The sequence below is a fragment of the Ancylobacter tetraedralis genome (genome assembly GCF_014195655.1).
Lineage (GTDB): Bacteria > Pseudomonadota > Alphaproteobacteria > Rhizobiales > Xanthobacteraceae > Ancylobacter > Ancylobacter tetraedralis.
Genome location: NZ_JACICD010000002.1, coordinates 450,427 through 645,014 on the forward strand (window position 1 = coordinate 450,427; position 194,588 = coordinate 645,014).

The following is a 194,588-nucleotide window of genomic DNA, read 5'->3' on the forward strand; positions in this document are numbered from 1 at the left end:
GTCCTCGGGTCACATTTGGCGGCGCAGGATGAACGCGCAAGGCCCGCGCGTCCAGCGGTGCCTGCCCGATGGGCGGCCCTGCCGGCTGTTGACGCCGCGACGGGCGCGCGGGTGTCGTCCTGCCGGCCGCGCGCGGCCTGTGCTAGGAAGATGCCCGACGAGAATCATTCGCCGGACGGGGGCCCGGCAGCCGAGGGAAGACCAGATTGGTTCGCTTCGAGAATGTCGGGCTGCGCTACGGCATGGGGCCGGAAGTGCTGCGGGATGTCACCTTCGGTATTCCGCCGCACTCCTTCCAGTTCCTCACCGGCCCTTCCGGCGCGGGAAAGACCACGCTGCTGCGCCTGCTGTTCCTGTCGCTGCGGCCCACGCGCGGGCTGATCAACATTTTCGGCCGCGATGCCGCCAAACTCGGGACCGATGAGACGGCGGCGCTGCGCCAGCGCATCGGCATCGTGTTCCAGGACTTCCGCTTGCTCGATCACCTGACGACCTACGAGAATGTCGCGCTGCCCTTGCGGGTGCAGGAGCGCGAGGAGGCGAGCTACCGCGCCGAGGTGCAGGAACTGCTGCACTGGGTGGGCCTCGGCGAGCGCATGCACGTGCTGCCCCCGGTGCTCTCGGGCGGCGAGAAGCAGCGCACCGCCATTGCTCGCGCGCTCATCTCGCGCCCGGAAATCCTGCTGGCCGACGAGCCGACCGGCAATGTGGATCCCGGCCTGGCGCGCCGGCTGATGCGGCTGTTCCTCGAATTGCACAAGACCGGCACCTCCGTGCTCATCGCCACGCACGATATCGGGCTTATGGACCAGTTCGACGCACGTCGTCTCGTGCTCAACCAGGGGCGGTTGACCGTCTATGACTGAAGAGCCCAGCAAGGCGCGCCGCGGGTTCGCCGGCCTGTTCATCCGCTCGCGCGGCGAAGCGCATGCCACCGAGGCGCACGTCGGCGGCACCCGTTCCATCGTGCCGAGCGCGACGGTGACCGGCAGCGCGCTTATCGCCGTGGTCGCCATCATGACCTTCCTGGCCGGCATCACCATTGGCAGCGTCGCGGCGGTGCGCTCCATGGCGGCGGACTGGAGCTCGGATATCGCCCGCGAGACCACCATCCAGATCAAGCCGGGCGACGGGCTCGACATGTCGGCCGCGCTGGCGCAGGCCGTGCAGGTGGCGCAGGCCACGAGCGGCGTCGCCAGCGCCCGCGCGCTCGACGAGAAGGAGACGGCGGCGCTGCTGGAGCCGTGGCTGGGCTCCAGCCTCGACATCGCCAACCTGCCGGTGCCGCGGCTGGTGGTGATCCGGCTCGCGCCGGGCGCGGGTGCCGACACGCTGGCGGCGCTGCGCACGGCGCTGGCCGCGCAGGTGCCCTCCGCCAGCCTCGACGACCACCGACGATGGTCCGAGCGCCTCGCTGCCACCGCGCGGACCGTGGTGGCGATCGGGCTCGCCGTGCTGGCGCTGGTGGGCGCGGCGACCGTGCTCTCGGTGGTGTTCGCCACCCGCGCGGCGGTCGATGCAGCGCGGTCCATCGTCGAGGTGCTGCATTTCGTCGGCGCGCGGGACGGCTTCATCGCAGCCGAGTTCCAGCGCCATTTCCTCAATGTCGGGCTGGTCGGCGGGCTGATCGGGGGCGGGTCGGCCATGGCGCTGTTCTTCATTGGCAGCACCCTGCCGGGCTGGCTGGGGATCGGCGGGTCGGGCGATACGCTGATCGGTGCCGTCTCGCTGGATGCGCGCGGCTATGGCGGCATTGTCGGCATTTCGGTGCTGGTTGCGCTGGTGACGGCCATCACGTCGCGGACGACGGTCTATCGCACCCTGCGCGGCATAAGCTAGGCTCGTGCCCGTGTCGGACCAGCCCTCGCCAGAACCCGTCCCCCTGCCACGGCGGCGACGCCGGGTGGTTTTCATCGCCTGCGCGGTGGGGGCCGTCGTCGCGGCGCTGCTCGTGGCGTTGCTGGCCGGCTTCGGCGTGTTCGTCGCGTCGCTGGCGCGGGAATCCGGCCCGCTGCCGCCCCCGGCCGACGGCATCGTCGTGTTGACCGGCGGGGCCGACCGGATCACCGATGCGACCATCCTGCTCACCGAGCAGCGCAGCCGGCGCCTGCTGATCACCGGCGTGCATCGCGACACGACGCTGGCGGAAATCAGCCGCACCGTCCCGGCGACCGAGAAGGCGCTCAGCTGCTGCACGGAACTCGGACGCTTCGCGCTCAATACGCGCGGCAATGCCATCGAGGCGGCGGTGTGGGCGCGCGCCAACGGCTTCCATTCGCTCATCGTGGTGACGTCCGCCTGGCACATGCCGCGCGCGCTGGTCGAGCTGCGCCGTGCCATGCCGGAGATCGCGCTGGTGCCTTACCCCGTCATCGCGCGCAGCCAGCGCGAGCCGAACTGGCAGAGCCGGCTCGCCACCGGGCGGCTGCTCTTCGCCGAATACGTCAAGTTCCTCGCCGCTTATGTCGGCATCGGCCCTTGGCCTGCGCTGGCCTCCGAGACCGAGCTCCTGCGCAGGTCGGGCGCGTCCTGACCGCTGAAGCGTCTCGAATGGGCACGCGCCCGGTCACCCGCGAGTGGCGGGAACCTCGGGGCGCTTGCGTGCATTTGTCTGAAGCGCGTTCATCCATCCGAAAGGCTGTCGCGCTTTGGTGTTCTCGGAGCTATTGACGCGGCTCGCGGATGTTCTAGATTTGTTCTCATGATGACACGCGATCTTGTGCCCAGTGATTCGCTGACCGATGAAGGGCCTCTCAGCGCGGCTGATTCGCCGCTGGCGCGGCGTTTCCGCCTCTGGCGCGGCCCGGATGGTCGCCGGCAGGTATTTTCGGTCTATGCCGCCGAGGATGCGCCGGATTATCCGGACGCCGTGGCGATCGCCGTGCGCCATGTCGGCGGGCGCCGCGTGCCGCTCTGGACCGGCCCGGCCGGCATCAAGGCGCGGGTGGCCGCGCGGGCCGTGGGCGCGCAGGAGATCCACCTGCGCATCCTTCCCGAGACCGTGAGCGGCCCGCTCGCGCCCTTGTGATCGAGCGCGGGGGCGGGTGCCGGGCTTTCACAGCCGCTCCATCAGCCAGCGCATTTCGGGATCGCGAATGCCGAGTTCGTCGAGATGGCGCAGCGTGGCGGCGACATAATCACCATTCGGCCCGCCCACCCCGTGCCCCTGCCGGATGAGGTGCAGGCGCTCCTCCCGGGTGAGCGCGCCGGCATATTGGGCGTGGCCGCGATCGACCAGGAACACCACGGCGGGCACCACGCGGGCGCTGCCGTCCTTCAGCCACACCCGCCGCACCGCCTCGCGATAGACCGTCGTCACCTGTTCGCGTTCGCGCAGATAGGCCAGCGTCGCCGCGGCCCGGGCGGGCGCCACGCGGAAGGCGAGGCCGACGCAGGCTCCGCCCTGGTCGAGGCCCAGCACCAGCCCCGGCTTTTCCGGCGTGCCGCGCCAGTGGATCGAGGTCACGCACAGCGAACGGTGCGCGCCGATGAGCTTGCCCGCCGCCTTCTCCTCATAGTCGAAGCCGGGATTCCACATCAGCGAGCCGTAGCCGAAAATCCACAGGTCGTTCGGGGCGGCGGGGTCGGCGGTCATTTGGGGGGCAGCGCTCGCAGGTGAGGGGAGGTGGAGACGGGGAGGCGCCGGGAGAAAGCCGTCGCCCGCGGCGACACTATGGCGTAAGAGGGCGCAAGACGAGAGAAGCACGCGAGGCGGCGTCTTGCCGCGCGGTGTCTTGTGAGAGGCAGCGTGCGAGCGCCGCCGGGGACGCGCTGTCCCGCCATAAGCGCGCCGCACCGGCATCGGAGCCTCGCCATCCCTGAATCCGAGGAGTTCGCGCATGAGCCCCCCCGCCGCGCCGACCGAGCCGACGCCGCCGTCCCCCGCCGCCGGGGAGCCGCGCCGCGCGCGCCGCTGGCTGATCGCGCTGCCCGTGGGGCTGATCATCCTGGCGGCGCTCGGCTGGACCGGCGCGTGGTTCTATGCCGCCAGTCGCGCCACCGGCGAGATCGACGCCTGGATGGCGCAGGAGGCCAGCAAGGGCCGCACCTGGAGCTGCACCGACCGCCAGTTCGGCGGCTTTCCCTTCCGCTTCGAGCTGATCTGCACGGCGCCGACCGTCACCTTCGCGGGCGAGGGCGTCGGCAAATGGGAGGCCAGCGCCACGCGCGCCCATGCGGTCGCGCAGGTTTGGAATCCCGGGCACATCATCGCGGAGTTCGAGGCCCCCGGCCGCCTCTCCGATATCGGTACGGGACAGGACCTCACCGCCAACTGGTCGCTCCTGCAGGTCAGCGCCGTGGGCACGCGGGCGCGGGCCGAGCGGATGTCGCTCTCGGCCAACGATTATGTGCTCTCCGCCGGCGGCACCAGCCTGTTCGCCGCCAAGCATGCCGAGCTTCATGTGCGCCACACGCCCAATGCCGATGACGGCACGCTCGACATCGCTGCCGGGGTGAAGGGGGCGAGCGGGGCCACATCGGGCGCGGGCGCCCCTCCGCTCGACGGCGATATCGAGGCGACGGTGACGCAGGTGCCCGAATTCCGCGCCATGTCGCCGGCCGAGCGGCTGCGGCTGTGGCAGGCGGCGGGCGGGCGGGTGAACCTCCTGGAGGCGCGGGTAAGCGCCGGCGGCGGCGCGCTCGCCGCGACCGGGCAGATCGGTCTCGACGCGCTGAACCGGCCGGACGGCAAGATCGACCTGCAGCTCGCCAATGCGCCGGCCCTGATGAACGCGCTGGCGGCCAACGGGCTGATGCCGGGCTTCATCGCCAGCCTCGCCCCCGTCATGATGGCGGTCGGCATGCCGGGCACGCTCGATGGCGCGCCCGCCGCCAGCTTCCCCTTCGTGTTCCGCAATGGCCGCGTGGCGCTGGGCATGCTTCCGCTCGGCAAGGTCGGCCCGCTCTACTGAGAACGGCCGCCGTCCATCGGGACGGCGGCCCTCTCTCGCCCGCGCGGTCAGACCGCGAAGATGGTCGCTCCGGTGTCGGCGGTGCCGACAGCCGCGCGGAACGCGGCGAACAGCTCGCGCCCGACCCCCACATGCGACGGCGCGAGATTGGCCGGCGCCGGCGCGCGCTCGGCCCACACTTCCGCTTCCACCAGCACGGTGAGCGTGCCGGCCACCGCGTCCACCCGCACCAGATCGCCGTCGCGCACCAGCGCGATCGCCCCGCCATCGGCGGCTTCCGGCGTCACATGGATGGCGGCGGGCACCTTGCCGGAGGCGCCCGAGAGCCGGCCATCGGTGACGAGAGCGACCTTGGCGCCGCGGTCCTGCAGCACACCGAGCGGCGGCATCAGCTTGTGCAGCTCCGGCATGCCATTGGCCTTCGGCCCCTGGAAGCGCACCACGGCGACGAAATCGCCGGTGAGCTTGCCGGCCTTGAAGGCGGCCTGTAATTCCTCCTGGCTGTGGAACACCCGGGCCGGCGCCTCGATGACATGGCGTTCCGGCGCGATGGCGGAGGTCTTGATCACCGCCTTGCCGAGGTCGCCCGAGAGCAGCCGGAGCCCGCCGGTCGCCTGGAACGGCGCCCGCGCGCCGCGCAGCACCGCCTCGTCGCCGCTCTCCGGCGTGCCGTCGCGCCAGTCCAGCGCGCCATCCTCACGGAGCACGGGTTCCTGCACATAGGCATCGAGCCCGCCGCCCCAAACCGTTTCGACGTCGGCATGCAGCAGGCCGTCGCCGATCAGCTCGCGGATGACGAAGGCCATGCCGCCGGCGGCGTGGAAGTGGTTCACATCGGCCTTGCCGTTGGGATAGACGCGACAGAGCAGGGGGGTGACGTCGGCAAGGTCCGAAAAATCGTCCCAGGTCAGCTTGATGCCGGCCGCCGCCGCCATGGCGACGACATGCATCGTGTGGTTGGTCGAGCCGCCCGTGGCGTGCAGGCCGACCACGCCGTTGACGAAGACCCGCTCGTCCAGCATGCGCCCGACCGGACGATAGTCATTGCCCAGCGCGGTGATCGCCATGGCGCGCTCGGCCGCCGCGGTGGTGAGCGCGTCGCGCAGCGGCGTGTTGGGGTTGACGAAGGAGGCGCCGGGCAGATGCAGGCCCATGATCTCCATCATCATCTGGTTGGTGTTGGCGGTGCCGTAGAAGGTGCAGGTGCCCGGCCCGTGATAGGACTGGCTTTCGGCTTCCAGCAGCGCGTCGCGGCCTATCTTTCCTTCGGCGAACAGCTGGCGGATCTTCGCCTTCTCGTCATTCGGCAGGCCCGAGGTCATCGGTCCCGCCGGCACGAACACCGCGGGCAGATGGCCGAAGGACAGCGCGCCGATGACGAGGCCGGGCACGATCTTGTCGCAGATGCCCAGGAAAACGGCAGCGTCGAAGGTCTGGTGCGAGAGCGACACGGCGGTGGAAAGCGCGATGACGTCGCGCGAGAACAGCGAGAGCTCCATGCCGGCCTCGCCCTGGGTGATGCCGTCGCACATGGCCGGCACGCCGCCCGCCACCTGCGCCACGCCGCCCGCCCGCCGCGCTGCCGCGCGGATCATCTCGGGGTAGGTCTCGTAGGGCTGGTGGGCGGACAGCATGTCGTTATAGGCGGTGACGATGGCGAGGTTGACCCCGGCGCCCTCGCGCAGCATCTCCTTGTCCGAGGGGCCGCACGCGGCGAAGCCGTGCGCCTGGTTGGCGCAGCCGAGCTTGGCGCGGCTGGGGCCACGCTCGGCGGCAAGGGCGATCCGTTCCAGATAGCGCATGCGTGTGTCGTAGGAGCGCCGGACGATGCGTTCGGTGACTTCACTGACGCGGGCGTTCACGCGGGACGAAAGGGCGTCGGCCATGCGGCTCTCCTCAGAAAAGGCGTCGACCGGCCGGGGCCGGCCGGTCGTTGGGGGAAGCGGCGCCCCGGCGGCGCCGCCGTCGCGGATGGGCTCTACGGGCACCAGTAGATGGCGAGCGGGCGCGCGGCCCGCAGCACGGCACGGATCGGCATGTCGGTGGCGGGGCCCTCGCCCAGCGCCTTTTCCAGCACGGGGCGCTTGGCCGCGCCTTCAATATGGAGCGCCAGCGCATCGGCGCCCAGCAGCACCGGCAAGGTGAGGGTGATGCGCGGCTCGCCGGCATCGGGCGCGTGCATCGGCAGCAGGCCGAGCGCGCCGTCCGGGTCCAGCGCTTCCGCGAGATGGTCGCCGCCGGGGAAGAAGGAGGCGGTATGTCCGTCATCGCCCATGCCGAGCACGGCGCAAGCGAGCGGCCAGGCGAGGTCCTCCAGCGCCTCGTTCACCGAGAACAGCCCGGCCTCCGGCGTGGGGGCGTCATTGGCCAGCGGTACGAACCGTGCCGCCGCGGCCTTGCCCTTCAGGAGATGCTGGCGCACCAGCCGGGCGTTGGAGCGCTCCGAGGTTTCGCGCACCCAGCGCTCGTCGACCAGCGTGATGCCGACCTTCTCCCAGGACAGGTCGCGGGTGGAGAGTTCCTCGAAGAAGCGCGTGGGCGTGCGTCCGCCCGACACGGCAAGGCTCGCCAGCCCGTCGCGCGCGATCCGCGCCTGAAGCGCGTCGGCGACGAAATCCGCCAGCGCATGGGCGAGCGCAGCGCCATCGGGCAGTTCGTGCAGCGTGTGGCTCACGGTTCTCTCCAAACCTCGGCGCGCCGGCAGGGCGCCGTTCCGGAATTTTCTGGCGCCTGCCGCGCCACGTCGGATTCCAGCCCCGTTGCTCTCCCCATGGAGGAGGGGCCGCGCAGCGGGACGGCGAGGAGGCTATGGCTCCCTCTCCACGGCCTCTCCCCGCCGGGGCGAGGGAGCCGTCCTCCGCGCGACGACAGCATCCCTGAAAACGACGCCCGGCTGAAGGCCGGCCTCCAGCGCACGAGTGCGCCGTCTTCCAGCCATAGGCGCTGGTCAGGCGCCGTCTTCCAGCCATAGGCGCTGGTCAGGCGCCGTCTTCCAGCCATAGGCGCCGATCAGGCGCCGTCTTCCAGCCACGTGCGGCCGTCGCGCTCGATGAGGGCGATGGAGGCGGAGGGTCCCCATGTGCCGGCCGTGTAGGGGCGCGGGGCCTCCTTGGCGTTGCGCCAGGCCTGGAGGATCGGATCGACCCATGTCCACGCCGCCTCCACCTCGTCGCGGCGCATGAACAGGGTCTGGTTGCCGCGCACCACGTCGAGGATCAGGCGCTCATACGCATCGGGATTGCGCACCTTGAACGCCTTGGCGAAGCTCATGTCGAGCGGCACATGGGTGAGGCGGATGCCGCCCGGGCCCGGATCCTTGATCATCAGCCACAGCTTGACGCCCTCGTCGGGCTGAAGGCGGATGACCAGCCGGTTGGCCTCCAGCGGCCCGACCGCCTCGCCGAACACCGAGTGCGGCACCGGGCGGAACGCCACCACGATCTCCGAGACCCGCGAGGCGAGGCGCTTGCCGGTGCGCAGGTAGAACGGCACGCCGGCCCAGCGCCAGTTTTCCACCTCCGCCTTGACCGCGACGAAGGTCTCGGTCTGGCTGCGCGAGGAGCCGAGCTCCTCGAGATAGCCGGGCACCGCGCCGCCCGCCGAGGCGCCGGCGCGATACTGGCCGCGCACGGTGACGGACGCCATGTTGTGCTCGTCGATGGGCTTGAGCGCGCGCAGCACCTTCAGCTTCTCGTCGCGCACCGCGTCGGCGTCGAGCGAGTGGGGCGGCTCCATGGCGACCAGGCACAAGAGCTGGAGCATGTGGTTCTGCACCATGTCGCGCAGGGCGCCGGCAGTGTCGTAATAGCCGGCACGCTCCTCGACCCCCAGCGCCTCGGCGACCGTGATCTGCACATGGTCGATATGGCCGTTGTTCCACAGCGGCTCGAACAGCGCATTGGCGAAGCGCAGCGCCATCAGGTTCTGTACCGTCTCCTTACCGAGATAGTGATCGATGCGGTACACGCGCTCTTCGGGGAAGATGCGCCCCACCTGCTCGTTCAGCGCCACGGCCGAGGCGAGGTCCTTGCCGATCGGCTTCTCGATGACCACCCGGCCCTTCTCGGCGAGGCCGTGTTTGCCGAGCTTCTCGCAGATCGGGCCGAACAGGGCGGGAGCGGTGGCGAGATAATAGACCGGGATCATGTCGCCCTGCGCGGCGACCAGGCTCGCCAGATCCGACCAGCCGGGCTCGGCGTCGGCATCGGCCGCGACATAGAGCAGGCGGGCGAGGAACTTCTCCACCGGCGAGCCGTCGAGCTGGCCGGAGGGGATGTGGTCGACCAGAGCCTGATGGGCGAAGGCGCGGAACTCCTCATGGGTGAGGGCGCGGCGCGATACGCCGATAATGACCGCATTGTCGGGAATCTGCCCGTCGAGATCACGATGGAACAGGGCGGGGATCAGCTTGCGCCGGGACAGGTCGCCCGTGGCGCCGAACACCGTCAGCACGAAGGGCGCGACCGGAATCAAGCGACTGGTCATGAAAGACGTCTCCTCATGTCGCCATGGCGCGGGAACAAGCAGTCACGACGAAGCCGGGCCCGGCCATGCCGCCCGTTTCGTCGCCGGCCCGCCTCCGGCCGCGCATACCTAGCAAAAACGATTCCGCAGTGCGACGCCTTCCGGAGACGATCGCGCAGTCTGCCCCTCGGCTGCGGCGGATCGGTGACACGATCCGCGGGTCCGGGCGTGCTGCAGTGCCGCAATATGGCGATGAGGTGGCGGATGAGGTGGCGGAAATCGGGCAGCGCCGGCACGGCCAACTATTGGCCACCGTAGAGGCAAAGAGATGAGGGCCTGTCATTCGCGGCCGCGTCTCTATCTCATCCGTGTGCCGGCATCCGTTCGCGTCGCTTGGCCGTTGGATAAAAAGCGTTATCTGGCAACGGCTTAATTAATAAGGTATGTATTCACACATAATAAATTATTACGTATACCAAAGATGGAATGCCAGATTCATTATTATTGGGATACGTAATACAAACTGTCATTGCACTGCACAATTCGACTTTAGAATTAATGCTTGGCTTCGGCGAAGTCTTGGTACAACTTATTCCACAGAGTAACCGGCAGAGAGACGAAGAAAAACTCGCTGGCTATCGTGGCTTCGCCCGGCCCGGGAGGCGGGAGCCGGAGTCCAATCAGAAGAGCCGACCGAAAAAAGATCGGCAGTTCGCCAGAACCCTTTGGGAAGGAAACGCCAAATGAAACATTTCAACGCTTTCGGCCTCGGTGCCGTTGCGGCGCTCGGTATGACCGCCCTGTCGATGCTGCCGGCATCGGCGGCCTGGGAGCCGACCAAGCCGGTCGAGTTCATCGTCCCGGCGGGCACGGGCGGCGGCGCCGACCAGATGGCCCGCACGCTTCAGGGCATCATCGCCAAGCACAGCCTGATGTCGACGCAGCTCGTCGTCATCAACAAGTCCGGTGGCGCCGGCGGCGAAGGCTTCCTTGATGTGAAGAATGCCAAGGGCAACCCGCACAAGATCGTCATCACCCTGTCCAACCTGTTCACCACCCCGCTCGCGACGGGCATTCCCTTCAACTGGAAGGACATGACCCCGGTCGCCATGCTGGCGCTGGACGAGTTCGTGCTGTGGGTGAACGCGTCCGAGCCCTACAAGACCGCGGGTGACTATGTCGCCGCGATCAAGGCTGCGCCGGACGGCACATTCAAGATGGGCGGCACCGGCTCCAAGTCGGAAGACCAGATCATCACCGTCGCCTTCGAGAAGGCCGTCGGCAAGAAGATGACCTACATCCCCTACAAGGGTGGCGGCGAAGTGGCCGTGCAGCTTGTCGGCGGTCACATCAACTCGTCGGTCAACAACCCGATCGAGGCCGTCTCCCAGTGGCGCGGCGACAAGGTCCGCCCGCTCTGCGTGTTCGACTCCAAGACCCTTCCCTACACGGACAAGATCCTCGGCGACCTCTCCTGGTCCTCGGTTCCCACCTGCGTTTCCTCGGGTGTGGACGTCGAATATCTGATGCTGCGCGGTATTTTCATGCCGCCGGGCGTGACCGACGAGCAGGTCGCCTATTTCGTCGATCTGTTCAAGAAGGTCCGCGAGACCCCGGAATGGAAGCAGCTGATGAAGGATGGTGCGTTCAACCAGACCTTCATGGCCGGTGCCGAGTTCAAGACCTGGCTTGAGGGCGCCGAGGCGACCCACAAGGGCCTGATGCAGGAAGCCGGCTTCATCGCCGGCAACTGACGGGACGGCCGCGGTCGACAAGCAGACCGTTCGCGCCCTCGCATCGTGACGACCTTCGCCGCGGCTGGCTTCAGCCCCGCCGCGGCGAAGGCGCACGGCGCCTCACTCAGCGTCTGAAGCGCCAAACCTTGAAAATGCGTCGATCCACGGCTGACGGGGGAGATCCCCGCCGGACGGCCGACGCGTGAAAAAGTTCCGGAGTGAAACAATGCAACAAGCACCCCACGGCGCGGGATCGGGGCCGACCCAGCGCAATGCCGAGATCGGTGTCGCCGTTCTGACCCTGCTCTTCGGCCTGATCGTCATCTATGGCAGCACTCTGGTCGGCATCGGCTGGGGGTCGGATGGGCCGCAGGCGGGCTTCTTCCCGTTCTATGTCGGCCTGATCATCTGTGGCTGCAGCATCATCAACCTCTTTCAGGGCCTGCGCGAGAACCCCACGGAGCTGTTCAGCGAGTGGAGCCAGCTCGGCCAGGTTCTCCGGGTTCTTATCCCGACCGCAATCTATGTCGCGCTGGTGCCGTTCTTCGGCATCTACGTGCCGTCGGTGATCCTGATCGCCGTGTTCATGAAGTGGCTCGGCAAATACGGCACGCCGCTCACCCTGGCGGTGGCCCTGGGCGTTCCGGCCTTCTTCTACATCACGCTGGAGCGCTGGTTCCTCATCCCCTTGCCGAAGGGGCCTCTCGAGGCGTGGCTCGGACTCTGACCAGACAATGAGGAAAAGGGGCCGGCTGACGCCGCCCAAGGGGAAGCGCCCATGTTCGAGAATTTCATCAATCTCTACCACGGCTTTCATATAGCCGCCGACCCATTCAACATCCTTCTGATGGCGGTCGGCATCCTGCTCGGTGTCATCATCGGCGTGCTGCCGGGCCTCGGCGGGGCCAACGGCGTCGCCATCCTGCTGCCGCTCACCTTCTCGATGTCGCCCACCTCGGCGATCATCCTGTTGACCTGCATCTATTGGGGCGCTTTGTTCGGCGGCGCCATCACCTCGGTTCTGTTCAACATTCCCGGCGAACCCTGGTCCGTGGCGACGACCTTCGACGGTCATCCCATGGCCCGCAACGGCAAGGCCGGCGAAGCGCTCACGGCGGCGTTCACCTCGTCCTTCGTCGGCGCTTTCGTCGCCGTCATCATGATCACGCTGATCGCTCCGCTGGTCGCGCAGTTCGCGTTGCAGTTCGGGCCCGCGGAGAAGTTCGCGGTCTACTTCCTCGCCTTTGCCTCGTTCGTCGGCATGAGCAAGGAACCGCCCGCGAAGACCATCGTGTCGATGATGATCGGCTTCGCGCTCGCCGCGGTCGGCCTCGACATGGTGACCGGTCAGCTTCGCCTGACCTTCGGCTCCACCGAACTGCTCAACGGCTTCGACTTCCTCATCGCGGTCATCGGCCTGTTCGGCATCGGTGAAATCCTGCTCACCATGGAAGAGGGTCTGGAGTTCCGCGGCAAGGCGGCCAAGATCGATCCGCGGATCGTGTGGAAGACCTGGAAGACGCTGCCGAAATACTGGGCGACCTCGTTGCGCTCCTGCATCATCGGCTGCTGGATGGGCATCACCCCCGCCGGCGCCACCCCGGCCTCCTTCATGGCCTATGGCGTTGCCAAGCGGATCTCCAAGAATGGCAAGAACTTCGGCAATGGCGAGATCGAGGGCGTCATCGCGCCGGAGACCGCCGCCCATGCCGCCGGTACCTCGGCCATGCTGCCCATGCTCGCGCTGGGCGTCCCCGGTTCGCCGACAGCTGCCGTTCTGCTCGGCGGCCTGCTGATCTGGGGTCTCCAGCCCGGCCCGATGCTGTTCGTCGAACAGTCCGAGTTCGTGTGGGGCCTCATCGCCTCCATGTACCTGGGCAACGTCGTCGGCCTCATCCTCGTCCTGACGACGGTTCCGCTGTTCGCCTCGATCCTGCGCATCCCCTTCTCCATCATCGCTCCGGTGATCCTGGTGATCTGCGCGATCGGCGCCTACACGGTGAACAACAACGTGTTCGACGTCATCATGATGCTGGTGTTCGGCGTACTCGGCTACGTGCTGAAGAAGACCAACTACCCGCTGGCGCCGCTGGTTCTGGCCATCGTGCTCGGCGACAGCGCCGAAGAGGCTTTCCGCCAGTCGCTGCTCTCCTCGGGTGGCTCGCTCGGGATCTTCTTCTCCAACGGGCTGGTCAGCACGATCATGGGTATCGGCCTGATCGCCGGGCTGTGGCCGGTGCTGCAGATCGTGCTGAACCGGTTCCGCCGGGTCGCGCAGCCGGCGTGATCGATGGGACGGGCGGCGTTCCTTGCCGCCCGTCCTGTTGACTGAAGGCTGTTGTCGGAAGTCTGTCGTTGCAAGACGCCCGTCCGGTCGACGACAGTTCCAGAGTGGACGCCAGATCCGGGCTTGATCCGGGCCCGGACTGCCGTCCCGCCGCGATCCCGGTCGCGGCGATCCTTTCAAGAGCCGGCGCCATGCCCCCGGGATTTTCCGGCGGGCATGGCGCCATGCCCATGCGAAGAGCGGCACGGCTGCTCCCCGCCGGCTCCCTCGCCCCCCGGAGAGCGGAGATCGGGCAAAACGGGCGCCTGGGCGCCGCGCGGCCGCCCGGCGAAGAAGGCGGCACGCGAGCGTCGGGCGATACCGTACGGGAACGGGGTATGGGAGGGATTGCCAATGTTCTGCACCTACAAGCTGCAAGCCCGGCGCCGGGGGATTCCGCGGTCCGGCCCGGGTCCCGCGACGCCGCAGCGGGGGGTGCGAGCGTGATGATGAGTGCCGACACCACCATCCGCCGCATCAATGGCGGGGCCGCCAAGCTTTCGGTGGCGCCGCTCGAGGACACCTCGACCTTCAAGAACCGCGCCTATAGCGCTCTCAAGGAGGTCATCGTTTCGCTCAACATCTACGACCAGCCGCACGAGGTGCGTCTGGACGAGCGCCAGCTTGCGCAGAGCCTTGGGGTCAGCCGCACGCCGGTGCGCGAGGCCATGGCCCAGCTGGAGCGCGAGGGCTTCGTCCACTCGGTGCCGCGTCGCGGCATCTATGTGGTGCGCAAGACCAAGCGCGAGGTGATCGAGATGATCCAGGTCTGGGCGGCACTGGAGAGTCTTGCCGCCCGGCTCATCACCCAGCAGGCGAGCGACGACGAGATCGCGCGGCTGCGACACATGTTCGCCTCCTTCGAGGAAGACCAGCACACTCCGCATGCCCGGCTGGACGAGTATTCCGAGGTGAACATCCAGTTCCACCAGACGATCATCGCCATGGGGGGGAACGGGATACTGGTCAATCTGGCCGAGAACCTGTTCACCCACATGCGCATGATCCGCCGCAAGACGATCGGCGAGGAGGATCGGGCCGACCGTTCGATCCAGGATCATCTCGCCATCATCCAGGCGCTGGAGGCGCGTGACGCCGAACTGGCGGAGACGCTGGTGCGCAACCACGCGCTCGGGCTGGCCGAGCACGTCGCCCGCTTCGCCGACTATCTGGAGTGAGGTGGGCCGCCTCGCGCGGCGCCGGATGAACCTGACAGCCGGCGGGCACCACGGGCCCGCCGGCTTTGTCGTGCCCGGCCGGTGTTGCGCGGTTGCACGCCGGCGCGCAGGCGTGAGCTCACCCGTGCGCGGCTCGTTGCACCCCGGACATGATTCCGCTACGCAGAAATACGAGGGGCCAAGCTTAGCCCCGATCCCAAACCCGATCATCCTTCGCGCCCGCAGGAGAGCCGAGCGGCATGCTGCGCACCTTGACCGATTTCATCTCCGAGATTGCCGGCGGTGGCCGCGAGAGCACCTTCGCCGAGAACGACTACCGGCTGGCCGCAGCGGCGTTGCTGGTGCATGTCGTGACGATTGACGGCGTGGTGGGCGACGACGAGATGGCCAGGCTGCGTGGCATCCTGGGCCGCCGCTTCGAGCTTGGCGAGGACGATGCCGGGCGGCTTCTGGAGGCGGCCATCGCCCGCGACGCGGAAGCTGTCGACCTCTATGCTTTCACCAGCGTGCTCAACCGGGCGCTGGATGAAGAGGGGCGCAAGCGCATTGTCGAGATGATGTTCGAGGTGGCCTATGCCGATGGTGGGCTCACCGAATTCGAGGACAATCTCGTGTGGCGCGCCGCGGAGCTGCTGAATGTGAGTTCGCGCGACCGGGTGCAGCTGCGCAAGAACGTGCGCGACGCGGCCGGCGAGGAATAAGCCCGGTTGCGGTCTTGAGGCGGCCGGAATCTGGCGTCATCCTTGCCTGTCGGGTGAGACGAATCGCTCGTTGAAGGTCAGCTCACGAAAGATGCCGCTTCCCGTCCTGATCGTGCTTCACCAGGAACATTCCTCCCCCGGACGGATCGGGCGGCTGCTGACCGAGCGTGGCTATCGGCTCGACCTGCGTCGTCCTTGCCTGGGCGATCCGCTGCCGGCGACGCTGGCGGGGCATACCGGCGCCATCATCTTCGGCGGGCCGCAGAGCGCCAATGACTGCCATGATTACGTGCGGGCGGAGATCGACTGGATCGGCGTGCCGCTGAGCGAGGGCAAGCCTTATCTCGGCATCTGCCTCGGCGCCCAGATGCTGGCGCGCCATCTCGGCGCCGGCGTCGCGCCGCACCCGCAGGGGCTGGTGGAGATCGGCTATTATCCCATCCGCGCCACACATGCGGGCCGCGCGCTGCTCGGCGGCGCGGCGGAAGAGCCGCCGCCCTGGCCGGATCACGTCTATCACTGGCATCGCGAGGGCTTCGAACTGGCCGCCGGTGCCGAATTGCTGGCGGAGGGCGAGGCCTTTCCCAACCAGGCCTATCGCTATGGCGAGAACGCCTTCGGCATCCAGTTCCACCCCGAAGTCACCCACCACATGATGTGCCGCTGGACCGTGCATGGCGAGGCCCGCATGGACCTGCCGGGCGCCCGCCCGCGCCGCGCGCATTTTCTCGACCGCCTGCAGCATGACGGCCGCATCCGCCTGTGGCTCGATGCTTTTCTCGACCGATGGCTGGCCAGCGGGCCCGCCGCGCCCGCCTGGTGACGGGTTTCACCGCTCTCGTGACGTTGCCAGCCAGATGGGGGGGATCGATCAGATCCCGCCGCTTGATCGCCACGTCGATCCTGCGGCGTCGATCCTGCGGCGGGATGCGACGGCGGGATGCGACTATCCTGCGGGCGCGCGGATCGACGGGCAAAACGAAACGCCGCGACCCGACTTGTTCGGGGCACGGCGTTTTCAGCATCAAACGTCTCGCCGGCGCAGGTATCGCATGCGCAGGTCCGGCAGCGTCAAGGCGCGGGGCGCCTCGCGTCGCCTCACGCGACCTTCGCTTCAGGCGACCTTCTTGCGGCCGCGCGGCTTGGGAGCGGGCACTGCAGGCTTCTTGCGCTGCTGGCCGAGGCCCATCTTCTTGGCGAGATTGGAACGCGCTTCAGCATAGCTGGGGGCGACCATCGGATAATCGTTCGGCAGGCCCCACTTCGCCCGGTATTCTTCGGGCGTCATGTTGTACTTGGTCCGCAGATGGCGCTTGAGCGACTTGAACTTGAGGCCGTCCTCAAGGCAGATGATAAATTCCGGCGTGACCGACTTCTTCACCGGTACGGCGGGCTTAAGTACCTCTTCCACCACCGCCGGGGCCGGGGCGGAAAGGCGAAGCAGAGCGCCATGAACCTTGGCAATCAGATCGGGAAGCTCCGTGGCGGGCACCGAATTATTGCCGACAAAGGCGGCCACGACATCGGCGGTAAGGCCGAGATAGTCCACAGGTGAGCTATCCTGTTCCGACATTTATTTTCTCCATGGCGAACTTCCACTGATTTAACACCGTCCTTGCGAAGGTCAATAAGCAAGAAAAGAAAAACGGCGTCCGCGACAAGTTAAAACCTCGCGAGCCTGTTGCGGATCAGCACGATCGGACAGGCAGACATGATTTAAGGTTGTGTCAGGTCGAAGTCTTCAGGCGTCGACCGGATCGGCCGGTGAGTTGGTATACCAACCCGCGGCCTGCCGTCACGGCATAGTCATCTTGCGATGATCTATTCAAGTGTAAAGGATTGGCCAATGCGGCGGAACTGCAAGACTCGCTGAACAAATGGCCGGCTGTCGTGTGCCGGCCACTGTCGCGGAACAATCACAAGTATATATGATCGAAGAAGGCACGCTCCAACGCGACGGCGCGGCCGAACAGGGACGCGGCGGCGGCGCGGCCCGTCTCATCCGCGTCCGCTCCCGCCCGATCGAGTTCACCGCGCAGCCAGATCACAAATGCGCGAAACCCGTCATTATTGTGCAGCGTGATCCATTCCGCGTGGATGAAATCGGTCGGAAGCACGGCGCCGGGGCGGTCGGCCCAGTCCAGATACAGCCATTCGGCGACGGTGAGCACGGCAAGACAGCACGCATAGTCGCGCGTCTGGGCGGCCTCGCGCATCAGCGCCTGGAAGCGCGCGGTCGGCGCGGCGATGGCGGGCTGGCGGCGCTCGGCCTCAGCGACGCCCAGCGCGTCGAAGCCGCGCTGGAAATAGGTGTTCTCGTCGCTGGTGATCATTGCCGCGAACTGGGCGAAGCGGATGCGCGATTCATAACGGTCGGCGGTGGCGATCGCCATGCCGAGCAGCGCGACGAAACCATCGATGAACTGATAGTCCTGCGTCAGGTAACGGCGCATGATATCTGCAGGCACGCTGCCGGCAAAGATCTCCTCGACGAAGCGATGCTGGCGCGCCGCGTTCCAGTTCTCGGCATTGGCCTGTTTCAAAGCGTCGCTGAAGGTTTGCCCTGAGTGATTCGCCATCGATCGTCTCCCGCTGGTTCGCGGGCTGTATGACCGCATGCGCTTGGGCCGTCGAGCCACGCACGTGCCTGCGGCGCGTCAACTTCCGAGGGTCACGTGCGGCGCGTTACATGCGAGGCGTTACATGCGGATCGTCTGTCCACCGTCAACCACGAGTACATGCCCGTTGACGAAGGACGCCTCGTTCGAGGCGAGGAAGACGGCGGCCGCGCCGATCTCCGGCGGATGCCCCCAGCGACCGATGGGCACGCGGATGTCGACGAAGGCGGAGAACTCGGCGTTGGCCACCAGCGACTGGTTGGTCTCGGTGGCGAACATGCCGGGGGCGATGGCGTTGCTGGTGATGCCGGCGCGGGCATAATCCACCGCCAGCGCCCGCATCAGCCCGGTGAGGCCCGCCTTGGCGGCGGTGTAGATAGGATCGTTGCGGTTGGCGATCTGCGCGGCGATCGAGGTGACGGTGATGAGCCGTCCATGGCGGTGACGGGCCATGATCTCGGCCGCCTCGCGCGCCAGCAGTGTCGGCCCGATCAGGTCGGTGGCGAAGAGGGCTGTGGCCTCCTCGGGGGTGAAGTCCCGCAGCGGCCGGCGGTCGCGCGCGCCCACATTGTTGACCAGGATGTCGAGCCGGCCGAACCTTCCGGCGATCTCCGCGATGGCCGCGCGCCCGGCTTTGAAATCGGCCACATCGAACGCCGCCCACGTGACCTGCCGCCCGGTGGCGGTGCCGATCGTCTCGGCGGCGGCGGCGAGGCGCGCCTCGTTGCGCCCGTTGAGGACCACGTCCGCCCCCGCCTGCGCCAGCGTCTTGGCCATTTCAAACCCCAGCCCGCGGCCGGCACCGGTGACGAGGGCGGAGCGGCCGGCGAGCGAGAAAAGCGCGGGTGTCGGGGTCATGCGATTGTCCGGGATGGCGGTCGCCGAGGGGGTGTCGTCCGCGGGAGGGGGCGGATACGGCGTGCGAAACGACAGGCTGCATCGTGTTTCGCCCAATTCGATGGCAGGAGCCACCCGCTTTCGCCGGCTTGACAGAAAGAGCCGCATATCTGTACCAAATGGTACATACAAAACCGATCGGTACACATATGCGCCATTATTTTCATCGCCACCAGCCACCCCATCATCCGCACATCGCCGTGCTCGCCGGCATCGGCGCGATGGTGGCGATCGGCGTCACCGGCGCGCTGAGCTTCTATGCCGGGGCGCCCCTGCTGATCGCCCCGTTTGGCGCGAGTTCGGTGCTGCTGTTCTCGGTGCCGGCGAGCCCGCTCTCGCAGCCGGCCAACGTGGTCGGCGGCCATGTGGTGGCGACCGCGGCGGCGCTGGCGCTGCACATGGTGCTGCCGGGCACGTGGTGGGCGGCGGCGATCGCGGTCGGCGTCGCCATCGCGCTGATGGCGCTGCTGCGCATCACCCATCCGCCGGCGGGCGCGGACCCGCTGCTGGTCTTCGCCAGCGATCCGGGCTGGGCCTTCCTCATCATGCCGGTCGGCCTCGGCGCGGTGGCGCTGGTGGGGATCGCGGTCATCTTCCACCGCCTCACCCGCACCACCTATCCCTTGAGGATCCCCTGATGGCCCGTCTCGTCGCCGAGCGCGCGGACATCGTGCCGGCGCTGGGCGAACTGTTTCGCACCCACGGATACCAGGGCACCAGCCTCGCGCTCATCAGTGAGCGGACGGGATTGGGCAAGGGCAGCCTCTATCACTTCTTTCCCGGCGGAAAGGAGGAGATGGCGCAGGCCGTGCTCGCCGATATCGACGGCTGGTTCGAGCGCGAGATCTTCGCTCCCCTGCGCGCCAGCGAGGGGGAGTGCGAGACGACGGCGGGCGCGCGGATCGCCGCCATGTTCGCGGCGGTCGACGCCTATTTCCGCTCCGGCCGGCGCGCCTGCCTTGTCGGCACCTTCGCGCTCGGGCAGGTCCGCGAGCGCTTCACCGTGGTGATCGACGGTTATTTCTGGCGCTGGCAGGTGGCGCTGGCGGGGGCGCTGGCTCGCGCCGGCGTGCCCGCCCATGAGGCGAGCGGCATTGCCGAGGAGGTGCTCGTCGGCATTCAGGGCGGCATCGTGCTGGCGCATGCGCGCGACGATTCCGAGGTGTTTCGTCGCACGCTGGAGCGGCTGCGGGCCCGTTGTCGGCTCGCCCCCTGAGCCTTTGCCGGCTTCTCTCCTGTCCTGTGATGATGCCTAATGGCGCGGGTCGCGCGCGTGCGGCAGCCGGCTACCGGTTTCTGGCATCGGTTTCGCATGGTTCGAGACCGGGCCGGGTGAGAGCCGGGGCCGCTCAGGCAGGGGAGGGGACGGAATGGCGCTTATCCGCAACAGCTACGGCAAGGGCCGGGTGCGCATCATGCGTGTGAAGCGCGACAGCGCGCGACACGAGGTGCGCGAACTCACGGTCGAGGTGCTGCTGACCGGCGCGTTCGATGGGTCCTACACGGAAGGCGACAACCGGTCGGTCATCGCGACCGATTCGATCAAGAACATCGTCAACTTCCTGGCCCGCGACCATGTCGGCGCGGAGAACGAGGTGTTCGCCGGCATCCTCGCGCGCCATTTCCTCGACCGTTACGCGCATGTCAGCGGTGTGAGCGTCACCGCCAGCGAGACCAAATGGTCGCGCATCGTGATCGAGGGGGCGCCGCACGATCATGCCTTCGTGCTGGACGGCAATGGCCGGCCCACGGTGAAGCTCACCGCTACCCGCGAGGGCACCACGCTTTCCTCCGGCGTCAGCGGCTTCACCTTCCTCAAGACCACGCAGTCGGCCTGGGAGGATTACTGGTTCGACGAGGCGACCACGCTGAAGCCGACGCCCGACCGCCTCTTTGCCACCGCCATGGATGCCTCCTGGCTGTGGTCGGGCGTGCCGGGCTCCTATGAGAGCGCGAACCAGGCCGTGCTCGATGCCGCGCTGAAGGTCTTCGCCACCACGTTCAGCCCCGGCGTGCAGAACACGCTCTATCTCATGGGCGAGGCGGTGCTCGCGGCAGTGCCGGACATCCGCGAGATCAGCATCGCCTGCCCCAACAAGCATTACCTGCCGATCGACCTCTCACCCTTCGGCCGCGCCTTCGACGGTCAGGTCTTCACCCCGACCGACGAGCCGCACGGCCAGATCACGTGCACGATCGGGCGTGGCTGAGGCACGGACAGGCTCACGGGGGCAGGCTTTTGGATCTCAACTCGGTCACGGCCATCGTGCGGCCGCGCGCGCGCAGCGAATTCGCCCCGCCAGGGGCGGGAGACGCCATACTCGGCGGCGGCACCTGGCTGTTCTCCGAGCCGCAGCCGGGGGTGCGGCGGCTGATCGACCTCACCGGCCTCGACTGGCCGCCGCTTGAGGCGAGTGCTTCGGGACTGTCCATCGCCGCCACTTGCACCGTGGAGCGGCTCTATGGCTTCGAGCTGCCGCCGGACTGGCGCGCCGCCGGGCTCATCGCCGCGTGCTGCCGCTCCTTTCTCGCCTCGTTCAAGATCTGGTCCATGGCTACGGTGGGCGGCAATCTCTGCCTCGCGCTGCCGGCCGGGCCGATGATCTCGCTCTGCGCGGCGCTGGAGGGAACCTGCGTGATCTGGCGCGCGGAGGGCGGCGAGCGGCGCGTGCCGGCGATCGATTTCGCGCGCGGTCCGCTCGACAACGCGCTGGAGCCGGGCGAGGTGCTGCGTGCCATCGAACTGCCGGTCGAAGCGCTGCGCCGGCAGGCCGCCTTCCGTCGTGCCTCGCTCACCCCGCTCGGGCGCTCCGGCGTGCTGCTGATCGGAACGCTGGCGCCCGACGGCCGCTTCGCCCTCACCGTGACGGCGGCGACCCGCCGGCCCGTGCAACTGCGCTTCGAGGCGATGCCCGGCGCGGGCAAACTCGCCTCGCAGCTCGCGGCGGCGATTCCCGACGCGCTCTATTATGACGACATGCATGGCCGCCCGGACTGGCGCCGCCACATGACGCGCGAACTGGCGGAAGAGATCCGCGACGAACTGGCGGAGGGTGCCGGGTGACGTTTCGCGTCAATGGCGTGTCATACGAGGTGGCGCCCCGGCCGGGGCAGTGCCTGCGCACCTTGCTGCGCGAACTGGGCTGGTTCGGCGTCAAGAAGGGCTGCGATGCCGGCGATTGCGGGGCGTGCACCGTGCATGTGGACGGGCGCCCGGTGCATTCCTGCCTGTTCCCGGCCTTTCGGGCGGAGGGCCATGCCGTCACCACCATCGAGGGGCTGGCCGATACGGTCGAGGGGCCGGGCCTGCACCCGATGCAGCAGGCCTTCCTCGAGGCGCAGGGCTTCCAGTGCGGCTTCTGCACCGCCGGCATGGTGATGACCGCCGCCGCGCTCGACCAGGCGCAGATGCGCGACCTGCCCGCCGCGCTCAAGGGCAACCTGTGCCGCTGCACCGGCTATCGCGCCATCGCCGACGCCGTCGAGGGCCAGTGCGCCGTCGAGCCGGACGCGGCCGGCGCGTCGGTCGGGCGCAGCCTGCCAGCGCCGGCCGGGCCGGCCATCGTCACCGGCGCGGCGCGCTACACCATGGATGTGGCGCCCGAGGGAGAACTCGCCGGCCTCACCCACATGAAGATCCTGCGCTCGCCGCATCCCCATGCGCGCATCCTGCGAATCGACACGGCGGCCGCGCTGGCGGTGCCGGGCGTCGTCGCGGTGCTGACGCATGAGGACGCGCCGGCGCGGCTGTTTTCCACCGCGCGCCACCACCACGCCACCGACGATGTCGACGACACCCGCGTGCTCGACACCGTGATGCGCCACGTCGGCCAGCGCGTCGCCGCCGTCATCGCCGAGACCGAGGCGGCGGCGGAAGCCGGCTGCGCGGCGGTCAACGTGGACTATGAACGGCTGCCGGCCGTGTTCGATGCGCAGGCGGCGATGGAGCCGGGGGCGCCGCGCGTGCATGGCGACAAGGGGCCGCAATCGCGCATCGCCGATCCCGCGCGCAATCTCGTCGCCGAACTGCAGGGCGGGGTCGGCGATGTCGAGGCGGGCTTCGCCGCGGCCGATATCGTGCACGAGGCGACGTACATGAGCCAGCGCGTGCAGCACGCGCATCTGGAAACGCACGGCGCCATCGGGTGGCGCGATAGCGAGGGCCGGCTCGTCATCCGCACCTCCTCGCAGACGCCCTTCCTCACCCGCGATGCGCTGGCCACGCTCTACGACCTGCCGCGCGAGGCGGTGCGGGTGTTCACCGAGCGGGTGGGCGGCGGCTTCGGCGGCAAGCAGGAAATGCTCACCGAGGACATCGTGGCCCTTGCCGTGATGAAGACCGGCCGGCCGGTGAAGCTGGAATATACAAGGCCCGAGCAGTTCGCCTTCTCCACCAGCCGGCACCCGATGAGGGTGGGGGTGAAGCTCGGCGCCACGCGCGAGGGGCGGCTCACCGCCATCGCGCTCACCATGCTGCTCGATACCGGCGCCTACGGCAATCACGGGCCGGGGGTGATGTATCACGGCGCGGGCGAGTGCATCGCGCTCTATCGCTGCCCCAACAAGAAGGTCGAGGCGCGGGCGGTCTATACCCATTCCCTGCCGAGCGGGGCGTTTCGCGGCTATGGGCTGAGCCAGACCATCTTCGCGGTGGAATCGGCGATGGACGAGCTGGCGCGCAAACTGGGCCTCGATCCCTTCGCCTTTCGCCGGCTCAACGTCATCGGCCCGCAGGACGAGATGACTTCGACCGGCGGCGGCGCGCATGATGTCGAGATGGGCAGCTATGGGCTCGACCAGTGCCTCGACTGGGTCGAACAGGCGCTCGACGCGCCGGGTCGCGAGGCGCTGCCGGGGGATTGGCTCGTCGGGCGCGGCATGGCGGCGGCGATGATCGACACCATTCCCCCGCGCGGCCATGTGGCGCAGACCCGCCTCGTGCTCGGCGCGGGGGGCGGCTTCGACCTCTTCACAGGCACCGCCGAATTCGGCAACGGCACCACCACGGTGCACCGGCAGATCGCCGCCACCGTGCTGGGCGTGCCGGTGGCGCACATCCAGGTGCGCCAGTCCGACACGGACATCGTCGCCCATGATACCGGCGCCTATGGTTCCACCGGCACGGTGGTGGCGGGCGAGGCGACGCGCCGCGCGGCGGTGCAACTGGCGGCGGCGATCCGGGCGGCGGGGGCGGCGCGCCTCGGCGTTTCGCCCGACAAGTGCCGCATCGAGGCCGATGTCCTGCGCGCCGGCGTCCAAACTCTGCCGCTGGCCGCGCTGGCCGCGCTGGCGCCGCTGGAGGCGCGCGGGGAGGCCGAGGGCTCGCCGCGCTCGGTCGCCTTCAACGTGCAGGGCTTCGAGGTCGCGGTGCATCGGCGCTATGGCGAAATCCGCATCCTGCGCTCGGTCCATGCCGCCGATGCCGGCACCGTCATCAACCCGATGCAGTGCCGGGGGCAGGTGGAGGGAGGCGTGGCGCAGGCGATCGGCGCCGCGCTCTACGAGGATCTGATGCTGGACGGGCAGGGCGCCGTGACCAACCCCAGCTTCCGCGGCTATCACATCCCCGCCTTCGCGGACGTGCCACGCACGCAGGTGTTTTTCGCGAAGACGCATGACAGCGTCGGCCCGCTCGGCGCCAAGTCGATGAGCGAGAGCCCCTATAATCCGGTGGCGCCGGCGCTCGCCAATGCCATCTTCGATGCCACGGGCGTGCGCCTGCGGGCGCCGCCCTTCAAGGCGGACACGCTCTACGCGCTTCTGCCGACCGAACCGAGCGAGGACTGAACATGGTGGACCGCATCAGCCTCGACACTCTCAACGGGCTCGACCCGGCTGGCTTCGTCGCGGCGCTGGACGGCATTTTCGAGCACGCCCCGTGGGTGGCCGAGGACGCGGCAATCGAGCGGCCCTTCGCCGGCATCGCCGATCTCCACGCCGCGCTGATGGCGGCGGTGTGGGCGCGGCCGGAGGGCGAGCAGGTGGCCTTCGTCGCCGCCCATCCGGACCTCGCCGGCAAGGCCGCGCGGGCGGGCGACATCGCGCCCGCCTCGGTGTCCGAACAGGCGGGGCTCGGCTTCGACCGATTGTCGGACGGGGAGTATGAGCGCTTCGAGCGGCTGAACGGCGCCTATCGGGCGCGCTTCGGCTTTCCCTTCGTCATCTGCGTGCGCCGGCAGACGCGCGACGCCATCCTCGCCGCCTTCGAGCGGCGCCTCGCCCATGACCGGCCGACCGAGCTTGCCACGGCGCTGGCCGAAATCGGCTACATCACCCGCCTGCGCCTCGTCGAGCGAGTGGAGGGCCCTGGCGCGCCGCCGGTCGCGGGCCGGCTGTCGACCCATGTGCTCGATACCCACAAGGGTGGGCCGGCGCAAGGGGTGCGCGTCGAGCTCTATGAGGTCGGCGCCTCCGGGCGGGCGCGGCTGAAGGAGGCGCACACCAATGCCGACGGGCGCACCGACGCGCCGCTCCTCGGCGGGGTGCCGCTGCGCGCGGGCACCTATGAGCTGGTGTTCCATATCGGCGCCTATTTCGCCGCGCGGGGGCTCGACCTGCCCGGCCAGCCCTTTCTCGGCGAGGTGCCGGTGCGCTTCGGCATCGATGCGCCCGAGGGGCACTATCATGTGCCTCTGGTGGTGACGCCGTGGAGCTATTCCACCTATCGCGGCAGCTGAGGCGCCGGCGTTTCCGCGCGGCGGAAGGACCCGCGCCGGGCCAGCGCCGCGCCGTCGATCAGGGGCTCGCGCGTCGCGGCGTCACCACCACGGTGGCGGACATGCCGGCGGTCAGCTCCAGCCCGGGCGGCAGCGTGCCGATGCGGATGCGGACGGGGATGCGCTGGGCAAGGCGTATCCAGTCGAATTGCGGACTCACATCCGCTAGCAGGCCGCTGCGGTCCGTCGTGTTGGCGATGGCCCGGCTGAGCCCCTCCACCACGCCCTGGGCGATCACCCCGCCGGCCATCAGCTCGATCTGCGCGGGGTCGCCGACGCGGATGAAGGGCAGCTTGGTTTCCATGAAATAGGCATAGACATAGAAGGAGTGCGCATCGACCAGCGCGATCACGCCCTGTCCCTGCGTGGCGTAGTTGCCGACAAAGACGTTGAGGTTGGTGACATAGCCGTCCACCGGCGCGCGCACCTCGCTGCGGGTGAGGTTGATCTGCGCGGTGGCCAGCGCGGCCTGCGCGGCCTCGACCTCCGCCTGTGCCTCGCCGGCCGAGGTGGTGGCGCTTTCCGCCGACTGGATGGAGATCGCCTCGCTATCCTCGCGCACCAGGCTGGTATCGCGGTTGGCGCTGTCGCGCGCATATTGCAGCGCCGCCTGCTTCATCGCGACCTGCGCGCTCGCCTGCGCGACCGCCACCTTGAAGCGCTGCTGGTCGATGACGAAGAGCACGTCGCCCTTCTTCACCAGCTGGTTGTCGACCACGTTGACCGCGCTGACGAGGCCGGAGACATCGGGCGCGATCTCCACCACATCGGCCAGCACCCGCGCATCGCGCGTCCACGGCGAGAGCGTGTAATAGACCCATATCTGCCAGCCCACCCCCAGTGCCAAGGCGGCGGCGGCGAGGGTGATGACGACCCGCAGGGCTACGGCGCCGATATTCATGCCTGTCCTTCTCCAACAAGCGGCAAGCCGGGCCTGCCCGGATCCAGCGTGGCAAGACCTGACGTGGCAATGCCTGACGTGGCAATACCCGACGTGGCTGGGCCGAGCATGGCCAGACCCAGCATGACCGCGCCGAGCACGATGATGTACAGCGCGGCGTCGAATAGCGGCCGGTGCCAGACCAGCCGGTAGAAGCCCGCCCGCCCCATGGCCCAGCGCAGGAGCAGGAAGGGCGGCAGCGCAAGCACCGCCCACATCATCAGCGGCGGTAGGTAGAAGCCGAGCGCCTCGGGCGTGAAGAAGGCGAGATGGGCCGGGAACAGCACGCTCACGCCTCGCGGAAGGAGCGGGTGAGGAAGGCACGATCGATGCTGAAGCGATCGCCGATGAAACGCAGCGAGGCTCCCGCCCGCACGGTCAGCGCCGCCGCCGCCGAGCCCGGCGCCAGCGTGAGCGCCTCCAGCATAGCGCGTGCCGTCGCCACCGTCGCCTCGGCCTCCGCGACGGCGTCGGGCAGGCGCGCGCCGGCGCGCGGCCATGTCTCCAGAACGGCGGCGAAGCGCGTCAGGAAGCGTGCCAGCGCCTCGCCCGCCGCTGGCGGCAAAGCCGGTTCGAGGCGCAGGCGGTTGAGCCGGCCCAGTTCGAGCGCACAGGAGGCCGCGCCCAGCGTGCCGCGCAGGAAGTCTTCATCGCCGCTTCGGTCGAGCGACAGGCGCGGCAGCAGTTGCGCCAGCATGTCGACGATCTCGCCGAGTACCCGGCGCTCGTGCCGCTCGCCGCGCGCCGCCATGGGGAGCAGGCGGCCGACGATCTCGGCCCAGGCCCGGCGCCGCGAGGCCTGCGACGTCACCGGGAACAGCGCGAACAGCATGAGCCCGGCCATCATGCCCGCGACGAAGGCGAGATTCGTGTTGAAGAAGGTGAGTTCATCGGGCTGGAACAAGTTGCCGGTGCCGATCTGGTCGGCGAGGAAGCCGGCGAAGATGATGCCCTGCCAGACATAGGCGGGCGTGCCGGCCATCAGCCCGCCGGGCAGCAGCACCAGGACGAGGAAGATGGCCAGCGCGCCATAGCCCTCCAGCCGTGGCAGCACGAACACCATGGCGGCATAGGCGGCGGCCATGGCGAGGACGCTCCAGATCAGCACTGGCAGGCCGAGCTTGCCTGGCCGGTCCTGGTTGACCGAGAAGAACAGCATCAGCCCCAGCCCGGTGACGGCGCCGAACCCCTGGTTCCACTCGCTGCCGGCCCAGAAGGCTGAGGCGAGTACCACGCCCAGCGCGGCGCGCAGGCCCACCAGCATGGCCTCCCGCCGCGCCGTCGCCGGCATCGCCTCGGCCGGGATGCGCAAGGTGCCGCGCCCGCGCCTGCGAAGGCTGGCGGCTTCGCACACGATCACCAAAGACAGTCCGTGCAGGAGGTCGCCGGCGCGGCGCAGGATCAGCAGCCCGTTGGCCAGCGGCGCGAACGGCACCGCGCCGGCCATGGCCTGGAGCTGCAAGGCCGCCGCGTCGAGCTGGCCGCGCGCCGCCAGAAGATCGCGCCGCACGCGGTGGGGATCGGCAAAGGCGGAAGGGTCGGCAGCCAGCCGCTCCAGCGTCGCGCGGGTGTGCTCCAGCGCCGGCCTCACCTGCTCGACCACCGGTCCCGCGCCCTCGACGCGGAAATCGTCGATCCGCACGAACAGGCCGCGCGCCACCGCCAGCACGCGCAGGAACTCGCGCAGCGTGCGGCGCAACAGCACATCGTCGGCGCGCAGCTCCGGAGCTTCGAACACGGCATAGGAGCGCAGCGCGTCGAACTTGACGACGGCGTCGACCATCTCCCGGCGCAGCGCCACGAAGGTCGCGAACGGCATGTCCGGCTGCAGCGCCACCGCGCCGTAGCGGCAGAGCTGGCGGAACAGCGCGGCCATCTGCTCGCGCAGCGCGTCGCCGGCATAGCGCGGCAGGATCAGCACGGTGGCGACCGTGCCGCAGACAATGCCGATGACGATCTCGCCGGTACGGTCGGCGGCGATCGACCAGGCGTTCATCGGGTCGGCCGAGCCCTCCAGCGCGACCAGCAGCGCCGTGTAGCCGGCGAGCATGAAGGCATAGGCGGCAAAATTGGCCAGCCGCGCCGCGAGATAGAAGGTGAGGCCGACAAACAGCGCGACGCAGCCGACCAGCGGCGGACCCGACTCGGCGAACAGGGCAAGGAAAACGAGGCCCATGGCCGCCCCGGCAAGCGTGCCGTAGATGCGATAGACGCTCTTGGCCAGCGCGGCGCCGGAGGTGGACTGGGCGAGCAGGTAGACGGTCAGGATCGCCCATTGCGGGTCCTGCATCTCCAGCCAGTAGGCAATGGCGAGCGCGGTCACGCCCGCCAGCGCGGTGCGCAGCGCGAACACCCAGTTGCGCCAGCTCAGATCGATCGGGAAGGGCCGCCACCCATCGGGGCGGGCCGTCTCAGCCACGCTCATGGCGCCTCCCCGCGCATGGGAGCGGCCGACCCCGTCCCCCGCCGGCATTATCGCCAGCCCGGCGATTCCTGCCAAGCGGCATGGAGAGGGCGGTGACGCGGCACGGCGGCGGCAACGCCTTCCGGCAGGGTCGGCGGAACACGACAAGCATTGCCGCGTGAGCGGAGGTAACCTCTTGCGACACGCGGAGGCTTGAACAGCCCACCGGATGGCCGCGACGCACGAGACGGCGGTGAGGGGCTGGCGGATCTCTCGAATCGGGTGGCGACGTGGCGGAACCGCTTGAGCTTGGTCCGCGCGTCCTCGAAGATGACCGCCCAACGCGCGTTCCGCGGACATTTCCGGCACGGTTGCAACGCCTTGTCGCTGCCAACCGGAAACCGCTCCGCTCGAATATGCTCCAGCTGCCTGCCGGGACCTGAACCATGAATACGCATCCCCTGTTCGATCTCACCGGCCGCACGGCGCTCGTCACCGGTGCCAGCCGTGGCATCGGCCGGCAGATCGCCACCGCTCTCGCCTCCGCCGGCGCGGATGTGGCGGTGACGGCGCGCGCGGCCTCCTCGTTAGCGCAAACGGTGGAGGACATTGCCGCGCTGGGCCGGCGGGCGGTGCCGCTCGCGCTCGACGTAACCGATGTCGCCCGCTGCCGCGCCGGCGTCGCGGAGGCCGCGCAGGCGCTGAGAGGGCTCGATATCCTGGTCAACAATGCCGGCATGGAGGAGGTGCGCCCCTCGCTGGAGGTGGACGAGGCACTGTGGGACCGCATCCTCGACACCAATCTCAAGGGCGCCTTCTTCTGCGCCCAGGCGGCGGCGGGGGTGATGAAGGAGGCGGGCGGCGGCGCCATCATCAACCTGTGCTCGCTCACCTCGGAGGTCGGCATTCCCACCGCCGTGCCCTATGGCTCCTCGAAAACCGGCCTGCTGGGCATGACGCGGGCGCTGGCGGCGGAATGGGCCGATCTCGGCATCCGCGTCAACGCCATCGCGCCGGGCTATTTCCGCACCGATATGACCGACGTGTTCTATGCCGATGACGCGTGGCAGGCCACGATGCGGGCCAAGATCCCCATGCGGCGCTTCGGCGAACTGGGCGATCTCTCGGGTATCGCCATCTTCCTGGCGTCCGGGGCCTCCGCCTACATTACCGGCCAGTGCTTCCCGGTCGATGGCGGCTTTCTCGCCTCGATCTGAGCGGCCCCGATCTGGCCCGCATCCGTCGAAACGCCTGCGCCTTGGGCAGAGGCCGCGCAATCTTTGGCCTCCCGAGCGCGAGCTTATGTCTGTACATACTCGCCCTTTATCGGGGCGGTGAGGATTTCGGCCATGTCGGACATCTGCAATTTCCACGAGCTCGCCACGCTGGACGCGACGGCCCGCGCGGCGCTGCTCAAGCGCTCGGAAACCGATCTCTCCGGCTTCATCGAGAAGGTGCGTCCCATCATCGAGGCGGTGCGGCTGGAAGGCGACGAGGCGCTCGCCCGCTTCGGCCGCGATTTCGACAAGGCGGACATCACCGCCGGCCGGCTGAAGGCGACGGAAGAAGAGTTCGATGCCGCCTTCAAGGCGGTCGACCCCGAGGTGATCGATTCCATCCGCTTCGGCATTGCCAATATCCGCAGCTTCCACGAGGAGCAGGCGCCCGAGCCGATGTGGCTGAAGGAAATCCGTCCCGGCGCCTTTGCCGGCGACCGCTGGACGCCGATCGAATCGGTGGCGCTCTACGTGCCGCGCGGCAAGGGGGCCTTTCCCTCCGTCACCATGATGACCGCGGTGCCCGCGAGCGTGGCGAAGGTGCCGAACATCGCGATTCTCACCCCGCCCACCGCGGATGGCGGGGTGGATGCGGCCACGCTGGTGGCGGCACGGCTGGCCGGCGTCGAGACGGTCTACAAGTGCGGCGGCGCGCAGGCGGTGGCAGCGGTCGCCCATGGCACGCAGACCGTGGGCCGGGCGATCAAGATCGTCGGCCCCGGCTCGCCCTGGCTGGTGGCGGCCAAGCGGCTTCTGTCCGACATCATCGATACCGGCCTGCCGGCGGGCCCCTCCGAGGCGCTCATCTTCGCGGACGGCACGGTGAACGGCGCGGTCGCCGCGCTCGACCTTCTGATCGAGGCCGAGCACGGGCCGGATTCCTCCGCCTATCTCGTCACCCATTCGCGGGAGGTGGCCGAGGCCGCGCGGAAGGCGCTGCCGGAGCACTGGGCGCGCATGACGCCCCAGCGCGTCGCCTTCTCCAAAGCCGTGCTCACCGGCCCGTGCGGCGGCATCGTGCTGACCTCCTCGGTGGAGGAGAGCATCGATTTCGTGAATGCCTACGCCCCGGAGCATCTGGAAATCCTCTCCACCGACCCGTTCGCGCATCTGGGCCGCATCACCGAGGCGGCGGAGGTGCTGATGGGCCCCTACACGCCGGTGACGATCGGCAATTTCGTGCTGGGGCCGAACGCGGTGCTGCCGACCAGCCGCTGGGCGCGCACCTATGGGCCGCTCTCGGTAACGGATTTCCTCAAGCGTTCCTCCATCGGCTATGTCACCGGCACCGCCTATCCCGAGCTTGCCGGCCATGCCCGCCGGCTGGCGCGCTATGAGGGGTTCTCCAGCCACGAGAATGCGGTCTCCGACATCCGCGACGCGCTGCTGAAGGGCGGCTGAGATGAAGGCGGTGCGGCTGCATGGCGCGGGCGACCTGCGCGTCGAGGCGGTGCCCGCCCCCGGCGCGCCGGTGCCGGGCTGGGTGCGGCTCACCGTCACCGCCGCCGGCATCTGCGGCTCGGACCTGCACAATTACCGCACCGGGCAGTGGATCACCCGCGCCCCGTCCATCGCCGGACATGAGCTGGCGGGTGTGGTCGCGGCGCTCGGGGACGGCGTCGAAGGCTTTGTGGTGGGCGATACCGTCGTGGCGGATTCGCGCGTCTGGTGCGGGGAATGCCCGGCCTGCCGCACGGGCCGCCGCCACCTGTGCGAGCGGCTCGGCTTCGTCGGCGAGGCCTGCGACGGCGGCTTCGCCGAGGAGATCGTGCTGCCGGCCCGGCTGCTGCTGCCCCTCGCCCCCTTCATCGACCCGGCCGTGGCGGCGATGGCCGAGCCGCTGGCGGTGGCGCTGCACGCGGTGCGCCGACTGGCGCCGCGACACGGCGAGCCGGTGCTGGTGGTCGGCTGCGGGCCGATCGGCGGGCTGGCGGCGCTGGTGCTGGCGCGCGATCATGATGGCCCCATCCTCCTCGCCGACCGCAACGCCGCCCGCGCCGTGCGGGTCGCCGAGGTCACGGGCGGCAGCGTCACTGCGCTGGACGCCGACGCCCTGCGCGCCGCGCTGGGCGGCCGGCTGCCGGGCGCGGCCGTTGAAGCCACCGGCAGCCCGGCGGCTTTGGACGCGCTGATCGGCGCGGTGGCGGGCGGCGCGCGGGTGGCGCTGGTCGGCATCTATCACGGCCGGCTGGCGCTCGATCCCAACCTCCTCGTCGAGCGCGAGATCGACCTCGTGGGCTGCCACGCCTTCACCGATGAGCTGACGGAGGCGGTGGCGCGGCTGCCGCAGCTGGCCGGCGACCTCGCCCGCCTGATCGACCGGCAGATCGGCCTCGACGCGGTGCCGGACGCCTATGCGCGGTTGCTGAAGGGCGAGGCGCAGGGCCTGAAGACCATCATCCGGCCCGGCGGCGTGCCCGCATGAGCACCCGTGACGCGCCAAGCCGCACGGCGCAGATCCGCGCGCTCGCTTTGCTCGATCCGCTCGCCGCATGCGCGCCGCTCGCCGCGCTGCTGCGCGACCTGTTCGGGCTGGAACCTGAAAATCTCCGCATCAATCTCGACCCGTACAGCCTCAATTCGCTGAACGGCTTCTTCGAGACGCCGGACGGCGCCTTCTTCTTCAAGTTCCACCAGGAGGACGGCGAGGAGGGCATGACCGGCGAGTATTACCGCGCCGATATCCTCAGCCGCGCCGGCCTGCCGGTGGATCAGCCGGTGCATGTTTCCACCCTGCCGGGCGAACAGATCCTAGTCTATCGCCGGCGCGAGGAGCCGCGCTTTTCCGATGTGCTGCGCGCGCTGGACCTTGCCGACGACGCGGCCGTGCGGGCGAGCGCGGTGGCGGCCGAGAGCGCGCTGTCGCAGCGGCTCACCGCGACCTATCTCGCCACCCTGCACCCGATCACCCCGGAGGAGGCCGGTGCCGAGCCGATCCACCGGTTGTTTCACGAGCGGCTGGTCGACCGGCCGGGCAACGATCAGCCGCCGCGCTATCCCGGCGGGCGGCTGAAGGACTTCTATATCGGCCGGTCCTTCGCCTTTCCTGGCGTGGACTTGAGCTGGGAGGATCTCGCCACCCGGCGCTTTCGCGTCAACGGGCGGACCTATGCCCGCACGCTGGCCGAGCTGTTCGATGCCGCAGCGGCGCGGCTGCTGCCGGTGCTTCTGGCGGACGCGGGCGGCGTGGTCGCCCATGGCGATGCGCACAATGCCAATGTCTGGTTCACCCCGACACGCGAGGGGCCGCGGCTCACCTTCTTCGATCCCGCCTTTGCCGGGGCGAATGTGCCGAGCCTGCTCGCCGAGGTGAAGGCCACCTTCCACAACGTGTTCGCGCACCCGTTCTGGCTTTACGACCCCGCGCTCGCCACGCAGTGGTTCAGCGCGGCGGCGCGGCTGGAGCCGGGACTGCTTGTCGTCGATACCGACTGGGCGCTGTCGCCGGTGCGGACGCAGCTTTTGGAGGTGAAGGCGCGCGAGGTCTGGCGCCCGATGCTCATTGCCCTGAAGGGGCGCGCACTGCTGCCGGAAGACTGGCGCGAGGTCGTCCGCCTCGGGCTGTTCCTCTGCCCGACGCTGGTGATGAACCTGCGCGCCGGTGCCCGCTCGCATACGCCGGTGTCGTCGCTGATCGGGCTGTCGGTGGCGGTGATGACGGGGAGCGAGCCCCGCGACGGCGAGGATATGGTCACGCGCTTCCTCGACAGCATCGATCCCGATCAATGACGGACGGCGACCGGACGGCTTATAAGCAGGCGCAGCCGAACCCGTTGCGAGTCGCCCCATCATGATCGTCAATGTCGAGGATGCCCGCCGTGCCGCCCGTCGCCGGCTGCCCCGCATCTTCTTCGATTATGTCGACGGCGGCGCCTTCGCGGAAGAGACGCTGGCCGCCAACCGCGCCGACTTCGCCCGCTGGACGCTGGTGCAGCGCGTGCTCAACGACGTCTCGACGCGCGACCTCACCACCCGCTTCCTCGGCACCGATCATCCGCTGCCCTTCATGCTCGGGCCGGTCGGCTTTCTCGGCCTCTATGCCGGCCATGGCGAAGTGGCCGCGGCGAAGGCGGCGCATGCGGCGGGCATCGGGCTGTGCCTCTCCACCTTCTCCATCGCCTCTCTGGGCCAGCTGCGACAGGAGACGAGCGGGCCGCTGGCCTTCCAGCTCTATGTGATGAGCGACCGCGCCATCGGCGACGAATTGCTCGAACAGGCACGCGCGGCCGGCGTCGAAACGCTGTTCGTCACGGTCGATACCGCCATCACCTCGGTGCGCGAACGCGATGTGCGCAACGGCTTCCGCTCGCTCACCCGCATCACCCCCGCGCTCGCGCTGAAATTCGCCATGCGGCCGCTGTGGAGCCTCGACATGCTGCGCGCCGGCCGGCCGGAAGTGGGCGCCATCGCCCATCGGCCGGAATTCGGGCGGGGCGTGCTGGAGCAGGCGAGCCATCTCTCGCGGCGCATCGACACCCGGCTGTCGTGGAAGGATATCGACGACCTGCGCGCGCGCTGGGGCGGGCGGCTGGTGCTCAAGGGCATTCTGGCGCGGGAGGACGCGTTGACCGCCCGCGCGGCCGGCGTCGACGCCATCGTGGTGTCGAACCATGGCGGGCGCCAGCTCGACGGCGCCGCCTCCACCATCGCCGCGCTGCCGGACATCGCCGAGGCCTTGGGCGACAGCCTGGAAATCCTGTTCGACGGCGGCATCCGCCGTGGCGCCGACATCGTCAAGGCGCTGGCGCTCGGCGCCTCCGGGGTGCTGCTGGGGCGCGCCTATGTCTATGGCCTCGCGGCCGCCGGGGAGGCCGGCGTCGCCCGCATCATCGCCCATCTGAGCGAGGAAGTGAGCCTCACGCTGGGGCTGATGGGCCTCTCCTCGATCGACGAACTGAAGCGCCGCGGGCGGGCGGCGCTGCGTCCGCGCTGAGCGTGGTTGTCGTCCGATCGCGCGGCAATCAGACCCGCGCGTGGTCTAATGCTCGTCGTCCTTGATCTCGTTCTTGAGCAGGTCGAGGATCCGGCGCTTCACGGCGATGAACTCCGCATCCATCACCATGTCCATCGAGCGCGGACGGGGGATGGGGACGATGATCTCCTCCTTCAGCCGGCCGGGGCGCGCGGTCATCACATAGATGCGGTCGCCGAGCAGGATGGCCTCGTCGATGTCATGGGTGACGAAGAGGACGGTCTTGCGGTTCTCCTCCCACACACGCAGCAGGAGCTTCTGCATGGAGTTGCGGGTCTGGCTGTCCAGCGCGCCGAAGGGCTCGTCCATGAGCAGGATCTTCGGGTCGTTGGCGAGCGCGCGGGCGATGGCCACACGCTGCATCATGCCGCCGGAGAGCTGCTTGGGGTAGGCGTCGTGGAAGGCGGCAAGGCCGGTCTCGTTGAGATAGCGGTTGACGATCTCCTCACGCTGCTTTGCCGGCATGCGGCGGCGCTTGAGGCCGAATTCCACGTTCTCGCGCACGGTGAGCCAGGGAAACAGCGTGTAGGACTGGAACACCATGCCCCGGTCCGGCCCGGGCCCGTCCACTTCCTCGTTGCCGAGCAGGATCTCGCCCGAGGTCGGCTCTGCGAGGCCGGCGACGAGATAGAGCAGGCTCGACTTGCCGCAGCCCGAGGGGCCGACGATGACGGCGAACTGGTTGTCCGGCACGTCGATCGAGATGTTGTCGATGGCGACGACATTCTTGCCGCGCGTGGAATATTCCAGCCGCACATCCTTGATGCGCAGGCGCGGCTCGGTGGCGCTGGCACCAGACGTCGCCGTCCCGATGCCGGCTTCCGCCGGCGAGGTCTCGCGCTGCAGTTGAACGACGCTCATCGTGCGCTCCCGGTCGGATTGAGGAGGATCAGTTCGCCCATGGCACCAGCCGCAGGCGCACCAGCCGGAATACCGTGTCCGTGAACAGGCCGAGCAGGCCGATCACCGCGATGGCGAGGAAGATGACGTCGACCTGGAAGCCGCGCATCGCCTTCATCGAGATGTAGCCGAGCCCCGAGGACGCCGCGACCAGTTCCGCCACCACCAGGTAGGTCCAGGCCCAGCCCATGGTGATGCGCAGCGTGTCGACGATGCCCGGCAGCGCGGCGGGGGTCAGCACGTGCAGCAGCGCGTCGCGGCGCGAGGCGCCGAGCGTGTAGGAGGCGTTCAGGAGGTCCTTCGAGACGCCGCGCGAGACGTCGGCGATCATCACCAGCTGCTGGAAGAAGGTACCGAAGAAGATGACCATGATGCGCTGCTCGATGCCGATGCCGATCCACAGGATGAACAGCGGCACGAAGGAGGTCACCGGCAGGTAGCGGATGAAGTTGACCAGCGGTTCGAGGCCGGCCTGAACCACGCGGAACGTGCCCATCAGCAGGCCGAGCGGCACGGCGATGAGGGAGGAGATGAGGAAGCCGATCACCACCACCTGCAGGCTGGCCCAGATGTGCTGCTGCAGCGTGCCGTCCTCGAACAGGCGGAAGAAGGCGCCGATGACGGCGGTCGGCGAGGGCAGGAAGATGTCCTTCATGAAGCCGCCATAGGTCGCCAGCGACCACAGGCCGATCACCGCCAGCCAGGTGAGCGTGGAGACGGCGTAGCGCAGGCTGGCCGGCACCTCGCTCTTGGGGGTGAGGCAGGCATCGATGAGGGAGCGCTTGCGGGCCATGAAGCCTCTCAGTTCAGTCTATGTGTCCAACTCGTCATTTCCTCTCCCCGTCGGGGCGAGGTGGCCCGCGAAGCGGGTCGGTGAGGGGCGACGCCATCGCGGAGCGGCAGAGCCCCTCGCCCTCGCCCCCCTCCGCAGAAGCCGGATGCTTCCGGCTTCTGCCTTCCCGGCACCGAACGCGGCAACAGCCGGGTTCGGTACCGGGAGAGGGGGGGAGGAGACCCGTCGGGCGTCGCTCCGATCACTGGGTGAAGCTGGGATCGATGATCTCGGCATAGCCGACCGGCTTCTTGATCTTGCCGAGGTCGGTCCAGATCTCGTTGCCGAGCGTGATCACCTCGGTCACCTTGCCCGGCTTGTCCGGGGTGCCGAGATATTCCACCGTCATCGCCTTGTCGTAGAACTTCACGCCCGAGGCGGCGTCGGCGAAGTCCTTGGGCTCCTTGAGATAGCCGCCCACGCCCTTGGCCATGATGGCATAGGCCTTGTCGGGGTTGGTCTTGATGTAGTCGACCGCCTTCTGCAGGCCGGCGACGAAGCCCTTCACGTCCGCCGGACGATCCTTGAGCACCGAGCAGGAGATTTCCAGCACGTCGACGATGACGCCCGGCGTGGCGGCGCTGTCGGTGAGCACCTTGCCGACATTCTTGGTCTTCACCAGCGTGAGGTTGGGCTCCCAGGTCACGGCGACCGGCACCTGGCCGGCGATGAAGGCGGCGGCGGCGGCGTCGGCGCTCATGTTGAGCACCTCGACATCCTTCAGCAGAATGCCTTCCTTCTTGAGCAGGTAGGAGAACCAGAACTGCGAGGTCGAGCCCTCGTTCAGCGCGACGGTCTTGCCCTTCAGCTCCTTGAGCGAGTTGATCTCCTTGACCGAGACCATGCCGTCGCCGCCATGGCTCTCGTCGAACAGCGCCACCGCCTTGAAGCAGAAATTGTCGGAGCGATACTTCAGGATCTCGTCCAGCGTGGTGGCGGTGCCGTCCAGCTTGCCGGCGGCCTGCGCGGCCATGGCGAGGGCGGAATCGTCGACAACCTGGAAATCGACGTCGACCCCGTTCTCCTTGAAGTAGCCGAGCTCCTTGGCGAGGTAGAGCGGGCCATAGCCGACCCACACCGTATGGCCGATGGAGATCTTGCCCGCGAGCGCGGGCTGGGCGGCACCGGCGGCGAGGACGGCCCCGGCAAAGGCACCGGCGAGGCACCGGCGGAAGGTCTTCGTCAGCATTGTTCTCTCCTCTGGAACCGGCATCCGGCCGGCGTCGGCACATTCCGGGGGCGGCGTGAAACCGGTGATGCAGTTGGGCGGTCGTCTGGTCGGCCGGGCTCGAAAGTGTCTATTCTTAGAACCGCGAAACAAGCCTGATGGCAGGTAGTTAGCTCCCCGGTTGCGCGGAAGCGCACTGTTCGGCGGCGGGGAAACGCTAAGCCGGATTCAACAATCAGGCACGTCCATGTTTTGAGCAGGCCGCGCTTATTCGCTCGTCACTCGCCGACCGTCGCGTGGCTCCCCCCGAACCGGCGGCGAGAACCGAAGAGCGAGGGACTGCAGCCTGTTGCCGCGTCTGCACTCGCGGCCTGCGCCGGCCCGGCCCGCGCCAGAATGCCGCGAAATCGGGCGCCATGGTCGGCGCGCCGCAGCCCTTGCGCGGCCGTTACTCCTCGCCCCCGCTTCCCACAGCGTGATAGCGGCGGCCGAAATAGATGAGCCCGCCCCGGCCGCCATCGGATGCCAGGTTGACCACTTCGCAGAACAGCACGTCATGCGTGCCCACCTCGACCGTCCGCGTGATGCGGCAGTCGAAGGCCGCCGGCGCGCCGACCAGCATGGGCGCCCCGGTCGCCGCGCGGCGCCAGTGCCCGGCCGTGAAGCGCTCGGCCGGCGGGGTGCCGCCGCCGAACAGCCGCGACAATTCCTCGTGCTCGGGCGCCAGCGTGTTGACGCAGAGCACGCCATTGGCGTGGAAGGTGGCCGCGGCGGACGAGCCCTTGTTGAGGCACACCAGCAGGGTCGGCGGGCTGTCGGTCACCGAGCACACCGCCGAGGCGGTGAACCCGTGGCGCCCGCCCGGCCCGTCGGTGGTGACGATGTTGACCGCCGCGCCGAGCCGCGCCATGGCGTCGCGATAATCCTGACGCGCCACCGGCGCCATCGCCCCGGTGGCTGCAGCCGTGCCGGTAGGCGCCAGCCCGGCCGGCGTGGTCCGGGGGGCGGGGTGCGGGTGCGGATTGCACGTCGCCATGGGCATGCTCCATGTTGAACCGGAAAGAGGAGCCGGGGTCGGACCGGCGTGAGGGGCAGAGGCGGGCCGGCGCGGCTCAGAATTCGCGCAGATTGTCCCGCAGCAGCTGGTGCTTGTATTCGCGGCGCACGAGGCCGCGCTGCTGCAGCTCCGGCACCAGCCCGTCGCAGATTTCCGCGATGTAGCGGCGCGAGACCCGCAGCACCGGCGTGGTGATGAGGAAGCCGTCGCCGCCCACCTCGTCCATCGCCGCGCCCATCTGCTCGGCGACCTGCGCCGGCGTGCCGATCAGCTCCATGGAGGAGACGAGGCCGCCGCCGCCCGCCGCCGCCAGCTGGCGCAGCGTCTTGCCCGAGCCCCATTGCTGGAACTTGTCGAGCGTGCCGGATTCGCCATTGGTGACGAGCTTTTCCGGCAGCGGCTTGTCGAGGTCGTACTGGGCGAAGTCGATCTCGGTGATGGCGGAGATGGAGATCAGCACGTCGGTGACGAAATTGTCCGACATGGTGACATTGTCGTAGCGCGCGCGCGCTTCCGCTTCGGTTTCGCCCAGGCTCGGGCAGATGCAGAAGAACACCTTGATCTCGTCCGGGTCGCGGCCGAGCTTCTCGGCGCGGGCGCGGATATCGGCGCGGAACGCCTTCATGCCCTCCACGCCATTGGCCACCGAGACGATGGCGTCGGCATGCCGGGCGGCGAAGTCGCGCCCGCGCGGGGAGGCGCCGGCCTGCAGGTAGACCGGGCGGCGCTGCGGCGAGGGCACGGTGTTGAGCGGGCCGCGCACCTGATAATAGGTGCCCTTGTGGTCGATGGTGTGAACCTTGGAGCCATCGGCATAGATGCCGTTCTTGCGGTCCAGCACCACCGCGTCGGGCTCCCACGAATCGAACAGCTTGCCGACCACTTCCATATATTCCTCGGCCATGGCGTAGCGGTCCTCGCGCGGGGGCAGCTTGTCCATGCCGAAATTCTTCGCCATCAGGTCCTCGGCCGAGGTGACGACGTTCCAGCCGAAGCGGCCCTTCGTCAGGCTGTCGATGGTGGAGGACAGCCGCGCCAGCATGAAGGGCGGGTAGGCCATGGTGGACAGGGTGGCGACCACGCCGAGATGCCGGGTCGCCATGCCCATCGCCACGGCGAGCGGGGCGGGATCGGCCTTCGGCACCATCATGGCGTGCTTGAGCGAGAGGTCGCGCGAGCCGCCATAGGTCTCCGGCACCATGAGCTTGTCCTCGATCATGATGAGATCGAAGCAGGCCCGCTCCAGCGACTGCGCCATCTCGACATAGAACTGGCCGTCCCACGGATTGCCGCCCTGGCCGAACGGCTCGCGCCATTCGTCGGGCGTGAAGTTCATGAACCAGGCGAGGTGGAAGCGCTTGTCGGCCATTGCGATCAGTCCTTCACGAGCGCCCGGGCGGGGGAGACGTCGCCGGGCAGGGAATTCGGGTCGGTGGAGGCGGGCGGGACGAGGGCGAGGCGCACCCGCTCGCGCTCGGTCTCGAAGCGCCGGCTTTCGCGCACGATCCGGCACTTGGCCTCGAAATCGGAGGCGATGGTGGCGCCGAAACGTTCGGGCGCCTGCGGGTCGCGGCGCGGCTTGTCGACGGCGATCACGCGGGTGCCGAGCAGGAAGGCCTCCGAGAGGTCGTGCGTGACCATGACGATGGTCATCGCGTTCTCCTCCCACAGGTCGCGCACCAGTTCGTGCATCGACCTGCGGGTGCCGGGGTCGAGCGCGCCGAACGGCTCGTCGAGCAGCAGCACCTTCGGCTTCAGGATCAGCGCCTGCGCCAGCGCCAGGCGCTGCTGCATGCCGCCGGAGAGCTGGGCGGGGTATTTATGCGCGGAATCGGCGAGGCCCACCCGCTCCAGCAGTGCCATGGCGCGCGCTTCCAGCTCGCGCCGGCGGGCGCCGAAGAAGCGCCCGAGGACAGGCGCGCCGGCCCATTGCGGGCCCAGCATCACATTGCCCAGCACGGTTCTGTGCGGGAACACCGAGTAACGCTGGAACACCACGCCGCGATCGGCGGTGGGCTCGGCCGCGATCGGCTCGCCGTCGATCAGAATGCGTCCGCGCGAGGGCTGCTCCTGGGAGAGCAGCATGCGCAGCAGCGTGGTCTTGCCGACGCCGGAGGGGCCGATGATGACGAGGAACTCGTGGTCGTCGAGCGCGAGATTGACGCGCTCCAGCACCACGCGGTCCTCATATTCCTTCCACACATTGTCGAGGATGATCGTGGTCATTCAGGCCGCCTTGATCCGGTCCCAGGGATAGGCGGCGGCCGCGAGCCTGCGCAGGCCGTAGTCCATGAGGAAAGCGAGCAGCGTGATCCAGGCGACATAAGGCAGGATCACGTCCATCGCGAGATAGCGCCGCACCAGGAAGATGCGGTAGCCGAGCCCGCCCTCGGCGGTGATCGCCTCCGCCGCGATGACGAACAGCCACGCCGCGCCAAGCGAGAGGCGCACGGAATCGATGAGGCGCGGCATCACCTGCGGCAGCACCACGCCGGCTATCATCTGCCATGTGTTGGCGCCGAGCGTCTGCGCCTTGATGATCTGCTCGGCGGGCAGGGAGGCGACGCGCAGCATCACGTCGCGGATGATGAAGGGCGCGATGCCGAACACGATCAGCACGATCTTGGAGACTTCGCCGAGGCCGAACAGGATGAACAGGATCGGCAGCACGGCAAGCGGGGGAATGAGCGAGAAGGCGGCGAAGAACGGTTCGAACGTGGCGCGAAGATAGGGGATGAAGCCGACCAATATGCCGAGCACCAGCCCGGCCAGCGCCGAGATGCCGAGCCCGAGGAACAGCCGCTGCAGGCTGAGCCAGGTGTCCCACCAGAACAGGTACTGATTGGTGGCCTTGTCGATCGTCGTGGCCAGGCGCGTCAGCGTCGCCCAGAAGGTGGCGAAGGCGGGCATCAGCTTGTCGTTCGGCTCGACCGCGAGCCGCGCATTCGAGGCGATCAGGTAGATCGCCAGAACCGCCACGAAGGGCAGGGCGGCGAGGATCACCCGCCCGCCGGCGCGGGGCGCATAATTGATGATGCGGCGCATGGTGTGGCCTCTACATTCCTCTCCCCGTCGGGGAGAGGTGGCCCGCGATGCGGGTCGTTGAGGGGGATGCCTGGCGGCGGCGGCGTGTCGATTCGCGTGTCCCGGTCCCGCGCAGGCGCAGCCGAAGCGCCGAGCCGGGATCCAGCGCATAACTCCGCCGCAGGCGCTTCTTCAGGATTCGGCGGCTTCGCCACGCTCCCGTGCTGGCCTCCGGACCGGCTTCGCTCGATGCGCGGCTTGTCCGGGGAACAGGGTCGGGGTTGCCGTCACAGCTTTCCGTCGGCGGCCTGCTTGGCGAAGGTCGCATTGATGCGGAACTTGATGTTGGCCTTGTCGCCCAGCACCGTGCCATCGGCCACTTCGATGCCGATCGAATCGACACTCGTGGCGCCCTGGCCGAACAGGCCCTGCTGGAAGCAGAAGGTGCGGATGCTGTTCCAGATCTTCGCGTTCTCGGCCGAGGTCAGGAAGGAATAGGCTTCGGCCGGCGTGTAGAAGAAGTGGGTGGTGTCGAGCTGGCTCTGCAGGCCGCCGGCATCGGTGCCCATGGCGCTGGTCATCACCGCGCGCATCTCCTCGGCCTTGGCGCCGCCCTCCTTGAGGATGCCGAGCGCCTCGTACCACGCGCCGGTCACCGCCCGCGCGAAGTCCGGATTGTCCTTGAGCACATCGGTCTTGCCGATGAACACGTCCATGATCTCGCCGGGGATCTGCGAGCTGTCGAACAGCTTGGTGGTGCCCTTGACCTTCAGCATGTCCTCGGTGAGCGGCTTCCACGACACGGCGTGCTTCATGTCGGGCTGCGAGACGAAGGCGGCGGAGACCTCGCTGTCGGAGATGTTCACCGTCTTGACCGAGGCCGGATCGACACCTTCCTTCTCCAGCGCGCGGTTGAGGAGATAGTGCGAGACGGAATATTGCAGCAGGTAGACGTCTTGCCCGGCAAAGTCCTTCACGCTCTTGGCGGTCTTCGACAGCACGATGTCGTTGCCGTTGGAATAATCGGTGATGAGAAAGACCGAGGTATCCACGCCGCCGGCGGCCGGCATGGTGAGGCCGTCCATGGAGGCGACGCCGACCGCGTCGATCTCGCCGGCGATGAACTGGTTCACCGAGCCGACATAGTCATTGGCCTGGATGATTTCGACATCGATGCCGTATTTGTCCGCCCACTTCTTCATGATGCCGGACTGTTTCAGATAGGCGAAGGGCATGAAGCCGATATAGACCGTGTAGGCGAGCTTGAAGTTCTTCTTGGGGGCGGCCTGGGCCGAACCCGGCAGGCCACCGGCGAGGGCCGCGGCGGTGAGGCCGGCGAACAGGGCGGCGGCCCTGAGGATGCGCTTCATGGGACGGGCTCCTGGTCGCGGAACGAAGATGTCGCGTTGCGGGCGGGACCAGGCTATTAAACGGGGACTTAATATCTGCTGCAAGCCTAACAAATGAGCACGCATAGCACATAGGCAAGGCAAAAAATCCGTAGTTCTACGGAGGGGACGAGCATGACCGCCATATCGGCTACAAGGTCGGCTGCAACGCCGGCCATCGCGATGGCCGCCACGGCCGACGCCAAGCCCGCGCGCAAGCGCCTGCAGCCGGCCGAGCGCCGCGCGATCATCCTGCAGACGGCGCTCAAGCTGTTCGCGCAGCAGCATTATTCGATCGTCACGGTGCGCGACATCGCGCAGGCGTGCGGCATCAATGTCGGGCTTCTCTACCACTATTTCGACAACAAGGACGACCTCGTGCGCCGCGCGCTCGGCCATGCGATCGAGCAGCTCGTGGTGAGCTACGAGGCGCGCCGGGCCGCCGGGCTGGAGCCGCTGGCGGAGATTCTCGCCTGGCTCGACACCCATATCGAGCTGGCCGCCACCCTTGAGCAGATGGTCAAGCTGATGGCGGACTATGCGAATTCCAACATCCGCGACGAGGAAATCGACGGGCTGATCGCCGGCTTCTATGACGGCGAGAAAAGGGTGCTGGAAGGCGCGCTGCGACGGGGGATCGAGGCCGGGCGGTTCGGTCCGCTCGACGTTCCGCGCGTTGCCCGACGCATCGGCCTCATGCTCGACGGCATCTTCTACGCCTCCGCCAGCCGGCGGGACGATCGCATCGAGGACGATATACGCGATCTCGCGGATCTGGTGGGCGGCATGCTCGGCGTGGGGGATGGCGCTGCGGCAGGGCATCGGGCGGAGCGGCGAAAAGAGCCGTAACCACACGGATATAGCTCACGGACTGGTGATTAGATGATTACCATCATGATATCCTAGCCTGCCGCCCGGAGCGCTAGGAAAAGGCCGCCCTCCTCGCACCGGGAAGCGAGAGGCGGCCGCATTTGCTGCGCCTCCTCATTCCCGAGGAGAGGGCTTCTCATGAAATTCACACTCAACGGAACCGAGCGGACGATCGACGCCGACGGCAACATGCCGCTCTTGTGGGCGATCCGCGACGTCGTCGGTCTCACCGGCACCAAGTTCGGCTGCGGCGCGGCGCTGTGCGGTGCCTGCACGGTGCATCTGGACGGAGCCCCCGTGCGCTCGTGCCAGACGTTCCTGTCCGACGTCGAGGGCAAGCACGTCACCACCATCGAAGGCGTCGCCGGCACCGGCAAGGTGGGCGAGGCCGTGGTCGCGGCGTGGCGCAAGCTCGACGTGGTGCAGTGCGGCTACTGCCAGTCCGGCCAGATCATGTCGGCCGTCGGCCTGCTCAGCGAGAACCGCAAGCCGACCGACGACGACATCGACGCGGCGATGGACGGCAATGTGTGCCGCTGCGCCACCTATCAGCGCATCCGCGCCGCCATTCACGAAGCTGCCTCCAACCTCGCGTGAGCGCCATGCACAACATCCAGCCGGCCGACTATGCACGGATGCTTGAGCGCCTCGCTCCCGCGTCCGCCACGCTCGACGCCCCTTCGCGCCGCGGATTCCTGAAGGCCGCGGCGGCGATTTCCGGCGCGCTGGTCATCGGGGTTCATCTCGGCCCCTCCGAGAGCCTCGCCGCCGCGATGGCCGACGGGCCGATGCCCAATGCCTTCGTGCGCATCGCCCCCGACAGCACCGTCACGGTACTGATCAAGCATCTCGACATGGGCCAGGGCACCACCACCGGCCTCACCACCATCGTCGCCGAGGAACTCGACGCCGACTGGAGCCAGATGCGCGCGGCCTTCGCGCCGGCCGACGCGCAGCTCTACAACAACCTGCTGTTCGGCCCCATCCAGGGCACGGGCGGCTCGACCTCCATCGCCAATAGCTGGGAACAGCTGCGCAAGGCCGGCGCCGCCGCGCGCCACATGCTGGTCGCCGCCGCCGCCGAGCAGTGGAAAGTGCCGGCGGGCAGCATCACCATCAACAAGGGTGTGATGACCAGCGGCAGCCACAGCGCACCGTTCGGCGCCTTCGCTCTGGCGGCAGCCAAGCAGCCGGTGCCCAAGGACGTGACGCTGAAGGACCCGAAGGACTTCCGGCTGATCGGCACCCGCCTGCCGCGCCTCGATTCCGCCGACAAGACCGACGGCAAGGCGGTCTATGCGCTCGACATCCGTCGTCCGGGCATGCTCACCGCGCTCATTCGCCGTCCCGACCGCTTCGGCGCCAAGGTGAAGAGTTTCGATGCGGCCGCCGCCAAAAAGGTGCCTGGCGTGGTCGATGTCGTCGCGGTGCCGAACGGCATCGCCGTGCTGGCGCAGAACACCTGGGCGGCGACCCAGGGCCGCGACGCGCTCACCGCCATCGAATGGGACGAGAGCGGCGCGGAGATGCGCGGCACGCCCGAACTGATGGCCGAATACAAGAAGCTCGCCGCCGCGCCCGGCGGCACGCCCGCCGCCCGCAGGGGCGACGCGGCCAAGGGGCTGGCCGGCGCGGCCAAGGTGATCGAGGCCGAGTTCGCCTTCCCCTATCTCGCCCACGCGCCGATGGAGCCGCTCAACTGCGTGATCGAGAAGACCGCGGACGGCGTCACCATCTGGACCGGCTCGCAGTTCCAGACCATCGAGCAGGCGGTAACGGCGGGCGTACTGGGGCTGAAGCCCGAGCAGGTGAAGATCGAGACGCTGTGGGCCGGCGGCTCGTTCGGACGGCGCGCCAACATCCCCGCCGACTATGTCGCCGAGGCCGCCACCATCCTCAAGGCCATTGACGGCAAGGCGCCGGTCCATCTCGTCTGGACCCGCGAGGACGACATCAAGGGCGGCTATTACCGCCCCATGTTCTACCACACGGTGCGGGCCGGCCTGACCGCCGACGGCAAGATCGCCGGCTGGCAGCAGCAGATCGTCGGCCAGTCCTTCATCATCGGCACGCCGTTCGAATCCTTCATCGTCAAGGAAGGCGTCGACGGCACCTCGGTGGAGGGGGCGGCGGATACCAACTACGCCATTCCCGACTTCGCGGTGGACCTCCACACCACAAAGGTGGGCGTGCCCACGCTCTGGTGGCGATCGGTCGGCCACACCCACACCGCGCAGGTGGTGGAGGTGATGATCGACGAACTGGCCCATGCCGCCGGCCGCGACCCGGTGGCGCTGCGCTTCGAACTGCTGAAGGACAAGCCGCGCCATGCCGCCGTGCTGAAGCTGCTGGCGGAAAAGGCCAATTGGGGCCCCAAGGCGGGGCCCGGCAAGGGGCGCGGCATCGCTCTGCATGAGAGCTTCAACACCGTGGTCGGCAGCGTGATCGACGTCTCGGTGGTCGATGGCAAGATCAAGGTCGACAAGGTGGTCTGCGCCGTGGATTGCGGCATCGCCATCAACCCGGACGTCATCGCCGCGCAGATCGAAGGCGGCGTCGGCTTCGGGCTCGGGGCGGCGCTGCATGACGAGATCACGATGGACAAGGGCGTGGTGGAGCAGGCGAATTTCGACAGCTACATCCCGCTGCGCATGTCCGAAATGCCGGTTGTGGAGGTGCATGTCGTGCCCTCCGCCAACGCGCCGACCGGCATCGGCGAGCCCGGCGTGCCGGGCGTCGCTCCGGCACTGTCCAACGCCATTTTTGACGCCACCGGCCAGCGGCTGCGCTCGTTGCCGTTCAAGCTGGAAGACTTCAAGGCGTAGGCCCTCGCCTCGGAGAGCCGGCATCGACAACGGAAAGGCCGGCGCAAGCCGGCCTTTTTCATGGCGCGGCGGATGGGCCGGCAACCACCGCCCGCAGCCCCTCCACCAGCGCATCGAACACCGCGCGGTAGCGCGCGCTTGCCTTGAGATCCTCGTGCATGACGATCCACACCGGCAAATCCAGCCCAAACGCCTCTGCCAGCACGGGGACGAGATCGGGGTCGCGCCGCGCGATTGCCTGCTGGCAGATGCCGATGCCGAAGCCGGCGCGGATCGCCGCGAGCTGGGCGAGGTCGCTGTCGGTGCGCAGCGCATAGGCGCCGCGCGCCAGCATCGGGAAAAGCTGCAGCGCGGCGCGGATGGCCGGCGTCTCCCGGTCGAAGCCGATCAGGTCGTGGCCGGCGAGATCCTCGAGGCTGGTCGGCAGGCCCTTGCGCGCGAGATAGCGGCGATGCGCGTGCAGGCCCACCCGCAAAGGCGGCAGGCGTTGCGCCAGCAGCGCGTCCTGCGTCGGCTCGACCATGCGCACGGCGATGTCGGCCGCGCGCTCCAGCACGTTCTCCACCGTGTTGGACAGCACCAGCTCGATCACCAGCCCGGGATGATCCGCTCGCAGCCGCGCGAGGATCGGCGGCAGGTGCTCGGCGCCCACCACGTCCGAGGCGGTGAGCCGCACCGTGCCGCGCACCTCGCCCGCCCGCGCGGAGGCCGTGCGCAGCAGCGCCGCCGAAGTGGCGGCGAGCGCGCGCGCATAGGGGCGCAGCTCCAGTGCTGCCTCGGTCGGGGCGAGGCCACGCTGCGTGCGCAGGAAAAGCTGCGCGCCGATCGCCCCTTCCAGCGCATCGAGATGGCGCGCCATTGTCGGCTGGGTCAGGCCAAGCCGACGTGCCGCGCCGGAGAGCGATCCCTCCTCCAGCACGGCGAGGAAGCTGCGATAGAGGTCCCAGCCCGGCTCGGTATTCATCCATTTAAGTATAGTAGACCCAGAATTTTATGCAATTTCGTGGAGTTCCGAACCGCGTCATCCTCCCCCATCGACATGAGGGAGGTTTCCATGAGAACGGCATTGGTGGTGGGCGCGGCGGGCGGCATTGGCGGCGAGGTGACGCTCGCCCTGGCGCGGCGCGGCTGGCGGGTTCGGGCACTGACGCGCAGCGGCGGGGCGCACGGCGACGGCATCGAGCCGGTGCGCGGCGACGCGCTGGAGGCGGACGATGTGCGCCGCGCGGCCGAGGGCGCCGCGCTCATCGTCCATGCCGTCAACCCGCCCGGCTATCGCCACTGGAACCGGCTGGTGCTGCCCATGCTGGACAATTCGCTGGCCGCCGCCCGCAGCACCGGCGCGCGCCTGCTTCTGCCCGGCACGGTCTATAATTACGGGCCGGAGGCTTTCCCGCTCGTCGACGAGGAGGCGCCGCAGTGCCCGCTCACCGTCAAGGGAGCGATCCGGGCGGAGATGGAGCGGCGGCTGGCCATGGCCGTGGCGGTGGGCGACATCACCGCGCTCATCGTGCGGGCGGGTGATTATTTCGGCCCGCGCGCGGGCAATAACTGGTTCGGGCAGGCGCTGGTGAAAGCGGGCACCCGGCCGCGCGCCATCACCTATCCCGGCCGGCCGGGCGTCGGCCATCAATGGGCCTATCTTCCCGATGTCGGCGAGACCATGGCGCGCCTCGCCGAGCGCGACGACCTGCCGGCCTTCGCCCGCTTCCACATGGATGGCCAGTGGGATGAGGACGGCACGGCGATGATCGGCGCCATCCGCGCCGCGCTCGGCGCGCCGCAAATGCCGGTGAAGAAACTGCCCTGGATGCTGATGCGGCTCGCCTCCCCCGTGGTGCCGCTGTTCCGCGAACTGAGCGAGATGGCCTATCTCTGGCGCGCGCCGGTGCGGCTCGACAATGCCCGGCTGGTCGCCACCCTCGGGGAGGAGCCGCGTACGCCACTCAACGAGGCGGTGCGGGCGACGCTCATCGGGCTCGGCTGTCTCGCCGCTGACCCTACCGTGGCGGCGGCCCGGGGCTGAGGGTCGGCAGGAATTCCGGCCCGCGACGGGCGAGAAACTCCACCAGCGCCGCCGCCGGCGGGGTGAGGCGCTTGGCCGAGCGCTTGACCACGAACCATTGGCGGATCTCCGGCAGCCCCTCCACGTCCAGCGTGGCGAGGCGCCCGTCGGCGACCTCGGCGGCAATGGTGTGGGCGGAGATGAAGGCAAGGCCCAGCCCCGCCATGACCGCCTGCTTGATCGTCTCGTTGGAGCCGATTTCCATCACGATTCGCGGCTCGATGCCCGATTCCTGAAAGAACCGCTCCATCAGCCCGCGCGTGCCCGAGCCCGGCTCGCGCGAGAGGAAGTTCGCGCTGGCGAGCGCCGCCGCCTTGATGCGCCGGCCGAGCAGGGGGTGGTCGGCCGGGGCGATGATGAGGTGGGGATGCGGGCCGATCAGGCTCTTGTCGACCTCGATATCGACCGGCGGCCGGCCCATGATGGCGAGGTCGACCCCGTCGCCGCGCAGCGCCGCGATCATCTCCTCGCGATTGCCCACCACCAGCGCGATGTCGATGCCCGGATGCAGCCGCGCGAAGGCGCCGAGCGCATTGGGCACGAAGTACTTCGCCGTCGACACCAGCCCGACCGAGACATGGCCGGACTTCAGCCCCTTCATCGCGTCGAGCGCCGCGCCGCAATCGGCCAGCGCGTGCTCGATGCGCAGGACCGCGGCGATCACCTCGCGCCCGGCCGCGCTCGGCTGGAAGCGCTCGCCCGCGCGGTCGAGCAGCGGCAGCCCCAGATGCTCTTCCAACTGCTGAATCTGCATCGTCACGGCCGGGGGCGTGACGTTGAGGCGCTTGGCCGCGGCGGTGACGGTGCCGGTATCGACGACCGCCGCGAGGGCGCGCAGCTGCTTGAGCGTGGCATTACGCATCTGGCATTACACTTCAGTTAAATTGAATGTGTCGCAAAGAATATTCGAATTTCCTTATGCCTACAACTCAGGCAGTGTCGGATCAACAAGAGGCGTCCGCCGCTTCGGGTTCCCCGCTCGAAGGCTCACGGAAACGACACGCCACAGGGCACAAGCCCTCGCCATAACTGGGGAAACGCCATGATACGCCCGACCTTGAGCGATCACCTCGCACGGTGGTCGCAGACCGATCCGTTGCGTCGCGACATTGCCGCGAGCGTCAACGCGCTCGCCGATGCCGGCCTGAAGATTTCCGAACTGCTGGCGGCCGGTCCGCTGGCCGGCGCGCTGGCCACGGTGCGCGGCTATCACGAGGACGGCGACAGCCAGAAGGAGCTGGACGTCATCGCCGACACGCTGCTCCGCGACGCCCTGCGCACGGCGCCGGTCGCGCTATACGGCTCGGAGGAGGCGGAGGCGTCCGAAATCCTCGATCCCGCCGGCACGCTCGCCGTGGCGGTCGATCCCCTGGACGGCTCGTCCAATATCGATGCCAATCTCACCGTCGGCACCATCTTCTCCATCCTGCCCCATACCGGGCCCGACGCGCTGCTGCAGCCGGGTGCCCGCCAGCTCGCGGCCGGCTTCCTGGTCTACGGGCCGCAGACCTCGCTGGTGCTCACCGTCGGCGAGGGCACGCAGATCTTCGTCCGCGATCCGGCCTCCGGCGCTTTCCTGCTGGCGGAAGCGAATGTGAGCGTGAAGCCCGAGACGACGGAATACGCCATCAACGGCTCGAACGAGCGGCACTGGGATTTCGCCGTGCGCTGCTATGTCGAGGATTGCCGTGCCGGCACTGACGGTCCGCGCGCCAAGGATTTCAACACGCGCTGGGTCGCCTCGATGGTGGCGGACGTCTACCGCATCCTGATGCGCGGCGGCGTCTATCTCTATCCCGGCGACGCGCGGCAGGGCTATTCGCACGGCCGGTTGCGGCTGGTCTACGAGGCCAACCCCGTCGCCTTCCTCATGCAGCAGGCGCAGGGCGCGGCGACCGATGGGGTGACGTCCATCCTCGACCTCCAGCCGACCCATCTGCACCAGCGCGTGCCGCTGGTGTTCGGCTCGCGCGCCGAGGTCGAGCGCATCGGCCGCTACCACCATGATTCCAGCGCCATGCCCGAGCGTTCGCCGCTGTTCGGCCGCCGCGGCCTGCTGCGCGCCTGAGGGGAGAGGAAGCGATGTCGATCCATCACCCCATCATTTCCGTCACCGGCTCCTCGGGCGCGGGCACCACCTCGGTGCGGCGCATCTTCGAGCAGATCTTCCGCCGCGAGAACGTGACCGCCGCCTATATCGAGGGCGATGCCTTCCATCGCTACGACCGCGCCGGCATGCGCGAGAGGATGGCCGAGGAGGCGGGGCGCGGAAACCACCATTACAGCCATTTCGGCCCCGATTCGAACCTGTTCGAGGAGCTGGAGGAAACCTTCCGCTCCTATTCCCGCACCGGCTCGGGCAAGACCCGCCACTATGTGCACGACGCCAAGGAGGCCGAGGAATTCGGCGGCCCGCCGGGCACCTTCACCGATTGGGAGCCGATCCCGACCCCGACCGACCTGTTGTTCTACGAGGGCCTGCACGGCGCCGTGATCAGCGGCAATGTGGATGTCGCGCGCTATGCCGACCTGAAGATCGGCGTGGTCCCGGTGATCAATCTCGAATGGATCCAGAAGATCCATCGTGACCGCTCGCATCGCGGCTATTCCACGGAGGCGGTGACCGACACCATCCTGCGGCGCATGCCCGATTACGTGAACTATATCTGCCCGCAATTCACCCACACTGACATCAACTTCCAGCGCGTGCCGACGGTCGACACCTCGAACCCGTTTATCGCGCGCTGGATCCCGACGGCCGACGAATCCATCGTCGTCATCCGCTTCAAGAGCCCGCGCGGCATCGATTTTCCCTACCTGCTCTCGATGATCCAGGGCTCGTGGATGTCCCGCGCCAACTCCATCGTCATCCCGGGCGGCAAGCTCGACATCGCGATGCAGCTGATCCTGACGCCGATGATCCTCAACCTCGTCGAAAAGAAGCGGCGCGCCGCGTGAGCCGGGAGACCACCATGCTCAACCGACCCAACGACCAGGCCTTTGGCGACCCGGCTGTCCGCGAGCCGGCCCTCGATGTCGAAGAGGCTCACGTCGACATGGCCAATGCCCTGCGCGCCCTCGCCATGGATGCGGTGGAACGCGCGAAGTCCGGCCATCCCGGCATGCCGATGGGCATGGCCGATGTCGCCACCGCGCTGTTCACCCGCTTCATGAAGGTCGATCCCTCGCGCCCCAACTGGGCCGACCGCGACCGCTTCATCCTCTCGGCCGGGCACGGCTCGATGCTGCTCTACGCGATCCACCATCTCATCGGCTATGCCGATATGGGGATCGACGAGATCAAGCGTTTCCGCCAGCTGGGTGCCGTGACCGCCGGCCACCCCGAATATGGCCACACGTTCGGGGTGGAGACCACCACCGGCCCGCTCGGCCAGGGGCTGACCACGGCGGTGGGCATGGCGCTCGCCGAGCGCATGATGAACGCGCGCTTCGGCGACGAGATCGTCGACCACCACACCTATGTCATCGCCGGCGATGGCTGCCTGATGGAGGGCATCAGCCACGAAGCCATCGACCTCGCCGGGCACCTGAAGCTGGGCAAGCTCATCGTGCTGTGGGACGATAACGGCATCTCCATCGACGGGCGCACCACGCTCTCCACCTCGACCGACCAGCTCGCCCGCTTCCGCGCGAGCGGCTGGGATGTCGCCTCGGTCGATGGCCACGCCTATCACGCGGTGGTCGACGCCATCGCTGAAGCGCGCCGCTCGGATCGGCCGAGCCTGATCGCCTGCCGCACCACGATCGGCTTCGGCGCGCCGACCAAGGCCGGCACCGAGGGCGCGCACGGCGCCCCGCTCGGCGCCACCGAAATCGAGGGTGCACGGCAACGGCTCGGCTGGAGCCATCCGCCCTTCGAGATCCCCGAGAATGTGCGCGCGGCCTGGCTGGGCGTGGCGACACGCGGACGGGCGGCGCGCGAAGACTGGGAGACACGGCTCGCCGCCTCCGGCCGCCGCGCGGAGTTCGAGGCGCGCATCGAGGGCGAACTGCCGGCCGATTTCGACGAGAAGCTCACCGCCTACAAGCGCGAGCTGTCGGAAACCCGGCCGAATGTCGCCAGCCGCAAGGCCTCGGAAATGGTGCTCGGCATCATCAACGCCGCCACCGACCTGACCTTGGGCGGCTCGGCCGACCTGACCCACTCCAACCTCACCCTGACCAAGGGGCTGGGCTCGGTGGCGCCGGGCGACTATGCCGGCCGCTACGTGCATTACGGCATCCGCGAACACGCGATGAGCGCCGTCATGAATGGGCTCGCGCTGCATGGTGGCTTCATCCCGTATGGCGGCACCTTCCTGGTGTTCTCCGATTATGCGCGGGGCGGCATCCGTCTCTCGGCGCTGATGGGCCAGCGGGTGGTCTATGTCTTCACCCACGATTCCATCGGGCTCGGCGAGGACGGGCCGACGCACCAGCCGGTCGAGCATCTCGCCATGCTGCGGGCGACGCCGAACCTGCACGTGTTCCGCCCCGCCGACGCGGTGGAGACGCTGGAAGCCTGGCAGCTGGCCCTGCATGCGGAGGGCACGCCCTCGGTGCTGGCGCTGTCGCGGCAGAACCTGCCGACCTTCCGCACCGAGCACACGGACGAGAACCTCACCGGCTACGGCGCCTATGTCGCGCGCAAGCCCAAGCGCCGGCGCGACGTGACGCTGCTCGCCACGGGGTCGGAAGTGGAGATCGCCTTCCGGGCGGCCGACATGCTGGCGCTGCGCGATGTCGATGCGGCCGTGGTCTCCATGCCGTGCTGGGAACTGTTCGAGACGCAGAGCGCGGACTATCGCCGGCAGGTGCTCGGCACCGCCCCGCGCGTCGCCGTCGAGGCCGCCGCGCGGCTCGGCTGGGACCGCTGGATCGGCGAACGCGGCCGCTTCGTCGGCATGAACGGCTTCGGCGCCTCGGCGCCGGCACCCGAGCTTTACCAGCATTTCGGCATCACGCCCGCAGGGGTGGTCGACGCCGTCTGCGACATCCTCACCTGCGCCTGAGCCTGAGGAGAACCCCAATGGCCCGCATCACCCTTCGCCAGCTGCTCGACCACGCCGCCGAGCACGGCTACGGCGTCCCCGCCTTCAACATCAACAACATGGAGCAGGGCCTCGCCATTCTGGAGGCGGCTTCCGCGGTCGACGCGCCCGTCATCATGCAGGCAAGCCGCGGCGCGCGCTCCTATGCCGGCGACGTCATGCTCTCGCGCATGATCGAGGCGCTGACCGAAATGTACCCGGCGATCCCGATCTGCATGCATCAGGACCACGGGAACAACGAGGCGACCTGCCTCTCCGCCATCCAGCACGGCTTTACCTCGGTCATGATGGACGGCTCGCTCAAGGCGGACGCCAGGACGCCGGCGGATTACGACTACAACGTCACTATTACCCGCCGCGTGGTCGACGCCGCGCACTGGGTCGGCGCCTCGGTCGAGGGCGAACTCGGCGTGCTCGGCTCGCTGGAGAGCGGGGCCGGCGAACAGGAGGACGGGCACGGCGCGGAAGGCGCGCTGAGCCACGACCAATTGCTCACCGATCCGGCCCAGGCGGTCGAGTTCGTCGCCGCGACCCGGGTCGACGCGCTCGCCATCGCCATGGGCACCTCGCACGGCGCCTACAAGTTCTCGCGCAAGCCGGATGGCGACATCCTCGCCATGCATGTGATCGAGGAAATCCATAGCCGGCTGCCGAACGTGCATCTGGTCATGCACGGCTCCTCCTCGGTGCCGCAGGCGCTGCAGGACCTGTTCAACGCCTCGGGTGGCGAGATGCCCCAGACCTGGGGCGTGCCGGTGGAGGAGATCGTGCGCGGCATCCGGCACGGGGTGCGCAAGGTCAATATCGATACCGATTGCCGGCTCGCCATGACCGCGCAGTTTCGCAAGGTCGCCACCGGATCGGTCTCCGAGTTCGACCCGCGCAAGTTCCTGAAACCCGCCATGGACGCGATGCGCGACCTGTGCCGCGAGCGCTTCGAGCAGTTTGGCACGGCGGGACAGGCCTCGAAGATCACTCCCCTGCCGCTGGCGGCGATGGCCAAGCGCTATGCCTCGGGCGCGCTCGATCCAGTGATCGGCGGCGCCCGCGCCGCGGCGGAATGAGTTTCACACGGGGCTCTCCCTCGCCTGGCCCATCGGGCCGATCTCGCCCCGCCGGGCCGAGATGAGCGGAGGCCTCCGGCACCTTCGGCCCCCGGGGCGGAGGGATGGGGTGAGGGGCCATGCGCCCCGCGCCTTCCCGACAAAGCTAAGCGGCGCGGGCCCGTACCCGGCCCTCACAATGGAGCGAGAGCGATGAACGCCATCGACAAGACCACCGCCACCGAGACGCCGCGCAGCCGCTACAGTGCCGGTGTCATGGAATACCGCAAGATGGGCTACTGGGAGCCCGATTACGAGCCCAAGGACACGGACGTCATCGCCCTGTTCCGGGTGACCCCGCAGGACGGCGTCGACCCGATCGAGGCCTCGGCGGCGGTGGCGGGCGAGAGCTCCACGGCGACCTGGACGGTGGTGTGGACCGACCGCCTCACCGCGCACGACAAGTACCGCGCCAAGTGCTACCGGGTCGATCCGGTGCCGAACGCGCCGGGCCAGTGGTTTGCCTATATCGCCTATGATCTCGACCTGTTCGAGAACGGCTCGATCGCCAACCTCTCGGCCTCGATCATCGGCAATGTGTTCGGCTTCAAGCCGCTCAAGGCGCTGCGCCTCGAGGACATGCGCCTGCCGGTCGCCTATGTGAAGACCTTCGACGGCCCGGCCACCGGCATCGTGGTGGAGCGCGAGCGGCTCGACAAGTTCGGCCGGCCGCTGCTCGGCGCCACGGTGAAGCCCAAGCTCGGCCTCTCCGGCCGCAACTATGGCCGCGTGGTCTATGAGGCGCTGAAGGGCGGGCTCGACTTCACCAAGGACGACGAGAACATCAACTCGCAGCCCTTCATGCACTGGCGCGACCGCTTCCTCTACTGCATGGAGGCCGTGAACAAGGCGCAGGCGCAGACCGGCGAGATCAAGGGCACCTATCTCAACGTGACCGCCGCCACCATGGAGGACATGTACGAGCGCGCCGAATTCGCCAAGAGCCTCGGCTCCAGCATCGTGATGATCGACCTGATCATCGGCTACACGGCGATCCAGTCCATGGCGAAGTGGGCGCGCCGCAATGACATGATCCTGCATCTGCACCGTGCCGGCCACTCCACCTATACGCGGCAGAAGAACCACGGCGTGTCGTTCCGCGTCATCACCAAGTGGATGCGCCTCGCCGGTGTCGACCACATTCACGCGGGCACCGTGGTCGGCAAGCTGGAGGGCGACCCCCACACGACCCGGGGCTATTACGACCTGTGCCGAGAGGATTTCGTGCCGCAGAACCTCGCGCACGGCATCTTCTTCGACCAGCCCTGGGCCTCCACCCGCAAGCTGATGCCGGTGGCCTCCGGCGGCATCCATGCCGGCCAGATGCACCAGCTCATCGACCTGCTCGGCGAGGACGTGGTGCTGCAGTTCGGCGGCGGCACGATCGGCCATCCCATGGGCATCCAGGCCGGCGCCACCGCCAACCGCGTCGCGCTGGAATGCATGATCCTCGCCCGCAACGAGGGCCGCGACATCGTGCACGAGGGGCCGGAAATCCTGCAGCAGGCCGCCCGCCACTGCCTGCCGCTGAAGCAGGCGCTGGAGACCTGGAAGGACGTGACCTTCAACTACACCTCCACCGACACGCCCGACTTCGTGCCGCAGGCCACCGCCGCGGAGTGAGCCGTCCCTTGCCGTCCCGGACGCGCATGCAGCGCGATCCGGGACCGTGGGATGCCCTTGGAACCCCATCCCGGCCCGGCCTCTGGTCGCGCGGGACGAAGAGCGAGACACCACCATGCGCCTTACCCAGGGAGCTTTCTCCTTCCTGCCGGACCTCACGGACCAGCAGATCACCCGCCAGGTGCAGTACTGCATCGACAATGGCTGGGCGGTGAATATCGAGTTCACCGACGATCCCCACCCGCGCAACTCCTATTGGGAGCTGTGGGGCCAGCCCATGTTCGACGTGCGCGACGCCGCCGGCGTCATGTTCGAGCTGAACGAGTGCCGCAAGGCGCACAAGGGCCAGCATTACATCCGGGTGAGCGCCTTCGATTCCACCCATACCTGGGAATCGCTGCGCCTCTCCTTCATCACCGACCGCCCCGCCGACGAGCCCGGCTTCACGCTGGAGCGGCAGGAGGTCGAGGGCCGCTCGATCCGCTACACCACCCGCGCCTATGCGGCGAACCGCCCGGAGGGCGCGCGCTACTAGGCGGATCCCTCCTGCGTTTTCGCGGCGCGGTGCCAGTCCGCCGCGAACACGCTCCCCCATCCGTCGGTCTCCCTCTACTCCCCCGACGGAACTATCGCGGTCGACCTGTTTCCTCCCCGACCGCGAGGGACCGGCTCTGGAATGCCGCGCCCGGAGCCGGTCCCCCTTTCTTTTCCCCGACGAAACGCGGGAGTTCTCGCCATGGATGCCGTCACCGACGCCCCGTCTGCCGACGCCCGGCCTTTTGAAAATGTGGTTCGTCCGCCCGACGCGATCGACCTCAGGGCCGAGTTCGTCGAGAGTGGCCTCGCCGCCGTGCTGGAGGAGCTCGACACCGACCTCGTCGGCCTCGGCCCGGTCAAGCGCCGCCTGCGGGAGATCGGCGCGCTGCTGCTGGTGGACCGCGCCCGCGCCCGCTTCGGCCTGCAGGCGGTGAGCCCGACCCTGCACATGAGCTTCACCGGCAATCCGGGGACGGGCAAGACGACCGTGGCGCTGCGCATGGCGCAGATCCTCCACCGGCTCGGCTATGTCCGCAAAGGCCATCTCGTCACCGTCACGCGCGACGACCTGGTGGGCCAGTATATCGGCCATACCGCGCCCAAGACGAAGGATGTGCTCAAGCGCGCCATGGGCGGCGTCCTGTTCATCGACGAGGCCTATTATCTCTACCGCCCCGAGAACGAGCGCGACTATGGGCAGGAGGCGATCGAGATCCTCTTGCAGGTCATGGAGAACCAGCGCGACGACCTTGTGGTCATCCTCGCCGGCTATTCCGACCGCATGGAGCGCTTCTTCACCGCCAATCCCGGCTTCCGCTCGCGCGTCGCCCACCATATCGACTTCCCCGATTATTCCGGCGAGGAACTGGAGGCGATCGGCGGGCGCATTCTGGGCGGCATGAACTACACGCTGAGCCCCGACGCGGAAGAAGCCTTCCACCGCTATGTCGACCTGCGGATGAAGCAGCCACATTTCGCCAATGGCCGCTCCGTCCGCAACGCGCTCGACCGCGCGCGGCTGCGGCAGGCCAACCGCCTGTTCAATGGGGACCGGCCGGTGACGGTACGGGACCTCACGACGATCGAGGCCGAGGATATCCTCTCCAGCCGGGTGTTCTCCGGCGGCATCGACAGCTACCCGCCGCTGAAGCCGTGATCGCGCCGTCATAGGTTTCCTCTCCCCATTGGGGAGAGGTGGCCCGCGAAGCGGGTCGGCGAGGGGTTTTGCGGTCGCGGAGCGGCGCCCCCTCACCCCGCCCTTCTCCCCGACGGGGAGAGGGAAACTGTGGCTTTGCACGCCGCCCGATCAGCCAAGGAAAGTCCCATGACGCTCATCGCCCCCTCCATGCTGGCTTCGGACTTCGCCCGTTTCGGCGAGGAGGTGCGCGACGTGGTCGCGGCCGGCGCCGACTGGATCCATCTCGATGTGATGGACGGCCATTTCGTGCCGAACATCACCTTCGGGCCCGATGTCATCAAGGCAATCCGGCCCTGCACCGACAAGGTGTTCGACGTGCATCTGATGATCGAGCCGGTCGAGCCCTATATCGAGGCCTTCGCCAAGGCGGGGGCCGACGTCATCACCGTGCAGGCGGAGGCCACAAACCATCTCGACCGCTGCCTCCAGCTCATCCGCTCGCTCGGCAAGAAGGCCGGCGTGGCGCTGAACCCGGCGACGCATGAGAGCGCGGTGGCCTATGTGCTGGACAAGGTGGATCTCATCCTGCCCATGACGGTCAATCCCGGTTTCGGCGGGCAGGCCTTCATCGCCGACGTGATCCCGAAGGTGCATCGGCTGCGGGCGATGATCGGCGGCCGGCCGATCCATATCGAGATCGACGGCGGGGTGAACCCCGAGACGGCAGGGCTCTGCGTCGAGGCCGGCGCCGATGTGCTGGTGGCCGGCTCGGCCGTGTTCAAGGGCGGACGCGACGCCTATCGCGCCAATATCGCGGCGATCCGCGCCACCTGCGACAGGTCCAGCCGGGCGGCGTGACCGCGCGCCCGCGCCCGGCCTGGCTCGGTTCGGTGCGGCACGCTCAGCGCAGCGCGTCCTCGGTCACGGTGAGGATCAGGATGTTCCGGGCGCTGTCGGGAATGGAGGGCGAACTGCGCACCTCCAGGCTGAGCGCGGGGCGTTTGGCCTGCACCAGTGCTGCAAGCTTCTTCGCCATCGCCTCGGCGCTGGGATTGAAGGAGAGCGTGTTGCTGGTCGGGTTGGCGACGCCCGCATCGGAAATCAGCACTTCGAACCCGGCCGATTTCAGCGCGCTGGTGAACTGATCGACCTTGGCCGGCGGCACCGAGGCGGTGGGGGCGAACACGCGCACGATATAGCCTGCGCCGGGGCCGGACGGCTTGGGCGGCGCGGCGGCCGCCTCCGGCTCCGCGGGCGCCGGTGCCGGCGGCGGGGCCGGGGAAGCGGCGGGCGCCGGCGGGGCGGCCGGGGGGCTGGCACTGGCGGTGGCCACCGGCGGCGCGGCGGGGATATCGGCGACCTTGTCCTCCAGCGCGGCGAAGGCCATGCGCAGGCTGGCCACCTCGGCTTGCAGGGAGGTCAACTGGTTGTTGAGCGTCACCGCCTGAAACAGGCCGAGCGCCAGCATCACGACCAGCAAGAGCACGCTGGCGACGATGCCCGCCGTCAGTCCCGGCGCATGCGCGCGGGCCGCCTCGGGACGCCGCCCGGCGGCCGCCTCGGGACGGCGGGTCTCGTTGACCAGCCGGCGGTTCTCGATCTCCAGGCGGCGCATGTCGACCTTGAGCCGCTCGATCTCGACCCAGCGATGGAAGGCCTCGGGATCCTCCGGCGGCCCCTTGCGCGCCGCGGCGGCGGCTGTCGTGCGGGACGTGGCCTGTGTCGAGGGGCTGGCCGCGGGCTCAGTACCGGGAGCGCTGGCCGGCGAGGGCCTTGCCGCCGTGCCATGGCGCCCGGCATTGGCCGACGACATGAACTCCTGCAGCGTCGGTTCGCGCTTATCCATGCTGTGCTCCCAAGACGCTGTGCTCCCAAGACGACCGCTTCCCGGCGGCTTCTCCCCGCAGCGTAGCTACGGATCAGCTGCGGCGGAAATACAAGCGCTGATTGGCCGGCTGTTGCCGGGTCCGTGTCGGGCGGTCAGTTCTCCAGCCCGACAATGGCGCGCGCGAAATCCCGGGCCGCGAAGGGCTGCAGATCGTCGACCCCTTCGCCGACCCCGATCAGGTGCACGGGCAGGCCGAATCGGGCGGCGATGGCGATGAGGATGCCGCCGCGCGCCGTGCCGTCGAGCTTGGTCATCACGAGGCCGGTGACGCCGGCCACGCGCTGGAACGCCTCCACCTGCGACAGCGCGTTCTGGCCCACCGTCGCATCGAGCGTCAAGACCACCGCGTGGGGAGCCGATGGCTCCTGCTTCTTGATGACGCGGACGATCTTTTCCAGCTCGGCCATCAGCTCGGCGCGGTTCTGCAGCCGGCCGGCCGTGTCGATGATGAGCACGTCGGCGTCCTGTGCACGTGCCTGCTGCAGGCCGTCAAAGGCGACGCCGGCGGCATCCGCGCCCGGCTCGCGCGCCACGACGCTGGCGCCCGTGCGATCGGCCCAGACCTTCAGCTGCTCGATGGCGGCCGCGCGGAACGTGTCGCCGGCGGCCAGCACCACCTTCTTGCCTTGCGCGCGCAGGGTGGAGGCGAGCTTGCCGATGGTCGTCGTCTTGCCCGAGCCGTTGACCCCGACCATGAGCAGGACGAAGGGCCGGACATCGGACGCAAAGACCAGCGGCCGGGCGACCGGTTGCAGCACCGCCTCGATCTCGGCGGCGACGAGGGAGCGCACCTCCTCGGGCTCGATGGTCTTGTCGTAGCGGCCCTTGCCCACCGCCTGCGCGATGCGCGCGGCTGTGTCCACGCCGAGATCGGCGCGGATCAGCACGTCTTCCAGGTCCTCCAGCGTCGCCGCGTCGAGCTTGCGCTTGGTGAACAGGTCGGTGATGCCGGTCGACAGGCTCGACGCGGTGCGCGTCAGGCCTTGCGTCAGACGTTTCCAGAAGCCGGGGCGGGGGGCTGGGGTATCGTTCATGAGGTTCACGCCGCGATCAGCCGCGTGCCGTCGTGGCCGGCGATGCGGATATGGGAAAAGGTGCCGGGGACGAGCTCGCGGGCGAGCCGCACCGGGGTGAAGCCGGGCGTGCGGGCCAGCCCGCCGCGCTCGGCGAGAATTTCGCGCCGTGTCCCGATCTCGCCGGCGAGATGGCGCAGCAAGGCGGTCTCGCCCGCCTCGCGCAGGCGCCGGGCGCGTTCGCGGATGAGCGGGGTCGGCACTTGCGGCATGCGCGCGGCCGGCGTGCCCGGGCGCGGCGAGTAGGGGAAGACGTGCAGATGCGTCAGCCCGCAGGCATCGACGAGGTCGAGCGAGGCGCGGAAATGGGTTTCCGTCTCGGTCGGGAAACCGGCGATGATGTCGGCGCCGAACACCATGTCGGGCCGCAGGCGCCGGGCCTCGGCGCAGAAGGCGATGGCATCGGCCCGCAGGTGCCGCCGCTTCATGCGCTTGAGGATGAGGTCGTCGCCCGCCTGCAGCGAGAGGTGCAGATGCGGCATCAGCCGCTCCTCCTCGGCGAAGGCGCGCATCAGTTCGCCGTCCGCCTCCACCGAATCGATGGAGGACAGCCGCAGCCGTCGCAACTCCGGAACGTGCCTGAGCACGGCGCGCACCAGCGTGCCGAGCCGGGGCGCGCCGGGCAGATCGGCACCATAGGAGGTGAGGTCGACCCCGGTAAGCACGACTTCGGCGAAGTCCTGCTCGACGAGCTGGCGCACCCGCGCGACCACCGCGCCCATGGGCACGGAGCGCGAATTGCCGCGGCCATAGGGAATGATGCAGAAGGTGCAGCGATGATCGCAGCCATTCTGCACCTCGACGAAGGCGCGGGTGTGCCCCTCGATCGTGTCGGCCGCGCCGTCGAGGAGATGCGGCGCGGTGGCGCGCACGCGCATGATGTCGCCGACATGCGCCTTCTCGTCGGTGTCCAGCCCGAAATCGAGCGCGCGTCGCGTCGCCGACCAGCTGGCGGGGGACATCTTCTCCTCATTGCCGAGCACGCGGTCGACTTCGGCCATGGCGGCGAAGGTCGCCGGCTCGGTCTGCGCCGCGCAGCCGGTGACAATGATGCGGCGCGCGGGATCCTCCCGCTTCAACCGGCGGATCGTCTGGCGCGCCTGCTTCACCGCTTCGCTGGTGACGGCGCAGGTATTGACCACCACGGCGCGCTCCAGCCCCGCGGCGCCGGCCAGCGCCTTCACGGTCGCCGAATCCAGCGCGTTGAGCCGGCAGCCGAAGGTGACAACGTCCAGCGCGGTCGGGTCGAGCGAGGTTTCGGGGGGCATCGCGATCCGCGTCACGCGGCGCCGGCGAGCATGGCGGCGCTGAGCTGCCCGTCGAACTCGAATTCGGCCGGCCCGGTCATCAGCATGTGGTCATCGCTCACGCGCCAGTCGATCACGAGATCGCCGCCCGGCAGGGTGACGGTGACGCGGCGCCCCGTCAGCCCGAGGCGGGCGGCCGCCACCGCGGTGGCGCAGGCCGCCGAGCCGCAGGCGCGGGTGAGGCCGACGCCGCGTTCCCACACCTTGAGCCGGATGTGATCGGCCCCCACGATCTGGGCGAGCGAGATGTTCGCCCGCGCGGGGAAGATCGGGTGGTGCTCCAGCTCCGGCCCGTAATGCGCGAGGTCCACCGCGTCGATGTCCTCGACCCAGAAGATGGCGTGCGGATTGCCGACATTGACCACGGAGGGCGCGCGCAGCACCGGCGCCTCCGCCGGGCCGGCCTGCAGCTCGATGGCGCGGGTATCCGCAACCGGGCCGGCGAGCGGGATGTCGGCCCAGCCGAAGCGCGGCACGCCCATGTCGGCGGTGATGGCCGCGCCGGCGATGCGGCAATCGAGTAGGCCGGCGACGCTCTCGAACAGCAGATGGTCGCGGCCGGTGCGGCCGGCCTCGTAGAGCGCGATGCAGCGCGTGCCGTTGCCGCAGGCGCCTGATTCCGAGCCGTCGGAATTGATGATGCGCACGAAGGCACTCGTGCCCTCGGTGGTTGGCGGGTAGAGCGCCATGATCTGGTCGAACGGCAGCACATCCGGCCGGGCCAGCGCGCGCGCCTCCTCGGGCGGCACCGCGAGCGGCGCGTCGCGCAGGTCCAGCACGACGATCTCGTTGCCGAGGCCGTTCATCTTGACGAAGGGGCGATTTTCCAGCGCGGCCATGGCGAACCCGGATCTGCTTGAAGCCCCTATATGGCGAAGCGGCCGGCAAATGACCAGCGGCAATGACGCGCCGCCGCGTGGGATGCGGCGAGCCAGCATCTTGCGCGAACATATGTTGCGCGAACCCACGGTCCGCTTTGCGCGCCGGTCGCGAGAATGCCATGGCGATGATAATAATGGACGGCGCTCGCGCTTTCCCGGTGATTTGATGACGGTGTCCCCCATGCCTGCCCGCGCCCTGCTGCAACGGCTTCTGCTGTCGCTCGCCTTTCTCTGTGCGGCGGGCCCGCTCGTTCCCGGGCCACTTGCCCTGAAGCCCGCCCGCGCGCAGGACGCGACCCCTCCGGCGGCAGCCCCCGCGACGCCTGCCCCGGCGACGCCAGCCCCCGCCACGCCAGCCCCCGCGGATCCCTCCTCTCCCGATAACCCGCTGGACGAGGACGACATGATCGCCCCGCCGGTGGTCGACCCCAAGGGCGTCGAGACGCAGGCGGTCGCGCCGGTCATCGAGGACCCGCTGAAGCGGCCGGACGGTTTCGGCGAGGAGGCGGTGCTCAAGCCCGTGCCGGTGCTGATCAAGAAGGCGCACAGCAGCTGGGACGAGGGCTTCACCACGATCGTGGCGACGCTCAAGCAGATCGACGCCGAGATGGCGCGGCTGAAGCTGACGCCCGTCGGGGCCTCGCTCGTCATCTACACGGCGACGGACGATAATGGCTTCGATTTCGAGGCGGCGGTTCCCTTCGAGGGCGTGACCACGCAGAAGCCGCAGGACGGCGTCGAGCTTTCCGCTTCGCCCGCCGGCAAGGCGCTGCGCTTCACCCATCGCGGGCCCTATGACGCGATGGACCCGACCTATGAGCAGATCGCCAACCTGCTCGACGCCAAGGACCTGGAGGCGCAGGACCTCTATGTCGAGGAATATCGCTCCGACCCGCGCACCACCTCGCAGGACGATATGGTCATCGACATCTGGGTGCCGCTGAAGTGAGGAGACGCGCGCGGCCGGACACAGCGACCCAAGGGAAGTGACTTCCGGGCCAAGGGAAGCGACTTCCGGGAATGTGAACGCGTGCGTTCGCCATGCCGGCCATACTGTGCTATGAGGCGCGCAAACTCATACCTCGATAAAGCGATGAACCTGATCGATACCACAGCGGCGTCCGCCGCCGGGGCGCAAGCCTCCGTCGAGACGCCGGCCTCCTTCGAGGCTGCCGTCTCCATCGAGAGCGCTGCCCCGCTTGAGACGCGCGGCCCGGCTGTCCCGACAGTGCCGGCACGGCGTTCGCTCGCCGGGCTGGACCGCGCCGGCCTTGCCGCCGCGCTCGCCGAGATCGGCGTGAGCGAGCGCGAGAGCCGCATGCGCGTCGCCCAGCTCTGGCACTGGATCTATCTGCGCGGCGCGACCTCCTTCGACGAGATGACCAATGTCGGCAAGGGGCTGCGCGTAAAGCTGGAGGCGGCCTTCACGCTGGCCCGGCCCGAGGTGGTGGTCGAGCAGGTGTCCAATGACGGCACCCGCAAATGGCTGCTGCGCCTGCCGCCCGACATTGCCGGCGACAAGCCGCACGATGTCGAGATGGTCTATATCCCCGAGAGCGACCGCGGCACGCTGTGCGTCTCCAGCCAGGTCGGCTGCACGCTCAACTGCTCGTTCTGCCACACCGGCACCCAGCGCCTGGTGCGCAACCTGACCGCTGCCGAGATCGTGCTGCAGGTGATGGTGGCGCGCGACCGGCTCGGCGATTATCCCGGCCGCGAGCGGGCGGTGGGCCCGGGCCTGCCGACCGAGGGCGACCGGCTGGTGACCAATATCGTCTTCATGGGCATGGGCGAGCCGCTCTACGCCTATGATTCGGTGGCCCGGTCGATCGAGGTGCTCGCGGATGGCGAGGGGCTCGGCATCGGCAAGCGCCGCATCACCGTCTCCACCTCCGGCGTGGTGCCGGAGATCGAGCGGCTCGGCCGCGAGGTCGGGCCGATGCTCGCCATCTCGCTGCACGCCGTGCGCGACGAACTGCGCGACGTGCTGGTGCCGATCAACAAGAAATATCCGCTGAAAGAGCTGCTGGAAGCCTGCCGCACCTATCCGCCGGCCTCCAATGCCAAGCGCATCACCTTCGAATATGTCATGCTCAAGGGCGTGAACGACAGCCCCGCCGACGCCAAGGCGCTGGTGAAGCTGCTGGCCGGCATCCCGGCCAAGATCAACCTCATCCCGTTCAACCCGTGGCCGGGCACCAAATACGAGTGCTCGGACTGGGAGACGATCGAGACCTTCTCCGACATCGTGTTCCGCGCCGGCTATTCCAGCCCGGTGCGCACGCCGCGCGGGCGCGACATTCTCGCCGCCTGCGGCCAGCTCAAGAGCGAGACCGAGAAGCTCACCGCCCGCGAACGCCTCGCCCTGCGCGCCATGGCGGCGGCAGCGGAATAGCGCCGCGCGCGGGGGACCGGCCATGATCGATCACATCGGCTTCCCCGTGGCGGATTTCGCCCGCGCCCGGGCGTTCTACGCCAGCGCGCTGGCGCCGCTCGGCCTCGCCGTGGTGATGGAAGTCACCGCGCGGGAGACCGGCGCCGGCGACCATGCCGGCTTCGGCGCGACGGCCGGGCCGGGCGGCGGCAAGCCGTTCTTCTGGATCGGCTCGGGTGGCGCGCTGGCCGCGCGCGGCGAGGGCCGCCTGCATGTGTGCTTCGCCGCGCCCGACCGGGCGGCGGTCGACGCCTTTTATGAGGCGGCGCTCGCCGCCGGCGGGCGCGACAACGGGCCGCCGGGCCTGCGCCCGCATTACCACCCGAACTATTACGGCGCCTTCGTGCTGGATCCGGACGGGCACAATATCGAGGCCGTCTGCCACGTGCCCCCGTCCGTGCCGGCGTGACCGCCGCCCCTTGCGAGCCGAATCTGAGGGCAGCTTCCTGATGGACAGCCTCCTGCGCCTGCTGCTGCGGTTTCTCGTGGTGCCGCTCGGCGTCATGGCCGGCATGATCACCACCATGCTGGTGGTGATCATCGGCTATTGGGACATCGGCGCGCTCGTTTCCGGCGCGGATGTCGGCCATGCCGTGCTGCTGCTCGACGCGCTGTCGGCGGCGGTGTTCGTGCTCACCGCGCTCGTCATGATGATGTGGGCGATCGCCGCCATCGGCATTCTGTTCGCCGAGACCTTCGCGGTACGCTCCTGGATCTTCCATGTCGCCAATGGCGCGGCATCCGCCTGGCTCGCCGCCTGGCTGTTCCCAACTTACGCGGACCAGACGGCGCCACCGATGGACGAGGCCACCTTCTACGTGGTGGCCGCCGGGCTCGCTGGCGGGTTGGCCTATTGGCTGGTGGCCGGCTGGAGCGCGGGTTTCTGGAAGCCGCTCGGCCGGGCGGTGGTCGCCCCGTTGCCAGCGCCCGCCCCGCCGTCCGCGCCCGCTTCGGCGGCCGGGCCGGTGCCCGCCGCCCCGGCCGCCCCGTCTTCTTCGCCCGGCTCGCCGCTGCCGACCCGCATGCCCTGAGCGCGCTGGGCGCGCTCAAACCGCACGGCGAGGGTTGCGCCCGCGCGCGCCATGCCTATAGTCCGCGCCGTTTTCCGGCTCCGGTTGCCCCGGGGTCCCTTTGGTCTTCCTCGTGCGGAACCCTTCGACATGGCTGACGTCAAGCGCGTGGTGCTCGCCTATTCCGGCGGTCTCGACACTTCGGTGATCCTGAAATGGCTGCAGACCACCTATGGCTGCGAGGTGGTGACCTTCACCGCCGATCTCGGCCAGGGCGAGGAGCTGGAGCCGGCGCGCAAGAAGGCGGAGATGCTCGGCATCAAGCCCGAGCACATCTTCATCGAGGACGTGCGCGAGGAATTCGTGCGCGACTACGTGTTCCCGATGTTCCGCGCCAATGCGCTCTATGAGGGCCAGTACCTGCTGGGCACCTCCATTGCACGTCCGCTGATCGCCAAGAAGCAGATCGAGATCGCCCGCAAGGTCGGCGGCGATGCCGTGTCGCACGGCGCCACCGGCAAGGGCAACGACCAGGTGCGCTTCGAGCTGAGCTATTACGCGCTGGAGCCGGAGATCAAGATCATCGCGCCGTGGCGCGAATGGGACCTGCGCTCGCGCGAGCAGCTGATCGCCTTCGCCGAGAGCCACCAGATCCCGATCGCCAAGGACAAGCGCGGCGAAGCGCCGTTCTCGGTCGACGCCAACCTCCTGCACTCCTCCTCCGAGGGCAAGGTGCTGGAAGATCCGGCCCATGAGGCGCCCGAGATGGTCTATATGCGCACCATCGCGCCCGAGGACGCGCCGGACAAGGCGACCTACATCACCATCGACTTCGAGCAGGGCGATGCGGTCGCCGTGGACGGCGAGGCACTCTCCCCGGCCAGCCTGCTGACCCGCCTCAACGCGCTCGGCAAGGAGAACGGCATCGGCCGGCTCGACCTCGTGGAGAACCGCTTCGTCGGCATGAAGTCGCGCGGCGTCTACGAGACGCCCGGCGGCACCATCCTGATCGCCGCGCATCGCGGCATCGAGAGCATCACGCTCGACCGCGGCGCGGCGCATCTCAAGGACGAGCTGATGCCGCGCTACTCGGAGCTGATCTATAACGGCTTCTGGTTCTCGCCCGAGCGCGAGATGCTGCAGGTGCTGATCGACAAGAGCCAGGAGCTGGTCACCGGCCGCGTGCGGCTGAAGCTCTACAAGGGCAATGTCACCGTGGTCGGCCGCGAGAGCCCCTATTCGCTCTACAATCAGGACCTCGTCACCTTTGAGGAAGGCGCGGTCGCCTATGACCACCGCGACGCGGCGGGCTTCATCAAGCTCAACGCGCTGCGCCTGCGCACGCTGGCCAACCGCGACCGCAAGGTCGGCCGCTGAGCGGGCCTTCCTGAACCCTCCTCCCGGACGGCCGCTGGCCGATCCGGGGTGGGGACGGGAAGGGCGAGCGCTCAGGCCGAGGTCTTGCGCACGAGGTCCAGTTCGATCTCGTCGCCGGCCGCGCCGATCATGCCGGCCGGGTCGAGGGCGATTTCCAGATCCGTCTCGTCGAGATCTGTCTCATCGAGGTCCGTCTCGTTGCCGGGCGCGGCCGCGGGGCGGGTTTTCGGCCGCAGCAGCGTGAAGACCAGCAGGGCGAGCACGGCCATTCCCGGCAGCACCACGCCGAGCGCGGCGGTGGGCGCGGGAAAGCGGCTGGCGACGGCGGTGCCGATGAAGCCGCCGCCGATCTGCAGGCATCCCATCAGCGCAGCCGCCGAGCCGGCAATGGCCGGAGAGCCGGACAGCGCCGAGGTCGTTCCCCCCGGCATGACAAGCGCCATGCCGCAGGCCCAGACCGCGACCGGACCCATCACCGTGAGGAAGGAATAGGGCAGCAGCCAGGGCAGGACGGCCATGGCGGCGCCCGCGCCCAGCACGATGGTCAGGCCCGCCGGGATGAGGCGGTTGGCGTCGACCCATTTCATCGCCCGCCCGGCGATCACCGTGCCCAGCATGAAGGAGCCGGTCTGGCAGACCATGGCGAGGCCGAACTGCGTCGGCGTGAGGCCGACCACGTCGATCAGCACGAAGGGCAGGATGGCGGCGAGCGTGTAGATGCCGCCCACCGTCAGCCCGATCAGCAGGCTGGCCCGCATGAAGCCGGCATCCAGTACCAGCGCGCCGTAATTGCGCAGGATGCGCGACGGGCGCGCCTGTGTGGGGTCGGGGCGGGCGTTGGTTTCCGGCACGGCGAGCAGAACGAGGCCGAGCGCCCCGACGCCATAGAGCACCATGACATAGAAGATCGGCTGCCAGCCGAACGCACCGAGGATCGCCCCGCCGAGGGTGGGCGCGATCGCCGGCCCGATGCCGAGCATGGTGCCGATGAGATTGAGGATGCGGGCGGAGGCCTGCCCGGTGAACTGGTCGCGCACGATGGCGCGGGAAATGGCTGGCCCGGCGGCGACACCGATGCCCTGCAGCCCGCGGCCGAGGATGAGCCACGTGACATCCGTCGCGCTCGCGGCGATGAGGCTGCCAGCGACATAGAGCGAGAAAAAGCCGATCGCCGCCGGGCGCCTTCCATAGGCGTCCGAGAGCGGCCCGCAGACCAGCTGCGCGAGGGCATAGCCGCCGAAATAGACGCTCAGCGTCAGCTTCATGGTCGAGGCGCTGGTGCCGAAGGCGGCAACCAGTTCCGGCAGGGCCGGCGTATAGAGCGACATGCTCAGCGGCCCGAGCACGATGAGCAGCGCGCCGATCACCGCGGTGCGCGTTTCCGTCATGACCGGGGTCACGATTCCTCGCTCCGGGTCGACGGGCAGAGATTGGCACGCATGCGGGTCAGCGCGACCCGCAAGACTTCGCGCTCGGTGTCCTCGACGCCCGCCAGCGCCTCCTCCCGGGCAATGGCCGCCGCCGCCATCACCTGCGCCAAGAGCGGGGCCGCCGTCGCGGTCAACTGCACGATCTTGGCGCGGCGGTCGGTCGGGTCCGGGGTGCGCTGGATGAGGCCATGGGCCTCCAGCCGGTCGAGGAAACCGACCAGCGTCATCGGCTCGACATTCATCCGCACCGCGAGCACGCCCTGCCGCAGGCCCGGATTGATGCTCACATGGATGAGCGCGCGGGCCTCGCCGGCCGTGAGGCCGAGCCCGGCCTCGTCGAAGGCGCGGTCGATCCGCGCGCGGTAAAGCCGCGCCGCGTCGACCAGCAGGAAACCGAGTGGAAGGGTGTTCATGATAGGCGGGGCATATTATAAGGAAAGCATACGATCAAGCCGAAAGCGCGCCTCGGTCTGACGATATTGCATTCCCCTCGCGCCTCTCCCTCACGCGGGGGGGGCGTGAGGGAGGGGGGATGGCTTGGCGCGACGCGCCTTGAGGCCGCGTCAGTCCAGCGAGACTTTCCGGTTCTCGCCGAGGTCGGTGGGGGAGCCGCTCAGGCGCGCGGCCATCATCTTGAGCGCGACGCTGATCGCGCCGGACGGGCCATCCCAGTATTCCGCGCGGTCGGGCAGGAAGCGCACCACGCAGATATTGGGATCGCTCTTGCCGTTCGGCCAGAACGCCTTGTTCATGTCGGTCCACAACTCGTCGATCTTGGCGCGGTCATCCGTGACTTCCGCCTGTCCGGACACCGAGAGGTAATCGTTGCGGCCGGGATGGGCGAAGGTCAGCGCGGCCTGCGGATCGTGCCGCATTTCTTCGTCCTTGTGACCGCGTCGGTCGGAGAGGAACCAGATGCACCCCTCTTCGCGGGAGGGATGGGCATCCATCGGCCGTCCCCGCAAGGTCTCGCCTTCGCGTGTGACCAGCATGCAGATGCGGATCTCCTCCATCATCGCCCACGCCTTGTCGATGGCTTCTGTCGTCGTCCTGTCGTCGCTCATTCGGTCGTCGCTCATGGCAAGCTCCTCTGTCGGAGAGGCAACCCGCCGGCCCGCGCCGGGTTCCGTCGCATGATGCAAGGCATGACGGCTGGAGAGCGCATCGGCGGCGTTTACGGCGTGCGCCTGACGCCAGTGCGGGTCTATGCTGTCGCGCTGCGTGAAGGAGAAGCCCATGCCCTGGTCGCTCACCATCGGCACCGTCTACGGCACGGCGGTGCGCATCCATGTCAGCTTCCTGCTGTTCCTCGTCTGGATCTGGGCCGCCTATTACCGGCAGGGCGGAAGCGGCGCCGCGTGGGAGGGGGTCACCTTCGTGGTTCTGCTGTTCCTGTGCGTGCTGCTGCACGAGTTCGGCCACATCTTCGCGGCACGCCGCTACGGGGTGAAGACGCCGGAAGTGACGCTCTGGCCGTTCGGGGGCATCGCGCGGCTGGAGCGCATCCCGGAGAAGCCGTCGGAGGAGCTGGTCGTGGCCCTCGCCGGGCCGCTGGTGAACGTGGCGATCGCCGCCGCGCTATTCGTTCTCCTCGGCGGCCATGTCGGGGTCGAGCACATCGAGAATATCGAGAACCCGCAGGTCAGCCTGCTGGCCAAGCTCGCCGCCGCCAATGTCTTCCTTGTGGTGTTCAACCTGATTCCCGCCTTTCCCATGGATGGCGGGCGGGTGCTGCGGGCGCTGCTCGCCATGCGGATGGGCCATGCGCGAGCCACGCAGGCCGCCGCCTCGATCGGCCAGGCGCTGGCCATCGGCTTCGGCCTGCTCGGCATTTTCGGCAACCCGATGCTGATCATCATCGCCGTGTTCGTCTTCCTCGCGGCCTCCGGCGAGGCCGGCCAGGCGCAGATGAAGCAGGCGGCGCAGGGCCTGCTGGTGCAGGATGCGATGATCACGAAATTCGAGGTGCTGGGTCCGCAGGCGAGCGTGGGGGATGCCGCCGACGCGCTGATCCGCACCACGCAGAAGGAATTCCCCATCGTCGACGGCGCCGGCCACCTGCGCGGCGTGCTCACGCGCGATGCGATGATCCACGCGCTGCAGGCACGCGGGCCGGCCTCCTCGGTGCTCGAGGCCATGCAGGGCGATATTCCCACCGTCGATACCCGCGCCCCGCTCGACCGTGCGCTCCGGCTCATCACCGAGAAAGGCGTGCCGGTGGTGGGCGTGGTGGATTCGACGGGCCGTCTGGTCGGCCTTCTGTCGCCGGAAAATGTCGGCGAGATGATGATGCTGCGCGCGGCACAGCCGGATGGCCGCTTCGGGCCCTGGGCGAAGCGGCCGGTGTGACGGGCGAACGGGTCGCGCGCCCCGCGCCCGCCATGCCCCGCCCACCGGCGGGAGGGCGAGGGCCGTGGGCTCAGTCGCTCTCCTTCACCCCGGTCATCGGCGTGAAGGAGGGCGGGTCGCTGGCCGGGAAACTGTCCTCCAGCATCTCGTCAATATCCGCCTCGCTGCGCTCGATCTTCTCGTCCGGCGGCGGCTCGTCGCCGGTCACGCCGCTGAAGGCGGGTGGGTCGCTGGCGGGAAAGCTCTCCTTGCCGGCCTCATCCACATCCCCGTCGACATAGGGAGCCGGGTCGGGGGGCGTTCCGCGCTCAGGTTTGCCGTTCTCCGGGTCGTCGCTCGTCTGCGTCATCGTTCCGTCCCTCCTCGCTGTCCCCTTCACAACTGGTGAAACCGTGCCATCGCTTCAAGGGAGGCCTCTGCGGCAAGGCCCTTCGGCAAGGCGTGGCCGTATCCGGGCATGGAACCACCGCGCGGCCGGTGGCGTTGATCCCGGCAGGCGCGCCCGCGGGTGGCTTCGCACGGGCGCGCGAAGCGCACCGGACGCCGGCTGGGGCTTTCTCGCGCGGCCGGCACGAAGCCTGACCTGAGGAGAAGGTGCATGACCCCCGATCATCAGCCCGCCCGGCTGCAATACTGGCCGGCCTCCCATGCCGTCGACGCTCCCGACGCCTGGCCCGACAGCTATGAATTCGCCACCGTGGACGACGCGGTCGCCTTCGCCATGACCCAGTCGCCGGCGAACCGCGAACTCGCCTGGCTGCGCACGCCCGATGGCGCGATCCTCAAGCAGGCGCAGATTCGCCGGCTCTGGGAGTTGCGCGAGACCCCGTGAAGGGCGCCGATTCGCGCCAACCCTGCGGTAGAAGCGCCCGATGAGCGATCAAATCGAGCGCCCTCATTGCCTTGGCGGGCATTCTCAGTATAGTGCGCCGCAAAATTCAGCGCGGGTCCGGAAGCCTTCGGGCCCGCTTTTTGGTGTTTTCATATGAAGCTGCGCAACATCGCCATCATCGCCCACGTCGACCACGGCAAGACCACGCTGGTGGACGAACTGCTCAAGCAGTCCGGATCCTACCGCGAGAACCAGCGCGTCGCCGAGCGTGTGATGGATTCGAACGACCTCGAAAAGGAGCGCGGCATCACCATCCTCGCCAAGGCCACCTCGGTGGTCTGGAAGGATACCCGCATCAACATCGTCGACACGCCCGGCCATGCCGATTTCGGTGGCGAGGTGGAGCGCATCCTCAACATGGTGGACGGCGCCATCGTGCTGGTCGACGCCGCCGAAGGCCCGATGCCGCAGACCAAGTTCGTGGTCGGCAAGGCGCTCAAGGTTGGCCTGCGTCCGATTGTCGCGATCAACAAGGTCGATCGCTCCGACGCCCGCTCGCAGGAAGTCATCAACGAGGTGTTCGACCTGTTCGCCGCGCTCGACGCGACCGACGAGCAGCTGGACTTCCCGATTCTCTACGGCTCGGGCCGCAATGGCTGGATGAACACCACCGCCGAGGGCTCGCAGGACGAGGGCATGGCCCCGCTGTTCGACCTCGTGCTCAAGCACGTGCCCGAGCCCACCGTCGATGATGGCCCGTTCCGCATGATCGGCACGCTGCTGGAAGCCAACCCCTTCCTCGGCCGCATGATCACCGGGCGCATCACCTCCGGCTCGATCAAGCCCAACCAGTCGGTCAAGGTCCTCGCGCAGGACGGCTCGCTGGTCGAGCAGGGCCGCGTCTCCAAGATCCTCGCCTTCCGCGGCATCGAGCGCCAGCCCATTGAGGAAGGCGTGCAGGGCGACATCATCGCCATTGCCGGCCTTTCCAAGGGCACGGTGGCCGACACGTTCTGCGACCTCAGCGTCGACGCGCCGCTCAAGGCGCAGCCGATTGATCCGCCGACCGTGACCATGTCCTTCATCGTCAACGATTCGCCGCTCGCCGGCACCGAGGGCGACAAGGTGACGAGCCGCGTCATCCGCGACCGCCTGCTGCGCGAGGCCGAGGGCAACGTGGCGCTGAAGATCGAGGAATCCAGCGACAAGGATTCGTTCTTCGTGTCCGGTCGCGGCGAGCTCCAGCTCGCCGTGCTGATCGAGACCATGCGCCGCGAAGGCTTCGAGATCGCCGTCTCGCGTCCGCGCGTGGTGTTCACCAAGGATGAGAGTGGCGAGATCCTCGAGCCGATCGAGGAAGTGCTGATCGACGTCGATGAGGAATATTCCGGCGTGGTCGTGCAGAAGATGTCCGAGCGTCGCGCCGAGATGGTCGAGATGAAGCCCTCGGGCGGCACCCGCCAGCGTCTGGTGTTCTACGCTCCCACCCGTGGCCTCATCGGCTATCAGGGCGAGCTGATGACCGACACGCGCGGCACCGCCATCATGAACCGGCTGTTCCACGCCTATCAGCCGCACCGGGGCGAGATTCCCGGTCGCCGCAACGGCGTGCTGATTTCCAACGAAGCCGGCGAGGCCGTGGCCTATGCGCTGTGGAACCTCGAGGATCGCGGTCCGATGATGATCGAGCCGGGCTGGAAGGTCTATCAGGGCATGATCATTGGCGAGCATAACCGCGAGAACGACCTTGAGGTCAATGTTCTCAAGGGCAAGAAGCTCACCAACATCCGCACCACCTCCAAGGACGAGGCGGTGCGCCTGACCCCGCCGATCCGCATGACGCTGGAGCGTTCGCTGGCCTGGATCCAGGACGACGAACTGGTCGAGGTCACGCCGAAGTCCATCCGCATCCGCAAGCGCTTCCTCGACCCGAACGAGCGCAAGCGCGAGGAGCGCCGCAAGGAATCCGAGGGCGTCTGACGCCTCGGCCAAGCGCCGGCCAAGTGGTATCCAGATAGATGACACGTGCCGTCCACGCACCGGCTATTTGCCGGCGTCGTGGCGGCCGGGCCACGCCGCGTTCAATCGAACGTGCATTTTGCAGAGAGGCTCTTGATCCGGGAGAGCGCATTTGCTCCCATCGGGCTCATGAGCACGCTTCTTGTCGAGACGCGCCGGGCTCGCCCGGCTGACGCTGCCGACATAACCGACATCCATGATGCGGCATGGCGGGTGGCCTATCGTGGCCTCATTCCCGGTGCCGAGCTTGAGAAGATGATCCAGCGGCGCGGCCCGGTCTGGTGGGAAACCGCCTTGAAGCGGGGCTCGCGCGTCGTGGTTCTCACGCTCGGCGACACGGTCGCCGGCTATGCCAATCTCGGCCGCAACCGCGCGCGCGGCCTGCCCTATGAGGGCGAGATCTACGAACTCTATCTGCGGCCGGAATATCAGGGGCTCGGCTTTGGCCGCCGCCTGTTCGGCGACGCGCGCAAGGAACTGGCCGCCAGCGGCTTCGAGGGCCTCGCGGTGTGGGCGCTGGCCGGCAACGAACCCGCTCTCGGCTTCTACCGCGCGATGGGCGGCACGGGCGTCGCCCGCTCCTCCGAGACCTTCGGCGGGCGCATGCTGGAAAAGCTGGCTTTCGGCTGGAATGGTTGAGGCCGCTCCGCTGGCCCCCGGGGGAGTGCCAGCGTGCCGTTCTAGCCGACCAGCGCGCCGAGCCGGGCGGCGACCTCGGTCGCATCGCCCGTCAGCTTGAAGCTCTTGGTGCGCGAGGTCGCTCCCGACAGCAGCTCGACGCGCGAGGGGGCGATGCCTCCGGCCTTGGCGAGCAACCGGGCCAGCGCGGCATTCGCCTTTCCGTCCTCCGCCGCCACCGAGACGCGCGCCTTCACGGCCCGCCGCCCGTCGCCGAGTTCCACCAGCCCGTCGATCGCGTCCCGCCCGCCGCGCGGCGTGGCCCGCACCGTGACGACGAGCCCGTCCGCGACCGCCACCCAGGCGGGGGCAGGAGGCGGGTGCTGGCTCACCAGCCGGTCACGAGCTCGAAGACGAGATTGCGCACGAAGTAGAGGACGATGATGAGCACCACCGGCGAGATATCGATGCCGCCGAGATTGGGGAGGATGCGGCGAAGCGGCGCCAGCACCGGCTCTGTCACCCGCCAGAGAAATTCGCCAAGCGAGCGCACGACCTGATTGTGCGCGTTGACGACATTGAACGCCACCAGCCAGGACAGGATGGCCGAGGCGATCAGAATCCAGACATAAAGCGTGATGAGCGTGTCGAAAAGCCAGAGAAGCGAATACATCGCGAGCCTCGGAACGGGGGAGCCCGGCGGGGGCTCCCTTGCGTGCAACACCATGATGCTTAAAGGCGCCGCTGCATTGCGGCAACCCCGATTCACAGAACCGGTGGGGAGCGCGCGCAACGCGCCTTGACAGCGCCCATTGCGCGAACGTACAAGGCGCGGCCTGACGCGTGGGGCCGTAGCTCAGTTGGGAGAGCGCTGCAATCGCACTGCAGAGGTCAGGGGTTCAAATCCCCTCGGCTCCACCATTCGTCAGGGCTAGTAAATTGAAATGGCAGCGGAATTTCCTGCGCCTCACGACGACACCCCAACATTTACCCCAACATTTGACCGCGCTTCCGGCAAACCCCAGCAAACTTTGGCGGGATTAATCGGGATAAGTCGGGATTTGCCGGGACCGCTCCACCGAACTCGACTGCGCCGATAAGGACCGCCTACGCTGCCTCATCTCGGGAGGTGGGCTTGGTCGATCTGCGCGTGTTCGAGGGCGGTGGCAGCGATGATGACGAATCGCGGGGTGCCGGGGCCGAAGTGTCAGCAGCTTTGGCATTCGAGCGGCTGGTGATTGAAATCCTGCGTGCGGCTGCGCGTGGCTCCGAAAGCACCCACCGCGTGGCTGATGCGCTGATGGCCCTCTATGAGGTGCTGGCCGTCGATGGTGTCCGATTGCGTGCCCCGATCCACGCCGGGCTCGGCGCCGTGAGTGCGCGCCTGACGCCCAATGACGAGCCTTATGATGCTGAGCTGCGCTGGCTGCTCCAGGGCGCGCTACGGCTGACGGCCGAGAAGCTGGCGACCGATGGCTTTGCCAGGGGACGAGCGTCACAGCGGCAGGACGATTTCGACAGGGCGTTCGAGAGCTATCTGCTCGATAGGGAAACGACCGCCCGCAAATGGGGCGGCAGCTATCTCATGAAGATGCTCAAGGAGCTTCCACCGTTGGCGCCGCAGACGCCGCCGCGTAAGCCAAGGACGAAGAGCAAAGCCAGCAAGAAGGCCACATAGCTGTGCGACATGGCTGTCTCACGCCCGTCGCTTACGTCCCCCGGATTATCCGGCGCCACCCTTCGGATTTGACGCTGTCCCGGCGCTGGCGGCCTGAGCTGCAGCTGCCCGTGTGAGAATGACCCGCAGGGTATCTCGTTCATCGCGCGTCAGCTGGGCCATCCAACTGAAGTCGGCGCGGCTCTCCGTGCGGATCGGGCCGCCATTCGCCCCGGTATGCTCTATGCGCTCCTTGAACATGCCAAGATGCCTCCCGAGGTCGACCAGCGCGGCGCGCTTGTCATGCAGCTTGAATTTCACACGGCGAACGTCACGCGCCGTCTCTCCGCGGCCATCCTTGAAATCCTCGACCGTGACCTCCGCCAGGGCTGCGGCCTGCTCACGGGTGAGGCCGGAGAAATCCAGATACGGATCGCCCTCGGCATTGGCGCGCATATAGTCCTGCATGTTGGCGAAGCCGATTTTCGCCAGTTCGTCGACGATCCGTTCCTGCGTCACGTCCATCTTCGCAGCGAGCAGGTTCTGCTTCGCCTGGACGGCGGCCTTCACGCTAGCTTTGGCTAACAGGCGCGAGCCCTGTTCATTCGCTGTTCGCAGGCTGTATCCGGCGCGGATCGCGGCCTGCGTAGCATTGAGATCGACAAGGTACTCGTCGACAAAGCGCTGCTGCTTGGGCGTCAGTTCGCTCATGGCACGGATATCCGCAACGGTTGCGGTTCTGCCTTCTCATCGCCGGCCCCGGCCGACATCGTGGCGGCAACCGGCCAGGATCGCCGATAGCGCTGAATGAGGGCCGTGCGTTGTCCCTTGGAGAGCGTGCCGGGATATTTCGCCAGCAGCGCGCGGGCACGATCCGGATTAAGCAGGGCATCGGTCACGAGGTCGTCCACCTTGGTTATACCGGCGCGGCGGAGGGCGCCGATGAGTTCGGCGCCGGCGACACCGGCCAAGGCTCCCCAGCCGCTCCCCGTGGCAATCGCTCCAGCGCCGAGCGAGGCCCCGCTTGTCAGGATGCGCGCCAGCAGTGATTCGGGCTGATTGGATGCACGCATCTGGGCCACGATATCCTGCGGCGAATTGGAGCGTCCCGGCAGCTTCACGGCATTGACGGAACGGGCGGACCTCTGGAGGTCGTCCGCGATGGCCTTCATGCTGGAAGTCTCGGCAGGGCTGAAGATTGAGCGCAGCGCTGGCTCTGCCTGTTTCATGAAGGTTTGGAACTGGTCGGACCGGAGCAGCGTGGTTCCCGAGGTTGCGGCCTCGGTGTTGGACTTCATCCGCTGCAGCATGAAATCCGCCACCGCCTTGCGCAACCCGGCGCGGGCCTCGGGATCCCTAGCGGCCTCCTTCGCAAGCTGGCGCATGATCTGCACCGGATTGGACGAGGAGAATATGCCCCCGATGGCACGAACGGCATCGTCGGCGTTGTCGACGCCGATAAGCTGGCGCACTTTGCCGGCTTGGAATTCCTCCATGGCCTGCTTCTTCGCCGCCATGAGCCGGGTGACGGCTTCCGAGGCTTCGACCGGACCTTTCAACATGCCGTCAATTTCGGGGAAGGCGCGCAGGGCGTCGCGATAACGCTGCCGCCAGGCCGTGACCTTCGCCGGGTCCAGCGTGCCGTCCGGCAGCTCGGCGGCGCGCCGAAGGGTCATGACGGCATAGTCACGGATGCTGTTGTTCACCTCGGGAGAGGCGGCGGCTTTTCGCAGCGCCTGAACATTCTCATAGCCGCGGCTTCCGGCGCGGAAGAACTTGCGGCCGACTTCGGAGAGCGGGAGGCGGAACACGTCCTGCGTGCCGGCGCGGCGCAACACCTCACCGACCGCGCCCTGTTCATAGGTCCGCGCGCGCTGCTTCGTGGCGCTCGTCGCCGCTGTCAGTCGGTCTCGGGCGGCTTGGTCGAAGTTGGGGGTGAGGCTGCTCGGAGTTCCTTGAGCGCGCGCAGCGTCATTAAATCCGCCTCCGCTCTGGCCTTGGTTTCGAGATGCGCGAGGAAAAGGGCTCGCTCCGGCTGCGGTAGATCCTCTACCAGAGCCGACAGCCTCTTGCCCAATTCCCCCGGCTCGATCTGCAAGCCAGCGTTCCTTTCCCGCGCTTATGGCGGATTCCCACTGCGCCAGCATCGTATCCTCGGGGCGCATCGCCCCCGACGCCACGGCCTGCGCTTCCTGCTGCGCCTTGCCGGCGACGGTCTCCTCGATCGACCGTTCGATGGCTCCGCGCAACTGCGAGAGCCTAGCATATACCGGAGTGCGGCCCCGCTGCGATAGCTCCTCGCTCATGGCGGTGTTCACGCGGGTGCGCAGCGCGGCGACCTCGCGGAACGGCACGGCGGTGTTGTAGTTCGCCACCGTGTCGAGGATGTCGCGCTCTTCCCCCTCGAAGGGCTTTGCGGATATCGGCATGTCGGAGACGAGGCGACTCGCCTGTGCGCGGATCGGAGAAGCGTCGAGCACCAGCTTGCGGCCGGGGTCGACCGCCTCCCACAGCGCGCTTTCGCGGGCCTTGGCCTGGGCATGCGTGTCGTCGAGGCTCTGGCGGAGCGTCGCGCCGTAGCCTTCGGGTGTTCCTTCCCCGCCAAGCGCTCCCACGCGTTCTCGCGCCTGCGAGCGTGCCGCCTCGATGGCCCGCGTGGTCTCGGCGTCGAGACCGGCAAGATTCTGGCGCAGGGCCTTCACCACGGCGTCCGGTGAACCTGAGGGCTGCACATTCTCCAGCGCGGAGACGCGGGCCTGGTTCTGTTCCGCCCGGCGCTGGTTGAACGGCTCGGCACGCCGGGTCTCGGCGACGCGCTCCAGGCCGCCGATTCCCATATCGCCGGTGAGCTGGAACGTGGTCGGCTTCGATCCCGGGACAAGTTCGCCCGGCCCCTGCTCCAGAGCATCGCGCAGCGCGGCGGGGCTGGTGGCGGCATCAGTCAGCGTGTCAGCCGCAAGGCGTTCGCGGCCACCCGCCGTGAGCGGGGCGACATAGTCGCGACCGGCGCGTGCCGCCGTGGCGGCAGTGCGAGGAATCCCCGTTGCCAACGCACCAACGCCGCCGCCAATGAGATTGCCGCCGAGTTCCGCTAGGGGGCGATAGGGCTCGGGAACGGCCTGCGCGGCCTTCTCGCCCGCGGCGCCACCCGACGCCCCGATGATGGTGTTGGCCGCGACATCGCCGGCAGAACGGGAGGAGCCGATCAGGGAATCGACAAGAGGGCTGACGGCGCGCCCAACCCCCTGAGCAAGACCGCGCACAGCCAATTCCGGCGCGACCATGTAGCCGGCCCCCGCGCCTGCCGCGCGCGCCACCTTCTCGCCCGGCGTCGTGGCCCGAACGCTTTCCGGGTCCGGAACTCCGACAGAGCCGAACGCCTTGGCGATGGAACGCGAGCCGCCGACCGGATCGGTGATCTGCGGGATGTCCGCACCGGTCAGATAGTTGATCCCGCCGATGCCCTTGTTCAGCGCCCATGTGGTTGCGTCGACCGGCGCACCGGCGGTCGAATAGATCGCGTCGTTCAAGCCGGCCGTGGTGTTGAGGAACAGGCCGTCCCTTTTGGGGAAAGTGGCGGGCGCATCGCCCTCGATGGTGGAGAAGGCCGCATAGGGATCACCGGCGGACGCCTCATCGGCAATCGTGGAGAAGGCCGCATAGGGGTCTTCCTGCCCCGCCGTCTGCTGCGCATTCGTGTCGATATCGGGCGTATCCGTCACGAGGGGGAGCGCCGATGCCTCCACCGTCCCGCCGTTCAGCGGAGCGCGCAATGGTCTCGGTTGCGCCCCACCATAGGCCTGATAAAGGCGCTGGGCCGCAGCGACGCGGTTATCATAGCCGTTGGCTCCCGTGGGGTTGCCGCGCTGCCAGCCGCCGGGGCGCTCGTAGTCAAGGAAGGTCGCCGCCGCGCGCGTCGGGTCCGCCGCCGCTTTCAGCCGCGCACCAACCGACTTTTCCGAGGTGCGCAGCTCGTGGTCGAGGAACTGCAATTGCGTGTCCATATCGGACACCGGCAGCCCGCGTTCCGCCGCGAAACTGCGCAGGTTTGTCCAGCGCCCAGCCCCGGGCTGCGGGTCGCGCCAGCCGGCGATGCCATAGCCCGTGCCCTGATCGTGCGACGCGTTTGGGTTTAGGCCGGATTCCTGCCGGAGATTGCCGACGATGCCGGCCGCCGCGACGGGCGACCAGCCGAGATCGACAAGGCGGGTGAAGGCGTCCTGTTCTTGCGGCGTCATTGCGCACTACCCCCGCCGACAATGCCGATCTTGCCGTCTTGTCGGCGAAAGCGGCTTCCCGGTGGCAGCTTCCTTGCTTCTTCGGGCGACAGAACCGGAAGACCGTCAGTCGCCGCAGGCGATGCACTGCCGGATGTCGAAGGGCCGCCGAACATCTTCCCCGTGTCGAGCGGGGGAAGCTGGTTCACGTCGCGGCGCTCCTCGACCTGGGCCTGCTTGAACGCCGCCGCCTTCTTGTTGAGGCGGTTGATTTCGTCGATGCGCTGCTTCACGACCTCGGGATCGTTGATGCTGGCGACCAGTTCGTTCCAGGCGCGCTGCGCATCGCCTTCGGTCTGCACCCCCTTATTCAGGCGCAGGCTGTCATTGCGAAGCTTTTCCAGCGTCGCCCGGAACGAGGCGTAATTGCGCGACTGCTCATCGCTCATGCCCATCGTATTCTTCGCGCCGGACCACAGATTGCTGAACAGGCCGAGATCCAGCTTCTTGTCGTCGATCAGGCCCTTGAAGCGCTCAAGCTCCCCCGTGATGGTGTTGATCGACTGGATATCCTCAAGGTCGCCGGCTTCTGCGGCCTGCACGGCGGCAGACGGCGGCTTCTTGGGCAGCGTCTTTACCCCGCCGACGGTATCCCAACTGCGCGTTTCGGCGTTCCATTGCGACTTTTGCGGCTGCCCCGTTTCAGCGTCATAGGTTTCAATGACCGCGGGCGGCTTGGCCTTGCGCGCCTCCGCCATGCTCTGCGCGGCGGTCCATCGGGCGTTGGGAATGCCGGTATCGACGATACGCCCGTCAGAGGGGTAAAGAACGCGGATCGTCGGCCCGTCGCTCAACACCTTGGGGTGCGCGTCGAGCTGCGCGGCGCGAAGCTTGGGCGCCTGATAGGCTTCCAGTCCCGCGCCGAGCCCTTCGCCGATAACGCCGCCAAGATCGGGCCGGCGCGAGGTCAGCATAGCGATGCCGGCGGAGAGCAGCGGCAGGTTGATTTCACCCGGCTTGCCCAGGATGCCGCCTAGGAACTGAGGGGCGCCCTGTGTGGACTGCGGCGCCGCCGCGATGCCGCTGGCGGCGGGCGTGGCGCCTATCCCCTGCGCGGGCACCATCGGCGCCTCTGTCGCGGCCTCCTCCAGCCACGGGGCATCGGCGGGGTCTTCGTCCGTGTCATAAACACCGCCGCCATCCGCATAGGATTTGGATGGCATGCGGTCCATCGCCGCGCGGATCGCCGCCTCGAGCCCCCTTACAGCGCCGTAGTTGCTCCCATCCGGTTCCCGGCGGGGCGAGCCGAGCGGATTCGGGCGCCCCATCCCGATGGGCTCAACCTCATATTCTTCCGCCGGGCGGATGAGGAGCGGGGTCTTGCCGTCCAGATCTTCCGGCTCCACCACCATCCCGTTGATGGTCTGCTCGCCCACGATGCCGCCACCATCGGCATAACCGACAATGCCGCCGCGCGCGCGGGGCCCGCCATATGCCAGATTGTTCACGTAACCCGTATTGCCGAAATAGCCCGGCACGTTGCCGCCGGAGGGGGCCAAGCTGCCGATGGCACCCTCCAAAGCATCTGCGAAGCTGGAGACCGACTTGGCATTGATCCCACTATCGCGTGGCTGGCCCCCGCTCGGCGCCGAAGGAACGCGCCCACCGCCGGGCTGCGGCATGTTGATGCCGAGAGCATTGAAGGTGGTCGGGTCGAAGCGGCTTGAGGCGATGCCGCTCGAAGGCGCGGAGGCGACGATGCCGCCGGAAGCCATGTAACGAGAATCGTCGTCATCCGCGTCATCCGCGTGTCCGACAATCCCGCCCTCACTCATGAACTTGGGCACCAGCCCAAGAATGCTCGTCGCCCCGCCGAGGATCTGCCCCGCGGTGCTCACGCCGCTGCCCTTCTGAATATTCTGCTGCCCGAAGTTTGGCAGTATCTGGCCATACATGCCCGACAGCCACGAAAGCTGGTTATAGGGCGCGGCCTGCTGGTTCTGCCAGTTCTGGTATTGCGCATCCAGCTGCTGCTGCTGGTTCTGCTGCTGCAGGCCGCCCGAGGACAGAAGCGCGTTGATGTCCTGATAGTTGGCGTTCTGCGCCTGCGAGCCGAGCCCGCTATACAGCTGCGACGCGGTGCCGTAGCCGGACATGGCGGCCGACCGGTCGGCCTGCAATGCCTGCTGCTGCGCCGCGTTCTGCGTGTTGAACTGCCCCACCGCCGAATTGAACGCGCTGCTCTGGAGGTCAGATAGCGTCTGGTTCGTCGTCATATCCTGATTGCGGGCCAGCTCCGCCGAGGCCAGCCCGGCACGATCCCCGCCGAACGGCGAGGAGCCGGAGGAAATCGCCCGGCCGATCAGGTCGTTCTGCTGTGTCGCGTTGTTCTTGCGGACATTCGCCAGCGTCGAGTCGACGACGTTCTGCGTGTAAGGGTTCAGGTATTTCTGCAGATTGTCCTGATTGAACGCCTCAAGCTGCCCTGCCGTGCCCTGTGCCCCGGCCTGCGCCGCCTGCTGGGCATAGGTTCCGGCCTGGTCAAGATAGGGCTGCCAGATGCCCTGCGAATTGCGGATCGCGTCGAAGGCGGCGGTCTGGTCGCCCGTGAACCCGGCGACCTGCTGGCCGGTATAGGGCTGATACGGCGTATTGCCGAGATCCTTGGTCTGCTGCAGCAGTTGCGCATAATAGGGCAGCGCGACCGGATCGGCCTTGCTGATTGCCTTGGTGGTGGAGCTACCCAAAGTCGAAACTCCTCGGCTGGGCTTGCGTCAATTGAGCCCCAGCGCGGGGCGGCTTCGATCGTCTTCAACGGCCTGCGCCAACGCCTTACGGATGACGTGGCTTAAGGGGACGTTTTCTCGCGCCGCGGCCTGCTCGACTGCGGCGTGCAGATGCGCCGTCACGCGCACGTTGATGTAGGCGTCTTTCTTCATCGCGGGGGGGCCTCAGTGATGGACCACGAGAGGAGAAGGCTCCGCGCCGGTCAGGGCTTCATCATCGCTGCCTTCCGCCTCCGGACCGGGAGCGACGAGGTCCGAAATGTCGTCCGGCGAGGCGGCTGAAGCTGCGGGCTCCGGCGCCGCGCTCTTCGGCCCGAAGACCACGTCCGGACCGCCCTTGAGGACGTCGATGCCGGTGCGGTAGCCGTAATGAGCATAGGCCTCGAAACTGAGAGCGAGCAGCAACAGCTCTTCGGCACTGCCGGCCAGATTGGCAGCAGCGGCGATGCATGTTCGCCGGACCTCTTTCTCACTCGACATAATGATAACCTCGAACGACACTCAACGATCCAAGAAGTGAATCGATGTAATGTAACACGCTCAGGCATAAACGTGCAAATTATTGACTAATTGTTTACTTACGATTGCTTGTATTTTCCGATGTTTATGTAGATTTTAGATTGTTATATCTTGAGTGTATTTCGTTAAATTCGAACGGTCGGGTGCCTATTGCTCGGCGAGGTCGATAGCGGTGCTGACATGGAGAAGGATGAATCGCCGGAGGAGGGTGGCGCTGCAATTGGCAACAATGAAGAGCCCGCTCTGTGGGCCGATCTGCAATCTCTCGCCGCAGGCTTGAGCACCGCGCATAGCCGTGTCTAGGCTCCAGCGATGTGCAACCTTTACAGCCACCGCTCCAACGTGCAGGCCATCGCCGACCTTGTCGGCTCGCTGCGCAACCTAGCGGGCAACCTGGCGCCCCAGCCCGGCATATTCCCGGACTACCCGGCACCCATTGTGCGGACAGGTGCCAGCGGGGACCGCGAGCTCGCCATGGTTCGCTGGGGCATGCCGTCCTCATCGGCGGCTCTGTTTGAGGCGGCCCGGAAGCGCGCGGCGCGGCTGGAGGCCAAGGGCCAGACGGTTGATTTCAAGGAACTGCTTCGGCTGGAGCCCGACAGTGGCACGACCAACATCCGCAATGTCGGCTCTCGCCACTGGCAGCGCTGGCTGGGGCCGGAAAACCGGTGCCTCGTGCCGTTCACCAGCTTCAGCGAGCACAGCAAAGCACATGGCGGCGACGTGTGGTTCGCGCGGTCCGAGGATCGGCCGCTGACCTTCTTCGCCGGGATATGGGCGCCGCAATGGGCCTCCGTTCGGAAGATCAAGACCGGTGTTGAGACCATCGACCTGTTCGGCTTCCTCACGACCGAGCCAAACGCGGTCGTGGCGCCGATCCACCCCAAGGCCATGCCGGTAATCCTCACCACAGCGGAGGAGCGCGAGGTGTGGCTGCGCGCGCCATGGAGCGAGGCCAAGGCCTTGCAGCGGCCGCTGGTGGACGGGGCGCTCATGATTGTGGCGCGTGGGGCGAAAGAGGATCCGCCACCGGAGTCGCCGCAGGCGGACCTGTTCTGAAGCGTGGGATTGGCTCCAGATCGTCGATGTTCTCCTATCCCGTCATGCGCTCCGGGCGCTGGCTATGGCGGTTTCGGGCGCAATCAGCTGATCTGACCGCGGCTCCTATACCGCCGTAGCGTCCCGACCGTGGTCGGACCTACGCGGTATCGGCGCGCTATCTCCTGTCCACCCACCTCAGTATTTCCTCTCAGAAATGGTCTTATTACTAAACGGCGAAATCCTTGCGTTTGTTGTGCGCGCTGTTGGTCGGTAGCTTCAGGAGATAGCGGAGGGGTAGGCAGTGCACTTTCATATCGAGCGGAGGTTACGATTTCACACGCAGCCGGACTACGGTGGCCTGTATAGCTGGGCCATCAACGAAGTCGACGCTGATGGAAAGGTGATCGGTACCGATCAAATTCCTTGGAATTGGGGGCTGCATTTTTCGGCATCGTTATGCGTGTTTCGTGATGAGATCGAAATTAAGCAAAAATGGCAGGAGGATGAAGGCTACTCTGCAACTGCCGAGGTCGCGCAGCGACGGATCCTTCGCATTCAGTTGCGACCAGGCCACCCTTATGATGAAGGAAACTTCCACCGCCATACTAGCTTTTCGATGTTTGGGACGGAGCGACCTATCAAGAAATTCCAGTTGGATATAGAGCAATTGAGCAATGAAGCCGAACCAGAGAGGTGTGTCGCTTGGGGCTCTGTTTCTTATACGACTGAAGTCGACTTTCGAGAGGATACGGTTGAAGATTGTATAGTATTTTCTCTTTTCGTAAAAAAAGAGACATTCGCGCGATATGAATTTTCGATTGCTAGTAGGGCAGTAGATGAAATGGTGTTCAGCGTTCGGTGGGTCGATGGCTTCTATTCCGATTGGAGTCCGTCAATTTCGACGCGCAGCGTGAAGGTTCTGACGCGGGGGGAGGAGCATGCGATCCAATTGCCGTTGGGGCTCGACTTTGATCTACCCCGGCTGGGAGCGGTCGGCGAGGCCAATCTATACCTTAGCCGGCGACTAGAACTTGTGAAGCGAGTTGGCGAGGCCGACGACGAGTCCGGCGACGATGGCGGGACCGCCGTGGCGGCACTCGCTCCGAGCGTCGAGTCGGCCCCAGACCCCGTAGCTTTGCAAGCAATCGCTTCCTTGCGAAAGGCTGCATGGCTTATCGTGGCGCTGCTGGCGCTGATCTTTCTGGCCCTCCTATCGAAGCGCTAGCATCGCGCTATTGACGCCGCGTTCGCATTTCTCCGCCTAGGGCGGGTCCGTGGTCCGGCACGCTGACGTCAGCATGTTCGCATTGCCGAAAATGCCAAGCATGCGCGTTAACTCTCTAGCATCCGCCGCAACTTCCCCACGGTCGTCGGGCTCACGCCACAGCGGCGCGCAATCTCCCGGTCGCTCATCTCGGGATAGCTGTCCAACATCGACAGTACGTCGCGGCGCTTGTCAGCCGTGTTGCGATGATGCGGCTGGAGCGCCTGTCCATTTTGGGCAGCGGAGACGGCGCTCAGGGCGGCGACGTCTGCCTCCAGCCGATCGAGGAACGGATCATCACGCTTGGTCGGCTCGATCCATTGCCGTTCGAACTCATAGCGCTTCCAGGCCAAGCGCGCCTGCACGTCCTGCCATGAGGCGGCCGGACGCCCTGCCTCAAGCTCATGCTCCAGCAGCGCGATACGGCATTTGGCCTCGGCGTAGTGGTTCCATTCCCTCGCATCGCAAAACAGCCCGCGGTCCCAGCGCAGCCGATCCCAAGCCTGCACCTCGCGCAGGGCGCTGTCCAAAGTGGACGGCCACGGATATGCGCGCGCGACAGCATCGCGGATTGCGGGAGTTACATCGTCGTGGCGCCATAAGCCGCAAATCGGGCGCTTGCCTTCGAGTGTGTCGGCGTGGCGGTGCTCGACGCCGTCCGTATCGGTCCAGTACGCCCATGTCGCCAGCGGGGCGATGGCGCGATCGAGCGCGGCCTCGAACTCGTTCCGGGCAAACAGAGCGGCCTCGGTGCCATAGCGCGCCAGCACCTCGGCGCGCCGAGTATCGTCGCGAGCGTCCCGCGCTGCGCGCTTGGCGGCTTCGCGCGCCTTGTAACCGGGCTCCTTCTTCTCCATGAAATCGGCGAAACCGGCGAAGATGTCGCGGACGCCTTGCGGGACACCTGTCGATGGCGTCGCGTCCGTTCCGGACACGGCCTCATCGAGCGTCATGCCGGCGCGCTTCGCCATGGTCGCTGCGCGCGCCCGAGCCGCCGCACGCTCGCCCTCAGTCACGCCGCCGGTCATGAGGGCGTGGACTTTCCGGAACTTCTCAGTGTCCAGTTTCAAGGGGCTCGTGGCGCTCATAATCCGACCGCTGCGCCGCCTCGCCGGATCCATTTGCGACCCTCGGCGACTGTCGACACGAACCGCACGGGCTCCTCGCCGCGCATCAACATATAGCCGTCACTCCTGGGATCCACCGACATGCCTGCGGGCTTGGCGAACCATTCCAGCAGCGATGCGCCGTGTTTGCGGCTGGCCGCGTTAGGCGATCCGGCTGCCTTTGCCGCCTCCCCGTTGTGATCGGCTTTGGGGGCCATCACATCGATCACATCGATCACAACGGGATCGCACTCATTGATATCATTGAGCTTTTCGGCCGTCCGCTTGTGATCGACAGGTGGCGGGTCAATCACAACGGCGGGTCGATCACAAACGGGATCACAAGCTAAGATATTGAGATTGCTATCATTTTCGTCCGTTGTGATGTTGTGATCGATGTGATCGGCGTTTGCATGCGGGTGGGGATGCAGGTAGCGCCCACGAGCGGCCTTAACGACCTCACCCGCCTTCACCATGCTCACGAGCAACTGCCGAACATTCTGGCTCGGCATCCGCGTCGCGTCGGCAATATCGCCGGGTGACATGGACTCCGCGCTGCCCGCCAGAGCGTCGAGGATTGCAGCGCGCTCGCCGGTCATCCGGACCTTGGCCGCATCGCCCTTGATGCTCCACAGTCCACCGTCGAAGGACAGCGCGGTCTCCTTCTCCTCGATGTCGCGTCCACGTACGTAGAGCGTGCGCTCGCCGCCCTTCATGTCCAGCACCAGCGTCGTGTCCGCGCAGGCGGAGAGGCCGTTGGAGCCGGACAGGCTCTCCAAGGGATCGTCGGCGCCGCCCTTCTTCGTGTGGTGAAGGCCGACGACGGCGATGCCGTGCTCGGTCGCCCATTTCTGCAGCGGGGACCAGATGGAATAATCGTTCTCGTAGGCCGTCCGGCTTGCCGAGCCGGCGGGTTTGATCCGCTGAAGCACGTCGATCACGACCAGCCGGGGGTCGGGAACGCTCTGGCGCCAGTCTTCCAGCGCGTCGATGAAGCCACGATCCAGCGCCGGGGCGTCCGTCACCCATTCAAGGCGCGAGAGATCCGGGCGCACGACGCCATGGGGGTACAGGGTGTCGATCCGGCGCTGGATACGCCGCGGCCCGTTCTCCAGGTCGATGTAAAGAACATCGCCCGGATCGCAGGCGATGCCGCCCATAGCTGCACCGCCGGTCGCGACCGCCAGTGCCCAGTCGATGGCGAGCCACGTCTTGCCGAGCTTCTGGCGGCCGGCGAGCACGGAAAAGCCCTCCGACACGTAGCCGTCCACCGTCCAGCGAATCGGCGCGAAGTTGATCTTCATGATTGTGGTGGTGCTGGTGCGAGCGAAGGAGGCCTTCGGCTTCCCGCCGTTTCCCATTCCGCGCTGGTAATCTTCGAACGGTATAGGCTCGAAACGGTTCACGCGGACACCGCCTTTCTGACCACCAGAACAGACAGCTCGGGCAATCGAGCCGGCTTCATGTGGCGCCTATAGAGGAACAGGAGGCTTTCCGAGATGGCGATGCGGGGGCAGTCCCGGAGGCGGTCGAAGGCGCGAGGCCAGTCGAGTACCACGCATCCATCGCAGCCGCTCAGCAGCCATTCCAAGGGCGTGGCGTAGACGTTCAGGTGGCCGTCGAACGCAAAAGTCTCGGGGGCGAGAATGGCCGCTTCCCCGAGAGCGAAGGCGATGCCGCTCCAGGTTGCCGTCTGCCCGGTCGCCGGGCACCAGAACACGGCGTCGTCGCCCTCGGAAAAGGCAAGGAAGCCTCGGCCTTCAGGATCGACATCGAAGCGACCATCGCCCGCGACGGTGCCATGGGCGAGGCGGATCGGCATCCGGCGGGTGATGACGGTGGTGTCCACCCCCGCGCGTCGCAGCCAGTCGAATTGGCGGAACTCGATAAAGGGGAAGCGCTCGATGTCCATCAACGCGCGCCTCCCCGAACGTAGGGAAGGGCCGCACCGGCCGGCAGCGGTGCCGAGGGCGGGGCCATTACGCCACCTTGCGCGAGGATCGTCACCGCGGTGCGCAGCACGTAGCGGGCGTGGTGGCCGGAGAACGCGCCGGAATGCGGCTCCTCGATCGTCTCGATTGCAAGGCCTTCCTGCCGAAGCCTCAAGATATAGTGCGAGGTCCTCGGCGCGGGATGCGTAATCGGGGTGATGCCCCGATCGCCGGCCTGCACCAGCTGGACGAGCGCCCATGCCATCCGGCCGACGAAGGTGCGCTCGCCGCCGCCTTCGCCGCCGACGCGGGCCTGAACGTAAAGTGCCTTGGCGCCGCGCATCAGCGTGCCTCCCCGAGGCCGGCAGCCTCGAAATGCGCCAGCACGACACCGATGGGGAGGCCCGTACGGTCGGCAATGCGAGCGGCTCGACAAGTGCGAGGCGAGGGGCTGGAGGGCGTTGCCGGCGGGTGCCAATCGAAGAGAGGCAGGCCGACGAGGTTGTGAAATTCGTTGCCCGGAATGCGGGCTTCAGCTATATAGGTCACGAGAGATCTATCCTTGGTCGGATGGGATTTCGAACGCTTCAGGAAGCCCGACGCCGGCACAGCGTCGGGTTTTCGCGTTTTACGCAGCACTGTTCTGGAAGCGCGGCAGGCTACCGAGCCACGTTTCAATGGCGGCGCGGGTGATAACGGTCCGGCGACCGACTTTCCGGGCATCAAGGCGCCCGGCGGCAATTTCGTCGTAGATCTTATTACGGCCGATCCCCATGACGCGCATGGCGTCGCTTACATCATAAGCGAGGGCCTCGGCTTCGATACGGTCCGGAAGCTTCCGCATTTCTTTTCCTCAGCAACAAAACGTTGATAAAACGTCCGGCGTTTGTCGCCGTTGCTGAGAAAATAGAGAACGATCCTGCGATCGTCTTGGTATAAGTATTGGAAAAATATTGGTAGTTGAATTGGCAGCGTCGTTCTCACGCTACCGTTTAGGGCCTTGTTGCTTAGCCCACCGTGAGTATCCCCGCCTCAATCGATCTATCCGACTATCTTCATTTCCTCCACCTTCGGACTTGGCGACCACGGCCTTTGCCGCTGGCAGGATCTTCATCCCTCCGTCGATGAGACCTGCCATTTCTAAGAAGAGCGGAATGTCTTCATATCTGCCCCCACGGGGCGCTCCTACAGAAGGTACAATTGGCGCATTCGATCGACCGGTAGCGTGGGATTGAACATCATCGCCGCTTTCGCCCGAGCCGGCGTGAGCCTGCGTAGGGTCGCCGTCACTCCCCGCCAGCGAGGCAGGCCACGTTCCGAGCGCAGCATTTCGTGCCGCTTCATCAACCTGCGCATTTTCAATTTCCGCTGCAACTCGATCCCGCTCAATTGCCGCGGCTTCCTCCCCATCGCGGATAGCGTCATGCATCGCCTGCACCATGTCGGTGCGTAAATGTCGCTGTAACTGCATGTCATCGACGAAGATACGCTCGGCGTCGCTATCGTCATCGTCGATCCGGCATTCCGAGAACACGACCTCCGGCTGCGTCACCGCCCAAAAGCCCGAGTCCAGCTCTCTGCGCGCGCCGGTTCGCGACGATATGGCGAAGGTGCGCAGGCGCCCTTCCACGGCCAGGTCGCGAAGCTCACGAAACACAGCCTGCGCCTGCCGCCTCTGGTACGTGTCCCGCTCCGAAAGTGGCGGAGGCATCCTTTCCCGCGCTTGGTCGAGCAGAGTTTCCAAGGCTGCAGGTGCTGACAGGTCCGTGTTGGCGGCCTCGTCCAGCCACGGCATGGCAGGCGGTTCGATACCGGGGGCGAGGTCGCTCCAGTCGTCGCGGTGCCGCACGCGGCCAAGCTCGCAAACGGCACGGCCGAGAAAGGTCAGGCCCTTGGGATCAAGGGGCCATGCGGCCCGGTTATTCCAGAATTGAAAGCTCATCGCATGCACCCGGCAAGCACCGTGGGGGACGCAGGGAAACCGAGCGGTGCGTCTCGGCTTGTCGGCCCGTCGGCCTATCCCCGCGAACTCGTCAAGCCCTGAGGCCGTCAATTCTTCTGTCAACGAGGCCGGGCGCCCTGACGGCCGCAAGATCAGCCGCGTAAATGCCGCGGCAGATCTTGAGCAGTTCGACCAGCCGTTCAGTGTCGTCACCCACGTGCTGAACAATGAGACGTGCGGCGTCTTTTCGCGCGGCCGCCTCCTGGTTCAGCTCGGCTTCCCGCTCCTGCCGGTGTCGCTCCAGCTGGCGCTGCCGCCGTGCTTCAACCTGTTGCCGCCGCCGACGCTGCTCGGGCGTCCGCTTGGCATCTTCTCGGGCCCGCCGTTCTGCTGCCTTCCCGTGCCTGACGATGCTCTTGATCTCGTCGTGGGAGAGACGTTCGCCCTGTTCCAGCCGCTCGACCACCGCTGCACGGACCGGTTCCGGCGTCGACGGTGAGGCGAGCTGGTAAATTGTCGTGGGCGGCAAATACGAAACGCTTGCGGATTTCGAGGCGAATACCTCGGCGGCGCGCATGTAATTCTGCGCGGTGCGCTCACCCCAACCGAATTCGGCCGCCAGCCAGTCGCCGAAGTGGCCATGCCCCAGCCCCTGCTTGGCGGCCAGCAGCAATTCCCCGATAGCGATGATCTGCTGGCCGACCTTCTTCTGGTAGCACCGGATTGCAGTCACGACCTCGCGCAGCTTGGTCGCGTCCGCTGGCGTCAGGGCCGCATAGTCGAAGGGCTGGACAGGAACAGTCTCGGCGACAGGGCGAGCTGGAGAGATAAGTTCAGCCTGCTGCATGAGCCACCTCCCGCCGCCCGCCGGTGAGATAGGCTTCGACGGCATCGAGGTCGGCCCGGTAAGGGGCGGCGCCGGAGCCGAACACGATGGCGTTCGACGCGATGTCGATCAGCATCCATCCGCCGTGATCGAGCGCGTCCGGATCGCGCCTCCGCGATTTCTCAAGCCTCAATCCCTGCCGCTGCGCTTTTCGGCGTAGACGGTTCTCACGCACCTTGTCGACCATGTGCAACGCCCTATTCTGCGAGCCATTCGCAGAATCATGACCGACGCGCGGTTGCAGAACAAGAGGGGAACGCGACTGTCCCCATTGTGACGTCTAGAAGATGAATCAACTGGATGTGAGTCAATGGCCGCGGCGGTTTTCTGAAGGCTCTCGCCGAGCAATCCCTGGCACAATATGCGAGACGCTGGAATCGGCGCGCTGCACCGGGCATTGGAAGACCACGACGTTCGCGGACGCATTCCGCCTCGCGGGTATGACCGCGCTCTTTGTCTACGACTGCGCCACGAACGGGGTCGTGTTCCGGGCTTACGTCGCGCAGGTGCAATCCGCCCGATGCTTGCTAGCAAGCTTGGTGTGTGCATGATGCTTGCATAAAGCAAGCAATGGATTCGCAATGAACGATATTCCGAGCGAGGGCGGCAAAGCTCGCGCCCTCAAGTTGTCGCCTGAAGAGCGACGCGCCATCGCATCCGAGGGTGCTAAGGCGCGTTGGGCAAAGGTCAAAGCTGAACGTAACCAGCTCCCGAAGGCTGAACATGGCGATGAAAGCCGGCCGCTTCGCATTGGAGAGATGGAGATCCCTTGCTACGTGCTGGATGATGAGCGCCGCGTCCTGACCGCTACGGGCATGCAGAGTGCGCTCAATATGGCCCGAGGTGGCAGTATGGTCGCGGGGGTGAATCGTTTTGAGCTTTTTGCCAGCGGAAACCGGATTAAGCCATTTGTTTCCAACGATTTAATGGAGAGATTCCGAAACCCAATTATCTTCCTTACGCCAACTGGAGGCCAAGCCTATGGGTATGAGGCTGAGGTTCTGGTTGAGCTATGTGAGGCGGTTCTTTCGGCTAGGGCTACTGGAGAACTTCAGAAGCAGCAACTCGGCATTGCCCAGCAGTGCGAAATGATTATCCGGGGCCTTGCACGAGTAGGTATCGTCGCTCTCGTTGATGAAGCTACAGGATTTCAGGAGGTCCGTGCCCGAGATGCGCTGCATAAGATCCTTGAAGCTTATATCTCGCCCGAACTTCTCCCTTGGACACAGCGCTTCCCCAATGAATTTTACAAGGAGATGTTTCGATTGCATCGCTGGGAGTACAATCCGGCATCGGTCAAGCGCCCGGGCGTCGTTGGGAAGTTCACCAACCAACTCGTTTATGAGCAGTTGCCGCCGGGCATCTTAGACGAGTTGCGGGCGAAGAACCCAAAGGATGATGCCGGCCGTCGTCGGGCCAGGCATCATCAGTATCTGACGCACGAGGTTGGACACCCCCACCTAGAGGGCCAGATTACCAAGGTAGTCACTTTGATGCAGGCATCAGATAACTGGCCAATGTTCAAACGGCTGTTTGAACGGGTATTCCCAAAGAAGGGAAGCCAGCCAGATTTGCTACCGGACTGATCAACAAAAACCGCCGCTCGCGGAGATGCCGAGGCTTATCCCCGCCCGCTACGGGCGCTGCGGTAGGCGGCTGATCACCGTATCGAGGCGCTGGTTGGTTGCCCTAATCTCAACTTGCAACATCCCGATCGACTTGTCGATTTGTCCCAAATCCTTGACGGTCTGAGTTTTGAAGGACGCCAAGCCGTCAGCCACGGTGGCTGCGTCGCTTCGGATGGAAGCGATATCCTCTCGAAATCCAAGGCCGATAAAGGCCAGCAGGCCACCCACTGCAACAATACACACGGATATAATGCCGGCTGCTGAGAGGGGATGTGGTTCGGACACTGGCGTCACTACCGGTTCGTCGTTGACAAAGTCGTACAGGTTAGGTGGAGGCGTAGGCTTATATATACGATTGAATCCCGGCGCCCCACGCGGCAGCGCAACCGAGGCGGGCCACGTGTTTCTGAACGGCGAGCGCGCTATTGCAATCGCTGCCGCCGCGGACGAGTTGCTCCGGTAGACGGTCAAACGCGAATGGGTGAAGGCCAATTTATTTAAATGCGTCGCGGGTGGCATCGACATCTTCTTGCTTAATACGCCCATCCGACAACATTTGTGCGATAGACGTGTTAAAAAACGCTACAAGGTTCAAAAATCCCGCCTCCGGCATTACGATCTGTACGCATGGTGATAGATTATTCTTGCCCCCATCAGAAAATGATGGATCTACGCGTGCGAGATAGAATTTGTGAACGCCGTTGGCGGCAGCGTGGTTCATCGCCAAGTCAGCAAACATTGTTGGCGTAAATGTCGCCGGAAAATCAGCAGGATTGTTGTCAGTCACTCGCACCCTCCCCGGTTGCGGGTTGACGGTAGCATAGGCGGAAAGGGAGTCGAGTCAGGGAAGCGGCTGATCAACTCGACGGCAGAGCAATCCCTTCACACGGGAGGGGTCGTATGTTGGCCCGCGCCCTTACCAACGGAGTTCACGAGAGCGCCAAGGTTCCGACTATTCCGCGCCGGCCGGCTTCGCCAGCCGCACCCCAGCGCCGCCGCCGTTCTCCGGAATGAACTGCACCCCGGCGGCTTCGAGGGCACGCTGAATAGCGCTGACTGTTCGAGCTTGGGCGGCAAGCGGCCCCGGCAAGGTCTCCAGTCGCTTGATCGATGGGAGCGACACCTCAGAAGCTTCAGCAAGGTGCTTTTGCTCCCAGCGCAACATGGCGCGTGCCGCCCGGACTTGCTCACTCGTCAGCATCGTTAAAATTAATCCTCAAGCATTAAATAACTCTCTGGGTATTGACGAAACCAAGAGAATTGATTTATTCCTAGGGTATCGAAACAAACTGACTTGAGCAACCCCAATGCCGAACACCTCCGTTCCGGCCGACGCCACCCCTTTGCCTGCCAATCCCCTGAACCGCCGCGACATGCTGGCGGTGCTGGTCATGGTCCAGAACAGCGCCGGCAATGGCGGGCGGGACATCATGACCATCGCCGGCATGTGCGACGACGGCGAGCTCGCGGACCATGTCTTTTCGGAATGGCGCCGCATCAGAAGCACGGATCGGAAGGTCGCCGTCCTGCGCTACGCCCGCTCCCTGGTCTCGTGAGGAGGTTGTGCCGATGCCCGTCAGCCTCACCGCCCGCCGCCTCGACCGTTCCGCCATCATGCGGGCCGCTGTCGCCTATGCCCGCGAGCTGATCGAGCGCGAAAGGTCCTGGTACTTCACCCGGTATTCCGCCGAGATCCGGTACGGCTCGCCGCGCCCGGCGATGAAGTTGCCGACGTGGCGCGCCGCCATGGCGCACGGCCTCAGGCTCGCCTGGGCGGAGGCCCGCAAGTCAGGGGAAGCGGCGCCCGTCGCGCCGGCTGTCAAGGCCGAACTCGCCAGCATCGAGCTGGGCATTCTGTCTGTCCATTGCGCCGAGCGCATCACGCGCACCGAGGCCGCGCACCTCGCCAGCCTGACCGCTCGTGCCGCCGAACTTCACGCCATGTCCCGCGCCGCCGTGGCGCACGCCCTCTGAGGTCTGGCCATGCATTATCCCGTCTCCGCCCACGATCCGCGCCAGAAGTCAGCGAAGTCTCACCACGAGATCGACCGCGTTGCGCTCGTTGCGGCACTTCAGGTTCGCCTCAACGCCCTTTACAATCAATGCAAGGCCTTCCACGAGACCACCCGCGGTAAGGCAGACGACGACCCAATCTTCACCGAATGGGAACGCGTCGCCGCGAGAGCAGAGCGCACGCGCAAGACACTGATCCGCTCCGTCGAGCGCATGCCCTACTGGAAATGGGCGCGCATCCGCACCGCCGAGCTTGAGGCCGAGGGATGGGAATTTGTCCCTACCAAGGCGCGGGCGTCTCCCACCCGCTAACCTTCGTCCGGTTCAGAACCAACCATTTCGTCACCAGCCCGGCGCGCCATGCGCGGCCGGCAAGGGGAAAGCCATGTCAGAACTCAGCCGCCGCGCCCTTCTCGGAACGACCACCGTCATCGCGGCCAGCCTAGTAGCTGGCGCGGCGGATGCCCTCCCGGTCGCGGCCGCCGCAGATCCGGTATTCGCCGCCATCGCCGCCTATGACGAGGCGCGCGGCCGCTACAAGGCCACCCTCGCCGAGGAAGGCACCACCGAGAGCCAGGTCGACGCGCTCGGCGCCGAGGAGGCCCGCGCGACGGTACATGTCCTCTGCACCGATCCGGCGACGCTCGCCGGCCTTGCCGCCTTCTGTGCCTTCGCGGCGCGCCTCGCCGCCGGGGAATCCGTGGTCGACGCCTCCGGCCTCGGGAACTGGTTTCCCGGAAGCGCTATCGGCCGGCCCGACCTCCCGTCCGCCGAGGGGATGTTCTTCGAAACCCTGGAGCGCGCCACGCGCCGGCTGCTGCCCACCACCTGACACACCCGATCAACCGAACCGATCAAGCCCCCGGCACCGCATGATGCGGGCCGGGAATGGGGGAAAGCCATGACCAATCATACCCGCCGTTCCTTCCTGTCCGCCGTAGCCGCCGCTGCAGCCATTCCCGCCACGGCTGCCGCCGCCGTCTGCATCATACCGAGCGGCATGGATACCGATCCGGTATTCGCGGCGATCGAGCGCCACAAGCTGGCGAACCGGCACCATGGCGATGCGTGCGACACCACCGACACCATGGTCGAGACGTTCGGCCCTGTTTCGCCCGAGGCAGAGGAAGCTCACGCGCTTCAGGATGAGGCGTGCACGGCGGATTTGGCCGCTCTGCGCGTGGTTCTGGAAACCGTCCCCGCGACGGCGTCCGGCATGGTCGCCTATCTCGATCACATCGCCAGCCCCCTGGGGTTCGAGCATAGCATGGCCGATGGCGAAGATTTCGCCGCGCTGCTCGCCACCGTCCGCCAGTTCGCCGAGCGTTTGCCCGCCTGAATATCGCGCATCCGTCACCCCAGCCGCCGGCCAGCATGGCTGGCGAAGGAGGCTCTATGTCCATGCGAGATCCCTGTCCGCTGTCCGCTCTGCTGGCCGCCTATGCCGACGAGATCGAACGTTACAATACCGACAAGACGCCGAAGCCACCTGAGGAGGATGAGGCGGACGCCAGCGGCTGGCAGCGCATCTATGAGATGCCGGCACTCCCGGCCCCCACCACCGCACGGGGCGCCATCGTGGCCCTGAACGCCGTCCGGCAAGAGGAGGGGGATGACCTCTGCGATTTCTCCGCGAACCTCATCCGCGCCGTTCTGGCCTACCTCGCTGGCCTCGATGCTCGCGACGTGCTGGCGGAGGTCGCGTGATGTCGAAGGAGAAGCCCGTTTATTTCCCCATCGGCAATTCCGGCCCGGACGACTTCCGGCACGGGATGAACCTTCTCCGCGTCGTGAGTGCCGCGATGTCGGCCATGCATGATCGACATATGGCTGTCGACCTCGGCGCGCTGCAGGCGAGCACGAACGACGCCATCGCTTACCTTGAAGGCGCGCTCGCCTGGGCCACGCGGGTTGAGGCCGAGGAGGCCGACCACCAATACGCGGCCTGTGAAGGCCGGCAGGCGGGGGCGGCCAGCGGGAAGGGGGCGACGCAATGAACCGCCGTCCCGATCCCGCCATCTTCACCGCCGTCACACCGGCCATGCGTGAGCTGATCGAGAACGTCGTTGAGGATCTGATGCTGCTGCTCGACGAGATCGACGGCGATCCGGACGCCGAGGACGACGACCCACCGGAAGAGGGTGACAACGGCATCGCAGAGAATGGGCTGCTATGACGGCCCGCATCATAGGCCACTGGATCGCCGTTGCCGGCCTCTCGCTGTCGCGCCTGGGATTGAGGCTCATGAGCGCGGGGCCGGTGCGCGTGGTCGTCGCCGGCTAGCAAACGTAGCAAGTGTAGCAGGGGTACACTCGAAAACCGCAAGCGATGCGGATAGGGTGAGGGGCAGAGAACCGTTTCTGCATAAGGCTTTCACCCCATGATTCCGCTCCAACTTGAGATGCGGCCCCTCGGAAAGTTGGCGCCGGATCGCAACTTGTGGTCGAACTTCAATCCGATCGGTATCGAACGTTTTTCTGAGAGGGAGCACTGCAGGAAAATATTTTCCTTGACTCTCTCATCGAAAAGTGAATTCGCAAACGTCAAAAGAAGATCAATACCAAATACCGAGACCATTTCTCCTAAGGCATTGATATTAAATGAATTTCAAAATTTGAACGGTATTATAATATGGCAGGCGATCAAAACCCGATCAAATTAGGCCCACGACGGGATATAGCCGGCCCTCGGACTTGCCGGGTCGGCCAGCCGGATCAGGTTGGCCGACGTGGCGTCTCGCAAAATACGCGACACCTGTGCCGCGTTCTGGTCTTCAATGCCGAAACGCGCGCGAAGCGATGCGTTTGTCAATTTTTCGTTCGTAAGAAATCGCAGAACGGCATGCTGGTACGTTGCCCGCAATCTTTCAGCGGCGGTCATATGCGCAAACTGGCGGGGAGACAACATGATGACCTTCATGTTGTTCGCTTCCACCCGAAACTCCGGAGGTGGTAACTGAAATAACTCGACCGAAGCGATTACCTTGTCGAGTCCACTCCCCTGCTCTTCGCATATATTCATGCGCCGCATTAGCGCCGCCATCGCCTCGTTTCTAGAGCGAGGGGGCAGATCGATGAGGCGAGACGGTTCATTAAGTGGCGCGCCAGGATTTGTGATTTCAATACGATCAGGAAATATTTCGATAATCGGACCAGCGCCAGTAATCGTCATGTCCTGATGAATAAGTGCATTGGCGACCAATTCCCGAACCGCTATTTCCGGATAAACTGGTTGAACCTCCCGGAAGGCACGACCTATATGTTCGTTCCTAGGCAGCATTCCATTAACAGCATCGATAAGCCACGAGAATCCACTGGCATATCCACGAGTGCTTTCTTGTCTGCGATGGGTCTTGGTTCTGTCGTTTGCTTCATATTCGATAATTCTGACAACCTTTCGAGCGAGCCGCTCAAATCGATCTAGCCTCTTGCCAAATAATAGAGCGCCTAAGTTCAATATATTCCAATTATTTCCGACATCTCGCGCTATTAACCGATCTGCTAGAAGTCGTTCGAAAATTCCATCCCGGTTATCGGGGAGTGGGTGCTGGACAAGTTCGAAATAACTTGGGTAATCAATTAATTCTAACACCTCGCTGGATGTGACATATTGCATCGCGATGCCGGATTCCCACGCGTATGGCTGAAGGCGAGACCACAATATTCTCTCAGTATCCGGATGTCTTGATAGTTGCGTAGTGGCGCTCCCTATACGGATATAGGCCTCTCGATTAAATCGCGTAGGATATTGCGTTGCCGCAGATATCTCCAATAGGACAATTCGACCGCGCTCGTGGTCAAACACCTGAAAATCTAAATGAGGCGGGGGGTCAAGCATCTGGGATAACCACAGCTGTAGTGGTTGGTTGCCTTTGACGGAGTTCCCAGGTTGAAATGTTGTGCCGACAATCTCATGATCATTGTCCCTTATACCCCAGATAATAAATCCATTGTTCCGATCAGACAACCTTGAGCTATTAGCGATAGCCGATATATTTCTTCCAATAGTCTCCACATCTGAGTTGTTTTCTTTGAATTCGACCCATGGCGTCTCACTGTCCAGCGCCCGCAGGCTATTTATTAGATCCAGTTGCCGGGCCGTCGCCATAGCGGTCCTCGTCTCTACGTTTTTTTGCTCATGCCTGCTGACGGTAGGCTAGAGAAATCGTCAGTTGAGCACGAGACCCCACTAATCGGTTATCACCGTTTCCGTGCCAACGACAGGATCTATGCGCCGCCCTCATCCTTCGCCAGCGGCTCGCCCATGGCCGTGAGCGCTACCCCGGCCTCACCATCGGCACGACATTGGCGGCTGGCGTCGTCCCGATGAACTTCGCCCAGGCGTCCATGAGTTTGCGCCGCTTCTCCAGCGCGTCGCCGCGTCGATAGGCGCGCTCCACCTCATCACCAACCACATGCGCCAGTGCGGCCTCCGCCACCTCGCGCGGGAACGTCGTGAGCTCGCCGGCCCAATCGCGGAACGAGGAGCGGAAGCCGTGCACCGTGATGCTCTCCATATCCATGCGCTTCTGGAGCAGGGCCAACATTGCCATGTTGGAATGCGGCTTCCCCTTCCTCGGGCCGGGGAACACATACCCGTCCTCTCGCCGCAGCAATTCGACCCTGTCGAGAATTTCCAACGCCCTTTCGGATAGGGGCACGCGGTGCTCCTTGCCGGCCTTCATCCTTTCCGGCGGCACGGTCCATATCTTCGCCTTGCGATCTATCTCGCCCCACGTCGCCGCAATCACCTCGCCCGAGCGCGCTGCCGTCAGAATGGTGAATTCGAGCATTAGAGCGGAGAGCGCCTCGCGCTTGCGCAACTCGGTGATAAAGGCCGGCACCTCGGCATAGGGCATCGCCGGATGGTGGCCACGCTGGAGCTTTTTCCTGCGCGGCAGGAGACTGTCCAGGTGGCCACGCCAGCGCGCGGGATTCTCGCCGGCCCTCAGTCCCTTCGCCCGGCCAGCGTCGAGCACGCGTTCGATCCGGCCGCGCAGGCGTGAAGCCGTTTCCTGCTTCGTCTGCCAAAGCGGCTGGAGAACCTTCAGCACATGCTCGGTATTCACCCCCGCAATAGCTATGGGGCGAAGCGAGGCGGCGTAGACCTCCAGCGTGTGGCGCCACTGCCAGCGGTGCTTCTCGTTCCGGAAGCCCGATTCGATGTCATCGATCATCTGGTCCGAGAAGTCGCCGAACGTCACCACGCTCGCTGCTGCCTCGGCTGCACGACGTTGTTCGATGGGATTGAGGCCCGCTGCGACAAGGCGTCGCGCATCGGCTGCAGCGTCGCGTGCGACGGAAAGTGAGACGGAGGTGAGGCCGCCCAGGCCCATTTCCTTCAGCTTCCCCTGCCAACGAAACAGAAATAGCCAGCGCTTGGCCCCGCTGGGATCGACCACCAGATAGAGGCCGCCACCATCAGAGTGTCGGCCGGGCTTGCGGAGGGCCAAGACGCCGCGAGTAGAGAGCTTGTTCACTTCGCGCGCCATCTGGCACCCCAATTTACCCCAACATTTACCCCAACAAATTACGGTGCTTCTGGCGGACGTCAACAAACGTCGGTAGCGCGAATGGGAGCCAAGCGTTTGGCATTTAAAGGGCTGTGATGACATCAAGGGACGCGAGAGGGCGTTAGTTTGGTGGACCTCGGCTCCACCATTCAGGCATCCCAATCCGCTGAAATGACATCGGAAGTTCGGGCCTCGCCCGGCGTGTCGGCGCGCCATCTGGCGGCGGCATCGGATGGCCATGGCGTGAGCGAGCCGAAATCGTTTCCGCGCATGCGATCCGGCGGGTTCACCAGGCCCTCGTTCAGGAAGCCCCGGCCAGCGCCGGCCGCAGGATTGCCGGCGGGCCGCGGGAGCCGGCGAATCATCGGCGATCGGCGTGTGGGTGCAGGCCTTCGGCACGAGCGGAATGTGCTCTTCAGCGAATCGACCCTTCAGTGAATCGACCATGCGCGACGAACCGTCTCCGCGCTCCACCGCTGATCGAGGCGGTCGGCGTCCATCTGGGCTCGAGACCTCCGCCAGTCGACACGTGGCCCGCGTGCCCCCGTCGGGCCGGGCGCCAAAGGCGCGGGGAGGGCCCGAGCGCGCGCCGGCCCGCCGGCCGGCCTGTCAGGGCCGTGTGATCAGCGGCGGCCCGCTGCACGGCTCCTTGAGGCAGCTGGGCCACGGGATGCTCTGGCGGATGGCGGGCGGCAGCGGCGGGGCCGGGCTCCAGCCCGGCGGCGGCGGGGGAGCCTGCCGGGGAATCGGGGTCGTCACCGAGGGACGTTGCAGGATCGGGTTCTCGCGATATTGCGCACGGGCGTCGTCCGCGCACGCGGTGGCCAGCAGCGCGCCGGCGATCAGCGCGGCGACAATGTTGACGGTGTGGCGCAGCATGGCGCGATCCTCCGCATGTCTCGTCCATGAACAAGTATGTCCGGGTGTCGCCTGTCAAGCCTTCCCCGCGCGCGGCTCCCGGCCACGTGCGCTACTCGACGCCGCTCCTGTGCTCGCCGCGCTCGTGAATGGAATTCGCCCGGCCCACCAGGAGCGTGTCGACCGGGCCGATGCGCGCGCTGTCCTTGTTGGTATAGGGCAGGGAATGCAGCACGTAGCGCATGGCGTTGATGCGCGCGCGCTTCTTGTCGTCGGACTTGATGACCGTCCAGGGCGAATCGGCCGTGTCGGTGTGGAAGAACATGGCCTCCTTGGCGCGGGTGTAATCATCCCATTTGTCGAGCGAGGCGAGGTCCACCGGCGAGAGCTTCCAGTGCTTCAGCGGGTGCACCTCGCGCTCCTTGAACCGGCGCCGCTGCTCGTCGCGGCTGACCGAGAACCAGAACTTGAACAGGTGGATGCCGCTGCGGGTGATGTTGCGCTCGAATTCGGGGGCCTGCCGCAGGAACTCGCGATATTCGTCGTCGGTGCAGAAGCCCATCACCTTCTCCACCCCGGCGCGGTTGTACCAGCTGCGGTCGAACAGCACGATCTCGCCCGTGGTGGGCAGGTGCTGCACATAGCGCTGGAAATACCATTGGCCGCGCTCCACCTCGCTGGGCTTCTCCAGCGCGACGACCCGCGCACCCCGCGGGTTGAGGTGCTCCATGAAGCGCTTGATGGCGCCGCCCTTGCCGGCGGCGTCGCGGCCCTCGAACAGGATGATCACCCGCTGGCGCGCTTCCTTCACCCAGGATTGTAGCTTGAGAAGCTCGCTCTGCAGCACGAATTTCTCGCGCTCATAATCCCGGCGCAGCATCTTGTACTTGAAGGGATAGCCGCCCAGCCGCCAGTCATCGGCCAGTTCGTCGCTGGTCGTGCTGGGACTGCCGGATTTCCGGGGCATGCCGAGCGACTTGCGCAGCCGCACCGCGTCGTCGGGAGCGGCGCCGGCGATCAGCGCCTCCAGCCCCTCGCCGGATGCGGGCGAGGCGGCAAGCTCGGCGACCACCGAGAGCTCGGCTTCCTGTGCCGCCTCCACCCTCTCATCGGCCAGCCCGGTCTCGACGGCGGGGGGAGCCGCGGAGGGGCCGGAGGCGGAGGAGGGAGCCGCTGCGGCGGCGGCGGGTTTGCCCGCGCGCTTGCCCGCCGGGCGGCGCCTGGGTCCGGTGTCGTCCGACATGATTTGTCTCCTTCCGCAGATGCACTCCCGGCCATCACCCGCGACCGGTGCCGCTACCGGGTCCGACAGACTGACAGTCCAGCTTGGAGGCACGCCATGAGGTGAGTCAAATGCCCCCGCTGCGCCGATGCGGGCGGCGACTCGCCCGGCTGCGGCTTTCTGTTTCCCACCCAATCGATGATATGTAGGCCGCGATCGAACGGGCGCCTCCGTGGCGGCGGTGTTACATCGGCGATGCCCGTGGGATGAGGGGGATAGTCCAAAGTTACGGACAATATTGGAGAGAAGTCTTCCGGTTAAACGGTAGTTATCTCAATATCGCCGCGGCGGCACGGGTCTCCCGAACAAGAAACACTCCGTAATTTCAGTTGAGGATTGCCAAATGAAGGGTATTGTTCTGGCCGGTGGCGCGGGCACTCGCCTGCATCCGATGACGCTCGTGACCTCAAAGCAGCTGATGCCGGTATACGACAAGCCGATGATCTATTACCCGCTGTCAACCCTGATGCTGGCCGGAATTCGCGAGATTCTGCTGATCTCGACGCCGCACGACCTGCCGCACTTCCAGCGCCTGCTGGGTGATGGTGAGCAATGGGGCCTGTCGATCCACTATGCCGAGCAGCCCCACCCCGGCGGGCTGGCGCAGGCCTATACAATCGGGGCCGATTTCGTGGCCGGCGGCCCGTCGGCGCTGGTGCTGGGCGACAACATCTTCTACGGCGCGGGCCTCGGCGCGCTGCTGGCGCGCGCATCCGAGCGCACCTCCGGCGCCACGGTCTTCGCCTATCACGTGGTCGATCCCGAGCGTTACGGCGTGGTCGCGTTCAACGACGCGATGCAGGCGCTGTCGATCGAGGAAAAGCCCGCCGTGCCGAAATCCAACTGGGCGGTGACGGGGCTTTATTTCTATGATTCCCGGGTGGTCGACATCGCGGCGAACCTCACGCCCTCCGCGCGCGGCGAACTGGAGATCACCGACGTCAACCGCGCCTATCTCGAGAGCGGCGACCTGAATGTCGAGCAGATGGGCCGCGGCTTCGCCTGGCTCGACACCGGCACGCCCGACAGCCTGCTGGAAGCCGCCGAATTCGTGCGGACGCTGGAGAAGCGCCAGGGCTTCAAGATCGCCTGCCCCGAGGAGATCGCCTACAAGCTCGGCTTCATCGACGCCGACCAGCTCGCGCGCCTCGCCTCCCAGCTGGGGAAGAGCAGCTATGGCGGCTATCTCAAGCAGCTGCTGGCGAGCGGCGAATGAGGCGCGGCGGGGTGGCCCGGTGCCCGGCGCGCGGCCGGCAGGTCCATTGCGCGCGTGCCGACCTGCTCTTGCCGGCCCGTATTTTCCCGGTCCGTTCGGTCCCGGTCCATTTCGCCGACGCCCGCGCGTCCATCGTCTGAAGAAGGGATGAGGTATTCGATGTTCCCCTTGCCTGAAGCCTCGCTGAAGCCGAACACCTACGCCTACGAGACCGTGCCGCTGGTGAAGCCGACCGGCTTTCGTGAATATGACGCGCGCTGGCTGTTCGGCAGCGAGCTGAACCTGATGGGTGTTCAGGCGCTCGGCCTCGGCCTCGGCACGCTGATCCATGAGCTGGGCATCCGCCCGGAGCTGGTGACGGGCCACGATTTCCGCGGCTATTCGGCCTCGATCAAGCAGGGGCTGGTGCTCGGTCTCATGGCCGCCGGCATCAAGGTGCACGATATCGGCCTCGCCCTGTCGCCGATGGCCTATTTCGCGCAGTTCGCGCTGGATATTCCCTGCGTGGCGATGGTGACGGCCTCGCATAACGACAATGGCTGGACCGGCGTGAAGATGGGCGTGAACCGCCCGATGACCTTCGGCCCGGACGAGATGAGCCGGCTCAAGGAAATCGTGCTCTCGGGCGCCGGCATTCAGCGCGCGGGCGGCAGCTACACCTATGTCGAGAACTTCCCCGAGGTCTATATCCAGGACCTGACCGACCGGCCCAAGCTGAAGAATCCCATCAAGGCCGTGGTCGCCTGCGGCAATGGCACGGCGGGCGCCTTTGCCCCGCGCATCCTGGAGGCGCTGGGCGTCGAGGTGGTGCCGCTCGACACGGACCTCGACCACAGCTTTCCCAAATACAACCCCAACCCGGAAGACATGGAAATGCTGCACGCCATGCGCGATGCGGTACTGGCCTCGGGGGCCGATGTCGGGCTCGGCTTCGACGGCGACGGCGATCGCTGCGGCGTGGTGGACGATCTGGGCGAGGAAATCTTCGCCGACAAGGTTGGCGTCATGCTGGCGCGCGATCTCTCCGCGCTCCATCCCGGCGCCACTTTCGTGGTCGACGTGAAGTCGACCGGGCTGTTCGTCACCGATCCGGTGCTGATCGCCAACGGCGTCAAGGCCGATTACTGGAAGACCGGCCATTCCTACATGAAGCGCCGCGTCAACGAGACCGGCGCGCTGGTCGGCTTCGAGAAATCGGGGCACTATTTCTTCAACAAGCCGATCGGGCGCGGCTATGATGACGGTCTCGTCTCGGCCATCGCCATTCTCGACATGCTCGACCGCAATCCGGGCAGGAAGCTGTCCGAATTGAAGGACGCGCTGCCCAAGACCTGGTCCTCGCCGACCATGTCGCCGCACTGCGCCGACGAGACCAAATATGTCGTGGTCGACGCGGTCGTGAAGCATTTCGAGGCGATGGCGGCGCGCGGCGATACCATTGACGGCCAGAAGATCCGCGACCTCGTGACGGTGAACGGCGTGCGCGTCACCGTGGAGGACGGCTCCTGGGGGCTGGTGCGCGCCTCCTCCAACAAGCCGGAACTGGTGGTGGTGGTCGAAAGCCCGGTATCGGAAGGTCGCATGCGCGACATGTTCGCGCTGGTGGACGGCGTGCTGCGCACCCATCCGGAAGTCGGCGCCTATAATCAGAGCCTGTGAGGGCGACCCGCGCCGCGGCACCGGCGGCGGCGCGGGATCACCGACGGGACATGCGGCGGGCGGGCTCCGGCTCAGGTGAGGATGCCGTCCCGCTTCAGCATCTCGTGGGCGGTGAGGCCCTGCGCCTGCGCCCGGCGTTCCAGCTCAAGAAGCGAGGCGTCGACATAGGTGCGGTACCAATAGGCCTGCAGGAAGTGGAAGAAGAAACCCTCCTTCCCGTCCAGAAAGCCGCGCCCGATCCCGTAGCGATAAAAGAAATACAGTGAGGAGCGCAGCGCGCTCGGCAGCCGGTTGTAGATGCGCTCCTTGAGGAAGCGCTTGCGCCGGGCCGATCCGCTGAGGTCGCCGGCTTTCTCCCGGCTCTCGCCGGCCGCGCGCGAGGCGATGATGTCGTAGGCCTCGCGCCGCGCATAGCCGATATGCTTGCCGGTCCACCAGGCGAGGTCGTTCAGATTGTGGTCGACCAGATCGCCCGGCAGCGTCGCCGTGACCGGGTTCTCGACCAGAATGTGCTCGTCCATCCAGCGCTGCTCGATGCGCCCCGCGCCGCTGCGCCAGAGCCGCAGCATGAGCGCGGGGTAGAAAAAGCCATGGGTGATCGGCCGATCGAGAAACACCACCTTGCGGCGGAAATAGACCGCGTTCACCGCGCCGGGACGGGCGAGAAAGTCGCCGATCGCCTGCTGCAGCGCGGGCTCCAGATATTCGTCGGCATCGATGCGCATGGTCCAGCCAGTGGTGATGCCGGCATTGTCGAGGCCCCACTGGAACTGGGTGGCGTAGTTGCGCCACGGGTTGAGGAACACCTCGGCGCCGTGCGCGCGGGCGATCTCCGCCGTGTCGTCGGTGGAGTGGCTGTCGATCACGCAGATGCGCGCGGCCACCGGGCGCAGGCTGTCGATGCAGCGGGCAATATGTTTCGCCTCGTTGAAGGTGAGGATGATGGCGGTGATTCCGCCGGGGCTGTCGCTCTGCGCCATGCTCAGCGCCTCCGGAAGGGTTTGCGGGGCTTCAGCGCCACGGCCGGGTTGCCCGAATAGATGGTCCAGGCCGTGAGGTCGCGCAGGGCGACCCCGCGCGCGCCGAGCACCGCGCCCTCGCCCACGGTGACGCCGGGCCCCACGAAGGCCTCGGCGCAGATCCAGGCGTCGTCATGGATGGTGATCGGGCGCACGCGCAGCTGGAAATCGGCGCTCTGCACGTCATGGGTGCCGCTGCACAGATGCGCGCGCTGCGAGACGACGACATGGTGTCCGATCCGCGTCGGCGCCATGCAGTAGCAGATGACGCCCGGCCCCAGCGCCGAATAGGGCGCCATGTCGAGATTGGGCGGATACCAGACGCGCGCGCTGCCATAGACCTGCACGCCCGTGCCGATGCGCGCACCGAACAGCCGCAGCAGCATCGCCCGCCAGCGGCGCAGCGGCGGCGGCGTCCAGGCGGCGAGCAGAGCCCAGGTGAGCTGCCACACCACCCGCAGCAGCCGGTGCTTCAGCGGAAAGCTCGGGGCCCCCTCGAAGGTGGCGGTGCTGTTGGCCGCCAGCGGCCCGCCGGGGGAGGGCGGGCGAGCGGCCGAAGAGGTGGGCGAAGGGGAGGGCGAAGGGGTGGGCGAGGCAGCAGGCAAGGCCGTGGCAATGGTATCCGCGGTCACGGGCGTGCCCGCCGAGGGCACGGGAACTCGCTCGTCCGCGGGATGGGCCTCGCCGCGATAGGTGGCGACGAGTGCGTTGACGACAGCGTCCTGCGAGAACACCTCGCGGTGCAACTGCCGGGCATTCTCCACCATGGTGGTAACGCGTGCGTCGGGCCATGTGACGAAATCGGCGATCTCCCGCTCCAGCGCGGCGGCATCCGGGCTGATGGCCAGCGCGGCGCCGCGCTCGAAGCCGATGCCGAGATTGCAGGCTGGCGTCATCAGTACGGGCAGCCCGGCGGCCCAGGCCTCCAGAACGGTCATCGGCAGGCCCTCGCTCTTGGAGGGCAGCAACAGGGCATCCGCGCCGGCCAGCGAGCGGGCCTTGCCGTCGCCATATTGCGGGCCGGCATAGGTCACGTTGCCGAAGCGCGCGGCCAGCGCTTCGATCCGCCCGACGAAATCGGGCGAGCCATCGACCCAGCCGCAGAACACCAGCTGATTGCCGGCGGCGAACGCGTCATTTCCGGCCGACAGCGATTCCCAGGCGTCGCACAGTTCGCGCCAGCCCTTCTTTTCGTGGATGCGGCCGAAGAACAGATGGACGCGCCGCCCCTCCATGGCCGGCTGCCACCAGTCCGGCCGCTGCTCGACCACGGGCGCGGGGGGCACGAAATTCGGCACGACGACGCAGGAGGCTGCCGTGCCGAGCGCCGCCTCGACATCGGAGCGCTCCTTCACGGTCAACACCTGGATCGCGTCGGCCTTGCGCAGGAACTGGTCCTGATAAAGCGCGGAAACGGCCGCCTTCAGCCGGCGCGAGCGGGCCATGATCCAGGCTTCCAGCATGCCGTGCGGCGTCACCACCACGCGCTGGCCCCGCCACCGGCTTTTCGACAGATGCGCGCACAGGTCATGAAACATCCACACGCCATGCACGTGCAGCACGTCCGCCCGGCGCCGCAGGAGGAAGGCGAGCATGCCGGGCGAGAAGCCGAAATTGCTTGGCCCATGGGAGCGGAAGGCATGGATCGGCACGTCCGGCCAGCCGGGGCGGTCGGTCGCGAAATGCTCGCTCTCCAGCGTCACCACTTCCAGCGCGATATCAGGCCGGCGCGACAGCGCATGTGCGAGAAGGCGTGCGGATTCCGAGACGCCACCGGCGCTGCGGCAGATCGCCGGCAACACCAGGAAGAGGCGCGTCGGCGGCATGTCGGGTTGCGCGCCGGCGCCCGTGGCGCGGCCCTCAGCGTTCATCGTCCTGGACATGTTGTCTCGAAGGCAAGGGCGGATTCGGAAGGAATGATGGCGGGAACTGATGGATAGCACGCCCGCCGCCCGGGGGAAGGCGTCGCGCGCCACAATCGTCGCTCGGGCAAAATGCCGGATCCAGCATGCCGGAAGGGGCATCATCGCAGGCCGCGCATGGTGACAGCCGATGTGCGGCCGATTAGAGTGCGGCGCAATAAGTGCTTCGGGGGCTGGAGCGCCGACATTGCAAGGGCCGATTCGACGTTCGCGGCATTCCTGTCGTGCGCGTGGGCCTCGTGCAGGTCGACGTTGTGGCCATGTGGGCCGGTGGGGACGACTTGACGTTTGCTGTGCGGGGCCGCGGACAGGCTGTGTCGCGCGGGGCGGGACGAGGCGAGGATGCCGGCGTGACGGCATCGCGTTCGTGCCCACCCGCCATGCTCGCGCGCGCCGTTGACCGGTCCTGCCCGGCGGCCGCCACCCGTGCCGCCACCCGTACCGGACCGTCGTCTCCTGCCTTCCGGGCCTCGCTCGTTTCCGCCACCCTGCCCAACTTTCCTCTGCACCGCCGTAAGGACTGCGTACAAAGATGACTTCGACCCGTAAGGTTGCCCTGATCACCGGCGTCACCGGGCAGGATGGCGCCTATCTTGCGCAGCTTCTGATCGACAAGGGCTATCTGGTCCACGGCGTGAAGCGGCGTTCGTCTTCCTTCAACACCGGACGCATCGAGAATATCTATCAGGATCCGCACGAGACGGATCCGCGCTTCATCCTTCACTACGGCGACATGACCGATGCGACCAATCTGATCCGCATCGTGCAGGAGACGCAGCCCGACGAGATCTACAATCTCGCCGCGCAGTCGCATGTGCAGGTGTCGTTCGAGACGCCGGAATACACCGCCAATGCCGACGGCATCGGCACCCTGCGGCTGCTGGAGGCGATCCGCATTCTCGGCCTTGAGAAGAAGACGCGCTTCTACCAGGCCTCGACCTCCGAGCTCTACGGCCTCGTGCAGGAAGTGCCGCAGTCGGAGACGACCCCGTTCTATCCGCGCTCGCCCTATGCGGCCGCCAAGCTCTATGCCTACTGGATCGTGGTGAACTACCGCGAGGCCTATGGCCTGTATGCCGCCAACGGCATCCTGTTCAACCATGAGAGCCCGCTGCGCGGCGAGACCTTCGTCACCCGCAAGATCACCCGCGCCGCCGCCGCCATCAAGCTGGGCAAGCAGGAAAAGCTCTATCTCGGCAATCTCGACGCCAAGCGCGACTGGGGCCATGCCCGCGAATATGTGCGCGGCATGTGGCTCATCCTGCAGCAGGACGTGCCCGAGGATTTCGTGCTCGCCACCGGCGAGACGACGGAAGTGCGCCAGTTCGTGAGCTGGGCGTTCGAGGATGTCGGCATCACGCTGGAATGGCGCGGCAGCGGCGTCGACGAGAAGGGCTATGACGCCGCCACTGGCCGGCTTCTGGTCGAGGTCGACCCGCGCTATTTCCGCCCGACCGAGGTGGACCTGCTGATCGGCGACCCGCGCAAGGCGCACGAGAAGCTCGGCTGGAAGCACGACACGTCCGTGCGCGAACTCTGCCGCGAGATGGTGGTCGAGGACCTCCGGGTCATGCAGACTTCGACCATCATGAAGGAGGCCTGATCGTGTACGATCTGGCCGGCAAGAAGGTCTTCGTGGCCGGGCATCGCGGCATGGTCGGCTCGGCGGTGGTGCGCCGCCTCGCCGCGGAGGGCTGCGAGGTCATCACCGCCACCCGCGCGGAAGCGGACCTGAAGAACCAGGCGGCGGTCGAGGCCTTCATGGCGCGGGCGCGGCCGGACGTGGTGGTGATCGCCGCGGCCAAGGTCGGCGGCATTCTCGCCAACGACACGTTTCCCGCCGATTTTCTCTACGACAACCTGATGATCGAGGCGAACCTCATTGCCGCCGCGCATAATGTCGGCGTCGGCAAGCTGCTCTTCCTCGGCTCCTCCTGCATCTATCCGAAATTCGCGGACCAGCCGATCGTCGAGGATTCGCTGCTCACCGGCCCGCTTGAGCCGACCAATGAGTGGTACGCCATCGCCAAGATCGCCGGCATCAAGCTGGCGCAGGCCTATCGCCGCCAGCACGGGCACGACTACATCAGCGCCATGCCGACCAATCTCTACGGGCCGGGCGACAATTTCGACCTCAATTCCAGCCATGTGATGCCGGCGCTGATCCGCAAGGCGCATGAGGCGAAGCTGCGTGGCGACCGGGAAGTCGTGGTCTGGGGCACCGGCACGCCGCGCCGCGAGTTCCTGCACTGCGACGACTGTGCCGACGCGCTGGTGTTCCTGCTCAAGAACTATTCCGGCTACGAGCACGTGAATGTCGGCTCCGGCGAGGACGTCACCATTCTCGAACTGACCCGCCTCGTCTGCGAGGTGGTCGGCTTCGAAGGCGAGATCGTGCATGACCTCACCAAGCCGGACGGCACGCCGCGCAAGCTGATGAGCGCGGACAAGCTGCGCGCGCTCGGCTGGGCGCCGCGTATCGGCCTGAAGCAGGGCCTGACGGAGACCTATGAGTGGTTCAAGGCCCATGCCGCCTGAACCGACCGTCCCCGGCGCGGGGGCGCCCGCCGCTCCGCGCGCGCTGCGAATCCTCATCCTCGGCCTCAACTACGCGCCCGACATGGTCGGCATCGCGGTCTATACCAGCGATCTCGCCGAGCATCTCGTGCGCGGCGGCCATGTGGTCGAGGTGGTGGCCGGCAAGCCCTATTACCCCGCCTGGCGCGTGCCGGAGGCCTTTCGCAGCGGCTGGCGGCGGCGGACGCGCGAGAACGGCGTGGATGTGACCCGCGTCGCCCACTACGTGCCGGCCAAGCCCACCGGGGCGCGCCGCATCCTGCATCATGCCAGCTTTGCCGCTTCGAGCCTCGTTCCCGCGCTGGCGGCGGCGCGGCGGATGCGGCCGGACGTGGTGATCCAGGTCTCGCCCTCGCTGATCGCCGCACCGGTCGCGCGCCTCGCCGCTTCCGTGGGCGGTGCGCGCTCCTGGCTGCACATCCAGGATTTCGAGGTCGAGGCGGCCATCGCCACCGGGCTGGTGAAGGGCGGCACGACGCTGAAGCTGGCGCTGGCCTTCGAGCGCCGCGTGCTCTCCTGGTTCGATCGCGTGAGCTCGATCTCGCCCGCCATGTGCCGCAAATGCCGCGAGAAGGGCGTGCCGGCGGACCACGTCGTCGAGTTCCGCAACTGGGCGGACATTGACAGCGTGACCCCGCGTAGGGAGCCCTCGACCTATTCCGGTGAATGGAATGTGACCACGCCCCATGTCGCGCTCTATTCCGGCAACATCGCCAACAAGCAGGGCATCGAGATCGTGCTGGAAGCCGCGCGCCGGCTCGGCCATCGCCGCGACCTGACCTTCGTCATCTGCGGCGAGGGCCCCAACCGGGCCAATCTCGAGGCGCAGGCGGGCGACCTCGGCAATATCCGCTTCCACGCCCTGCAGCCCAAGGAGCGGCTCGGCGACCTGCTCTCCCTCGCCAGCGTTCACCTGCTGCCGCAGGCGGCGGGAGCGGCCGATCTGGTGCTGCCCTCCAAGCTGACCAACATGCTCGCTTCGGGCCGCCCCGTGGTGGCGACGGCGGCGGCCGGAACCGGCCTTGCGGACGAGGTGGAAGGCTGCGGCATCGTGGTGCCGCCGGAGGATGGCGCCGCGTTCGCAGCCGCGATCGAGGATCTGCTCGACAATGCGCCGGCCCGCGCCAGCCTGGGCGTTGCGGCACGCCGGCGGGCGGAGACGCGCTGGGCGCGCGATGCCATTATCGGCGGTCTGGTCGGGGAGCTCGGTCGGTTGACGCGGGGCTAGAGCGTTTTCCGCGAGAGTTTGATCGGCTTTCGTGGTTCGAAAGTGCTCCCGTTTCGTGGATCGAGAGAGCTTTCGAGGGACGTGGATGTCCGGCGCGAAAACGCGCCGGGATGAATACCGGGCGCATTTTCGGTGAACCCGTGTTCGCTGAAACGGCACCGGGTCGTCGGTCCGGCTGGACCGGGACATATCGAGCGCAAGGCCTGGGTCGCCTCGGCATTGCATGATTTCTGTCGGGTGTGACACGCGCGAACGGGCCATGCGGATTCTGTATATTGGAAGTGCCGGCGGCATATCGCTCATGATGCGGAACGCGCTCGTGCGTCTGGGTCACGCGGTGGTGGGCGTCGATCCCTATGAAGTCCTGCGCGGCAACCGGCTGCTGAACAGCTGGTCCTGGCATTCCGGCGCGCTGGGCACTGCCTTTCTGGCGGAGCGGCATATCCGCCGCAGCGTCGGCGACCAGTTTTTCGATCTCGCCGTGGTCGACAATGGCGAACTCGTGCCACCCGGCGCCGTCGAATTCCTGCGCGCACGAGCCGGGCGGGTGGCGCTGTTCAACGGCGACAATCCCTTTGTCGGGCGAGATGGCCGGCGCTGGCGCACGCTGCTGGCGGCGCTGCCGCATTACGACCTGTTCGTCACCGCCCGCCAGTCCACCGCCGACGTGGCGCCTTCCCATGGCGCGCGGCGGGTTCTTCGGGTCAATTTCTTTGCCGATGAGGTGCTGCACCGGCCGGCCCGGCCGAGCGAGGAGGAGCGCGCGCTCTATGGCTCGCCGGTGTCCTTCGTCGGCACCTGGTTTCCCGAGCGGGGCCCCTTCATGGAGACGCTGCTGCGCCGCGGCGTGCCGTTGAAGATCATCGGCCCGCGCTGGAACAAGGCGGGCAACTACGACGCCATCCGTCACGCGGTGCTGCCCGGCTATCTCAACCCGAAACAATATTCCGCGGCGGTGCGCAGCAGCGCCATCGCCATCGCCATGCTGTCGAAGGGCAATGAGGACCTCCACACCTCCCGCTCGGCGGAAATCCCCGCGATGGGCATCCTCATGTGCGCCGAGCGGACCTCGGAACATCTGCAGATGTATCGCGAGGGCGAGGAGGCGGTGTTCTGGTCGTCGGCCGACGAGTGCGCCGACATCTGTCTCGGCCTGCTGGCCGACCCGGACCGTATTGCCCGCATCGCCGAAGCAGGGCACAAGCGTGTGCAGACGAACGATACCTGGACCGGCCGGACGATGGAGCGCATCGTGAGGGAAGCCGTCGAACCCGGCGATGGCGTGCATGGGGCGTGACAGGCAGTTCCTGCCGCGCGCTTGCACGCGACGCGATGCCGGGATCGGCAGGGAAATCCGATGCTGTTCTATCTGATCCTATTCGTCGAACTGATCATGCTCGCTGAGCTGATGGTGCGCATTCGCCTGTTGACGTCCGCTCATCTCATTCTGATGTATATTATCCTGTCCCAGATCGTTTTCTGGTCGGCGGACTGGCTTGGCTACGAGGAACTTGTCGATGGGCTTCCGTCGTCATTTCTCTATTTCACGACAGAAGGAGTGCTGTTTTATTTTGCGTTTTTCATATTGTTTTATCTATCGACTGTCGGAATAAAGATAAAGAATATAACAAAAATCGTTGACGATATCAGGAATTCCATAAACTCGGCCAGAAGTATACAATATTACATATTTATATTTTGTGTATCTTTCATAATAATAGACTTTATTGCGATAGATAAAGATGTTTTGTGGAAAAATTACCGATATCTATTCATTGGTGGCGGAGAGTCTCTTATCTATTCGAATCCGATCACGCGGATCGCCCATTCGACAACGCCGATCCTCGCGATCGTCTCGGTTTTCGGCTTCTTCTCCAACCTGTTCGGCCGGAATTTTCGTTGGGCAATGCTGTGGTTCGTCCCTGCGCTGTGGATGGTCGCCTATGCCACGGCGTCGGCGTCGCGCCTTTCCGCCATGCTGATGTTCGTGCCGATCGTGCTCGGCATCGTCATGCTGCGCCGAGGCCGTCTGCTGGTGGGCATCGTGTTCGGCCTCGCGGCTGTCATGGAGCTGGGGGCCGCCCTGTGGGGCCGAGGCAATCTCGAATTCGGCATCTCCGCCATCCCGACCATGCTCGGCGGGGCTCTGTCGGAAGGGCTCGATCTCAGCGATTACAGCCTCAATCTCTTCCAGGGAATTTTCGTGACCAGCGATTCCCTGATGATCGGCGGAAACTTCTCGGATCGGTACAGCCTTCTGTCGATGTCGCCTTTCCCCTCCTTCATCGACGGCTTCAACAACATCCTCGAATCGGATCAGATCCGGCTTCATCTGTTCGTGCCGATGAGCGCCCTGGCCGAGGTGATCCTGTTCGGATGGCCGTACGCCGTGGTTTTCTTCGGGATCTTTGCCTATACCGTGCGGCTGTCGATCCGGCTCTCGCGAAAAAACGGCGTGCTCTACATTCTCTTTACGCCCTATGTGTTCCTCCTGTTCGTCATCGCCAACGCCTATCCGACGCGGAACGTGTTCCGGCAGTTGGTCTATGTCCTGATCCTCTCGGTGATCGCCAGCCTGTTCGTGGGGTGGCTGGGGCGCAGAAAGCAGGCCGCGCCGGGGGGCTTGCGGCGGAGGTAACGCGGGTTGGCAGGCGTCGGTTGGATCCTCGAAGGTGAGGCCTCGCCGAGACCTGGCGGTTGAAATGGGTGGAAGCCGCGCATGAAGGGTGGGCCTGTTGAGGCGGTGCCAGGGGCGTCGGTTCGGTCGATGAGGGAAATGGAATGTGCTCAGTCAGCGTGATCGTGGCGGCCTATAACTCCACGCGGACGATCCAGCGGGCCATTGACAGTGCCCTCGGTCAGACGATGTCCGATCTGGAGATCCTCATTGTCGACGACTGCTCGACGGACGGCACGGCCGATCTGGTGCGGTCTTTCTATGGCGCCGAGCCGCGCGTGAAGCTGCTGTCCTGCGCCCGCAATGGCGGGCCGTCGCGGGCGCGCAACCTGGCGCTGGACGCCGCCTCCGGCGAATGGGTGGCGGTGCTGGATGCCGATGACCTCTGGCTGCCGGACCGGCTGGAGACCCTGCTAAGCCGTCGTGAGGTCGCGGACTTCATCGCCGATGGCATTGTCTCCTACGATGCCATCGCGGAGCGGCAGACGGGTCCGTTCTTCCTTGTCGACATTGCCGGAGCGCTCGATTTTGGCAGGTTCATCTCGCCGAAGACCAAGGCGGACCTGGGAAATCTCAAGCCAATCCTGCGCCGATCCTTTCTCAACCGGCATGGGCTTCGCTATGACGAGCATCTTCGCTACGCGGAGGATTTTGTTCTCTACGCGCGGCTCCTGTGCCTGCGGGCACGCGCCTGCATCCTGCCCTATGCCGGATACGTCTACACGAGCCCGATCGGCCGGCTCACCCGGACGACCTCTCCCGACACGCGGACCACGCCGAGCATCGAGCCGTTCCTGAACGAATTGTCCGAGCTGGGCAGCCGCTTCAGCGCGACCCTGACCGGCGAGGAAAAGCGCCAGCTGGATCGCCGGATCCGGCACTTCCGCGCGGAGGTGAAGGCAAGGCCCTTCGCCCTCGCCTATCGGCGCCGCGATTTTGTCGCCATGTTCGGCCTGCTGGTGAAGAATCCGGTTCTGGTCGTCCGCTCCACCATCGACTATTTCCAGTCCTCGGCGAAAATCAAAAAGATCCTCAGCGAGTTGGAATAGATATTCGCCACGCGCGTTGGGCCCCGGCCCTATGGGCTCAGGCATGCCTGGTGAAGCGCCGGCTTCACCAGGCCCGGGGGGACGTCGCGCCTGCGCGCCACCGGAAGCCGGCAGGCAGGGGCAAGACCGCCGCCTCCGCCGCGATGGGGCTCAGGAGCGCGTGAGCGCCTCGCGCAGGAACGCATCGGACGATTGCCGCAGCGCGGCGAGCTTTTCCCGCACAGGGCCGTAGTCGATCGGCGTTCGCGCGAGATCGCGGGCCCGATCCGGGGCGCCCTCGACGAGCAGGCGGTCCATCAGCCCCAATTGGCCGAGCAGCGAGGTGAAGCGATCGCCGCCGCGCTCGCGGTTCATCATCGACACGAAGTTCTTCTCGAACAGGATCGCGAAGACCGTGCCGTGGAAGGAATCGGTGAGGATGTAATCCGCATCCATGAAATCCCGCAGCCAGTTCGGCACATCCCGCACCTTCCGGCCGGCATCCGCGGTCAGCAGGCTGAACGTGTGATTCGGCCCGAGCGCCTCGGCGATATCCGTCCGCACGCGGATCGTGTGGGGCGTGGGGTCGAGCAGATATTCCAGAAACAGCTTGCCACGCCGCTGCACATGCGGCGCAGCAATGGCCTTGAACAGCGCGGGGTCGACGAGCAGCGTGGGGTCGAGCACGGTTCGCGCATCCGAGCGCCCGAATTCGGACTGGCAGATCGACACGCCGGACATTTCGCGAACCGAAACCGCGTCGAACTGCGCGAGGAGTGGAGCCACCCGCGGCGTCATTTCCGGGAACCGCCAATCCCCCCGACCGAACGAGGCGGCATAGGAAATCTTGCGGATGCCGGGCGACGCGGCGAAGCCGAGGAAATAGTCCTCGACCGCGCGATTGGGCAAATAGTCGGCGCGCCAGACCTGATCGCTGCCGACCACGACCGCGTCCAATTCAAGAGCCTCTGTCGCCGCGGCGAGTGCCTCCGAACTGTAGAGCGGGCCGGATGTGCGGGGCATCTGGGCACGCAGGAACGGGCGGTGCGCCAGGGCGCGCCGGTCGAGGGCGGCGGCCCGGCTGAAATACGCGACCCGTCGCATGAGGCCGCCCACGCCGGACGACGCACGCTCCGTCCAGGGTTCCAGCGTCTGGCTCAGCGACAGAATGCCCGGCAGGCTTCGGGCGACAGCGAGGGTGGTGCGGCGACCCCGCTTCATCGTCGCCGATCTTTCCAGCAGAGTGACCTCATGGCCGCTCCGGGACAGGTGGTGGTAAAGGGACACTGCCTGCAGCATGCCGCCATAATTGATGCTCAGGGGAAGCGTCAGTAGTCCGATGCGTTGAGCCACGGGGCCCGATCCTGTCGTGTTGAGCGTGGAGGTAGGGTCCGGAAGGATAGAGGATCGGGTCCGCGGATCATAGGTGGCGCGGGCGATGGACCGCCGCATTCACCGCCTGCGGTTTCATTTTCGGCACCCGGATGTCCGCGACGTGGCGTGGGATCGTGGACGTTTCGGGAGGGAACCATCCCGAACGGGCCTTGGCTGAATAGCCAATCCGGAATGGACGATGGGCGCTGCCGCGCGACCATTGCCAAGCCCGGCAGACCCCCGCATAAGGCGGCGCTGGGTCAGTGGGAGCGAGGTGTATGGAACGGACGGGTCGCAACGTGCTGGTCACCGGGGGCGCCGGCTATATCGGCTCCCATGCCTGCAAGAGGCTGGCGGCGGCCGGCTATGTGCCGGTGACATTCGACAGTCTGGTCACGGGATGGGAGGAGGCCGTGCGCTTCGGCCCGTTCGAGCCGGGTGACCTCGCGGACCGTGCGCGGCTCGACGAAGTGTTCGCCCGCTGGCAGCCGGTGGCGGTCATGCATTTCGCCGCGCTCAGCCAGGTGGGCGAATCGATGAGCCAGCCCGGGCGCTACTGGCGGGCCAACGTGCTGGGCACGCTCAACCTGATCGAGGCGGCGGTCGCGGCGGGTTGCCGCGACATCGTCTTCTCCTCGACCTGCGCCACCTATGGCGACCATGACGGGCTGCTGCTGGATGAGGATACGCCGCAGCGCCCGCTCAACGCCTATGGCGCCTCCAAGCGCGCCATCGAGGACATGCTGCGCGATTTCGGGGCGTCACATGGCGTGAACGCGGTGATCTTCCGTTATTTCAACGTGGCGGGCGCGGACCCGGACGGCGAGATCGGCGAGTGGCACCGGCCCGAGACCCATCTCATTCCCATCATCCTCGAGGTCGCCACCGGCCAGCGTCCCTCCCTCAAGATCTATGGCGACGATTATGCCACGCCGGATGGCACCTGCGTGCGCGACTACATCCATGTCGGCGACCTCGTGGAGGCGCATGTGCTCGGCCTCCGCTGGCTGGAGGCCGGCAGGGGCAGCCGCGTCTTCTGTCTCGGCAGCGGGCATGGGTTCTCCGTGCGCGAGGTGATCGAGGAGGCGCGGCGGGTGACCGGGCACGCGATCCCGGTCGAGACAGCCCCGCGGCGGGCCGGCGACGCGGCACGGCTGGTCTGCGGCAGCCGGCGGGCCGTGGAAGAGCTGGGTTGGCAGCCGCAGCGCACGGATCTCGCCTCGATGATCACCGATGCCTGGCGCAGCCCCCGCGGCGTCGAGGAATTCCGCCGCCGCCTGTCGTCGACCTGAGCGGGGGCCGCTCCGCCAAGGAAGGGGCGCCGCGCGCGCCTCAGGTCTTGCCGTTGCCTCAGGTCTTGCCGTTGCCTCAGGTCTTGCCGTTGCCTCAGGTCTTGCCGCCGTCTCAGGTCTTGCCGCGCCGCTGGATCATGCCGAACAGGAACCGTTCGGCGCCATCCGGCCGTCCGGCGAGCCACCACAGCCCCAGATGCGTCGCGACATAGACCAGCATGCCGGCGGCGATGATCAGCCCGAGCTCCACCACCTGCGCCAGGCTGCCCGTCATTGGCGGCAGGCCGAGCTTTAGCGCCAGCACGGCGCCCGCCATGATGCACGCGCTGGTGAGGCTGCGCCACGCATTGACGATCTGCTGCAGCACGGAGAGGCGCAGGAAGCGGCGCCCGAGCATCAAGGTCATCAGGATGATCGCGAAGCCGCTGACGGTGCGGGCGATGATCGCCCCCAAGAAGCCGTAATACCACGCGCCCACCAGCGTCACCGGCAGCCGCATGAGGAGATTCGCGACCTCGCGCACCACCAGCACGCGCGGCTGGGCGAGCGCCATGGCGAGCGAGAGCATCGGCAGGTAGAGCACCTGCAGCGCGGCCACCGGCGCCATCCACACGACAGCTGAAATGGCGGCATCCCAGTTCGGCCCGAGCAGCAGCGGCATCAGCCGGTCGGCGACCGCCGACATGCCGAAGCCGAAGGGCAGAACCGCCATGACCAGCAATTGCTGGCCCTTGAGATAGGCCGCGCGCATGCGTTCCGCGTCGCCATGCAGGCGCGAGAAGCCGCCGAACATGGTCTGCATGATGGGAGTGGCGAAGGCATAGGTCGTCATCGAGGAGATGTCGCTGCCGACCGTGTATTGCCCGAGCTGGGCCTTGCCCAGGATATAACCGACGAGAAAGCGGTCGGACTGCAGGTTGACGGTCGAGACGATCCGCGAGGTGGTCATCCAGCCGGCGAAATGCAGGATGCTGCGCGCGCCTTCGAGCCGCAGCCGGGGGCGATAGGGCGCGATACGGTAGCTGTAGCAGGTGGAGATCACCTGAGCCACGAACTGGTTGGCGATCAGCGCCCAGTAGGAGCCCGTGCCGTAGGCGAGAGCGATCGCGATCACCAGCCCGCCCAGGCGCCCCATGATCTGCAACTGCGCGGTCGGCCGGTATTCCAGCCGGTGCAGGAAGTGCACCATGGCCGGGCTCGCCAGGCTGTTGACGAACGGGATGAGCGACATGGCGCAGAGCAGCAGCGCGAGACGATGGTCGTTGTAGAGCGCCGCAATCGGAAAGGCGCAGGCCAGGATGATGAACATCACCAGCAGGCCGCGCAGCAGGTTGAGCGTGAAGGCGGTGTCGACGTCACCCGGCTCGATGACCTTGCGCTGGACCAGCACGTCACCGACGCTCAGTTCCGTCACCGCCCCGACGATCAGCAGCACCGAGGCGGCCAGCGCCACGAGGCCGAAATCGGCCGGCGTCAGCAGGCGCGCCATGATCACCAGCGAGATCACGTCGACGAATTTGACCACCAGTTGCAGGGCGGTCAGAAGCGCCGCGCCGAGGGCAACCTTATGTCCGATCATGCGCCTGCTCTTTTCCGTCCACGCCAGTGAGGGCGAAGGACTGTGCGTGCGCCGGCCCGATCCGGGCGCGCCGGCACTCGTGCCACAGATTGCGGGTCAGACATGACGGGGCATGAACGCGGGAATGCCCTGAGCGGCGCAGCGGGCACGCGGCAGGCCCGTGCCCGGGCGGTCCGGCCAGCGGCCTGCATGCGTCGCCCTGCCGGGCGCGAAGACAGAGGCGGAAGTCATGGGTGAATCCAGAAGTAAAACCACGGGGTCGCCGGTCGAGGCCTATCGTCCCATCAGCTTCTTGACCATGTTGACGCCGTCCGTGCCGAGCATGTCCTTGGCCAGCTGCTTGACGCCATGCTTGACGGCATCGGCCTTGGGTCGCTTCTCGATATTCTTGATGGTCTTCAACGCATCGCTTTCGAGATCGGCATCGGTGAACACCTCGAACAGCAGCGGCTTTGCCGACGCGGTCGGCGAGAGGAAGCGCTCGTGCACCGCCTCGAACCCTTCCTTGCTCTCGGCGGAGATGTAGTCGAAGCCGAGATTCTGCGCGTAGTTCTTCACGAGGCTGCGCGACTGCGTGCCGAAATGGCCGGACGCGGCCACGAAAACATTGGCGTCTTCGCCGAGAGCCGAGCCCGGATGGGCATATTGGGTGAATTCGGTACCCTTGCCATTATTGACCAGAAGGATGCGGATATTCGACCCGACATGGCGGTTGCCGAGCACGTTCATGTCGTAAAAGAAGGCGAGATCGCCGATCACCAGGAAATACAGCTTGTCCTTGTTCGCAAGCGAGGCCCCGATAAAGGCGGAGAGGCAGCCATCAATGCCGAAACCGCCGACATTGGACGCGGAGGTGACATGCGGCGGCAGGTCGAAGTAATTCCAGGTCCGCAGGCTGTTGAGGATGCCGAAATGGATCGTCGCGTTCTCCGGAAGGCGATGCGCCATCCGTGACGCCAGCCACGCATTCGAGAAGGGCAGTTCCGGGAGATGGGCCCGAACCTGTTGCAGCTTCTCCCGGCAGGTGGCGAGATAGCTGTTTTCGGTAGCGGAACCCGTCTCGGCATAATGCGCGAAGAACGAGGTTTCCGGCATCTCGAAGACATAGCGCAGCTTGCGGAAGGCATCGCGGATCTCGCCATCCGGGCTGACGCGCCAGACCTGCTTGCCCGAGGCCTTCAGCGTGTCGTAGTCGCCGCTGATTTCGCCGATATGGATCATGACGTCGGCCGCCATCTCCGCCGGATCGAACATGTCCTGGCCGGCGGCGAGGGCGAAGTGGATGCCATGCGTGCCGCGATAGCCGCTGGTGTGGTCGCACAGCACCACCGCGTTGTTGGCGGCGCAGAAACGCTCCAGCGCGTCCGTCTCCGCCGGCGACCAGGTCGCGTGCGCCCCGACGAACACCGCCACCTTGCCCGAGAGCGGGGGAAACACGTCGGTGGGGGTGATGCGGTCGATCACCCGGTAGGCCGGCAGGGTCTTCACGTCGAAGGTGCGGGCGTAGTTGGTTGGCAGGTTGATGTGCACCGGCCCGCCGCCGTGGCGCTTGAGCGCCAGGATGGCCTGGTTGACCTTCATCTCACAGTCCCAGAGGTCGTCGGCATCCTTCACGACCGGCAACTGGACGCTCAGCTTGGCGATGTCGTTCGGGATGGAACTGCGATCGATGATCTGCGCGACATGATGCCCGACCTTGGCCTGGATCTGGGTCGAGGTGATCGCGAGCACCGGCAGCTTGCGATAATAGGCCTCGGTCAGCCCGGGCCCATAGTTTCGCGACGCCGTGGCGCCGGTGCAGCTCAGGACGACCGGCTCGCCCAGTTCGGCCGCCAGCCCGCAGGCCATATAGGCCGCCGAGCGTTCGTCGACGCAGGAATAGACGGTGAAGAACGGATCGCTCTGGATGCTCACCACGAAAGCCATGTTCGTGGTGCCCGGGGAGGCGATGACGTGCCTTATGCCGCTATTCTTCAGGAGATGGATAATGACCTGAACGTTCTTCTCGGTTGTGTAATGCCGCATATGCACCTCCCACTACTAGTTCCCGGCGCTCATATATCGGCAAACCGAATATTTTACTGCATTTTTCATGCCAGACACTTCGCTCAAGCTCATGCGCTCACGCGTGAAACGGTCTTTGACCCCTTCGCGCCGCCAGTCGATAGCCAGGAAGCGGGGGCTCTTCAGGAATGCCGTCAGGCAATCGCGCAGGCCCTCGCGCGGCGTCACGAAATCACCGCTGTCGATGAGCGTGTCGATCTTGCCCGTGTCGAAAACCCGGTTGTAGAGCCGGTCATACCGCACCTGGGCCGGCGCCGGCGACCAGGCGAGCGTGTCCGGAAGATTCTGCAGCACGACCTTCGGTTTGCGGCCGAGATGGGTCTCCAGCACCTCGACATAGAGGTCCAGCACGTCGCTCCAGAGGATCGGGTTGCGCCCTGCCATGTTGAAGGCCTGCCCCTGCGCCTTCGGGTTGCCGATGGTCGCGGCCATGGCGCGGGCCACGTCCAGCCCGTAGGTCAGCGTCGACTGGCGCGCGCAGATGTCCCTGGAGAACAGGATGGTCCGCCCGTGCAGCGCCCGGTAGAGCCAGTGCTCCTTTTCGAGATGGCCGAGCTGCAGCCGCTCCTCGCCATAGGTGATGTAGGGGCGGATGATGGTCCAGTTCTGGCGGCCGGAATCCATCAGCCGGTTTTCCTGGCGCGCCTTGGTCAGGGCGTACTCGTCCGTGGCCAGGTAGTCCTTGTCCGTCGAGGCATCGAGAAGGCGCGGCGAATCCTCGGTGATGGGACGGTCCGAGCCGGCGAATACCCGCGCCGAGCTCAGGAACACGTATTGCGCGGTGGAGGACAGGAACCGGTCCGCCTGCGCGGAAAAGCTCTGCGTCGTGTAGACCATGAAGTCGACGACGCAATCCCATCGCTCTTTCAGCAACTCACCGACGAAAGCGGGATCCTGCGCATCCCCCCGGATGTAGCGCACCCGGCCCTTGCTGCCTTCGCGGCTGCGCGAGGTGACGGCGATCTCGAATCCCCGGTCGTCAAGCAGCTTGACGAGGTGATTGCCCATAGCCCCCGTGCCGCCAAGAATCAGGACGCGCATGAATCCACCCAGACAACGTCGAGAAACCGGAGGCTCGGACGAGCGATCGATTCGGATTTCTAGAGCATGGCACGCCGGCGCGCCAGCGCGGGAAACCGCGGAGCCTCATCGGGACGCGTCGTTCCTGCTCGCATGCCCCGGTGCCGTGTGAATTGGCGATCCCCGTCGAGTTTTCACGCGCGGCGAACCACCGTCGCGGACCTCACGGCGCGGCGGGCGTCAGATGTCCGCGGCCGATCCCGACATATTTGAAGCCGCGGCTGATCAGGTCGCCCGGCGGGTAGATGTTGCGCAGGTCGACCACGATGGGGCTCCGGAGCACCTGCTTCAGCCGGTCGAGATCGAGCGCGCGGAAAGCATCCCATTCGGTGACGATGACGAGCCCGTCCGCGCCCTCCGCGCATTCATAGGGGCCGCTGGCATATTCGACACTGTCGGGCAGCACCTTGCGCGCTTCCGCCATGCCGACGGGATCGAAGGCACGCACTTTCACGCCGCGGTCGAGCAGCGACTGCACGATGTTGATCGCCGGGCTGTCGCGCATGTCGTCGGTATTGGGCTTGAAGGTGAGGCCGAGCACCGCCACCGTCGCCCCGCGCGGGGGCACGTCGAGCGCCTCCAGCACGCGCCGGCCCATGGCGGCCTTGCGGCTCTCGTTCACCGTCGTCACCGTCTCGATGAGGCGGGTGGGCGCGCCGGCCTCCTGCGCCGTGCGCATCAGCGCCAGCGTATCCTTGGGAAAGCAGGAACCGCCATAGCCGGGCCCGGCATGCAGGAATTTCGACCCGATGCGCCCGTCGAGCCCGATGCCGCGCGCCACTTCCTGCACATTGCCGCCGACCTTCTCGCACAGGTCGGCCATCTCGTTGATGAAGGTGATCTTCATCGCCAGGAAGGCATTGGCGGCATATTTGATCAGTTCGGCGGTGTTGCGCTCGGTGAACAGGATCGGCGCGGCGTTGAGCGAGAGCGGGCGGTAGAGCGCGGCCATCACCTCGCGGGCGCGCGGGTCGTCGGTGCCGATCACCACGCGGTCGGGTCGCTTGAAATCCTCGATCGCCGCGCCCTCGCGCAGGAATTCGGGGTTGGACACGACGGCGATGTCGGCCTCCGGCGCCGCCTCGGCGATGATGTGTTCGAGGTCGGACCCCGTGCCCACGGGTACGGTCGACTTGGTGACGACCACCGTGAAGCCTTCCGCCGTGCGGGCGATCTCGCGCGCGGCGGCGTGCACATAGGAAAGGTCGGCATGGCCGTCGCCGCGTCGCGAGGGGGTGCCGACGGCGATGAACACCACATCCGCGCTGCGCACCGCCTGGGTCAGGTCGGTGTCGAACTGGAGCCGCCCGGCGGCGACGTTGCGGCGCACCAGATCCTCAAGCCCCGGCTCGAAGATGGGTATCTCGCCCTGCTTGAGGCGCTCGATCTTCGAAGCGTCCTTGTCGATGCAGGTCACTTCATGTCCGAAATCGGAGAAGCAGGTGCCGGAGACGAGGCCGACATAGCCGGTTCCGATCATGGCAACGCGCATTGCGGCGAACTCTCATTCTGGAACCCGGCCGCGTCTGGCGCGACCGGGGGGAGGGGCGTCCCCTTCTAGCCGGTTCGCCGGACCTCCCGCGAGGGCCCGGCAGTTGTGCACAGGGCGACATTCGACATCATCGCAGATCTGTACGTCGGTTTTACGGCGCTACCGTCGCTGGGAACCGCGCGCCGCATGGCGAGGATACGTGAGCGTGATGTGCGGTAGTTCAAAGTAAATGAAAGTATGTTTGTCAAACAAATATACATTAGACTAATTAAAAACAAGCAGTTACAAATTGTTTAGTTGACAGGTCGGTCTACTCGTCGGAAGAGCGACAGCAACCATCTCGTCGATCCGGCCTCTCCTCATGCCTTTTGGATTTTCCGCGCGCAGATCTTCGTTCGCCGCCCGCCTCGGGCGATGGCTCGGCGCGCTCGCGCTCGGCCTCGTCGTGCAGGCATCCCCCGCGATCGCGGATATCGCGCTGAAGGACGTGACCGGGCGCGAGGTGCATCTGGCCGCGCCGGCGCAGCGGCTGCTGATCGATGACGGGCGCTTTCTGATCGCCCTGGCGCTGATCCATCCCGATCCGGTGAGTGTGGTGGCCGCCTGGCCGCGCGACATCAACCGAATCGGCGCGGCGACCTTCGCGGCCTATCAGGCGAAATTCCCCGCCATTGACAGCCTCGCCAAGGTGGCGAGTTCGGCCGGCTCGCTCTCGGTCGAGCAGGTGGTGGCGGCGCGGCCGGACCTCGCGGTGTTCTCGCTGGGCTCGCAGCCCTCGGATGAGGAGCGCGCCCGCATCGAGGCGGCCGGCATCCCCGTCGTCGTGATCGACTTCTTCGTCCATCCGCTCGCCAATACCGAGCCGAGCCTGCGCCTTCTCGGCGCGGCGACGGGACGGACGGCGCAGGCCGAGGACTTCCTCGCCTTCCGCCGCGACCATCTCGATGCCGTGCGCGACGCCCTGGCCGGGCTGACGGCGGCGGAGCGTCCGCGCGTCTTCCTTGAGCCGCACGCCGCCATGACGGCCGATTGCTGCAACTCGCCCGGCAGGGGCAATGTCGGCGAGATCATCGAGGCGGCGGGTGGAACCAATATCGGCGCGGCGGTCATTCCGCGTGCCTTCGGCAAGCTCAACCTCGAATATGTCATCGCCCAGGACCCGCAGGTCTATATCGCCACCGGCGGCAGTCACATGGAGGGCACTGCCGGGCTGCTGATCGGGCCGGAATACAGCCCTGCCCGTGCCCGCGAGACGCTGCAGCGGGTCATTTCGCGCCCCGGATTCGCCGGGCTCGCCGCCGTGCGCGACGGGCGGGTGCATGGCCTCAGCCACCAGCTGCTCAATTCCCCGCTCGATCTCTTCACCGTCGAGATCCTCGCCACATGGATCCACCCCGAGCGCTTCAAGGGGCTCGATGTCGGCGAGACGGTCGCGCAGGTGAACCAGCGCTTCCTCGCGGTTCCCATCCAGGGGCCGAACTGGATCGATCTTCCCTGATGCGTGCCGGCCGCCGGGGCCGCCGCGCATCTCCTCCCCGCTTTCCTCAACGGAGAAACGTCATGTCGACCGCCTCTTACGCCCGGTCCCGCCTCGGGTTCCTGCAATCCGCCGCGCTCGCGGTGCTGGCACTCGCCGCCTGCAGCGGCGCCGCCTTCGCCGATCCGGAATTCGTGAGGTCGGCCAAGCCGGGCGAGGGGCTGTACGAGATCGTCTACAGCGCGCCGCTCGGCCGCGTCTATGTCGCCGCGGCGGGCGCGCGCGGCGCGAAGGAGACCTTCGTGCTGGCGCTCGATCCGGTGACTCTCGAGACCCGCGAGACGATCGCGCTGGGCGACGACCCGGTGTTCGGCCTCGGCATCAACAACAAGACCAGGACGCTCTATGGCACGCAGACCCGCGACGGCGCGCTCGCGGTGATCGACCTCACGACCGGCAAGGTGGTGGCCAAGATCGCCAAGGGCGAGAAGGCGCATGTGCGCGAGGTCGCCGTCGACGAGGCCAATAACCGCGCCTACGTGACCGTCACCGGCCGCCGCGACACGCCGTCCTCGGTGTGGGTGGTGGACGGAGCCCGGAACGAGGTGGTCGACACGATCGACAACCTGCCCGGCAGCGTCACCGGCATCGCGGTCGATGCCAAGGGCAACCGCCTGTTCCTTTCGGCCATGGAGAGCAACCAGGTTCATGTGGTGGACCTCGCGACCAAGCAGGTGAAGAGCTTCCCCTCGGGCGGCGAGGGTGCCATCAACCTCGCCTATGACCCCTCCAGCGACCGGATCTTCGTGGCGCATCAGGGCAGCGGCGAAGTGGTCGCGCTCGACGCCCGGGATGGCACGATCGTCAAGGAGATCCCGACCGGCGGCGGGGCGCTCGGCGTCGCCATCGATGCCGGCCGCTCCATCCTCTACGTGGCCAACCGCACCGGCGGCTATGTCACGCTGGTCGACACCAAGACGCTGGAGCCGATCGCCAATGTGGTCACCGGCTCGGCGCCGCAGACGGTGGCGGTCGATGCGGCGAGCGGCAATGCCTATGTCACCAACAAGCTCAAGGTCGTTGCCCGGCCGCGTCCGCCGGCACCGCCCGCCGGCGCCGCTGCGGGCGCCACACCCGCGCCGCAGCCGACCTCGGCGCCCGCAGGCGCTGCCCCGGCAGGCGCTGCTCCGGCCGGCGCCCCTCCGGCCGGTGGGGAGGCGCGCGCCCGCCCGGTGCCGCTGGTCGATCCGTTCGGCGACACGGTCGTGCTGATCAAGCCCTGAGCGCGAAGCGGAGACGGACCGTGTCGATGAGCGTCGTTGCCGGCGGAGGCGCACGTATGCCCGAGATTGCGGGGCAGGCGGCCGAGGAGCGCGCCGAGGAGCGCGCGGGCTTCGCGCCCGCCTTGCCCTTCGCGCTGGTGTCGAGCGGCGAGACCCTTGTCGGCAAGGGCTGCCTCGGCCTCGTGGCCGAGGGAGATGAGCCGCTCGGCGCGCGGGTGCGCGCGCATCTGGCCGCCAGTGCCGCCTTTCGGGGCCCGGCGCCGGATATCGTGGTCGGCGCGCTGCCCTATGAGCCGGGCGCGCCGGCGCATCTGTTCCAGCCGGCCGAACTGTCGCGCAGCGCGGGGCGGGCCTGCTTCGCCGCCGCCTTTCCTCCGCCGGCGCTGGTGCGGCCGCCGCCGGCCCGCCCGCCGCATATGTGCATCGCCGCCGAACCCCCACTCGCCGCCTATCGCGCGGCGGTGGCCGAGGCGCTGGTCCGCATGCAGGCAAGCGAAGGCGCGCCGATGGGCGAGGTTCTGCGCAAGATCGTTCTCTCGCGCAGCCTGCGCCTGTCCAGCGACCGGCCGATCGATGCCAGCACGCTGCTGCGGGCGCTGGCGCGGGACGCGGGCGTCACCGCCTTCTGCGTACCGCTGGCCGGCGCGCCGCAAACGCCCGGCCGCGCGCTGGTCGGCGCGACGCCGGAACTGCTGGTCGCCCGGCAGGGCACGGTCGTCACCTCGCATCCACTCGCCGGCTCCGCCCGGCGACGGCGCGAAGCGAGCGCCGACCGCGCCGCCGCGCAGGCCCTGCTCGCCTCGGACAAGGACCGGCGGGAGCATGGGGAAGTCGTCACCGCCATTCTCGACCAGCTGGCGCCGCATTGCGTTGACCTCGGCACGCCGGTCGGTATCGGCCTGACCGCGACCGCGAGCATGTGGCACCTGGGCACCCGCATCACCGGCCGCCTGCGCCGGACCGAGCTTTCCGCCATCGATCTCGCGGTGCTGCTGCATCCCACGCCCGCCGTCTGCGGCACCCCGCGAGCGTTGGCCGCTCGCGCGATCGCCGAGCTGGAGGGCTATGACCGCGGCTTCTATTCCGGCGCGGTCGGCTGGTGCGACGGGGCGGGCGACGGCACCTGGCATGTCGCCCTGCGCTGCGCCGAGGTCGCGGGGCATGAGGCGCGGCTTTATGCCGGCGCGGGCATCGTGCCGGGCTCGGATCCGGTCTCGGAGGGCGAGGAAACCTCCGCCAAGTTCGCCGCCATGCTGCAGGCGCTCGGCATCGACGAGGATGGCCGCCCGCTGACGGAGGACGGCGCGTGAGGAAGCTGGAGCAGAGCTGGCCGGCGGAGGCTGCGGCGCGCTATCGCGCGAGGGGCTATTGGCGCGGCGAGACCTTCACCCGCGTGCTGCGCGACCGGGCCCGTGAGCGGCCCGATCATGTCGCGGTGGTCGGCGGCGGCGCGCGCTGGAGCTTTGGCGAGCTGGAGGCGCGCGCCGAGCGCCTCGCCCGCGGCTTCCTCGCGCGGGGCCTTGAGCCGGGCGACCGGGTGATCGTGCAGCTGCCGAACATCCCGGAATTCCTCACCGTCGTGTTCGCCCTGTTCCGCGCGCGGCTCATCCCGGTCTTTGCGCTGCCGGCCCATCGTCTCGTCGAGATCGCCCATTTCGCCCGCACGGCGCAGGCGCGCGGCTATGTCGTCGCCGAACGGCACGAGGGCTTCGACTATCGCACCCTCGCGCAGGAGCTTCTCGGCGAGGTGCCGGATATCGCGCATGTCGTGGTGGTGGGCGATGCGGGGGACTTCACGGGTCTGGAAGGGCTTCCCCAAGGCGGGGATATCGACCTGCCCGAAGATGCCGACCCCTCCGATGTCGCCTTCCTGCAGATTTCCGGCGGCTCGACCGGCCTGTCCAAGCTCATCCCGCGCACCCATGACGACTATATCTATTCGTTCCGCGCCAGCGCCGAGATCTGCAAGCTGACGCCTTCCAGCGTCTATCTCGCCGCGCTTCCCGTGGCGCATAATTTCCCCATGAGCTCGCCCGGCGTGTTCGGCGCGCTGTATGCGGGATCGCGCGTGGTGCTGAGCCCCTCGCCGAGCCCGGAAGCGGCTTTTCCGCTGATCGAGCGCGAGCGCGTCACCATCACCGGCCTCGTGCCGCCGCTGGCGCTGCTGTGGCTGCAGGCGGCGCCGACCACCCGGCACGACCTCTCCTCGCTGGAGGTCTTGCAGGTGGGCGGCGCCAAATTCCTCCCCGAATCCGCCCGACGGGTGAAGCCGGTGCTCGGCTGCACGCTGCAGCAGGTATTCGGCATGGCGGAGGGGCTGGTGAACTATACGCGGCTCGACGACCCGGAGGAGATCATCGTCTCCACCCAGGGCCGGCCGATCAGCGGGGATGACGAGGTGCTGATCCTCGATGATGCCGGTCAACCCGTGCCTGAGGGCGAGGCGGGCCATCTCTTGACGCGCGGGCCCTACACGATCCGCGCCTATCACAATAATGACGGCGCGAATGCGCGTGCCTTCACGCCGGACGGCTTCTACCGCACCGGCGACGTGGTGAAGCGCATGCCCGGTGGCTATCTCGTCGTGCAGGGGCGGGCGGGCGACCATATCAACCGCGCCGGCGAGAAAATCTCCGCCGAGGAGATCGAGGACCATCTCCTCGCCCACCCCGCCGTGTTCGATGCCGCGGTGGTGTCGCTGCCCGACGACTATCTGGGCGAGCGCTCCTGCGCCTTCATCATCCCTCAGGGCGAAAAGCCCAAGGCGGCGGCGCTGAAGCTGTTCATGCGCAAGCGCGGCCTCGCGGATTTCAAGGTGCCCGACCAGATCGTGTTCATCGAGGCGTTCGAGACCACGGCGGTCGGCAAGGTCTCGCGCAAGGAACTGCGCGCCGGCCTGCGCCGCCGTTTCCTTGAAAAGACGGAAGCGGAGGCGGGAGAATGAGCGCGCAGGTGAAACCCGGTCTGCCGGCCATCGCCCCTTATGCTCTGCCGCGCGCGGAGGAACTGCCCGTGCCCCGCGCGCCGTGGCGGCTGGAGCGCGCGCGCGCGGCGCTGCTGATCCACGACATGCAGAACTATTTCCTGCGCGTCTTCACGCCCGATGCCTCCCCCATCGCCCCGGTCATCGCCAATATCGCGGCGCTGGCGCAGGCCGCGCGGGGCTCGGGCGTGCCGGTATTCTACACCGCGCAGGACGGCGACCAGGATCGGCGCGACCGCGGCCTGCAGGCCGACCTCTGGGGGCCAGGCATGAGCTGGGCGCCCGAGCACCAGCCCATTGTCGGCGCGCTCGCCCCGCAGGCTGGCGATATCGTGCTGGTGAAACACCGCTACAGCGCCTTCCAGCGATCCAACCTGGAGACGCTGATGCGCGCGCGCGGCCGCGACCAGCTGATCATCTGCGGGGTCTACGCGCATATCGGCTGCACGCTGACGGCGGCGGATGCGTTCATGCGCGATATCGAGCCGTTCATGGCGGCCGACGCGCTGGCGGACTTCTCCCGCGCGAAGCACGACCTCGCCCTGTCCTATGTCGCCGACACGTGCGGCGTGCCGCTGACCAGCGCGCAGATCCGGGAGCAACTGTAATGGCCATCGAGCCCGCCGACATCCGGCGTATCATTGTCCCAGCCGCGCCGATCACCCGCGAGAGGATGCGCGCGGACATCGCCAGGATGCTGCACGAGGACCCCGAGGCGATCGGCGGCGATGACAGCCTGATGGATCTCGGCCTCGATTCCATGCGGGCCATGAATCTCGTGCTGGCCTGGAGCGAGGGCGGGCTGGAGCTGGAATTCGCCGAATTCGCGGAAACGCCCACGCTTGACGGCTGGTGGGCACTCATCCACGCCAAGCAGGCGGCACGTGGTGCACCCGGTGTCTGACCCCCGCGCGCCGGCGCATCCGCTCACCGAGGCGCAGGCGGGCCTGTGGTACGCCCAGCGGCTGGACCCCGCCAACCCGCTGTTCAACACCGGCCAATCCATCGAGTTCACCGGCCCGCTCGACCGCGACGCCTTCGCGGCGGCACTGGCGCAGGCGGTGACGGAAGCCGACGCGCTGGCGCTGCGGCTGGTGGATGACCCCGCCGGCCCCTATCAGGTCGTTGACCCGGCCAGCCGGCCGATGCTGGAAGTCATCGACCTGTCGGGTGAGGTCGATCCGCCGGCGGCGGCGCAGGCGGCCATCTCCCGCGACATGGCGACGCCGGTCGACCCGACGCGCGACAGGCTCGCCGCCGAGCGACTCTTCGTGCTCGGGCCGCAGCATCACATCTGGCAGCAGCGCATCCATCATCTGGCCATTGACGGCTATGGGATGATCCTCCTCACGCAGCGCGTCGCCGAGCTTTACACGGCGCGGCTGCGCGCCCGCACGCCGGGCGCCCCAGCCCCCGGCATCGCCGCGGCATTCGTGGAGGATGCGACCTATCGCGCCTCCGACCGGCGGGCGAAGGACGGCGCCTATTGGCGCGCGCGGTTCGCCGACCGACCGGAGGCGGCAAGCCTCACCGCCGGCGTCCCGGCGAGCGCTCACGCCTTCCACCGCCACGTCGTGGAGATCGATGCCGAGGCCTTCGCCCGGCTGCGCGCGCGGGCCGAGCGCACCTCCATCCCCTGGCCGGACATCGTCACGGCGCTCAGCGCGGCCTATGTGCAGCGCCATACCCAGACCCCCGAGGTGATTGTCGGCGTGCCGTTCATGGCGCGGCTCGGCAGCGCGGCGGCGCGGGTGCCGGCCATGCTGATGAACGTGCTGGCGTTACGCGTCACCGTCCCATCCGGCGTGCCGCTCGACGACTTCCTCGATGCGGTGGCCGGGAGCCTCGTGCGCGCCCGCCGGCACGGGCGCTACCGTTCCGAGCAGCTGCGCCGCGACCTCCGGCTGGTGGGAGGCAACCGCCGGCTGCACGGGCCGCTGATCAACCTGCTGCCCTTCGACGAGACGCCTCGCTTCGAGGGGCTGACCAGCCGGCTGGACGTGCTCTCCACCGGGCCGGTGGAGGACATTACCTTCGCCTTTCGCCTACATGGGGCGGACGGGCTGCGGCTGGAGGTCGACGCCAATCCGGCGCTGTACGATATCGCCGCCGTCGAGGCGCATGCGCGGCGGTTGGCGCACTTCATCGCGGCGGCGAGCGCGGCGGCGCGGCTCGATGACGTGCCCACCGCCACGCCCGCCGAGGCCGAACGCCATCTCGTCAACCTCAACGCCACCGACCACCCCGTGCCCGACACGACGCTGGCGGCGCTGATCGGCGAGGGGCTGGTCGCCACGCCCGACGCGCCGGCGCTACGCTTCGGCGGCACGACGCTGGATTATGCCGGCCTTGAGGCGCGCAGCCGCGCGCTGGCCGAGCAGCTGGTGGCGGCTGGAATCGGCGCGGATGAGCGCGTCGTGGTGGCGCTGCCGCGCTCTTTCGAGCTGGTGGTGGCGCTCATCGCCGTGCTGCGGGCCGGGGCGGCCTATCTGCCGCTGGACCTCGCCCAGCCGGACGCGCGGCTCTCCCGCATCCTCGCCTCGGCGACGCCGCGCTTCGTGCTGGCGCGCGCGCAGGATGCGCATCGCTTCACGGGCAAGGCCGAGGTGCTGGCGCCGGAGGACTGGCGGACGGTGCCGGTGGGCGAGCCTCTGCCCGTGCCCCGGCCCGAGGATGCGGCCTATGTGATCTACACCTCGGGCTCCACCGGCGAGCCGAAGGGCGTCGTCATCGAGCACCGGGCCATCGTCAATCGCCTCCTGTGGATGCGCGCGCATTACGGATTCGGGCCGCGGGATCGCATCCTGCAGAAGACGCCAGCGACCTTCGACGTCTCGGTGTGGGAGTTCTTCCTGCCCTTCCTCGCGGGGGCCTGCCTCGTCATCGCCCCGCCGGAGGCCCATCGCGACCCGCAGGAGCTGGCGCGGATCCTCCGCGAGGAGACGATCACCACGGCGCATTTCGTGCCCTCGATGCTCGCCGCCTTCCTCGCCGAGCCGAGTGCGCAGGGCCTTGTCCTGGCCCGTGTCTTCTGCTCGGGCGAGGAATTGCCGGCGGACCTGCGCGACCGCTTCCACCGCACGCTCAAGGCCGAGCTGCACAATCTCTACGGGCCGACCGAGGCGGCGGTGGATGTGAGCTTCTGGCCGGCCGGGCCGGAGGACCGCAGCACGCCGGTGCCGATCGGCTTTCCCGTGTGGAACACGCGGCTCTATGTGCTGGATGAGGCCGGGCGCCCGCAGCCGCCGGATGTGCCGGGCCATCTCTTTCTCGGCGGGGTGCAGCTGGCGCGCGGCTATCTCGGCCGACCGGACCTCACCCGCGAGCGCTTCCGCCCCGATCCCTTCCGGCCGGGCGAGCGGGTCTATGCCACGGGCGACCTCGCCCTGTGGCGGGCGGATGGGGCGGTGGTGTTCCTCGGCCGCTCGGATCACCAGATCAAGATCCGCGGCCTGCGGGTCGAACTCGGCGAGATCGAGGCGGCGGTCATGGCCTCCGGCCGCGTGCGGCAGGCCGGGATCGTCGCGCGCGAGGATCGCGGCACGAAGCGCATCGTCGCCTATCTGGTGCCTGCGCCGGGTCTTGAACCGGGTATGGACCTTGCCGCGCTCAAGGCCGATCTCGCGTCCCGGCTGCCGGACTACATGGTGCCGGCCGCCTTCGTCGGGCTCGACGCACTGCCCGTGACCGCCAATGGCAAGCTCGACCGGGCGGCCCTGCCGGCCCCGGATTTCGCCGGCACCGGCAGCCGGGCGCCGGACACGCCGACCGAAAGGCAACTCGCCGCGCTGTTCGCCGCGCAACTGGCGATCGATGGCCCGATCGCGGCGGAAGATGATTTCTTCGCGCTGGGCGGGGATTCGCTGCACGCCGTCGCGCTGCTGCTGCAGGTGCGCGAGCGCTGGGGCCGCGATCCCGGCCTCGGCGCGCTGTTCGCCCAGTCGACCGTGGAGGGCTTCGCCCGGCTGATCGAGGCCGAGGGCGACGTGGATGCCGGGCTCGGGCCGCTGGTGACGCTGGCACAGGGCGATCCCGGCCGGCCGCCGCTCTTCGTCATCCATCCCGCCGGCGGCCTGTCCTGGTGCTATGGCCGGCTGGCCCGCGCGCTCACCCCCCGCCGCACGGTCTACGGGCTGCAGGCACCGGCGCTGGCGGCGGGCGTCGCGACGCCGGAAAGCCTGGAGGCGCTGGCACGCGATTATGTGGCGCGCATCCGCCGGCTGCAGCCGCGCGGGCCCTGTCATCTGCTCGGCTGGTCGGTCGGCGGCATCCTCGCGCAGGCGATGGCGGTGAGGCTGCGCGAGGACGCGGCGGAGGTCGGGGTGGTGGCGCTTCTGGATTCCTACCCCTGCGATGTGTGGCGCGGCGAGCCGGACCCGGGCGAGGATGGCGCGGTCAAGGCGCTTCTCGCCATTGCCGGGCACGACCCGGACCGGTTGCCGGCGCTGGCGTTGAACCGCGCCGCGGTGCGGGCCTTCCTGCGCGCCACCGATAGCCCGCTCGGCCGGCTGCCCGAGGCCGCGCTGGACGGCGTGGTGCGGGTGGTGGCTGGCAACAACGCGCTGGTGCGCGGGCATTTTCACCGCCGCTATGACGGCGTCCTCACCCATTTCCGCGCCGCGCTGGATCATCAGGGGCGCGACCTGTCGCCCGAACTCTGGGCGCCGTATGCGGCGCAGATCGATGTCATCGACGTGCCGAGCCTGCACGCCCACCTCACCGGCCCGGAGGCGACCGCGCGTGTCGCTCCGGTGTTGGCACGGGCGCTGGCGCAGGCCGATAGCAGGGAGAAGGTTGCATGCGCGACAGCGGTCTGAGCGGCAAGGTCGCCCTCGTCACCGGCGCGGCCGGCGGCATCGGTGCCGCCGTGGTGCGCCGTCTGGTGGAAGAGGGCGCGCGCGTGGTCGCCACCGATGTGGAGGCCGAGCCCCTGCAGGCGCTGGCCGACACGCTGGGTGCGGCCGCCGTTCCCGCCTGCCTCGATGTGCGCTCCACGGCCGAGGTCGACGCCCTTGTGGCGTGGGTCGAGCGGGAGATCGGCCCCATCGACCTTCTCGCCAATGTCGCGGGCGTGCTGTCCCATGAGCCGGTGACGAGTCTGTCCGATGCCGAATGGGAGCGGGTGTTCGACATCAACGCCGCCGGCGTATTCCGCCTCTCGCGGGCGCTGGCGCGGGTGATGCAGCCGCGCCGGCGCGGCGCCATCGTCACCGTGTCCTCCAACGCCGCCGGCATTCCGCGCCACGCCATGGCGGCCTATGCCGCCTCCAAGGCGGCGGCGACCATGTTCACCCGCTGCCTCGGTCTGGAACTGGCGCCGCATGGCATACGCTGCAACATCGTCGCGCCGGGCTCCACGCTCACGCCGATGCAGACCGGCATGTGGGCCGACGGCAACGGCGCCGCGCGGGTGATTGCCGGCTCGCCGGAAACCTTCAAGGCGGGTATCCCGCTCGCCAAGCTGGCGACGCCGGAAGATGTGGCCGATGCCGTGCTGTTCCTGCTCTCGGAGCGGGCCGGCCACATCACCATGGCCGACCTCTATGTCGATGGCGGCGCGACGATGCGCGGGTGAGGGGGCTAAAAACCCCTTCTCCCTGTCGGGGAGAGGGGGGAGGGTTCTTTCCGGCCTCACACCGCGCGGTCGACGATGACCTGCAGGAACCCGCGCGCGCAGCGCTCGACGCGCGCCTCCACACGATAGACGCGGGCCAGCGTTTCCGGGGTGATCGCCTCCCCCGGCGAGCCATCGGCGGCGATGCGGCCCTGCTCCAGCACGACGATGCGGCGGGCGAAGCGGGCCGCCTGGGCGATGTCGTGCAGCACGATGACGACGATGATGGAGCGCTCGCGCGCCAGTTCTTCCACCAGCTGCATCACCCGCATCTGGTGGTGGATGTCGAGCGCGCTGGTCGGCTCGTCCAGCAGCAGCACGGTCGGCTCGCGCACGATGGACTGGGCGAGGCTGGCGAGCTGGCGCTGGCCGCCGGAAAGCTCGTCCAGCCCGCGCATGGCGAGATCGCCGATGCCGAGCCGCTCCAATGTGCGCAGCGCGCGCGCCTGAGCTTCACCCGAGGACAGGCCGCCCCCGGACAGCCCCCCCTCGCGCGAGGACATCAGCGCGGACAGCGTCGCCTCGAACACGGTGAGTGCCACGCGTTGCGGCAGCGCCTGCGGCATGTAGGTGACAAAGCGCGCATGGCCGGCAATGGTGAGCCGGGTCAGCTCGACATCGTCGAGGCGGATCGAGCCCGTCGCCGGCACCAGCCCGGCCAGCGCGCGCAGCAGCGTGGTCTTGCCGGCGCCATTGGGGCCGATCAGCGCGGTGACGCTGCCGCCCGTGAGCGCCGGCACGGACAGGTTCTCGAGGATGGCGCGCCGGCCATAGAAGACCGACAGCCCCGCGATGGTGAGCGCCGGCGCCATCACAGCCGCTCCCGCCGGGTGAAGATGAGCGCCATGAAGAAGGGCACGCCGATCAGCGCCGTGACGATGCCGACCGGCAGCAGCGCGCCGGGAACCAGCGTCTTCGAGGCCACCGAGGCGAGCGACATGATGGCCGCTCCCGCCAGCATGCTCGCCGGCAGGAAGAAGCGGTGGTCCTCGCCCACCAGCATCCGCGCGATGTGCGGGGCGACCAGCCCGATGAAGCCGATCGTGCCGACAAAGGCGACCGAGGTCGCCGCCAGCAGGCTGACGCGCAGCAGCGAGAAGAAGCGCAGCCGTGCCACCGAGATGCCGAAGGAGCGGGCGCGGTCCTCGCCCAGGCGCAGCGCGGTCATGCGCCAGGAGGCGTGGAGCGCGAAAGGCGTGGTCAGCGCCGTCACCAGCGCCAGCACGCCGAGCTTCTGCCAGGTGGCCCGCGACAGGCTGCCCATGCTCCAGAACACCAGTTGCTGCAACGCCTCCTGGCTGGCGACGAACTGGATCAGCGCCACCAGCGCGTTGAAGGTGAAGACCAGCGCGATGCCGAACAGCACCAGCGTTTCCACCCCCGTGCCGCGCAGGCCGGCCAGCGCCTGCAGCAGCAGCACCGAGCCGAAGGCGAAGAGGAAGGCGAAGGCCGGCAGGTTCCAGCCCGCCGGGATGAACGGCAGGCTGGCGCCGAGCACCAGCGCCAGCGCGGCGCCGAACGAGGCGGCGGAGGAGACGCCCAGCGTGAAGGGACTGGCCAGCGGGTTGTTGAGGATGGTCTGCATTTCCGCGCCGGCCAGCGCCAGCGCGGCGCCTACCAGAACCGCCATCAGCGCATAGGGCAGGCGCACGTCCCAGATGATGACGCGCCCCGGCCCATCGAGGCCGGCAGGGTTCAGAATGCCAGTGATCACGTCGTTGAGCGGCAGGTTGGACGGGCCGGTGGCGATGTCGAACAGCAGCGCCACCAGCATGAGCGCGCCGAGCCCGAGAAGGATGGCGACGCGCCGGCGCAGCCGGTGCGCATAGGCGGGCAGCGTGGCCGTGCGGGGCGAGGGTCCGGTCATCCTGTCTCCGGCGCCTCCGCCCGGCAGACACGGGGCGGCAGGCGGTGCCGGAGGGTTCTGCATGAGCGGCCCGTATGGGTCAAGTTCTTGATAGAAAAGGACATTCCTTAGAATCATTTCATTCTGCCCCGATGCGGCTTGCGCCGTCCACGGCATGGGCTAGAGCTTGCTCGTCAGGTTCGCCGCGGGAGCGCCCATGTCCACCATGATATCGGCCACGTCGCCCGTCCTTCTGCCCGACACTGAGGCGTTCGACCTTGCGCCCGCGTCGCATGGCGCGGGCGGTGCGGCGCGGGGGTGGCGCATCTTCCGCTCCATCCCGCGCGGGCCGGCGCCGGAAGACGGCTTCCCCGTCATCTACATGCTGGATGCCAATGCCGGCTTCGCCAGCTTCCACGAGGCGATGGCCCGCGCGGCGCGGCGCCCGTCCGCCACCGGCGTGAGCGAGGCGGTGATTGTCGGTATCGGCTATCGCGAGGGCGAGGATATCCGCACCCGCCGCGCCTTCGATTTCACCGCCGGGCCGAGCCGTGAGGCCGCGCCGGCCCACCCGGAAAGGGCATCGCTGCACGGCGGGCGCGACGCGTTCCTTGGCTTCATCGAGACGACGCTGAAACCTGCCATCGCCGCGCGCGTTGCCGTCGATCCCGCCCGCCAGACGCTGTTCGGTCATTCGCTGGCCGGCTGGTTCACGCTGGACGTCATGACGCGCGTCCCCGCCGCCTTCGCCGCCTATGTCGCGGTCAGCCCGTCCATCTGGTGGGACGAGGCGCGGCTGATGGAGGGCCTTGCGGGGATGGAGGGCCTCGCGAGGACAAAGGGCCCGCCGCCGCGGCTTGCGCTGATGGTGGGCGAGTGGGAAGAGGCGCTCGCCCCCTGGCAGGCGGACCGTCCGGAGGCCGCCGAGATGGCGGCGCGGCGGGCGCAGCGCGCGATGGTCGCCCGCGCCCGCGCCTTCGCCGCACAGGCTGCCGTGACACTCGGCCCGGCCGCGCGGGTGCGGTTCGACCGGATGGCCGGCGAGGACCACGCCTCGATCCTGCCGGCCGCCATGACGCGAGCGCTGCGCTTCGCGCTGGAGCAGGGGCACGGGCGAGCCGCCTTTCCCTAGCGGGACCTGCTGCCGACGTGATCGGGTTCGGGGCGAGGTGACTTGCGTCGGGTGGCGGCGGGGGTAGTTATGGAGCGCTTTCGAGCGGCGCGGATTGCGGTTCGCCCGCCGGGAACGCGCCGCTGAAGATGGCTGGAGCGCCTCTCGCGAGGGACTCTGGCGCCACCGCTGCCAATGGATTGCACCATGACCGCTGCTTCGCCCGTCACCTCCGCCGCCGCTTCCAAGCTGCGCAGCGTGCAGACCGCCGCCGCCCTTATCGTCGCGGTGGCCGGTGCCGGCACGCTGGCGGGAGCATGGTATTTCCAGCTTGTGGTGGGTCTGGCGCCATGCCCGCTCTGCCTGGAGCAGCGCATTCCCTATTATGTCGGCGTGCCGGTCGCGCTCATCGCCGTGATCTGCGCGCTGGGTGGGCGCGCGCCGCTCGCCCGCGTCGCGCTGGCGCTGGCCGGCACGCTGATGGCGGTGGCCGCCGCGCTGGCGGTCTATCATGCCGGTGTCGAATGGGGCCTGTGGGCGGGGCCGACCGCCTGCTCGGGCTCCGGGCCGGCGCTCTCCTCGGGCAATCTGCTCGAAAGCCTGCAGCAGGCACGGGTGGTGCGCTGCGACGAGGCGCCGTGGCGGCTTCTCGGCCTCTCGCTCGCCGGCTACAACGCCCTCATCGCCAGCGCGCTGACCCTGGTCGCGTTCCGCGGCGCGGCGGCGCGGTAGGGGCCGCCGGAGAGACCGGGCAAGCCGGCGTTTCCGGGCGTCGGTCTCACGGATCCAGTTCGGTGTCCCAGTAGAGGTAGTCCACCCAGCTGTCATGGAGGTAGTTGGGCGGGAAGTGCCGTCCATTCTGGTGCAGGTCGAACACGGCGGGCTGATAAGGCTTCTGCCGCGGGATCATGCGTGCCTCGGCCGGCATCATGCTGCCCTTCTTCAGATTGCAGGGCGAGCAGGCGGCGACGACGTTCTCCCAGGTGGTCTGCCCGCCGCGCGAGCGCGGGATGACGTGGTCGAAGGTCAGATCCTCGCGCGAATCGCAATACTGGCAGGTGAAGCGGTCGCGCAGGAACACGTTGAAGCGGGTGAAGGCGGGCTGGCGGGCCGGCCGGATGAAGGCCTTGAGCGACACCACGCTCGGCAGGCGCATCTGGAAGGTCGCGCTGGAGACCTGCCGCTCATAATATTCGACGATGTTCACGCGGTCGAGGAAGACCGCCTTGATCGCGTCCTGCCACGCCCAGACCGACAGCGGGTAATAGCTCAGCGGCCGATAATCGGCGTTGAGCACGAGGGCAGGCCAGGCACCCGGAGACAATGTCGCCGTCAACGCTCTCGCTCCCTGCCGGAGCCCTTTGCGATCGGGTGCGCCACCCGATCGCGAAGGGCTCCAGTTCCACGAACCGGAGCCTGATCTCATCGCACAAGCCAAGCGGCTCCTGCGGAACAGGCTCGTCGCCGGCACGGGCAAGTCGGCACCGCGCGGCGCAGGGGGATAGTCTATATTTAGCGTGTCAATCTTGTGAAGCGCTGCCTTGCGGAGGATGCCGGGCGGATCGCGGCAGGACCATGGAGCGCGCCCGCCACAGGTGGCTCAGGGCCGGTTATCCCGCCAGGGGCGGGTTCAGCCCAGCACCTCGGCCAGGAAGCGGCCGGCCAGCGCCAGCCCGTCCGGGTCGATGCCATGGCCAAGGCCTCGGGAGAGCTGCGAGCGCACCGCGATGCCGCGCGCGCTCAAGCTCTCGACTGCGCGGGGCAGGGCGGCGGGCGGAATCACCTCGTCCACATCGCCATGTACCAGCAGCACCGGCGGGCGGGCTGTGATCCCGGCGTCGAAGGCGGGCAGCGCGCGCTCGGACGGCACCACATGAATGCCGGAAAAGCCGACCAGGCCGGCCGGCGCCTCGGCACGCCGCAGGCCCGTATGCAGCGCCATCATCGTGCCCTGGCTGAAGCCGACCAGCGCGAGGCGCGAGCCGGGCAGGCCGAGACGGGTGAGTTCGGCGTCGAGGAAGCCGTCGAGCGCCGCGTGCGCCGACTGCACCCCGACCCACCGCTCGGCATCGTTGCGCTCGACATAGCCGAACCATTGCCGGCCGACCGGCGCGACCGCGCAGGCCTCGGGGGCATGCGGGGAGACGAAGGCGGCGCCCGGCAGCAGGGGAGCCCAGTGCCGCCCGAGGTCGATCAGGTCGCGCCCATCGGCGCCGTAGCCATGAAGCAGCACCACGAGCGCCTCGGCTGGGCGGCCCGAGCGGGGCGGAAGACGGGGGCCGTCGAGCATGGGCATCCTCTCTGTCGGATCGTCCTCTGGCGGGTCTTCCTCGCCCGTGTCAGTTGGTGTCGTCGTCGAGCGCGCGCAGGCCCCCGGCGGCGACCTTGGGCATGGCGCTGTGGTTGAGCAGCGTGTCGATGCGTTCGCGCTCCTGCTCGAAGGAGGCGAGGATCCTGCCATCGAGCGCGCGCCCGCGCGGCAGGCGGATGCGCATCGGGTCGACGAAGCGGCCGTTCACCAACACCTCATAGTGCAGATGCGCGCCGGTGGAGAGGCCGGTCGAGCCGATATAGCCGATCAGCTGGCCCTGCCGCACGCGCAGCCCCTCGCGGATGCCCTTGGCGAAGCCGGACTGGTGCGAATAGGTGGTGACGTAGCCGTTCGAGTGCTGGATCTCGATGCGCCGCCCGTAGCCGGAGGTCCAGGCCGCCTTCTTGATCACGCCATTGCCGGCGGCATAGATCGGGGTGCCGACCCGGTCGGCCCAGTCGACGCCCGAATGCAGTCGGCTATAGCCGAGAATGGGGTGGCGGCGCATGCCGAAGCCCGAGCGCAGCACGCCGCCCGAGAGCGGCTTGCGCACCAGGAACTTCTTCGCGCTCTTGCCGGATTCGTCATAGAAATCGATCAGCCCGTCATCCGGGGTCTGGTAGCGGAAATAGCGCCGCTCCTCGCCGCCGACGATCAGCCCGGCATAGAGCACGCCTCCGGCGCCGCCGGCCTCGTCGGGCTCATAGACGACCTCGAAGGAATCGCCGGTGCGCACCCGGCGCTGGAAATCGACGTCGAAGGAATAGACGCGGATCAGGCTCTCGATGACCGGGCGCGGCACGTCGTGGCGCAGCGCGGTCTCCCAGATGCTCTCATAGAGCGTGACGCCGCCACGCCCGCCGCCATCGGCGTCGTCGTCGCCATCGTCCGGCGCGATATCGGCGACCTGCGTGTCGGCCGGCTCCTGCACGGGCAGGAACTTGCCCATGTCGGACAGCGCCACCGTGCCCTGATGGCCGGTATCGTTGAAGACGGCGACGCGCACCGCCACGGGCGAGCCGCTCGAACCGTCGAGCAGCACCTTGAGCCGCATGCCATCGGGCAGCGGGCCCTGCAGGTCGCGCGTCAGGAACGCGGCGGCGGCGGCGCGGGCGGAGACCTGCGGTACGCCGAGATCGACCAGGATCGAGGCGATGGTGTCGCCCTTCTTGGTGACGACGGCGCGCTCCGCCCAGTCATTGCCGCCGGTCGCCTCCTCGCCCGACTTGCCCATGGAACTGACATTCTCGGGCTGCTGCAGCGCGCTGGCGGCGGCTCCCCCGGCCGGCGGGGGGGCGAAGGCGAGCGTGCCGGCAATGCCGAGATTGGCCAGCGCGGGCGTGCGGGTATCGGTCGGGGTGCTGAACTCGGCGGCCTCGCGCACCTTCATCAGCACGTCTTCCATCGGCAGTTCGGCCGCGAATTTGGTGCTGGGGGGGACCGCGGCGATGTCGCGCACCACCAGGGTGAGGTCGCCGGTGGGCTCGGCCTGGGGCGCCTCGCCGTCATCATTGGTGCTGTCGGCGATCAGCTTGGCGGGGTTGAAGCGCGGCACGTCCACCGAGGCGGCGGTGACGGACTGCGCGAGATTGGCCGCGACCTTGGTCACGGCGCGCACCTTGATGACCTCCTTGTCGCCGTCCTTGCTGGCGGAGGCGAGGCGCAGGGTCTGCTTGGCGGCGAAGCTCTCCGACAGGATCGACATGCGGTCGCCCTTGCGGGCGACGTTGGACGGCCGCTCGCCGGCGGCCAGCGCGCCGCGCAGCGCCGAGCGCACCGTCTCCGGGCTCTGCGCGAAGCGATACTCGCCATCCAGCGCCGCATAGACCGCCCCGCCCATCAGCGCGGCACCGCAGATGCCGGTGAGCAACGTCGCCATCAGCCAGCGGATGGAGATGCGGCGGCGGTTGGTCGGCTCCTCGGCATCGCCATCGACGCCGAGCGGGGGCTCTTCGCCCAGATCGAACCCAGCGCCGCGGTTTTGCCGCATGCCGTTTGGTCCGCGACGAGTCTCCAACAGGCCATCCCCACATTCATCGGCGCTCGACGCCGACATCGCGTCACTTGTGGCCGCAGCGTGCGACCGGACGTTCTGCCTCCCCGGCATCCGCCGGGGCGGATGCGATGGTCACGCGGGCGGTAAATTGTTCCGCAGGACGCGGGAACTTGCCGCCTGGGGTGGACGCCGTCAACCCGGCGCTCACCGCGGGTGCGAATCCGAATGCGCGCCCGATGGGGTGCGATGTAGAGCGGGGGCTCACGGCAAAAGCATGGCGGCCGGCGCACATGCCGGCCGGGCTCCACAGCCGTCGCCGGAGCGGGTCCGGTTGCGGGTTACTGCGCGGAGGTACTGCGCTGGCGCAGCGGCGAGGGCGGCGGCAGCGGAACCAGCGCCACCCGGGCGCCGGCGGGTGCGGCGTCATCGTCCGTCGAGGCGATGCCCTGCCAGGCATTGGCGGGGGAACTGGGGTTGCGCAGGATCGGCGCGCCGCCATTGGCGTGAGATGCTGTCGCGGAATAGGCGCTGCTGCGCGCGCCCGGCACGCTCGTGGCCATGACGGGCGCCGCGCCGGGCGTGACGAGCGGTATCGCCACCGTCCCGGAGGCCGGCGCACCGGGCGCGGCGGCGTCGGCCATCACCGCGCCCTCGGTCGGGGCCACGTCGAAGCGCTTGAAGAAGGACCAGATTTCCTGCGGCGCGTCGAGCCCGCTGCGGCGCGGGCCGAGGATGACCGCCGCCAGCGCGTCGCCCGCGCCGGTGGACTGGGCGGGCGGCTGGTGGCCGCCGGCAATTTCATAGAAGGCCACCGCCGAGCCCGACGCGCAATTGTCCCAGCGCAGGATGCGCGCGCTCGGCGCGGTGCTCGCTTGCGGCGGCGCGCAGCCGTCGATGCGGGCGAACAGTTCCGCGCTCTCGGAGGCCGACATCAGCCGGGCGCCCGGTGTCTGCCGGCCGAACATGGGCACGATCGGATCATAGGTGCCGTTCATGATGAGGATCGGCACCGGCCGCGCGGGCTTGCAGCTCTCGTTGTAGCCCACCGGCACGGTCATCATCATCGTGGCGAACGCCTTGAAGTGTTCGGCATAGCGGCAGGCGATGAAGGCGGTGAGGAAGCCGCCATTGGAGAAGCCCATAAGAAAGGCGCGATTCGGATCGGCGATCCCCTCGGCCTCCAGTGTCGCAAGCACGTCCAGCACGAACCGGCCATCGTCGCGCGGGTAGAGGATGGGCAGGAAGCCGGCGACCGTGCTGCGCCCATCATTCCAGAGCAGATTCATGCCCTTGGGGTAGGCCACCACGAAGCCCTCGCGGTCGGCCACGGCATCGAGGTCGAGATAGCGCTGCATGATGGAGGCCGGCTGCAGCGCGCCATGCAGGGCGATGACCACGGGCTTCGGCCCCGGCGCCGCGTTCTTCGGCACGTGCAGGATGAATTCGCGCTTGAGGCCGCCCGAGGTGATGGTGCGCTCGCCATCCTGCACGGCCCGGCCGGGGCTCTCCTGCGCCGTGGCAGGCGTCGCCGCCAGCGCGGCAAGGCTCGCGACGAATGCAAAGAGCAGAAGGCAGGGTTTCGCGAAATGCATGCTCGTCGCAACCTTGGCAGGGCGGGCGCCATCGGAGAGGTACGTTACAGACGGTTTATTTCAGTCAAATAAATGGCGAAGATAGTTAACGAACCGTCAGCGCCGCGCGTCGATCGCTTGATCTGCGGGGCGTGGGCGGTGGCGACGGGGGGCTGGCGCTGCCGCCGGCTTCGTCTAGGGTGCGCGCGCTGCATCGCAGCGACAGCGACTTTGTTGTGTGATAGGCGTCGCCTTTGGAATGATTGCGAAAAGCAATCGTTTCGGCTAGGCACTGCAAAACAAGCCTTCGGGACCGGGAAAATCGATATGCCAGGAGCGGCCGAGCGGCCCCTTTCTCCGCATCTCCAAATTTATCGCCCGATGCTCACGATGATGATGTCCATCGTGCACCGCATCACGGGCGTCGCCCTTTATTTCGGCACGCTGCTGCCGGTGATCTGGCTGCTCGCCGCGGCGAGTTCGCCGGAGGCCTTCGCCACGGTGAACGGCCTTTTGGGCAGCTGGATCGGGCTCATTATCCTGTTCGGCTATAGCTGGGCACTCATCCATCACGCGCTGGGCGGCGTACGTCACTTCGTGTGGGACTTCGGCCATGGTTTCGGGCCGCAGGCGCGCGAGCTTCTGGCGAAGGCCACCATCGGCGGCTCGGTCGTACTGACCGTGCTCTTGTGGATCGTCATCGCGGTGGTGAAAGGCTGAGCCCATGAGCACCTCGTCGCGTACCCCTTCCGGCGCCTCCATGCGCACCCCGCGCCGCAAGGTCGCGGGCCTCGGCTCCGCCCGGTCCGGCACGGGCCATTTCTGGCTGCAGCGGGTGACGGCGCTGGCCAACATCATCCTCGTGATCATCGCCCTGCCGATCGTCATCTCCATGGCGGGCGGCGGCCAGGAGGCCGTCCTGTCCACCCTGCGCCATCCGCTGGCGGCGCTGGTGCTGCTGCTGCTCCTGCTCTCGATGACGTTCCACATGCGCATCGGAATGCAGGTGGTGATCGAGGACTACGTCCATAGCGAGGGAACGAAGGTGCTCGCCCTGATCGGCAACACCTTCTTCACGATCGCGGTCGGCGCTGCCGGCGCGTTCGCCATCCTCAAGATCAGTTTCGGAGGCTGAGAGACCGATGGCCGGAACCCACTCCGCCAATGGCGCTTCCAACGGTGCTGCCGGCCCCTCGGTGAACGGGGCCGCCTATCCCATCACCGATCACACCTATGACGTCGTCGTGGTTGGCGCTGGCGGCGCGGGGCTGCGCGCCGTGGTCGGCTGCTCGGAAGCCGGGCTGCGCACCGCCTGCGTGACCAAGGTGTTTCCCACCCGCTCGCACACTGTGGCGGCACAGGGCGGCATCGCCGCCTCGCTCGGCAACATGGGCACCGATGACTGGCGCTACCACATGTACGACACCGTGAAGGGGTCGGACTGGCTGGGCGACCAGGACGCCATCGAATATCTCGTGCGCCACGCGCCGGCGGCGGTGTATGAGCTCGAGCACTGGGGCGTGCCGTTCTCGCGCACCGAACAGGGCACGATCTACCAGCGCCCGTTCGGCGGCATGACCATCGACTACGGCAAGAGCCCGGCGCAGCGCACCTGCGCCGCCGCCGACCGCACCGGCCACGCCATCCTGCACACGCTCTACGGCGCGGCGCTGAAGCACAATGCCGAGTTCTTCATCGAGTATTTCGCGCTCGACCTGATCATGGACGAGGATGGCCGCTGCCGTGGCATCGTCGCGCTGAAGATGGACGACGGCACGCTGCACCGTTTCCGCGCGCAGACCGTGATCCTCGCCACCGGCGGCTATGGCCGCGCCTATTTCTCCGCAACGAGCGCCCATACCTGCACGGGCGACGGCAATGCCATGGTGCTGCGCGCCGGCCTGCCGCTGCAGGACATGGAGTTCGTGCAGTTCCACCCCACCGGCATCTACGGCTCGGGCTGCCTCATCACCGAGGGCGCGCGGGGCGAGGGCGGCTACCTCACCAATTCCGAGGGCGAGCGCTTCATGGAGCGCTATGCCCCCTCGGCCAAGGACCTGGCCTCGCGCGACGTCGTCTCCCGCTCCATGACCATGGAGATTCGCGAGGGACGCGGCGTGGGCAAGAACAAGGACCACATCTACCTGCACCTCGACCATCTCGACCCGGCGATCCTGCATGAGCGCCTGCCGGGCATTTCCGAGAGCGCGAAGATCTTCGCCGGGGTCGACGTGACCAAGGAGCCGATCCCGGTTCTGCCGACCGTGCATTACAACATGGGCGGCATCCCGACGAACTTCCACGGCGAGGTCGTCACCAAGAAGGACGGCAATCCCGATCACGTGGTGCCGGGCCTGATGGCGGTGGGCGAATGCGCCTGCGTGTCGATCCACGGCGCCAACCGGCTGGGCTCGAACTCGCTGACCGACCTCGTGGTGTTCGGCCGTGCGGCGGCTTTGCGTTGCGCCGACATCCTCACCCCCGGCGACAAGCAGCGCGAACTGCCGGCCAATTCCGCCGATCTCGCGCTGTCCCGGCTCGATCGCTTCCGCCATGCTTCCGGCGGCACGCCGACCGCCGAACTCCGCCTCTCCATGCAGAAGGTGATGCAGAACAACTGCGCCGTGTATCGCACCGGCGAGGTGTTGGAGGAAGGCCGCAAGCTGATCGCCGACGTGTTCGCCGGCACGGGCGACATCGACGTGACGGACCGTTCGCTGGTGTGGAATTCCGATCTCATCGAGACGCTGGAATATGACAACCTGATCGGGCAGGCCATCGTCACGATGGAGAGCGCCGCCGCCCGCACGGAAAGCCGCGGCGCCCACGCCCGAGAGGACTTTCCCGAGCGCGACGATGCCACATGGATGAAGCACACGCTGGCTTTCGTCGATTTCGACAAGGGCGCGGTGAGGCTCGATGATCGCCCGGTTCACACCTATACGTTGTCGAACGACATCCAGTATATTGAGCCGCGCAAGCGCGTCTATTGACGCTCACGACCTTTGGGGGGCGGAGCCGTGATGGAGACGAAGCAGGTAAAATATACAGAGAGATTCTTTCAAGATCTGGCTGACGACTCCTACAGGTCCGCATTCAAGATTCTCGGGATCGTATTCGATATTACCCGGCCCGAGTCTGTCATCGATTTTGGTTGCGGGACCGGTTCCTGGCTCAAGGCAGCGCATGAATTGGGCGCGTCGCGCGTGGCCGGAGTGGACGGGCCGTGGGTTACGAAGGGTCAATTGGTCGACGGCTCGATTGCACTGATAACATCGGACATGTCCTTGGCGTCGACCCCGGCGGTTTCCGCGGGCGCCTTTGATCTGGCCATTTCGCTGGAGTGCGGCGAGCACCTTCCGGCGAGTCGAGCGGATTGGCTCGTCGACAACATGTGCGACGCATCCAGCAAGGTGCTGTTTGGCTCGGCGATTCCCGGGCAGGGTGGAACCGACCATATCAACGAGCAGTGGCCCAGCTACTGGGCGGAGAAGTTTCGTGCCCGCGGCTACCTTCCGCTCGATCTCGTTCGTCCGAACGTCTGCTTTGATCAAAGCATACCCACTTGGTATCGAAACAACCCTCTCATGTACATCCACGAGGATGAGCATGCGCAAGTGCGGAATACGGCCCTCTCGTCGAAGACCCATTCATTGACCATTACCGATTTCGTCATTCCGCAGCTGTTCGACGATCCTGGCCTGCGTCAAAGTATGCGGATCGCGAGCCACATCCCCGGCAAACTGGCTCGCTCTCTGCTGTGGCGGTGGAAGATCCGCCGCTGGTCGATGTGACCGTGATGGCGAGACCAACCGACATGCGCAGAGCCTTCGATCGAACGATCGGCCGGATCCGGCGGCCGGCGCGTGTTGGTTGGTCGGGCCCGGTCGTTGGAAGATCCGCCGAGATCGGCTGGCCGGTATGTTTCGCCAATGTCAGCCCCTCCTGTCCCGGGCGGGTTGATAGTTTCGCTGCCCAACTCTCTCGGCGATACGCTATCCGCCTGGCCCGCATTCGAGCCTTCTGAGGAACTGCCATGGTCCAGCTTACACTTCCCAAGAATTCCCAGCTCGTCGCGGGCAAGGTCTGGCCGAAGCCCGTGGGCACCAACCGGCTGACCGAGTACCGCATCTATCGCTGGAACCCCGATGACGGGAAGAATCCCAGCGTCGACACCTATTATGTCGACCGCGACGATTGCGGGCCGATGGTGCTGGACGGCCTCATCTACATCAAGAACAAGATCGACCCGACGCTGACCTTCCGCCGCTCCTGCCGCGAGGGCATCTGCGGCTCCTGCGCGATGAACATCGACGGCACCAACACGCTGGCCTGCCTCAAGAGCATGGACGACGTGAGCGCGAAGTCGGTCAACGTCTATCCGCTGCCGCACATGCCTGTGGTGAAGGATCTCGTCCCCGACCTCACCCAGTTCTATGCCCAGCATGCCTCGGTCGAGCCGTGGCTGCACACGCAGACGCCGGCCCCGGAGCGTGAATGGCGCCAGGGGCGCGGCGACCGCGAGAAGCTGGACGGGCTCTACGAGTGCATCCTGTGCGCCTGCTGCTCGACCTCCTGCCCGAGCTACTGGTGGAATGGCGATCGCTATCTCGGCCCGGCGGCGCTGCTGCAGGCCTATCGCTGGCTGATCGACAGTCGCGACGAGGCCACCGGCGATCGGCTGGACGATCTGGAAGACCCGTTCCGGCTCTATCGCTGCCACACCATCATGAACTGCGCCAAGGCGTGCCCGAAGGGGCTCAACCCGGCGAAGGCGATTGCCGAGATCAAGAAAATGATGGTTGAGCGGCAGTTCTGACGCGCTACATCAAGGGGCGATGATCTCGCCCGCACGCCCCACCTTTCGTTTCGCCCCCAGCCCGAACGGGCTGCTGCATCTCGGCCATGCCCGCTCCGCCCTGCTCAACGCGGCCATGGCCGCACAGGCGGGCGGGGTATTGCTGCTGCGCGTCGAGGATATCGATCTCGCGCGCTGCCGCCCGGAATATGAGGCCGCGATCTGCGAGGATCTTGCCTGGCTCGGCATCGCCTGGGAGCCGCCCGCTCGCCGCCAGTCGGAGCATTTCGACGACTACCGGACCGCGCTCGTTCGGCTCGGCGAACTGGATCTGGTCTATGAGAGCTTCGAGAGCCGCGCGGATATCAACCGCGCGGTCCGGGATCGCCCGGACTGGCCGCGCGATCCCGATGGCGCGCCGCTGTTTCCCTTCCGCCGCATGGCCATGGGCGTCGACGAGCGTGCCCGCCGCCGCGCCGCCGGCGAGCCTTTTGCGCTGCGCCTCGACATGGCCCGCGCGGTCGCTTTGGCCGGCCCGCTCGACTGGCAAGAGCAGGGTGAAGGGGCGGGGCACGGGGCGGGGCACGCGGCGTCGATCGAGCCGCGCGCCGTTGCGGCGGATCCGCTCGCCTGGGGCGATGTGGTGCTCGCCCGCAAGGATGTGCCGACCAGCTACCATCTTTCCGTCGTGGTCGATGACGCGCTGCAGGGCGTGACGCATGTGGTGCGCGGGGCGGACCTGACGGCGGCCACCTCGGTGCACCGGCTGTTGCAGACGTTGCTCGATCTGCCGGCGCCGCTCTACACGCATCATTCGCTGCTGGTGGATCCACAGGGCCGCAAGCTCTCGAAGTCGCTCGGCTCGGAAAGCCTGCGCAGGCTGCGGGAGAACGGGGCAACGGCGCAGGAGGTGCGGCGGCTGGCGCTCGATGCCGTTGATTAGCCGGCATTATATCGGTGTCGCTGCGTAACATACCTGTCACCGCCGGCCTGTAGCCATGGCGGCGCCCTCTTCAGTCCCGCATGACGGAGCCTGCCATGAAGAAGCGTCTCGCCAGCCCCCTACTCGCCACGCCTCTCCTTGTTATCGCCTTCGCCGCCGGCTCCCTCGGTGCGGCCCTCGCCCAGGCGCCCGGCGGCCCCGCCGAACTGGGCCCGCGCCCGTTCTATCTGGTCGACCAGATGAAGGACGGCCCGCTCAAGGACGAACTCGCCCGCTGCAAGGGCCCGTTCACCACCAAGGGCTTCTCGATCTCGCATCGCGGCGCCCCGCTGCAGTTTCCCGAGCATACACGCGAAGGCTATCTCGCCGCCGCGCGCATGGGGGCGGGTGTCATCGAGTGCGACATCGCCTTCACCAAGGACCGCGAACTCGTCTGCCGCCACGCGCAGTGCGACCTGCACACCACGACCGACATTCTCGCCCGGCCGGAGCTGGCGTCGAAATGCACCAAGGGCTTCGAGCCCGCCGACCCCGCCACGGGCCGCAAGGCGAGCGCCAAGTGCTGCACCAGCGACCTGACGCTGGCCGAATTCCGCTCGCTCAAGCCGAAAATGGACGCCGGCAACCCCAATGCCACGACGGTGGCCGACTACATGAATTCCACGCCGCGCTGGCGCACCGATCTCTATGTCGACCGCGCCACCCTGATGTCGCACAAGGATTACATCGCGCTGGTGAAGTCGCTCGGCCTCAAGTTCACGCCCGAGCTGAAGACGCCGGAAGTGCCGATGCCGTTCGAGGGTGATTACACGCAGCAGGCCTATGCCCAGCAGATGATCGACGAGTACAAGGCCGCCGGCGTCGACCCCCGGGATGTCTACGCCCAGTCCTTCCTGCTCGATGACGTGCTGTACTGGCTCAAGAACGAGCCGGCCTTCGGCGCGCAGGCGGTGTTCCTCGACGATCGCGACGAGACCACCAAGGGCTTCGACAACATGAAGCCGGAGACCTGGCAGCCCTCCATGCAGGAACTGGCCGACAAGGGCGTGAAGATCCTCGCCCCGCCGCTGTGGATGCTGGTGACGGTGAAGGACGGCAAGGTCGTGCCGTCCGCCTATGCGCAGGAGGCCAAGAAGGCCGGGCTCGGGCTCATCGCCTGGTCACTGGAGCGCTCCGGCCCGCTGAAGGATGGCGGCGGCTATTACTACCAGTCGATCAAGTCCGTGACCGACCGCGATGGCGACACGCTGGCACTGCTCGATGTGCTGGCCCGCGACATCGGCGTGATCGGCGTGTTCTCGGACTGGCCGGCGACCACCACCTTCTACGCCAACTGCATGAAGCTGAACTGAGCGGCAGCGGGCGGCCGCATGAGTGCGACCGCCCATTTGGCTCTCGACATGCCGCGCGGGCCCGCGTGGCATGTCGACGTGGAAGCCTCGCGTGAAGGGCACTTGTCCTGTGCCGCGTCACGGGCGATAGGCGAGGGGCGCCTTTTTCCACGGATGCCCTGCGATGATTCCCTGGTCCCTCATCGACACCGCGAAAGTCCCCGATGGGTTCGGCGACCTGCGCCTGATGCGGCGTGGCGACGAATTTTCCATCATGACCGGCGCGACGGAATTGATGAACAGCCGCCTCAGCGGCTCGGAGAAGGCGCTCGCCACGCTGGTCTGCGAGCGTCTGCGCGAGCGCGCCGCGCCGCGCCTCCTGATCGGCGGGCTCGGCATGGGCTTCACCCTGCGCGCGGCGCTGGGCGAACTGGGGCCGCAGGCGCAGGTCGTGGTCGCCGAACTCGTGCCGGCCGTCATTGCCTGGGCCCGCGGGCCGATGGCGGAGATCTTCGGCACCAGCCTCGATGATTCCCGCGTCAGCCTGTTCGAGGGCGATGTCGCCGCCTCGATCCGCGCCGGCCGCGCCGCCTATGACGCGATCCTGCTGGATGTCGATAACGGCCCGGGCGGCCTGACCCGCGCCGCCAATGACGGGCTCTACAGCCCCGCCGGCCTTGCCGCCGCCCGCGCGGCGCTGCGCCCCGGCGGCATTCTCGCGGTGTGGTCCTCGGCCCCGGACAGCGACTTCACCGGCCGCCTGCGCCGTGGCGGCTTCACCGTCGAGGAGGCGCGGGTGCGGGCAAACGGCAAGGGCGGCGGCGCGCGCCATGTCATCTGGCTTGCCGCCAAGGCCGGGATATCGGCAAATCCGGCCGGGAGCTCGAAGCCGGCCGGGGGCGCGAGTCCGCCGCGCGCGCGCAGCCCCCGCACGCCTTGATCCCTATTGCGGATCATCCTCATTTCCCGCCCTGGAGTGCCGGTCCTGGAGACATCGCTTTACCTGCCGATCAAACGCTTTCTCGAAGCGCGTGGCTTCACCGTCAAAGGGGAGATCGGCGACTGCGATCTGGTCGCGCTGTCCCCGGAGGCCGAGCCGCTGGTGATCATCGGCGAGATGAAGCTGAGCTTCAATCTGGAACTCGTGCTGCAGGCGGTGGACCGCGCGAGCGCGTGCGACGAGGTGTGGCTGGCGGCGCGGGCCTCGCGGCGTGGCAAGGGCCGCGAGAGCGATTCGCGCTTTCGCAATCTCTGCCGCCGGCTGGGATTCGGCATGCTGGCGGTGTCGGAAGGCGGCGAGGTGAGCGTGCTGGTCAGTCCGGTCTCGCCCATGCCGCGCAAGGATCCGCGCCGCCGCGCGCGGCTGGTGGCGGAGCACACGCGGCGGCTCGGCGACCCGGCCGTGGGCGGCGCCTCCCGCGTGCCGATCATGACCGCGTATCGCCAGCAGGCGCTCGCCTGCGCTGCCGCGCTGGCCGCGGGCCCGCGGCGCCCGCGCGACCTGCGTGGCCGGGCTCCCGATGCGGGCAAGATCCTCATGAACAATGTCTATGGCTGGTTCATTCGCACCGAACGCGGCGTCTATGCGCTGACGCCGGCCGGGCTGGAGGCGCTGGCGCGCTGGCCGCAGGAGCAGGAGCAGGAGCAGGCCGCCGATGAGGCCGCTTCTACCCCACGCCCAGAATGAGCAGCCACACCGAGAGGGTGACGAGGCTCAGCGCGGTGGACAGCGAGACCGCGCCGGCCGAGGCGGCGACGCCCACCCTGTAGCGCTGCGCCAGCAGATAGGCGTTGATGCCGCTCGGCATGGCAGCGAAGGTCACGCACACGCCCGCCCAGACCGGGGGCATCGGCAGCACCCGGGTCAGCGCGTAGACGATGGCCGGATGGACGATCAGCTTCAGCACCGTGATGACCAGCGCCGGCCCGAGATCGCCGCGGATCGGGTAGCGGTGCAGGGCGAGGCCGAGCGAAATCAGCGCGCAAGGCGAGGCCGAGGCCGCCAGCATGTCGAAGACCTGCTTGGGGATGCCGCCCGGCACGAAGCCGACCAGCTTGGCGATGGCGCCGGCATAGATGCCGATCAGGATCGGGTTGCAGGCGAGCATGCGGCCGAGCTTCTGGAGCCCCGCCAGCGAAAGCCCGGCGGAGGCGCCCTCGGTCAGCACGGTCGCCACCATCATCATGATCGGCAGATGGACGGCGATCAGCAGGAACAGCGGCACCGCGCCCTCCGGCCCGAAGGCCGAGAGGATGAGCGGCACGCCGACGAACACGGTGTTCGCCTGGCCCGAGGTGAAGCCGTGGATCACCGCCTCGGTATGGCTGCGCCCGAACAGCCGCCGCGCCGCCAGCATGCCGAGTGCGAAGACGATGAAGGCGCCGGTGAAATAGGCGATCCAGTAGCCCCAGGGCTGCCCTTCATCGGGCAGCCTCGCCTCGGACAGCGTCTTGAAGATGAGCACCGGCACGGCGAGGCCGAACACGTATTCGGACAGCCCCTCGGCCGCTTTCTCCCGGATATATCCGGCGAGCGAGGCGAGGAAGCCGACGCCGATCAGACCGAACACCGGCGCCACGATGAGAGCGATGGCGCCGAGCTGGTTCAGCATGATCGATCAGGCCGCCACCGCGGCCGAGGCGCTTGAGACCAGATGCGAACTGCGCACCGGCACCATCACGTCGATCCGCGCCCACAGGCGCTCGGCGAGTTCCGCCGGCGCGGTGAAGCCGATCTCGGCGCGCATGGGGCGCAGGTCCGTCGGATCCAGCCGCTCGTCTTCCGGCGCGTCGAGCCGCACGCGCGTGGGCTGGACATTGTGGATGGCGAAGGGCTCGAGCAGGCGCAGCATCAGATTGGGATGGGCATCGGCCTCGACAACGAGGCGATGGCGGAGAAGACCGGCAGTCATGGCAATATCCGATGACGAAAGCAGCAGAACGGGGACGAGCGTCAGGAAACCCGGCCGATCCTGTCGGCCGGGCGACGAATTCGCCGCCCGAGGCGCATGCGCCCGCTCATTTCGTTCATCGACATCATGGCGTCAAAACTAGGCGCACCGCGCCGCGCCGTCAACGGTGCTTACCCGTTTCGCCCGCCGCAGGGGGAGGGCGGGGGAAGCGGCGCGGGCTCGAGCCGCGAGGCTCGCACCGAGGGTCGCGTCACCGTCGCGTCGTTTCGGTATTTCGATTGACGCTGAAGGCCCCCGGCGGCACGCTCGGCCCTGCCGGGCGGCTTTCAGCGCCGCCATCGCCACGGCGGCAGGCGCCGCCACCACAGGGGGCGCCGCACATGCAATATCGGAAGTGAACGGTCGATAGCGACACGCCATCCAGTTCGGGGAAGAAACGATGAGATTGGTTTATCTGGGCCTCGCCCTCGGCGCCGCGCTGCTCCTCTCCGCCTGCGGCGATCCGCAGCCCGGCCCTGCCGGCCCTCCCGGCCCGCAGGGCGCCGCGGGTCCGGCCGGTGCGCAGGGCACGGTCGGCCCGGCGGGTCCCGCGGGCCCGAAGGGCGATCCCGGTGTAGCGGGTCCGGCCGGCCCGGCAGGTCCCGCGGGTGCCGCCGGCCCGGCCGGGCCGGCTGGTCCCCAGGGCCCGGCCGGCATGGCGGGCGACAAGGGAGAGGCGGGCGAGGCCGGCAAGGCCGCCGAGGCGCCCGGCAGCGTGCGCGTCTATTCGCGCCGCGAATGCTTCTCGCCCGAGGGCTGCCACCTGACCTGCGAGGCCGATGAGGTGGTGGTGAACGCCTATCTCGCGCCGCGCGAGGGCGAGACCACCATCGTGAGCGAGCGGGAGGTGCATTTCGCGCCCAAGCCGGTGGATGCGAGCCGCGCTCCGCTCATGGTGCTCATCTGCGCCCGGCGCTAGGCGCGTGACGCGGGGGCGTCGCGCGATCCGCCGCTTGCGCGGGTCACAGGAAGCTCTGCGGGTCGATGTCGATCTCGACGCGCAGGCTGCCCGTGGCGCGCGGCGCTCCGGCCATCCAGCGCCGCACATAGGCGGAGAGGTCGAAGCCCCGCGCCGCGCGCGCCAGCAGGCGGAAGCGATGGCGCCCGCGCACCAGCGCCAGCGGCGCCTCCGCCGGGCCGAGCACGCGCACTTCGTCGGTGAAGGGTGAGCATGCCGCGACGGCGCGCGCATGCGACTGCGCGGCGTGGGCATCCGTGCCCGAGACGATGAGCGCGCAGAAGCGGCCGAAGGGCGGCAGGTGCGCCTCCTCGCGGATGGCGATCTCGCGGTCGTAGAAGGCGTCGCGGTCGCCGGCCACCAGCGCCTGCATCACCGGATGCTCGGGCATGTAGGTCTGCAGGAAGGCCCGCCCTTCCACCGTGTGGCGCCCGGCGCGGCCGGCCACCTGATGCAGCAACTGGAAGGTTCGCTCGGCGGCGCGCGGATCGCCCTGCCCGAGGCCCACATCGGCGTCGATCACCCCCACCATGGCGAGGCCGGGGAAATTGTGCCCCTTGGCGACCAGCTGGGTGCCGACGATCACGTCCACCTCGCCATCCTCGATCGCCTTGAGCTCGGCGCGCAGCCGCTCCACTCCGCCGGCAAGGTCGGAAGAGAGCACCTGCAGGCGTGCTTCCGGCATCAGCGCCTGCACCTCCTCGTGCAGCCGCTCGACGCCCGGACCACACGGGATGAGCGCGTTCGGCTCATGGCAGTTCGGGCATTCGGTCGGCACCGGCGTGGCATAGCCGCACTGGTGGCATTCCAGCCGGCGGCGGAAGCGATGTTCCACCAGCCAGGACGAGCAGGACGGGCACTTGATGCGGTGGCCGCAGGCGCGGCACAGGGTGAGCGGGGCATAGCCGCGCCGGTTGAGGAAGAGGAGCGCCTGCCCGCCGGCCGCCACCGTGCGCTCCATTTCCGCCGCGAGGCGCGGGGCGATCCAGCGCCCGCGTGGCGGGCCTTCGCGACGCAGGTCGATCGGCTCGAGGCGCGGCACCTGCGTGCCGGCGAAGCGCTCGGGCAGGGCAAGCCGGGTGTAGCGCCCGCGCCGCGCATTCACTTCCGTTTCGATCGAGGGGGTGGCGGAGACCAGCACCACCGGTCCGCCCTCCAGCCGCGCGCGCACCACCGCCATGTCGCGGGCGTGGTAATGCACCCCGTCTTCCTGCTTGTAGGCGCTGTCATGCTCCTCATCGACGATGATCAGGCCGAGATCGGCGAAGGGCAGGAACAGCGCCGAGCGCGCCCCCGCCACCACGCGCACCTCGCCGCTGGCGACGCCCCGGAACACCCGCCCGCGCCTCTTCGAGCCGACAGCCGAATGCCATTCCGCCGGCTTCACGCCGAAGCGGCGGGCGAAACGATCGAGAAACGCCTGGGTGAGGGCGATTTCCGGCATCAGGATCAGCGTCTGCCGCCCTTGTCGGATGGTTTCCGCCACGGCCTCGAAATAGGTCTCGGTCTTACCGGAGCCGGTAACGCCGTCGATCAGGAAGGGGCGGAAGGCCCGGGCCTTCACCGCGTCCACAAGGCGCGCGGCGGCCTCGCCTTGCGCGGGCAGCAGGTCGGGGCGGGCATGGTCGGGGTCGGGCGCCTCGGCGGCCGGTTCCGGCGGCAACACGAGCGTTTGCAGCACGCCGTCATCGATCAGCCCATCAATGACCGAGGGCGACACGCCGGCCTCGCGCGCCGCATCCGTCTTGGAGCGGACGAAGCCGTCCGCCAGCGCCTCGATCACGCGGGCGCGCGCCTTGGTCGCCCTGTCGGGCCGCGTGTCGGTGAGCCGCACGCCGGTGCGCTCGCGGGCGATGCCGGCGCTCTCGTCATGGCGCAGCGCGAGGCGCAGCACCATGCCCGGTGGGGAAACGGTATATTCCGCGATCCAGCGGATGAAATCGATCATCTCCGGCCGGAGCGGGGCGACGTCATAGCGGCGCTGGATCGACTTGAGCTTGGCCGGGTCGACCGGCGCGGCGCCCTCCGCCCGCGGCCACACGCAGCCGAGCATGTTGCGCGTGCCCAGCGGCACCACCACGATGTCGCCCGGCGCCACCTCCAGACCCTCGGGCACGCGGTAGGAATAGGCCGTGCCCACCGCGAGGGGCAGCAGCACATCGACCACCCGCTCGTGACGCGGGAAGAGGAGAAGGGAATCGGCGGGGCTGGGCATGGTGGGCCTTCATAGCGCATTCGCAACGACGATGCCGTCCTCGCGGAGGTCTCCTCGCCTCTCTCCCGAGGGCGTGAGCGGCAGGGGGGCGACGGCTCGCCGCCGGGCCTCTCCATGGCCATGCGGCGAGCTTTCCCGCCGGTCGTGCGCGGCGACCTCGGCGAAACTTAAGGATCGTGTGGCACTCTCGCCAGTGGATCGACGAGCAGGTTGTTCGGAAGGGCAGGGTGATGGCGGCAAGCGATGCACAGAAGGCGGCTCGGGCGGAGCGGGCGCTGCTCGCCGGCGCGGCGCCGGATGTCGGCGCGGCGCTGACGGCGTGGCTAGCCCGGCTCGGTCATGAGCGGCGGCTCTCGCCGAAGACGCGCGAGGCCTATGCGCGGGATGTGGCGACCTTTCTCGGCCTTCTGGCGCGCCATCTCGGCCGCGTGCCGGACCTCAGGGCGCTGGCCGACATGCACCCGCGCGACGTGCGGGCGGTGATCGCCGCGCGACGCGCCGAGGGCATCGAGCCGCGCACGCAGATGCGCTTCCTCGCCGCCGCGCGCTCCTTCGGCCGGCACATGGAGCGCGAGGGGCTGGGCAAGGTCGGTGCGCTCACCGCCGTGCGGGCGCCGCGCATTCCCCGCACCCTGCCGCGCCCGCTCTCGCCCGCCGATGCCCGCGCCATGGCCGACCCGGCCACGCGCGCCGGCGAGGATCGCGAGCCCTGGGTGCTGGCGCGCGACGCGGCGGTGATCGCGCTGCTCTATGGCTCGGGCCTGCGCATTTCCGAGGCGCTCGGGCTGATGCGCCGCGACATGCCGGAGCCCGGGCGCGGCGACCAGATCATCGTCCACGGCAAGGGCAACAAGACCCGCATGGTGCCGGTGCTCAAGGCGGTGCTGGAGGCTGTCGAGGCCTATGCCCGCGCCTGCCCGCATGAGCTGGAGCCGGCCAGCCCGCTGTTCCGCGGCGTCAAGGGCGGGCCGCTCTCCCCGCGTATCGTGCAGCAGGCGGTGGAGCGCATGCGCGGCAGCCTCGGCCTGCCCGACAGCGCCACGCCGCACGCGCTGCGCCATTCCTTCGCGACGCATCTGCTCAGCCGCGGCAGCGACCTGCGTTCGATCCAGGAACTTCTCGGCCACGCCTCGCTGTCCACCACGCAGATCTATGCGGCGGTGGATTCGGTGGCGCTGATGGCGGCATGGAAGGCGGCGCATCCGCGCGCGCGATAGGAGGAGACGATGCACCACGTTCGGCCGGTCATCGAACACATGTCGATCGGCGTCGCGGATTTCGAGCGCGCGCGCGCCTTCTATGACGCGGTGCTGGCCCCGCTGGGCTTCGTGCGGGTGATGACGTTCACGGAGGCGGAGGGCGAATCGGCCTGCTGGGGACCTTTGGGCGAATTGCCCTCGCCCGAGGGCACGCCCGGCGCCGCGCCGTTCTGGATCCAGCATCGGGCGGACACGGTGACGCCGCCGCCCGGCTTCCACCTCTGCTTCATGGCGCCCTCGCGCATGGCGGTGGACGCGTTCCACGCGGCGGGACTGCGGTTCGGCGGGAGTGACGAGGGCCCGCCCGGCCTGCGTCCGCATTATGGCGAGGGCTATTACGCCGCCTTCCTGTTCGATCCCGATGGCTGGAAGATCGAGGCCGTGACCTACACGGATGCGTGAGACAACGGCTTTTATCTTCCCTTAGGTTATTAGCCACCGCTGGCGTGCTTTTCATCGCGCCCGCCGGGCGTACACTGGCTGTCATCCGAAGCAGCCAGAGGAGACCACGCATGAAGAAGATTGTGACGGCCCTGTGCGCCCTGTCCTTCACCGCCGCCCTCTCGGGCGCCGCGCTGGCGGATTGCTACCAGGGCCATGCCTCGGCCAAGCCCCCGGTGGCGACCGACACCAAGGGCAGCTGATCCTTCCCCATTCCTCCGCCAAACGCGACGGCCCGGAGAGCGCTCTCCGGGCCGTCGTCGTTTTCATCGCGGGTATGGCGCCGCGTGGGCGCCGCTTGGGCGCCCACGCGCTCACATGTGGATGGCGCGCTTTTCCACCGCCATCGCCGCTTCCTTCACCGCTTCCGAGCGGGTCGGGTGGGCGTGGCAGGTCCGGGCGAGGTCTTCCGAGGAGCCGCCGAACTCCATCAGCACCGCCGCCTCGTGGATCAGTTCGCCCGCCTCGACGCCGATGATGTGCACGCCGAGCACACGGTCGGTGGTCTCGTCCGCCAGCACCTTCACGAAGCCGTCGGTCTCGTCATTGGCCTTGGCGCGGCCATTGGCGAGGAAGGGGAACTTGCCGACCTTGTAGGCGATGCCGGCCTCCTTCAGTTCCTCCTCGGACTTGCCGACGGAGGCCACTTCCGGAGAGGTGTAGACCACCGCCGGAATGACGTCGTAATTCACATGGCCGGCCTGCCCGGCCAGCAGTTCGGCGATGGCGACGCCCTCGTCCTCAGCCTTGTGGGCCAGCATCGGGCCGGCGATCGCGTCGCCAATGGCGAAGATGCCCGGCACGTTGGTGCGGTAATAATGGTCGGTGACGACGCGCCCGCGCTTGTCGGTCTCGACGCCCAGCGCCTCCAGCCCCAGCCCTTCCGTGTAGGGCACGCGACCGATGGCGACGAGCACGACGTCGGCCTCCAGCACCTCGGCCGCCCCGCCGGCCGCCGGCTCCACGGAGACCTTGAGCGTCTCGCCGCTGGTATCCACGCCCGTCACCTTGGAGCCGAGCTTGAAGGCGACGCCCTGCTTCTGCAGGATGCGCTGGAAGGACTTGGCCACGTCGAGATCCATGCCGGGCAGAATACGGTCGAGATATTCGACCACGGTGACCTCGGCACCAACCCGGCGCCACACGCTGCCAAGCTCCAGCCCGATGACGCCCGCGCCCACCACGAGCAGCTTGCCCGGCACCTTCTCCAGCGCGATGGCGCCGGTGGAGGAGACGACGCGGGTCTCGTCGATGGTGATGCCGGGAAGCTTCGCCACATCCGAGCCGGTGGCGATGACGATGGCGGTGGCCTCCAGCGCCTGCGAGCCGCCGGCAGCGAGCGCCACCTCGACCTTTCCGGGCGCCGTGATGGTGGCGGTGCCGTGGAACGTGTCGATCTTGTTCTTCTTCATCAGGAAGGCGACACCCTTGGTGTTGCCCTCAACGGCCTGGTCCTTGAAGGCGAGGAAGGCGGCATGGTCGAGCTTCGGCGTGTCGACCACGATGCCGAGCTTGGCAAAGTTGTGGCTCGCCTCCTCGAACAGGTGCGAGGCGTGCAGCAGCGCCTTGGAGGGGATGCAGCCAATGTTGAGGCAGGTGCCGCCGAACGTGGCGCGCTTCTCGACCACCGCGACCTTGAGCCCGAGCTGGGCGGCACGAATGGCGCACACATAGCCGCCGGGGCCGGTGCCGATGACGACAAGATCGTAGGACATGGACGCAGCTTCCCTGAATTCGAACGCGGTCAGCCCGCCTTCTGGACGGCGAGGCGAAGGCCGAGCAGCACGAAGGTTGCACCGGTCAACCGGTTGAACCAGCGGCCACCCGCCGCGAAGCGTGCCCGCACGGCGGGGTTGGTGAAGAACAAGGTGACGCCGGCAAACCAGGCGATGAGCGCGCTCGCCATGCCGATGCCATAGAGAAAGACCACCGGAACCGGCGTCTCATGGCTCACCATCGCCGAGAACAGCGACAGGAAGAACAGTACCGGCTTCGGGTTGAGCGCATTGGTGAGGAAGCCCATGCCGAAGCATCCGGCGAGCGAGGCGCCGCGCGCCGCGCCGGCCTCGGCCGCAAAGGACGCCTCGTTGAACGCCATCGGCTTCTCGAAGAAGGAGCGGATGCCGAGATAGACGAGATAGCCGACGCCCAGCCACTTGATCAGCGCGAACAGCGCCAGCGACTGGGAGACGATGAGCCCGATGCCGAGGATGGTGTAGGAGATGTGGAAGAGCAGCGAGGCGCCGATGCCGAAGCTGGTGATGAGCGCCGCCTTGCGGCCATGCACCACGCTCTGGCGCACGACGAGGGCGAAATCCGCCCCCGGCGCCACGATAACCACCGCGAACACGGCCATCAGCGCCGCGAATTCGCTCACATAGCTCATCACATCCTCCGCGTGCCCGATCTGCGGATCACAGATCCAGCACCAGCCGGGTCGGGTCCTCCAGCGCTTCCTTGACGCGGACGAGGAAGGTCACCGCGCCCTTGCCGTCGACGATGCGGTGATCGTAGCTCAGCGCCAGATACATCATCGGGCGGATGACGATCTGGCCCTTCACCACGACGGGCCGCTCCTCGATGCGGTGCATGCCGAGAATGCCGGACTGCGGCGCGTTGAGGATCGGGGTCGACATCAGCGAGCCGTAGATGCCGCCATTGGTGATGGTGAAGGTGCCGCCCTGCAGGTCCTCGATGCCGAGCTTGCCGTCGCGCGCCTTGCGACCATAGCCGGCAATGGCCTTCTCGATGCCTGCGATGGACAGCGTGTCGGCATCGCGCACCACCGGCACGACGAGACCCTTGTCGGTGCCGACCGCGATGCCGATATTGTAGTAGTTCTTGTAGACGAGGTCCTGCCCGTCAATCTCGGCATTGACCTCGGGCACGTCCTTCAGGGCCTGGATGACGGCCTTGGAGAAGAAGCCCATGAAGCCGAGCTTCACGCCGTGCTTCTTCTCGAACACGTCCTTGTACTGCGCGCGCAGGCTCATCACCGCCGACATGTCGACATCGTTGAAGGTGGTGAGCATGGCGGCGCTGTTCTGCGCGTCCTTCAGCCGCCGGGCGATGGTCTGGCGCAGCTTGGTCATCTTCACCCGCTCCTCGCGCACGGCATCGGCCGGCACGGAGGGAGCGCGCACCGTCACCGGGGCGCTGGCGGCGGGAGCCGGGGCGGCGACGCTGGTGGCGATGGCGGCGAGCATGTCGCCCTTGGTCACGCGGCTGTCCTTGCCGGAGCCGGCGAGCAGGGCCGGGTTGATGCCCGATTCCGCCGCGAGCTTGGCCACCGCCGGGCCGTTGGCACCCGCGGGAGCCGCCGCCTGAGCGGGAGCCGCCGGGGCCGCCGCGGGAGCTTCGGTCTTCGCAGCTTCCGCCTTGGGAGCTTCCGCCTTTACGGGAGCGGCCGGTGCGGCGGCGGGTGCCGCCTTGGCGCCCGCACCCGCACCCGCACCGATGGAGCCGAGCAGCGCGCCGACACCGACCGTCTCGCCGTCCTTGGCGATGATCTCGGAGAGCACGCCGGCCGCCGGGGCCGGAACTTCGATCGTGACCTTGTCGGTCTCCAGCTCGACGATCGGTTCATCGGCGGCGACCGCCTCGCCAGCCTTCTTGAACCACTTGCCGATAGTTGCCTCGGTGACCGATTCGCCCAGCGTCGGGACGCGGATCTCGGTGGCCATGCTCTTAATTCCTCACCGTTTGCCGACCAGATGGCCGGCGCTCCCTCAGGGTATGCGGATCGTCAGCCCAGCGCGTCCTGCAGGAACGCCTTGAGTTGCGCAAGATGCTTGGACATCAGGCCGGTCGCCGTGGCGGCAGAGGCCGGACGGCCGGTATAGCGCGGCCGCGCCGAGGCGGAGCCGGCCTGTTCCAGCACCCATTCCAGATAGGGCTGCACGAAGGCCCAGGCGCCCTGGTTCTTCGGCTCTTCCTGGCACCAGGCCACTTCCGCCTGCTTGAAGCGGGAGATTTCCTGCACCAGCGTCTTGAGCGGGAACGGGTAGAGCTGCTCCACGCGCAGGAGGTAGATATCGTCGGCGCCCCGGCGCTCGCGCTCCTCGTACAGGTCGTAATAGACCTTGCCCGAACACAGCACGACGCGGCGGATCTCGCTGTCCGGCTTCAGCTTCACCGCCTCGGGGGGCAGGGTCGCCGCGTTGGAGCGGTCGGCATCGTCCCACAGCACGCGGTGGAAGGTGGTCTGCGGGCCAAGCTGCGCCAGCGTGGAGGTGGCGCGCTTGTGGCGCAGCAGGCTCTTCGGCGTCATCAGGATCAGCGGCTTGCGGAAGTCGCGCTTCAGCTGACGGCGCAGGGCGTGGAAATAATTCGCCGGCGTCGTCAGGTTGGCGACCTGCATGTTGTCCTCGGCGCACATCTGCAGGAAGCGCTCCAGGCGGGCCGAGGAATGTTCCGGGCCCTGGCCTTCATAGCCGTGCGGCAGCAGGCAGACGAGGCCCGACATGCGCAGCCACTTGCGCTCGCCCGAGGACAGGAACTGGTCGAACACCACCTGCGCGCCGTTGGCGAAGTCGCCGAACTGGGCTTCCCACAGGGTCAGCGCGTTCGGCTCGGAGAGCGAGTAGCCATATTCGAAGCCGAGCACCGCTTCTTCCGAGAGCATCGAGTTGATGACCTCGTACTGGGCCTGCCCCGCGCGCACATGGTTGAAGGGCGTGTAGCGATCCTCGTTCTCCTGGTCGGTCAGCACGGAGTGGCGCTGCGTGAAGGTGCCGCGCTCGCTGTCCTGGCCGGACAGGCGCACCCGGTTGCCGTCGAGCAGCAGCGTGGTGAAGGCGAGTGCCTCGGCGGTCGACCAGTCGATGCCCGTGCCGTCCTCCACGATCGCCTTGCGGCGGGCGTCGAGGAAGCGCTGGATGGTGCGGTGGAGGTGGAAGCCCTCCGGCACGGTGGTGATCTTCTCGCCGATCTCCTTGAGCACGGCGAAATCGACGCCGGTATTGCCGCGGCGCGGATCGTCCTCGCCGGCGGCGGCCTTGAGGCCCGCCCAGCGCCCGTCCAGCCAGTCGGCCTTGTTGGGCTTGTAGGCCTGGCCGGCCTCGTATTCGCCATCGAGCTTGGAGCGCCACTCGGCGCGCATGCGGTCGAGCTCGCCCGGCTCGATCACGCCCTCGGCCTCCAGCTTCTTCGAATACAGCTCCAGCGTGGTCGGGTGCTGCTTGATGAGCTTGTACATCAGGGGCTGGGTGAAGGCGGGCTCGTCGCCTTCATTGTGGCCGAAGCGGCGGTAGCAGAACATGTCCACCACCACGGGCTTGTGGAAGCGCTGGCGGAACTCGGTGGCGATCTTGGCGGCGAAGGTCACGGCTTCCGGGTCGTCGCCATTGGCGTGGAAGATCGGCGCCTCGATGGTCTTGGCGACATCCGAGGGGTAGGGCGAGGAGCGCGAATTGCCGGGATAGGTGGTGAAGCCGATCTGGTTGTTGATGATGAAGTGGATCGAGCCGCCGGTGCGGTGCCCCTTCAGGCCCGACAGGCCGAAACACTCGGCCACCACGCCCTGGCCGGCAAAGGCGGCGTCGCCGTGCAGCAGCAGCGGCAGCACCTGGCTGCGCTCGGTATCGCCCAGCTGGTCCTGCTTGGCGCGCGCCTTGCCCAGCACGACGGGATCGACGATTTCCAGATGCGAGGGATTGGCGGTCAGCGACAGGTGCACCTGGTTGCCGTCGAACTCGCGGTCCGAGGAGGCGCCGAGATGGTACTTCACGTCGCCCGAGCCCTCGACGTCGTCCGGCGCCCAGGAGCCGCCCTTGAATTCGTGGAACAGCGCGCGGTGCGGCTTGCCCATTACCTGGGTCAGCACGTTCAGACGGCCGCGATGGGCCATGCCGAACACGACCTCCTTCACGCCGAGATTGCCGCCGCGCTTGATGATCTGTTCGAGCGCGGGGATCAGGCTCTCGCCGCCGTCAAGGCCGAAGCGCTTGGTGCCGGTGTAGCGCACGTCGAGGAACTTCTCGAAGCCCTCGGCCTCCACCAGCTTGTTGAGGATGGCGCGCTTGCCTTCGCGGGTGAAGGTGATTTCCTTGTCCGGCCCCTCGATGCGCTCCTGGATCCACGCCTTCTCCTCGGGCGAGGAGATGTGCATGAACTCGACGCCGAGCGTCTCGCAATAGGTGCGCTGGAGAATGGCCACCATCTGGCGCACGGTGGCGAATTCCATGCCGAGCACGTGGTCGATGAAGATCGGCCGGTCGAGATCGGCTTCGCGGAAGCCGTAGGAGGCGGGGTCGAGCTCGGGCGCGGGGTGCACCGGCTCCAGACCCAGCGGGTCGAGCTTGGCATGCAGGTGGCCGCGCATGCGGTAGGCGCGGATCATCATCAGCGCCTTGACCGAGTCGCGCGTGGCCTGCTGCACATCGGTCGAGGTCAGTTCGACGCCAGCCTTCTGCGCCTTCTCGGCGACCTTGGCCTCGACCTTCCTGCCGACCGCCTTCTCGGTCTCGATCCAGTTGCCGTCGAGCGCCGAGACGAGTTCGCCATTGGCGTGGATCGGCCAGCCGGGCTTCTTCCAGGAGGCGCCGCGCGCGCTCTTCTCGACATCGGCCGGGGCGTCCTTGAGCCCGGCGAAGAAGGCCTGCCACTCGGCGTCGACCGCGTTCGGGTCGGCCTCGTAGCGGGCGTAGAGATCCTCGATCCAGGCGGCATTGGCGCCGTAGAGGAAGGACGTATTCAGGAAGGCTTCGTTCAAGTCCGCGCGCGACATTGTCGGCTCCTGAGGGACCAATGGTCCGATGGAGGCAATTTTCTGCCGGATGTCCGGCTTCGCCGAGGGCGTTGTCGGACTCCGGTCGCCCCGGACCCTCGGGGCAATGGCTCGATAGAACCTATATAGGTCTCGTGTTCACTTCATGAATACCGCAGGATTGCGGCACGGCGGTGCTCATCGGCAACAGGTCGCTGCGGTCGGCAGCCGCTGCGGCACCCGTCGGGGCGTCGCAGGCGGCATGGCGGAGCGGCGGCGGAACCTTGGCGGCTCGCCGCGCGCCGGTCAGGTCACTTGCCCAGGCCGGAGGCGAGGTCGGGGGCGATCTTCTGGCACTCGGCGACCAGTTCCTTCACCGAGGCGACCGACTTGTCGAGCATGGCCTGCTCGGTCGCATCGAGCGAGATTTCGACGATGCGCTCGACGCCGCCGGCGCCGATGATGACCGGCACGCCGAGATAGAGGTCGTCCTGGCCGTATTGGCCGGAGAGGAAGGCCGCGGCCGGCAGCAGGCGCTTCTTGTCGCGCAGATAGGAGGTCGCCATCTCGATGGCCGAGGCGGCGGGGGCGTAGAAGGCCGAGCCTGTCTTGAGCAGGTTGACGATCTCGCCGCCACCCTTGCGGGTGCGATCGACGATGGCGTCGAGCTTGGCCTGCGTGGTCCAGCCCATCGCGACGAGGTCCGGCAGCGGAATGCCGCCGACGCCGGAATAACGCACCAGCGGCACCATGTCGTCGCCATGCCCGCCGAGCACGAAGGCGTTGACGTCCTCGACCGAGACGTTGAACTCGTCGGAGAGGAAATAGCGGAAGCGCGCCGAATCCAGCACGCCGGCCATGCCCACCACCTTGTGGGTCGGCAGGCCCGAGGCCTTCTGCAGCGCCCACACCATGGCGTCGAGCGGATTGGTGACGCAGATCACGAAGGCGTCGGGGGCGAATTTGGCGATGCCCGCGCCGACCTGCTGCATCACCTTGAGGTTGATGTCGAGCAGGTCCGAGCGGCTCATGCCGGGCTTGCGCGGAACGCCGGCGGTGACGATGACCACGTCGGCACCCGCGATGCCCTCATAGCCGTTGGTGCCGACCAGCTTGGCGTCGAAGCCGAGGACGGGGGAGGCTTCCGCAATGTCGAGGCTCTTGCCCTGCGGGATACCTTCGGCCACGTCGAACAGGATGACGTCGCCGAGTTCCTTGAGGCCTGCCAGAAGGGCGAGAGTGCCGCCGATCTGGCCGGCCCCGATCAGTGCAATCTTAGCTCGAGCCATGAGATTTCCTGACTTTCCGAGAGGGGGTGCGGCGCTCCGCCGCGCGGGCATCCGATAGCCCTTATCGCCGCCCGGTTCAAGCGAACACGCCCCGCCCGCCGTGAGGTCAGGCTACGACTTTGCGCGTATTCGTTTTGGCATACGAAATACTGAATGCCTAACGTCGGCGTGCCGCCAAGTCTTCCATAAGCTCGATCTGGATGGTCTGGATCTCGGTCAGGCGTTCCCACTGATGCGTGAGCATGTGATCGATCTTCTCGTGCAGGTGCCGGATTTCCAGCTCGGCCTTGAGATTGACCCGATAGTCGTTTTCCGAACGCAACCGGTCTTTCGACTCCTGCCGTTTCTGGCTCATCATGATGACCGGCGCCTGCAGCGCGGCGATGCAGGACAGCACGAGATTGAGCAAAATGAAGGGGTAGGGGTCGAACCCGCCGACTAGGCCGAGGATGTTCAGCGCCATCCAGATGTTGATGAACACCATGAAGGAGATGATGAAGGTCCAGCTGCCGCCGAACGAGGCAATGGCGTCCGCCGCCTGCTCGCCGAAGGTGCGGTGCTGGTCGATTTCCGCCTCGACATTGGCGGTGAGGATGTCGTTCTGCGCGAGGCTGTCGATGACGTCATGGTCGAGCTGGGTGAGGTCGCCGCGCTCGGCCTGCAGGGTCGCGGCGATGTAGGCGGCCCTCTCCCGCGCCAGCGCCGGGCGGGAGATGTATGCGTCCGGCGCAATGCCGGGATGCGCGGCGCGTATATGATCGGCCAGCGCGGGGCGCAGCATGTCGAGCTGGACGGCATCGCGCTGGGAAACGATCTTTCCCGTCAGTGCGCAGCTATGCTCCCGCAACTCGTTTCCGTGATGATGTCGACTGCTCATGAGCCCACGCGCTGGTGATGGAGAGGCGGAACCACAGAAGAAGCCGCGCCGCCGTCCCGATCAAGCCCGCAGGTCAGGTTTCGACAAGGCCCGTCGTGTCGCCGGAGGCTTCGGAATCGCCGCGGCCGTGCGGACGCGCAATATAGTCGCTGGAGCGCATCTCATGCAGGCGCGAGACGGTGCGTGCCCATTCGAACGCTTCCGCCCCTTCCGTGCCGAGATAGAGATCCTCCGGCTCGGCCGCGGCGGAGGCGACCAGCTTGACGCCCTTCTCGTAGAACTCGTCGATCAGCGTGATAAAGCGCTTGGCCTCGTTGCGCCGGTCCTGGTCGAGCTGGGGAATGTGGTCGATCACCACCGTGTGGTAGGCGCGCGCGATGCGCAGATAGTCCGAGGCGCCGAGCGCCGCGGCGCACAGGTCCTCGAAGCTGAAGCGCGCCGCCCCGCCGCCCGCGCGCGGCACGCGGATGATGCGGCCGGCGGAACTGATGCTGGCGGGCGCGCCGCCATCATTGCCGGCGATGCGATGCCAGATCTTCTCCATCTCGCGGTCGATCTGCGCCATGGAATGGTCGTCGTCGGGCACGAACCAGATCCGCACGCCGCCAAGCTTTTCCATGCGGTAGTCGGTGGGCGACTCGATACGCACCACCTCCATGTGTTTCTCGATCATGGCGATGAAGGGCAGGAACAGCGCCCGGTTGAGGCCGCCCTTGTAGAGATCTTCCGGCGCCACGTTGGAGGTGGCGACGATGACGACGCCGAGGTCGAACAGCTTCTCGAACAGCCGGCCCAGGATCATCGCATCGGCGATGTCGGTGACGTGGAACTCGTCGAAGCACAGGAGCCACGCTTCTTCATAGAGCGCGGCGGCGACCAGGGCGATCGGGTCGGCTTCCTTGATCCGGCCGGCCTTCATGTCGGCCCGCACCTTGAAGATGCGGGCGTGCACGTCGGCCATGAATTCGTGGAAATGCGCGCGGCGCTTGCGCTTGCGCACCGCCACGCTTTCGAAGAACAGGTCGGCCAGCATGGTCTTGCCGCGCCCGACCGCCCCGTGGATATAGAGCCCGCGCACACGCGGAATGGTGTCCTCTCGACGGGCGAACAGCCAGCCGAGCGCGGAGGATTTGCGGGCCAGGCGGCGGCTGGCGATGCGCTGTTCCAGCTGCGCGAGGGCGGCGACCACCTTGGCCTGGCCGGAATCGGGGGCGATGTCCCCGGCCGCCATCCGCGCGACGTAACGCGCCGCGAGCACCGAGCCGCCAGCTTCCGCGGTGAGCATGTCCGCCATCTCGGGACACTCCAGACTGTTGCAGCGCACGCATTAGCCGCCCCGTCCCCTCGGGGCAAGCGGCCAGACCCGATCTCCGACGAAGTGGCAAGGCGCCCGCCGCGCCAGCATGTCGCCACGCCGCGCGCGGCCTTGACGCCGACACGATCCTCCGCAGACTGGCCTCGTCAGACGGGCCCGCGTCCGGGGTAGAGACCGGCGCGGGAGGAGACGGGGCGGAGGAGACGGGGCGGGGCATGCACCAGGAACCGATCCGTGCGAAGACCATGAGCCCCGTTCGGCGCCGGGGAACGGGGTCGCGGCGGATGGCGAACTGCTTCGCCAGGCGCGTGCGACTTACCGGATGGCCGGCCCTCTGGCTCGGCTGCCTGTGGCTGGGCCTGATCGCCGGGGCCGGCGGGCCGGCGCTGGCGCGCGACCTTCCGTCCTCGCTCATCATCATCGACACGGACGGCCGGATGGCGCCGGAGGTGTTCGCCCATGTCGTCGGGCTGTCGTCCCGCGAGCTTGCCACGCGCTTCGGCGCGACCGGCGTGGTGCATTGCGGCGGGGCGGTGGGCACCGGTCAGCTGGTCGGCGCGGCCAATGTGCTGGTGACGGCCGCGCATGTGCTGTTCGCGCCGGATGGTACCGCGCGCGCCAGCGGCCCGGCCTGCGGCTTCGTGATCGAGGTCGGCGGCCAGCGCCGGATCGTGCCGATCGACATGGAGCGGGTGTTGACCGGCTCGCGCGAGCCTTACGACGCACCGGCCCTGCAGGACTGGGCGGTGGCTCCGCTCGCGGCCGTCGTCGCGGGCGCGCGACCCTATCCGCTGGCGCCGGCGATGGCGGTGCCGGGGGAAGTGGTGCTCGCGGCGGCGGCCAGCACCGCCGGCGTGACGCGGCGAACCCTGGAGCGTTGCCGGGCACGCACGGTCACGGCGCGCGGCGAGGGCGGGCTGCGGGAAGTGGCGATCGACTGCGATGCCGAGGGCGGCACCTCGGGCGCGGCGCTGCTGAGCGAGCAGGGCGGCTTTCTCGGCGTCTATGTCGGCTTCCGCTCGTTCCATCCCGGCGAGGCGGGGCCGTTCTCGATGAGCCACTACAATTTCGCCGTCACGGCGGAGGGCCCGCTGCGGCGCGCCATCGTGAAGGCCGCCGGCACCGGCGAGGCGCTCAGCGCCAGCCGCTGAACGGCAAGGTCCCGTGCCGCCCCGATGGAGTGTGTTCCTACGCATTGCGCCGCCTGGCAAAGCGGCGCAGTAATTCTGCGGCTCGCTGGCGTCCGTGAAGACGGTACATGGAAGACGGCGCATGCGAGCCATGCAGATGCAGGAGTTGCCTTCTTGTGCGATGCGCATATTTCTGCTGCGCCGCAACAAGGAATGTGGCCGGCGGGATAGAAGCCATGCCTGCGATCGAACAGAGCGCCCCGATTTCCGATAGCCGCGCGCCATTGCGCGCGCCGGAGCCTGCGAATACCTCCACGCCCCATCACCATGTCGACCCGGCCGAGGGTCAGATCCGCAAGGTGCTGCCGGCCGAGCGTCATTTGCTGGTCGAACATTTGCTGCGGCTCGATCCGCTCAGCCGTTTCATGCGCTTCGGCGGTGTCGTCTCCGATGGCGCCATCGCCCGTCACGGCACCCGCGTCACGAGCGGTGATGCGATGGCGATCGGCTATTTCGTCGACGGTGAATTGCGCGCCGTCGCGGAGCTGCACCCGCTTCCGCGGCGCGCCGGCAAGCCGGCCTCGGCCGAGGCGGCGTTCAGCGTCGAGCGGGAATTCCAGGGTAAAGGCATCGGCTCCGCGCTGATGCGCCATCTCGTGCTGCTGGCGCAGAATCGCGGCATCGAGGAGCTGCAGGTGGTATTCCTGCCGAGCAACGCGCCGATGAAGAACCTCGCCGTGCATCATGCCGCCAATTTCTCGATGGACGACGACGAGATGATCGGCCGCGTCCAGGCCCCGCACGCCACCGTGTTTTCGCGCCTGCGGGAGTTTCTCGGCGATGTCTTCGCCGTCTGCTCCGCCGCTTTCGACCTGCAGGAGCGCACGCTTCCGCCCTCGATGCGCGGGAACTGAGCGTGCGCCGGGTCCCCTGCCGGGGCGCCGGGCAAGGCGTGGCGGTGGTCTGAGGGCCGGGCGGTAACTTTGCGTTAACGTCTTCGCCTTGACTTGGCCCTTATCCCACCGGAGACAGGGGCACTCACGCTCCAATACGATCCGGTCATGGCTCAACGCACATTCGCAACGGCTCGCGCGATCGCCGGGCGGCGGCGCCCGCACATTTCCTTCGCCGATATCGGTGCGATGCTGCGGCCCACCGCGACGACGCTCATCGTTCTTACCGCGTGGCTTTGCCTCGCGCTTGGCACGCTCGCCCCCATGGCGGCAGGGGCGCAGGGCGCGCTGTCGCCCGAGCAGCAGGTCCTGCAGGACAAGCTGGAGGGCCAGCGCGCCGTGGTCGATGGCGTCGAGGCGGCGCTGGGGCGTGACGGGCTGCGTTCCGAGGATCTCGATGGGCTCCGCGCCCGGCTCGACCCCGTTCGCGGCAACCTGAGCGCCGGCATCGCCATTCTCGATCCGGCGGTGGCCGACCTCTACAAGCGCCTGCAGGAACTGGGGGCCAAGCCCGCCGCCGACGCGCCGCCGGAGAGCGAATCCATTGCCCGCGAGCGCGAGTCGCTGGAGACGCGGGCGAGCGCGCTGGACGGACTGCTGAAGCAGGTGCGGCTGATCAACGTGCGCGCGGACCAGCTGTCCGACCGAATCACCAGCCGACGCCGCGCCTTGTTCACCGATACGCTGCTGGCGCGGTCCTTCAGCGTGCTCGATCCCAATCTGTGGATCTCCGCCGTCTCCTCCATTCCGGTGGAAATCCGCGGCATCCGCTATCTCCTGACCGACTGGCGGGCCTATGCGGATGCCCGCATGTCGCGCACCGGACAGGTGCTGGTCGGCCTTGGCGCGCTGGGCATCATCGCCCTCGTCGTGTTCCTGCAGAACATGTTCAGCAGGCCCTTGCGGCGGGTGGATCTTGATGTCGACGGCGAGCCGCTGTCCCCGCTCAAGGTGACGGGGCTGTCGGCGCTGGTCGCCATCATCGGCATGGCGGCGGCGCCGGCCGCGACGCTGGCCGTGATGGCGCTGCTGAATGCCTTCGACCTCGTGCCGCCGCGCGTGGTGGAGATTTCCCAGGGCGTTCTGATCGCCGTGTGCATCCTCGCCGTCGGGCGCGGCCTGCTGGCCGGCGCGCTGGCGCCGATGTCGCCGCGCCGTCGCGTGGTGCCGGTGTCGGACGAGATGGCGCAGCTGATCTACCGCAACGCGGCGCTCGGCCTCTGGATTGTCGCGACCGCTGTCGTGCTCAGCACCATCCACCGGGCGCTCGTCGCGCCGGTGCCGCTCACCGTGGCGACGGCGGCGGGCATGGCGCTGGCACTGGTGCTGATGGCCGGGCGCACCATGCGCGCGCTCGGCGAACTCGCCGACGGGCCGGACGCCGACGAGGGCGAGGAGGCCAAGGGCGATGCAAGGATCGAGGCGAAGCCAGAGGCCAAGAGCGAGACCAAGAACGAGACGAAATCGGATGGTGGCGGTCCCTCGCAGACCATGCTGCAGTGGATCCGCTTTCCCTTCTGGGTGCTGAACGCCACCATCGTCGCGGCGCTGGTCGCCGGCTATGTCAGCGTGGCCTCCTACCTCGCCTCGCGCTCGCTGTTTGCCGTGGTGCTGGCGGGCGCGCTCTACCTCATCATCGCGCTGATCAACGCGGTGTTCATCGACGGCATCGCCTCGGGCCCGCGCGCGCGCCATGTCGCCAAGACGCTCGGCGTGCGTCCGGCCAGCCTCGAATTGCTGGCGCTGCTCGTCGCCGGCGTGTGCAAGGCATTGGCGACGGTCATCGTGCTGGTGATGGTGATCGGCACCTTCGGCACCTCCACCGCCGATGTCCGCGATCTGGTCAGCCGCATCACCTTCGGCTTCACCATCGGCACCTCCACCATCACGCTGGGCGACGTGCTGAGCGCGGTGATGTTCCTGGTGGTCGGCATCGTCATCGCCCGCGCCATCCAGCGCTGGTTCGCCGTAGCGATCCTGCCGAAGACCTCGTTCGACCAGGGCCTGCAGAACTCGATTTCCACCATTATCGGCTATGTCGGCTCGATCGCCGTCATCGCCATGTCCATGGGCCAGATTGGCCTCAACCTGCAGAACATCGCCCTGGTCGCCGGTGCGCTCTCGGTCGGTATCGGTTTCGGCCTGCAGTCCATCGTGTCGAATTTCGTCTCCGGCCTCATCCTGCTGGCGGAACGGCCGATCCGCGTCGGCGACACCATCTCGGTGAAGGGCGAGGAAGGCTATGTGCGCCGCATCAGCGTGCGCGCGACCGAGATCGAGACCTTCGACCGCGCGGCGGTGGTCATTCCCAATTCCGACCTCATCACCGGCATGGTGAAGAACTTCACCCACGCCAACACCACGGGGCGGGTGATCGTGGCGGTGAATGTCGCCTATGATGCCGATGCCGACGAGGTGCGCGACATCCTCATCGGCTGCGCCTGCGACCACCCGCAGGTGCTGCGCTCGCCGCCGCCGCGCGTGTTCCTGATGGCGTTCGGCGACAGCTACCTGAAATTCGAGCTGCGCTGCGTCGTCGCCAATGTCGATTACGCGCTCACCGTGAAGAGCGACCTGCATTTCGCGGTGCTGGACCGGATGAAGGCGGCGCAGATCGGTATTCCCTACACGCCCTGGAACATCTATCGCGGCGGCCCGATCGGCACGCCGCCGCCGGCCGCCGACGACTGATCCTCTCTTCGCCCGTCCCACCTCGGACCCACGAGACCTTGATGCTCCCCATGTCGCCGACGCGCCTTGCCATCGCCCTTCTCGTGCCCCTGCTTCTGGCGGGCTGCGCCAGCGAGCCGACCACGATCGCGGTCAACGATACGTTCTACGCGAACATCGCCAAGGGCGGAGCGCTCGATCCGCAAGCGGCGGCCTCGCTCCTGAGCGACTACCGGCAGGCGCGCGGCCTGCCGGCGGTGACGATCGACCCCACGCTGATGGCGGTGGCCGAGCGGCAGGCCAAGACCATGGCGGCGGCCGACCAGCTCTCGCACGACATTGGCGGGCGCTCGCTCATCGTGCGGCTGAAGGCGGCGGGCTTCTCCGGGCTGAAGGCGGCGGAGAATGTGGGCGCCGGCTATCACACGCTGGCCGAAGCCTTTTCGGGCTGGCGCGATTCGCCCTCGCACAACAAGAACATGCTGATGCCCGGCGTGACCCGGCTCGGCATCGCCGCCGTGCGCGCGCCGCGCTCCAAATACAGCGTGTACTGGGCCATGGTGCTCGGCGTGCCCGATCCGAAGGTGGAAGCCGCGCAGCAGGCCGCAACCGCGCCGGCCGCGCAACCCCCCACCGCTCCGGCATCCGGCACCACGCAGCTGCAGTTCGGCGGCGCGCCAATGCCGCAATAGGGCACGCGCCGATCCGATTGCGGCGCAACCGGATCGGGCTCCGTGTTTTCCATCAATCGCATAGAGGCGGATTGAAGCCGGTGGCCAGCGTGTTCAGCGCCGCAGGGTGGCCGGGGCGAGGGGATTGTCGCTCAGCGCCGCCCCGTCCGGCTGGTCGAGCGCCGGCAGGCCCATGAAGGCGTCGAACAGCCGGCGGATCACCGCCGGCTCGACATCGCGCACGATCATGACGAGACGTGTGCGCCGGTCGTCATCGGGCCACTGGGCCAGCTGGCTCGGGGGATGCAGCACATGCTGCACGCCGTGCAGCACCAGCGGGTGCTCGGGATCCTCGGCGAGCTTCACGATACCCTTGAGGCGCAGCAGCTTGCCGCCATGGGTACCGCGCACCAGCTCCAGGAACATGTCGATCGCGGCTGCCGCCACCGGCGCATCCGTGGCGACCGTGAAGGCGCGGATGCGGTCGTCATGGCGATTGGCGTCATGCCGGTGGGCGCGCGATTCCGCCTCTGCCGCCGCCACCGCCTCATCCGCCAGCCAGCGGCCGACATCGGCGATCTTGGTCGCGGGATCGTAGAGCCCGGCATTCAGCAGCGCCGCCGGGCTCGCCTCGCCGCGCGCGGCGTCCAGCACCGGCGCGCCGGGCGCCAGCGCCTTCAGCCGCTGGCGCAGCGCCGCCAGATCGGCGTCGCGCGCGGGCGTGTCGACCAGATCGGTCTTGGTGAGCACGATGCGATCGGCGATCGCCGCCTGACGCACCGATTCGGGATGCTCGTCGAGCGTCGAGCCGCCGTTCACCGCGTCGACCAGCGTCACCACCCCGTCGAGCCGGAAGCGCATCACCAGATAGGGGTGCATCATCAGCACGTGCAGGATGGGCGCGGGGTCGGCGAGGCCGGTGGTCTCGATCATCACGCGGCGGAACGGGGGAATGACGCCGTTATCCATGCGGCGCAGCAGCTGTTCGAGCCCCTCGGCGAGATCGCCGCGCACCGTACAGCACAGGCAACCGGAGGCCAGCAGCACGGTGGCATCGTCGAAATGCTGCACCAGCAGGTGATCGATGCCGATCTCGCCGAACTCGTTGATCAGCACGGCCGTGTCGGCGAGCCCGGGATCCTGCAGCAGGCGGTTCAACAATGTGGTCTTGCCGGCGCCGAGAAAGCCGGTGAGCAGTGTGACCGGAATGGGCTCGGGGCGCCGCGAGGCCGTCTCGCCGGTGATCTGGCTCATGAAGCAGGTTCCTGTGCGGGCCGTCTCGCCCCTCGCCGTGCTACGCCGTGCCACCCGCCGCGCCGCGCGGCCGGCGCGCGCTATTGCGGCGCGGGGACGGTGGGATAGCTGGGGGCGGCCGGCGGATTCGGCAAGGGCTGGGAGGCCGCGGTCGACTGGGTCGCCGGCTTCGCGGCGGGTTTGGCCACGGGTTTGGCCACGGGCTTGGCGGCAGGTTTGCCAGTCGCAGTGGCGGCCGGCTTGGGCGCGGGTTTCGCCGCCGGCTTCGCGGTCGGGGAGGGAGCGGCCGAGGGAGGCGCGGCCGGCGCGGTGGCGGGCGGAGCGTTGGGGTCGCTGGTGTCGATGATCGCGGTCTGCGCGGCGGGCTTCTTGCCCTTGGCCGCCTTGGTGTCCTTGGTCGCCTTGGCGTCCTTGGGCGGCGTCTTCTTCACCGGCGGGGGCGGATAGGCGGCGGCGAGCGCCTCGGCGCTCGGCACCGGTCCGACCCAGACCTCGACCGGAGGCATGGAGGCGGGCAGCTTCTGCAGCAGGCTGGCGCCGGTGACATTGTCGCCGAGCGAGCCCATGCCGGCGGCGACGAAGCTGGAGGCGGAGGATGGGGTGTCGTCATCTTCCGAGGCGACATTCTTGCGTTTTCCGCCGCACACCTCGGCGCGCATGTCGGCCGGCGGGCCGCTCTCGTTGCGCAGTGAATCGACGGTGGGGGCGACGGCGCCGAAGATCTTCCACGAATGCTGGAAGCCCTTCTCCAGCAGCAGCGCCGCCTGCTCGGTGCGCGCGCGGCCCGAACTGGTGCCGAGCACCACGGCGAGCACGTGCTTGTCGCCGCGAGTGGCGCTGGCCACCAGGTTGAAGCCGGAGGCGCAGATGAAGCCGGTCTTCATGCCGTCCGCGCCGGGATAGCTGTCGATCAGCTTGTTGTAGCTGCGGATGACATTGGTGCCGAGCTTGATCGCGGGAATGCGGAACAGATCCGCCCGCTCGGGAAATTCGGTGAAGATGGCGCGCGCGAGGATGGCGAGATCGCGCGCGGTGGTGATCTGCCCGGGGGAGGGCAGGCCGTTGGGGTTGTCATAATGGGTGCCGTCCATCCCAAGTTCGCGGGCGGAGCTGTTCATCTCGTTGATGAAGGCCGCATAGGTGCCGCCCACGCCCTCGGCCAGCACCACGGCCATGTCGTTGGCCGACTTCACCAGCATCATCTTCAGCGCGTTGTCGATGGTGAGCTGGGTGCCGGCCTTGAAGCCCATCTTGGAGGGCGCCTGCGCGGTGGCGTTGTCCGAGACCGTGATGAGGGTTTCCGGCGTCACGCGGCCGGCGCGGATGGCCTTGAAGGTGACATAGGCCGTCATCAGCTTGGTGACGGAGGCGGGATACCACGGCTTGGTGGCGTCCTCGGCCAGCAGTACCTTGCCGCTGTCGACCTCGATCACCAGCGCGGGTGTCGCCAGGGCCGGGCTCACCAGAGCCGGCGTCACCGCCGCAAGAGCGAGCACCGCGGCCAGCCCGGCGCGGGCGCGAGCACCGGCGGCGAGGCTTCCGAGGGTGCGGAAGAAGAGAGGGCTCGACACGCTTCTCAGTTTCCCATTCCAGCTTTCGACCCGCCGCGAGGGCCCGGCCTTGCCTGAATACCCCGTTTGCGGCGGGGGATCAAAACGCGACGGCCGATCCCCGCATCGCAGCATAGTCGCCATGGCCCCGCATTCAACGCCGGGTCTCATGACATCGCCGTCATCGAGGCCATCATCGCGATCGGCATCACGGATGACGGCACGCCGCCCATGACGGGGCGACGACACGGGAGCTTCACACAGCAGGTTCTAGAATTGGTGAATGAGCGATTCGATTCGTCGTCTGCATGATGCGGTCATAGCCACGCGCCGGGGCAACAACACCTCCGCGCGCACCGCGCGGCTGTTCGCCAAGGGCCGGCCCTTCATCGCCAAGAAGGTGGCGGAGGAGGCGGTGGAGGTCGCGCTCGACGGCGTGGTCGGCAATGTCCCCGCCACGGTATGCGAGAGCGCGGACCTCCTCTACAACCTCGTCGTGCTGTGGGTGGATCTGGGCATCGACCCCGACGACGTGTGGACCGAGATGGCCCGGCGCGAGAATCTGCTCGGCATGGCCGAGAAGCTGCCCAAGCGCGCCCGCAAGGGGGCGGGGGGCGATGCGGGCCCGTCATCGGCACCGCCCACGGATGCCCCCGTGTTCGATTTCCACCCGATTCCCCATCGTGCGGCCAGCCTTCCCATCGGCGAAGCCGGTTCCGGTCCCGCCCGCCGCCGCTAAGGCTCTCTCCCGACCTGCGGTTAATTGGGCGCGCGCGCGGAGCGTCTGCCCCGCCGATAAGAAAACGCTCCCGATTCATTTGATAATGGTCGAGAACAGCCGCGCACCGTGCGGTGCGGCGCGCGTCGTGCCGCTCGTGCCGTCGATCCACGACCGTCCCTTTCCGGAGCCATCATGCTGCGCCGTCTCTATCAGTGGGTGATCAACCTGGCCGAGCGGCCCTCGGCGCCCTGGGCGCTGGCGGCGGTCTCCTTCGCCGAAAGCTCGTTCTTTCCCGTGCCGCCGGACGTGATGCTGGTGCCGATGTGCCTCGCACGGCCGAAGCTCGCCTGGTTCTATGCCGGGCTGTGCACGCTGGCCTCGGTCATTGGCGGCCTGCTTGGCTATGCCATCGGCTCGCTGCTCTATGACTCACTGGGCCTGTTCCTGATCCAGCTCTACGGCTATGGCAGCAAGATGGAGGCGTTCACCGCCGCCTATCAGCATTACGGGCACTGGATCATCCTGATCAAGGGCCTGACGCCGATCCCCTACAAGGTGGTGACGATCACCTCGGGCTTCGCCCACTACAACCTGTTCTGGTTCGTGGTGCTGTCGATCATCACCCGCGGGCTGCGCTTCTTCCTGGTCGCCGGGCTGCTTTACTGGATCGGCCCACCGGCGCGTACCTTCATCGAGGAGCGGCTGGGGCTGGTGACGGCGATCTTCGCGCTCGTGCTGGTCGGCGGGTTCATCGCCGCGATCTACCTGTTCTGATCGCGATGGCCACCACGAGGATTCAGTGGCGGTTGCTGCGGGTGCCGAGGCGCGCTTCCAGCGTGGCCTTGGCCAGCAGCGTGACGATGGCGAGCAGGGCGAGCAGCGAGGCGACCGCGAAGGACGCCTGGAACTGGTATTCGTTGTAGAGAATCTCGACCTGCAGCGGGATGGTGTTGGTCTCCCCGCGCACATGGCCGGACACCACCGAGACGGCGCCGAACTCGCCCATGGCGCGGGCGTTGCACAGGAGCACGCCATAGAGCAGCGCCCATTTGATGTTGGGCAGCGTGACGCGCGAGAATACCCGCCAGCCGCCGGCTCCCAGCGTCACGGCGGCCTCCTCCTCCGTGGTGCCCTGCTCCTGCATCAGCGGGATGAGTTCGCGTGCCACGAAGGGAAAGGTGACGAAGATGGTCGCCAGCGCGATGCCGGGCCAGGCGAAGATGATGCGGATGTCGTGGTCCGACAGCCACGGCCCGAAATAGCCCTGCGCGCCGAACAGCAGCACGAAGACCAGGCCGGCCACCACGGGCGAGACCGAGAATGGCAGGTCGACCAGGGTGATGAGGAAGCTCTTGCCCGGGAACGAGAATTTGGTGATGGCCCAGGCCATGACGACGCCCATGACGGTGTTCGCCGTCACCGAGATGGCGGTGACGATGAGGGTCAGCTCGATGGCGGCCAGCGCGTCGGGCTCGATGATGGCGGCGCCGAAGGCCTCCCAGCCCTTCACGAAGGCCTGCGCGAACACGTTGACCAGCGGCAGCAGGATGAACAGGGCGATGAACAGCGCGGCGAGGCCGATCACGGTCCATTTGACGGCGGTTGGCTCCGAGCGGATGGGTGCGCTGCTCATGAGGTCCTCCCGGTGCGGCTTTCCGACCAGCGCTGCAGGCCGTTGACCACGAACAGCAGCGCGAAGGCGGCGATGAGCATGGTGGCGGCGATGGTGGTGGCGTCGGCGTAGCGGAACTCCTCCAGCCGGATCACGATCAGCAGCGGCGCGATCTCCGACACGTTCGGCAGGTTGCCGGCGATGAAGATGACCGAGCCGTACTCCCCGACCGCGCGGGCGAAGGCGAGGGCGAAGCCGGTGAGGAAGGCCGGCAGCACCGCCGGCAGCACGACGCGCCGGATGGTGGTCCAGCGCCCGGCACCGAGCGTGGCGGCGGCCTCCTCCAGCTCATGGTCGAGGTCTTCCAGCACCGGCTGCACCGTGCGCACCACGAAGGGCAGGCCGATGAAAATGAGCGCGACGAGAATTCCGAGCGGGGTGAACGACACCTTGATGCCGAGCGGGGCGAGCCAGGCGCCGATCCAGCCGTTCTCGGCATAGAGCGTGGTGAGCGCGATGCCGGCCACCGCGGTGGGCAGGGCGAAGGGAATGTCGATCAGCGCGTCGAGGATGCGCCGGCCGGGAAACTCGTAGCGCACCAGCGCCCAGACGATGACCGCGCCGAGCACGAGATTGACGCTGGCGGCGACGAGGGAGAGGCCGAAGGAGATCTTCAGCGCGTTGAGCGTGCGTGCCGCGGTGAGGATGGCGACGATGCGGGAGGGCGACAGCTCGGCGGTCTTGAAGAACAAAGCCGCGAGCGGGATCAGCACCACCAGCGAGAGCCACAGCAGCGTCAGCCCGAGCGTGAGGCCGAAGCCGGGGAGCACGGAGTGACTGCGGCGCAGGCGATGACGCGGCGCGGTGCCCGCCAGCGTGGGTCGATCGAAGGTCAGGTCGCTCACGTCGCGTCTCCCGGCGGCGTCGTTTCACGGAAAAAGCCGGGCCTTGAGGCAAGGCCCGGCAGCAGGTCGACCGGCTCGTCGTTCAGCCCGCGCCGCGTCGTGGATCGGGCTCAGTTGGAATAGATCTGGTCGAACACGCCGCCATCGTTGAAGTGGGTGGCCTGTGCCTTGCGCCAGCCGCCGAAGGCCGGGTCGTCGATGGTCACGAGGTCGATCTTGGGAAACACCTTCTCGTACTGCTTGGCGATTTCCGGATCGCGCGGGCGATAGAAGTTCTCCGCCGCCAGCTTCTGGCCGTCCTTGGTGTAGAGGAACTTCAGGTATTCCTCGGCGACCGCCCGGGTGCCCTTCTTGTCGACCACCTTGTCGACCACCGCTACCGGCGGCTCGGCCAGGATGGAAAGCGAGGGTACGACGATGTCGAACTTGTCGTCGCCGAATTCCTTCTTCGACAGGAACGCCTCATTCTCCCAGGCCAGCAGCACGTCGCCCACGCCGCGCTCGGTGAAGGTGACGGTGGAACCGCGCGCGCCGGTGTCGAGCACGGGCACGTTCTTGTAGAGTTGGCCGACGAATTCCTTCGCCTTGTCCTCGGAGCCGTATTTCTTGAGCGCATAGGCCCAGGCGGCGAGGTAGTTCCAGCGCGCGCCGCCCGAGGTCTTCGGGTTCGGCGTGATGACCTTGATGTCGGACTTCAGCAGGTCATCCCAGTCCTTGATGGCCTTCGGATTGCCCTTGCGCACGAGGAACACGATGGTCGAGGTGTAGGGCGAGGAATTGTCCGGCAGGCGCTTCTGCCAGTCCTGCGCGATGAAGCCCTTGTCGGCGATGGCGTCGATGTCATAGGCCAGCGCCAGCGTGACCACGTCGGCCTCCAGCCCGTCGATCACCGAGCGCGCCTGCTTGCCCGAGCCGCCATGCGAGGCCTTGATCTCGATGGTCTTGCCGGTCTCGGCCTTGAACCGGTCGGCGAACAGCTTGTTGTACTGCTGGTACAATTCGCGCGTGGGATCGTAGGACACGTTGAGCAGGGTGACGTCGGCGGCGCGGGCCACCGGCACCAGCGCCGCCGGTACTGCCAGCGCGGCCATCAGCGCGGCGGCGACCGTGGACCTGAAATTGAAAGACATTTTCCATCTCCCCGTCGGCGCCGAGAGCGCCGGTGAATTCCGGAGTGAGATTTTCACAGGCCAATCACGGGGTCAATATAATTCCTACATACAAAATAGATTATATATTTATACCCAGTTGGCTTCCGTGAATTGCAGGTGCGGCGCGGTCTCCCCCGGCTCTTCGCCGGGCGCCGGGCCCGTCGCGCTCAAAGCGTGTTGAGCAGGGTGTGGATGCCGCACTCGGTCTTGGCGCGGCCGCGCCAGCGGCCTTGCCGCCCATCCTCGCCAGCGGCGGCGCGGCTGGTGCAGGGCATGCAGCCGACCGAGGTGAAGCCCATGGCCTTCAGCGGATGGTCCGGCAGGTTGAACTGCGCATGCGCGGCCTCGACCTCGGCGCGGTCGAGATTGGCGAGCGGGTTGAACTTCAGCCGCGAGCCGTCGCGCTCCACCACGGGAATGCTGGCGCGCAGCCCGCCCTGGTAGCGCTTGCGCCCGTTCAGCCAGCCGTCAAACCCTTTCAGCGCCTGCGCCAGCGGCTCCACCTTGCGGATGCGGCAGCACAGGTCCGGGTCGTTGTGCCAGAGGTCGCCCTCGGCATCGCGTTCGGCAAGGCGCGCGGCCTCGGGGTGAATGCTGCGCACGTCGGTCAGGCCGAGCTGGCGGGTGAGCGTGTCGCGATAGGCCAGCGTCTCCGCGAACAGCCAGCCGGTATCGAGGAAGATCACCGGAATCGCGGGATCGACCTGCGCCATATAGGCGATCAGCACCGCCGATTCCGTGCCGAAGGACGAGACGAGGCTGAGCCGGCCCGGCCCGACGGTGCGCGCGGCGGCGGCGATGATCTCGGCGGGGCCTGCCCCTTCGAGCGCGCGGTTGAGCGCCTCCAGCGCCGGCTCGGCGGCGGGGGCTGTCGGTGCATGCGCGTCGCTGTGCGGGGCGAGGTTCATTCCGCGACTCCGGAAACGCTGCGCCCGAGGCGCTGGCGCAAGAGGCTCGGGCGTCGGTCGGTCGCGGGTTGATAGAACACGGTATAGCGATGCACCGCCTCGTCGAAGGCATCGGCATCGGCCGCCTTGACGGGCTGGATCTGATCGAAGCCCGAGCGCTGCATCAGCAGGAACTGGTCCTGCAGCACATTGCCCACCGCGCGCAGCGGCCCCGCCCAGCCGAGCCGCTCGCGCAGCAGCCGCGCCTGGCTGTAGGCCCGCCCGTCGCGGAAGCTCGGGAAATTGAGCGCGATCAGCGCGATCTGGGGCAGATAGGGCGCGATCTCGGCGATCGGCCGGTTGTTCGGCCAGATGACCCCGACCGGCGCCGGCCAGTCCTTCAGCGCCTCGGCGTCCCGCAGGAAGCGCTCGATGCCGATCAGCACGGGAGCGCCCTCGGGCAGCGCCTCGTCGTCGGGCACGCGCGCGAAGCGGTCCTCGACCAGCTTTCCATTCTCAATGAGCCGCATAGACGCGCTCCTTGAAGGGCTCGACGCCCAGCCGCGCCACGGTGTCGATGAAGAGTTCATCCGGGCCGGCGCGCAGTTCGATATAGGTATCCACCACGTCCTCGATAAGGCCGGGCACCTGCTCGTAGGACACGGCAGGCCCGAGCAGGGTGCCGAGCTGGGCGTGCTCGTCGGCGCGCCCGCCCAACGTGATCTGGTAGAATTCCTGCCCGTTCTTCTCCACGCCGAGAATGCCGATATGGCCGACATGGTGATGGCCGCAGGCATTGATGCAGCCGGAGATGTTGACGTGCAGCCGGCCGATGGTGCGCGAGCGCTCGAGATCGGCAAAGCGCTTGGCGATCTCCTGCGCCACCGGAATGGCGCGGGCATTGGCCAGCGCGCAATAGTCGAGGCCGGGGCAGGCGATGATGTCGCTGATGTGGTTGACGTTCGGCGTGGCGAGACCCGCCGCCTCCAGCCGCCGCCAGATCGCCGGCAGGTCCTCCTGCGCCACGTTCGGCAGGCACAGGTTCTGCTCGTGGCCGACGCGGATCTCGCGCCAGCCGAAATCATCCGCCAGTGCCGCCACCACTTCCATCTGATCGGCGGTCGCGTCGCCGGGCGGGGCACCGATGGCCTTCAGCGACACGGTGACGATGGCGTGGCCCGGCACCTTGTGCGGGTGCACGGAATTGCGATGCCAGGCGGCGAAGGCCGGGTCTTCCAGCGCCGTCGCCAGCGCGGCCGGCTGGTCGGCCCGCGGCTGGAAGTCCGGGTAGAGGAAGCGCGAGCGGATGTCGGCGATGATCTCGTCGGACAGGTGCAGCGCGCCGTCGCGGATCGCCTCCCATTCCGCCTCGACCGCCTTGGCGAAGGCCTCGGCGCCGATCTCGTGCACCAGGATCTTGATGCGCGCCTTGTAGATATTGTCGCGGCGCCCGTACTGGTTGTACACGCGCATGATGGCTTCGATGTAGCTCAGCAGGTGTCGGGCCGGCAGGAAGGCGCGGACAGACTTGCCGACGAAGGGCGTGCGGCCGAGCCCGCCGCCGACCAGCACCTCGAAGCCGAGCTCGCCCGCCTCGTTGCGGTGCAGGCGCAGGCCGACATCGTGCACCTTGGTGGCGGCACGGTCCTTCGGCGCGGCGGTGATGGCGATCTTGAACTTGCGCGGCAGGTAGGTGAATTCGGGGTGCAGCGTCGAATATTGGCGCAGGATCTCCGCCCAGATGCGCGGATCGTCGAATTCCTGCGGGGTGGCGCCGGCCCACTGGTCGGTGGTGACGTTGCGGATGCAGTTGCCCGAGGTCTGGATGCCGTGCACGCCGACTTCCGCCAGCGCCGCCATCGCGTCCGGCAGGTCCTCCAGCTTGATCCAGTTGAACTGGATGTTCTGCCGGGTGGTGAAATGGCCGTAGCCGCGGTCATAGGTGCGCGCGACATAGGCGAGGCGGCGCAACTGGTCCGAGGACAGCGTGCCGTAGGGAATGGCGACGCGCAGCATGTAGGCGTGCAACTGCAGATAGACGCCGTTCATCAGCCGCAGCGGCTTGAACTCGTCCTCGCTGAGCGCGCCCGACAGCCGGCGCGCGACCTGATCGCGGAATTCCGCGACGCGCTCGGCCAGGAAGGCGCGGTCGAATTCGTCATAGACATACATCGTCGGGCTTCGCCTCTTGCGTCGTCAATTCGTCAATGCGGCAGCTCGAAGGTCGGGCCGGCGACGCGGATGCGTTCGCGCAGGTTGCCCGGCGCGATCGCGCCATCCGCCTCGATCACCACCGGCGCCACATAGGCGCCGACCGCATCCGTGTCACGTTTCTGCGCGCTGGCGAGCAGCGCGATGGCCTGGTCCGCCGTCGTCACGATGAGCGCATCGGCGAGGTCGGGCGACCAGTCTTCCTGCGCCGTGCGCCACACCACAGCGCCGTCCGTCAACCGGTTCGCCGTTACCGCGACGGGGCCGTTGACCTTCAGTTTCTGCTGTTGCGGGGACGCCATGGCGCATTAATTTCCTGTTGACGGATGGGTTAGGGGTGATAACACCAATTTAGAACGTGCAAAAGAAATAAATGCACGAAAATTACGTGTAATTAGTTCCCGCACAAGCGGGCCACGATAAACCGGGTTCTCACCATGTCCACCGCCGATGATCGGCTCGACGAGCTCGAGGCTCAGAGCATCTACATATTTCGCGAGGCTTTCGCGCGAATGAAGCGCATGGCGCTCCTGTGGTCGCTCGGCAAGGATTCCAACGTGATGATCTGGCTGGCGAGGAAGGCATTCCTCGGCCATGTCCCGTTTCCCGTGCTGCATGTCGACACCGGCAAGAAGTTCCGGGAAATGTATGATTTCCGGGACCATTATTCCCGCGAATGGGGCCTCGACCTCCGGGTCGACCCGTGCCCGCCGCTGGAGCAGATGGACCCGACCCTGCCGCCCGCCACCCGCTCGGCCGCGCGCAAGACCGAAGGGCTGAAGCTGGCGCTGGAGAAATACGGCTTCGACGCCGTGGTCGCCGGCATCCGCCGCGACGAGGAGGCCACCCGCGCCAAGGAGCGCGTCTTCTCCCCGCGCGGTCTGGAAGGCGACTGGAACGTGCGCGAGCAGCCACCGGAATTCTGGGATCACTTCAACGCCACGCTGCCGGCCGGCGCGCATCTGCGCGTCCACCCGATCCTGCACTGGACCGAGCTGGATATCTGGGCCTACACGCGGCGGGAGAACATTCCCGTCATCCCGCTGTATTTCGCCAAGGACGGCAAGCGCTACCGCTCGCTGGGCGACCAGGACATCACCTTCCCGGTGGCGTCCGAGGCGGCGACGATCGACGAGATCCTCGTCGAGCTCGCCACCACCAAGGTGCCCGAGCGTTCCGGCCGCGCCATGGACCATGAATCCGAGGATTCCTTCGAGCGGCTGCGCGTCGCCGGCTATCTGTGAGAGGGGCGATCATGTCCGCCAACGTCACCGTCCTCCCCTCCGCCACCGTCGACGCGGCCGACCGGCAGCTGGTGCGCATCGTCATCGTCGGCCATGTCGACCACGGCAAGTCGACCCTGATCGGACGCCTGCTGCACGAGACCGGCGGCATCCCGGCCGCCAAGATCGAGCATCTGAAGGCGATTTCCGCGCGGCGCGGCATGCCCTTCGAATGGTCGTTCCTGCTCGACAGCCTGCAGGCCGAGCGCGACCAGGGCATCACCATCGACACCAGCCAGATCCGCTTCCGCACCCCCTCGCGCGACATCATCCTGATCGACGCGCCCGGCCATGCGGAATTCCTGCGCAACATGATCACCGGCGCCTCGCAGGCCGATGCAGCGCTGCTGCTGATCGATGCCGCCGAGGGCGTGCGCGACCAGACGCGCCGTCACGGCTATCTGCTGCACCTGCTCGGCGTGCGGCAGGTGACGGTGGTGGTGAACAAGATGGACCGCGTCGATTATGACGAGGCAGTCTTCCGCGCCATCGAGAGCGAAATCACCGCCTATCTCGCCGGCCTCGGCGTGCAGGCGAGCGCGGTCATCCCGATTTCCGCCCGCGAGGGCGACGGCGTCGCGGAGCGCGGCACGCGCACGCCCTGGTTCACCGGGCCGACCGTGCTGGAGGCGCTGGACCAGTTCGAGCCGGCCCGCGCCCCGCAGGAACTGGCGCTGCGCATGCCGGTGCAGGCAGTCTACAAGTTCGATGACCGGCGCATCGTCGCCGGGCGCATCGAGACCGGCAACCTGGCCGTGGGGCAGGAGATCGTCTTCCAGCCCTCCGGCAAGGTGGCGGTGGTGAAGACCATCGAGACCTGGCCGGTACCGCCCGCCGGGCAGGAATTGACGGCGCTGCAGGCCGGCAACGCCGCCGCGCTCACGCTCGACCGGGAAATCTTCGTCGAGCGCGGCGAGATCCTTTCAGTGCCGTCCGCCCGCCCGCGCGCCACGCGGCGCATCCGCGTCCGGCTGTTCTGGCTGGCGGAGGAGGCGCTGGAGGTCGGCACGACGCTGATCGCCCGGCTCGCCACCTCGGAATCGCGCGCCACCGTCGCGGCGGTGCACGAAGTGGTCGACCCCGGTCACCTCTCCACCTTCGAATCCAAGCGCATCGGCCGCAACCAGGTCGGCGAGGTGGAGTTGCTGCTCTCCCGCCCCATCGCCGCCGATCCGCACCGGCTGAACCCGCGCACCGGCCGCATCGCGCTGGAACTGGGCGGGCGCATTGCCGGCGGCGGCCTCGTCATCTCGGTGCTCGACGGCGAGGCGGCGCAGCCCGCGCCGGCCGCCCGCCACATCACGCCCGTGGCCTCGGCGGTGACGCCGGAGGAGCGGCTCGCCCGCTTCGGCCATGGCGGCGCGGTGGTGTGGCTCACCGGGCTTTCCGGCTCGGGCAAGTCGACGCTGGCGCGGGCTCTGGAGCGCCGGCTGTTCGACCGCGGCGCCCTCGTCACGCTGCTCGACGGCGATACGCTGCGCGCCGGGCTGAACAGCGATCTCGGCTTTTCCGATGCCGACCGGGCGGAGAACAACCGCCGGCTCGGCGAGGTGGCAAACCTGCTGAAGGGCCTCGGCCATGTGGTGCTGGTGGCGGCGGTCTCGCCCTCGGCGCAGGCGCGGGCGCAGGTGCGCGCCGCCGTCGGGCCGGGCTTCTTCGAGGTGCATGTCTCGGCGCCGCTGGAATTGTGCGAGCAGCGCGACCCCAAGGGGCTCTACGCCAAGGCGCGTGCGGGCGAAATCCGTGGCTTCACCGGCATCGACGCCCCCTATGAGGCGCCGGTTACGCCGGAACTGGTGGTGGAGACCGACAAGCTCGATCTCGCCACCGGGGTCGACCGCATCGAGGCCCTGCTGGCCGAGGCCGGCGTGTTCCAGCTGCGCCCGGCGGCGGCGGACGATACCGGCCTGTGAGCCGCCGCGTCGTCGTCCCGGATCGGCGGCCGGTCCGTCCGGGATGACGCTCTCTAGGCCCAGATGGCGATCGGCAGGCCGTGCGCGTCCTCTTCGGGCGGCGAGGGGAAGCTCACCGCCTCGCCCCGCGCGATGCGCCCCGCCGTCCACGCGGCCGCGCAGGCGTCGATGAGGTCATCCTCGCCGACGCCGATCGCGCGCGCCGCGAAAGGCGCGAGCGGGTCGGGCGGAAAGCCGGCGGCCTGCAGCAGCGCGCGGCGCAAGGCAAGACCCGGCTTGTGCGCGGCGTTCTTCACCTTCTTGGGGGTATCGAGCGGGGCTCCCCCGTTCATCGCCCAGAAGCTCACTTCCGGGTGGCATTCATGGACATGCGGCCGCAGCGCGGGATTGTCGCGCAGCCAGCGGTCGATCTCCATGATCTTGGGAAAGATGGCGAAGCCCTGCTTGGCGACCGCACGCGGCGGGGTCGAGGTCGCGCGGGCCGTCGCGCACGCATGGCGGTAGCGCTCCGGCTCCGGCACGGTCGCATCGACCCCGGCATGGACGGCGGCGCGCGAGGGGATCGAGAACACGCTCGATTGTCGCCCGCCCAGCAGCGGGCGCACCAGCCGCTCGGGCGCGCGGCCCTTCGCCTCGATCCGCTCAGGCAGGCCGATGGGCATGTCGACCGCCAGAATATCCGGGTGCAGCGGCCGGTCGAACAGGTCCGCGAGCCGGGACACGCGCTCGGCGCGGGCGGTGCCGTCCGGCTCGACGATCACCACCGCCCAGCCGCCCTTGCACCCGTCCGCGCCGGCCACCCGCATGGGTTGTCTCCCGGGCGGCATCCTCAGATGATGTTCAGCTCGGCATAGGGCCGGCCGGCGAGGATGCGCTCATAGCCGAACACGTCGAGATCGAGCGAGACCGAGCGGCCTCGGCTGATCCATTCGGCAATGGCGCGGCCGGCGGCGGGCGCCTGCTGCAGGCCGTGACCGGAGAAGCCGTTCATGAAGTAGAAATTGCCGACCTCCGGATGCGGCCCGATTACCGCATTGTGGTCGAGCAGGTTCATCTCGTAATGCCCCGCCCAGGCGCGCACCACCTTGAGTTCCTCCATCGCCGGGATGCGGTGGGCGAGGTGCGGCCAGATGCCTTCCTCGAACACCGACCAGTCGACCTCGAAATCCCCGTCCGCGTCCGGGTCCTGGTCTTCCGGCGGCGGCGCGCCGCAGATCTGGTAGGCGCCTTCGGGCCGGATGTAGAAGCCGGACGGGTCGCACAGAAGCGGCAGCCTGGGCAGCGGAGTGCGGCAGTGCACGACGAACACGCAGCGCTTGCGGCCCTCCACCGGCAGGGCGATGCCGGCCATTCCGGCCACCCGCCCGCCGCGCGGACCGGCGGCATTGACCAGCGCGCCGCAGCCGAAGCGCCGCCCGTCCTTGAGCGTGGCGCCGGTGATGCGGTTGCCCTCGCGAGTGATGTCAACCACCTCGCCGGTGATGAACACCGCGCCGCGGGCCTTGGCGGAGGCGCGCATGCCGGCGAGGAAGGCGTGGGCGTCGAACCAGCCCTCGCCGGTGAGCCCATAGGCACCGGCGACGATGCCCTCCACGTTCAGCCAGGGGAAGGTGGCTTGCAGCCGCTCGGGGTCGAGCAGGGCGATGTCGGCGCCTTCCGCCTGCTGTATGCGGTGATTGGCTTCCAGGATGGGGCGCCCCGCCTCGCTGGCGAGGATGAGATAGCCGCCTTCGTGCCAGGCGAGATCGACATCCGCCTCGAAGCGCTCGCGGGCGTTCTTGATGAAGTCGAGGCCGAACAGCGACATGCGGATGTTCTCGGGGATCGAGAACTGCTGGCGCAGCGAGGCCGCCGACAGCGTGGTGGAGGAATGCGCGAAGGTGGTATCGCGCTCGATCACCGCCACCCGGCCCTTGAAGGCCGGGTCGAGGGTGAGGAAATAGGCCGCCGCTGCACCCATGATCGCGCCGCCGACAATGAGAACCTCGAATGTATCGTCCATGATCCGTGTCCGCTGGGGAGCTTCTGCGCCATCGTCTCGCCCGGCTGACAGTGTCGGGTTGGCAGTGTCCCGGCGAGGCGGATAGGCTCAATTCAGCCGTTTGCCAATTAGCCGAGCGAATCATGAACGCTTTCGTCCGTCCCCGCCGCAGCGTGCTCTATATGCCGGGCTCGAATGCCCGGGCGCTGGAGAAGGCGCGCATGCTGCCCGCGGACGCCATCATCCTCGATCTCGAGGACGCCGTGGCCCCCGATGCCAAGCCGCAGGCGCGCGAGGAGGTGGCCGTGACGCTGGCGCGGGGAGGCTTCGGCCCGCGCGAGGTGGTGGTGCGGGTCAATGGCCCAGACACGCCGTGGTTCGAGGACGACCTGGCGGTTCTAGCCACGGCAAGCGCGGCGGGGGCGGGCCCCGATGCCGTGTTGATCCCCAAAGTGGGCGATCCCGAGACGCTGCGCCTCGTCGGCCGGCGGCTGGAGGCGCTCGGCGCGCCGAGCTCGCTCGGCGTGTGGGCGATGATTGAAACGCCGATCGCCGTGCTCCGCGCGCTCGACATCGCGCTCGCGGCGCGCGACCCGCTCACGCGGCTGCGCGTGCTGGTGCTGGGCACCAACGATCTGGCGAAGGAAACCGGCGCGCGCATCCTGCCCGGGCGGGCGCCCATGCAGGCATGGCTGTCGCACTGCGTGCTGGCGGCCCGGGCCGGCGGGGCGGAGGTGCTTGACGGCGTGTGGAACGATTTTCGCGACGTGGCCGGCTTCGCGGGCGAATGCGCGCAGGCGGCCGATCTCGGTTTTGACGGCAAGACGCTGATCCATCCCAGCCAGATCGAGCCATGCAATGCCGCCTTCACGCCCCCATCTGAGGAGATCACGGCCGCGCGCGGGCTGATCGAGCTGTTCGACCGGCCGGAGAACGCGGGCAAGGGCGTGCTGCAGATCGAGGGGCGGATGTATGAGCGCATGCATGCCGACATCGCCCGCAAGAGAGTGGCACTGGCCGACGCGATCGCCGCGCGGCCGTGAGGCATGTGGAGTGAGGCATGCGGCTACCAGACATCTGGAGTGAGGACGAGACGATGAAGCTCTATCGCTATCTGACCGGACCGGACGACGTTTCCTTCTGCAAGCGCGTCTCGGCGGCGCTCAACAAAGGCTGGCAGCTGCAGGGCAGCCCAACCCTGACATTCGATCCTGTGAAGGGTCGGGTGATCTGCGGGCAGGCGATCATCAAGGAAGTCGAGGGCGACTGGTCCGACGACGTGGTGCTCTCCGACCACTGAGCGGGTGCCCGAACACCCGTCGTGGTGCCCGTTTGCGGGGCAAACGGCATGTGAAACTGCCGCGTCCTGAGGCATATGGCGGCCAGATCCGAACGGCAGGGAGCGCGAGATTTTTCGCCTCCCGAGGTGCCGGAAAACCCGCCGAGGGGCACTCCGAAAAACGGACAGAAACGCTAACCAATTGAAAGGTCGGGATTTCTGACGTTTTCGCGGCGATTGATCCACAGCGTCGTTTGCCTGTCATTTTTCTGCAAGAAGGCCGTTGACAGGTTGGGAGGGGTGCCCCTATAAAGCGCCCATCGACGCGGCGCCACCGCAACGGCGGGATTGG

Annotated in this window: 181 protein-coding genes, 1 tRNA gene and 1 pseudogene; 99 read left to right on the forward strand and 84 right to left on the reverse strand. The window is 67.6% G+C overall.

The window, feature by feature from the left end; all coding sequences use genetic code 11:
* Positions 1-206 precede the first annotated feature (206 nt).
* The 4 genes from ftsE to FHS55_RS07435 all read left to right on the forward strand — a co-directional run bounded on the left by ftsE (position 207) and on the right by FHS55_RS07435 (position 3,028).
* Positions 207-866 (forward strand): cell division ATP-binding protein FtsE, encoded by a 660-nt coding sequence (gene ftsE / locus FHS55_RS07420; RefSeq protein WP_183189050.1) that lies wholly within the window; start codon positions 207-209, stop codon positions 864-866.
* The gene (locus tag FHS55_RS07425; protein ID WP_183189051.1) at positions 859-1,839 is read left to right on the forward strand and encodes a cell division protein FtsX; all 981 of its coding nucleotides are present in this window, start codon (positions 859-861) and stop codon (positions 1,837-1,839) included. The genes ftsE and FHS55_RS07425 overlap by 8 nt, the downstream gene beginning before the upstream one ends.
* Before the next feature lie 64 nt (positions 1,840-1,903).
* Positions 1,904-2,533 (forward strand): YdcF family protein, encoded by a 630-nt coding sequence (locus FHS55_RS07430; protein WP_343056043.1) that lies wholly within the window; start codon positions 1,904-1,906, stop codon positions 2,531-2,533.
* A gap of 168 nt (positions 2,534-2,701) precedes the next feature.
* Positions 2,702-3,028 carry a hypothetical protein gene (locus FHS55_RS07435; RefSeq protein ID WP_183189053.1) on the forward strand — a complete coding sequence of 109 codons (327 nt, stop codon included), beginning with the start codon at positions 2,702-2,704 and terminating at the stop codon, positions 3,026-3,028.
* A 27-nt stretch (positions 3,029-3,055) separates the two neighbouring features.
* Here FHS55_RS07435 and FHS55_RS07440 read toward each other — a convergent pair whose 3' ends face one another.
* The gene (locus FHS55_RS07440; RefSeq protein ID WP_183189054.1) at positions 3,056-3,595 is read right to left on the reverse strand and encodes a gamma-glutamylcyclotransferase; all 540 of its coding nucleotides are present in this window, start codon (positions 3,593-3,595) and stop codon (positions 3,056-3,058) included.
* Between the two features lie 244 nt (positions 3,596-3,839).
* On the opposite strand from FHS55_RS07440, the gene FHS55_RS07445 reads away from it, so the two are divergent.
* Positions 3,840-4,913: a DUF2125 domain-containing protein gene (locus tag FHS55_RS07445; protein WP_183189055.1), complete on the forward strand. Its 1,074-nt coding sequence runs from the start codon at positions 3,840-3,842 to the stop codon at positions 4,911-4,913.
* 47 nt (positions 4,914-4,960) lie between these two features.
* On the opposite strand, the gene edd is transcribed toward FHS55_RS07445, so the two are convergent.
* The 3 genes from edd to zwf form a co-directional block, all read right to left on the reverse strand.
* Positions 4,961-6,799: a phosphogluconate dehydratase gene (gene edd, locus FHS55_RS07450; RefSeq protein WP_183189056.1), complete on the reverse strand. Its 1,839-nt coding sequence runs from the start codon at positions 6,797-6,799 to the stop codon at positions 4,961-4,963.
* A gap of 92 nt (positions 6,800-6,891) precedes the next feature.
* Complete coding sequence (pgl, locus tag FHS55_RS07455; RefSeq protein WP_343056045.1) at positions 6,892-7,587, reverse strand: 6-phosphogluconolactonase; 696 nt, start codon at positions 7,585-7,587, stop codon at positions 6,892-6,894.
* 335 nt (positions 7,588-7,922) lie between these two features.
* The gene (gene zwf, locus FHS55_RS07460) at positions 7,923-9,398 is read right to left on the reverse strand and encodes a glucose-6-phosphate dehydrogenase (protein ID WP_183189057.1); all 1,476 of its coding nucleotides are present in this window, start codon (positions 9,396-9,398) and stop codon (positions 7,923-7,925) included.
* A gap of 722 nt (positions 9,399-10,120) precedes the next feature.
* Here zwf and FHS55_RS07465 point away from each other — a divergent pair.
* From FHS55_RS07465 to FHS55_RS07490, 6 genes are all read left to right on the forward strand, one after another.
* On the forward strand, positions 10,121-11,131 hold the full coding sequence (locus tag FHS55_RS07465; RefSeq protein WP_183189058.1) for a Bug family tripartite tricarboxylate transporter substrate binding protein: 1,011 nt from the start codon (positions 10,121-10,123) through the stop codon (positions 11,129-11,131).
* A 208-nt stretch (positions 11,132-11,339) separates the two neighbouring features.
* The gene (locus tag FHS55_RS07470; protein WP_183189059.1) at positions 11,340-11,840 is read left to right on the forward strand and encodes a tripartite tricarboxylate transporter TctB family protein; all 501 of its coding nucleotides are present in this window, start codon (positions 11,340-11,342) and stop codon (positions 11,838-11,840) included.
* Between the two features lie 51 nt (positions 11,841-11,891).
* The gene (locus tag FHS55_RS07475) at positions 11,892-13,400 is read left to right on the forward strand and encodes a tripartite tricarboxylate transporter permease (RefSeq protein WP_183189060.1); all 1,509 of its coding nucleotides are present in this window, start codon (positions 11,892-11,894) and stop codon (positions 13,398-13,400) included.
* Between the two features lie 485 nt (positions 13,401-13,885).
* A complete protein-coding gene (locus FHS55_RS07480; protein ID WP_183189061.1) occupies positions 13,886-14,617 on the forward strand; it encodes a GntR family transcriptional regulator in 732 nt (243 codons plus the stop codon).
* A gap of 239 nt (positions 14,618-14,856) precedes the next feature.
* Positions 14,857-15,318, forward strand: coding sequence for a tellurite resistance TerB family protein (locus tag FHS55_RS07485; RefSeq protein ID WP_183189062.1), 462 nt, complete (start codon positions 14,857-14,859; stop codon positions 15,316-15,318).
* 70 nt (positions 15,319-15,388) lie between these two features.
* A complete protein-coding gene (locus FHS55_RS07490; RefSeq protein ID WP_281379565.1) occupies positions 15,389-16,141 on the forward strand; it encodes a glutamine amidotransferase in 753 nt (250 codons plus the stop codon).
* 291 nt (positions 16,142-16,432) lie between these two features.
* Here the strand turns inward: FHS55_RS07490 and FHS55_RS07495 are convergent, their stop codons facing one another.
* From FHS55_RS07495 to FHS55_RS07505, 3 genes are all read right to left on the reverse strand, one after another.
* On the reverse strand, positions 16,433-16,891 hold the full coding sequence (locus FHS55_RS07495; RefSeq protein WP_183189064.1) for a Ros/MucR family transcriptional regulator: 459 nt from the start codon (positions 16,889-16,891) through the stop codon (positions 16,433-16,435).
* A gap of 343 nt (positions 16,892-17,234) precedes the next feature.
* The gene (locus FHS55_RS07500) at positions 17,235-17,957 is read right to left on the reverse strand and encodes a TenA family protein (RefSeq protein WP_343056046.1); all 723 of its coding nucleotides are present in this window, start codon (positions 17,955-17,957) and stop codon (positions 17,235-17,237) included.
* A gap of 60 nt (positions 17,958-18,017) precedes the next feature.
* Positions 18,018-18,794 carry an SDR family oxidoreductase gene (locus tag FHS55_RS07505; protein ID WP_183189065.1) on the reverse strand — a complete coding sequence of 259 codons (777 nt, stop codon included), beginning with the start codon at positions 18,792-18,794 and terminating at the stop codon, positions 18,018-18,020.
* A 188-nt stretch (positions 18,795-18,982) separates the two neighbouring features.
* On the opposite strand from FHS55_RS07505, the gene FHS55_RS07510 reads away from it, so the two are divergent.
* From FHS55_RS07510 to uraD, 6 genes are all read left to right on the forward strand, one after another.
* The gene (locus FHS55_RS07510) at positions 18,983-19,471 is read left to right on the forward strand and encodes an HPP family protein (protein WP_183189066.1); all 489 of its coding nucleotides are present in this window, start codon (positions 18,983-18,985) and stop codon (positions 19,469-19,471) included.
* A complete protein-coding gene (locus FHS55_RS07515; protein WP_183189067.1) occupies positions 19,471-20,049 on the forward strand; it encodes a TetR/AcrR family transcriptional regulator in 579 nt (192 codons plus the stop codon). The genes FHS55_RS07510 and FHS55_RS07515 overlap by 1 nt, the downstream gene beginning before the upstream one ends.
* A 154-nt stretch (positions 20,050-20,203) precedes the next feature.
* A complete protein-coding gene (gene pucL, locus FHS55_RS07520; protein ID WP_183189068.1) occupies positions 20,204-21,043 on the forward strand; it encodes a factor-independent urate hydroxylase in 840 nt (279 codons plus the stop codon).
* Between the two features lie 29 nt (positions 21,044-21,072).
* Positions 21,073-21,897, forward strand: a complete 825-nt coding sequence (locus FHS55_RS07525) for an FAD binding domain-containing protein (protein WP_183189069.1) — start codon at positions 21,073-21,075, stop codon at positions 21,895-21,897.
* Positions 21,894-24,620 carry a molybdopterin cofactor-binding domain-containing protein gene (locus FHS55_RS07530; protein WP_183189070.1) on the forward strand — a complete coding sequence of 909 codons (2,727 nt, stop codon included), beginning with the start codon at positions 21,894-21,896 and terminating at the stop codon, positions 24,618-24,620. The genes FHS55_RS07525 and FHS55_RS07530 overlap by 4 nt, the downstream gene beginning before the upstream one ends.
* Positions 24,621-24,622: 2 nt before the next feature.
* On the forward strand, positions 24,623-25,510 hold the full coding sequence (uraD, locus tag FHS55_RS07535; protein ID WP_183189071.1) for a 2-oxo-4-hydroxy-4-carboxy-5-ureidoimidazoline decarboxylase: 888 nt from the start codon (positions 24,623-24,625) through the stop codon (positions 25,508-25,510).
* A 58-nt stretch (positions 25,511-25,568) separates the two neighbouring features.
* Here the strand turns inward: uraD and FHS55_RS07540 are convergent, their stop codons facing one another.
* From FHS55_RS07540 to FHS55_RS07550, 3 genes are read right to left on the reverse strand one after another with little or no spacing between them, the layout of a single operon-like run.
* Positions 25,569-26,450 carry an efflux RND transporter periplasmic adaptor subunit gene (locus FHS55_RS07540; RefSeq protein ID WP_183189072.1) on the reverse strand — a complete coding sequence of 294 codons (882 nt, stop codon included), beginning with the start codon at positions 26,448-26,450 and terminating at the stop codon, positions 25,569-25,571.
* On the reverse strand, positions 26,447-26,782 hold the full coding sequence (locus tag FHS55_RS23900) for a DUF1656 domain-containing protein (RefSeq protein ID WP_425485792.1): 336 nt from the start codon (positions 26,780-26,782) through the stop codon (positions 26,447-26,449). The genes FHS55_RS07540 and FHS55_RS23900 overlap by 4 nt, the downstream gene beginning before the upstream one ends.
* A complete protein-coding gene (locus FHS55_RS07550; protein WP_183189073.1) occupies positions 26,779-28,914 on the reverse strand; it encodes an FUSC family protein in 2,136 nt (711 codons plus the stop codon). The genes FHS55_RS23900 and FHS55_RS07550 overlap by 4 nt, the downstream gene beginning before the upstream one ends.
* Before the next feature lie 425 nt (positions 28,915-29,339).
* Between FHS55_RS07550 and FHS55_RS07555 the strand changes: the two genes are divergently transcribed.
* The 5 genes from FHS55_RS07555 to FHS55_RS07575 all read left to right on the forward strand — a co-directional run bounded on the left by FHS55_RS07555 (position 29,340) and on the right by FHS55_RS07575 (position 35,103).
* Positions 29,340-30,110 (forward strand): SDR family NAD(P)-dependent oxidoreductase, encoded by a 771-nt coding sequence (locus tag FHS55_RS07555; protein WP_183189074.1) that lies wholly within the window; start codon positions 29,340-29,342, stop codon positions 30,108-30,110.
* Between the two features lie 132 nt (positions 30,111-30,242).
* Entirely contained in the window at positions 30,243-31,571 is a 1,329-nt protein-coding gene (hisD, locus tag FHS55_RS07560; protein WP_183189075.1) for a histidinol dehydrogenase, read from the forward strand.
* A gap of 1 nt (position 31,572) precedes the next feature.
* Positions 31,573-32,595, forward strand: coding sequence for a zinc-dependent alcohol dehydrogenase (locus FHS55_RS07565; RefSeq protein WP_183189076.1), 1,023 nt, complete (start codon positions 31,573-31,575; stop codon positions 32,593-32,595).
* Positions 32,592-33,899 carry a phosphotransferase gene (locus FHS55_RS07570; RefSeq protein WP_183189077.1) on the forward strand — a complete coding sequence of 436 codons (1,308 nt, stop codon included), beginning with the start codon at positions 32,592-32,594 and terminating at the stop codon, positions 33,897-33,899. The genes FHS55_RS07565 and FHS55_RS07570 overlap by 4 nt, the downstream gene beginning before the upstream one ends.
* 61 nt (positions 33,900-33,960) lie before the next feature.
* Entirely contained in the window at positions 33,961-35,103 is a 1,143-nt protein-coding gene (locus FHS55_RS07575) for an alpha-hydroxy acid oxidase (protein WP_210286880.1), read from the forward strand.
* A 45-nt stretch (positions 35,104-35,148) separates the two neighbouring features.
* Here the strand turns inward: FHS55_RS07575 and FHS55_RS07580 are convergent, their stop codons facing one another.
* The 8 genes from FHS55_RS07580 to FHS55_RS07615 all read right to left on the reverse strand — a co-directional run bounded on the left by FHS55_RS07580 (position 35,149) and on the right by FHS55_RS07615 (position 43,493).
* Positions 35,149-36,003 carry an ABC transporter ATP-binding protein gene (locus tag FHS55_RS07580; RefSeq protein WP_183189078.1) on the reverse strand — a complete coding sequence of 285 codons (855 nt, stop codon included), beginning with the start codon at positions 36,001-36,003 and terminating at the stop codon, positions 35,149-35,151.
* A 28-nt stretch (positions 36,004-36,031) separates the two neighbouring features.
* Complete coding sequence (locus FHS55_RS07585; RefSeq protein ID WP_183189079.1) at positions 36,032-36,835, reverse strand: ABC transporter permease; 804 nt, start codon at positions 36,833-36,835, stop codon at positions 36,032-36,034.
* A 241-nt stretch (positions 36,836-37,076) separates the two neighbouring features.
* Positions 37,077-38,063: an ABC transporter substrate-binding protein gene (locus FHS55_RS07590; protein WP_183189080.1), complete on the reverse strand. Its 987-nt coding sequence runs from the start codon at positions 38,061-38,063 to the stop codon at positions 37,077-37,079.
* A 427-nt stretch (positions 38,064-38,490) separates the two neighbouring features.
* Positions 38,491-38,988, reverse strand: coding sequence for a flavin reductase (locus FHS55_RS07595; protein WP_183189269.1), 498 nt, complete (start codon positions 38,986-38,988; stop codon positions 38,491-38,493).
* 166 nt (positions 38,989-39,154) lie between these two features.
* Positions 39,155-40,468: an NtaA/DmoA family FMN-dependent monooxygenase gene (locus FHS55_RS07600; RefSeq protein WP_183189081.1), complete on the reverse strand. Its 1,314-nt coding sequence runs from the start codon at positions 40,466-40,468 to the stop codon at positions 39,155-39,157.
* Positions 40,469-40,473: 5 nt separating this feature from the next.
* Positions 40,474-41,325 (reverse strand): ABC transporter ATP-binding protein, encoded by an 852-nt coding sequence (locus tag FHS55_RS07605; protein ID WP_183189082.1) that lies wholly within the window; start codon positions 41,323-41,325, stop codon positions 40,474-40,476.
* Positions 41,326-42,144, reverse strand: a complete 819-nt coding sequence (locus FHS55_RS07610) for an ABC transporter permease (protein WP_183189083.1) — start codon at positions 42,142-42,144, stop codon at positions 41,326-41,328. It abuts the gene before it with no gap.
* A gap of 266 nt (positions 42,145-42,410) precedes the next feature.
* Complete coding sequence (locus tag FHS55_RS07615; RefSeq protein WP_183189084.1) at positions 42,411-43,493, reverse strand: putative urea ABC transporter substrate-binding protein; 1,083 nt, start codon at positions 43,491-43,493, stop codon at positions 42,411-42,413.
* A gap of 153 nt (positions 43,494-43,646) precedes the next feature.
* Here FHS55_RS07615 and FHS55_RS07620 point away from each other — a divergent pair, with 153 nt between their 5' ends.
* The 3 genes from FHS55_RS07620 to FHS55_RS07630 all read left to right on the forward strand — a co-directional run bounded on the left by FHS55_RS07620 (position 43,647) and on the right by FHS55_RS07630 (position 47,206).
* Positions 43,647-44,360, forward strand: coding sequence for a TetR/AcrR family transcriptional regulator (locus FHS55_RS07620; RefSeq protein WP_246339918.1), 714 nt, complete (start codon positions 43,647-43,649; stop codon positions 44,358-44,360).
* 159 nt (positions 44,361-44,519) lie between these two features.
* Complete coding sequence (locus FHS55_RS07625) at positions 44,520-44,978, forward strand: (2Fe-2S)-binding protein (protein ID WP_183189085.1); 459 nt, start codon at positions 44,520-44,522, stop codon at positions 44,976-44,978.
* A gap of 5 nt (positions 44,979-44,983) precedes the next feature.
* Positions 44,984-47,206 (forward strand): xanthine dehydrogenase family protein molybdopterin-binding subunit, encoded by a 2,223-nt coding sequence (locus FHS55_RS07630; RefSeq protein WP_183189086.1) that lies wholly within the window; start codon positions 44,984-44,986, stop codon positions 47,204-47,206.
* A 58-nt stretch (positions 47,207-47,264) separates the two neighbouring features.
* Here the strand turns inward: FHS55_RS07630 and FHS55_RS07635 are convergent, their stop codons facing one another.
* Entirely contained in the window at positions 47,265-48,170 is a 906-nt protein-coding gene (locus FHS55_RS07635; RefSeq protein ID WP_183189087.1) for a LysR family transcriptional regulator, read from the reverse strand.
* 90 nt (positions 48,171-48,260) lie between these two features.
* Between FHS55_RS07635 and FHS55_RS07640 the strand changes: the two genes are divergently transcribed.
* Positions 48,261-49,232, forward strand: coding sequence for an NAD-dependent epimerase/dehydratase family protein (locus FHS55_RS07640; protein ID WP_246339919.1), 972 nt, complete (start codon positions 48,261-48,263; stop codon positions 49,230-49,232).
* Here FHS55_RS07640 and FHS55_RS07645 read toward each other — a convergent pair.
* Positions 49,207-50,133 carry a LysR family transcriptional regulator gene (locus FHS55_RS07645; protein ID WP_183189089.1) on the reverse strand — a complete coding sequence of 309 codons (927 nt, stop codon included), beginning with the start codon at positions 50,131-50,133 and terminating at the stop codon, positions 49,207-49,209. The genes FHS55_RS07640 and FHS55_RS07645 overlap by 26 nt on opposite strands.
* 180 nt (positions 50,134-50,313) lie before the next feature.
* On the opposite strand from FHS55_RS07645, the gene FHS55_RS07650 reads away from it, so the two are divergent.
* The 8 genes from FHS55_RS07650 to rpe all read left to right on the forward strand — a co-directional run bounded on the left by FHS55_RS07650 (position 50,314) and on the right by rpe (position 59,581).
* Positions 50,314-51,339 carry a class 1 fructose-bisphosphatase gene (locus tag FHS55_RS07650; RefSeq protein ID WP_183189090.1) on the forward strand — a complete coding sequence of 342 codons (1,026 nt, stop codon included), beginning with the start codon at positions 50,314-50,316 and terminating at the stop codon, positions 51,337-51,339.
* Positions 51,340-51,353: 14 nt separating this feature from the next.
* Entirely contained in the window at positions 51,354-52,229 is an 876-nt protein-coding gene (locus FHS55_RS07655) for a phosphoribulokinase (RefSeq protein ID WP_183189091.1), read from the forward strand.
* A 98-nt stretch (positions 52,230-52,327) separates the two neighbouring features.
* Complete coding sequence (gene tkt, locus FHS55_RS07660) at positions 52,328-54,283, forward strand: transketolase (protein WP_246339978.1); 1,956 nt, start codon at positions 52,328-52,330, stop codon at positions 54,281-54,283.
* A 17-nt stretch (positions 54,284-54,300) separates the two neighbouring features.
* Entirely contained in the window at positions 54,301-55,386 is a 1,086-nt protein-coding gene (gene fba / locus FHS55_RS07665; RefSeq protein WP_183189093.1) for a class II fructose-bisphosphate aldolase, read from the forward strand.
* 192 nt (positions 55,387-55,578) lie between these two features.
* Positions 55,579-57,048 carry a form I ribulose bisphosphate carboxylase large subunit gene (locus FHS55_RS07670; protein WP_183189094.1) on the forward strand — a complete coding sequence of 490 codons (1,470 nt, stop codon included), beginning with the start codon at positions 55,579-55,581 and terminating at the stop codon, positions 57,046-57,048.
* Between the two features lie 115 nt (positions 57,049-57,163).
* The gene (locus FHS55_RS07675; RefSeq protein WP_183189095.1) at positions 57,164-57,583 is read left to right on the forward strand and encodes a ribulose bisphosphate carboxylase small subunit; all 420 of its coding nucleotides are present in this window, start codon (positions 57,164-57,166) and stop codon (positions 57,581-57,583) included.
* Between the two features lie 201 nt (positions 57,584-57,784).
* Positions 57,785-58,741, forward strand: coding sequence for a CbbX protein (gene cbbX, locus FHS55_RS07680; protein WP_183189096.1), 957 nt, complete (start codon positions 57,785-57,787; stop codon positions 58,739-58,741).
* Positions 58,742-58,909: 168 nt separating this feature from the next.
* Positions 58,910-59,581: a ribulose-phosphate 3-epimerase gene (gene rpe, locus FHS55_RS07685; protein ID WP_183189097.1), complete on the forward strand. Its 672-nt coding sequence runs from the start codon at positions 58,910-58,912 to the stop codon at positions 59,579-59,581.
* Between the two features lie 43 nt (positions 59,582-59,624).
* Here rpe and FHS55_RS07690 read toward each other — a convergent pair whose 3' ends face one another.
* The 4 genes from FHS55_RS07690 to dapF form a co-directional block, all read right to left on the reverse strand.
* Positions 59,625-60,569 (reverse strand): hypothetical protein, encoded by a 945-nt coding sequence (locus tag FHS55_RS07690; protein WP_183189098.1) that lies wholly within the window; start codon positions 60,567-60,569, stop codon positions 59,625-59,627.
* Between the two features lie 134 nt (positions 60,570-60,703).
* A complete protein-coding gene (ftsY, locus tag FHS55_RS07695; RefSeq protein ID WP_425485793.1) occupies positions 60,704-61,654 on the reverse strand; it encodes a signal recognition particle-docking protein FtsY in 951 nt (316 codons plus the stop codon).
* Positions 61,651-62,952: a tRNA (N(6)-L-threonylcarbamoyladenosine(37)-C(2))-methylthiotransferase MtaB gene (gene mtaB, locus FHS55_RS07700; RefSeq protein ID WP_183189099.1), complete on the reverse strand. Its 1,302-nt coding sequence runs from the start codon at positions 62,950-62,952 to the stop codon at positions 61,651-61,653. The genes ftsY and mtaB overlap by 4 nt, the downstream gene beginning before the upstream one ends.
* Before the next feature lie 11 nt (positions 62,953-62,963).
* Positions 62,964-63,830 carry a diaminopimelate epimerase gene (dapF, locus tag FHS55_RS07705; protein ID WP_183189100.1) on the reverse strand — a complete coding sequence of 289 codons (867 nt, stop codon included), beginning with the start codon at positions 63,828-63,830 and terminating at the stop codon, positions 62,964-62,966.
* A 223-nt stretch (positions 63,831-64,053) separates the two neighbouring features.
* Between dapF and FHS55_RS07710 the strand changes: the two genes are divergently transcribed.
* From FHS55_RS07710 to FHS55_RS07730, 5 genes are all read left to right on the forward strand, one after another.
* Positions 64,054-64,821 carry a GyrI-like domain-containing protein gene (locus tag FHS55_RS07710; RefSeq protein ID WP_246339920.1) on the forward strand — a complete coding sequence of 256 codons (768 nt, stop codon included), beginning with the start codon at positions 64,054-64,056 and terminating at the stop codon, positions 64,819-64,821.
* A 144-nt stretch (positions 64,822-64,965) separates the two neighbouring features.
* Positions 64,966-66,267: a dual-specificity RNA methyltransferase RlmN gene (gene rlmN, locus FHS55_RS07715; RefSeq protein WP_183189102.1), complete on the forward strand. Its 1,302-nt coding sequence runs from the start codon at positions 64,966-64,968 to the stop codon at positions 66,265-66,267.
* Positions 66,268-66,289: 22 nt separating this feature from the next.
* Positions 66,290-66,715, forward strand: coding sequence for a VOC family protein (locus FHS55_RS07720; protein WP_183189103.1), 426 nt, complete (start codon positions 66,290-66,292; stop codon positions 66,713-66,715).
* Between the two features lie 10 nt (positions 66,716-66,725).
* The gene (locus FHS55_RS07725) at positions 66,726-67,337 is read left to right on the forward strand and encodes a hypothetical protein (protein WP_246339922.1); all 612 of its coding nucleotides are present in this window, start codon (positions 66,726-66,728) and stop codon (positions 67,335-67,337) included.
* A 129-nt stretch (positions 67,338-67,466) separates the two neighbouring features.
* Positions 67,467-68,693 carry an argininosuccinate synthase gene (locus FHS55_RS07730; RefSeq protein ID WP_183189105.1) on the forward strand — a complete coding sequence of 409 codons (1,227 nt, stop codon included), beginning with the start codon at positions 67,467-67,469 and terminating at the stop codon, positions 68,691-68,693.
* Between the two features lie 71 nt (positions 68,694-68,764).
* Here the strand turns inward: FHS55_RS07730 and FHS55_RS07735 are convergent, their stop codons facing one another.
* The 3 genes from FHS55_RS07735 to FHS55_RS07745 form a co-directional block, all read right to left on the reverse strand.
* Positions 68,765-70,093 (reverse strand): multidrug effflux MFS transporter, encoded by a 1,329-nt coding sequence (locus FHS55_RS07735; protein WP_343056056.1) that lies wholly within the window; start codon positions 70,091-70,093, stop codon positions 68,765-68,767.
* Positions 70,090-70,536 carry a MarR family winged helix-turn-helix transcriptional regulator gene (locus FHS55_RS07740; protein WP_183189106.1) on the reverse strand — a complete coding sequence of 149 codons (447 nt, stop codon included), beginning with the start codon at positions 70,534-70,536 and terminating at the stop codon, positions 70,090-70,092. The genes FHS55_RS07735 and FHS55_RS07740 overlap by 4 nt, the downstream gene beginning before the upstream one ends.
* 150 nt (positions 70,537-70,686) lie before the next feature.
* Complete coding sequence (locus FHS55_RS07745; RefSeq protein ID WP_246339924.1) at positions 70,687-71,202, reverse strand: pyridoxamine 5'-phosphate oxidase family protein; 516 nt, start codon at positions 71,200-71,202, stop codon at positions 70,687-70,689.
* A 157-nt stretch (positions 71,203-71,359) separates the two neighbouring features.
* On the opposite strand from FHS55_RS07745, the gene FHS55_RS07750 reads away from it, so the two are divergent.
* Complete coding sequence (locus FHS55_RS07750; protein ID WP_183189107.1) at positions 71,360-72,472, forward strand: site-2 protease family protein; 1,113 nt, start codon at positions 71,360-71,362, stop codon at positions 72,470-72,472.
* 70 nt (positions 72,473-72,542) lie between these two features.
* Here FHS55_RS07750 and FHS55_RS07755 read toward each other — a convergent pair whose 3' ends face one another.
* Positions 72,543-72,821: a hypothetical protein gene (locus FHS55_RS07755; RefSeq protein WP_183189108.1), complete on the reverse strand. Its 279-nt coding sequence runs from the start codon at positions 72,819-72,821 to the stop codon at positions 72,543-72,545.
* Between the two features lie 249 nt (positions 72,822-73,070).
* On the opposite strand from FHS55_RS07755, the gene FHS55_RS07760 reads away from it, so the two are divergent.
* The 3 genes from FHS55_RS07760 to FHS55_RS07770 all read left to right on the forward strand — a co-directional run bounded on the left by FHS55_RS07760 (position 73,071) and on the right by FHS55_RS07770 (position 75,962).
* Positions 73,071-73,304 carry a hypothetical protein gene (locus FHS55_RS07760; protein ID WP_183189109.1) on the forward strand — a complete coding sequence of 78 codons (234 nt, stop codon included), beginning with the start codon at positions 73,071-73,073 and terminating at the stop codon, positions 73,302-73,304.
* A gap of 153 nt (positions 73,305-73,457) precedes the next feature.
* On the forward strand, positions 73,458-75,284 hold the full coding sequence (gene typA / locus FHS55_RS07765) for a translational GTPase TypA (RefSeq protein WP_183189110.1): 1,827 nt from the start codon (positions 73,458-73,460) through the stop codon (positions 75,282-75,284).
* Between the two features lie 168 nt (positions 75,285-75,452).
* Positions 75,453-75,962 (forward strand): GNAT family N-acetyltransferase, encoded by a 510-nt coding sequence (locus tag FHS55_RS07770; RefSeq protein ID WP_183189111.1) that lies wholly within the window; start codon positions 75,453-75,455, stop codon positions 75,960-75,962.
* Positions 75,963-76,003: 41 nt separating this feature from the next.
* Here the strand turns inward: FHS55_RS07770 and FHS55_RS07775 are convergent, their stop codons facing one another.
* Together FHS55_RS07775 and FHS55_RS07780 are read right to left on the reverse strand one after the other, a co-directional pair.
* Positions 76,004-76,333 (reverse strand): DUF167 family protein, encoded by a 330-nt coding sequence (locus FHS55_RS07775; protein WP_343056058.1) that lies wholly within the window; start codon positions 76,331-76,333, stop codon positions 76,004-76,006.
* Positions 76,330-76,614, reverse strand: a complete 285-nt coding sequence (locus FHS55_RS07780; RefSeq protein ID WP_183189112.1) for a YggT family protein — start codon at positions 76,612-76,614, stop codon at positions 76,330-76,332. Before FHS55_RS07780 ends, FHS55_RS07775 begins: the two co-directional genes overlap by 4 nt.
* A gap of 172 nt (positions 76,615-76,786) precedes the next feature.
* Here FHS55_RS07780 and FHS55_RS07785 point away from each other — a divergent pair.
* Together FHS55_RS07785 and FHS55_RS07790 are read left to right on the forward strand one after the other, a co-directional pair.
* Positions 76,787-76,862: transfer RNA gene (locus FHS55_RS07785), tRNA-Ala, on the forward strand.
* Positions 76,863-77,076: 214 nt separating this feature from the next.
* Positions 77,077-77,619: a hypothetical protein gene (locus tag FHS55_RS07790; protein ID WP_183189113.1), complete on the forward strand. Its 543-nt coding sequence runs from the start codon at positions 77,077-77,079 to the stop codon at positions 77,617-77,619.
* 45 nt (positions 77,620-77,664) lie between these two features.
* Here the strand turns inward: FHS55_RS07790 and FHS55_RS07795 are convergent, their stop codons facing one another.
* Genes FHS55_RS07795 through FHS55_RS07815 form a run of 5 tightly spaced genes read right to left on the reverse strand, consistent with a single transcriptional unit; the run spans position 77,665 to position 85,102 of the window.
* On the reverse strand, positions 77,665-78,309 hold the full coding sequence (locus FHS55_RS07795; protein WP_183189114.1) for a terminase small subunit: 645 nt from the start codon (positions 78,307-78,309) through the stop codon (positions 77,665-77,667).
* Positions 78,306-81,836 carry a phage tail tip lysozyme gene (locus FHS55_RS07800; RefSeq protein WP_183189115.1) on the reverse strand — a complete coding sequence of 1,177 codons (3,531 nt, stop codon included), beginning with the start codon at positions 81,834-81,836 and terminating at the stop codon, positions 78,306-78,308. The genes FHS55_RS07795 and FHS55_RS07800 overlap by 4 nt, the downstream gene beginning before the upstream one ends.
* Positions 81,833-84,562 (reverse strand): hypothetical protein, encoded by a 2,730-nt coding sequence (locus FHS55_RS07805; RefSeq protein ID WP_183189116.1) that lies wholly within the window; start codon positions 84,560-84,562, stop codon positions 81,833-81,835. Before FHS55_RS07805 ends, FHS55_RS07800 begins: the two co-directional genes overlap by 4 nt.
* 27 nt (positions 84,563-84,589) lie before the next feature.
* Positions 84,590-84,754, reverse strand: a complete 165-nt coding sequence (locus FHS55_RS07810) for a hypothetical protein (RefSeq protein ID WP_183189117.1) — start codon at positions 84,752-84,754, stop codon at positions 84,590-84,592.
* Between the two features lie 12 nt (positions 84,755-84,766).
* Complete coding sequence (locus tag FHS55_RS07815; RefSeq protein WP_183189118.1) at positions 84,767-85,102, reverse strand: hypothetical protein; 336 nt, start codon at positions 85,100-85,102, stop codon at positions 84,767-84,769.
* Positions 85,103-85,432: 330 nt separating this feature from the next.
* Here FHS55_RS07815 and FHS55_RS07820 point away from each other — a divergent pair, with 330 nt between their 5' ends.
* Together FHS55_RS07820 and FHS55_RS07825 are read left to right on the forward strand one after the other, a co-directional pair.
* Positions 85,433-86,179, forward strand: a complete 747-nt coding sequence (locus FHS55_RS07820) for an SOS response-associated peptidase (protein WP_183189119.1) — start codon at positions 85,433-85,435, stop codon at positions 86,177-86,179.
* A 283-nt stretch (positions 86,180-86,462) separates the two neighbouring features.
* Positions 86,463-87,386, forward strand: coding sequence for a hypothetical protein (locus FHS55_RS07825; protein ID WP_183189120.1), 924 nt, complete (start codon positions 86,463-86,465; stop codon positions 87,384-87,386).
* Positions 87,387-87,493: 107 nt separating this feature from the next.
* On the opposite strand, the gene FHS55_RS07830 is transcribed toward FHS55_RS07825, so the two are convergent.
* The 4 genes from FHS55_RS07830 to FHS55_RS07845 are packed head-to-tail and all read right to left on the reverse strand — an operon-like array spanning position 87,494 to position 90,805.
* Positions 87,494-88,495: a winged helix-turn-helix domain-containing protein gene (locus tag FHS55_RS07830; protein WP_183189121.1), complete on the reverse strand. Its 1,002-nt coding sequence runs from the start codon at positions 88,493-88,495 to the stop codon at positions 87,494-87,496.
* A 14-nt stretch (positions 88,496-88,509) separates the two neighbouring features.
* Positions 88,510-89,937, reverse strand: a complete 1,428-nt coding sequence (locus tag FHS55_RS07835) for an AAA family ATPase (protein ID WP_183189122.1) — start codon at positions 89,935-89,937, stop codon at positions 88,510-88,512.
* Positions 89,934-90,443, reverse strand: coding sequence for a hypothetical protein (locus FHS55_RS07840; RefSeq protein ID WP_183189274.1), 510 nt, complete (start codon positions 90,441-90,443; stop codon positions 89,934-89,936). The genes FHS55_RS07835 and FHS55_RS07840 overlap by 4 nt, the downstream gene beginning before the upstream one ends.
* Positions 90,443-90,805, reverse strand: a complete 363-nt coding sequence (locus FHS55_RS07845) for a winged helix domain-containing protein (RefSeq protein ID WP_183189123.1) — start codon at positions 90,803-90,805, stop codon at positions 90,443-90,445. Before FHS55_RS07845 ends, FHS55_RS07840 begins: the two co-directional genes overlap by 1 nt.
* Positions 90,806-91,024: 219 nt before the next feature.
* On the opposite strand from FHS55_RS07845, the gene FHS55_RS23905 reads away from it, so the two are divergent.
* Positions 91,025-91,333 carry a hypothetical protein gene (locus tag FHS55_RS23905; protein ID WP_425485794.1) on the forward strand — a complete coding sequence of 103 codons (309 nt, stop codon included), beginning with the start codon at positions 91,025-91,027 and terminating at the stop codon, positions 91,331-91,333.
* 114 nt (positions 91,334-91,447) lie between these two features.
* On the opposite strand, the gene FHS55_RS07855 is transcribed toward FHS55_RS23905, so the two are convergent.
* From FHS55_RS07855 to FHS55_RS07865, 3 genes are all read right to left on the reverse strand, one after another.
* A complete protein-coding gene (locus FHS55_RS07855; RefSeq protein WP_183189125.1) occupies positions 91,448-92,404 on the reverse strand; it encodes a hypothetical protein in 957 nt (318 codons plus the stop codon).
* Between the two features lie 91 nt (positions 92,405-92,495).
* Positions 92,496-93,251 (reverse strand): DUF3102 domain-containing protein, encoded by a 756-nt coding sequence (locus tag FHS55_RS07860; RefSeq protein WP_183189126.1) that lies wholly within the window; start codon positions 93,249-93,251, stop codon positions 92,496-92,498.
* The gene (locus tag FHS55_RS07865) at positions 93,238-93,477 is read right to left on the reverse strand and encodes a hypothetical protein (protein ID WP_183189127.1); all 240 of its coding nucleotides are present in this window, start codon (positions 93,475-93,477) and stop codon (positions 93,238-93,240) included. The genes FHS55_RS07860 and FHS55_RS07865 overlap by 14 nt, the downstream gene beginning before the upstream one ends.
* 394 nt (positions 93,478-93,871) lie before the next feature.
* On the opposite strand from FHS55_RS07865, the gene FHS55_RS07875 reads away from it, so the two are divergent.
* The gene (locus FHS55_RS07875) at positions 93,872-94,876 is read left to right on the forward strand and encodes a P63C domain-containing protein (protein ID WP_183189128.1); all 1,005 of its coding nucleotides are present in this window, start codon (positions 93,872-93,874) and stop codon (positions 94,874-94,876) included.
* A gap of 48 nt (positions 94,877-94,924) precedes the next feature.
* Here the strand turns inward: FHS55_RS07875 and FHS55_RS07880 are convergent, their stop codons facing one another.
* From FHS55_RS07880 to FHS55_RS07890, 3 genes are all read right to left on the reverse strand, one after another.
* Positions 94,925-95,437 (reverse strand): hypothetical protein, encoded by a 513-nt coding sequence (locus FHS55_RS07880; protein WP_183189129.1) that lies wholly within the window; start codon positions 95,435-95,437, stop codon positions 94,925-94,927.
* Complete coding sequence (locus FHS55_RS07885) at positions 95,412-95,705, reverse strand: hypothetical protein (RefSeq protein ID WP_183189130.1); 294 nt, start codon at positions 95,703-95,705, stop codon at positions 95,412-95,414. The genes FHS55_RS07880 and FHS55_RS07885 overlap by 26 nt, the downstream gene beginning before the upstream one ends.
* Before the next feature lie 165 nt (positions 95,706-95,870).
* The gene (locus FHS55_RS07890; RefSeq protein WP_183189131.1) at positions 95,871-96,119 is read right to left on the reverse strand and encodes a helix-turn-helix domain-containing protein; all 249 of its coding nucleotides are present in this window, start codon (positions 96,117-96,119) and stop codon (positions 95,871-95,873) included.
* 106 nt (positions 96,120-96,225) lie between these two features.
* Here FHS55_RS07890 and FHS55_RS07895 point away from each other — a divergent pair, with 106 nt between their 5' ends.
* From FHS55_RS07895 to FHS55_RS07930, 8 genes are all read left to right on the forward strand, one after another.
* Positions 96,226-96,474, forward strand: a complete 249-nt coding sequence (locus tag FHS55_RS07895; RefSeq protein ID WP_183189132.1) for a hypothetical protein — start codon at positions 96,226-96,228, stop codon at positions 96,472-96,474.
* A 13-nt stretch (positions 96,475-96,487) separates the two neighbouring features.
* Positions 96,488-96,892, forward strand: a complete 405-nt coding sequence (locus tag FHS55_RS07900) for a hypothetical protein (protein ID WP_183189133.1) — start codon at positions 96,488-96,490, stop codon at positions 96,890-96,892.
* Between the two features lie 9 nt (positions 96,893-96,901).
* Positions 96,902-97,243: a hypothetical protein gene (locus FHS55_RS07905; RefSeq protein ID WP_183189134.1), complete on the forward strand. Its 342-nt coding sequence runs from the start codon at positions 96,902-96,904 to the stop codon at positions 97,241-97,243.
* A gap of 73 nt (positions 97,244-97,316) precedes the next feature.
* Positions 97,317-97,763: a hypothetical protein gene (locus tag FHS55_RS07910; RefSeq protein WP_183189135.1), complete on the forward strand. Its 447-nt coding sequence runs from the start codon at positions 97,317-97,319 to the stop codon at positions 97,761-97,763.
* A 69-nt stretch (positions 97,764-97,832) separates the two neighbouring features.
* A complete protein-coding gene (locus tag FHS55_RS07915; RefSeq protein WP_183189136.1) occupies positions 97,833-98,270 on the forward strand; it encodes a hypothetical protein in 438 nt (145 codons plus the stop codon).
* Between the two features lie 62 nt (positions 98,271-98,332).
* Positions 98,333-98,638, forward strand: coding sequence for a hypothetical protein (locus tag FHS55_RS07920; protein ID WP_183189137.1), 306 nt, complete (start codon positions 98,333-98,335; stop codon positions 98,636-98,638).
* Positions 98,638-98,928 carry a hypothetical protein gene (locus FHS55_RS07925; protein ID WP_183189138.1) on the forward strand — a complete coding sequence of 97 codons (291 nt, stop codon included), beginning with the start codon at positions 98,638-98,640 and terminating at the stop codon, positions 98,926-98,928. Before FHS55_RS07920 ends, FHS55_RS07925 begins: the two co-directional genes overlap by 1 nt.
* Positions 98,925-99,107: a hypothetical protein gene (locus tag FHS55_RS07930; protein WP_183189285.1), complete on the forward strand. Its 183-nt coding sequence runs from the start codon at positions 98,925-98,927 to the stop codon at positions 99,105-99,107. The genes FHS55_RS07925 and FHS55_RS07930 overlap by 4 nt, the downstream gene beginning before the upstream one ends.
* Before the next feature lie 482 nt (positions 99,108-99,589).
* Here the strand turns inward: FHS55_RS07930 and FHS55_RS07935 are convergent, their stop codons facing one another.
* The 4 genes from FHS55_RS07935 to ppk2 all read right to left on the reverse strand — a co-directional run bounded on the left by FHS55_RS07935 (position 99,590) and on the right by ppk2 (position 104,544).
* Entirely contained in the window at positions 99,590-101,038 is a 1,449-nt protein-coding gene (locus FHS55_RS07935; protein WP_183189139.1) for an ATP-binding protein, read from the reverse strand.
* 169 nt (positions 101,039-101,207) lie between these two features.
* Entirely contained in the window at positions 101,208-102,422 is a 1,215-nt protein-coding gene (locus FHS55_RS07940; protein WP_183189140.1) for a tyrosine-type recombinase/integrase, read from the reverse strand.
* A gap of 630 nt (positions 102,423-103,052) precedes the next feature.
* A complete protein-coding gene (locus FHS55_RS07945) occupies positions 103,053-103,322 on the reverse strand; it encodes a hypothetical protein (protein ID WP_183189141.1) in 270 nt (89 codons plus the stop codon).
* Positions 103,323-103,413: 91 nt separating this feature from the next.
* Positions 103,414-104,544, reverse strand: coding sequence for a polyphosphate kinase 2 (gene ppk2 / locus FHS55_RS07950; RefSeq protein ID WP_183189142.1), 1,131 nt, complete (start codon positions 104,542-104,544; stop codon positions 103,414-103,416).
* Between the two features lie 382 nt (positions 104,545-104,926).
* On the opposite strand from ppk2, the gene rfbA reads away from it, so the two are divergent.
* Positions 104,927-105,799, forward strand: coding sequence for a glucose-1-phosphate thymidylyltransferase RfbA (rfbA, locus tag FHS55_RS07955; RefSeq protein WP_183189143.1), 873 nt, complete (start codon positions 104,927-104,929; stop codon positions 105,797-105,799).
* A 159-nt stretch (positions 105,800-105,958) separates the two neighbouring features.
* Positions 105,959-107,458 carry a phosphomannomutase/phosphoglucomutase gene (locus FHS55_RS07960; RefSeq protein WP_183189145.1) on the forward strand — a complete coding sequence of 500 codons (1,500 nt, stop codon included), beginning with the start codon at positions 105,959-105,961 and terminating at the stop codon, positions 107,456-107,458.
* Positions 107,459-107,529: 71 nt separating this feature from the next.
* Here FHS55_RS07960 and FHS55_RS07965 read toward each other — a convergent pair whose 3' ends face one another.
* The 3 genes and pseudogenes from FHS55_RS07965 to FHS55_RS23405 all read right to left on the reverse strand — a co-directional run.
* On the reverse strand, positions 107,530-108,438 hold the full coding sequence (locus FHS55_RS07965) for a glycosyltransferase family 2 protein (RefSeq protein ID WP_183189146.1): 909 nt from the start codon (positions 108,436-108,438) through the stop codon (positions 107,530-107,532).
* 2 nt (positions 108,439-108,440) lie between these two features.
* A complete protein-coding gene (locus FHS55_RS23400) occupies positions 108,441-109,082 on the reverse strand; it encodes an LbetaH domain-containing protein (protein ID WP_246339981.1) in 642 nt (213 codons plus the stop codon).
* Between the two features lie 153 nt (positions 109,083-109,235).
* Positions 109,236-110,759 (reverse strand): annotated as a pseudogene (locus FHS55_RS23405) (glycosyltransferase); the annotation flags it as partial.
* Positions 110,760-110,931: 172 nt separating this feature from the next.
* Here FHS55_RS23405 and gmd point away from each other — a divergent pair.
* The 6 genes from gmd (at position 110,932) to FHS55_RS08000 (ending at position 117,930) form a co-directional block, all read left to right on the forward strand.
* The gene (gene gmd / locus FHS55_RS07975; protein WP_183189148.1) at positions 110,932-112,002 is read left to right on the forward strand and encodes a GDP-mannose 4,6-dehydratase; all 1,071 of its coding nucleotides are present in this window, start codon (positions 110,932-110,934) and stop codon (positions 112,000-112,002) included.
* A gap of 2 nt (positions 112,003-112,004) precedes the next feature.
* The gene (fcl, locus tag FHS55_RS07980) at positions 112,005-112,937 is read left to right on the forward strand and encodes a GDP-L-fucose synthase (RefSeq protein WP_343056061.1); all 933 of its coding nucleotides are present in this window, start codon (positions 112,005-112,007) and stop codon (positions 112,935-112,937) included.
* Positions 112,927-114,204 (forward strand): WcaI family glycosyltransferase, encoded by a 1,278-nt coding sequence (locus tag FHS55_RS07985; protein WP_183189149.1) that lies wholly within the window; start codon positions 112,927-112,929, stop codon positions 114,202-114,204. The genes fcl and FHS55_RS07985 overlap by 11 nt, the downstream gene beginning before the upstream one ends.
* 319 nt (positions 114,205-114,523) lie before the next feature.
* A complete protein-coding gene (locus FHS55_RS07990; RefSeq protein ID WP_183189150.1) occupies positions 114,524-115,501 on the forward strand; it encodes a glycosyltransferase family protein in 978 nt (325 codons plus the stop codon).
* Between the two features lie 60 nt (positions 115,502-115,561).
* Positions 115,562-116,842, forward strand: coding sequence for a hypothetical protein (locus FHS55_RS07995; RefSeq protein ID WP_183189152.1), 1,281 nt, complete (start codon positions 115,562-115,564; stop codon positions 116,840-116,842).
* Positions 116,843-116,985: 143 nt separating this feature from the next.
* The gene (locus FHS55_RS08000) at positions 116,986-117,930 is read left to right on the forward strand and encodes a glycosyltransferase family 2 protein (RefSeq protein ID WP_183189153.1); all 945 of its coding nucleotides are present in this window, start codon (positions 116,986-116,988) and stop codon (positions 117,928-117,930) included.
* A 150-nt stretch (positions 117,931-118,080) separates the two neighbouring features.
* Here the strand turns inward: FHS55_RS08000 and FHS55_RS08005 are convergent, their stop codons facing one another.
* Positions 118,081-119,262, reverse strand: a complete 1,182-nt coding sequence (locus FHS55_RS08005; protein WP_183189154.1) for a polysaccharide pyruvyl transferase family protein — start codon at positions 119,260-119,262, stop codon at positions 118,081-118,083.
* 299 nt (positions 119,263-119,561) lie between these two features.
* Here FHS55_RS08005 and galE point away from each other — a divergent pair, with 299 nt between their 5' ends.
* A complete protein-coding gene (galE, locus tag FHS55_RS08010) occupies positions 119,562-120,575 on the forward strand; it encodes a UDP-glucose 4-epimerase GalE (RefSeq protein ID WP_183189156.1) in 1,014 nt (337 codons plus the stop codon).
* A gap of 112 nt (positions 120,576-120,687) precedes the next feature.
* On the opposite strand, the gene FHS55_RS08015 is transcribed toward galE, so the two are convergent.
* The 4 genes from FHS55_RS08015 to FHS55_RS08030 form a co-directional block, all read right to left on the reverse strand.
* Positions 120,688-122,154: a lipopolysaccharide biosynthesis protein gene (locus FHS55_RS08015; RefSeq protein WP_183189157.1), complete on the reverse strand. Its 1,467-nt coding sequence runs from the start codon at positions 122,152-122,154 to the stop codon at positions 120,688-120,690.
* Between the two features lie 273 nt (positions 122,155-122,427).
* Positions 122,428-124,179 (reverse strand): thiamine pyrophosphate-binding protein, encoded by a 1,752-nt coding sequence (locus FHS55_RS08020; RefSeq protein WP_183189158.1) that lies wholly within the window; start codon positions 124,177-124,179, stop codon positions 122,428-122,430.
* A gap of 15 nt (positions 124,180-124,194) precedes the next feature.
* Positions 124,195-125,259, reverse strand: coding sequence for an NAD-dependent epimerase/dehydratase family protein (locus FHS55_RS08025; RefSeq protein ID WP_183189160.1), 1,065 nt, complete (start codon positions 125,257-125,259; stop codon positions 124,195-124,197).
* A 202-nt stretch (positions 125,260-125,461) separates the two neighbouring features.
* Positions 125,462-126,790, reverse strand: coding sequence for a UDP-glucose dehydrogenase family protein (locus FHS55_RS08030; protein ID WP_183189161.1), 1,329 nt, complete (start codon positions 126,788-126,790; stop codon positions 125,462-125,464).
* A gap of 361 nt (positions 126,791-127,151) precedes the next feature.
* On the opposite strand from FHS55_RS08030, the gene FHS55_RS08035 reads away from it, so the two are divergent.
* The 8 genes from FHS55_RS08035 (at position 127,152) to FHS55_RS08070 (ending at position 138,108) form a co-directional block, all read left to right on the forward strand.
* Complete coding sequence (locus FHS55_RS08035) at positions 127,152-128,288, forward strand: ABC transporter substrate-binding protein (protein WP_183189163.1); 1,137 nt, start codon at positions 127,152-127,154, stop codon at positions 128,286-128,288.
* A gap of 62 nt (positions 128,289-128,350) precedes the next feature.
* Positions 128,351-129,550, forward strand: a complete 1,200-nt coding sequence (locus FHS55_RS08040) for a YncE family protein (protein WP_183189164.1) — start codon at positions 128,351-128,353, stop codon at positions 129,548-129,550.
* A 56-nt stretch (positions 129,551-129,606) separates the two neighbouring features.
* On the forward strand, positions 129,607-130,860 hold the full coding sequence (locus tag FHS55_RS08045; protein ID WP_183189165.1) for an isochorismate synthase: 1,254 nt from the start codon (positions 129,607-129,609) through the stop codon (positions 130,858-130,860).
* Positions 130,857-132,494, forward strand: a complete 1,638-nt coding sequence (locus FHS55_RS08050) for a (2,3-dihydroxybenzoyl)adenylate synthase (protein ID WP_183189167.1) — start codon at positions 130,857-130,859, stop codon at positions 132,492-132,494. Before FHS55_RS08045 ends, FHS55_RS08050 begins: the two co-directional genes overlap by 4 nt.
* Entirely contained in the window at positions 132,491-133,141 is a 651-nt protein-coding gene (locus FHS55_RS08055; RefSeq protein ID WP_183189168.1) for an isochorismatase family protein, read from the forward strand. The genes FHS55_RS08050 and FHS55_RS08055 overlap by 4 nt, the downstream gene beginning before the upstream one ends.
* Positions 133,141-133,437, forward strand: coding sequence for a phosphopantetheine-binding protein (locus FHS55_RS08060; RefSeq protein WP_183189170.1), 297 nt, complete (start codon positions 133,141-133,143; stop codon positions 133,435-133,437). The genes FHS55_RS08055 and FHS55_RS08060 overlap by 1 nt, the downstream gene beginning before the upstream one ends.
* Positions 133,430-137,350 carry a non-ribosomal peptide synthetase gene (locus FHS55_RS08065; RefSeq protein WP_183189172.1) on the forward strand — a complete coding sequence of 1,307 codons (3,921 nt, stop codon included), beginning with the start codon at positions 133,430-133,432 and terminating at the stop codon, positions 137,348-137,350. The genes FHS55_RS08060 and FHS55_RS08065 overlap by 8 nt, the downstream gene beginning before the upstream one ends.
* Positions 137,332-138,108, forward strand: coding sequence for a 2,3-dihydro-2,3-dihydroxybenzoate dehydrogenase (locus tag FHS55_RS08070; protein ID WP_183189173.1), 777 nt, complete (start codon positions 137,332-137,334; stop codon positions 138,106-138,108). Before FHS55_RS08065 ends, FHS55_RS08070 begins: the two co-directional genes overlap by 19 nt.
* Positions 138,109-138,164: 56 nt before the next feature.
* On the opposite strand, the gene FHS55_RS08075 is transcribed toward FHS55_RS08070, so the two are convergent.
* The gene (locus FHS55_RS08075) at positions 138,165-138,959 is read right to left on the reverse strand and encodes an ABC transporter ATP-binding protein (protein WP_183189174.1); all 795 of its coding nucleotides are present in this window, start codon (positions 138,957-138,959) and stop codon (positions 138,165-138,167) included.
* Entirely contained in the window at positions 138,959-140,014 is a 1,056-nt protein-coding gene (locus FHS55_RS08080; RefSeq protein WP_183189175.1) for a FecCD family ABC transporter permease, read from the reverse strand. Before FHS55_RS08080 ends, FHS55_RS08075 begins: the two co-directional genes overlap by 1 nt.
* A 196-nt stretch (positions 140,015-140,210) precedes the next feature.
* On the opposite strand from FHS55_RS08080, the gene FHS55_RS08085 reads away from it, so the two are divergent.
* Both FHS55_RS08085 and FHS55_RS08090 read left to right on the forward strand, forming a co-directional pair.
* Positions 140,211-141,125, forward strand: a complete 915-nt coding sequence (locus FHS55_RS08085; protein ID WP_246339925.1) for an alpha/beta hydrolase — start codon at positions 140,211-140,213, stop codon at positions 141,123-141,125.
* A 186-nt stretch (positions 141,126-141,311) separates the two neighbouring features.
* The gene (locus FHS55_RS08090) at positions 141,312-141,836 is read left to right on the forward strand and encodes a disulfide bond formation protein B (protein ID WP_183189176.1); all 525 of its coding nucleotides are present in this window, start codon (positions 141,312-141,314) and stop codon (positions 141,834-141,836) included.
* 46 nt (positions 141,837-141,882) lie between these two features.
* On the opposite strand, the gene FHS55_RS08095 is transcribed toward FHS55_RS08090, so the two are convergent.
* From FHS55_RS08095 to FHS55_RS08110, 4 genes are all read right to left on the reverse strand, one after another.
* Entirely contained in the window at positions 141,883-142,440 is a 558-nt protein-coding gene (locus tag FHS55_RS08095; protein ID WP_183189178.1) for an HNH endonuclease, read from the reverse strand.
* A 294-nt stretch (positions 142,441-142,734) separates the two neighbouring features.
* On the reverse strand, positions 142,735-143,394 hold the full coding sequence (locus FHS55_RS08100; protein ID WP_183189179.1) for an alpha/beta hydrolase: 660 nt from the start codon (positions 143,392-143,394) through the stop codon (positions 142,735-142,737).
* 49 nt (positions 143,395-143,443) lie between these two features.
* Positions 143,444-145,405, reverse strand: coding sequence for a M23 family metallopeptidase (locus FHS55_RS08105; RefSeq protein ID WP_183189180.1), 1,962 nt, complete (start codon positions 145,403-145,405; stop codon positions 143,444-143,446).
* 344 nt (positions 145,406-145,749) lie between these two features.
* Positions 145,750-147,003: a CE1 family esterase gene (locus FHS55_RS08110; RefSeq protein ID WP_183189182.1), complete on the reverse strand. Its 1,254-nt coding sequence runs from the start codon at positions 147,001-147,003 to the stop codon at positions 145,750-145,752.
* Between the two features lie 306 nt (positions 147,004-147,309).
* Here FHS55_RS08110 and sdhC point away from each other — a divergent pair, with 306 nt between their 5' ends.
* From sdhC to FHS55_RS08155, 9 genes are all read left to right on the forward strand, one after another.
* Positions 147,310-147,702, forward strand: a complete 393-nt coding sequence (gene sdhC / locus FHS55_RS08115; protein WP_183189184.1) for a succinate dehydrogenase, cytochrome b556 subunit — start codon at positions 147,310-147,312, stop codon at positions 147,700-147,702.
* Positions 147,703-147,706: 4 nt separating this feature from the next.
* The gene (gene sdhD, locus FHS55_RS08120) at positions 147,707-148,117 is read left to right on the forward strand and encodes a succinate dehydrogenase, hydrophobic membrane anchor protein (protein WP_183189185.1); all 411 of its coding nucleotides are present in this window, start codon (positions 147,707-147,709) and stop codon (positions 148,115-148,117) included.
* A 7-nt stretch (positions 148,118-148,124) separates the two neighbouring features.
* Positions 148,125-149,975, forward strand: a complete 1,851-nt coding sequence (sdhA, locus tag FHS55_RS08125; RefSeq protein WP_183189186.1) for a succinate dehydrogenase flavoprotein subunit — start codon at positions 148,125-148,127, stop codon at positions 149,973-149,975.
* Between the two features lie 30 nt (positions 149,976-150,005).
* A complete protein-coding gene (locus tag FHS55_RS08130; RefSeq protein ID WP_183189188.1) occupies positions 150,006-150,776 on the forward strand; it encodes a methyltransferase domain-containing protein in 771 nt (256 codons plus the stop codon).
* Between the two features lie 242 nt (positions 150,777-151,018).
* A complete protein-coding gene (locus tag FHS55_RS08135; protein WP_183189190.1) occupies positions 151,019-151,801 on the forward strand; it encodes a succinate dehydrogenase iron-sulfur subunit in 783 nt (260 codons plus the stop codon).
* Between the two features lie 19 nt (positions 151,802-151,820).
* Positions 151,821-152,723, forward strand: coding sequence for a tRNA glutamyl-Q(34) synthetase GluQRS (gene gluQRS / locus FHS55_RS08140; RefSeq protein WP_183189192.1), 903 nt, complete (start codon positions 151,821-151,823; stop codon positions 152,721-152,723).
* 95 nt (positions 152,724-152,818) lie between these two features.
* A complete protein-coding gene (locus FHS55_RS08145; RefSeq protein WP_246339927.1) occupies positions 152,819-154,075 on the forward strand; it encodes a glycerophosphodiester phosphodiesterase family protein in 1,257 nt (418 codons plus the stop codon).
* A 163-nt stretch (positions 154,076-154,238) separates the two neighbouring features.
* On the forward strand, positions 154,239-154,994 hold the full coding sequence (locus FHS55_RS08150; RefSeq protein ID WP_183189196.1) for a polyamine aminopropyltransferase: 756 nt from the start codon (positions 154,239-154,241) through the stop codon (positions 154,992-154,994).
* A 45-nt stretch (positions 154,995-155,039) separates the two neighbouring features.
* Positions 155,040-155,741 carry a DUF2161 domain-containing phosphodiesterase gene (locus FHS55_RS08155; protein WP_183189277.1) on the forward strand — a complete coding sequence of 234 codons (702 nt, stop codon included), beginning with the start codon at positions 155,040-155,042 and terminating at the stop codon, positions 155,739-155,741.
* Here FHS55_RS08155 and FHS55_RS08160 read toward each other — a convergent pair.
* The gene (locus FHS55_RS08160) at positions 155,722-156,666 is read right to left on the reverse strand and encodes an AEC family transporter (protein WP_183189197.1); all 945 of its coding nucleotides are present in this window, start codon (positions 156,664-156,666) and stop codon (positions 155,722-155,724) included. The genes FHS55_RS08155 and FHS55_RS08160 overlap by 20 nt on opposite strands.
* A 6-nt stretch (positions 156,667-156,672) precedes the next feature.
* Positions 156,673-156,966 (reverse strand): hypothetical protein, encoded by a 294-nt coding sequence (locus tag FHS55_RS08165; RefSeq protein ID WP_183189198.1) that lies wholly within the window; start codon positions 156,964-156,966, stop codon positions 156,673-156,675.
* A 439-nt stretch (positions 156,967-157,405) separates the two neighbouring features.
* On the opposite strand from FHS55_RS08165, the gene FHS55_RS08170 reads away from it, so the two are divergent.
* Positions 157,406-157,924, forward strand: coding sequence for a fibroblast growth factor (locus FHS55_RS08170; RefSeq protein WP_210286883.1), 519 nt, complete (start codon positions 157,406-157,408; stop codon positions 157,922-157,924).
* Positions 157,925-157,967: 43 nt separating this feature from the next.
* Here the strand turns inward: FHS55_RS08170 and FHS55_RS08175 are convergent, their stop codons facing one another.
* Entirely contained in the window at positions 157,968-160,178 is a 2,211-nt protein-coding gene (locus FHS55_RS08175) for a primosomal protein N' (RefSeq protein ID WP_183189199.1), read from the reverse strand.
* A gap of 230 nt (positions 160,179-160,408) precedes the next feature.
* Between FHS55_RS08175 and FHS55_RS08180 the strand changes: the two genes are divergently transcribed.
* From FHS55_RS08180 to FHS55_RS23705, 3 genes are all read left to right on the forward strand, one after another.
* Complete coding sequence (locus tag FHS55_RS08180; RefSeq protein ID WP_183189200.1) at positions 160,409-161,395, forward strand: tyrosine recombinase XerC; 987 nt, start codon at positions 160,409-160,411, stop codon at positions 161,393-161,395.
* A 9-nt stretch (positions 161,396-161,404) separates the two neighbouring features.
* Complete coding sequence (locus tag FHS55_RS08185) at positions 161,405-161,839, forward strand: VOC family protein (protein ID WP_183189201.1); 435 nt, start codon at positions 161,405-161,407, stop codon at positions 161,837-161,839.
* A 110-nt stretch (positions 161,840-161,949) separates the two neighbouring features.
* A complete protein-coding gene (locus FHS55_RS23705) occupies positions 161,950-162,081 on the forward strand; it encodes a hypothetical protein (RefSeq protein WP_281379568.1) in 132 nt (43 codons plus the stop codon).
* Between the two features lie 111 nt (positions 162,082-162,192).
* On the opposite strand, the gene lpdA is transcribed toward FHS55_RS23705, so the two are convergent.
* The 7 genes from lpdA to zapE all read right to left on the reverse strand — a co-directional run bounded on the left by lpdA (position 162,193) and on the right by zapE (position 172,044).
* Positions 162,193-163,593 (reverse strand): dihydrolipoyl dehydrogenase, encoded by a 1,401-nt coding sequence (gene lpdA, locus FHS55_RS08190; RefSeq protein ID WP_183189202.1) that lies wholly within the window; start codon positions 163,591-163,593, stop codon positions 162,193-162,195.
* Between the two features lie 29 nt (positions 163,594-163,622).
* Positions 163,623-164,264 (reverse strand): LysE family transporter, encoded by a 642-nt coding sequence (locus FHS55_RS08195; RefSeq protein WP_183189203.1) that lies wholly within the window; start codon positions 164,262-164,264, stop codon positions 163,623-163,625.
* A gap of 28 nt (positions 164,265-164,292) precedes the next feature.
* Positions 164,293-165,561, reverse strand: a complete 1,269-nt coding sequence (gene odhB / locus FHS55_RS08200; RefSeq protein WP_183189204.1) for a 2-oxoglutarate dehydrogenase complex dihydrolipoyllysine-residue succinyltransferase — start codon at positions 165,559-165,561, stop codon at positions 164,293-164,295.
* A gap of 62 nt (positions 165,562-165,623) precedes the next feature.
* Entirely contained in the window at positions 165,624-168,605 is a 2,982-nt protein-coding gene (locus tag FHS55_RS08205) for a 2-oxoglutarate dehydrogenase E1 component (protein WP_183189205.1), read from the reverse strand.
* Positions 168,606-168,895: 290 nt separating this feature from the next.
* Positions 168,896-169,873: a malate dehydrogenase gene (gene mdh, locus FHS55_RS08210; protein WP_183189206.1), complete on the reverse strand. Its 978-nt coding sequence runs from the start codon at positions 169,871-169,873 to the stop codon at positions 168,896-168,898.
* Between the two features lie 157 nt (positions 169,874-170,030).
* A complete protein-coding gene (locus FHS55_RS08215; RefSeq protein ID WP_183189207.1) occupies positions 170,031-170,750 on the reverse strand; it encodes a DUF1003 domain-containing protein in 720 nt (239 codons plus the stop codon).
* 73 nt (positions 170,751-170,823) lie between these two features.
* Positions 170,824-172,044, reverse strand: coding sequence for a cell division protein ZapE (gene zapE / locus FHS55_RS08220; RefSeq protein WP_246339928.1), 1,221 nt, complete (start codon positions 172,042-172,044; stop codon positions 170,824-170,826).
* A gap of 236 nt (positions 172,045-172,280) precedes the next feature.
* On the opposite strand from zapE, the gene FHS55_RS08225 reads away from it, so the two are divergent.
* The 4 genes from FHS55_RS08225 (at position 172,281) to FHS55_RS08240 (ending at position 177,510) form a co-directional block, all read left to right on the forward strand.
* Positions 172,281-173,216, forward strand: coding sequence for a trypsin-like peptidase domain-containing protein (locus tag FHS55_RS08225; protein WP_246339929.1), 936 nt, complete (start codon positions 172,281-172,283; stop codon positions 173,214-173,216).
* Positions 173,217-173,431: 215 nt separating this feature from the next.
* The gene (locus FHS55_RS08230; RefSeq protein WP_183189208.1) at positions 173,432-174,109 is read left to right on the forward strand and encodes a GNAT family N-acetyltransferase; all 678 of its coding nucleotides are present in this window, start codon (positions 173,432-173,434) and stop codon (positions 174,107-174,109) included.
* A gap of 147 nt (positions 174,110-174,256) precedes the next feature.
* A complete protein-coding gene (locus FHS55_RS08235) occupies positions 174,257-176,839 on the forward strand; it encodes a DUF3772 domain-containing protein (RefSeq protein ID WP_183189209.1) in 2,583 nt (860 codons plus the stop codon).
* Between the two features lie 41 nt (positions 176,840-176,880).
* Entirely contained in the window at positions 176,881-177,510 is a 630-nt protein-coding gene (locus FHS55_RS08240) for a CAP domain-containing protein (protein ID WP_246339930.1), read from the forward strand.
* A 93-nt stretch (positions 177,511-177,603) separates the two neighbouring features.
* Here the strand turns inward: FHS55_RS08240 and FHS55_RS08245 are convergent, their stop codons facing one another.
* Positions 177,604-178,743, reverse strand: coding sequence for a CobW family GTP-binding protein (locus tag FHS55_RS08245; protein ID WP_183189210.1), 1,140 nt, complete (start codon positions 178,741-178,743; stop codon positions 177,604-177,606).
* A gap of 80 nt (positions 178,744-178,823) precedes the next feature.
* Positions 178,824-180,314 (reverse strand): D-alanyl-D-alanine carboxypeptidase family protein, encoded by a 1,491-nt coding sequence (locus FHS55_RS08250; RefSeq protein WP_343056064.1) that lies wholly within the window; start codon positions 180,312-180,314, stop codon positions 178,824-178,826.
* Between the two features lie 262 nt (positions 180,315-180,576).
* Between FHS55_RS08250 and hisE the strand changes: the two genes are divergently transcribed.
* A complete protein-coding gene (gene hisE / locus FHS55_RS08255) occupies positions 180,577-181,032 on the forward strand; it encodes a phosphoribosyl-ATP diphosphatase (protein ID WP_183189211.1) in 456 nt (151 codons plus the stop codon).
* A 174-nt stretch (positions 181,033-181,206) separates the two neighbouring features.
* The gene (locus FHS55_RS08260) at positions 181,207-181,788 is read left to right on the forward strand and encodes a YqaA family protein (protein ID WP_183189212.1); all 582 of its coding nucleotides are present in this window, start codon (positions 181,207-181,209) and stop codon (positions 181,786-181,788) included.
* 22 nt (positions 181,789-181,810) lie between these two features.
* On the opposite strand, the gene cysW is transcribed toward FHS55_RS08260, so the two are convergent.
* From cysW to FHS55_RS08295, 7 genes are all read right to left on the reverse strand, one after another.
* A complete protein-coding gene (gene cysW, locus FHS55_RS08265) occupies positions 181,811-182,647 on the reverse strand; it encodes a sulfate ABC transporter permease subunit CysW (protein WP_183189213.1) in 837 nt (278 codons plus the stop codon).
* On the reverse strand, positions 182,644-183,501 hold the full coding sequence (gene cysT / locus FHS55_RS08270) for a sulfate ABC transporter permease subunit CysT (protein WP_183189282.1): 858 nt from the start codon (positions 183,499-183,501) through the stop codon (positions 182,644-182,646). The genes cysW and cysT overlap by 4 nt, the downstream gene beginning before the upstream one ends.
* 140 nt (positions 183,502-183,641) lie before the next feature.
* Positions 183,642-184,622, reverse strand: coding sequence for a sulfate ABC transporter substrate-binding protein (locus FHS55_RS08275; protein ID WP_210286912.1), 981 nt, complete (start codon positions 184,620-184,622; stop codon positions 183,642-183,644).
* Between the two features lie 227 nt (positions 184,623-184,849).
* Positions 184,850-185,590 carry a phosphoadenylyl-sulfate reductase gene (locus FHS55_RS08280; RefSeq protein WP_183189215.1) on the reverse strand — a complete coding sequence of 247 codons (741 nt, stop codon included), beginning with the start codon at positions 185,588-185,590 and terminating at the stop codon, positions 184,850-184,852.
* Positions 185,587-186,099 (reverse strand): DUF934 domain-containing protein, encoded by a 513-nt coding sequence (locus tag FHS55_RS08285; RefSeq protein WP_183189216.1) that lies wholly within the window; start codon positions 186,097-186,099, stop codon positions 185,587-185,589. Before FHS55_RS08285 ends, FHS55_RS08280 begins: the two co-directional genes overlap by 4 nt.
* Positions 186,086-187,741 carry a nitrite/sulfite reductase gene (locus FHS55_RS08290; protein WP_183189217.1) on the reverse strand — a complete coding sequence of 552 codons (1,656 nt, stop codon included), beginning with the start codon at positions 187,739-187,741 and terminating at the stop codon, positions 186,086-186,088. Before FHS55_RS08290 ends, FHS55_RS08285 begins: the two co-directional genes overlap by 14 nt.
* Positions 187,742-187,773: 32 nt before the next feature.
* Positions 187,774-188,082, reverse strand: coding sequence for a DUF2849 domain-containing protein (locus tag FHS55_RS08295; protein ID WP_183189218.1), 309 nt, complete (start codon positions 188,080-188,082; stop codon positions 187,774-187,776).
* A 135-nt stretch (positions 188,083-188,217) separates the two neighbouring features.
* Between FHS55_RS08295 and cysD the strand changes: the two genes are divergently transcribed.
* Together cysD and cysC are read left to right on the forward strand one after the other, a co-directional pair.
* Positions 188,218-189,024, forward strand: coding sequence for a sulfate adenylyltransferase subunit CysD (gene cysD / locus FHS55_RS08300; RefSeq protein ID WP_183189219.1), 807 nt, complete (start codon positions 188,218-188,220; stop codon positions 189,022-189,024).
* An 11-nt stretch (positions 189,025-189,035) separates the two neighbouring features.
* A complete protein-coding gene (gene cysC / locus FHS55_RS08305; protein ID WP_183189220.1) occupies positions 189,036-190,976 on the forward strand; it encodes an adenylyl-sulfate kinase in 1,941 nt (646 codons plus the stop codon).
* A gap of 53 nt (positions 190,977-191,029) precedes the next feature.
* Here cysC and FHS55_RS08310 read toward each other — a convergent pair whose 3' ends face one another.
* Entirely contained in the window at positions 191,030-191,782 is a 753-nt protein-coding gene (locus FHS55_RS08310; protein WP_183189221.1) for a DUF429 domain-containing protein, read from the reverse strand.
* Between the two features lie 23 nt (positions 191,783-191,805).
* Complete coding sequence (locus FHS55_RS08315; RefSeq protein WP_183189222.1) at positions 191,806-192,978, reverse strand: NAD(P)/FAD-dependent oxidoreductase; 1,173 nt, start codon at positions 192,976-192,978, stop codon at positions 191,806-191,808.
* Positions 192,979-193,100: 122 nt separating this feature from the next.
* Here FHS55_RS08315 and FHS55_RS08320 point away from each other — a divergent pair, with 122 nt between their 5' ends.
* Positions 193,101-194,000 carry an HpcH/HpaI aldolase/citrate lyase family protein gene (locus FHS55_RS08320; RefSeq protein ID WP_183189223.1) on the forward strand — a complete coding sequence of 300 codons (900 nt, stop codon included), beginning with the start codon at positions 193,101-193,103 and terminating at the stop codon, positions 193,998-194,000.
* A gap of 53 nt (positions 194,001-194,053) precedes the next feature.
* Positions 194,054-194,257, forward strand: a complete 204-nt coding sequence (locus FHS55_RS08325) for a DUF1737 domain-containing protein (protein WP_183189283.1) — start codon at positions 194,054-194,056, stop codon at positions 194,255-194,257.
* Positions 194,258-194,588: the final 331 nt, after the last annotated feature.

Bases quoted from the DNA above. Each gene is read 5' to 3' on its own strand.
- FHS55_RS07425 (WP_183189051.1), top strand. From the start codon at position 859: ATGACTGAAGAGCCCAGCAAGGCGCGCCGCGGGTTCGCCGGCCTGTTC.
- FHS55_RS07435 (WP_183189053.1), top strand. From the start codon at position 2,702: ATGATGACACGCGATCTTGTGCCCAGTGATTCGCTGACCGATGAAGGG.
- FHS55_RS07440 (WP_183189054.1), bottom strand. From the start codon at position 3,595: ATGACCGCCGACCCCGCCGCCCCGAACGACCTGTGGATTTTCGGCTAC.
- FHS55_RS07445 (WP_183189055.1), top strand. From the start codon at position 3,840: ATGAGCCCCCCCGCCGCGCCGACCGAGCCGACGCCGCCGTCCCCCGCC.
- edd (WP_183189056.1), bottom strand. From the start codon at position 6,799: ATGGCCGACGCCCTTTCGTCCCGCGTGAACGCCCGCGTCAGTGAAGTC.
- zwf (WP_183189057.1), bottom strand. From the start codon at position 9,398: ATGACCAGTCGCTTGATTCCGGTCGCGCCCTTCGTGCTGACGGTGTTC.
- FHS55_RS07465 (WP_183189058.1), top strand. From the start codon at position 10,121: ATGAAACATTTCAACGCTTTCGGCCTCGGTGCCGTTGCGGCGCTCGGT.
- FHS55_RS07470 (WP_183189059.1), top strand. From the start codon at position 11,340: ATGCAACAAGCACCCCACGGCGCGGGATCGGGGCCGACCCAGCGCAAT.
- FHS55_RS07475 (WP_183189060.1), top strand. From the start codon at position 11,892: ATGTTCGAGAATTTCATCAATCTCTACCACGGCTTTCATATAGCCGCC.
- FHS55_RS07480 (WP_183189061.1), top strand. From the start codon at position 13,886: ATGATGAGTGCCGACACCACCATCCGCCGCATCAATGGCGGGGCCGCC.
- FHS55_RS07485 (WP_183189062.1), top strand. From the start codon at position 14,857: ATGCTGCGCACCTTGACCGATTTCATCTCCGAGATTGCCGGCGGTGGC.
- FHS55_RS07495 (WP_183189064.1), bottom strand. From the start codon at position 16,891: ATGTCGGAACAGGATAGCTCACCTGTGGACTATCTCGGCCTTACCGCC.
- FHS55_RS07505 (WP_183189065.1), bottom strand. From the start codon at position 18,794: ATGACCCCGACACCCGCGCTTTTCTCGCTCGCCGGCCGCTCCGCCCTC.
- FHS55_RS07510 (WP_183189066.1), top strand. From the start codon at position 18,983: ATGCGCCATTATTTTCATCGCCACCAGCCACCCCATCATCCGCACATC.
- FHS55_RS07515 (WP_183189067.1), top strand. From the start codon at position 19,471: ATGGCCCGTCTCGTCGCCGAGCGCGCGGACATCGTGCCGGCGCTGGGC.
- pucL (WP_183189068.1), top strand. From the start codon at position 20,204: ATGGCGCTTATCCGCAACAGCTACGGCAAGGGCCGGGTGCGCATCATG.
- uraD (WP_183189071.1), top strand. From the start codon at position 24,623: ATGGTGGACCGCATCAGCCTCGACACTCTCAACGGGCTCGACCCGGCT.
- FHS55_RS07540 (WP_183189072.1), bottom strand. From the start codon at position 26,450: ATGAATATCGGCGCCGTAGCCCTGCGGGTCGTCATCACCCTCGCCGCC.
- FHS55_RS07550 (WP_183189073.1), bottom strand. From the start codon at position 28,914: ATGAGCGTGGCTGAGACGGCCCGCCCCGATGGGTGGCGGCCCTTCCCG.
- FHS55_RS07555 (WP_183189074.1), top strand. From the start codon at position 29,340: ATGAATACGCATCCCCTGTTCGATCTCACCGGCCGCACGGCGCTCGTC.
- hisD (WP_183189075.1), top strand. From the start codon at position 30,243: ATGTCGGACATCTGCAATTTCCACGAGCTCGCCACGCTGGACGCGACG.
- FHS55_RS07565 (WP_183189076.1), top strand. From the start codon at position 31,573: ATGAAGGCGGTGCGGCTGCATGGCGCGGGCGACCTGCGCGTCGAGGCG.
- FHS55_RS07570 (WP_183189077.1), top strand. From the start codon at position 32,592: ATGAGCACCCGTGACGCGCCAAGCCGCACGGCGCAGATCCGCGCGCTC.
- FHS55_RS07575 (WP_210286880.1), top strand. From the start codon at position 33,961: ATGATCGTCAATGTCGAGGATGCCCGCCGTGCCGCCCGTCGCCGGCTG.
- FHS55_RS07580 (WP_183189078.1), bottom strand. From the start codon at position 36,003: ATGAGCGTCGTTCAACTGCAGCGCGAGACCTCGCCGGCGGAAGCCGGC.
- FHS55_RS07585 (WP_183189079.1), bottom strand. From the start codon at position 36,835: ATGGCCCGCAAGCGCTCCCTCATCGATGCCTGCCTCACCCCCAAGAGC.
- FHS55_RS07590 (WP_183189080.1), bottom strand. From the start codon at position 38,063: ATGCTGACGAAGACCTTCCGCCGGTGCCTCGCCGGTGCCTTTGCCGGG.
- FHS55_RS07595 (WP_183189269.1), bottom strand. From the start codon at position 38,988: ATGGCGCCGGTGGCGCGTCAGGATTATCGCGACGCCATGGCGCGGCTC.
- FHS55_RS07600 (WP_183189081.1), bottom strand. From the start codon at position 40,468: ATGGCCGACAAGCGCTTCCACCTCGCCTGGTTCATGAACTTCACGCCC.
- FHS55_RS07605 (WP_183189082.1), bottom strand. From the start codon at position 41,325: ATGACCACGATCATCCTCGACAATGTGTGGAAGGAATATGAGGACCGC.
- FHS55_RS07610 (WP_183189083.1), bottom strand. From the start codon at position 42,144: ATGCGCCGCATCATCAATTATGCGCCCCGCGCCGGCGGGCGGGTGATC.
- FHS55_RS07615 (WP_183189084.1), bottom strand. From the start codon at position 43,493: ATGAAGCGCATCCTCAGGGCCGCCGCCCTGTTCGCCGGCCTCACCGCC.
- FHS55_RS07620 (WP_246339918.1), top strand. From the start codon at position 43,647: ATGACCGCCATATCGGCTACAAGGTCGGCTGCAACGCCGGCCATCGCG.
- FHS55_RS07625 (WP_183189085.1), top strand. From the start codon at position 44,520: ATGAAATTCACACTCAACGGAACCGAGCGGACGATCGACGCCGACGGC.
- FHS55_RS07630 (WP_183189086.1), top strand. From the start codon at position 44,984: ATGCACAACATCCAGCCGGCCGACTATGCACGGATGCTTGAGCGCCTC.
- FHS55_RS07635 (WP_183189087.1), bottom strand. From the start codon at position 48,170: ATGAATACCGAGCCGGGCTGGGACCTCTATCGCAGCTTCCTCGCCGTG.
- FHS55_RS07640 (WP_246339919.1), top strand. From the start codon at position 48,261: ATGAGAACGGCATTGGTGGTGGGCGCGGCGGGCGGCATTGGCGGCGAG.
- FHS55_RS07645 (WP_183189089.1), bottom strand. From the start codon at position 50,133: ATGCGTAATGCCACGCTCAAGCAGCTGCGCGCCCTCGCGGCGGTCGTC.
- FHS55_RS07650 (WP_183189090.1), top strand. From the start codon at position 50,314: ATGATACGCCCGACCTTGAGCGATCACCTCGCACGGTGGTCGCAGACC.
- FHS55_RS07655 (WP_183189091.1), top strand. From the start codon at position 51,354: ATGTCGATCCATCACCCCATCATTTCCGTCACCGGCTCCTCGGGCGCG.
- tkt (WP_246339978.1), top strand. From the start codon at position 52,328: ATGGCCAATGCCCTGCGCGCCCTCGCCATGGATGCGGTGGAACGCGCG.
- fba (WP_183189093.1), top strand. From the start codon at position 54,301: ATGGCCCGCATCACCCTTCGCCAGCTGCTCGACCACGCCGCCGAGCAC.
- FHS55_RS07670 (WP_183189094.1), top strand. From the start codon at position 55,579: ATGAACGCCATCGACAAGACCACCGCCACCGAGACGCCGCGCAGCCGC.
- FHS55_RS07675 (WP_183189095.1), top strand. From the start codon at position 57,164: ATGCGCCTTACCCAGGGAGCTTTCTCCTTCCTGCCGGACCTCACGGAC.
- cbbX (WP_183189096.1), top strand. From the start codon at position 57,785: ATGGATGCCGTCACCGACGCCCCGTCTGCCGACGCCCGGCCTTTTGAA.
- rpe (WP_183189097.1), top strand. From the start codon at position 58,910: ATGACGCTCATCGCCCCCTCCATGCTGGCTTCGGACTTCGCCCGTTTC.
- FHS55_RS07690 (WP_183189098.1), bottom strand. From the start codon at position 60,569: ATGGATAAGCGCGAACCGACGCTGCAGGAGTTCATGTCGTCGGCCAAT.
- mtaB (WP_183189099.1), bottom strand. From the start codon at position 62,952: ATGCCCCCCGAAACCTCGCTCGACCCGACCGCGCTGGACGTTGTCACC.
- dapF (WP_183189100.1), bottom strand. From the start codon at position 63,830: ATGGCCGCGCTGGAAAATCGCCCCTTCGTCAAGATGAACGGCCTCGGC.
- FHS55_RS07710 (WP_246339920.1), top strand. From the start codon at position 64,054: ATGCCTGCCCGCGCCCTGCTGCAACGGCTTCTGCTGTCGCTCGCCTTT.
- rlmN (WP_183189102.1), top strand. From the start codon at position 64,966: ATGAACCTGATCGATACCACAGCGGCGTCCGCCGCCGGGGCGCAAGCC.
- FHS55_RS07720 (WP_183189103.1), top strand. From the start codon at position 66,290: ATGATCGATCACATCGGCTTCCCCGTGGCGGATTTCGCCCGCGCCCGG.
- FHS55_RS07730 (WP_183189105.1), top strand. From the start codon at position 67,467: ATGGCTGACGTCAAGCGCGTGGTGCTCGCCTATTCCGGCGGTCTCGAC.
- FHS55_RS07740 (WP_183189106.1), bottom strand. From the start codon at position 70,536: ATGAACACCCTTCCACTCGGTTTCCTGCTGGTCGACGCGGCGCGGCTT.
- FHS55_RS07745 (WP_246339924.1), bottom strand. From the start codon at position 71,202: ATGAGCGACGACCGAATGAGCGACGACAGGACGACGACAGAAGCCATC.
- FHS55_RS07750 (WP_183189107.1), top strand. From the start codon at position 71,360: ATGCCCTGGTCGCTCACCATCGGCACCGTCTACGGCACGGCGGTGCGC.
- FHS55_RS07755 (WP_183189108.1), bottom strand. From the start codon at position 72,821: ATGACGCAGACGAGCGACGACCCGGAGAACGGCAAACCTGAGCGCGGA.
- FHS55_RS07760 (WP_183189109.1), top strand. From the start codon at position 73,071: ATGACCCCCGATCATCAGCCCGCCCGGCTGCAATACTGGCCGGCCTCC.
- typA (WP_183189110.1), top strand. From the start codon at position 73,458: ATGAAGCTGCGCAACATCGCCATCATCGCCCACGTCGACCACGGCAAG.
- FHS55_RS07770 (WP_183189111.1), top strand. From the start codon at position 75,453: ATGAGCACGCTTCTTGTCGAGACGCGCCGGGCTCGCCCGGCTGACGCT.
- FHS55_RS07780 (WP_183189112.1), bottom strand. From the start codon at position 76,614: ATGTATTCGCTTCTCTGGCTTTTCGACACGCTCATCACGCTTTATGTC.
- FHS55_RS07795 (WP_183189114.1), bottom strand. From the start codon at position 78,309: ATGAGCGAACTGACGCCCAAGCAGCAGCGCTTTGTCGACGAGTACCTT.
- FHS55_RS07800 (WP_183189115.1), bottom strand. From the start codon at position 81,836: ATGACGCCGCAAGAACAGGACGCCTTCACCCGCCTTGTCGATCTCGGC.
- FHS55_RS07810 (WP_183189117.1), bottom strand. From the start codon at position 84,754: ATGAAGAAAGACGCCTACATCAACGTGCGCGTGACGGCGCATCTGCAC.
- FHS55_RS07820 (WP_183189119.1), top strand. From the start codon at position 85,433: ATGTGCAACCTTTACAGCCACCGCTCCAACGTGCAGGCCATCGCCGAC.
- FHS55_RS07840 (WP_183189274.1), bottom strand. From the start codon at position 90,443: ATGGACATCGAGCGCTTCCCCTTTATCGAGTTCCGCCAATTCGACTGG.
- FHS55_RS07845 (WP_183189123.1), bottom strand. From the start codon at position 90,805: ATGCGCGGCGCCAAGGCACTTTACGTTCAGGCCCGCGTCGGCGGCGAA.
- FHS55_RS07855 (WP_183189125.1), bottom strand. From the start codon at position 92,404: ATGAGCTTTCAATTCTGGAATAACCGGGCCGCATGGCCCCTTGATCCC.
- FHS55_RS07860 (WP_183189126.1), bottom strand. From the start codon at position 93,251: ATGCAGCAGGCTGAACTTATCTCTCCAGCTCGCCCTGTCGCCGAGACT.
- FHS55_RS07865 (WP_183189127.1), bottom strand. From the start codon at position 93,477: ATGGTCGACAAGGTGCGTGAGAACCGTCTACGCCGAAAAGCGCAGCGG.
- FHS55_RS07875 (WP_183189128.1), top strand. From the start codon at position 93,872: ATGAACGATATTCCGAGCGAGGGCGGCAAAGCTCGCGCCCTCAAGTTG.
- FHS55_RS07880 (WP_183189129.1), bottom strand. From the start codon at position 95,437: ATGCCACCCGCGACGCATTTAAATAAATTGGCCTTCACCCATTCGCGT.
- FHS55_RS07890 (WP_183189131.1), bottom strand. From the start codon at position 96,119: ATGCTGACGAGTGAGCAAGTCCGGGCGGCACGCGCCATGTTGCGCTGG.
- FHS55_RS07895 (WP_183189132.1), top strand. From the start codon at position 96,226: ATGCCGAACACCTCCGTTCCGGCCGACGCCACCCCTTTGCCTGCCAAT.
- FHS55_RS07900 (WP_183189133.1), top strand. From the start codon at position 96,488: ATGCCCGTCAGCCTCACCGCCCGCCGCCTCGACCGTTCCGCCATCATG.
- FHS55_RS07905 (WP_183189134.1), top strand. From the start codon at position 96,902: ATGCATTATCCCGTCTCCGCCCACGATCCGCGCCAGAAGTCAGCGAAG.
- FHS55_RS07910 (WP_183189135.1), top strand. From the start codon at position 97,317: ATGTCAGAACTCAGCCGCCGCGCCCTTCTCGGAACGACCACCGTCATC.
- FHS55_RS07915 (WP_183189136.1), top strand. From the start codon at position 97,833: ATGACCAATCATACCCGCCGTTCCTTCCTGTCCGCCGTAGCCGCCGCT.
- FHS55_RS07920 (WP_183189137.1), top strand. From the start codon at position 98,333: ATGCGAGATCCCTGTCCGCTGTCCGCTCTGCTGGCCGCCTATGCCGAC.
- FHS55_RS07925 (WP_183189138.1), top strand. From the start codon at position 98,638: ATGTCGAAGGAGAAGCCCGTTTATTTCCCCATCGGCAATTCCGGCCCG.
- FHS55_RS07930 (WP_183189285.1), top strand. From the start codon at position 98,925: ATGAACCGCCGTCCCGATCCCGCCATCTTCACCGCCGTCACACCGGCC.
- FHS55_RS07935 (WP_183189139.1), bottom strand. From the start codon at position 101,038: ATGGCGACGGCCCGGCAACTGGATCTAATAAATAGCCTGCGGGCGCTG.
- FHS55_RS07940 (WP_183189140.1), bottom strand. From the start codon at position 102,422: ATGGCGCGCGAAGTGAACAAGCTCTCTACTCGCGGCGTCTTGGCCCTC.
- FHS55_RS07945 (WP_183189141.1), bottom strand. From the start codon at position 103,322: ATGCTGCGCCACACCGTCAACATTGTCGCCGCGCTGATCGCCGGCGCG.
- ppk2 (WP_183189142.1), bottom strand. From the start codon at position 104,544: ATGTCGGACGACACCGGACCCAGGCGCCGCCCGGCGGGCAAGCGCGCG.
- rfbA (WP_183189143.1), top strand. From the start codon at position 104,927: ATGAAGGGTATTGTTCTGGCCGGTGGCGCGGGCACTCGCCTGCATCCG.
- FHS55_RS07960 (WP_183189145.1), top strand. From the start codon at position 105,959: ATGTTCCCCTTGCCTGAAGCCTCGCTGAAGCCGAACACCTACGCCTAC.
- FHS55_RS07965 (WP_183189146.1), bottom strand. From the start codon at position 108,438: ATGGCGCAGAGCGACAGCCCCGGCGGAATCACCGCCATCATCCTCACC.
- gmd (WP_183189148.1), top strand. From the start codon at position 110,932: ATGACTTCGACCCGTAAGGTTGCCCTGATCACCGGCGTCACCGGGCAG.
- FHS55_RS07985 (WP_183189149.1), top strand. From the start codon at position 112,927: ATGCCGCCTGAACCGACCGTCCCCGGCGCGGGGGCGCCCGCCGCTCCG.
- FHS55_RS07995 (WP_183189152.1), top strand. From the start codon at position 115,562: ATGCTGTTCTATCTGATCCTATTCGTCGAACTGATCATGCTCGCTGAG.
- FHS55_RS08000 (WP_183189153.1), top strand. From the start codon at position 116,986: ATGTGCTCAGTCAGCGTGATCGTGGCGGCCTATAACTCCACGCGGACG.
- galE (WP_183189156.1), top strand. From the start codon at position 119,562: ATGGAACGGACGGGTCGCAACGTGCTGGTCACCGGGGGCGCCGGCTAT.
- FHS55_RS08015 (WP_183189157.1), bottom strand. From the start codon at position 122,154: ATGATCGGACATAAGGTTGCCCTCGGCGCGGCGCTTCTGACCGCCCTG.
- FHS55_RS08020 (WP_183189158.1), bottom strand. From the start codon at position 124,179: ATGCGGCATTACACAACCGAGAAGAACGTTCAGGTCATTATCCATCTC.
- FHS55_RS08025 (WP_183189160.1), bottom strand. From the start codon at position 125,259: ATGCGCGTCCTGATTCTTGGCGGCACGGGGGCTATGGGCAATCACCTC.
- FHS55_RS08030 (WP_183189161.1), bottom strand. From the start codon at position 126,790: ATGCGCGTTGCCATGATCGGAACCGGCTATGTCGGCCTCGTCTCCGGC.
- FHS55_RS08035 (WP_183189163.1), top strand. From the start codon at position 127,152: ATGCCTTTTGGATTTTCCGCGCGCAGATCTTCGTTCGCCGCCCGCCTC.
- FHS55_RS08040 (WP_183189164.1), top strand. From the start codon at position 128,351: ATGTCGACCGCCTCTTACGCCCGGTCCCGCCTCGGGTTCCTGCAATCC.
- FHS55_RS08045 (WP_183189165.1), top strand. From the start codon at position 129,607: ATGCCCGAGATTGCGGGGCAGGCGGCCGAGGAGCGCGCCGAGGAGCGC.
- FHS55_RS08055 (WP_183189168.1), top strand. From the start codon at position 132,491: ATGAGCGCGCAGGTGAAACCCGGTCTGCCGGCCATCGCCCCTTATGCT.
- FHS55_RS08060 (WP_183189170.1), top strand. From the start codon at position 133,141: ATGGCCATCGAGCCCGCCGACATCCGGCGTATCATTGTCCCAGCCGCG.
- FHS55_RS08070 (WP_183189173.1), top strand. From the start codon at position 137,332: ATGCGCGACAGCGGTCTGAGCGGCAAGGTCGCCCTCGTCACCGGCGCG.
- FHS55_RS08075 (WP_183189174.1), bottom strand. From the start codon at position 138,959: ATGGCGCCGGCGCTCACCATCGCGGGGCTGTCGGTCTTCTATGGCCGG.
- FHS55_RS08080 (WP_183189175.1), bottom strand. From the start codon at position 140,014: ATGACCGGACCCTCGCCCCGCACGGCCACGCTGCCCGCCTATGCGCAC.
- FHS55_RS08085 (WP_246339925.1), top strand. From the start codon at position 140,211: ATGTCCACCATGATATCGGCCACGTCGCCCGTCCTTCTGCCCGACACT.
- FHS55_RS08090 (WP_183189176.1), top strand. From the start codon at position 141,312: ATGACCGCTGCTTCGCCCGTCACCTCCGCCGCCGCTTCCAAGCTGCGC.
- FHS55_RS08100 (WP_183189179.1), bottom strand. From the start codon at position 143,394: ATGCTCGACGGCCCCCGTCTTCCGCCCCGCTCGGGCCGCCCAGCCGAG.
- FHS55_RS08105 (WP_183189180.1), bottom strand. From the start codon at position 145,405: ATGCGGCAAAACCGCGGCGCTGGGTTCGATCTGGGCGAAGAGCCCCCG.
- FHS55_RS08110 (WP_183189182.1), bottom strand. From the start codon at position 147,003: ATGCATTTCGCGAAACCCTGCCTTCTGCTCTTTGCATTCGTCGCGAGC.
- sdhC (WP_183189184.1), top strand. From the start codon at position 147,310: ATGCCAGGAGCGGCCGAGCGGCCCCTTTCTCCGCATCTCCAAATTTAT.
- sdhD (WP_183189185.1), top strand. From the start codon at position 147,707: ATGAGCACCTCGTCGCGTACCCCTTCCGGCGCCTCCATGCGCACCCCG.
- sdhA (WP_183189186.1), top strand. From the start codon at position 148,125: ATGGCCGGAACCCACTCCGCCAATGGCGCTTCCAACGGTGCTGCCGGC.
- FHS55_RS08130 (WP_183189188.1), top strand. From the start codon at position 150,006: ATGGAGACGAAGCAGGTAAAATATACAGAGAGATTCTTTCAAGATCTG.
- FHS55_RS08135 (WP_183189190.1), top strand. From the start codon at position 151,019: ATGGTCCAGCTTACACTTCCCAAGAATTCCCAGCTCGTCGCGGGCAAG.
- gluQRS (WP_183189192.1), top strand. From the start codon at position 151,821: ATGATCTCGCCCGCACGCCCCACCTTTCGTTTCGCCCCCAGCCCGAAC.
- FHS55_RS08145 (WP_246339927.1), top strand. From the start codon at position 152,819: ATGAAGAAGCGTCTCGCCAGCCCCCTACTCGCCACGCCTCTCCTTGTT.
- FHS55_RS08150 (WP_183189196.1), top strand. From the start codon at position 154,239: ATGATTCCCTGGTCCCTCATCGACACCGCGAAAGTCCCCGATGGGTTC.
- FHS55_RS08160 (WP_183189197.1), bottom strand. From the start codon at position 156,666: ATGCTGAACCAGCTCGGCGCCATCGCTCTCATCGTGGCGCCGGTGTTC.
- FHS55_RS08165 (WP_183189198.1), bottom strand. From the start codon at position 156,966: ATGACTGCCGGTCTTCTCCGCCATCGCCTCGTTGTCGAGGCCGATGCC.
- FHS55_RS08170 (WP_210286883.1), top strand. From the start codon at position 157,406: ATGAGATTGGTTTATCTGGGCCTCGCCCTCGGCGCCGCGCTGCTCCTC.
- FHS55_RS08175 (WP_183189199.1), bottom strand. From the start codon at position 160,178: ATGCCCAGCCCCGCCGATTCCCTTCTCCTCTTCCCGCGTCACGAGCGG.
- FHS55_RS08180 (WP_183189200.1), top strand. From the start codon at position 160,409: ATGGCGGCAAGCGATGCACAGAAGGCGGCTCGGGCGGAGCGGGCGCTG.
- FHS55_RS08185 (WP_183189201.1), top strand. From the start codon at position 161,405: ATGCACCACGTTCGGCCGGTCATCGAACACATGTCGATCGGCGTCGCG.
- FHS55_RS23705 (WP_281379568.1), top strand. From the start codon at position 161,950: ATGAAGAAGATTGTGACGGCCCTGTGCGCCCTGTCCTTCACCGCCGCC.
- lpdA (WP_183189202.1), bottom strand. From the start codon at position 163,593: ATGTCCTACGATCTTGTCGTCATCGGCACCGGCCCCGGCGGCTATGTG.
- FHS55_RS08195 (WP_183189203.1), bottom strand. From the start codon at position 164,264: ATGAGCTATGTGAGCGAATTCGCGGCGCTGATGGCCGTGTTCGCGGTG.
- odhB (WP_183189204.1), bottom strand. From the start codon at position 165,561: ATGGCCACCGAGATCCGCGTCCCGACGCTGGGCGAATCGGTCACCGAG.
- FHS55_RS08205 (WP_183189205.1), bottom strand. From the start codon at position 168,605: ATGTCGCGCGCGGACTTGAACGAAGCCTTCCTGAATACGTCCTTCCTC.
- mdh (WP_183189206.1), bottom strand. From the start codon at position 169,873: ATGGCTCGAGCTAAGATTGCACTGATCGGGGCCGGCCAGATCGGCGGC.
- FHS55_RS08215 (WP_183189207.1), bottom strand. From the start codon at position 170,750: ATGAGCAGTCGACATCATCACGGAAACGAGTTGCGGGAGCATAGCTGC.
- zapE (WP_246339928.1), bottom strand. From the start codon at position 172,044: ATGGCGGACATGCTCACCGCGGAAGCTGGCGGCTCGGTGCTCGCGGCG.
- FHS55_RS08225 (WP_246339929.1), top strand. From the start codon at position 172,281: ATGCACCAGGAACCGATCCGTGCGAAGACCATGAGCCCCGTTCGGCGC.
- FHS55_RS08230 (WP_183189208.1), top strand. From the start codon at position 173,432: ATGCCTGCGATCGAACAGAGCGCCCCGATTTCCGATAGCCGCGCGCCA.
- FHS55_RS08235 (WP_183189209.1), top strand. From the start codon at position 174,257: ATGGCTCAACGCACATTCGCAACGGCTCGCGCGATCGCCGGGCGGCGG.
- FHS55_RS08240 (WP_246339930.1), top strand. From the start codon at position 176,881: ATGCTCCCCATGTCGCCGACGCGCCTTGCCATCGCCCTTCTCGTGCCC.
- FHS55_RS08245 (WP_183189210.1), bottom strand. From the start codon at position 178,743: ATGAGCCAGATCACCGGCGAGACGGCCTCGCGGCGCCCCGAGCCCATT.
- hisE (WP_183189211.1), top strand. From the start codon at position 180,577: ATGAGCGATTCGATTCGTCGTCTGCATGATGCGGTCATAGCCACGCGC.
- FHS55_RS08260 (WP_183189212.1), top strand. From the start codon at position 181,207: ATGCTGCGCCGTCTCTATCAGTGGGTGATCAACCTGGCCGAGCGGCCC.
- cysW (WP_183189213.1), bottom strand. From the start codon at position 182,647: ATGAGCAGCGCACCCATCCGCTCGGAGCCAACCGCCGTCAAATGGACC.
- FHS55_RS08275 (WP_210286912.1), bottom strand. From the start codon at position 184,622: ATGGCCGCGCTGGCAGTACCGGCGGCGCTGGTGCCGGTGGCCCGCGCC.
- FHS55_RS08280 (WP_183189215.1), bottom strand. From the start codon at position 185,590: ATGAACCTCGCCCCGCACAGCGACGCGCATGCACCGACAGCCCCCGCC.
- FHS55_RS08285 (WP_183189216.1), bottom strand. From the start codon at position 186,099: ATGCGGCTCATTGAGAATGGAAAGCTGGTCGAGGACCGCTTCGCGCGC.
- FHS55_RS08290 (WP_183189217.1), bottom strand. From the start codon at position 187,741: ATGTATGTCTATGACGAATTCGACCGCGCCTTCCTGGCCGAGCGCGTC.
- FHS55_RS08295 (WP_183189218.1), bottom strand. From the start codon at position 188,082: ATGGCGTCCCCGCAACAGCAGAAACTGAAGGTCAACGGCCCCGTCGCG.
- cysD (WP_183189219.1), top strand. From the start codon at position 188,218: ATGTCCACCGCCGATGATCGGCTCGACGAGCTCGAGGCTCAGAGCATC.
- cysC (WP_183189220.1), top strand. From the start codon at position 189,036: ATGTCCGCCAACGTCACCGTCCTCCCCTCCGCCACCGTCGACGCGGCC.
- FHS55_RS08310 (WP_183189221.1), bottom strand. From the start codon at position 191,782: ATGCGGGTGGCCGGCGCGGACGGGTGCAAGGGCGGCTGGGCGGTGGTG.
- FHS55_RS08315 (WP_183189222.1), bottom strand. From the start codon at position 192,978: ATGGACGATACATTCGAGGTTCTCATTGTCGGCGGCGCGATCATGGGT.
- FHS55_RS08320 (WP_183189223.1), top strand. From the start codon at position 193,101: ATGAACGCTTTCGTCCGTCCCCGCCGCAGCGTGCTCTATATGCCGGGC.
- FHS55_RS08325 (WP_183189283.1), top strand. From the start codon at position 194,054: ATGAAGCTCTATCGCTATCTGACCGGACCGGACGACGTTTCCTTCTGC.